Source organism: Nostoc sp. (genome assembly GCF_036917315.1).
Classification (GTDB): domain Bacteria; phylum Cyanobacteriota; class Cyanobacteriia; order Cyanobacteriales; family Nostocaceae; genus Nostoc.
Window position 1 is genome coordinate 1 of the sequence record NZ_JBALDR010000064.1, and the last position, 230,686, is coordinate 230,686.

The 230,686-nt window shown below is 41.0% G+C and carries 216 protein-coding genes, 3 tRNA genes, 1 rRNA gene and 10 pseudogenes (1 of these 230 cut by a window edge); 108 read left to right on the plus strand and 122 right to left on the minus strand.

Features of this window, described 5'->3' with window-relative positions; genetic code table 11:
* Positions 1–89, minus strand: a 16S ribosomal RNA gene (locus tag V7K84_RS29140); the annotation flags it as partial.
* A gap of 645 nt (positions 90–734) precedes the next feature.
* Here V7K84_RS29140 and rsmA point away from each other — a divergent pair.
* From rsmA to V7K84_RS29170, 6 genes are all read left to right on the plus strand, one after another.
* Positions 735–1,577, plus strand: a complete 843-nt coding sequence (gene rsmA, locus V7K84_RS29145; RefSeq protein ID WP_334843361.1) for a 16S rRNA (adenine(1518)-N(6)/adenine(1519)-N(6))-dimethyltransferase RsmA — start codon at positions 735–737, stop codon at positions 1,575–1,577.
* Positions 1,578–1,644: 67 nt separating this feature from the next.
* Entirely contained in the window at positions 1,645–2,598 is a 954-nt protein-coding gene (ispE, locus tag V7K84_RS29150) for a 4-(cytidine 5'-diphospho)-2-C-methyl-D-erythritol kinase (RefSeq protein ID WP_334843363.1), read from the plus strand.
* Positions 2,599–2,761: 163 nt separating this feature from the next.
* On the plus strand, positions 2,762–3,091 hold the full coding sequence (locus tag V7K84_RS29155) for a DUF3082 domain-containing protein (protein WP_094353499.1): 330 nt from the start codon (positions 2,762–2,764) through the stop codon (positions 3,089–3,091).
* 377 nt (positions 3,092–3,468) lie between these two features.
* On the plus strand, positions 3,469–4,080 hold the full coding sequence (locus V7K84_RS29160; RefSeq protein ID WP_334843364.1) for a sporulation/spore germination protein: 612 nt from the start codon (positions 3,469–3,471) through the stop codon (positions 4,078–4,080).
* A 171-nt stretch (positions 4,081–4,251) separates the two neighbouring features.
* Positions 4,252–4,323: transfer RNA gene (locus V7K84_RS29165), tRNA-Gly, on the plus strand.
* 175 nt (positions 4,324–4,498) lie between these two features.
* Positions 4,499–5,020, plus strand: coding sequence for an Arm DNA-binding domain-containing protein (locus tag V7K84_RS29170; RefSeq protein ID WP_334843366.1), 522 nt, complete (start codon positions 4,499–4,501; stop codon positions 5,018–5,020).
* Here the strand turns inward: V7K84_RS29170 and V7K84_RS29175 are convergent.
* A complete protein-coding gene (locus V7K84_RS29175; RefSeq protein WP_334843368.1) occupies positions 4,923–5,927 on the minus strand; it encodes a type I restriction-modification enzyme R subunit C-terminal domain-containing protein in 1,005 nt (334 codons plus the stop codon). The two genes, V7K84_RS29170 and V7K84_RS29175, sit on opposite strands and share 98 nt — an antisense overlap.
* On the opposite strand from V7K84_RS29175, the pseudogene V7K84_RS29180 reads away from it, so the two are divergent.
* The 4 genes and pseudogenes from V7K84_RS29180 to V7K84_RS29195 all read left to right on the plus strand — a co-directional run.
* Positions 5,872–6,864: pseudogene (locus V7K84_RS29180) on the plus strand (transposase); the annotation flags it as partial. The gene V7K84_RS29175 and the pseudogene V7K84_RS29180 overlap by 56 nt on opposite strands.
* A 73-nt stretch (positions 6,865–6,937) precedes the next feature.
* Positions 6,938–7,096 carry a transposase gene (locus V7K84_RS29185; RefSeq protein ID WP_334843369.1) on the plus strand — a complete coding sequence of 53 codons (159 nt, stop codon included), beginning with the start codon at positions 6,938–6,940 and terminating at the stop codon, positions 7,094–7,096.
* Positions 7,078–7,266, plus strand: a complete 189-nt coding sequence (locus tag V7K84_RS29190) for a hypothetical protein (protein ID WP_334843370.1) — start codon at positions 7,078–7,080, stop codon at positions 7,264–7,266. The genes V7K84_RS29185 and V7K84_RS29190 overlap by 19 nt, the downstream gene beginning before the upstream one ends.
* 288 nt (positions 7,267–7,554) lie before the next feature.
* Positions 7,555–8,691 carry an aminotransferase class I/II-fold pyridoxal phosphate-dependent enzyme gene (locus tag V7K84_RS29195; protein WP_334843372.1) on the plus strand — a complete coding sequence of 379 codons (1,137 nt, stop codon included), beginning with the start codon at positions 7,555–7,557 and terminating at the stop codon, positions 8,689–8,691.
* 196 nt (positions 8,692–8,887) lie between these two features.
* Here V7K84_RS29195 and V7K84_RS29200 read toward each other — a convergent pair whose 3' ends face one another.
* From V7K84_RS29200 to V7K84_RS29245, 10 genes are all read right to left on the minus strand, one after another.
* On the minus strand, positions 8,888–9,868 hold the full coding sequence (locus V7K84_RS29200; protein ID WP_334843373.1) for a hypothetical protein: 981 nt from the start codon (positions 9,866–9,868) through the stop codon (positions 8,888–8,890).
* A gap of 69 nt (positions 9,869–9,937) precedes the next feature.
* A complete protein-coding gene (locus V7K84_RS29205) occupies positions 9,938–11,353 on the minus strand; it encodes a GNAT family N-acetyltransferase (RefSeq protein WP_334843374.1) in 1,416 nt (471 codons plus the stop codon).
* 90 nt (positions 11,354–11,443) lie between these two features.
* The gene (locus V7K84_RS29210) at positions 11,444–11,743 is read right to left on the minus strand and encodes a chorismate mutase (protein ID WP_334843375.1); all 300 of its coding nucleotides are present in this window, start codon (positions 11,741–11,743) and stop codon (positions 11,444–11,446) included.
* Between the two features lie 107 nt (positions 11,744–11,850).
* Entirely contained in the window at positions 11,851–12,501 is a 651-nt protein-coding gene (locus V7K84_RS29215; protein WP_334843376.1) for a cupin domain-containing protein, read from the minus strand.
* Positions 12,502–12,517: 16 nt separating this feature from the next.
* On the minus strand, positions 12,518–13,114 hold the full coding sequence (locus V7K84_RS29220) for a hypothetical protein (protein WP_334843378.1): 597 nt from the start codon (positions 13,112–13,114) through the stop codon (positions 12,518–12,520).
* A 265-nt stretch (positions 13,115–13,379) separates the two neighbouring features.
* Complete coding sequence (gene pabB / locus V7K84_RS29225; protein ID WP_334843379.1) at positions 13,380–15,542, minus strand: aminodeoxychorismate synthase component I; 2,163 nt, start codon at positions 15,540–15,542, stop codon at positions 13,380–13,382.
* Positions 15,543–15,651: 109 nt separating this feature from the next.
* Positions 15,652–21,792, minus strand: coding sequence for an amino acid adenylation domain-containing protein (locus V7K84_RS29230; RefSeq protein WP_334843382.1), 6,141 nt, complete (start codon positions 21,790–21,792; stop codon positions 15,652–15,654).
* Positions 21,789–25,211, minus strand: a complete 3,423-nt coding sequence (locus tag V7K84_RS29235) for a non-ribosomal peptide synthetase (protein ID WP_334843384.1) — start codon at positions 25,209–25,211, stop codon at positions 21,789–21,791. Before V7K84_RS29235 ends, V7K84_RS29230 begins: the two co-directional genes overlap by 4 nt.
* A 15-nt stretch (positions 25,212–25,226) precedes the next feature.
* On the minus strand, positions 25,227–26,585 hold the full coding sequence (gene gntT, locus V7K84_RS29240; RefSeq protein WP_334843386.1) for a guanitoxin biosynthesis MATE family efflux transporter GntT: 1,359 nt from the start codon (positions 26,583–26,585) through the stop codon (positions 25,227–25,229).
* 124 nt (positions 26,586–26,709) lie between these two features.
* Positions 26,710–27,573: a DUF4231 domain-containing protein gene (locus tag V7K84_RS29245; RefSeq protein WP_334843387.1), complete on the minus strand. Its 864-nt coding sequence runs from the start codon at positions 27,571–27,573 to the stop codon at positions 26,710–26,712.
* Between the two features lie 545 nt (positions 27,574–28,118).
* On the opposite strand from V7K84_RS29245, the gene V7K84_RS29250 reads away from it, so the two are divergent.
* Entirely contained in the window at positions 28,119–28,301 is a 183-nt protein-coding gene (locus V7K84_RS29250; RefSeq protein WP_334843389.1) for a hypothetical protein, read from the plus strand.
* Between the two features lie 838 nt (positions 28,302–29,139).
* On the opposite strand, the gene V7K84_RS29255 is transcribed toward V7K84_RS29250, so the two are convergent.
* Positions 29,140–30,879 carry a hypothetical protein gene (locus V7K84_RS29255; RefSeq protein ID WP_334843390.1) on the minus strand — a complete coding sequence of 580 codons (1,740 nt, stop codon included), beginning with the start codon at positions 30,877–30,879 and terminating at the stop codon, positions 29,140–29,142.
* 619 nt (positions 30,880–31,498) lie between these two features.
* Here V7K84_RS29255 and V7K84_RS29260 point away from each other — a divergent pair.
* Complete coding sequence (locus tag V7K84_RS29260) at positions 31,499–32,725, plus strand: succinate--CoA ligase subunit beta (protein WP_334843392.1); 1,227 nt, start codon at positions 31,499–31,501, stop codon at positions 32,723–32,725.
* 297 nt (positions 32,726–33,022) lie between these two features.
* Entirely contained in the window at positions 33,023–33,904 is an 882-nt protein-coding gene (locus V7K84_RS29265; protein WP_334843393.1) for a succinate--CoA ligase subunit alpha, read from the plus strand.
* 289 nt (positions 33,905–34,193) lie between these two features.
* Here V7K84_RS29265 and V7K84_RS29270 read toward each other — a convergent pair whose 3' ends face one another.
* The 4 genes from V7K84_RS29270 to cysK all read right to left on the minus strand — a co-directional run bounded on the left by V7K84_RS29270 (position 34,194) and on the right by cysK (position 38,659).
* Entirely contained in the window at positions 34,194–35,282 is a 1,089-nt protein-coding gene (locus V7K84_RS29270; RefSeq protein ID WP_334843395.1) for a sensor histidine kinase, read from the minus strand.
* A 5-nt stretch (positions 35,283–35,287) separates the two neighbouring features.
* A complete protein-coding gene (locus V7K84_RS29275) occupies positions 35,288–35,998 on the minus strand; it encodes a response regulator transcription factor (protein WP_334843397.1) in 711 nt (236 codons plus the stop codon).
* A gap of 116 nt (positions 35,999–36,114) precedes the next feature.
* Positions 36,115–36,810, minus strand: coding sequence for a LabA-like NYN domain-containing protein (locus tag V7K84_RS29280; RefSeq protein ID WP_334843398.1), 696 nt, complete (start codon positions 36,808–36,810; stop codon positions 36,115–36,117).
* A gap of 889 nt (positions 36,811–37,699) precedes the next feature.
* On the minus strand, positions 37,700–38,659 hold the full coding sequence (gene cysK / locus V7K84_RS29285; protein ID WP_334843400.1) for a cysteine synthase A: 960 nt from the start codon (positions 38,657–38,659) through the stop codon (positions 37,700–37,702).
* 1,009 nt (positions 38,660–39,668) lie between these two features.
* On the opposite strand from cysK, the gene V7K84_RS29290 reads away from it, so the two are divergent.
* The 6 genes from V7K84_RS29290 to V7K84_RS29315 all read left to right on the plus strand — a co-directional run bounded on the left by V7K84_RS29290 (position 39,669) and on the right by V7K84_RS29315 (position 42,961).
* Positions 39,669–40,091: a hypothetical protein gene (locus tag V7K84_RS29290; protein WP_334843402.1), complete on the plus strand. Its 423-nt coding sequence runs from the start codon at positions 39,669–39,671 to the stop codon at positions 40,089–40,091.
* Between the two features lie 35 nt (positions 40,092–40,126).
* Positions 40,127–40,414 carry a hypothetical protein gene (locus V7K84_RS29295; protein WP_094353489.1) on the plus strand — a complete coding sequence of 96 codons (288 nt, stop codon included), beginning with the start codon at positions 40,127–40,129 and terminating at the stop codon, positions 40,412–40,414.
* Between the two features lie 2 nt (positions 40,415–40,416).
* The gene (locus tag V7K84_RS29300) at positions 40,417–40,728 is read left to right on the plus strand and encodes a hypothetical protein (protein ID WP_334843404.1); all 312 of its coding nucleotides are present in this window, start codon (positions 40,417–40,419) and stop codon (positions 40,726–40,728) included.
* 350 nt (positions 40,729–41,078) lie between these two features.
* Positions 41,079–41,441 (plus strand): hypothetical protein, encoded by a 363-nt coding sequence (locus tag V7K84_RS29305; protein WP_334843406.1) that lies wholly within the window; start codon positions 41,079–41,081, stop codon positions 41,439–41,441.
* A gap of 148 nt (positions 41,442–41,589) precedes the next feature.
* A complete protein-coding gene (locus V7K84_RS29310) occupies positions 41,590–42,597 on the plus strand; it encodes an LLM class flavin-dependent oxidoreductase (RefSeq protein WP_334843407.1) in 1,008 nt (335 codons plus the stop codon).
* A complete protein-coding gene (locus V7K84_RS29315) occupies positions 42,587–42,961 on the plus strand; it encodes a hypothetical protein (RefSeq protein ID WP_334843409.1) in 375 nt (124 codons plus the stop codon). Before V7K84_RS29310 ends, V7K84_RS29315 begins: the two co-directional genes overlap by 11 nt.
* Before the next feature lie 286 nt (positions 42,962–43,247).
* Here V7K84_RS29315 and hypB read toward each other — a convergent pair whose 3' ends face one another.
* The 11 genes from hypB to V7K84_RS29370 form a co-directional block, all read right to left on the minus strand.
* Positions 43,248–44,072: a hydrogenase nickel incorporation protein HypB gene (hypB, locus tag V7K84_RS29320; protein ID WP_334843410.1), complete on the minus strand. Its 825-nt coding sequence runs from the start codon at positions 44,070–44,072 to the stop codon at positions 43,248–43,250.
* Positions 44,063–44,404, minus strand: coding sequence for a hydrogenase maturation nickel metallochaperone HypA (hypA, locus tag V7K84_RS29325; RefSeq protein WP_334843413.1), 342 nt, complete (start codon positions 44,402–44,404; stop codon positions 44,063–44,065). Before hypA ends, hypB begins: the two co-directional genes overlap by 10 nt.
* 20 nt (positions 44,405–44,424) lie before the next feature.
* A complete protein-coding gene (gene hypE, locus V7K84_RS29330) occupies positions 44,425–45,528 on the minus strand; it encodes a hydrogenase expression/formation protein HypE (RefSeq protein WP_334843415.1) in 1,104 nt (367 codons plus the stop codon).
* 59 nt (positions 45,529–45,587) lie between these two features.
* On the minus strand, positions 45,588–46,766 hold the full coding sequence (gene hypD / locus V7K84_RS29335; RefSeq protein ID WP_334843417.1) for a hydrogenase formation protein HypD: 1,179 nt from the start codon (positions 46,764–46,766) through the stop codon (positions 45,588–45,590).
* Between the two features lie 89 nt (positions 46,767–46,855).
* The gene (locus tag V7K84_RS29340; RefSeq protein ID WP_334843419.1) at positions 46,856–47,116 is read right to left on the minus strand and encodes a HypC/HybG/HupF family hydrogenase formation chaperone; all 261 of its coding nucleotides are present in this window, start codon (positions 47,114–47,116) and stop codon (positions 46,856–46,858) included.
* Positions 47,117–47,198: 82 nt separating this feature from the next.
* Positions 47,199–49,547 (minus strand): carbamoyltransferase HypF, encoded by a 2,349-nt coding sequence (gene hypF / locus V7K84_RS29345; protein ID WP_334843421.1) that lies wholly within the window; start codon positions 49,545–49,547, stop codon positions 47,199–47,201.
* On the minus strand, positions 49,537–50,754 hold the full coding sequence (locus tag V7K84_RS29350) for a hypothetical protein (protein ID WP_334843422.1): 1,218 nt from the start codon (positions 50,752–50,754) through the stop codon (positions 49,537–49,539). The genes hypF and V7K84_RS29350 overlap by 11 nt, the downstream gene beginning before the upstream one ends.
* An 872-nt stretch (positions 50,755–51,626) precedes the next feature.
* Positions 51,627–52,475: a NifU family protein gene (locus V7K84_RS29355; protein ID WP_334843424.1), complete on the minus strand. Its 849-nt coding sequence runs from the start codon at positions 52,473–52,475 to the stop codon at positions 51,627–51,629.
* Between the two features lie 268 nt (positions 52,476–52,743).
* Positions 52,744–52,968: a hypothetical protein gene (locus tag V7K84_RS29360; protein WP_334843426.1), complete on the minus strand. Its 225-nt coding sequence runs from the start codon at positions 52,966–52,968 to the stop codon at positions 52,744–52,746.
* A gap of 8 nt (positions 52,969–52,976) precedes the next feature.
* Entirely contained in the window at positions 52,977–53,243 is a 267-nt protein-coding gene (locus V7K84_RS29365) for a hypothetical protein (protein WP_334843428.1), read from the minus strand.
* 53 nt (positions 53,244–53,296) lie between these two features.
* Positions 53,297–54,265: a hypothetical protein gene (locus V7K84_RS29370; RefSeq protein WP_334843762.1), complete on the minus strand. Its 969-nt coding sequence runs from the start codon at positions 54,263–54,265 to the stop codon at positions 53,297–53,299.
* Positions 54,266–54,727: 462 nt separating this feature from the next.
* On the opposite strand from V7K84_RS29370, the gene V7K84_RS29375 reads away from it, so the two are divergent.
* The 6 genes from V7K84_RS29375 to V7K84_RS29400 all read left to right on the plus strand — a co-directional run bounded on the left by V7K84_RS29375 (position 54,728) and on the right by V7K84_RS29400 (position 59,848).
* Positions 54,728–55,555, plus strand: coding sequence for an Rpn family recombination-promoting nuclease/putative transposase (locus tag V7K84_RS29375; RefSeq protein WP_334843429.1), 828 nt, complete (start codon positions 54,728–54,730; stop codon positions 55,553–55,555).
* 93 nt (positions 55,556–55,648) lie between these two features.
* A complete protein-coding gene (locus tag V7K84_RS29380) occupies positions 55,649–55,870 on the plus strand; it encodes a hypothetical protein (RefSeq protein WP_334843431.1) in 222 nt (73 codons plus the stop codon).
* A 447-nt stretch (positions 55,871–56,317) separates the two neighbouring features.
* Positions 56,318–57,280, plus strand: a complete 963-nt coding sequence (locus tag V7K84_RS29385) for a hydrogenase small subunit (RefSeq protein ID WP_292716383.1) — start codon at positions 56,318–56,320, stop codon at positions 57,278–57,280.
* 220 nt (positions 57,281–57,500) lie between these two features.
* Positions 57,501–59,096, plus strand: coding sequence for a nickel-dependent hydrogenase large subunit (locus V7K84_RS29390; protein ID WP_334843434.1), 1,596 nt, complete (start codon positions 57,501–57,503; stop codon positions 59,094–59,096).
* 120 nt (positions 59,097–59,216) lie between these two features.
* Positions 59,217–59,456, plus strand: a complete 240-nt coding sequence (locus V7K84_RS29395; RefSeq protein ID WP_334843437.1) for an antitoxin family protein — start codon at positions 59,217–59,219, stop codon at positions 59,454–59,456.
* A complete protein-coding gene (locus V7K84_RS29400; protein WP_334843439.1) occupies positions 59,453–59,848 on the plus strand; it encodes a type II toxin-antitoxin system VapC family toxin in 396 nt (131 codons plus the stop codon). The genes V7K84_RS29395 and V7K84_RS29400 overlap by 4 nt, the downstream gene beginning before the upstream one ends.
* 183 nt (positions 59,849–60,031) lie before the next feature.
* Here V7K84_RS29400 and V7K84_RS29405 read toward each other — a convergent pair whose 3' ends face one another.
* From V7K84_RS29405 to V7K84_RS29415, 3 genes are all read right to left on the minus strand, one after another.
* A complete protein-coding gene (locus V7K84_RS29405; RefSeq protein ID WP_334843441.1) occupies positions 60,032–61,027 on the minus strand; it encodes a hypothetical protein in 996 nt (331 codons plus the stop codon).
* Positions 61,028–61,232: 205 nt separating this feature from the next.
* On the minus strand, positions 61,233–61,640 hold the full coding sequence (locus tag V7K84_RS29410) for a hypothetical protein (protein ID WP_334843443.1): 408 nt from the start codon (positions 61,638–61,640) through the stop codon (positions 61,233–61,235).
* Between the two features lie 10 nt (positions 61,641–61,650).
* Positions 61,651–61,854: a hypothetical protein gene (locus tag V7K84_RS29415; protein ID WP_334843444.1), complete on the minus strand. Its 204-nt coding sequence runs from the start codon at positions 61,852–61,854 to the stop codon at positions 61,651–61,653.
* Positions 61,855–62,093: 239 nt separating this feature from the next.
* On the opposite strand from V7K84_RS29415, the gene V7K84_RS29420 reads away from it, so the two are divergent.
* From V7K84_RS29420 to V7K84_RS29430, 3 genes are all read left to right on the plus strand, one after another.
* A complete protein-coding gene (locus V7K84_RS29420; protein ID WP_334696642.1) occupies positions 62,094–62,516 on the plus strand; it encodes a hypothetical protein in 423 nt (140 codons plus the stop codon).
* Positions 62,517–62,757: 241 nt separating this feature from the next.
* On the plus strand, positions 62,758–62,949 hold the full coding sequence (locus tag V7K84_RS29425; protein ID WP_334843446.1) for a DUF433 domain-containing protein: 192 nt from the start codon (positions 62,758–62,760) through the stop codon (positions 62,947–62,949).
* 38 nt (positions 62,950–62,987) lie between these two features.
* Positions 62,988–63,458 carry a hydrogenase maturation protease gene (locus V7K84_RS29430; RefSeq protein WP_334843449.1) on the plus strand — a complete coding sequence of 157 codons (471 nt, stop codon included), beginning with the start codon at positions 62,988–62,990 and terminating at the stop codon, positions 63,456–63,458.
* A gap of 48 nt (positions 63,459–63,506) precedes the next feature.
* On the opposite strand, the gene V7K84_RS29435 is transcribed toward V7K84_RS29430, so the two are convergent.
* The 5 genes from V7K84_RS29435 to V7K84_RS29455 all read right to left on the minus strand — a co-directional run bounded on the left by V7K84_RS29435 (position 63,507) and on the right by V7K84_RS29455 (position 68,021).
* Positions 63,507–63,881, minus strand: coding sequence for a hypothetical protein (locus tag V7K84_RS29435; RefSeq protein ID WP_334843452.1), 375 nt, complete (start codon positions 63,879–63,881; stop codon positions 63,507–63,509).
* A gap of 18 nt (positions 63,882–63,899) precedes the next feature.
* Positions 63,900–65,186, minus strand: a complete 1,287-nt coding sequence (locus V7K84_RS29440; protein WP_334843454.1) for a SagB/ThcOx family dehydrogenase — start codon at positions 65,184–65,186, stop codon at positions 63,900–63,902.
* Positions 65,149–65,637 carry an ankyrin repeat domain-containing protein gene (locus V7K84_RS29445; RefSeq protein WP_334843456.1) on the minus strand — a complete coding sequence of 163 codons (489 nt, stop codon included), beginning with the start codon at positions 65,635–65,637 and terminating at the stop codon, positions 65,149–65,151. Before V7K84_RS29445 ends, V7K84_RS29440 begins: the two co-directional genes overlap by 38 nt.
* A gap of 327 nt (positions 65,638–65,964) precedes the next feature.
* Positions 65,965–67,104: a homocitrate synthase gene (lysS, locus tag V7K84_RS29450; RefSeq protein WP_334843458.1), complete on the minus strand. Its 1,140-nt coding sequence runs from the start codon at positions 67,102–67,104 to the stop codon at positions 65,965–65,967.
* Positions 67,105–67,139: 35 nt separating this feature from the next.
* The gene (locus V7K84_RS29455; RefSeq protein ID WP_334843459.1) at positions 67,140–68,021 is read right to left on the minus strand and encodes an AAA family ATPase; all 882 of its coding nucleotides are present in this window, start codon (positions 68,019–68,021) and stop codon (positions 67,140–67,142) included.
* A 315-nt stretch (positions 68,022–68,336) separates the two neighbouring features.
* Between V7K84_RS29455 and V7K84_RS29460 the strand changes: the two genes are divergently transcribed.
* Positions 68,337–68,546: a TOBE domain-containing protein gene (locus tag V7K84_RS29460; protein WP_322667910.1), complete on the plus strand. Its 210-nt coding sequence runs from the start codon at positions 68,337–68,339 to the stop codon at positions 68,544–68,546.
* A gap of 578 nt (positions 68,547–69,124) precedes the next feature.
* Here V7K84_RS29460 and V7K84_RS29465 read toward each other — a convergent pair.
* The 12 genes and pseudogenes from V7K84_RS29465 to V7K84_RS34375 all read right to left on the minus strand — a co-directional run.
* Positions 69,125–69,424: a 2Fe-2S iron-sulfur cluster-binding protein gene (locus V7K84_RS29465; RefSeq protein ID WP_012407188.1), complete on the minus strand. Its 300-nt coding sequence runs from the start codon at positions 69,422–69,424 to the stop codon at positions 69,125–69,127.
* A gap of 229 nt (positions 69,425–69,653) precedes the next feature.
* On the minus strand, positions 69,654–70,025 hold the full coding sequence (locus V7K84_RS29470; protein WP_181928157.1) for a HesB/IscA family protein: 372 nt from the start codon (positions 70,023–70,025) through the stop codon (positions 69,654–69,656).
* A 147-nt stretch (positions 70,026–70,172) separates the two neighbouring features.
* Entirely contained in the window at positions 70,173–70,982 is an 810-nt protein-coding gene (locus tag V7K84_RS29475) for a HesA/MoeB/ThiF family protein (protein WP_114083654.1), read from the minus strand.
* 10 nt (positions 70,983–70,992) lie between these two features.
* Positions 70,993–71,310 carry a nitrogenase-stabilizing/protective protein NifW gene (gene nifW / locus V7K84_RS29480; protein WP_114083655.1) on the minus strand — a complete coding sequence of 106 codons (318 nt, stop codon included), beginning with the start codon at positions 71,308–71,310 and terminating at the stop codon, positions 70,993–70,995.
* Positions 71,307–71,507, minus strand: a complete 201-nt coding sequence (locus V7K84_RS29485; RefSeq protein WP_292739755.1) for a CCE_0567 family metalloprotein — start codon at positions 71,505–71,507, stop codon at positions 71,307–71,309. The genes nifW and V7K84_RS29485 overlap by 4 nt, the downstream gene beginning before the upstream one ends.
* A 147-nt stretch (positions 71,508–71,654) precedes the next feature.
* On the minus strand, positions 71,655–72,131 hold the full coding sequence (locus V7K84_RS29490; RefSeq protein ID WP_193947838.1) for a NifX-associated nitrogen fixation protein: 477 nt from the start codon (positions 72,129–72,131) through the stop codon (positions 71,655–71,657).
* Positions 72,128–72,541: a nitrogen fixation protein NifX gene (nifX, locus tag V7K84_RS29495; RefSeq protein WP_185580866.1), complete on the minus strand. Its 414-nt coding sequence runs from the start codon at positions 72,539–72,541 to the stop codon at positions 72,128–72,130. Before nifX ends, V7K84_RS29490 begins: the two co-directional genes overlap by 4 nt.
* A 194-nt stretch (positions 72,542–72,735) precedes the next feature.
* Positions 72,736–74,073 carry a nitrogenase iron-molybdenum cofactor biosynthesis protein NifN gene (nifN, locus tag V7K84_RS29500; protein WP_334843464.1) on the minus strand — a complete coding sequence of 446 codons (1,338 nt, stop codon included), beginning with the start codon at positions 74,071–74,073 and terminating at the stop codon, positions 72,736–72,738.
* A gap of 124 nt (positions 74,074–74,197) precedes the next feature.
* The gene (gene nifE / locus V7K84_RS29505) at positions 74,198–75,580 is read right to left on the minus strand and encodes a nitrogenase iron-molybdenum cofactor biosynthesis protein NifE (RefSeq protein WP_334843765.1); all 1,383 of its coding nucleotides are present in this window, start codon (positions 75,578–75,580) and stop codon (positions 74,198–74,200) included.
* A gap of 106 nt (positions 75,581–75,686) precedes the next feature.
* Positions 75,687–76,034 (minus strand): Mo-dependent nitrogenase C-terminal domain-containing protein, encoded by a 348-nt coding sequence (locus V7K84_RS29510; protein WP_099099967.1) that lies wholly within the window; start codon positions 76,032–76,034, stop codon positions 75,687–75,689.
* Between the two features lie 158 nt (positions 76,035–76,192).
* Positions 76,193–77,728, minus strand: coding sequence for a nitrogenase molybdenum-iron protein subunit beta (gene nifK, locus V7K84_RS29515; RefSeq protein WP_292739743.1), 1,536 nt, complete (start codon positions 77,726–77,728; stop codon positions 76,193–76,195).
* 215 nt (positions 77,729–77,943) lie between these two features.
* A pseudogene (locus tag V7K84_RS34375) lies at positions 77,944–78,114 on the minus strand (nitrogenase molybdenum-iron protein alpha chain); the annotation flags it as partial.
* Between the two features lie 178 nt (positions 78,115–78,292).
* Between V7K84_RS34375 and V7K84_RS29520 the strand changes: the two are divergent.
* The 4 genes and pseudogenes from V7K84_RS29520 to V7K84_RS29535 all read left to right on the plus strand — a co-directional run.
* Positions 78,293–79,636, plus strand: a pseudogene (locus tag V7K84_RS29520) (site-specific integrase); the annotation flags it as partial.
* A gap of 203 nt (positions 79,637–79,839) precedes the next feature.
* Positions 79,840–81,612, plus strand: a complete 1,773-nt coding sequence (locus tag V7K84_RS29525) for an ATP-dependent nuclease (RefSeq protein ID WP_334843467.1) — start codon at positions 79,840–79,842, stop codon at positions 81,610–81,612.
* 90 nt (positions 81,613–81,702) lie between these two features.
* The gene (locus V7K84_RS29530) at positions 81,703–82,119 is read left to right on the plus strand and encodes a XisH family protein (RefSeq protein ID WP_229468292.1); all 417 of its coding nucleotides are present in this window, start codon (positions 81,703–81,705) and stop codon (positions 82,117–82,119) included.
* The gene (locus tag V7K84_RS29535; RefSeq protein ID WP_334843470.1) at positions 82,107–82,442 is read left to right on the plus strand and encodes a XisI protein; all 336 of its coding nucleotides are present in this window, start codon (positions 82,107–82,109) and stop codon (positions 82,440–82,442) included. Before V7K84_RS29530 ends, V7K84_RS29535 begins: the two co-directional genes overlap by 13 nt.
* A 92-nt stretch (positions 82,443–82,534) precedes the next feature.
* Here the strand turns inward: V7K84_RS29535 and V7K84_RS29540 are convergent, their stop codons facing one another.
* Complete coding sequence (locus V7K84_RS29540) at positions 82,535–83,104, minus strand: Uma2 family endonuclease (protein WP_334843767.1); 570 nt, start codon at positions 83,102–83,104, stop codon at positions 82,535–82,537.
* Positions 83,105–83,205: 101 nt separating this feature from the next.
* Positions 83,206–83,400 (minus strand): annotated as a pseudogene (locus tag V7K84_RS29545) (hypothetical protein); the annotation flags it as partial.
* Between V7K84_RS29545 and V7K84_RS29550 the strand changes: the two are divergent.
* Positions 83,388–83,573 (plus strand): annotated as a pseudogene (locus V7K84_RS29550) (element excision factor XisI family protein); the annotation flags it as partial. The pseudogenes V7K84_RS29545 and V7K84_RS29550 overlap by 13 nt on opposite strands.
* 65 nt (positions 83,574–83,638) lie before the next feature.
* Here V7K84_RS29550 and V7K84_RS29555 read toward each other — a convergent pair.
* Positions 83,639–84,178 carry a DUF2267 domain-containing protein gene (locus V7K84_RS29555; RefSeq protein ID WP_334843472.1) on the minus strand — a complete coding sequence of 180 codons (540 nt, stop codon included), beginning with the start codon at positions 84,176–84,178 and terminating at the stop codon, positions 83,639–83,641.
* Between the two features lie 318 nt (positions 84,179–84,496).
* Here V7K84_RS29555 and V7K84_RS29560 point away from each other — a divergent pair, with 318 nt between their 5' ends.
* Entirely contained in the window at positions 84,497–85,300 is an 804-nt protein-coding gene (locus V7K84_RS29560) for a dienelactone hydrolase family protein (RefSeq protein ID WP_334843474.1), read from the plus strand.
* 219 nt (positions 85,301–85,519) lie between these two features.
* Positions 85,520–85,888: a hypothetical protein gene (locus V7K84_RS29565; protein ID WP_334843476.1), complete on the plus strand. Its 369-nt coding sequence runs from the start codon at positions 85,520–85,522 to the stop codon at positions 85,886–85,888.
* Between the two features lie 249 nt (positions 85,889–86,137).
* Here the strand turns inward: V7K84_RS29565 and V7K84_RS29570 are convergent, their stop codons facing one another.
* Positions 86,138–86,785 (minus strand): class I SAM-dependent methyltransferase, encoded by a 648-nt coding sequence (locus V7K84_RS29570; RefSeq protein WP_334843478.1) that lies wholly within the window; start codon positions 86,783–86,785, stop codon positions 86,138–86,140.
* Positions 86,786–87,178: 393 nt separating this feature from the next.
* The gene (locus tag V7K84_RS29575) at positions 87,179–89,365 is read right to left on the minus strand and encodes an ATP-binding protein (RefSeq protein WP_334843768.1); all 2,187 of its coding nucleotides are present in this window, start codon (positions 89,363–89,365) and stop codon (positions 87,179–87,181) included.
* Between the two features lie 439 nt (positions 89,366–89,804).
* Between V7K84_RS29575 and V7K84_RS29580 the strand changes: the two genes are divergently transcribed.
* Entirely contained in the window at positions 89,805–90,689 is an 885-nt protein-coding gene (locus V7K84_RS29580; RefSeq protein WP_334843480.1) for a glycoside hydrolase family 75 protein, read from the plus strand.
* Between the two features lie 168 nt (positions 90,690–90,857).
* Here V7K84_RS29580 and V7K84_RS29585 read toward each other — a convergent pair whose 3' ends face one another.
* Positions 90,858–91,283, minus strand: a complete 426-nt coding sequence (locus V7K84_RS29585) for a hypothetical protein (RefSeq protein WP_334843481.1) — start codon at positions 91,281–91,283, stop codon at positions 90,858–90,860.
* Between the two features lie 369 nt (positions 91,284–91,652).
* Between V7K84_RS29585 and V7K84_RS29590 the strand changes: the two genes are divergently transcribed.
* The 3 genes from V7K84_RS29590 to V7K84_RS29600 all read left to right on the plus strand — a co-directional run bounded on the left by V7K84_RS29590 (position 91,653) and on the right by V7K84_RS29600 (position 93,761).
* Positions 91,653–91,949, plus strand: a complete 297-nt coding sequence (locus V7K84_RS29590) for a hypothetical protein (RefSeq protein ID WP_334843483.1) — start codon at positions 91,653–91,655, stop codon at positions 91,947–91,949.
* A 100-nt stretch (positions 91,950–92,049) separates the two neighbouring features.
* Complete coding sequence (locus V7K84_RS29595; RefSeq protein WP_334843485.1) at positions 92,050–92,769, plus strand: pentapeptide repeat-containing protein; 720 nt, start codon at positions 92,050–92,052, stop codon at positions 92,767–92,769.
* A gap of 5 nt (positions 92,770–92,774) precedes the next feature.
* Positions 92,775–93,761, plus strand: coding sequence for a recombinase RecB (locus V7K84_RS29600; protein WP_334843486.1), 987 nt, complete (start codon positions 92,775–92,777; stop codon positions 93,759–93,761).
* A gap of 301 nt (positions 93,762–94,062) precedes the next feature.
* On the opposite strand, the pseudogene V7K84_RS29605 reads toward V7K84_RS29600, so the two are convergent.
* From V7K84_RS29605 to V7K84_RS29615, 3 genes and pseudogenes are all read right to left on the minus strand, one after another.
* Positions 94,063–94,332 (minus strand): annotated as a pseudogene (locus V7K84_RS29605) (hypothetical protein); the annotation flags it as partial.
* Between the two features lie 5 nt (positions 94,333–94,337).
* Positions 94,338–95,297, minus strand: coding sequence for an orange carotenoid protein N-terminal domain-containing protein (locus V7K84_RS29610; protein WP_334843488.1), 960 nt, complete (start codon positions 95,295–95,297; stop codon positions 94,338–94,340).
* Between the two features lie 707 nt (positions 95,298–96,004).
* Complete coding sequence (locus V7K84_RS29615; RefSeq protein WP_334843490.1) at positions 96,005–96,658, minus strand: TraX family protein; 654 nt, start codon at positions 96,656–96,658, stop codon at positions 96,005–96,007.
* A 211-nt stretch (positions 96,659–96,869) separates the two neighbouring features.
* Between V7K84_RS29615 and V7K84_RS29620 the strand changes: the two genes are divergently transcribed.
* The 9 genes from V7K84_RS29620 (at position 96,870) to V7K84_RS29660 (ending at position 102,731) form a co-directional block, all read left to right on the plus strand.
* A complete protein-coding gene (locus V7K84_RS29620; protein WP_334843492.1) occupies positions 96,870–97,448 on the plus strand; it encodes a hypothetical protein in 579 nt (192 codons plus the stop codon).
* A gap of 339 nt (positions 97,449–97,787) precedes the next feature.
* A tRNA-Met gene (locus V7K84_RS29625) sits at positions 97,788–97,863 on the plus strand.
* Positions 97,863–97,937: transfer RNA gene (locus V7K84_RS29630), tRNA-Met, on the plus strand. The genes V7K84_RS29625 and V7K84_RS29630 overlap by 1 nt, the downstream gene beginning before the upstream one ends.
* A 397-nt stretch (positions 97,938–98,334) precedes the next feature.
* On the plus strand, positions 98,335–98,871 hold the full coding sequence (locus V7K84_RS29635) for a reverse transcriptase domain-containing protein (RefSeq protein ID WP_334843493.1): 537 nt from the start codon (positions 98,335–98,337) through the stop codon (positions 98,869–98,871).
* Between the two features lie 384 nt (positions 98,872–99,255).
* Positions 99,256–100,782, plus strand: coding sequence for a slipin family protein (locus tag V7K84_RS29640; protein WP_334843770.1), 1,527 nt, complete (start codon positions 99,256–99,258; stop codon positions 100,780–100,782).
* Between the two features lie 286 nt (positions 100,783–101,068).
* Positions 101,069–101,992 carry a polyphosphate kinase 2 gene (ppk2, locus tag V7K84_RS29645; RefSeq protein WP_334843496.1) on the plus strand — a complete coding sequence of 308 codons (924 nt, stop codon included), beginning with the start codon at positions 101,069–101,071 and terminating at the stop codon, positions 101,990–101,992.
* Positions 101,993–102,063: 71 nt separating this feature from the next.
* A complete protein-coding gene (locus V7K84_RS29650; protein WP_334843497.1) occupies positions 102,064–102,351 on the plus strand; it encodes a type II toxin-antitoxin system HigB family toxin in 288 nt (95 codons plus the stop codon).
* Positions 102,351–102,584, plus strand: coding sequence for a hypothetical protein (locus V7K84_RS29655; protein ID WP_334843498.1), 234 nt, complete (start codon positions 102,351–102,353; stop codon positions 102,582–102,584). The genes V7K84_RS29650 and V7K84_RS29655 overlap by 1 nt, the downstream gene beginning before the upstream one ends.
* Before the next feature lie 12 nt (positions 102,585–102,596).
* Positions 102,597–102,731, plus strand: a complete 135-nt coding sequence (locus tag V7K84_RS29660) for a hypothetical protein (RefSeq protein WP_334843500.1) — start codon at positions 102,597–102,599, stop codon at positions 102,729–102,731.
* Here V7K84_RS29660 and V7K84_RS29665 read toward each other — a convergent pair.
* Both V7K84_RS29665 and V7K84_RS29670 read right to left on the minus strand, forming a co-directional pair.
* Positions 102,717–103,049, minus strand: a complete 333-nt coding sequence (locus V7K84_RS29665) for a DUF5615 family PIN-like protein (RefSeq protein WP_334843502.1) — start codon at positions 103,047–103,049, stop codon at positions 102,717–102,719. The genes V7K84_RS29660 and V7K84_RS29665 overlap by 15 nt on opposite strands.
* Complete coding sequence (locus tag V7K84_RS29670) at positions 103,046–103,297, minus strand: DUF433 domain-containing protein (RefSeq protein WP_194041277.1); 252 nt, start codon at positions 103,295–103,297, stop codon at positions 103,046–103,048. Before V7K84_RS29670 ends, V7K84_RS29665 begins: the two co-directional genes overlap by 4 nt.
* 520 nt (positions 103,298–103,817) lie before the next feature.
* Here V7K84_RS29670 and V7K84_RS29675 point away from each other — a divergent pair.
* The 3 genes from V7K84_RS29675 (at position 103,818) to V7K84_RS29685 (ending at position 105,603) form a co-directional block, all read left to right on the plus strand.
* The gene (locus V7K84_RS29675; RefSeq protein WP_334843504.1) at positions 103,818–104,417 is read left to right on the plus strand and encodes a transposase family protein; all 600 of its coding nucleotides are present in this window, start codon (positions 103,818–103,820) and stop codon (positions 104,415–104,417) included.
* Positions 104,418–104,484: 67 nt separating this feature from the next.
* A complete protein-coding gene (locus tag V7K84_RS29680) occupies positions 104,485–104,736 on the plus strand; it encodes a transposase family protein (RefSeq protein WP_334843773.1) in 252 nt (83 codons plus the stop codon).
* A gap of 174 nt (positions 104,737–104,910) precedes the next feature.
* On the plus strand, positions 104,911–105,603 hold the full coding sequence (locus V7K84_RS29685; RefSeq protein ID WP_334843506.1) for a hypothetical protein: 693 nt from the start codon (positions 104,911–104,913) through the stop codon (positions 105,601–105,603).
* A gap of 303 nt (positions 105,604–105,906) precedes the next feature.
* Here the strand turns inward: V7K84_RS29685 and V7K84_RS29690 are convergent, their stop codons facing one another.
* The 3 genes and pseudogenes from V7K84_RS29690 to V7K84_RS29700 form a co-directional block, all read right to left on the minus strand.
* Positions 105,907–106,329, minus strand: a complete 423-nt coding sequence (locus V7K84_RS29690) for a type II toxin-antitoxin system VapC family toxin (RefSeq protein WP_334843508.1) — start codon at positions 106,327–106,329, stop codon at positions 105,907–105,909.
* A complete protein-coding gene (locus tag V7K84_RS29695) occupies positions 106,326–106,565 on the minus strand; it encodes a DUF2281 domain-containing protein (RefSeq protein ID WP_334843510.1) in 240 nt (79 codons plus the stop codon). The genes V7K84_RS29690 and V7K84_RS29695 overlap by 4 nt, the downstream gene beginning before the upstream one ends.
* A gap of 296 nt (positions 106,566–106,861) precedes the next feature.
* A pseudogene (locus V7K84_RS29700) lies at positions 106,862–107,416 on the minus strand (nitrogenase component 1); the annotation flags it as partial.
* 377 nt (positions 107,417–107,793) lie between these two features.
* Between V7K84_RS29700 and V7K84_RS29705 the strand changes: the two are divergent.
* Positions 107,794–108,015, plus strand: a complete 222-nt coding sequence (locus V7K84_RS29705; protein ID WP_334843513.1) for a hypothetical protein — start codon at positions 107,794–107,796, stop codon at positions 108,013–108,015.
* A 652-nt stretch (positions 108,016–108,667) separates the two neighbouring features.
* Here the strand turns inward: V7K84_RS29705 and V7K84_RS29710 are convergent.
* The 5 genes from V7K84_RS29710 to V7K84_RS29730 all read right to left on the minus strand — a co-directional run bounded on the left by V7K84_RS29710 (position 108,668) and on the right by V7K84_RS29730 (position 111,393).
* Positions 108,668–108,889 carry a hypothetical protein gene (locus V7K84_RS29710; protein WP_334843515.1) on the minus strand — a complete coding sequence of 74 codons (222 nt, stop codon included), beginning with the start codon at positions 108,887–108,889 and terminating at the stop codon, positions 108,668–108,670.
* Positions 108,890–108,967: 78 nt separating this feature from the next.
* The gene (locus V7K84_RS29715; RefSeq protein WP_334843517.1) at positions 108,968–109,105 is read right to left on the minus strand and encodes a hypothetical protein; all 138 of its coding nucleotides are present in this window, start codon (positions 109,103–109,105) and stop codon (positions 108,968–108,970) included.
* A 647-nt stretch (positions 109,106–109,752) separates the two neighbouring features.
* Positions 109,753–110,481 (minus strand): KilA-N domain-containing protein, encoded by a 729-nt coding sequence (locus V7K84_RS29720; RefSeq protein ID WP_334843519.1) that lies wholly within the window; start codon positions 110,479–110,481, stop codon positions 109,753–109,755.
* Between the two features lie 102 nt (positions 110,482–110,583).
* Positions 110,584–111,018 carry a KilA-N domain-containing protein gene (locus V7K84_RS29725; protein ID WP_334843520.1) on the minus strand — a complete coding sequence of 145 codons (435 nt, stop codon included), beginning with the start codon at positions 111,016–111,018 and terminating at the stop codon, positions 110,584–110,586.
* Between the two features lie 99 nt (positions 111,019–111,117).
* Positions 111,118–111,393, minus strand: a complete 276-nt coding sequence (locus V7K84_RS29730) for a hypothetical protein (RefSeq protein WP_334843521.1) — start codon at positions 111,391–111,393, stop codon at positions 111,118–111,120.
* A gap of 407 nt (positions 111,394–111,800) precedes the next feature.
* Between V7K84_RS29730 and V7K84_RS29735 the strand changes: the two genes are divergently transcribed.
* Positions 111,801–112,451 (plus strand): hypothetical protein, encoded by a 651-nt coding sequence (locus V7K84_RS29735; RefSeq protein WP_334843523.1) that lies wholly within the window; start codon positions 111,801–111,803, stop codon positions 112,449–112,451.
* Positions 112,452–112,525: 74 nt separating this feature from the next.
* Entirely contained in the window at positions 112,526–112,852 is a 327-nt protein-coding gene (locus tag V7K84_RS29740; RefSeq protein WP_334843525.1) for a hypothetical protein, read from the plus strand.
* 402 nt (positions 112,853–113,254) lie between these two features.
* Here the strand turns inward: V7K84_RS29740 and V7K84_RS29745 are convergent, their stop codons facing one another.
* The 8 genes and pseudogenes from V7K84_RS29745 to nifB form a co-directional block, all read right to left on the minus strand.
* Positions 113,255–114,664 carry a site-specific integrase gene (locus V7K84_RS29745; protein ID WP_334843526.1) on the minus strand — a complete coding sequence of 470 codons (1,410 nt, stop codon included), beginning with the start codon at positions 114,662–114,664 and terminating at the stop codon, positions 113,255–113,257.
* Positions 114,665–114,762: 98 nt separating this feature from the next.
* Positions 114,763–115,677: pseudogene (locus tag V7K84_RS29750) on the minus strand (nitrogenase component 1); the annotation flags it as partial.
* 150 nt (positions 115,678–115,827) lie between these two features.
* Complete coding sequence (nifH, locus tag V7K84_RS29755) at positions 115,828–116,721, minus strand: nitrogenase iron protein (RefSeq protein ID WP_190730906.1); 894 nt, start codon at positions 116,719–116,721, stop codon at positions 115,828–115,830.
* 349 nt (positions 116,722–117,070) lie between these two features.
* Positions 117,071–117,427, minus strand: a complete 357-nt coding sequence (locus V7K84_RS29760; RefSeq protein ID WP_094327393.1) for a globin domain-containing protein — start codon at positions 117,425–117,427, stop codon at positions 117,071–117,073.
* A 222-nt stretch (positions 117,428–117,649) separates the two neighbouring features.
* On the minus strand, positions 117,650–118,549 hold the full coding sequence (gene nifU, locus V7K84_RS29765) for a Fe-S cluster assembly protein NifU (RefSeq protein WP_069073113.1): 900 nt from the start codon (positions 118,547–118,549) through the stop codon (positions 117,650–117,652).
* 148 nt (positions 118,550–118,697) lie between these two features.
* Positions 118,698–119,903 (minus strand): cysteine desulfurase NifS, encoded by a 1,206-nt coding sequence (nifS, locus tag V7K84_RS29770; RefSeq protein WP_334843528.1) that lies wholly within the window; start codon positions 119,901–119,903, stop codon positions 118,698–118,700.
* A gap of 34 nt (positions 119,904–119,937) precedes the next feature.
* Positions 119,938–120,294: a 4Fe-4S binding protein gene (locus V7K84_RS29775; protein ID WP_334843529.1), complete on the minus strand. Its 357-nt coding sequence runs from the start codon at positions 120,292–120,294 to the stop codon at positions 119,938–119,940.
* A 118-nt stretch (positions 120,295–120,412) separates the two neighbouring features.
* The gene (nifB, locus tag V7K84_RS29780; protein ID WP_334843531.1) at positions 120,413–121,864 is read right to left on the minus strand and encodes a nitrogenase cofactor biosynthesis protein NifB; all 1,452 of its coding nucleotides are present in this window, start codon (positions 121,862–121,864) and stop codon (positions 120,413–120,415) included.
* A gap of 1,139 nt (positions 121,865–123,003) precedes the next feature.
* On the opposite strand from nifB, the pseudogene V7K84_RS29785 reads away from it, so the two are divergent.
* Positions 123,004–123,586 (plus strand): annotated as a pseudogene (locus V7K84_RS29785) (Uma2 family endonuclease).
* 22 nt (positions 123,587–123,608) lie between these two features.
* Here V7K84_RS29785 and V7K84_RS29790 read toward each other — a convergent pair.
* Positions 123,609–123,950, minus strand: coding sequence for a XisI protein (locus V7K84_RS29790; RefSeq protein WP_334843532.1), 342 nt, complete (start codon positions 123,948–123,950; stop codon positions 123,609–123,611).
* The gene (locus V7K84_RS29795; RefSeq protein WP_334843534.1) at positions 123,932–124,354 is read right to left on the minus strand and encodes a XisH family protein; all 423 of its coding nucleotides are present in this window, start codon (positions 124,352–124,354) and stop codon (positions 123,932–123,934) included. Before V7K84_RS29795 ends, V7K84_RS29790 begins: the two co-directional genes overlap by 19 nt.
* Positions 124,355–124,468: 114 nt before the next feature.
* Here V7K84_RS29795 and V7K84_RS29800 point away from each other — a divergent pair, with 114 nt between their 5' ends.
* Positions 124,469–125,434: an NAD(P)-dependent alcohol dehydrogenase gene (locus V7K84_RS29800; protein WP_334843536.1), complete on the plus strand. Its 966-nt coding sequence runs from the start codon at positions 124,469–124,471 to the stop codon at positions 125,432–125,434.
* A 271-nt stretch (positions 125,435–125,705) separates the two neighbouring features.
* Here V7K84_RS29800 and V7K84_RS29805 read toward each other — a convergent pair whose 3' ends face one another.
* Complete coding sequence (locus tag V7K84_RS29805; RefSeq protein ID WP_334843538.1) at positions 125,706–127,313, minus strand: sugar dehydrogenase; 1,608 nt, start codon at positions 127,311–127,313, stop codon at positions 125,706–125,708.
* 759 nt (positions 127,314–128,072) lie between these two features.
* Between V7K84_RS29805 and V7K84_RS29810 the strand changes: the two genes are divergently transcribed.
* The 15 genes from V7K84_RS29810 (at position 128,073) to V7K84_RS29880 (ending at position 140,738) form a co-directional block, all read left to right on the plus strand.
* Positions 128,073–131,687, plus strand: a complete 3,615-nt coding sequence (locus V7K84_RS29810) for a HEAT repeat domain-containing protein (protein WP_334843774.1) — start codon at positions 128,073–128,075, stop codon at positions 131,685–131,687.
* A 15-nt stretch (positions 131,688–131,702) separates the two neighbouring features.
* Complete coding sequence (locus V7K84_RS29815; protein WP_334843539.1) at positions 131,703–131,942, plus strand: hypothetical protein; 240 nt, start codon at positions 131,703–131,705, stop codon at positions 131,940–131,942.
* Positions 131,939–132,163, plus strand: a complete 225-nt coding sequence (locus tag V7K84_RS29820; protein ID WP_334843541.1) for a type II toxin-antitoxin system HicB family antitoxin — start codon at positions 131,939–131,941, stop codon at positions 132,161–132,163. Before V7K84_RS29815 ends, V7K84_RS29820 begins: the two co-directional genes overlap by 4 nt.
* A gap of 25 nt (positions 132,164–132,188) precedes the next feature.
* Complete coding sequence (locus tag V7K84_RS29825) at positions 132,189–132,443, plus strand: hypothetical protein (RefSeq protein ID WP_334843542.1); 255 nt, start codon at positions 132,189–132,191, stop codon at positions 132,441–132,443.
* A 9-nt stretch (positions 132,444–132,452) separates the two neighbouring features.
* On the plus strand, positions 132,453–132,896 hold the full coding sequence (locus V7K84_RS29830; RefSeq protein WP_334843543.1) for an HNH endonuclease: 444 nt from the start codon (positions 132,453–132,455) through the stop codon (positions 132,894–132,896).
* Between the two features lie 90 nt (positions 132,897–132,986).
* Positions 132,987–133,463: a hypothetical protein gene (locus V7K84_RS29835; RefSeq protein ID WP_334843544.1), complete on the plus strand. Its 477-nt coding sequence runs from the start codon at positions 132,987–132,989 to the stop codon at positions 133,461–133,463.
* A gap of 1,009 nt (positions 133,464–134,472) precedes the next feature.
* On the plus strand, positions 134,473–135,213 hold the full coding sequence (gene cysE / locus V7K84_RS29840) for a serine O-acetyltransferase (RefSeq protein ID WP_334843546.1): 741 nt from the start codon (positions 134,473–134,475) through the stop codon (positions 135,211–135,213).
* Positions 135,214–135,286: 73 nt separating this feature from the next.
* Positions 135,287–135,517, plus strand: coding sequence for an Asr1405/Asl0597 family protein (locus tag V7K84_RS29845; protein ID WP_334843548.1), 231 nt, complete (start codon positions 135,287–135,289; stop codon positions 135,515–135,517).
* Between the two features lie 306 nt (positions 135,518–135,823).
* Positions 135,824–136,021 carry a DUF2949 domain-containing protein gene (locus V7K84_RS29850; RefSeq protein ID WP_094349915.1) on the plus strand — a complete coding sequence of 66 codons (198 nt, stop codon included), beginning with the start codon at positions 135,824–135,826 and terminating at the stop codon, positions 136,019–136,021.
* 371 nt (positions 136,022–136,392) lie between these two features.
* Positions 136,393–137,526, plus strand: coding sequence for a homocitrate synthase (gene nifV / locus V7K84_RS29855; RefSeq protein ID WP_334717829.1), 1,134 nt, complete (start codon positions 136,393–136,395; stop codon positions 137,524–137,526).
* Positions 137,513–137,800: a nitrogen fixation protein NifZ gene (locus V7K84_RS29860; protein ID WP_104909028.1), complete on the plus strand. Its 288-nt coding sequence runs from the start codon at positions 137,513–137,515 to the stop codon at positions 137,798–137,800. The genes nifV and V7K84_RS29860 overlap by 14 nt, the downstream gene beginning before the upstream one ends.
* The gene (nifT, locus tag V7K84_RS29865) at positions 137,775–137,978 is read left to right on the plus strand and encodes a putative nitrogen fixation protein NifT (protein WP_114083693.1); all 204 of its coding nucleotides are present in this window, start codon (positions 137,775–137,777) and stop codon (positions 137,976–137,978) included. Before V7K84_RS29860 ends, nifT begins: the two co-directional genes overlap by 26 nt.
* A gap of 102 nt (positions 137,979–138,080) precedes the next feature.
* Positions 138,081–138,623 carry a (2Fe-2S) ferredoxin domain-containing protein gene (locus V7K84_RS29870; protein WP_334843551.1) on the plus strand — a complete coding sequence of 181 codons (543 nt, stop codon included), beginning with the start codon at positions 138,081–138,083 and terminating at the stop codon, positions 138,621–138,623.
* A 324-nt stretch (positions 138,624–138,947) separates the two neighbouring features.
* Positions 138,948–140,105, plus strand: coding sequence for a PD-(D/E)XK nuclease family protein (locus V7K84_RS29875; RefSeq protein ID WP_334843553.1), 1,158 nt, complete (start codon positions 138,948–138,950; stop codon positions 140,103–140,105).
* A 57-nt stretch (positions 140,106–140,162) separates the two neighbouring features.
* Positions 140,163–140,738, plus strand: coding sequence for a Uma2 family endonuclease (locus tag V7K84_RS29880; RefSeq protein ID WP_334843555.1), 576 nt, complete (start codon positions 140,163–140,165; stop codon positions 140,736–140,738).
* A 338-nt stretch (positions 140,739–141,076) separates the two neighbouring features.
* Here the strand turns inward: V7K84_RS29880 and V7K84_RS29885 are convergent, their stop codons facing one another.
* The 3 genes from V7K84_RS29885 to V7K84_RS29895 all read right to left on the minus strand — a co-directional run bounded on the left by V7K84_RS29885 (position 141,077) and on the right by V7K84_RS29895 (position 144,731).
* On the minus strand, positions 141,077–142,006 hold the full coding sequence (locus tag V7K84_RS29885) for an XDD3 family exosortase-dependent surface protein (protein ID WP_334843558.1): 930 nt from the start codon (positions 142,004–142,006) through the stop codon (positions 141,077–141,079).
* 498 nt (positions 142,007–142,504) lie between these two features.
* On the minus strand, positions 142,505–143,887 hold the full coding sequence (locus V7K84_RS29890) for a 1-acyl-sn-glycerol-3-phosphate acyltransferase (RefSeq protein WP_334843775.1): 1,383 nt from the start codon (positions 143,885–143,887) through the stop codon (positions 142,505–142,507).
* A 274-nt stretch (positions 143,888–144,161) separates the two neighbouring features.
* Complete coding sequence (locus tag V7K84_RS29895) at positions 144,162–144,731, minus strand: Uma2 family endonuclease (RefSeq protein ID WP_334843561.1); 570 nt, start codon at positions 144,729–144,731, stop codon at positions 144,162–144,164.
* Positions 144,732–144,952: 221 nt separating this feature from the next.
* Here V7K84_RS29895 and V7K84_RS29900 point away from each other — a divergent pair, with 221 nt between their 5' ends.
* On the plus strand, positions 144,953–146,767 hold the full coding sequence (locus V7K84_RS29900; protein WP_334843564.1) for a proline--tRNA ligase: 1,815 nt from the start codon (positions 144,953–144,955) through the stop codon (positions 146,765–146,767).
* Positions 146,768–147,094: 327 nt separating this feature from the next.
* Positions 147,095–147,706, plus strand: coding sequence for a GerMN domain-containing protein (locus tag V7K84_RS29905; RefSeq protein ID WP_334843566.1), 612 nt, complete (start codon positions 147,095–147,097; stop codon positions 147,704–147,706).
* 71 nt (positions 147,707–147,777) lie between these two features.
* Here V7K84_RS29905 and V7K84_RS29910 read toward each other — a convergent pair whose 3' ends face one another.
* The 3 genes from V7K84_RS29910 to efp all read right to left on the minus strand — a co-directional run bounded on the left by V7K84_RS29910 (position 147,778) and on the right by efp (position 149,411).
* Positions 147,778–148,125: an ArsR/SmtB family transcription factor gene (locus V7K84_RS29910; protein WP_094349905.1), complete on the minus strand. Its 348-nt coding sequence runs from the start codon at positions 148,123–148,125 to the stop codon at positions 147,778–147,780.
* A gap of 62 nt (positions 148,126–148,187) precedes the next feature.
* Entirely contained in the window at positions 148,188–148,745 is a 558-nt protein-coding gene (gene accB, locus V7K84_RS29915; protein WP_334843568.1) for an acetyl-CoA carboxylase biotin carboxyl carrier protein, read from the minus strand.
* A gap of 108 nt (positions 148,746–148,853) precedes the next feature.
* Positions 148,854–149,411 carry an elongation factor P gene (gene efp, locus V7K84_RS29920; protein ID WP_194042039.1) on the minus strand — a complete coding sequence of 186 codons (558 nt, stop codon included), beginning with the start codon at positions 149,409–149,411 and terminating at the stop codon, positions 148,854–148,856.
* Between the two features lie 202 nt (positions 149,412–149,613).
* Between efp and V7K84_RS29925 the strand changes: the two genes are divergently transcribed.
* Both V7K84_RS29925 and V7K84_RS29930 read left to right on the plus strand, forming a co-directional pair.
* Positions 149,614–150,720: a peptidylprolyl isomerase gene (locus V7K84_RS29925; protein WP_334843571.1), complete on the plus strand. Its 1,107-nt coding sequence runs from the start codon at positions 149,614–149,616 to the stop codon at positions 150,718–150,720.
* Between the two features lie 111 nt (positions 150,721–150,831).
* Entirely contained in the window at positions 150,832–151,386 is a 555-nt protein-coding gene (locus V7K84_RS29930) for a pentapeptide repeat-containing protein (RefSeq protein ID WP_334843573.1), read from the plus strand.
* A 26-nt stretch (positions 151,387–151,412) separates the two neighbouring features.
* Here the strand turns inward: V7K84_RS29930 and V7K84_RS29935 are convergent, their stop codons facing one another.
* The gene (locus tag V7K84_RS29935) at positions 151,413–151,985 is read right to left on the minus strand and encodes a Uma2 family endonuclease (RefSeq protein WP_334843575.1); all 573 of its coding nucleotides are present in this window, start codon (positions 151,983–151,985) and stop codon (positions 151,413–151,415) included.
* A gap of 89 nt (positions 151,986–152,074) precedes the next feature.
* Here V7K84_RS29935 and thiL point away from each other — a divergent pair, with 89 nt between their 5' ends.
* Positions 152,075–153,097 carry a thiamine-phosphate kinase gene (thiL, locus tag V7K84_RS29940; RefSeq protein WP_334843577.1) on the plus strand — a complete coding sequence of 341 codons (1,023 nt, stop codon included), beginning with the start codon at positions 152,075–152,077 and terminating at the stop codon, positions 153,095–153,097.
* A gap of 48 nt (positions 153,098–153,145) precedes the next feature.
* Here thiL and V7K84_RS29945 read toward each other — a convergent pair whose 3' ends face one another.
* A complete protein-coding gene (locus tag V7K84_RS29945) occupies positions 153,146–154,159 on the minus strand; it encodes a type I glyceraldehyde-3-phosphate dehydrogenase (protein WP_099100029.1) in 1,014 nt (337 codons plus the stop codon).
* 116 nt (positions 154,160–154,275) lie between these two features.
* Complete coding sequence (nadD, locus tag V7K84_RS29950; RefSeq protein ID WP_334843579.1) at positions 154,276–154,926, minus strand: nicotinate (nicotinamide) nucleotide adenylyltransferase; 651 nt, start codon at positions 154,924–154,926, stop codon at positions 154,276–154,278.
* Positions 154,927–155,329: 403 nt separating this feature from the next.
* Between nadD and murC the strand changes: the two genes are divergently transcribed.
* The 4 genes from murC (at position 155,330) to V7K84_RS29970 (ending at position 159,038) form a co-directional block, all read left to right on the plus strand.
* Positions 155,330–156,793, plus strand: a complete 1,464-nt coding sequence (murC, locus tag V7K84_RS29955) for a UDP-N-acetylmuramate--L-alanine ligase (protein ID WP_334843581.1) — start codon at positions 155,330–155,332, stop codon at positions 156,791–156,793.
* A 125-nt stretch (positions 156,794–156,918) separates the two neighbouring features.
* On the plus strand, positions 156,919–157,920 hold the full coding sequence (gene murB, locus V7K84_RS29960; protein WP_099100026.1) for a UDP-N-acetylmuramate dehydrogenase: 1,002 nt from the start codon (positions 156,919–156,921) through the stop codon (positions 157,918–157,920).
* A 178-nt stretch (positions 157,921–158,098) separates the two neighbouring features.
* A complete protein-coding gene (locus V7K84_RS29965; RefSeq protein WP_099100025.1) occupies positions 158,099–158,446 on the plus strand; it encodes a YbaB/EbfC family nucleoid-associated protein in 348 nt (115 codons plus the stop codon).
* A 112-nt stretch (positions 158,447–158,558) separates the two neighbouring features.
* On the plus strand, positions 158,559–159,038 hold the full coding sequence (locus tag V7K84_RS29970; protein WP_334843777.1) for a low molecular weight protein-tyrosine-phosphatase: 480 nt from the start codon (positions 158,559–158,561) through the stop codon (positions 159,036–159,038).
* 184 nt (positions 159,039–159,222) lie between these two features.
* On the opposite strand, the gene V7K84_RS29975 is transcribed toward V7K84_RS29970, so the two are convergent.
* Positions 159,223–159,906: a response regulator transcription factor gene (locus V7K84_RS29975; RefSeq protein WP_194040237.1), complete on the minus strand. Its 684-nt coding sequence runs from the start codon at positions 159,904–159,906 to the stop codon at positions 159,223–159,225.
* Positions 159,907–160,570: 664 nt separating this feature from the next.
* Here V7K84_RS29975 and smpB point away from each other — a divergent pair.
* Together smpB and V7K84_RS29985 are read left to right on the plus strand one after the other, a co-directional pair.
* Positions 160,571–161,038 (plus strand): SsrA-binding protein SmpB, encoded by a 468-nt coding sequence (gene smpB, locus V7K84_RS29980; RefSeq protein WP_094349892.1) that lies wholly within the window; start codon positions 160,571–160,573, stop codon positions 161,036–161,038.
* Between the two features lie 183 nt (positions 161,039–161,221).
* On the plus strand, positions 161,222–161,503 hold the full coding sequence (locus V7K84_RS29985; protein ID WP_334843589.1) for a WGxxGxxG family protein: 282 nt from the start codon (positions 161,222–161,224) through the stop codon (positions 161,501–161,503).
* Positions 161,504–161,580: 77 nt separating this feature from the next.
* Here V7K84_RS29985 and V7K84_RS29990 read toward each other — a convergent pair whose 3' ends face one another.
* Both V7K84_RS29990 and V7K84_RS29995 read right to left on the minus strand, forming a co-directional pair.
* Entirely contained in the window at positions 161,581–163,002 is a 1,422-nt protein-coding gene (locus V7K84_RS29990; protein WP_334843591.1) for an IctB family putative bicarbonate transporter, read from the minus strand.
* Positions 163,003–163,330: 328 nt separating this feature from the next.
* Positions 163,331–164,884 (minus strand): GAF domain-containing sensor histidine kinase, encoded by a 1,554-nt coding sequence (locus V7K84_RS29995; RefSeq protein ID WP_334843779.1) that lies wholly within the window; start codon positions 164,882–164,884, stop codon positions 163,331–163,333.
* Positions 164,885–165,624: 740 nt separating this feature from the next.
* On the opposite strand from V7K84_RS29995, the gene V7K84_RS30000 reads away from it, so the two are divergent.
* From V7K84_RS30000 to V7K84_RS30020, 5 genes are all read left to right on the plus strand, one after another.
* Positions 165,625–166,818, plus strand: a complete 1,194-nt coding sequence (locus V7K84_RS30000) for a DegT/DnrJ/EryC1/StrS family aminotransferase (RefSeq protein ID WP_334843592.1) — start codon at positions 165,625–165,627, stop codon at positions 166,816–166,818.
* A gap of 125 nt (positions 166,819–166,943) precedes the next feature.
* Positions 166,944–167,837 (plus strand): cyanoexosortase B, encoded by an 894-nt coding sequence (crtB, locus tag V7K84_RS30005; protein WP_334843594.1) that lies wholly within the window; start codon positions 166,944–166,946, stop codon positions 167,835–167,837.
* A gap of 264 nt (positions 167,838–168,101) precedes the next feature.
* Positions 168,102–168,824: a cyanoexosortase B system-associated protein gene (locus tag V7K84_RS30010; RefSeq protein ID WP_334843596.1), complete on the plus strand. Its 723-nt coding sequence runs from the start codon at positions 168,102–168,104 to the stop codon at positions 168,822–168,824.
* A 233-nt stretch (positions 168,825–169,057) separates the two neighbouring features.
* A complete protein-coding gene (locus V7K84_RS30015; protein WP_334843598.1) occupies positions 169,058–170,416 on the plus strand; it encodes a polysaccharide biosynthesis/export family protein in 1,359 nt (452 codons plus the stop codon).
* 221 nt (positions 170,417–170,637) lie between these two features.
* A complete protein-coding gene (locus V7K84_RS30020) occupies positions 170,638–172,812 on the plus strand; it encodes a GumC family protein (RefSeq protein WP_334843599.1) in 2,175 nt (724 codons plus the stop codon).
* 138 nt (positions 172,813–172,950) lie between these two features.
* On the opposite strand, the gene V7K84_RS30025 is transcribed toward V7K84_RS30020, so the two are convergent.
* The 3 genes from V7K84_RS30025 to V7K84_RS30035 form a co-directional block, all read right to left on the minus strand.
* Complete coding sequence (locus V7K84_RS30025) at positions 172,951–173,622, minus strand: rhomboid family intramembrane serine protease (protein ID WP_334843601.1); 672 nt, start codon at positions 173,620–173,622, stop codon at positions 172,951–172,953.
* Positions 173,623–173,748: 126 nt separating this feature from the next.
* Positions 173,749–174,468, minus strand: coding sequence for a rhomboid family intramembrane serine protease (locus V7K84_RS30030; RefSeq protein ID WP_334843602.1), 720 nt, complete (start codon positions 174,466–174,468; stop codon positions 173,749–173,751).
* Positions 174,469–174,679: 211 nt separating this feature from the next.
* Positions 174,680–175,159, minus strand: a complete 480-nt coding sequence (locus V7K84_RS30035) for an MEKHLA domain-containing protein (RefSeq protein ID WP_334843604.1) — start codon at positions 175,157–175,159, stop codon at positions 174,680–174,682.
* 111 nt (positions 175,160–175,270) lie between these two features.
* On the opposite strand from V7K84_RS30035, the gene V7K84_RS30040 reads away from it, so the two are divergent.
* Positions 175,271–175,885 carry a tetratricopeptide repeat protein gene (locus V7K84_RS30040; RefSeq protein ID WP_334843605.1) on the plus strand — a complete coding sequence of 205 codons (615 nt, stop codon included), beginning with the start codon at positions 175,271–175,273 and terminating at the stop codon, positions 175,883–175,885.
* 173 nt (positions 175,886–176,058) lie between these two features.
* Here the strand turns inward: V7K84_RS30040 and V7K84_RS30045 are convergent, their stop codons facing one another.
* The 3 genes from V7K84_RS30045 to uvrB form a co-directional block, all read right to left on the minus strand.
* The gene (locus V7K84_RS30045; protein ID WP_334843607.1) at positions 176,059–177,132 is read right to left on the minus strand and encodes a hypothetical protein; all 1,074 of its coding nucleotides are present in this window, start codon (positions 177,130–177,132) and stop codon (positions 176,059–176,061) included.
* A gap of 274 nt (positions 177,133–177,406) precedes the next feature.
* Complete coding sequence (locus V7K84_RS30050; RefSeq protein WP_334843609.1) at positions 177,407–177,988, minus strand: Uma2 family endonuclease; 582 nt, start codon at positions 177,986–177,988, stop codon at positions 177,407–177,409.
* Positions 177,989–178,238: 250 nt separating this feature from the next.
* Positions 178,239–180,236, minus strand: coding sequence for an excinuclease ABC subunit UvrB (uvrB, locus tag V7K84_RS30055; RefSeq protein ID WP_334843610.1), 1,998 nt, complete (start codon positions 180,234–180,236; stop codon positions 178,239–178,241).
* Between the two features lie 253 nt (positions 180,237–180,489).
* On the opposite strand from uvrB, the gene V7K84_RS30060 reads away from it, so the two are divergent.
* The 4 genes from V7K84_RS30060 (at position 180,490) to V7K84_RS30075 (ending at position 184,766) form a co-directional block, all read left to right on the plus strand.
* Positions 180,490–180,942 (plus strand): hypothetical protein, encoded by a 453-nt coding sequence (locus V7K84_RS30060; RefSeq protein WP_334843612.1) that lies wholly within the window; start codon positions 180,490–180,492, stop codon positions 180,940–180,942.
* Between the two features lie 347 nt (positions 180,943–181,289).
* Complete coding sequence (locus V7K84_RS30065; protein WP_099103871.1) at positions 181,290–181,472, plus strand: CsbD family protein; 183 nt, start codon at positions 181,290–181,292, stop codon at positions 181,470–181,472.
* Positions 181,473–182,147: 675 nt separating this feature from the next.
* Positions 182,148–182,786 carry a histidine phosphatase family protein gene (locus V7K84_RS30070; RefSeq protein WP_334843614.1) on the plus strand — a complete coding sequence of 213 codons (639 nt, stop codon included), beginning with the start codon at positions 182,148–182,150 and terminating at the stop codon, positions 182,784–182,786.
* A gap of 852 nt (positions 182,787–183,638) precedes the next feature.
* A complete protein-coding gene (locus V7K84_RS30075) occupies positions 183,639–184,766 on the plus strand; it encodes a succinylglutamate desuccinylase/aspartoacylase family protein (RefSeq protein WP_334843616.1) in 1,128 nt (375 codons plus the stop codon).
* Between the two features lie 173 nt (positions 184,767–184,939).
* Here the strand turns inward: V7K84_RS30075 and V7K84_RS30080 are convergent, their stop codons facing one another.
* Positions 184,940–186,022, minus strand: a complete 1,083-nt coding sequence (locus V7K84_RS30080; protein WP_334843780.1) for an ATP-dependent 6-phosphofructokinase — start codon at positions 186,020–186,022, stop codon at positions 184,940–184,942.
* Between the two features lie 429 nt (positions 186,023–186,451).
* Here V7K84_RS30080 and era point away from each other — a divergent pair, with 429 nt between their 5' ends.
* Positions 186,452–187,426, plus strand: coding sequence for a GTPase Era (gene era / locus V7K84_RS30085; RefSeq protein WP_334843618.1), 975 nt, complete (start codon positions 186,452–186,454; stop codon positions 187,424–187,426).
* 121 nt (positions 187,427–187,547) lie between these two features.
* Positions 187,548–188,225 (plus strand): response regulator, encoded by a 678-nt coding sequence (locus V7K84_RS30090; protein WP_094349869.1) that lies wholly within the window; start codon positions 187,548–187,550, stop codon positions 188,223–188,225.
* A gap of 146 nt (positions 188,226–188,371) precedes the next feature.
* On the opposite strand, the gene V7K84_RS30095 is transcribed toward V7K84_RS30090, so the two are convergent.
* The 6 genes and pseudogenes from V7K84_RS30095 to V7K84_RS30120 form a co-directional block, all read right to left on the minus strand.
* Complete coding sequence (locus V7K84_RS30095) at positions 188,372–188,611, minus strand: hypothetical protein (RefSeq protein WP_334843621.1); 240 nt, start codon at positions 188,609–188,611, stop codon at positions 188,372–188,374.
* A 295-nt stretch (positions 188,612–188,906) separates the two neighbouring features.
* Positions 188,907–189,647, minus strand: coding sequence for a DUF3891 family protein (locus tag V7K84_RS30100; RefSeq protein ID WP_334843623.1), 741 nt, complete (start codon positions 189,645–189,647; stop codon positions 188,907–188,909).
* 322 nt (positions 189,648–189,969) lie between these two features.
* Positions 189,970–190,662 (minus strand): manganese catalase family protein, encoded by a 693-nt coding sequence (locus tag V7K84_RS30105; protein WP_334843624.1) that lies wholly within the window; start codon positions 190,660–190,662, stop codon positions 189,970–189,972.
* A 195-nt stretch (positions 190,663–190,857) separates the two neighbouring features.
* Positions 190,858–191,128 (minus strand): annotated as a pseudogene (locus tag V7K84_RS30110) (GlsB/YeaQ/YmgE family stress response membrane protein).
* 872 nt (positions 191,129–192,000) lie between these two features.
* Positions 192,001–193,383, minus strand: coding sequence for an oxygen-independent coproporphyrinogen III oxidase (hemN, locus tag V7K84_RS30115; RefSeq protein ID WP_334843627.1), 1,383 nt, complete (start codon positions 193,381–193,383; stop codon positions 192,001–192,003).
* A 163-nt stretch (positions 193,384–193,546) separates the two neighbouring features.
* A complete protein-coding gene (locus V7K84_RS30120; RefSeq protein ID WP_334843628.1) occupies positions 193,547–194,263 on the minus strand; it encodes a biliverdin-producing heme oxygenase in 717 nt (238 codons plus the stop codon).
* A 790-nt stretch (positions 194,264–195,053) separates the two neighbouring features.
* Between V7K84_RS30120 and V7K84_RS30125 the strand changes: the two genes are divergently transcribed.
* The 3 genes from V7K84_RS30125 to V7K84_RS30135 all read left to right on the plus strand — a co-directional run bounded on the left by V7K84_RS30125 (position 195,054) and on the right by V7K84_RS30135 (position 198,738).
* On the plus strand, positions 195,054–197,315 hold the full coding sequence (locus tag V7K84_RS30125; RefSeq protein WP_334843630.1) for a DUF1796 family putative cysteine peptidase: 2,262 nt from the start codon (positions 195,054–195,056) through the stop codon (positions 197,313–197,315).
* 143 nt (positions 197,316–197,458) lie between these two features.
* Positions 197,459–197,683 carry a helix-turn-helix domain-containing protein gene (locus tag V7K84_RS30130; RefSeq protein ID WP_334843632.1) on the plus strand — a complete coding sequence of 75 codons (225 nt, stop codon included), beginning with the start codon at positions 197,459–197,461 and terminating at the stop codon, positions 197,681–197,683.
* Between the two features lie 68 nt (positions 197,684–197,751).
* Positions 197,752–198,738 carry a DNA-methyltransferase gene (locus tag V7K84_RS30135; protein ID WP_334843634.1) on the plus strand — a complete coding sequence of 329 codons (987 nt, stop codon included), beginning with the start codon at positions 197,752–197,754 and terminating at the stop codon, positions 198,736–198,738.
* 18 nt (positions 198,739–198,756) lie between these two features.
* Here the strand turns inward: V7K84_RS30135 and V7K84_RS30140 are convergent, their stop codons facing one another.
* The 11 genes from V7K84_RS30140 to V7K84_RS30190 all read right to left on the minus strand — a co-directional run bounded on the left by V7K84_RS30140 (position 198,757) and on the right by V7K84_RS30190 (position 210,895).
* Positions 198,757–199,350 (minus strand): restriction endonuclease, encoded by a 594-nt coding sequence (locus V7K84_RS30140; protein ID WP_334843635.1) that lies wholly within the window; start codon positions 199,348–199,350, stop codon positions 198,757–198,759.
* A 172-nt stretch (positions 199,351–199,522) separates the two neighbouring features.
* Positions 199,523–201,028, minus strand: a complete 1,506-nt coding sequence (locus V7K84_RS30145) for an acyl-CoA synthetase (protein WP_334843636.1) — start codon at positions 201,026–201,028, stop codon at positions 199,523–199,525.
* A 20-nt stretch (positions 201,029–201,048) separates the two neighbouring features.
* Complete coding sequence (locus tag V7K84_RS30150) at positions 201,049–202,029, minus strand: magnesium transporter CorA family protein (RefSeq protein WP_334843637.1); 981 nt, start codon at positions 202,027–202,029, stop codon at positions 201,049–201,051.
* Between the two features lie 220 nt (positions 202,030–202,249).
* Positions 202,250–204,310 carry a tetratricopeptide repeat protein gene (locus tag V7K84_RS30155; protein WP_334843638.1) on the minus strand — a complete coding sequence of 687 codons (2,061 nt, stop codon included), beginning with the start codon at positions 204,308–204,310 and terminating at the stop codon, positions 202,250–202,252.
* 536 nt (positions 204,311–204,846) lie between these two features.
* Positions 204,847–206,727, minus strand: coding sequence for an aspartate kinase (locus tag V7K84_RS30160; RefSeq protein WP_334843640.1), 1,881 nt, complete (start codon positions 206,725–206,727; stop codon positions 204,847–204,849).
* Positions 206,728–206,950: 223 nt separating this feature from the next.
* Positions 206,951–207,520, minus strand: a complete 570-nt coding sequence (locus tag V7K84_RS30165; RefSeq protein WP_334843641.1) for a Uma2 family endonuclease — start codon at positions 207,518–207,520, stop codon at positions 206,951–206,953.
* Between the two features lie 31 nt (positions 207,521–207,551).
* Complete coding sequence (locus V7K84_RS30170) at positions 207,552–207,695, minus strand: hypothetical protein (protein ID WP_334843642.1); 144 nt, start codon at positions 207,693–207,695, stop codon at positions 207,552–207,554.
* A gap of 83 nt (positions 207,696–207,778) precedes the next feature.
* Positions 207,779–208,291, minus strand: a complete 513-nt coding sequence (locus V7K84_RS30175; protein WP_334843643.1) for a GNAT family N-acetyltransferase — start codon at positions 208,289–208,291, stop codon at positions 207,779–207,781.
* A 148-nt stretch (positions 208,292–208,439) separates the two neighbouring features.
* Positions 208,440–208,961, minus strand: a complete 522-nt coding sequence (locus V7K84_RS30180; protein ID WP_334843644.1) for a GNAT family N-acetyltransferase — start codon at positions 208,959–208,961, stop codon at positions 208,440–208,442.
* Between the two features lie 99 nt (positions 208,962–209,060).
* On the minus strand, positions 209,061–209,450 hold the full coding sequence (locus V7K84_RS30185; RefSeq protein WP_334843645.1) for an agenet domain-containing protein: 390 nt from the start codon (positions 209,448–209,450) through the stop codon (positions 209,061–209,063).
* 512 nt (positions 209,451–209,962) lie between these two features.
* Positions 209,963–210,895: a lysylphosphatidylglycerol synthase domain-containing protein gene (locus V7K84_RS30190; RefSeq protein WP_334843782.1), complete on the minus strand. Its 933-nt coding sequence runs from the start codon at positions 210,893–210,895 to the stop codon at positions 209,963–209,965.
* Between the two features lie 147 nt (positions 210,896–211,042).
* Between V7K84_RS30190 and V7K84_RS30195 the strand changes: the two genes are divergently transcribed.
* The 4 genes from V7K84_RS30195 (at position 211,043) to V7K84_RS30210 (ending at position 216,570) form a co-directional block, all read left to right on the plus strand.
* Entirely contained in the window at positions 211,043–212,005 is a 963-nt protein-coding gene (locus tag V7K84_RS30195) for an alpha/beta hydrolase (protein WP_334843646.1), read from the plus strand.
* A 150-nt stretch (positions 212,006–212,155) separates the two neighbouring features.
* Positions 212,156–213,064: an alpha/beta hydrolase gene (locus tag V7K84_RS30200; protein WP_334843647.1), complete on the plus strand. Its 909-nt coding sequence runs from the start codon at positions 212,156–212,158 to the stop codon at positions 213,062–213,064.
* A 58-nt stretch (positions 213,065–213,122) separates the two neighbouring features.
* Positions 213,123–214,793, plus strand: coding sequence for a phosphatidylglycerol lysyltransferase domain-containing protein (locus V7K84_RS30205; protein ID WP_334843649.1), 1,671 nt, complete (start codon positions 213,123–213,125; stop codon positions 214,791–214,793).
* Positions 214,794–215,178: 385 nt separating this feature from the next.
* A complete protein-coding gene (locus V7K84_RS30210; protein WP_334843650.1) occupies positions 215,179–216,570 on the plus strand; it encodes a hypothetical protein in 1,392 nt (463 codons plus the stop codon).
* A gap of 102 nt (positions 216,571–216,672) precedes the next feature.
* Here the strand turns inward: V7K84_RS30210 and V7K84_RS30215 are convergent, their stop codons facing one another.
* A complete protein-coding gene (locus V7K84_RS30215; RefSeq protein WP_334843651.1) occupies positions 216,673–217,296 on the minus strand; it encodes a site-2 protease family protein in 624 nt (207 codons plus the stop codon).
* Between the two features lie 527 nt (positions 217,297–217,823).
* Between V7K84_RS30215 and V7K84_RS30220 the strand changes: the two genes are divergently transcribed.
* Positions 217,824–218,099 carry a DUF485 domain-containing protein gene (locus tag V7K84_RS30220; RefSeq protein WP_094349845.1) on the plus strand — a complete coding sequence of 92 codons (276 nt, stop codon included), beginning with the start codon at positions 217,824–217,826 and terminating at the stop codon, positions 218,097–218,099.
* Between the two features lie 81 nt (positions 218,100–218,180).
* Positions 218,181–219,749 carry a sodium:solute symporter family transporter gene (locus tag V7K84_RS30225; RefSeq protein WP_334843653.1) on the plus strand — a complete coding sequence of 523 codons (1,569 nt, stop codon included), beginning with the start codon at positions 218,181–218,183 and terminating at the stop codon, positions 219,747–219,749.
* Positions 219,750–219,949: 200 nt separating this feature from the next.
* Here V7K84_RS30225 and V7K84_RS30230 read toward each other — a convergent pair whose 3' ends face one another.
* From V7K84_RS30230 to V7K84_RS30240, 3 genes are all read right to left on the minus strand, one after another.
* Positions 219,950–220,792, minus strand: coding sequence for a tetratricopeptide repeat protein (locus V7K84_RS30230; RefSeq protein WP_334843655.1), 843 nt, complete (start codon positions 220,790–220,792; stop codon positions 219,950–219,952).
* A 276-nt stretch (positions 220,793–221,068) separates the two neighbouring features.
* Entirely contained in the window at positions 221,069–221,989 is a 921-nt protein-coding gene (locus V7K84_RS30235; protein WP_334843657.1) for a ribonuclease D, read from the minus strand.
* Positions 221,967–222,167: a hypothetical protein gene (locus tag V7K84_RS30240; protein ID WP_334843660.1), complete on the minus strand. Its 201-nt coding sequence runs from the start codon at positions 222,165–222,167 to the stop codon at positions 221,967–221,969. Before V7K84_RS30240 ends, V7K84_RS30235 begins: the two co-directional genes overlap by 23 nt.
* 289 nt (positions 222,168–222,456) lie before the next feature.
* On the opposite strand from V7K84_RS30240, the gene V7K84_RS30245 reads away from it, so the two are divergent.
* Positions 222,457–222,915 (plus strand): BON domain-containing protein, encoded by a 459-nt coding sequence (locus V7K84_RS30245; protein ID WP_334843662.1) that lies wholly within the window; start codon positions 222,457–222,459, stop codon positions 222,913–222,915.
* A 350-nt stretch (positions 222,916–223,265) separates the two neighbouring features.
* Here V7K84_RS30245 and V7K84_RS30250 read toward each other — a convergent pair whose 3' ends face one another.
* Positions 223,266–224,087: a carbonic anhydrase gene (locus V7K84_RS30250; protein WP_334843664.1), complete on the minus strand. Its 822-nt coding sequence runs from the start codon at positions 224,085–224,087 to the stop codon at positions 223,266–223,268.
* A gap of 576 nt (positions 224,088–224,663) precedes the next feature.
* Between V7K84_RS30250 and smc the strand changes: the two genes are divergently transcribed.
* Together smc and V7K84_RS30260 are read left to right on the plus strand one after the other, a co-directional pair.
* Positions 224,664–228,338 (plus strand): chromosome segregation protein SMC, encoded by a 3,675-nt coding sequence (gene smc, locus V7K84_RS30255; protein WP_334843666.1) that lies wholly within the window; start codon positions 224,664–224,666, stop codon positions 228,336–228,338.
* A gap of 63 nt (positions 228,339–228,401) precedes the next feature.
* The gene (locus V7K84_RS30260; RefSeq protein WP_334843668.1) at positions 228,402–229,400 is read left to right on the plus strand and encodes a PRC-barrel domain-containing protein; all 999 of its coding nucleotides are present in this window, start codon (positions 228,402–228,404) and stop codon (positions 229,398–229,400) included.
* A 320-nt stretch (positions 229,401–229,720) separates the two neighbouring features.
* Here V7K84_RS30260 and V7K84_RS30265 read toward each other — a convergent pair whose 3' ends face one another.
* A complete protein-coding gene (locus V7K84_RS30265) occupies positions 229,721–230,068 on the minus strand; it encodes a type II toxin-antitoxin system VapC family toxin (RefSeq protein WP_334843670.1) in 348 nt (115 codons plus the stop codon).
* An 11-nt stretch (positions 230,069–230,079) separates the two neighbouring features.
* Positions 230,080–230,316 carry a type II toxin-antitoxin system Phd/YefM family antitoxin gene (locus V7K84_RS30270; protein ID WP_334843672.1) on the minus strand — a complete coding sequence of 79 codons (237 nt, stop codon included), beginning with the start codon at positions 230,314–230,316 and terminating at the stop codon, positions 230,080–230,082.
* On the opposite strand from V7K84_RS30270, the gene V7K84_RS30275 reads away from it, so the two are divergent.
* Positions 230,310–230,462 carry a hypothetical protein gene (locus V7K84_RS30275; protein ID WP_334843674.1) on the plus strand — a complete coding sequence of 51 codons (153 nt, stop codon included), beginning with the start codon at positions 230,310–230,312 and terminating at the stop codon, positions 230,460–230,462. The genes V7K84_RS30270 and V7K84_RS30275 overlap by 7 nt on opposite strands.
* On the opposite strand, the gene V7K84_RS30280 is transcribed toward V7K84_RS30275, so the two are convergent.
* Positions 230,436–230,686, minus strand: partial view of a putative bifunctional diguanylate cyclase/phosphodiesterase gene (locus V7K84_RS30280; RefSeq protein ID WP_334843675.1) — the 3' portion only. It continues 1,720 nt past the right edge of the window; the window shows 251 of its 1,971 coding nt (coding positions 1,721–1,971); its start codon lies beyond the right edge, outside the window; it ends in the stop codon at positions 230,436–230,438. The genes V7K84_RS30275 and V7K84_RS30280 overlap by 27 nt on opposite strands.

The following is a 230,686-nucleotide window of genomic DNA, read 5'->3' on the forward strand; positions in this document are numbered from 1 at the left end:
CGCCACTGTGTCCGAAGACACCGTTCGACTTGCATGTGTTAAGCATACCGCCAGCGTTCATCCTGAGCCAGGATCAAACTCTCCGTTTTGTTGTGTTTCGAGTTTGTGGCTCTGAAAAAAATATTTTCCAGAATCCTAGTTACTAATTTTGATTATAGTTTTGGGAAATCCCAAAAGCAAAATCTTTTGACGAGGATTGGTTTTTTCTTAAGCTTTCAAAGTATTATGTTTTTTAGGTTCAGCGGTCGTTTGCGTCTTTCGCTTCCCGACTTAACTAGAGTAACTAGTCATCCCCTAGTTTGTCAAGGGGTAAATTTATTATTTTTCCTAAAAGGGCAAATTGCCTGAGTGGCATTACTTTCAGGTGAATGCCTTAAGCAATGGGAGGGGGGCAAAAACAAAGTGGCTAAACCTGACTGGGTGAATAATTCACGTTGAGTGATTATCGAAAAAGGCAGGAATAGTCTTGCTGGAGGGATTTATCCGGAATTCTTACGCCTGAACTAACCATATACATAATATTAAGAGCATAATTGTTGCGGAGCTTGTGATTTAAGACTCCCATCTTACAGGTGACGCTGATATCGGCATCTACGCGATCGCCATCACTACGTTCGTGGAGCGTTTGGAGGAGAAGATAGGAGTTACAGTGAGTCTAGCGCTGTAGAGGGGCTTCAAAATTTATAATGAATTTTTGAGAAAAAGCTAAAAACTAGACTAGGCAATAAATACAGATGATCCGACCGCGTAAGGTCTTTGCTCAACATTGGCTCAAAAGTGAAAAGGCGCTCGACGCAATAATTAAAGCAGCTGAGTGTACAGAAAGCGATCGCTCCCCCAAAGGCGATCGCGTCCTGGAAATTGGCCCTGGAACAGGCATTCTGACTCGTCGTTTATTACCCTTAGTGCAATCTCTGGTTGCAGTTGAAATAGACCGCGACTTATGCCAACTGTTGTCAAAGCAGCTTGGTAAGACTGAAAAATTTTTACTCCTGCAAGGGGATTTTCTGACTCTAGATCTACCATCTTATCTGGCAGCCTTTCCCAATTTCCAAAAGCCAAATAAGGTAGTAGCCAATATTCCCTACAACATTACAGGGCCAATCATTGAGAAACTATTGGGTACGATCGCTAACCCCAACCGCGAACCATTTGACTCAATAGTGTTGCTGGTACAAAAAGAAGTAGCAGAAAGGTTATATGCTAAATCAGGCTCAAAAGCTTTTGGGGCGTTGAGTGTGCGGGTACAGTATTTGGCTGAGTGTGAGTTAATCTGCACAGTCCCAGCAGCTGCATTCCATCCACCGCCAAAAGTCGATTCAGCAGTAGTGCGATTGCGTCCCCGAAAAATAGAGATACCAGCACTTAATCCCCGACAGTTAGAAAATTTCTTAAAGTTGGGGTTTGGTGCCAAACGCAAAATGTTACGAAATAATTTGCAATCTGTTATAGAACGCGATCGCTTGAGCCACTTACTGGAACAATTAAAAATAAATCCCCAAGCTAGAGCCGAAGACCTTAGCGTTCAGCAATGGGTGATTCTAGCAAATGAGTTGGGAGTGGAGAGTAGGGAGTAGGGGACAAGGTAGATTTTTCCCATTTCTCATTCCCCACTCCCCACTCCCCATTCCCCATTCCCATAAAATGCATTCCTACAGCTTAATTGCCCCTGCCAAAATCAACTTGTATCTGGAAATCATTGGTAATCGCCCCGATGGTTATCACGAGTTAGCCATGATACTTCAAAGTATCGGGCTTGCAGACAAAATTGATGTGCGTCCCATTAGTACTGATACCATTAGGGTTCATTGCAACCACCCACAAGTACCGACAGATAAAAGTAATCTGGCATACCGGGCAGCAGAATTAATGGTAAGGCGGTTTCCCGAAGCCTTTGCTAAATATGGGGGCGTGGAGATTACCGTTAACAAGCAGATTCCTGTCGCTGCTGGGTTGGCTGGGGGTTCGACGAATGCAGCAGCTGTGTTAGTGGGGATAGATTTACTGTGGAAGTTGGGACTAACTCAGTCAGAATTAGAGGAGTTGGGAGGTACACTCGGTTCAGATGTACCGTTTTGTGTGGCGGGTGGAACTGCGATCGCAACAGGTAGAGGTGAGCAACTTTCTCCCCTGCCGAGTTTAGATAACATATATATAGTATTGGGGAAATACCGCAGTTTGGAAGTTTCCACACCTTGGGCATACAAAACCTATCGACAGCAGTTTGGTCATTCTTATATTAGAGATAACGACAACTTGGCAGCGCGTGCTAATGCAGTTCATTCAGGAGCAATAGTAAAAGCTATCCTGGATAAAGATGCAGGAGAAATTTCCCAAAAACTGCACAATGATTTAGAGCGCGTTGTATTGCCAGCTTATCCCCAAGTTTTACAACTGCGAGAAGTGTTTGCAAATCAAGAAGGTGTTTTAGGAACAATGATGTCTGGTTCTGGGCCAACAGTATTTGCTCTTTTTGAGTCTCAGCAGCAGGCAGAAGAAGTGAAACTGCAAGTCAGGGAAGCAATTCTTGATGAAGACTTAGAATTGTTTGTGACTCGAACAATTAAACATGGTATTCAGGTGGCATCTTCAGTTTAAATAAATCTTTATTGTTAATCGAGTATGGGGAATAAGCTGATGAGCTTTTAAGTTGCATAGTTAAAATCGCCAAAAAAATGCAAAGACGCAAAGATGCAATTTGAATGACAATAGTTATTCCTAATGCTCCCATCCAAAATCTAACATCTAAAATCTAAATATTATGAATGACCAAAATCTAACGCCGCAAACAGATGCTAAAGAACAGGTGACAGCTAGTCCATTACGCTGTTTTACTGGAGCAGTGATTTCTGGAGGTATGGGATTTGCTGCCTATTCGCTGATGATTGCGATCGCGACAAATTTTGCTAGTAAACCGATCCATTCAATCAATCCATTGGTGGTGAAGATTTCTTCTGCTGTCCGCACTCTGGTTGTTGGTGTAGTTGCTTTAGGTAGCGGGATTTTTGCTATAGTGGCAATTGGTTTGTTGGCTTTGGGAGTGCAATTATTAGTGCAGCAATTGACGAAGCAAAAAAGTAGTGAAAACTAGTAATTTGCTTTTAATCAGTAATCTAAAAGCACAAGTTTTTCTAAGGCAGTACGACTTACCCTTACTGTGCGAGGAGTTGATTTTACTCTTACCAAATTTATTTAGCACAAGCAGCAGGCGCAGATACACTGCTACTGGTTGCAGCAATTCTCTGGTTTACCACATCCCTACTTGTTTTAGTCAAGCTTTTTGGGATTGACGTAGACGCAAAGCAGCTTGTTGTCAGACGATGTTGTAATTTTGGTAACTAGTATAAACTTTGACTTTAATAGATTTTGGGTTGACACTTTATAGACTGTCTCAATATTCACAAATTTATGCGGAATTGACACCAGCGACACTGAAATCGATAACAACATCATTTATAAGCAAAATTTATGAACACAATCAAGAGATATTTTTTACCCCCTATTTTTGTGACAATGGTTGTGAGCCTTGGTAGTTGTAGTTCTAACCCTACTGCGGGTAATATTGACAGCGCAACGTCATACCCTACCACAGCACCAGCACCGACCAATAGCCTACCTTCTCAGTCTCCCAGCCAAATTCCTAGCGTAGCTCAGTTGAGAGAAAAATCTCCTAATCAAGAATCTTCTAAGGAAAATACGCCTTCCTCACCAACTTCTAAAGTTGCCACTGCCAAAACAACTAGCGTAACACTCTACACAAGTGATACCCAGTGTCAAAAACTAATTCCAGAAAAGGTTTCAGTACCAGCCGAGGAACCAGTGACAAATGTTGTGAGTAAAATCTTAGAAAAACGAGATACAAGCGACTTTAGCTTGTCTGGGTATCGTGTCAACATTAAAAATGGCATTGCTACAGTTGATTTACGCATATCTCCTGAGTCAAAGCGGCAAATAACTTCTCTTTCTAGTTGTGAACAGTTTGCTCTGTTTGGCAGTCTCCGCAAAACTTTAACGAGTAATGCTCAATGGAATATTAAAGAGGTTCGCTTCACGGAGCGAGGCGAGGACATTGTTCTTTAGTTAAATATGGTAGTAAGTGCCGTCATCAGCTAGCTAAAAAGATTTTCCGATCTGAACAGCCGCATGACTCATGCATCAGTATTTGCCAGAGTCGTGTATGTTCTAGGCAATTGAAAACAGCTGCAAATAATGGTATATTTTATTTGAGTACTAAGTTTATGTTAGCAATCTGCGGGTGTAATTCAGTGGTAGAATGTCACCTTCCCATGGTGAACGTCGTGGGTTCGAGTCCCATCGCCCGCTTTAGAAAAAAACTTTATTTAACAAGCGTTTCAAGGATTTGCTCTGTAACCTCTTGCGTTGAGGACGGTATATTTGTTTATTGCTAGAAACAAATTTTAGCTCTTTTTAGGTGATTTTGGGTGTAACTTGGGTGTAAAGTTGGTGTACTAAAAAAGGTACTAAGAAGGATAAACCCGTGTACTCCAAACCCAACTCTACTAAAGCTTCTAAAAGTACTGTTCAAGTCATCTCTTCCAATGACCGATTACAATTACGGTTCAGGTTCGCAGATAAACGTCATTATCTCAGCATAGGTTTAGCAGATAACTCTGTTAACCGTAAAGCAGCAGAAGCAAAGGCAAGGCAAATTGAGCTAGACATAGTTTCTGGAAATTTGGACTCTACCTTAGCTAAATACAAACCACAAGCTGCACTGAGTAAGGTTGCAACAGAAATAATACGTAGTATTACTGTTAAAACATCATTAGCAGACCTTTGGGAACAATTTATTGAATATAAGCGACCGCAGTGTAGGCCTAACACTATGATACTTTCGTATGGTGTTTTTTCTAATTATGTTAAAAATTTAACAACTCATGACTTGGATAAAGCTAGCGAAATCAGAGACTACATTTTAAATACAATTCCTTCAAAATTACTTCTAGCTGTCCAGCAAAAGTTTTGTTTAGTCGTTCAAATCCGCCACCTTGGGTTTTAAATTCCCCTTTATCCAAAGCTTCCCGATCGACAATTGTTTCCGCTTTCATCTGTTTGCTAATGCGTTCTAACCACTTGCGTTGAGGAGAAGTCCAAGACTGACTGCCCAGGATTTTGTTCATCGCCCGATCTACCCGTTCTGCGTAGGGAATCAAAGCATCACCCAAAGTAGCTTGACGTATAAAGCCAATGATAGAAGCAGCAATATCTTCATTGGTAACTTCTCGCCATGCAGTTTTTAGGTTCATTTCTGTATATCCTGCCGTATATAGTCCTATTCGTAGTTCCTTGAGTTGCGCTCTAGTCAACTCACGGGGACGCTGTGTAACAATCATTAAAGCGGGAATCTTGTTCATGTTCTCTAACAAGAAAGCTCTAAAGCTATCTAAATAATCTTCTGGACGTTCGGCATTGCCATAACCCCGTTCAATAGCCACTAACTCATCAGCATGGCGAGAAACCAGTATTGGCACAGTTCCACCATCTCGAAGATCCAGAATTTGAGCGATGCCTGCGGCGAGCGGAGCTAACGCTTTTCTTTGTTCCCACCATTCCTTTACCTGCTGTGGTGTACTTTGCTTGAGATGGGAAACCATATTTAATAATGGCATTCCGGCGATCGCTTCTAACTGTTCTTGATTGTTAGGACTCAAATGCCTGCGTTTGCGCTGAATTTTCACCAGTAGTTGGTTAATGACTGTTTCTAAAGCATCAGGATTTTTGACTGTTTCCAACTCCTCCACCAATTGAGTAAAGGAAATATTGGGGTTAACCACCACAGGTTTCATACTGGAGACAGGAGCTATCTTATCACTGCTACAATGCTTGCTACCGCAGATAAACGCTACGACGATGCGGCAATTGAACCAGATAATCCTGGCAATGTTAGCAATGAGCGGGCGAGTCACGATGTTGGGAATATCACGTTGGACAGGCAGTGGTGGTAGTTATCGAACGATGTTGAGATTCTTTCATACGGTAATACCTTGGGCGACATTGTTTTGGGTATTCAATCGCTTGCATTTATTTCGTGCAAATGAGGTATATTTGCTAGCAGTAGATGAAGTTGTAATAAGTAAATTAGGGAAACAAACTTATGGGCTGGATAGATTTTTTTCTAGCCTGGCTAGCAAACCCATATTATGGCTATCTTTTTTTACATTATCATTAGTCAGTGTTGAGCAAAGGCACTCATTTCCGATTTACATAGAACAGGTGATAAAGAGCGATATAGAAAAAAGTAGCCCGTCACCAACCAAAGAAATAAAACTGCAAGATAAACGAGGGCGTGGACGACCGAAGGGGAGTAAAAACAAGAATAAAACCCAGGTAATTCTCACATCTGAATTAGTCCGAATTCAGAAAATGATTAAGTAGCTATTTAACTTATTAGCTAAATTTATTCCCCTTACTTACTTAGTGTTAGATGGACACTTTGGGAACAATAATGCCTTGCAGATGGCTCGTCAAGTTAACTTGCATATAATTTCTAAGCTTCGCTATGATTCGGCATTATATATACCTTATCAACGCCCTGACCCCAATAGTTGCTCTCGTCGTAAATACGGCGATAAGATTGACTACAGTAACATACCTAACAAGTATTTATGTAAAACTATAATTGATAAGGATGTTCAAACTGACGTTTATCAAGCGACTTTACTTCACAAAGAATTTGCCCAAGCTCTGAATGTAGTTATTCTAGTCAAAACCAATCTTAAAACTCATGCTTGCAGCCATGTGATTCTATTTTCCAGCGACCTGAATTTGTCATCTGAGAAAATAATAGACTACTACAAGCTGCGTTTTCAGATCGAATTCAATTTTCGAGATGCCAAGCAATTTTAGGGATTAGAAGATTTTATGAACTCTAATTGATGGTCTTGATGCTTTAACTGTTCAGACAATTTTATCTGAGGTGGGATTAAACCCAAAACGTTTTCCCACTGTTAAGCATTTTACCTCTTGGCTGGGTTTATGTCCTGGTCAAAAAGTAACTGGTGGTAAAGTCAAAAGCTCTCAAACTCGTACTGTTGTCAATCGTGCTATGCTTTTCGGATGGCGGCTTTTTCTTTGATTCACAGTCATTCTGCACTAGGTGCATTTTATCGCCGCTTACGTTCTCGCTTGGGTGCACCCAAAGCTATTACGGCTACTGCTCATAAACTAGCTCGTTTATTTTACAAGGTGTGGATAACTGCTGGGCAATATTCTGATCCTGGTATGGACTACTATGAGCAAAAATAACAGGAACTAGTTCTCAAAAACCTCCGGAAAAAAGCTCAGGCTCTTGGTTTGGAACTTATCCCTATTTCTCACTCCACGGAATGTGTTTCTTGAAAGAGGGATAAGTCACAAACAACGCCATCCTTACCCAAAATTTTTCCCACATTATGGATTCAAAGCACATTTTTTTATATGATTATTTATACTTGGCACTTCTTGAAGATGAATTAACTATAGTAAAATTGTATTAAAAAAATAATTGCATGAGATTTAACTACAAATTTATCAAAATCTACCTTATTTATTAGTATGAAACTTCCTACTTTTAAACTAGAAGAATATTTCTCTCGCACGGAGTTTAAAGCTCCTTATCTTATGTGCTGTAGCGATGCAGAAAGTTTCTCTTTGCAAGAAATTTTAGCATTGGCTGATGATGAAACAAGCAGTATATGGGAAACATTGCGATTAGGGTATACTCAAGTTCAAGGTAGTCCTCTTTTAAGAAGTGAGATTGCACACCTCTACCCTGGGTTACAAGCAGATAATATATTGTGCTGTGCAGGTGCAGAAGAAGGAATATTTTGTACCTTTTTTTCACTGCTTAACAAAGAAAGCCATGCTATAGTTGTCACTCCTTGCTATCAATCACTCCATACATTAGCTTTATCATTTGCCGGAAGCGTTACGACAATTGCACTTGACGAAGCTCATAGCTGGAAGCTTGACCTCGATCAAGTCAAAGATGCAATTAGACCAAACACAAGAGTAATAATTATCAACTTTCCCAACAATCCGACTGGAGCATTACTTAATGAAAATGAAGTCAAAAATTTGATAGATATTGCATCAAGTCATGATATGTACATTTTTTCTGATGAGGCATATCGATTGTTGGGAAGCTCTTGTTTGACTTGGGATGTTCCTCTTGCTTGTTTGTATCCAAAAGCAATTAGTTTAAGTGTTATGAGTAAAGCCTTTGGTATGGCTGGGCTTCGCATAGGCTGGATAGCAACACAGAACAAGGAACTACTCAAATCAATTGAGTTTACAAAATACTATACAACCATTTGTAATAGTGGACTTTCAGAAGTGATTTCTCTCATAGCACTTCGTGCAAAAGATATAGTTCTGAAAAGGAATTGTGAAATTATTGACCATAATCTATCCCTACTCGATAGTTTTTTAAGTCGCAATCACACTCTCTTTTCTTGGGTACGTCCTGCTGGTGGATGCGTAGGATTAGTTAAGTCCCATATAGCAACACCAATAGACATATTTGCTCAAGAGTTAGTAGATAATACAGGTGTTCTGATTATTCCAGGTTCTGTTTTTGATATAGAAGGAAATACATTTCGGATTGGATTTGGAAGAAAAAATTTTCCTGAAGTGTTAGAAAAATTTGAAACGTATGTGAGTAGATATCTAAACAAGAGTAGTCAGTCTTGAGGAGTTGATTCCTTGATTTTTACGACTTATACCCCAATACGCTTGGGTTAAGGGCTACTGGCAAAAATTTTGGGTTTTTGAGACGCGATAAATCGCCGTCTCTACAAGTGTTTTGATCTATACCGTGGTGACTTGATGTAGAGACGTTCCAAAGAACGTCTCTACAAAGATTGCTTCTTCGGACTCTCGAAATCAACTACTTTTGATCGTACCCCAACAATCCCAAGCCAAATTGATAGGCACATTCATCTAGAGCAGTTAACAGATAGCCTCCCTCCTGAACTAAACAAAGTGGCATAGATGATTGGGCAAAAATCTGACCAATTTTCTCGAAAATAGAGGGTGGTAGATGCCAACCTCCATGAGGATCGTTGATAATAATGTCATAGCCAACCGAAACAACCATAGCCGCGCAACCAAAACTTAAAGCCTTTTTAATTAGCTGCTCAACTGCGGTTAAATATTCTTCTGAACTAGGTGAATGGGAAAAAGGAATGAAAACTTGTCCGTCGCTGGCAGGATGAACTTCTTTGTAAGGATAACTCAGTATTGTTGAGCTGTGAATAGAACCAAACCAAACATCTGGTCGTGATGCTAGTAAGGCAGCAGAACCATTGCCAAAATGAAAGTCTATATCAATCAATCCTACTGGGTCGATCCCAGATTCCTGAAGAGTAACTACAGCAGCAACCGCATTATTCAAAAAACAATATCCTCCCAACCAAGCAGGGCCAGCATGATGTCCGGGAGGTCTGCACAAAGCATAAGCCAAGGAAGCCCCCTTAGCTATTTGTTGTGCTGCGGCGATCGCAGTTCTAGCACCTTCACGAGATAAGTCGTAGACTCCTTCAAATAGAGGAGTATCTGCCTCAATTCCCTGGTCAACATAGGGATACTCAAACAGTAACTCTTCTCCGACTAGCGCTCGATTCCAATGAGCTAAAAATTCCAGATACTCCTGATGATGAATTTGTTGGAGAATGGTATCAATGTAGCGATCGCTAACCTCTGCTGTGGAAAAATTGCACTCAGGAAGACGCTGTAAACCTTTAATAATACACTGGCTGCGCTCTTCAACTTCTCTGCCAGCTTGGTTCCCCTCAGAAGTAACAATGATTGGAGATGCTGCTCCTTGCATTTCTTTTTGCAAGCTCACCTCCAAGGACAAATGACTCATGCCATCACCTTCCGTAAACGTATATCTGTATTTGTCATTTTCAGGGATTATATTCTCATGCTAAATTGCCTATTCCAGCATCTTCCGCATTCGAGGGCCGAAATCTTCAAAGCCACTCTTTTGATAAAAATGGTAAGTATTAGAAAAGCTAGAAAATTCATGAGTTGGTAAACAAACTTCTATCCGAGAAATTCCTTGTTGACGACTGTAGGTTTCAACAGTTTGAATGAGATTGTCTCCAATATTTTGACTTCGATAGTCTGGATGAACCCATAATTCCTGAATTAGTAGATAGGAACTCCCCACATGAATCGTTTCTTGCACGCTTAAGGTAATCAAACCGATGATAGAGTCGTTGTCCCCTTGTGGATTAGCCACGAAAATAGCACCAGGATATTTTCCTTCAATCAAACGCTGACAAACTTCTGCTGCTGTAACAGGAAGTTGAAATTCTGGAGTACCTCTGATTTCCGCGACCAAGGAACAAACACCTGCAACTATGCCATGAATGTCGGTTAACTCAGCAGAACGAATCTGGTATGGTTGTTGAGTTACAGGCTTGGGTGTAGTTGTTTCTAAAACTGAACCTGTTAGCCAACGGGAGGCTATTTCATCTTCTGCGTTGTCCAGCATTTTCTGGAAACGCTCTTGTAGCCGTTGGGTAATAGGGCCGGGAATTTGGCTACCAAGAGCATTTCCATCCACCGCTGCAATGGGACGGATCTCGTGATAAGTTCCGGTAACAAATACTTCATCCGCCACCATTAAGTCTCCCAAAGGCAGGGGTACTTCTTTGACAGGGATACTCAACTCACTCGCCAACGCAATCAGCAAACGCCTTGTGACTCCATCAATACTCTGAGGAAGAATAGGAGTATACAAAATAGAGTCTTTGACGATAAAAATATTTGCTCCTGTCATTTCGCAGATGGTGCCATCTGGATTTAACATGAGATTACCGTCAAATCCTTGTTTTTTAGCGTTGCGATCGGCAGCAGCTTCAATAGCATAGAAGCCACTAATTTTAGCTCTAGAGAGGCTAGAACCAGGCAAAGGACGGCGGATATGACTAATTCCTAAAGTCAGTGGTGGTAAAAATCCCGGTCTGTCAGAGCGCCAAGCTAGAACCAGTGCGGCCGAAGGGAATGGAGAAGGATCTAACGCTAAACAATTTCCGTTTGGATACACTAACAATCGCACATATCCCTGTTGTAAATTGTTCTGATTTATGGTTTGCCACAATGCTTTGGTAATTTCTTCGGGTTCTACAGGGGATAGTCCCAAAGATAACATTGACAATCTTAGTCGGTTGAGATGTAAATCTAATCCTAATATCTTTGAGCCATTGGGAGTGGGGTAAACTCGAAATGCTTCAAAAGCAGCAGTTCCGAAATTGAGGGCATGATTATCTGCTGGCAAACATGCAAGCTCTGTTGGCACGATGCGTCCATTCAGGTAAGTCCAAGAGCAAAATTCTAAAGCCATATAAAAATCCTTAATCAGTTGTGATATACAATTAGCGATCGCCTGGTTTCTATGTCAATTGAAACCATACTCATGAGTTTTGTGGAAAAATCAGTGGTGTTGAGGTTGTGCTTCTATAATCTCATCTTCCATACGGCATGTTTCCTGAATGATGAGGCTGTACAGTTCAACCATGAATGCTCCATCTAAACCATGCTGCATTGCCAGTTCCCGACGACGTTGTTTCACAGCTTCCACCCGCTCCGGTTGCATCATCGGAATTCCTTGTTGCTTCTTAAACTCAGCCACCCGTTTACAAATTTCAAACCGCTTGGCTAATGCCTCAATAATCTGAGAATCTACGGCATCAATTTCTTGTCTAAAACCTTCCAGTCCACTTAGGGTTTTCATTACTATTTTTACTCCTTGCTTATTTACCGATCTTTAAATAAAGCGATCGCATAATTTTATTACCTTTACATTTATTGAGAAATCGCCTTTTACTATCCTCAAGCAACCTAATGGGAATCTGATGGCAGCGAAATTTTAATTAAAGAAACCGCTCGATCTGAAATGCTATATCCACCATGAGAAACACCTGCGGGAGCATGGTAAACGATACCATATTCGAGGAGTCTTTCTTCCTCACCTATTTTCATTCTTAATTGATCGTTGAGAATAATGCCAATTTCCTGTGTACTAGTTATACATGTGGGCAATTTCTCATGTGGAGGAATTTCTAGAATTGCTATTTCAAACCAGGAACAAGCACCAAATTTACAAGGAAAACCTGTAGTTTTATCTATTGAAGGCTCTAGCTTGAGGATAGGGTCATCAATATGTTCATCTACTTGAGACTTTATGAGATATTTCATCTCAACTCCGAGAATAGGTTCTTGAGAAAGAATCACAGAACCATGAGGAATATTACTCCCTGAAACATACACTTTTTCAAATGGTTCTAAAATTTCTTTCTTACCATCGACACTGATTTCTACACAGCCGTTAAAAATCATACCCATTTGACTTTCTGGATGTTGATGAGGCTGAAAAACTGCTCCCGGTGAGATATTAGCTAATTGCACAAGTATTTCTTGACATTGGAAAATAGTCAATTCTAAATCTGGGCGCGGTTTGATAATTTGAGGAACTGGGAAAAATATTGACATTTTTGAATCTAATTAATTATGCATGAGCAAGTTCTAATTGGAAAAGTTGGGAATTTTTGATGCCAATCACTCCCTGCTGTTGATTTTTCTGGCGACCATACACGAGCCAAGCTGTTTGGACAGAGCCAATAACTTCATCAACTACTAAAATGTCGGGATTTTCTTCGGCAAATTTTAAAGCTGCGATCCCGCTATCATACTTACCTGCTAGTAAGTTTTGTCCTACTATGGGCTTCGCTGTCTCATAAATTAATTTATCCCAGCGTTCTGTGTTGACATAAGCCTGGGTAGCCGGCATTAGTCCTAAACTACGAGGATGTTCTACATCACGACGAGTTAGCACTCCCATAGGAGTAGTTGGACATAAGAAGCTATCAATTACGAATACTTCTCGAAAGTACTTTTCTGTTAATTCATACACTTTAGGATGAGCAGAGTTTTGGATGATAAAGTCAACTTTACCATCATGTAGTTGCTCCAGTGCTTCTAAAAGATCGTTGAACAGTTCTACTTTGGCATTAGGCAATTCCTGAAATGCAATGTAAGCTTTAGTTGCTCGCTCATGGCAAGTGCCAGATGGCCCTAACGTTGCGAAAATTAGTTGTTTATTCATGACGGTAATCTGTGAAGGAGAATCTAATTGTCTATCCGATCAAAAAGTATTGGCAACTGTTCATAAAATCCAAGAAGTTTTGGAATTACTTGAATTAGATTTCATTTTGAATTTTAAATTGTTAATACCATTTCTCTGTGAAGCTGCGCCAAACTCTCTCAAACTCTTACCTTGGCGCTCTTCTCTAACGAGACGCTGCGCGAAGGCGCTCTTGGCGGTTCGTTAAAAAATTAAATGCATCTTCATACAGAATTGGTATAAGCATTTATGCCCGCACTTTTTGATAGCTATCAGAAACTTCTGTTTCTACTCCCTGGATGTAATATTGGTTAGGATCAACGGCTCCATGCGTTGCGATCATCATGGCATGAATCAATGCCTTTGCTTTCAGCAGCATTTCTTCAAACTCCATCTGGGGATCGGAAAGCGCCACAATGCCACCGCCAACACCAATTGAGGTTTGCTCTGGAGTCAGCACAGCAGTACGAATGACAATATTCAAATCAGCTGAACCATTCAATCCCAAAAAGCCGATCGCTCCTGAATAAACTCCCCGTGCTTCCTGCTCTAATCGATCGATAATCTCAAGGGTTCTGAGCTTGGGAGCGCCTGTCATAGAACCACCGGGGAAAGCATTACGAATACAGTCTGTGGTACTCATCCCGGCGCGTAATTGACCGCGAATCGTCGTCACCAGTTGATGCACCGTGGCATAGGTTTCTACATCCATCAATTTAGGAACATGCACAGTACCAACCGCACATACTCGTCCTAGATCGTTGCGGAGCAAATCTACAATCATCAAATTTTCCGCTTGATCTTTTTCGCTGTTGCGTAATTTTTCGCGCAGGTTAAAATCTTCTTCTGGTGTTTTTCCTCGTGGTAGAGTCCCTTTGATGGGCTTTGTTTCCACCCAACCTTGGCGATCGATGCGTAGAAATCGCTCTGGAGATGAACAAGCGATCGCTACATCACCAAAGCGCAAAAATGCAGAGTATGGCGCAGGATTTATCTGGCGTAATGTCCGATAAAATTCCAGTGGATCGGGTGTTGTATCTGTATGAATCTGGTTTGTCAAACAAACTTGATAAGTTTCTCCCTCGTGAATTTCCTGCAATGATTTTTCAATATCATTCAGATAAGTTTTTTCCGACCGACTTAATCGAAAGATTACAGGTGTCTGTTTCTTCTCAGGAACAATCGGCGACAGGGAAGGAAGGTTCTCAATCTGTTGTTCGATCGATTCAAACCATGCTTCTGCTGAGGTTGTTTTTCCCTGTTGAACTAGGCAAAGCAGATAGAGGGTTTGCTCTTGGTGGTCAATTGCAATCGTGCGATCGGCCAACAAAAACATGGCATCGGGTAAGCTAGAAGGGTGCTTTAATTCATATCCACATTCTGCCTTTAATTCATACCCAAAGTAACCCACAAACCCGCAGTTGAAATCGAAGGGTAGCTCCTCAGATGAGCAGTGTCGCTGTTCCAGTTCTCGCTTGAGATACTCGAAAATCCCCTGTTTCCTGAAGCTTACGGTGTGAGACTGTGTAACCGTGAGTTCCTGCGTTAGGGTCTGATAACGAATCAGCAGACTGTTGTCGCCACTGCTATCTCCCATAAACGAGAAACGAGAAAGACCAAGTTCAACACGACTGCTGTCTAGCCAGAATGCATTTGGTGATTTGCCAAACAAATGCACAAACATCTGCTCAGGATCGGGACTCAGATTCAGCTTGCGCGTGCAAAGTTCAAATTTCTGCTGTTTTTGACTAGAAGAACTCGCAGGTATGGGAGCAGCTTTGCTATCTCCTGTCCAATACTGTTTTTTTGGAGTTTTGCCGCGCTCTTGGGCAAATTTTAGGGTAATCTCTTTAAAATTCTTCAATAAGGTGTGTCCATATTCAGTGCAGATTGACTCTGGATGAAACTGCACACCCCATAGCGGTAAAGATCGATGGCGCATTCCCATGATCAGGTTGTCATCTGTCCACGCTACTTTTTCTAAACAGTCTGGTAGGTCATCTGCAACTAGCAAGGAATGGTAGCGCACAACAGAGAAAGGAGAAGGAATTCCTGCAAACAAATCAGTTTCAGTGTGATAAATTTTACTGAGCCGACCATGCCGAACTTCAGGTGCATGAATAACTTTTCCTCCATACCCATGACCAAGCCCCTGATGTCCAAGACAAACACCTAGAAGCGGTACTTGGGCATTTTGAATAGCTGGACGGCAAATTCCAAAATCTTTTGAGTTCTCAGGACGGCCGGGCCCTGGTGAAATTACAATGTTGTCAAATTCCCACTGTTTGAGTTCACTCCATGCAAATTGATCGTTATAAATTACAGTGGGATACTCTCCATTGACTTCTGCAATTAATTGGTAAAGATTAAAGGTATAAGAGTCATAGTTATCAATGATTAGGGTTTTCATCTTGTCAGTTCCGGTGTTGCAAATTTCGGTCATGAATAGGGAATGAGATTTTATATTTTTAATCTCAAATTATGCGAGTGAAAGTATTCAGTTATAAATAGTAATTCTTTCACTTGCTATTTATTGTATGTTTTAATATTTCAAAATAATTTTGCAGCATTGAACGAATATCTTGACTATTAAAATACATGAGATCGTATTCTACATGTATGCTGGCATTTCCTGAAACTGATTCCATTGACACAGCATAATTTAAAGGAAAATTGAACTTATCATGAAACCTTCTTCTGTGTATTTTTAAATCAGTATAGTCGGAAATATTTTTAGCATTATGGAAATGCACAAAATTAAACGTAGCGAAAAAAAACTCTGCCTCAGCACCAGGTTTTAACTGTTGGTCTGACAAAATTTGCAGAAGTGGATATCTCACATAAGGTTCGATATCAATTAGAGATTGCTGGACATTTTTAATTTGTACAACTTTATCTTCTGTAATTGATTGACAAAACGGAACAATATTCCAGAACAAACCCAAAGCACCGAACGGATCGGATAATCTTTCTGTTCTACCATTGGAAATAACTCCTACAGAAACTCTGTTTTCTTTGGTCACAGTACCAATGAGGTCAACGTAGGTACTCAGGAAAATTGCTTTTGGTGAAACTTTCAATTTTCGACAGAATTGCTGTAAATCAGTAATGATTTCTGAGCCTAAATTATATTCTTCAGCAACAGCTTCTACTTGAGCTACTGAAGTTGTTAACGGCTGCAATGGTTTATATGTATAGTTTTCTAAGTGAAGCTTCCAGAAATTTGATGCGTCTAGTGAGCCAATTATCTCTTTCTCCAAAGCGACAAATTCCTTGTACACATTGGCGACAGGGGATACTGTTATTTCTTCTTTCTTCTTGATGGCAGAATATAACTCGTACAGTTGGTTGAGAAATTCAATGCTACTCCAGCCGTCTGTAATGGCGTGATGCATTGACGTGAAGAATTCAAATCTATTTTTGGCTTTCTGAAAAATCCAGGCTCGAAAAAGTGGTTGATTGGGGTTTTCAACGTTCAATAAATTTTGTCTATCTTGCTTGACAAATGCATCAATGTAATTTTCCTGTTCATCTGGATTGAGGTTGCTAATGTCTTCCTCGTTGATGGAAAATCTCAGATTCTTTTTAACCACCTGACATACTGGTTTGCCATTCTGGATAATAAACACCGTTCTAAAAATTGGGTGTTTTTCTACCAGAAGTTTGAAAGCCTGCTTAAAGGCATCTAAAGAAAGATTGTCATCATATATATCGGATGATTCCTGTCCGTGATAAACCCCCATTTTTTGATGGTCATTCGAGTAATGATGCAACATAAACTCCTGCATTTTGGCAACAGGATATGCCGATTCCGTATCGTTAGGCAGTAACTCAGAGATACCCTCTGGCAGTTCTAATAAATGTAGGGGCGCAGGCTGGGAATTATTAATTTGTCGATCGAGGCTTTGAGTGGTCTGTTCAGATACATCAGCAGATAAACAATGAGCAATTAGCGATCGCAAACTAACCACAAAATCTTCAGCGAGATTTTCAATAGTGCTACGTTGGTGAAAGTTTTCGCTGTATGTCCAATGAAGTTGTAACTGTCCCTCTACTACGAGTCCATCGATCTCTAGCAGGCGATCGCAACTTTCAAGTAGACTGTGTTCTGCACCCACTGATTCAGGGGCTAGTTTGCAGAAAGAATTTGCTTGCGTTCCCCAATCGAATTGTCCCAGGTAGTTAAAACTTACTTCTGGTTGTGGTAATGCAGATATCTCAGAGGTAATTTCTGCATCCCCGCTTAAATAGCGCAACACCCCGTAACCAATACCCCGCTTTGGTACGGCACGGAGTTGTTCTTTGATAAACTTAATTGCATCTCCCAGATTATCTGTTGCTTTTAACTCTAAAAGTACGGGGAAGATTGTCGTAAACCAACCGACTGTCCGCGATAAGTCTACATCGTCAAAAATATCTTCCCGCCCATGACCTTCAAGGTCAAGCAACACAGAGTTACTACCAGTCCAGTTACTTAAAGTCTGCACCAAAGCAGTCAGCAAGATATCATTGATCTGAGTTTTATAAGCTTTGGGAACTTCCTGCAACAGAGCGCGGGTTTCCTCAGATGAGAGCGACACCGATACAATCCGGCTAGATACCACAGTGTTTGCACCCAACGCATAGTCAACTGGTAAAGGGGTTATCTGCGTGCGTGAAATACCTTGCCAATAATTCAGTTCTTGTTTTGCAGTAGCTGAGTGGGCGTAAGCAGTCAGTTTCTCAGCCCAGTGTTTAAAAGATGTGGTCTTGGAGCGAAGCTGAATTTTTTCGCCGCGACTGAGTTGTTGGTAAGCTGTTTCTAAATCCTCTAACAAAATCCGCCAAGAAACGCCGTCTACTGCTAGGTGATGGATGATTATGAGTAATCGACTGGGTTTATTAGCACCTAGCGTAAAAAACGCTACTTGCATTGTTGGCCCAGCAGAAAGGTTCAAGCTGGTTTGTAGGGAAGCAGCAGTAGCTTCAATGGCAGCTTTTTGTTCTACCTCTGCGATTGCTGATAAGTCTACATGGGAAAAAGGAATAGTATCATCAGGACTAGTGTTAATCTGTTGCCAATCTGAGTCAGACTGCACAAAACGTAAGCGTAGTGCATCATGATGTAACAATAATTGTTGCACCACTTGCGACAACAGAGCGGGGTCTAGTGTTTGTGGTACTTCTAGTAGGAACGACTGGTTGAAGTAATGAGGTTCTGGGAAATTTTGTCCAAAAAACCATTGCTGAATGGGTGTCAGAGGTAATAACCCAGTTACCAGCCCTTGTTCTGCCGTCACCGTTTGAGTAATGTTAGTGACGGCTGCCAATTCTGCGATCGCTTGATGTTGAAATATCTGCTTGGCAGTTAGTTGCAGTCCGGCCTGTTTGGCTTTAAAAATAATTTGAATACTGAGAATGGAATCTCCGCCCAGTTCAAAGAAGTTGTCATGAATGCCAACTTTCTCAAGATGCAGCACCTCACGCCAGATTTTGGCTAGTATTTCTTCAGACTCTGTGCGCGGTGCTACTAGCTCTGTTTCTAGTTCATGACGTGCTGTATCAGGTGTCGGTAGGGCACGTCGGTCTACCTTACCGTTGGGGGTAAGCGGTATGGCATCTAAAATCACAAAAGCAGAAGGTATCATGTAGTCTGGCAACTTCTGTTTCAGGAAGGAGCGCAATTGATTTTTGATTTCCGGGGTGCGAGTTACTACATAACCCACTAAGCGTTTTGACCCCGGAATATCTTCTAAATCTATGACTACTGCTTCTGATATTTGCGGATGTGAGATCAATACAGTTTCAATTTCCTCTAATTCGATCCGAAAGCCCCGGATCTTCACTTGATTGTCAATTCGACCCAGAAACTCGATGTTACCGTCAGGTGAATAACGAGCCAAATCCCCTGTTTTATACAGACGTTGTGATTTGTTGAAGGGGTGAGGAATAAATTTCGCATCTGTTAAATCTGGGCGGTTGAGATAACCTCTGGCTAAACCCACACCGCCAATATGTAATTCGCCTGGTACACCAATGGGAACGAGTTGCAGTTCGCTATCTAGAATATAGGTTTGTGCATTACCAATAGGCCTACCAATCAGTTGCTGTGGTCGTGTATCGTCTAGCACTAGCTGCGATAATTTATACACTGTTGTGAATATCGTTGCTTCTGTAGCGCCGTATCCGTTAATCAATAGCGGTGGTTCTTTTAAATTATGGAGACGCGATCGCTCGTCCATACACTGTTGCCACAGCTTTAATTTTTCTGGTAGCCATTTTTCTCCTCCAGTAGCAAACAGTCGTACTGAGGTCGGTAGGATCTGATTTGTTGCTGCTAATTCAGAAGTTAACTGATTCCAGTAAGCTGTTACCAATATCAAGACTGTTAGCTTCCATTCCCGGCATTTCTGCAAAAATATGGGGATAGAACTCAACATATCAGCAGTCCGCAGCACTAGTGTTGCACCACTGATTAGACAGGGATAGATTTCTTCGCCTGCTGGATCAAAACTAATTGATGCAGCTTGCAGGACGCGATCGCGATCGCTTATCCCATACTCATCTCTTGCCGCTTGGACAAAATTCACTAAAGACCGATGTTCAATCATCACCCCCTTCGGTTTCCCCGTAGAGCCAGAAGTATAAATTACGTAAGCTAAATTATTGCCTTTAACCTGAGTGGCTGGATTTTCTTCGCTTTCAGCACCGATCGAATCCCAGTCACTATCTAAGCAAATCGTCTTTGCTCCCGTATTTGGCAATGAGTCCACCAACTGCCGTTGAGTGAGCAGCACCTTAGCTTGAGAATCATTCAACATATAAGCCAAACGCTCGGCAGGATAGGCTGGATCTAGAGGTACATAAGCACCTCCGGCTTTGAGAATTCCCCACAATCCGATGAGCATTAACGGCGATCGCTCTACACAAATCCCTACTAACACTTCTGGACTCACACCCATTTTTTGCAGATAGTGTGCTAGTTGCTTCGCTTTTTTGTTTAACTGCTGGTAAGTCAGTTTTTCTCCTTCCAACTCCACCGCAAAAGCGTCGGGCGTTTTTCTGACTTGCTCTTCAAATAATTGATGGATGCATCTATCTAATGGATAATCTTTTTTTGTATTGTTCCACTCAACTAACAATTGATGTTGCTCAAGTTCTGTTAGCAGTGGTAATTGGGAAATGGGCTGTTGTGGATTCGCTACAATTCCTGTCAGCAAAGTCTGGAAATTTCCTGCCATGCGAGCGATGGTTGAATCATCAAACAGGTCGCTGTTGTATTCCCATTCGGCTATCAAGCAAGAGGAGGTATGCTCAATTGATAAAGCCAAATCAAACTTTGCTATTCCCGTTTCTACGGGAAGTGAACTTACAGCGATCTCAGGCAAATCCAAAGATGGTATGGGAACATTTTGGAGATCGAACATCACCTGAAACAACGGTAAGTGACTTAAGGAACGCACAGGTTGTAAGGCATCTACCAATTTCTCAAAAGGCAGGTCTTGATGAGCATAAGCTTGCACTGCTACTTCCCGCACCCTAATTAGCAACTGCTCAAAACTAGGGTTGCCAGAAAAATCAGTACGCAGCACTAAAGTATTGACAAAAAGACCAATTATCCTCTCTATTTCTGGACGATTGCGACCAGCAATAGGTGTACCTACTACGATGTCCTTTTCGCCTGTGTAGCGATAAAGCAAGGTAACAAATGCTGCAAAAAACGTCATGAACGGTGTAACGCCTACACGCTTGCTGAGATTGGCGATCGCCTCACCTAGCTCCAGAGGAAGTATAAATTGTTGATGTCTTCCCCGGTTTGTTTGGATGGCAGGTCTTGGTCTGTCGCTGGGAAGTTCTAGTAATGTGGGAGCGCCTTGAAGTTGTTGCTTCCAATAAGATAACTGTGCAAGCACCTCTTGTTCCAACCACTGCCGTTGCCAAACAGCAAAGTCGGCATACTGTATCGGTAATTCTGGTACAACAACTGTTCGGGGGGATTTGTCAGTACAAAATGCAGTGTAGAGCGCGATCAATTCTTGAACAAATACGCCTGTTGACCAACCATCAAAAATAATGTGGTGGGCTGTTAGTAGAAAGACATACTCTGTTGAGCCAACCTGTAAGAGGGTGGCACGCACTAAAGGTTCTCGCTCTAGGTCAAATGGTCGTACTGCTTCAGTTGTAACTAATCGTTGCATCTCGACTTCTCGCTCTACTTGAGGCAGATGAAGCAAGTCCACGATTTCTAGTTGCAAACAAAGAGTTGCAGCAATAACTTGAACAGGTTGATCCTCTTGTGTTACAAAGTTTGTGCGTAACGCTTCATGACGGCGGATAATTTCGTTAAGGCTTGACTGTAGGGCAACTACGTTGAGTTGACCGCTAAAACGCCAGGCGATGGGGATGTTGTAAAACGCACTATCTGGCTGTAATTTGTCAAGGAACCACAACCTCGCTTGTGCAAAGGAAAGTGGTAGATTTTCCGCCCTACTAACTGGCTTGATTGCTGAAACAGTGTCTTGGTGTAGAAATGCTAGAATCTCTGCTTTGCGTTCAGCTATCTGAGCTTGCAGTTCGGGTGTCAAAACTCCTTTAGGGGCTTTACATCGTAGCTTCTCACCATCAAGAAAGAGTTTTATATCTAAACTACGCAGGTGAGACAGAAATTTATATATATTCATATCTCAACCTCCTCGTACTCACCATCAGATGTATCAGAAGAATCCTGTAATCCTTGCACTGTCCCCCGGACTATCTCACAATACTCGGCAAAGCTAGCTATGGTTGGTGCTTCAAATAAAGTGAGTACGGACAGATTCATCTGGAAGACTTGGCTTAGTCGAGATATGATTTGGGTGGCGAGCAGAGAATGACCACCGATTTGAAAGAAGTTGTCGTGGATGCCTATATTCTCTAAATGAAGTACTTCTTGCCAAACAGCAGCAATGGTTCGCTCCACCTCAGTTTGAGGCGCTACGTAATTTGCTTCTATATCAGGTCTAGTTTGGTCAGGCTGAGGAAGTCCGCGGCGATCGACCTTGCCATTAGGAGTATGCGGTAGAGCATCTAAAATCACAAAGGCAGAAGGTATCATGTAATCTGGCAACTTCTGTTTCAGGAAAGAGCGCAATTGATTTTTTATTTCCGGGGCGCGAGTTACTACATAAGCGACTAAGCGTTTTGACCCCGGAATATCTTCTAAATCTATGACTACTGCTTCTGATACTTGCGGATGTGAGATCAATACGGTTTCAATTTCCCCTAGTTCAATACGGAAGCCCCGGATCTTCACTTGATTGTCAATCCGACCCAGAAACTCGATATTGCCGTCGGGTAAATAACGAGTCAAATCCCCTGTTTTGTAGAGACGTTGTGATTTGTTGAAGGGGTTGGGAATAAATTTCGCATCTGTTAAATCTGGGCGGTTGAGATAACCTCTGGCTAAACCGACACCGCCAATATGCAATTCCCCTGGTACACCGATGGGGACTGGTTGTAGGTAACTATCGAGGATGTAGGTCTGCACATTATCAAAAGCTGTACCAATCAATTGACGCGATCGCATATCCTCTATGACCAACTGCGATAAGTCGTATACCGTTGACAATACAGTTGCTTCCGTCGGGCCGTATCCGTTCATCAACAGTGGGGGTTTGGCTAAATTATGGAGACGCGATCGCTCGTCCATATCCTGTTGCCACAGCTTCAATTTTTCTGGTAGCCATTTCTCTGACCCAATAGACAACAGTCGTACTGAGGTCGGTAGGGTTTGATTTGTTGTTGTTAATTCCGAAATTAACTGATTCCAGTACGCTGTTCCCACCATTAATACTGTTAGCTGCCATTCCCAGCACTTCTGTATAAATGTGGAGATAGAACTCAACATCTCGGCAGTACGCAACACCAGCGTTGCACCACAGATCAGACAAGGATAGATTTCTTCAACAGCTGCGTCAAAACTAAGCGATGAAAATTGGAGGACGCGTTGGCTTTGCCCGCCGCAGGCATCGCTCTGGCTCATCTCATACTTATCTCGGACTGATTGGCTGAAATTTACTAAGGAACGATGTTCAATCATCACTCCTTTGGGCTTACCTGTAGACCCAGAGGTGTAAATCACATAAGCCAAATTATTGACTTTTACCTCAGTCTGTGGGTTTTTCTCGCTTTGAGTGCTGATTAAATCCCAATCTGTATCTAAACAGATTACTTTTGAGTCAGTATTCGGAATTGAATTAATTAACGATTGTTGAGTTACCAACACCTGCGCCTGAGAATCATTCAACATATAGGCTAGGCGATCGGCAGGATAGGCTGGATCTAGAGGTACATAAGCACCACCTGCTTTGAGAATTCCCAATAATCCGATTATCATGAGTGGCGATCGCTCTAGGCAAATCCCCACCAACACTTCTGGATTCACACCCATTTTTTGCAGATAGTGTGCCAGTTGGTTTGCTCGTTTATTTAACTCTTGGTAAGTAAGTTGTTCTCCTTCCAACTCCACCGCTACAGCGTCAGGTGTTTTTCTTACTTGTTCTTCAAATAATTGATGAATACATTTATCTAATGGATAATCTTTTTTTGTATTGTTCCACTCAACTAATAATTGGTATTGTTCCGCCTCGGTCAACAATGGCAAATCTGCAATCCTTTGTTCTGGATTGGTTAAGATGCCCAAGAGTAAAGTTTGATAATTTCCGGCTATTCGTTTTACAGTAGCAGCATCAAACAAGTCAGTGTTGTATTGCCAACACAAATAAAACTCACTACCAGCTTCAATAATTGCTAAATCTATGTCAAATGCGGCTCCCCGTTGATGTCCTTCTATCATGTATGGCGACATCACCAAAGATGATTTTTGATTCTCGTACCAGCGATGCTTTTGCCAAGTTAGGGAAACTTGGAACAGAGGGGGACGGCTAGAATCTCTCTCAGGCAGAAGTTCTTTTACTAATAAGGGAAAAGGATAATCTTGATGCTTCTTAGCCTCAGAAACTGTGCGACGTACTTGAGCAACAAATTCTCGAAAGGTAGGATTTCCCGCCAGATTTGCCCGTAAAACCACAGGGTCTGTGAAGTAGCCGACAATGCCTTCAAACTCCTCTCGACCTGACCGACCAGCCACCGGACATCCTACGAGGATATCTTCTTGACCCGATAAGCGGTAAAACAGTACGAAAAAGGCAGCGAGGAAAATTCTATAAAGGCTAGTTTTTTCACATTCTGACAACTTTCTCAGCCTTTGGAGCAATTCTTCGTCTAACTTAATTGTGTGTGTTGCTCCACAGTAAGTCTGCACACTTGGTCGCAGTTTATCTACAGGCAAATCTAAAAGCGGCAACTCACCGACTAATTGTTTATGCCAGTATGCCGAGAGTTTCTCACCTTGAGAACTTGCCAACATCTCGGTCTGCCAATGCACATAATCTGTGTATGATAGCTTGGGAAGGGGGAGGATATTATCTGTTTTAGAATTTGAAATATTTAAATTTTCAATAATCTGTAAGGAAGCTTGAGGCAATGTTTTTGCTTCAGTGGCATATAGGAGTTGGAATTCGTTTAATAATATGTCAAAAGACCACATATCCCCAGCAATGTGGTGCATGGCTAGCAATTGGATGTGTTCGGTTGCTGACAGTATAAACAGATGTACCCGCAGCGTTGGGTCTGTTTCCAAATTGTAGGGACGGTCAGCTTCTGCCAGAATTTGCTTCTTTAAGTAGTCTAAGTTCCAACAAGAAGCATCTGTTACCTTTACATCCACTTCTTGGGATGGGTGAACGAGTTGAAGAGGTTGACCTTGATGCTGTGTATAAGTAGTTCGCAGGATAGGATGACGTTCTACAATCTGAAGCCAAGCTCGATGCCATGCCCGCAAGTCTAACTCTGAGCCAATCCGCACTGTGGTATAGAGATTGTAAGCGATGCTTTGGGGTGCTACCTGGTAGAGAAACCACATCGCTTGTTGACCGTAGGAGAGGGAAAATGATTCTGCTTCCTTTGTTAGTTGTGGGTGTTTTTCCGAAGAAGAATTGCTCTGCATTGCTAATTTATCATCCAAACTGGGTTGTCTTTTCGTTGAAGCAGATGCACTCACTCATTTTTGCTTATGCTATCTGTCTAAAGCTGGGAGGGAGGCATCACCATCCTCAAGAACAAATGTAGTAGGTAAGCTTGCCACCAGCATCACCATTCTGATTGCATAGAATAAAGATAAAGTCAACCACAAGATATGGTTACTCGAAAACTTAATAGCAGCAAAACCCGCAGGCACAAACCCTACTGCAAAAGCTATCAAGCTAACATTGCGGAGGATATGTCCTTGTGCCAAACCCAAAAAGTATCCTTCCAAGGTGAAGCCTATTGAACCAAATACCAAAACGAGTAGCAACCAGGGAATAAAAGTATCTATGTTAGAGACAACTTCAGTATGGTTAGTTAACAAGCTAAAAACAGTATCGGGAAATAGCACACACACTCCGCCAAAAAACAGTCCTACCAGCAGAGCAGTTAAGACAGAAACACCAGCAACGGGTGCTAACTGCTGTAAAGTGCCTTTTCCTTTAAAATTTCCGACCAAAGTTTCTGTACCGAATCCCAGCCCTTCTACAAAATAGATATTCAAACTACTTATTAACATCAGCAAGGTATTTTGAGCATAAATCATCGTTCCCATCTGCGCTCCTTGATAGTTAAATATTAAGGAGGTAAACAGAATAACTAAATTGCTGATAAAGATGTTTCCATTAAGAGTCAAGTTAGCTCTTATAGCTTGGATGTCCCATATTTTTCCAGCTACCGCTCTTACCTCAAACCACTGGAATTCTGTGCAAAAAAATATCAATCCTACCAACAAAGATAGATATTGGCTTGTCGCATAAGAAACTCCTGCACCCGTACTTTCCCATCCCAGATAAACTATAAACAGGTAGTCAAGTGCGATTTTGACTCCATTACTAATGACTGACAACAGCACAACTAAAGCACTTTTTTCCCGTCCTAGTAACCAACCTAGTAGGACGAAATTGAGCAAAATCGCAGGCGCTCCCCAAATTTGGGTATTTAAATAGGCTTGCGCTGAAGATTTTATGTCCGGGGTAGCATTTAGTAGGCCAAATCCAAACTCTCCCAAAGGGTACTGCAAGAGTATGAGCGCGATACCTAGCACCAAAGCAATTAAACCATTACGTAGTCCTATCAACAACATACCTTCTCGGTCATCTCGTCCGACTGCTTGCGCTGTTACTCCAGTAGTTCCCATGCGTAAAAAGAGCAAAACGAAGTAGATAAAGTTAAGCAGGTTTACAGCGAGGGCGACTCCAGCAAAGTGTTTGATTTCCGAGAGATGACCTAAGAAGATAATGCTAATTAAATTAGCCAGTGGTACCATGATATTCGACAAAACATTAGCAATAGCTAATCGGAAGTACCGTGGTACGAAGTCATACTGGCTTGGAAACGTCAGGTTCATAGATTGCGGTTAAGAGAGCGATCGCTCAAAATGTAAATGTTACTTTTAGCCTTGATGTTAAATCTACGTCTTCTCTCACAATTCGATTAGGATTGTTATAGTTTAGATTTATTTAACTTTGCTCTTACTTTAATTCATTAGATGGAGATAATTCTGTCTTTTCCGACTTCTCTGCTTGTTGGTCGCTCACTTGTTGTTGTAGTTGGTTGAGATGAATATTATTAACTTGAACAATAAAATATTCTAATGCTTGGCTTGCTTTTTGTTGCTGTTGAGTTTCATCAGATACATCATAACAACGGTAAGGAGAAGTTACCCCCAATATAAACTTCTCTTGTTCTGCTTCCAAAAATTCAACTGCTGTGTTAGCAGCAATTGAATTCTTCTGAAAAGGAAAAGAGGTGACTATACTGGCAACTATAGAAGCAAGGGCTGGGCAAAGTACTGGAAGCCACTTGAGCCAAGCTTGTCCTGCTTCTAATTTGTCTACCAATACTAAGATTGGTGTAACTCCTGATAAAATAACTGTTCCAATTTGCAGCCCATAATAAAGGTTCCTAGCTGAACTCCGAACTTTTTTATAATCATCAATCAAATCTTGACAGTATTGTAAAGCTTTTCCTCTTGTCAAAGCGAGTGTATCTGTATTCCAAGAATTATTATTCAACAGATAAGTATACAGTTGAGCTTTTCTAGTAATCTCGAACTGATTAACAGATTTATTAACGTCCTGAACTAACTGTCTGTTAATTAGTAATAAGAAAAATAAAACAGTTAAAGATATTGCTCCAGTGGTTACAACTGTTTTATCTGATGGATAGAAAATAATAAAAATTCCAGATGAGAAAAAAGCCGCTAATAACAAATATTCAATCACTTTAAAAGTAAACAGCTTTTTTGGATTTGGCCCAAATGATGAACTTTTATCAACATCTAAAGCTTGTTTTTTATTTTGCTGTTCTAGATTAGCTATTTCTGAAATAGTCATTTTATTTTACTAACTCCCTATAATAAAGTGTAGTAATTTTGCTAAATTTATTTCAATCTTATAAGCGAGTAAAAGAGTTACTTTTACTCGCCTTAACCGTAAGATTAATTCCGAATAATTTAGACAAAGCTATACAAGTTTTACTTGATAGCTTCTTCAATATTAGCTCCTTTGAGATTGACCTTTTTGGTAATTAACTTGTCAAGTTTTAAATGCATCTTTAAAAATTTATACAACAGTCTAACCCCCCAACGTAATTTTCAGTCGAAAGGACCTTTAATGTGCTTTAAAGAAAAACACAGAATTTTGGATTGAGGAATCTGAGTAGACTCGAGCCTTCTCAGTATTTCAAAATTTGAATGAAAATGCAAGGACAGTTAAGACAGTTAAGACAGTTAAGCAAACATTTAATAAATCTTTATTTAACAGCTAATAGCTTAATAATAACTTTATAGTATGTGTGTATTTGAATTTCTATTTCTTGGGGTCAACCTCAGATAATAAAAGCTAACTCAAGTAAAGATATTGCTGTTGTCCTTAATCAAATGCTTTCTCAACTCAAATCTTTTCATACTCGGTTTTATACTCAAGATGAGCCTGCTTACTATCAGCTTTTAGGGATTTTCTTACCTCAAAATTCTGATTTAAATAAGCAATTAAAAAAGTTTTTTCCTCAAGGTAAATTTGAATACACTGAGATTGGCTTGTTCACCGCCGGAATACCTTGACCGATCAAGACATTCCACTTCTGCAAGCGCTGAGAACTACCAATGCAACTCCCCGATCTGAACTAGGTTGCTCTCGACGCTGCAAATTACCCAACAGTTCACCAAATTCCCTTGCGCTTACATAGTCGGCGGTGCTTCGGCGGTGCTATCAGATTGCTCAAACACCAAATAACCTTGGGCTTCTCCTAGGGGCGCACCACATTCACAATGAGTTGCACTCTACTTATAAGCTTTCCGGCATCCTGCTAAGTTACTGAGGTCTATGTCTGTGTCTGAGCGATCGCATCTGTTTAATCGACTTTATTACACCTGGTTGTTGTAGAACAATAGATATTGAGCGATTGGCTACAAAGGTATAGAATGAGTCACAAAATCAGCCCAAGTCCAAAGCCAGTCAATTATCATAACTTGTAAGTGGCAATGGTATATAACTACATAACACGAGTTTATATAAATTACAGTTTGGGTGTAAATTGGGTGTAGCGTTTTGCACAAAGCCTGAAAGTATTGCCAAATCAAGATAGTAGTCACCTTCCCATGGCGAACGTCGTGGGTTCGAGTCCCATCGCCCGCTTTAAAATCTATAAGTTTTCACTATCAATGGGGATATCAACCAATTGTTGAGCAGCTGGTTGGGTTTATTGTGAAATTATTGTCTAAAATCTGTTATCTTCACCCACTGATGCGATCGCTATTTTCCTTAAATAAGAAAAACCCTGACATAATCCTTACTATGTCAGGGTTTTAGGTATTTGAAATGCTGTGGCAGTATTTTGTTAAATTGACCAATAATTAGTTAATGTACAATTCATCCTTTATACTTCACTGGGGATGCTACTTACCCGCCTAAAGTCCGCGTATAAATTACTTGACCTTGGGAATCATAAAGAAAAAGGGATAGATTGGCATTTTCACCAATTACGGCTAAGGCTTCGCGTAAGATTTGCAAATGATTGGTAACATCAACAGCAGTATCCGAATTCTTAGAATAAGGACTAGCCAAGTTATTTTGCCTTATTTGGTCATACTCAGGGGTTAGTCGGACAATAATTTCTGCATTGTCTATGCTAAAGGTGCAAATCCGAATTCCATTAATACAGGTCTTATCTAAGTCAGTACGGGTTTGTTGCAAACTACTAACAACTTGTAGTTTTTCTTGTGCTTGTTTGAGCGTAGCTGAATAGGGTTCGATGAGAGACTGAGCCTGAGTGTAGTACAAGCTATCTTGGGGAACTTTTTTAGCAGTTTGCAAAGCCTGCTCCCAATATATCGCCGCTGCTTGCCATTGGTTTTGTTGTTCATAAACTTTGGCTTGCTTGGCAGTGCTAATGGCCTGTTGGTAGGTTTTAACAGCTAATTGTTCTTTTGTAGCGCGATCGCGTACTAATACTAACTTAGGTTTATAATCTACCAACAGCTTTTGGGCTTCTTGGTATCCAACGCTATTTCGGGGAATCGTATTCAAGGCATTAATTACCACCAGCCAAGTAGACTGCGCCTTTTGCCAGTCATTCAAGGATTTAGCAGCAGCTTCCCGCTTCTCGGCTGCAACGGCTACAACTTTTGCCGCTGTTAGTTTTTTCAGCCATTTTTCCTCAATAAATATCTGTTGATTTACAGCGTGCAAACGAACACGATAATTCAGTAATTTACCCTGCACCAGCCCATAGAGTTCACTACTGGAACTTATACTTTCTAGTGGCGCTATAGCCTGTCGCCATAAGTGTTGCCTAGTTTGTAATTCCTCTAAGCTAGATGCTGGATTTTGAACTTTTTGTGTCGCCAAAGATGCTGTCTGCAAAGCTTTGACCACCTGATTGATTTTTTCTGCTCGTCCAGACAAGCTTGCTTTTAGTTCCTGTGACAGTTGGTAGCGAGGCGACCAACTAGGAATTACATTCAGGTCTGTGCTGGCTGCTGCAAGTTTCTGTACAACAGCAACTAATTCTTTTTCAGACTTCGCGTGGCGCATCAGTTGCGGAGATTTTGTTTTTAATTGCTTGGCGTTTTGTATTTCCTTACACTCAGACATCACGCAAGGACGCGTCAATAAGTAAGCACCACCGCCTAAAACTATAATTCCCACCAACGCTGCACCCAAGAGGATAGGTTTGGCCTGGAATCCTGGCTTTGAAGCCGACAAATTCGGCACATCTGCAAACGGGTCAAACAGTTCTTCTTCTTTTTCTTCTTCGCTCTCATTGATTAATGGAGAATATGTCAGAGATGATGAGGGGAATATTACTTCCTCATCTCCCTCTGCTATCCATCCCCCCGTCGGCTTCAATGCCAAGAAACATTTAGTATAAGGGAGTTGTTCGCCAAAAACTCTGAGGAAACATTGCACCCGCTGTTCTTTGTGGGGTGCTAGAGACTGAAGTACCTCCTCAATGACTGCAAAAATTAGTTGAGCGTCAACGATTACATCTGACGCGTGTTGCGTTAAAATCATTAGCTCGCCTTTATTGACGACGCACTTAACCTCGAAGACTTCAGCCGTTGAGACTTCTACAAGTAATTGTTCTTGCAAAGTTTTGGCTAAAAGCTGTAAATCTTCCTGCTGGACTGCTACTTTCATACAGCTTTCCCGCTGAACTTCTATATTGTTTTGATTATCTTTAAGGGGATGAAATGAACTGTTTTAGGTTTGTTGAATGCAAATGCACAATTTAACCAACCACAGCCTGAGAATCTGAACGACCAACTTTCTAACACAAATTCTGACTTTTCACCAAAAATTAAAAAAGTAAATATTGTTCGTAACAATACATTTTTACAGCGCTAGATGCAAAATTAAATAATCTGTCTTCAGATATAAATTACAAATAAAAAATGGGAATAATAGAAGGTTTGAGTATTTTCACTGCATTACTTTGCGATAATTAAATTCACAAAAGCTACTGCTTTGCGAAATTCTAGTTGCAGAGCAATTTTTACCAAATTATCTAAAGGTTAAGAAAACGATGCTATGTCAGAGGGTTTTGACAAAAAAGCTAGTTATCTTCTATGCTGGGAAACTTGCTGAGGAGATTAATTATGTGTTGTGGCTCTGGCACAAACAAGTTGACTATCAAAATTAATATGCTTCATTTGCTCAATTCGATAAAATTGATCCGTGAAAAATAAGTTTTTATAGCTGCAAAATATCAAGACAGGAATAACCAAAATCTTGGAAAGTGTCAATACAAGGTGTATCAATGGATTTATTAGAGTACCAAGTTAAAGAATGGTTTGCGAAGATAGGCATTCCGGTATTGCCTTCCCAACGAATTGACCATCCTACAGATTTGAAACGGTTAAAAATTCGCTTTCCAATTGTACTGAAATCTCAAGTCCACGGGGCGGAACGGGCAAAAGCTGGTGGAGTCAGGTTTGCCCAAACGACTATTGATGCGATCGCAGCAGCTCAAAATATCTTTAGTTTACCAATATGGGGCGAATTGCCGGAAGTTGTGCTGGCAGAATCTAAATACGACGCCAACCAAGAATTTTATCTAGCAGTGGTTTTAGATACAGCTGTTTGCCGACCGGTACTTTTAGGTTGCAAAGAAGCAGATATCGATTGGGAATCCGCTGGGGAAAGAATGCACTACGTTGTCGTGGAGCAGGAATTTTCGCCATTTTATGCCCGCCGATTGGCTTTGAAAATGGGTTTGCAAGGAACGCTGATGCAGTCGGTAAGCAGCGTTGTGGAGAAGATGTACCACTTATTTGTCCAAAAAGACCTGGATTTAGTCGAAATTAATCCCTTGGCAGTCAGTACTACTAGTCAAGTTATGGCTCTTAATGGTAAAGTCAGGGTCAACGAACGGGCGATCAAGCGTCATCCCGATCTCGCCGAGATGGCAGCAAAAATTATCAGTCGTCATACCACTACTGAAATTAACGGTATTTTGGGTGACTGGGATGGTGTGCAAATGCATGGAAAAATCGGTATTTTAGGTAATGGTACTGGTTCAGTGATGGCAACTTTAGATTTAGTTGCGAATGCTGGTGGCAATCCAGGTGTTTGTTTGAATCTACGTCATGCTTTCCTTACAGATACTACACCAACTACCTTCCGCGATCGCCTAGAAACAGGTTTGAAAATGCTGGAGGCTGATAAAAGCATTCAAGTAATACTAATTAACTTTCTGGGTAGCATTCCCCAAACTGAGGAAGTGGCTGAGGTTATAGCTAGAGTTGTGCAGCAAGACAACAGCGAACTTCAATCACAGGTTGTACGTTCTAATGGTAGTAAAGTTCGGCGACAGCTTAATTTTCCATCCTTAGTTGTCCGTCTTGCTGGTTCTGAATTTAACGCTGCGAGAAAATATTTGACGACACTAAAAACCCACACCGATGCGCTTGTCGTGGTAGAAAATTTAGATGAGGCAGTGGCAGCAGCAGTTCTCCTTGCTAAACCAATGGCTAATAAAAGATAGTGAATGTTATTTTGTTCCAATTCAAAAATCAAAAATTATTAGTTTTTCCCGTAGGGTATAAATTGTTTAATTTGATGCTCAAATCAAGTACAGCTTTGCTTTCTGGAACTAAATTATATAGTACATTCAAACTGGATCTTCTTAGCTAGAGGCGCGTTTTCTAACTTTTGGAACACTCAGCTTCCAGACTAATTTTTGGAATTTCAGTAAAAATTGAATCAATACGACACTATAAATGTGTCGTTTCTATGCCCAGTGGTTTAAGGCGCTGGGTTGCCAAATTTACGGTAATTTTTTATGAACCTAACGCCAGAAAGTAAAGTCTTAATTCAAGGCTTTTGTGAATTTATATCAAGCACTCATGTCGATCAAATGAAAGCTTATGGCACAAATTTAGTAGCTGGTGTCAATCCTGGATGCGGCGGACAGGAATTGTATGGACTGCCAGTATTTGATTTAGTAGAGGAAGTAATAGAACAATTTGGGGCAATTGACACGACAATTATTTGTGTAGATCCTTACGACGTGTTAGATGCGGCATTAGAAGCGATCGCATCTAAGATTCGCCAGATTATTATTATTACTGCTGGCGTGCCGCCTTTGGATATGGTGCAATTACTCCGCAAAGCCGAAGCCTGTGAAACTTTGGTAATCGGGCCAAATAGTCCGGGGATAATTGTACCGGGAAAAATTCTCTTAGGGACTCAACCCAGCGAATTTTATACCCCTGGGACAGTAGGGATCGTTAGTCGTAGCAGCACCCTAACCTACGAAATCGCCTACGAATTAACAAAAGCAGGTTTAGGACAGTCGATTAGCGTCAGTATTGGTAGTGATGCGATCGTCGGTTCCTCATTTTTGCAATGGCTGCAAATTCTCGATGAGGATGAAACCACACAAGCGATCGTTTTAGTCGGTCAACCTGGTGGTGGTAGTGAAGAAGCAGCAGCGCGGTATATTGCTGAGGCAATTGATAAACCAGTAATTGCCTACATTGCAGGTAGACAAGCACCACCAGGAAAAAGTTGGCGTCAAACCGGGACTTTAGCAACAGTTATCGGACGCGATCCTAACTTTGGCACAGCCCAAAGTAAATTAGCTGCTTTAAAAGAAGCGGAAGTGACAGTAGCAGAACGCCCCTCTCAAATTCCAGAATTATTGCGAAAGGAGATTAACTAATTACTAATTCGTATTTTGTAGTTAAGAATTCAATTACGAATTACGAATTATTTAGTCTTGGGAACGATTTTGAGGGAACAGGTAGGCGATCGCAGCGTAACCCGAAGCACTGAGTAAACTAACCAAAAACGCAGCCAAAATAAAAGTAGACATAATGTTACACTCTATGCATTTCTAAAATCCTGGCATTCATCAACAAACCAAGATTTTGGATACTTTCAAATTAGCAATTGGGTATGACACAGCCATGACTACCTTGTGTCAATCCCTCGGAACTCAAAGTTTTGTCTCAAGCCAAAGGCAGAAAAAAGCGAAACGTACTACCAACTCCCAATTCGCTTTCAACCTGAATTTGACCGCCTTGTAATTCAATCAAACGGCGGGAAATAGTTAAACCAATACCAGTACCTCCCGAATGGCGATCGCGCGATTGGTCGGCTCGCCAGAAGCGCTCAAACACATGAGGCAAATTTTCTGGAGCGATACCAATGCCTGTATCACTAACCGCAATCCAGAGTTGAGATGCGTCAATCCCAACAGTAATGGTAATTGAACCTTCGTTAGTGTAACGTACTGCATTACCTAACAGATTAACCAATACCTGTTCTGTACGGTCAATATCTGCCAATACAGGAGGTAGCACAGATGGACATTGCAAGAGCATAACTGGCCCATCTTCTAATAGTTGGTCGGTAAATTTCTCCACTAATGACTCTAACAACGGACGCAAATTTACCCGTTGGATATTAATTGGCAAATAACCAGCTTCTGCCTTAGATAGTTCTTGTAAATCGTTCACCAATCGCTCTAAGCGTCGAGTTTCTTTCGCTAAACGTCGATAGATTTCAGGAGACGCTTCAATTTCCCCATCAGCCAGTTCTTCCAAGTAACCGCGCACCACAGTTAATGGTGTGCGGAGTTCATGGGTCATATCTCCAATTACTTCTCGTCGCCGCGCTTCTACCCCTTCTAAACTAGCTGCCATTCGGTTGAAACTACTGCTCAATCCACTAAGTTCTGGAATGTCAGACACAGGTAGTCGTGCATCCATTTGACCAGCAGCAAATTTTTGGGTGATTTGTTCCATCTCGGTCAATCGCTGCATAATCCGTCTGGACACCCAGTAACTCAATCCTCCGGCGGCGGTAGTACCGACTAAGACTGACCAAATAGTGCTGCGCTGCCAAGCAAGTTCAAATCCTGTAACCAATTCAGCACGGACATCGATTAAGTCGAACCCCTGATTTTCTAATCCTTCCAAATGCAAGACAAACAAGCGGGGGGAAGAGATTTTGCTGATGCTCACCAGACTAGCTACCCCCACGATCATTACTACTAAGTGGGAGAAAAATAGGCGCCCTCTCAGCCCCATCTTCATAACATTTACGCTACCAGAGGATCTTCAAATTTATAGCCCACCCCAACAACAGTTTTAATAAAAGTCGGATTTGCCGGATCGGGTTCAATCTTTTTTCGCAACCGAGCTACATGAGTATCTACAACTCGTTCATCGCCAAAAAAATTATCTCCCCAAAGTTTATCAATTAGTTGGGTACGGTTCCAAACTCGACCAGGATTACTGACAAAGGTGGTTAGCAAGTTAAATTCTAGGGTAGTTAAGTCCAAAATTTCAACTTCTTGAGAATTTATCTGGCGACTGGCAGTGCGCTGGTCTACATCGACAATAAAGTGTTGGGTACGATTGATTTGATGTTGTCCTCCTTGGCGGAGGCTACGCCGTAATAGTGCCCGCACCCTAGCTACCAACTCTCTGGGGCTAAATGGTTTGACCATATAATCATCAGCACCAGTAGACAGGCCAATGACGCGATCGATTTCCTCACCCTTAGCCGTGAGCATTAAAATGTAAGGATCTTTTGCACCTGGTTTCTGGCGAATTCGGGCACAAACTTCCAACCCATCCAAACCAGGAATCATTAAATCTAAAATGATTAAATCCGGTGGTTGCTCTTGAAACATCCGCAAAGCATTCATGCCATCGCGGCTAGTGCGACAAAAAAATCCTTCTTTTTCTAAAGAGAGTTCAATTAAATGAGCAATTTCTGGTTCATCTTCAACTATTAAAATATCCATCTGAAATATAAAGTCGAGCAAAATGGGCAAAGCAGGTCACGAAGTCACGGGGAAAAGGAGACACAAAGATATTTTTCACTGCGTCCCCGTGTCTCCCACTCTCTACCTCTTGTTAATTAGAGGTTTGAATTTGACGACGTGCGATAACTATAGCCAAGATTAGAATCTTTTTGAATGTGTGTTTTAATACTATCGAGGTCAATGAAGCAGTCAGCAACATCAATCAAACTTTCACTAGTCGTTGTTTGCAGACTAACTACTTCTACCCGAACGCCCATTCTGCTGACAGCGTTCACCGCATAAGCTAAATCTCCATCGCCACTGACTAAAACCGCTGTGTCATAGTAAGGAGCTAAAGTTATCATGTCTACAGCAATTTCTACATTCAGATTTGATTTTTTGAAATTCTCTGCTGGCGCAACGAGATCCTTTGCCACTACTCGATAGCCATTACGACGCATCCACAATAAAAAACCCTGTTGCTTTTCATTGCTTATATCAACTCCAGTATAAAAGAAAGCACGCAAGAGTCTGGAACCGCTGGTTAAATGACAAAGCAATTTAACGTAGTCAATTTCTATGCCGAGTTGTAAGGCTGTATGGAAGAGGCTTAAGCCATCAATAAAAATAGCAACTCGACCACGATTTAAGTTATTCAAAATCAAACTATCAGGTGCAGGATCTCGCATCTTGGTATCTTTACCTTTGACAGCAGTATCGCTCAAATTTTGCCCTTGCCAATGTGGTTTCGCTTTGAGTACTTTAGGTTCCTTAAATTCATTGCTTTGTTTACTAAAATTAGTTATAATCATTGATACCTCTGATTTTAAAGCTGTAAAGAATTTTGACTAAATTTTCTATAGTATAGTCTGTGCTTGATTTATAACCTAGCAGGTAATGGTCTTGAGTCACTATATGCAGATAAGGTTAACTGGTGTTAAACAAGATTCAAAATAGAGAGCGCAAGGTTTTCACTATTGTTATGGTTGATTTAACGAGATATTGCCTCTGCCCACAGATATGTTAATCTTTACCCACCCAGACAGCAAGAGTTTCGATAAAATAAATCTTTTTGTCAGCGTAAGGGCTGTTTTTATTAGGTCTGTATTGCACTCAACCCAGAAGCACTATATCTATAATTGGGTAAGCATGAACTGTAAGAGCTGTAATAGAGGCAACCCGACATAAGCAAATTCCGCACAAGAATTCCACGGCTTTTTAGGGGGAATGAGCGTAGCAATATTTACGCAGCTGTGGGTGTATCAAGGAGTTAGAAACACTAATAATGTAATATTGCGATGAGATCGCACCTCAAAAGGTAATACCAATTCTGTACAAAGATACGCCAAATTATATAAGAAACGAACCGCAAAGGGCGCATACTCCTACGGAGAAGCAAGCTACGCGCAGCGTCTCGTAAGAGTTGGACACAAAGGAAGAAAGAAAATTTGGCGCAACCTCACAAAGAATTGGTATAAGTTACCTTAATTTATCTAAGAGCCAAATCAGAAGGACAGGGAGGTTGATTACTCTCTTCCTGGATTTCTCACAAGAGAGAAATCCAAATGGTGTGGGAGGTGTGGGAGGTGTGGGAGGATGGAGAAGAAGTCTTACCCCCCATACTCCCCACACTCCCCACACTCCTCTTCCCCTGAAGCCTACACTATGCGTGAGAAATCCGCGTCTTGTCCCCCTATTTGCTTAACGCGCGCCAGCAGTTTCTAAAGACAAATCTTGAAACATGGGTGTGCTGAGGTAACGTTCGCCAAAGGAAGGCTGAATCATCACGATTAAACGTCCGGCATTTTCTGGACGTTTACCTACTTGAATTGCAGCACACAAAGCTGCACCAGAGGATATCCCAGATAATAAGCCTTCTTCTTTTGCCAAACGTCGCCCATAAGCGATCGCTTGTTCATCGCTGACTCTAATTACTTCATCAACTAATTCTAGGCGGAGAACATCGGGGATAAATCCGGCGCCAATACCTTGAATTTTATGTGGCCCGGCTTCACCGCCTGAGAGGACTGGGCTATTACTGGGTTCAACTGCGATCGCCTTAAACGTCGGTTTGCGCTGTTTGAGTACTTCTGCAATCCCAGTAATCGTCCCACCAGTACCTACACCAGCAATGACAATATCCACTTCCCCATCTGTATCTGTCCAAATTTCTTCGGCGGTGGTTTCTTGGTGAACTTTGGGATTAGCAGGGTTGCGGAACTGTTGCAGCATAAAAGCATTGGGAGTATTAGCCACAATTTCTTCAGCTTTGCGAATTGCTCCCCGCATTCCCTCAGCGCCTGGTGTCAACTCCAAAGCTGCACCATAAGCCCTCAGCATAGCGCGTCGTTCTTGGCTCATAGTCTCTGGCATCGTCAAAATCAAACGGTAGCCACGCGCTGCTGCTACCATTGCTAGAGCAATTCCTGTATTACCGGAAGTAGGCTCAACTAAAATAGTCTTTCCTGGGAAAATTGAGCCAGCAGCTTCTGCCGAGAGTACCATACTTAACCCAATGCGGTCTTTCACCGAAGCCGCTGGGTTCATACCTTCTAATTTAACAACTATCCTTGCAACTACTCCCTCAGCTTGAGGAATCTTGTTCAGTTGAACTAAAGGAGTTCGTCCAATTAGTTCTGTTATGTCTTGAGCAATCCGCATTATTTAACTCCTAAAATCCTAAATCTTAAGTACAGAGTATTTACTTATAACAATAAGCTTTGATGTAGTTATTTTGCCTTTTAATGTCAATAAATGCATATACTATCTATTCTAACTAAACCACAAAATATGAAAGTTTAGGAAGAACTTTTATGAGATATTCCCATTGATTGTCACTTTAGGAGAGGCTAGCTTACCATTCTTCTAGTTTACCATTTGAAATTGCTGACTATTGTCTCTTGGGTTGAGATTCAATTTTTATAATTCTGTATATATGAATATTTTTTACTTTGTTCTGAAAATATAATTTACTTTCAAAATATTTAATTGCTTTTCCTAATTTCTTAGTCTATCTTTCTCAAGAGACATTGATATTTTCTTTTGAGTGCAGATTTGGTCAGTCCAAAATTGCATCTAAAACAGTCTTTAACCATTGCCTACATTGCTTTGAGATTGAGTACAAAAACGCCAGAACCTCACCTCGAAAATACTAGAACCCCGTCCAAAAAACACTAGCACCCATACCCCAATTAATTTTTAAAATAGTTATCCGGTATAGATTACAGGCTTTGAGTACTATTCTAATGAATTTAATAATCTTAACAGGGCTGGGGTAAACTGTTTGGTGGAGAGCGGCTGATATAAATCGTATAGGATTTACGCAGAGATTCCCCTCTACCCCCCAACATTCCTGAGCGAAAGCTTAGTGAACTAGGGGGGACTTCTTAATCTCCCTTTTGAGAGTAGGATGAAATCAGATTCCCGAATCTAAGTGCGTTGTTTCTGACTGAATAATCCTATGTTTTGTCAAAAAGGTGGTAACTTTTTATTAGTCAGTAGTCAGTAGTGACGAGAAAAATAACTGACAACTAATGATTGTAAAAATTACCGATTACACATATTGTAATATCAAAACTGTTTAAAAAGTAGAAATTATATAACTACTTTAGATAAACAGCAAAAGATATTTTCTTACTGGGTGCATACTACCTAGCAAGGGAGAGCCAAGATGAAAGCCAAACTTTTAAATGTTCTTACAGTTTGCGTCGTTACCTTAGCAGTGCTTTCACCAGAACTAGTAGTATTTGGCATAATTTGGGAGCGACATCTGGAGTTAGTAAAATCTCAGAATTTAGCTTACGAAGTTAACAGCACAACTACAGATGCTCCCGCCTTGGCTCCCCAGACAGAGGGTACACATTCCCCTCAGACTAGCATTCAATCCTCCGATCGTAATGTGGTTCATCAAATGCTTGCTGTTGCTGAACAATATAAATTTGCCACTATCCTGCAATGGTTCTTCTTGTTAACCCCGATTTGTGTTGGGTTAGGGATTCTTTTTTACGACAGATATCTAGTTCATCGTGCTGCTGTTTTAAAAGAACAAGTTGAAATGTTGGAAAGACTGTGGCACCAAAGTATCGAACAGTAACTTATTCACAATTTACTAAAATCAAGAAAATTACCATGACAGACCAAGAACAACGCCAAAGCCTGTATTTTAATCTGATTGATGAGTTACTCAGATGTCCTAATGGTCAAGAACCAGAACTTTTAGAATCTAAGCCAGAATTGATTGATTCTGGTTTAGTACAAACAATGTTACAAGTAGCAACTATGTTTGCCCATGAAGGCAATCAAGATGGTGCCCAATTTTTATTTTTTGTGGCGCGTGAGTTAGCGAAAGAATTAGGTTTATACCCGGAAGTTCCCAGTACTGAAGTTGCAAATACTGAAGTTACAAGTAAGGAGTAAAAATGCTGTTGACTTCAACGGATGCGGGGCAAATAGCTTTAGAACTGCTGATGGCAGACTGGAATATTTCAGAAGAGAACCGAGAGTGGTTTACAATCTTTAACTCTCGTCTGATTGGCGAGAGTTGGTACACTGTGGAACTAGGTATAGAAGGATTTCCCGATCGGTGGTTTATTCAAGTATATGACACTGGAGCGTGCGATCCAAACTATACATTTATTTCACCAATCCGTGGTTCTGAAGGATTTACGGACTGTGTAAATGTGCCGGAAATCATCGCAGAGGTCTTAGTTTGTGAACGCAATGCTCGCTAATAATAATTAAAAATTCAAAAGCTAGAATTCAACAATAATTCGTAATTCGTAATTCGTAATTAAATCAAGACTTAGAGTCAGCGATCTCTAAAAGTTGTACAATTTATTATGGTTAGGGTTGAAATCCTAATCTATATATAACATAATTACGTTGGCGAGTCTGCTAATATCATTACGAATTACGAAGTACGAATTTTTAATCTGAAGATGTAAAGATGCTTTACGTAAATCTGAGGTGATGCCAAATAAGGTACACCTCTTTTTTTATGTAATATTTAAGGTTTTATTTAAGCTTAATCAGCTATTTTGTCATCTTTAATTGACAAAATTATGTTATATTAAATAGCGTGATGGACGCTACAGAAATATCAGTTCCAATGATTGCTGAAGATATCTTAGCCAAAGAATTCACAAGAGTCGTCAACCATTACTACCCGCAAGTTGGAGAATTGCTGGATGGGTGTTATGTGAAAGTCATCACCTGTTTTTGGGGACGACCTGCCAGACGTTTGCAATATATAGGAATTTATTGCTCTGATGAAATGATTTCCTGCGTGCAAGCTCAAAAAGAAGTACTCAGAGAAGTAGCAGACAATATGGGTCTAATCCAGGTTGTTTGCATGAATGCCAAGCGATTATTGCGCGATCCGATGTCGAAGGTCAAAGAGAAGAACCCACGTCTATGGTTGGAGTTGCAGTGGGTTGTAACTTAGTGATTCATCGCATTAATTGAGAGGGGTAAATTCTTTTGTAGAGAGGACTTTATTCCTCAAATATTTAAGCACTAAAGTGCTTACTACAAATCTATCGACCACTAGAATAACCAGCACCTACGGTGAATACAAAGTATCAACGCAAGTAATGAAAACTGGAATTTTCTGCAATTACGATAATTTTCACCAAGATGCTCGTCGTGCCATCTTTGAGCAAGTTGCACTGGTAAAACAGGCAGAAAGCTTAGGTTTTGAGGAAGCGTGGGTGAGCGAACACCATTTTAGTGAATCTAATCTCAGCCCGTCCATGTTGGTGTTAATGGCACATTTGGCGGGATTGACTTCAACTATCCAATTAGGCACTGCGGCGGTGTTGCTGCCATTCCATAACCCGATTCGGGTTGCGGAAGATATTGCCACTTTGGATAATCTGTGTAATGGACGATTATTATTTGGAGTTGCCAAAGGCGGCCCCTTTCCTCAACAAAATAAGCATTTTGCGACCCTCCCAAGTGAATCCCGTCCCAAGATGCTAGAGGCGATCGCATTGATTCACAAGCTGTTATATGAAACTGATGTATCATTTAATGGGCAATATTATCAATGCGATCGCTTAACGATTTACCCAAAACCATTGCAAAGTCAAATACCAGTGTATGTTGCTACTGGCGGCGATGATGGTATCGAGTTGGCTGCTAAACATTCCTTCAGCTTGATGGGTGGGCCGCCATTTTCCCTAGAGAGATTGAAGGATACTGTTACCAAATATCGAGCCTTAAATTCTAGTGGTGCGGAAAATTTCGTGCTGGCACGCTTCTTTTTTGTTGGCAAAACATACGATGAGGCGGTGAGTGAAGCGTTACCTTTCGTTCGGAAATTTAGCCAGAAAATGAAAGCTAATTCGGCTGAAGTATTGAAAAATAGTGCGAATCACAACCAAAAACCATTCGACCGCACAAATATTTGTTTCGATGAAGATTATTTGATTGAGAATTCAATTATCGGTGATGTGGAGACTTGTCGAGACAAAATTAAGAAATTTCAGGACGAATTAAATTTAGGTACGCTAGCACTCAAACCCTCGTCTGCGGATTTGCAAAAAAACCTGGACAGTTTGACGCGCTACAACCAAGAGGTGCGAAATTATGTCTTCTAAACTATACTTGCTTCCTCCCGATGATTTACCTCCCGCTGAGGTAACTAAAGAGGATGGAATGCTGCAAATGGAGCTAGAACAGTCTACTGGCAGATGCTTTTATCTAGCTTGCGATCGCATTACGCGAGTCCTATTATCTAATTGTCAGTGGTATCTCACAACAAATGCTAGCATCCTCACATTAATTATTGATTGCCCTGACTTAGTATCTTACTGGCATATTGTCAGCAATATTCCCCAGTTAGGTAATAGGTTAGAGCGGTTTGTTAGCAATGGCAAAATCCGCGTTTATCCGCCATTTGGAAAGGGGACGCCGTTTGAAATCAGCGTAAATGAAATATCTGCTTATCGAGATTGGCTTTGAGGTAAATAGAAACTGGGAATCATCTTTATCGCTGTCTAACACCCTGCACTTTTAAAGTACAGGGTGTTGCAATTTTTATCAACCCGCAGAGATATTTTGTCAGTTAGTTATTTTTGTGATGATAGGTTTTTATTTAAACGCAAAGGAAAGCACAGAGAGGCACAGACTGCTTATTATAACGCAATACGGTTCAGATAAGCCCAAAACCCTCATGTAGAGACGCGATTTATCGCGTCTTCAAAGACCAAGTACCTACACCAATAACCCTTAACTGAACCGTATTGTATTATAACGGTAGAGTTAGCCATGCATACCAATTTTCTAACCCAGCACCAGTAGTTGCAGAAACCTGAAAAATATTAATGTTGGGATTTACTTCTTTAGCATATTCTATGCATTTTTTAACATCAAAATTTACATAAGGCAGTAAATCAATTTTAGTGAGAATCATTACATCACTAGCACGAAACATATGTGGGTATTTTAGCGGCTTATCTTCTCCCTCCGTGACGGAGAGAATCACGACTTTTGCCTGTTCTCCCAAATCAAATAAGGCTGGACAAACCAAATTTCCGACATTTTCAATCATCACAACTGAATTCAGTGGTGGATTCAGTTGTTGTAAACCTCTTTCTATCATTGAGGCATCTAAATGACAGCCTGTTCCAGTATTTATTTGGATGACTTTAGAACCTGTTTCTTTAATTTTTTTGGCATCGTTAGCAGTTTCTTGGTCGCCTTCAATGACACTAATAGATAATTGATGCTTTAAATCATTGATAGTTCGCGTTAAAAGAGTTGTTTTTCCAGCACCGGGAGAACTCATTAAATTTAAAGCGAGAATATTGCGACCTTTAAACCATCCCCGATTTTGGGCAGCTAGTAGGTTATTTTTTGATAAAATATCCTGTTCTAAAGATATTGTTGTGTTGTGTATTTTGGCATGAATTTGAGGCGCTTCTATATGAGTGTCATGACTGTGGGAGTGAGTGATGACAGTACCATCTGGTAAAGTATGAGTATGATGATGGTGGTTATGTTCAGCTTCACCTGTTTCTAGATTGGTAATTTTAGTTTCGCCATCATCAGAACAACCGCAGGTTACACACATAATTCCTCTATTTCTATTTCTTTAATTTTAAGTTCTTCACCAGTAATTAAATCTAATTGCACGCTACCGCAGTTACAGATTCCGAACGGTTTATCTAAATAAACTTCTGCACCACATTGGCGACATCTCCCTAAACCTGGAATTTCTAAAATTTCTAATGTCGCCCCTTCTAAAACTGTACCCTGAGTGCAAATATCAAAACAAAATCGGATAGCATCGGGCATAATGGCTGAAAGTTTACCAATTTCTAATAAAACTCGCTGCACTTTTGCACCTTTGGCATGTTCAGTCACAATTGCCACAATATTTTGAGTAATTCCAAATTCGTGCATATTATAAAATCTATTAAAGATTAACAAATTCGTGGTAATTGGTCGCCTACTAACATATCAACAATTCTTTCAGCACCAAAAGCTGTTTTTAATAATACGATACCTGGGGGTGAGGTAATAACTTCGCCAATAATACAAGCATGTTTGCCTGCTGGGTGGGATTTCATAGCTGATAAAACATTTTCAGCATTCTTTTTTGGAACCACCACAACTAATTTACCTTCATTTGCTAAATACAATGGGTCTAAACCGAGAATTTCGCAAACTCCGTTGACTTCTTCACGCACTGGGATAGATTCTTCAAAGAGACGAATTCCCACATCGGAACTGAGGGCGAATTCATTTAGTACTGTAGCTAAACCACCGCGTGTAGCATCTCGCATAGCATGAACTTGGGGACATACTTGGAGAATAGTTTCTACTAAACTATGCAATGGCTGACAATCACTTTCAATACTAGTTTCTAAAGCTAATTCTCCACGGGCAATTAAAATTGCTGTTCCATGATTGCCTATTTCACCATTAATTATTATGGCATCTCCAGGTTTAATGTTATGGGCAGAAATGTTAACTCCTCGTGGGATGATACCAATACCAGCAGTATTAATAAAGAGTTTATCGGCAGCACCTCGATGTACAACTTTTGTGTCACCAGTAATAATTTGAACACCAGCTTTTTCTGCGGCTGCTTTCATACTGTTTGCGACACGGCGTAAGGTTTCAACAGGTAATCCTTCTTCTAAAATGACGCTGCAAGTTAGATATAAAGGTTTAGCACCGCTGACAGCTAAATCATTAACTGTACCGTTTACAGCTAATTCTCCTATATCGCTACCGGGGAAAAATAACGGGTCTACTACATAAGAATCTGTTGTAAATGCGAGTCTGTCTCCTTGTTGCATGAGACTGGCTAAGTTGAAGCTGGCTTGGTCTTCTAGTTGGGAGAGAATTGGGTTATCAAAATTGCTGACAAAGATATCATCTATTAAATCACGCATGGCTTTACCACCGCTGCCATGTGCGAGAGTTATATGAATGTCTTGCACTTTATTTTGGCGGCGGCGGACTTGTTCTATTTTTTGGAATAGGGGATTTTTTATTGGGTTTGTGGGGGGGAAATTCATATTAAATTTTTTTTAAACGCAAAGGAACGCAAAGGGAAGCGCGGAGGTACGCGGAGTATTTAGTCTGAGGAGAAGCCGCAGGCGGGGAGAGGTTCTTGAGTTATTTTTGGTTTTTGGGTGATTGTTCTTTTGGCAATTGTGGAGAGTCGCCCGTATTTGTAATAGGCTGCACAAGCACCTTCGGAAGATACCATGCAAGTGCCAATGGGTGTTTCTGGTGTGCAAGCTGTACCGAATACTTTGCACTCCCAAGGTTTTAAGACTCCTTTGAGAATTTCTCCACATTTACAAGCTTTATGGTCGGCTACTTTGAGGTTAGGAATGGTAAATTTAAGTTCGGCATCAAATTGGGCATATTCAGGTTGAATTTGTAATCCTGAATAGGGAATGTCACCTAAGCCGCGCCAATCAAAACTATCTCGGACGGCGAAAACTTTATTTATGGCTTGGAGGGCTACTGTGTTCCCAGTTTTTTCTACAATTCGGTTATATTGATTTTCAACTTCACAACGATTTTCTACTAACTGTTGCAATAGCATCCAAATTGATTGGAGAATATCTAAGGGTTCAAATCCTGATACGACAATTGGTTTATTATATTGTTGGGAAATAAATTGATATGGGTCGGTGCCAATTACCATACTGACATGGCCAGGGCCAACAAATCCATCTAATTGTAAATCGGGATTATCTAGTAGTGCTTTGAGGGCGGGAATCACGAGGACGTGATTGCTAAACATACTAAAGTTAGGAATTTTTTCGGCTGCTGCTTGCAAGATGGTGAAGGCGGTGCTGGGGGCTGTGGTTTCAAAGCCTAAGGCGAAGAAGACTATTTCTTTGTCGGGGTTATCTCTGGCAATTTGCAGGCTATCTAGGGGAGAGTACACCATACGGATGTCTGCACCTTGTGCCCTGGCTTGCAGTAATGTTGTGTTGGAACCGGGAACTCGCATGGCATCGCCAAAGGTAGCAAAAATGACGTTATGATTTTGAGAGATTGCGATCGCATCATCTAATCTCCCTTTTGGCATCACGCATACTGGACAACCAGGCCCATGAATTAGTTCGATGGTTTGGGGTAATATTTCTTCGATGCCGTATTTAAATATGGAATGGGTATGTCCCCCACATACTTCCATGATTTTGATGGGTTTTTCTAGCTGGTGGCTTAATTTGGTAATTTCGCGGAGTATGGCTTCTGCTTTTTCCGGTTCGCGGAATTCGTCAACATATTTCATAAGGATTTGGGAATAGTAAGCTTTATGTCAATACGGCTGAGTTAAGTATTTCTTTCTACTCTCTGTGCCCTCTGCGCCTCTGCGGTTCGTTAAGTACTAATTCCTGCTTGTGCTGCTGCTAATTCTTGGAATAGTTGTAATGTTTCTGCTGCTTCTTGTTCGTTAATTCGATTCATGGCAAAGCCAACATGTACTAATACCCAATCGCCAATACAAGCTTCGGGGGGATGTTGTTCGTCTACGATACAAGCAATGTTTACTTCGCGCTTGACACCACCAATGTTAACTATGGCTAATTTGTGGTTAGCGTTGGTAATTTCTACAATTTGTCCGGGGATTCCTAAACACATTTTGTTATTTTTTAGGATAAATTAACCACAGAGGCGCGGAGAACGCAGAGAGAATTATTTGTGAGAAAAAGATTGTCAAATATCAACACTCATGTATTAATTGTGCGGCTGCAATCACTGCTTGTCCTAAAGATAAGCCGCCGTCATTAGCTGGAACTAAGCTGTGAGTCAGTACTTTTATTCCCAATGTTTGTAATCTTTTGGTAATTTGCTCTAACAATATACAATTTTGAAATACTCCTCCTGTTAAAGCTACCTGATTAATCAGATTCTCTTGACTAAGATGCTTAACCATTTCCACAATCGCATTAGCTAAACCTTGGTGGAATTTGGCAGCCATAATCGGTTGGGGAATCTGCTGCTGTAAGTCATTTAGCAAGGCTTGCCACATTGGACGCGGGTCTATACAGTAAATACTATCTGAAATGCTAAAGTTAAAAGGATAGATTAGCGTTTCTTTATCATTATTTAAGCTGCTAACATCTACTATAGCTTCCATTGCGATCGCAGCCTGTCCTTCATAGCTACATTCCTCTCTATAAATACCGATAGCCGCTGCCACTGCATCGAACAATCGCCCCACTGATGAAGCTGGAGGAGAGTTAATCCCTTTCTCTATAAGTTGATTGAGTAGCTTAAGTGGCTTGTTTTTCAAAAACTTAAATATTTCTAAATCAGTATATTTTTGTTCGCAATCATCCCAAAGATTAGCAGCTAATAATTGGGCATAAGTATTACGCCAAGGCTGATAAATAGCTTGTTCGCCACCAATCATTGCTACTGGTTTAAATGTTGCTAGGCGTTGAAATTTCCGGTAATCTGCTAAAAGAAATTCTCCACCCCAGAGTGTGCCATCGTCGCCGTAACCTAAACCATCTAAAGCGATACCTAATATTGGAGGTGAATCTAAAGGAATTTCATTTTCAGCCATACAAGCGGCGATATGGGCATGATGATGTTGAACTGGATAAACTTTGATTTTATTTGTGTTTGCAAGTTGTTTACCAAGTTTGCTTGAGAGATATTCAGGATGTTTATCAATGGCAATTATTTCTGGTTGATGCTCAAATAAATTTAAGTATAAATTTAAAGTTTCTTTGTAAGCGTTGAAAGCGGCAGCATTTTCTAAATTTCCTAGATGTTGAGAGACAATTGCTTCTCCTTCACGCAATAAGCAAAAGGTATTTTTTAACTCACTACCCATTGCTAAAATTTGCGGAACATTCTGAAATCCTAGTGGTAAACTAATTGATGCTGGTGCATATCCTCTGGCACGGCGAATTGTTTGAACTTTATCGCCAAGAACACGCACAACCGAATCATCTACCCGATTAATAATCTCTCGATTGTGAAAGAGAAAATAATCAGCAATTGTTCCTAATTTTTCTCTTGCCTCGTCATTATCAATACATTGTGGTTCATCAGCAATATTGCCACTTGTTAAAACAATTGGGCGATTCATCCGCCGCAGAATTAAATGATGCAGGGGCGTATAAGGAAGCATGAAACCGAGGCTACTTTGCCCTGATGCTACTGACGATGCTAATTGTTTTTTATCTGAAGCTTGTAATAAAACAATTGGTGCAGCAGAACTGGTTAATAATTCTTTTTCTTTGGCGTTGACAATACAATATTGTTCGATTATTTCAATATCCCGCGCCATTAAAGCAAAGGGTTTATGATAGCGCTTTTTACGCTGACGTAGTTTTTGTACAACGGTTTCCTGTGTTGCATCGCAAGCTAGATGAATACCACCTAACCCCTTAATTGCCACAATCTCACCTTTTTGCAACAATGTACAAACAGCATCTACATCATCCAACATCGAAAACATGGAAGCAGTAACCGATTTTCCATCAGCGCGTTCTAACCAAGCTGTGGGGCCGCAAACATGACAAGCGACAGGTTGGGCGTGAAAACGGCGATTTTCGACATCATGGTATTCCTTTCCACATTCTGAACATACGGCAAACGCAGACATACTGGTATTGCATCTGTCATAAGGAATGGCACGAATAATACTCAGGCGGGGGCCGCAATGAGTGCAATTAGTAAAGGGGTAACGGAAAAAGCGGCTAAAGGGGTCGAATATTTCTTTCTGACACTGTGGACAAGTGGCTGCATCAGGGGTAATTTCTGTTTTAATAGCATTATTGACACTACTAGAAATTACAAAATTATCAAATTTCAATTCACTTTCAGAAATAATTCTTGTTAGTTGATTAATTCTTGCCAAAGTTGGACATTCTATTTGCAATCTGGCAACAAATTCTGTTATTGCTTTCTCACTACCCGATACCCGAATTAATACACCTTGTCCATCATTACAAACATCTCCACGCAAATCACAGGCTTTAGCCAGACGATAGACAGTAGGGCGAAATCCTACTCCTTGAACAGTACCGCGAACTCTAATTTCTTCAGTCGGCATAGTTAAACTGCCACAGCAAAATTCGGTTATTTCCAGAATCAGCTATCACTGCTGTATTGCCACAAATTTTTATCCCGTAACACCAATTTAAGCTATCTCTTTTTGGTAGTCCAAAATTACGATTTTCACCTTTACTTTGAAAATTTATTTGTCCTGCTAACCCATCTGTCACTGCACCTTGCAGTGATAAAATTGATTCTAGCTTTCTCCATCCTAACAACCGAGAATTAGCAGTATCTGCAACTACTAACCAGTCGCCAGCCACCCCAACACCATAAGGCATACTCAAACTACTAGCACTAGGATAATAAACCCCTTGATTCATTTCCACACAATCAAAGCTTTTTTGTCCTAAAACCACTGCACAAGGGGTATTATTTTCTGTTGGTATTCCCTGCCAAATCATCACTCGATGATTACCTGCATCGCTGACAACCAAATTTTCTCCCCAAAGGGTAATATCGTGACACCAACGCATACTCGCTGCGGTTGCAGAAGCACCGCCGTTTTCATTGCGAGATATCATATCTGGTTGTCCCAAAACTACATCAGCAGGTTGACCATTTTCTGTTGGTAACTGATGCCAAATTAATACCCTCCGATTACCAGTATCGGCAATAAATAGCCGTCCTTGATGATAGAAAACACCATAAGGCCAATGCATTGTACTGGCGGATGCTTGTTGACTTCCCCGATTTGGTTCATTATCGATAAAATTAGCTTGTCCTAACACCAAATCGGCTGGAACATTGTTATCTTCTGGTAAGTTTTTCCAAATTAAAACTCGATGATTCCAAGCATCTGCTACGGCTAACCCTTCACCACAAGCACAAACCCCTGTTGGTACACTTAAGGTTGCACTTCCCGGTGTACTTTTAGCATTTTGTCCTTCATGATAAAAATCAGGTTGTCCAATTACCCAATCAGCAGGTTGACTATCTCGTGTGGGTAATTTTTTCCATCCTAATAATCGATGATGTCCGGTATCTGATACCCATAAAGGGCCGGTTTTTGATAACAAACAAGCACCACGAGGCCCAAACATTGTTGTGGGACTAGGTGCTACAGGTATCACTAATTGTTGTGGTTCAATAATGTTGCCTAAAATTACCTCTGCACCTTGAGGTGATAGAGGTAAATATTGAGAAATTTCTGTTGCTTCTAGCGGTAATTGTGATATGGGATTAATTTTGATTGGGATATCCATGAACCGCAGATAGACGCTGATAATTATTTAAAAACATTAATGTTGATTAGCGTGTAACAACAGTAACAATTTTGCATTATGTTTTTTTCAAATTAAGTGAAAAATTTTAATAAATTTCCGTATTAATTAATCTAAAATAATTATAGTTTTCCGCCAGTAGCTTTTACTACAATGCAATTTTTGGCATGAGTGCGCGATGTACTGAAAAAAGAAAGTCAAAAGGCATTTTGAGTAAGTGAAAGTTAGTTTGACTTGCGGAGAACACCAAAATGAGTAAGTCAAAGCTCATTTGACTTGCGGAAAACACTAAAATGAGTAAGTCAAAAGGTATTTTTAGTAAGTCAAAGTTGATTTGACTTGCGGAAAACACCAAAATGAGTAAGTCAAAGGGCATTTTGAGTAAGTCAAAGTTGATTTTGCTTTCTCAAAACCCTAAAATGAACAACTTAATTACATAAATCAGAAAAAAATCTGGTCTATTGACAAAGCATTTAGACCTTTTGCTTACACTAAAGACTAAAGTGAATGTGCAAAATACTGATATGAAAAAGCAAATTAGCTGTGATTTTCTAATTGCCGAGTATATTTGCTGATATAGAAATTTGCAAGTAAATGTCGATTTACCCCCCTTAATCCCCCCGATACATTGGGGGGAAACAAGAAATCCAGTTCCCTCCCCTTTATAAGGGGAGGGTTAGGGTGGGGTAATTCGACAGACTGGTTGTAATTCGATAGTGTATACACGTATTATTATGTGCATCTTCATACAGAATTGGTATAACTCCCCCTGCTTATCCGAATCTGCTTTTTACCTCAAAACCCTTAGTTTTTGTAATTCATGCAAAAGAGAACTGTTGTATGTTAGCTTTGCATCATGATTGTTGCAGTTTTACAAAAATCTTATCGTCTTTAATTTTTACCGGATAGGACTGAAGTGAAACATCCGGTGCTGTTAAGCATTCACCTGTTTCTAACTTGTACTGAAATCCGTGAGAAGGACAGCTGATAATACCATTTTCAAATTTACCTTTATCTAGAGCAGATCCTAGATGAGGACAAGCATTTCGGTAACATTTTATTGTAATACCTTGACGGTATAAAATCAGAGAATTACCAGAAAGTTGTACTGCCAATACAGTAAATTCAGGAACCTGATCGATAGTTGCTACTTTGATCCAAGTAGAGGTTATTTTTGATGAAAATGGACTAATTAAACCAAAACTTGCATTGTTAACAACAGGGTTATTATTGACCGCAACTACTTTGGTAATTTCGGGACAATAATTTTTGATTGCCTGTTCTACTCCCTGAGATAAAGTTAAAGTAGAAACCGGACAACTGCTGCAAGTTCCGATTAATTTGACTTCTACTGTATCTGGGGGCTTAATTGCTACTAGTTCTACATCTCCATTATGGCTTTTTAAGCCTGGGCGAACTTCTTCAAGGGCTGTTTGGATTCGCTGTGCTAATGGTGGTTTTGGTGGTTTTACTAGTTCGTGATAAAGCAGCACTGCGTATACGACTTCATCAGTTACAGCATGACGCAAACCTGACATTGATTCTTGCTTGAGGCTTTTTATTAAACTAGTCAATGCTGCTTTGTGCAAAGCTTCAATTGCTCTTTTTAGACCGACTGCTACACATCGTTGGCTTTCATCCCAGTCGGATATAATTGCCTCAAAGCGGTTAATTTCCTGAATTAATTCTTCAAGGTTTGTCATTAGTCATTAGTCATTAGTCATTGGGCAAAATAGTTCAGAGTTCCGTTAGCAGTTGCAGGGCGTTTAGCCCATTTCCAGTGCTGAGTAAATAAGTGAGATTTCCCACTCACCACTCTAGGACTTACGCAAAAATTGCTAAAAAGCTTAATTTATCGAACCGCCAAGACGCCAAGAGCGCCGAGAATTCGTAGAGTGTGCGTAAGTCCTATACTCATTACTCATTACTCAGAATAGGGGCATTGGTTATTCATAAATGACCAATGATAAATTACTTCATTTTGAAATCTTTGAGGAGAAATGGCATAATCAAGCCTGTCACGAGGCTAGATAATGTTATTGGTAAGTAGAAAGGAATGTCGATTTGTGCAAACAACACTAGTAGTAACGAACCTACAGCAGTAGCAATAGCAGTTCGTTGAACAAAATACATTGGATCGCGCAGTAATTTTCCTTTTAAAAATAACTTCGCAGAAAACCATCCAATTTCTAACATGTTGACTCCTAATATTTTGTCAATAAATTTAAGATTACAAACCCTAAGAGAATAGCAGGAATTACACCAGCAGGGGCAAATAATGCACCAAGCATTGCTGAAAACTGATAGCCGATATCTTTTCCAGCTAACAGCATTCCACCAATAGCACCACCAACCATAGACAAGGCTGTTGCTATGACTATCCACACTAATCCTGTTGCTATGTTCAAGTCACCATCTGCTAAACTTGTGAGAAAATCTCTCAGAGAAGGGTTTGTTAAAATATCTCTCATGCTGTTTTGTTCTCCTTATGATGAGGGGGTGGATGAGGGAGAATAATCAATGCTCAATGCCCTATTTCGGCTTCAATATCTTGTAAAGCTTGGGCTACTATCTCTGCTTGTTCGATTTGTTGATTTTGGGTAAATATTTCTAAGGCTTGTTGATAGTAAACACGAGCTTTTGAGAGATTATTAAGATTACCCGCTTCTGGCTTTTCTGAGTCATCGGGTAAGTTGAATAAGGCGTTGGCTTTGTTTGAAATTGTGTTAGCGTATTCTAGAGGTGTATCTTTGAAATTACGCACTTTTAGCGCTTCATCGTAAGCTGCGATCGCACGTAAGTTATTTTCCACAGGATGGGAACTCACTAAATATTGCAAAGCGTTACCCAAGTTGTTTTGCAACATGGCATATTCTCTGGGATGGTCAATCAGATTAATATGCTTGAGTGCGACCTCAAATGATTGCACAGCTAACCCTTGACGCAAGTATTCCCGTTCTGATGCCAGTGGCATAGAAAGGTAAGCGATCGCAATATTGTTATATAAAATCGCGTATTCTTGGGGGTAATCTTCCCAAGTAAACACTCGCAAAGCCTCATGATAAGCCTGGATGCTGTCGGTTATCCGCGCCAAATTGAATGGCACTAGTGACTGCAACACTAGCCCAAAATTCATCTGTGTCTCTGCTACTTCCTCTGGTGAAGCTAATTCCTGTAAAATTGGCAGTGCTTCTTCATAACCTGCTTTCGCTTGCGTCAGCAGTTGGTAATCAGCATCCGGTATTGCTTGTAATGTCCCTGACATCCCCACTTGCGCCCTGGCTTTTAGTAGGGGATACTCCTCACCACACATTTCATAAGCCCGGTAATATAAGCCAACTGCATTTCGCAAGTCTTGGGCAGTTTTGGGCTTTTTTTGAAAACCCTGTGCGATCTCAATCAGCATTTGGATTTTTTCTTCTGCTGAAGCTGACTCCGATGCAACAGCTGCTACCGCAGCCTTCACCGCCGAATCTGTAATGCTGGGGTTCATAACTCTGCCGTACTCTAGCCAATTGGGAATTGAGTCCAACACCCATGAACGATCGAAACACGCGATCGCATTTCATCACGGGCTATACTGATTTACGCAGGCTTCGAGTCCTTTAGGCGGAATTCCCCTTTTTGTCTGAGACTAGGGCTAATGATTAAGGACTAGGGAAAGAGTCGATCCCATGTCCAATATCCAATACCCCATGCCCAATCAATTTTTTTACTATAAAACACCCTATTTCTAAAATTCTAGGGGGAAATTGCTAATATTAATGTCAGCTTTAAACACCTAATATTTTTAAAATACTTTTTGTATCATCACTCGACACAACCCAAATATTCTTTATTGAATTGTTGACATACATATATGCAGTATTTTACCAGCTAATTTTTGTATACTCCAAAGATTCGCCACGGGATCGTCGAAGTGTAAAATATATTCATCAACTGTAAAACAAGCTCCTTGAAAACAGACAGCATCTTCTATCGGATCTTTCAGAGTATCCCCACTACTTTCTTTGAACTGATTAACCAACCGCCCCAACTAGCTAGTGTTTACCAATTTTCTTCAGTAGAAGTCAAACAACTAGCTTTTAGAATCGATGGCGTTTTCCTCCCAAATGCAGCAGAACTACCCATTTATTTTGCCGAAGTGCAATTTCAACCAGACAAAAAGTTCTACTCGCGTTTATTTACCGAAATCTTTAACTATCTCGACAAAACCGAATTAACCAACAATTGGCGTGGTGTTGTCATCTACCCCAACCGTAGCGTTGATACTGGAGATACCGAAAGATATACCGAATTACTCAACTCACAACGAGTGACTCGCGTCTATCTTGACGAATTAAGCTCAATTGAGACATCATCAATCGGCATAGAGACAGTTAAACTCATCATCGAACCCGAATCAACTGCGACAACAAGAGCGATCGAAATAGTCAACACTGCTAGAGAGCAAATTCTAGATGTCGCTACTATTAGGGAAATTATACAATTGATAGAGACGATATTAATCTACAAGTTACCGCGATTGACCCAGGAGGAGATCGGAAAAATGTTTGGATTAAATGAGTTAAAGCAAACTAGATTTTACCAAGATGTTTTTGCAGAAGGGAAACAAGAAGGGAAACAGGAAGGTAGACAAGAAGGGAAACAAGAAGGTAGGCAAGAAGCTAAGTTAGAAACGATACCTCAGTTATTAGCATTGGGTTTAAGTATTGAGCAGATAGCTCAAGCGTTAGGTTTGGATGAACAAGTTGTTAGGCAAGCCGCACAACCGAAATCCTAAAACAATAGGGTGCGCGAAGGCTTAACAGTACGTTTAATAGAGACGATATTAATCTACAAGTTGCCGCGATTGAGCCAGGAGAAGATAGGAAAAATGTTTGAATTAAATGGCTTGAGGCAAACTAGATTTTTCCAAGATGTTTTTGAAGAGGGTAAAAAAGAAGGTAAGCAAGAAGTTTTTGAAGAAGCTAAACAAGAAGGTAAGTTAGAAGCGATACCTCAGTTATTAGCGTTTGGGTTGAGTATTAAGCAGATAGCTCAAGGCTTAGGCTTGGACGAACAAGTTGTTAGGCAAGCTGCACAACCAAAATCTTAAAACAATTGATATATACCTGACGGGGCGCAAAATCTTGCGCCCCGATATTTTGCTGAATTTGACTCGGTTATTGCATTAAAATGTGACGGTTTAAAATACTCATCCTTTCGCACGGATTAATAGTTGGTAGTAATTGTGATTAATAATCTCATAGTTTTAACCGCAATCAATTGTTAAGGTTGTTGAACGCCAGTAATTAAAAACAAAAAATAATTTTATTTTAAATATTTTGATGTGTTAAATATGTAACATATTTAATAGACATATTAATTTAAAATAATCTTAATTAAATGTAAGCTATTGCTAATGATTAATTCTTTTTTAATGAAAGTGAATTAAATAAAAAAATATCTTAAAATAAAAAAATAAATATTGATAAGCAGGTGAGACTTTACAAGCATTATCACCTACATCATGCATGGTAAACAATAGAAAAATGCATAGCCGATGACTAACGTACTATGGCTACAAGGTGGTGCTTGTTCAGGCAACACCATGTCATTTCTCAATGCCGAAGAACCGACAGTCTGCGATTTAATTGCCGACTTTGGCATCAATTTACTTTGGCATCCTTCCTTGGGAGTTGAACTAGGCAACAACTTGCAAACACTGCTGCGGGATTGCATTTCTGGGACAATTCCCCTAGATATCTTGGTATTTGAAGGCAGTGTTGTTAACGCCCCCAACGGCACTGGTGAATGGAATCGGTTTGCCGATCGCGCCATGAAAGATTGGTTAGCAGACCTCGCCAAAGTTGCTAAATTTATTGTCGCCGTGGGAGACTGTGCAACCTGGGGAGGAATTCCCGCCATGTCACCCAACCCCAGCGAATCGGAAGGTTTACAATTTCTCAAACGTCAAGAAGGCGGCTTTTTAGGGAAAGATTTTCTCTCACAAGCTGGATTACCTGTAATCAATATACCTGGATGTCCCGCCCATCCCGACTGGATTACGCAGATATTAGTTGCGATCGCTACTGGACGCATAGCAGACATTGCTTTCGACGAACTAAATCGTCCCCAAACCTTCTTCAACACCTATACTCAAACAGGTTGTACCCGTAACGTCCACTTTGCCTACAAAGCATCAACCGCCGAATTTGGTCAGCGTAAAGGCTGCCTATTTTATGACTTGGGTTGTCGTGGGCCCATGACTCATTCTTCCTGCAACCGCATCTTATGGAACCGCGTCTCTTCCAAAACTCGCGCTGGGATGCCTTGTTTAGGTTGCACAGAACCAGAATTTCCCTTCTTTGATCTCAAACCCGGAACCGTATTTAAAACCCAAACAGTAATGGGAGTTCCCAAAGAATTACCGCCAGGGGTGAACAAAAAAGACTACGCCTTACTCACAATGGTGGCTAAAGATGCAGCACCACCTTGGGCAGAAGAAGACTTTTTTACAGTTTAGTCATTGGTCATTAGTCATTAGTCATTGGTCATTAGTCATTAGTCATTTGTCCTTTGTGATTTGACTAATGACTATAACCTTTCACACTTCTCTATACCTCTCAACCAGAAATGAAGGGTTTCAACTATTTTGCAGTAAGACGAGTGAATAATTACCAATAACAAATGACAAAGGACAAATGACTAAAGACAAATAACAAATGACAAAGGACAAATGACAAATGACAATTCAATCATTAGACATTTCGCCCGTTGGTAGAGTTGAAGGCGATTTAGATGTCCGAGTTGACATTGAGAATGGGCGGGTAGTCAATGCCTGGACACACGCCGAATTATTTCGTGGATTTGAAGTTATCCTACGCGGTAAAGATCCCCAAGCCGGATTAATTGTTACGCCTCGCATTTGCGGAATTTGTGGCGGTTCTCACCTAACTTGTGCTTCTTGGGCATTAGATACAGCTTGGGAAACAGAAGTTCCGCGCAATGCCATTTTGGCCAGAAATCTCGGTCAAATTGTCGAAACAATCCAAAGCATCCCCCGCTACTTTTATGGTTTGTTTGCCATTGATTTAACCAATAAAAAATACCGCCATAGTCGTTACTATGAAGAAGCCGTTAGACGCTTTGCTGCCTTCACAGGCAAATCTTATGAATTAGGCATCACAATTTCCGCTAAACCTGTAGAGATTTATGCACTATTAGGCGGACAATGGCCCCATTCTAGCTACATGGTTCCTGGTGGCGTGATGTGCGCCCCCACTCTTACAGACATTACCCGCGCTTGGGCGCTTCTGGAATATTTCCGCACCAATTGGTTAGAACCAGTGTGGTTGGGTTGTTCTTTAGAACGCTACGAACAAATCCAAACTTATGATGATTTTAGGGAATGGTTAGATGAAGACCGCAATCATCGAGATTCCGACTTAGGTTTTTATTGGCGGATGGGTTTAGATATCGGTCTAGATAGATATGGCGCTGGTGTTGGTAAATATGTCACTTGGGGATATTTAGCCCATGAAGATAAATACCAAAAGCCGACTATTGAAGGGCGAAATGCGGCAATGATTATGAAAAGTGGAGTGTATGATAGCTTCGCAGACACTCACGTTTTAATGGATCAGTCATTTACCCGCGAGAATACAACTCACTCTTGGTACGATGAAGGGACAGAAAATATTCACCCTAGCGATCGCACCACTAAACCCACTGCAATCAATACCAAAGACTTCGATAACGCCTACTCTTGGTCGAGTGCAGTCCTTCACAAAGACTTCGGACGCTTAGAAACCGGTCCCTTAGCGCGGCAATTAGTAGCCGGCGGCAAACATGGCGAATCTTGGCAACACTACGACCCCTTCATCCTCGATGTCTTCAAGGAGATGGGTGGCCCTAGTATTCATGTGCGTCAGTTGGCACGAGTTCACGAAATTGTCAAGTTATATCGACAAGCTGAACACTGTTTGCGCGAATTCAAGTTAAACGACCCTTGGTATATCAAACCCACAGAAAAAGATGGTAAGGGTTGGGGTGCAACAGAAGCAGCGCGGGGTTCCTTGTCTCACTGGGTAGAAGTGGAGGGCGGTAAAATTAAGAATTACCAAGTCATTGCTCCAGGTACTTGGAATATTGGCCCTCGTGACGGTGAAGGTATTCGCGGCCCTATTGAAGAAGCGTTAATTGGGACACCCATTTACGATTCTAGCGACCCAGTGGAAGTTGGTCATGTGGCGCGATCGTTTGATTCATGTTTGGTGTGTACAGTCCACGCTCATGATGCGAAGACTGGTGAAGAGTTGGCGCGTTTTCGTACCGCTTAAAATATGCTAATTTCTAATAGCTAATGGCTAATTATTTTTCAGTTAGTCATTAGCTGTGTTTTTTACTGTGTTAGATATTATGCCATGATTAGAAATAGCTATGGCATGAGGAAAAAGTTTATGAATATAACTATAGAAGCTGTTTATGAACAGGGTGTACTGAGGTTATTACAGCCGATTCCATTAGCCGAAGGAACTCGTGTTGAAGTCACTGTGATTTCAACTGAGACTAAACCTCAAAACAAAACTCCTAGAGAGATTTTGGCACAAATTGCAGCCATGCCCTTAGAAGTTAGCAATGATAAATTTTCTGGTCGAGATCATGACACTATTCTTTATCCTCCCCATAGTGCAAAATGATCTTTGTAGATACCAGCGCCTGGTTTGCTAGTATTGTTCCTTCCGATACTGAGCATCAGGCAGCGTCTTCATGGGTTAATCAAAATATTCAGCCATTGCTAACAACAGATTACGTTGTTGATGAAACCTTGACCCTGTTGAGAACCCGTGGAGAAACGTTGAGGGCAATCAGCTTAGGAGAGGCATTCTTTTCAGATAATCTGACGACCATTTATTACCTGACAGAAGAGGATATTCAACAAACTTGGCAGGTTTTCCGTCAGTTCTCAGATAAAAATTGGAGTTTCACGGACTGCGCCAGTCGGGTTGTGATGAATAAACTCCATTTAACTCAGGCATTCACTTTTGATCGTCACTTTCGTCAATTTGGGTTCGTGAATGTTGTACCTTGAGAGTTGCGCGATCGCGTAGCGTGCCGGAGGCGATGCCTAAAAAACAAATTCGGAACTGGTATTCTAACTGAGCCTTGGAGTCTAACAGTGACGCTCAGAAGCTGCTATAACCTCTGAAACTTAGCCAATATTTGAGCCAGCAGTCCAGGGCAGCAAAGTGTTGGTCTGCTAGATAATTTGAAACTATCGAACAATATTAAAGACAGACTCATTTTCAATATCACTCACAATGAAGTTCATACTATTTAACTCAACACCAAAACCTTGTGCTGCTCTAATTTCACCTATCAAAAGTTTGAAAAACTTTTCTGGGGATGGTGGAGCAATAAGCAGAGGTATCATTTCACGAGAGTTGAAGAGCGGAATTGGATCAACTAGATTCGGCTTAATATCTAACTTTCTCAAAATAAACTCCAACTCTGGTGTAATTTTACCTTCACAATAGTGTTGATATACTTTCTGTATAAGCTTGAGAAAAACTCTTCCCTTTAAAGATACAAACGCAGAATAACCCGCTTTTTCACGAGAATATGGTTCATAGATAAAACCACTACCAAGAACTACTTGATAACGTGGACGAAGAGTCGTAGTGGAAGTAGAAAGTCTTTTGCCTACTTTTGTATAGCTAATAAATCCATAGTTGGCTATGTCATATAAAACGGCAAGATGTAGACCTGGTATACCCGTATTATTAAGAAAAAATCGAACATCACTGCCAGTAAGTTTACCAAACACTACATTCATCAGCACATCATTAACAATTTGATCGCGAAGATAAAAGGAGATGACCTGCTCAGATTGTGCTGAACCCACCTCAAAGTTTTCAGGTATCCAAAACAGTTTGAGCTTATAAAGGTCTAGGCTATGTGCTGTTTGTTGAAAATCCCGAATTACTTCATAAAAAAGGGCCCGATTACGGATATTATCTCTAGCGATGTATGCCCAAATTTCTGAGTCTGATGCTGCGATGAGAGTTCTAATATCTTTGTCAATTCCTTCGGTATGTTTCCAAAGGGTTTGTCCAACAAGGGGTCGAATGAAGTCATGCTGAAGAAGACACGCAAAATCAAATTTTTTCCTGTCCGCTTCTGTGAATGAGTATAAATCCAACCTAGAAAAGCTTTCTAATATCTCTAGAAAGCTGCGGCTTAACCACCTATGTTCCTCTGACTCAGCCATCTTATAGACTCAGCATAAGTACATAAATACTATATCAAACTAGTGGTGAAATCTCTCTGAACTCTATGTGATAGCTCTACCAAGATTGTCTATACCACCAAAAAAGCGATCGCCCCCAATTTATACTGAACTAAAATACGTAGGCATAGCCAGGCGTAAGCATCGCGTAGCGCGTCGAAGGCGATCGACTCACAGATTATATTTATTACTCAGATTTTGGTTCAATCTCAAATTCAAGTTTGGAACGGTAGAAACACACATCAAACTCTAGGAAAAAGTTTGTTTGTCCAAAAATTAAGGGTACATTCGCTCTTCTCACCCAAGCAAATACCAGTTGAACTGGCGCAAAGTCACCGATCTCAACGTTTGCAAAGAATGGCATTGCTGGCAGATTGCTTAGGTTGCCTGCTAATTGAATAATCGCTCTGCTATCATCCCAAACCCCACTTAACTCAATACCAATTTCATAGGGCAAGACATTTACAGTTGCACCACTGTCCACTAATCCAAGAACTTCAACAGCTTTATCACCCTGACGAAGACAAAGTGGAATCCGTGGCAAACTATCAAACTCATTTTGGGAAGGGTCAGTGGTCGAGTATTTGAATCGCATGTAGTCAAACCTAATCTTCCTGTTTCAAAGCTTGCATGAGAATTTCACCTGCACCAAACGAATTGTACGGTGTAGGCAAATCATAGGTTTTAAATGGTTCGAGAGGTGAAATATCTTTGTTGGTATCCAATTCTTCCGCCAAAATGCGGATTAGCTTAATTTTTTCTGATATAGAGAGTTTCCTGACAGCAGGAAGTAGCTCATTGAGTGTCATGTTTCGCGCTCCATTTCTCCAACTAGGGTTACTTACAGCTTACTGGATTAACCATCTACCTAAGCGATTGCCCAAAAGATAAATTTGGGGAAAATCAAAGAAAAATAACCTATTCCCAATGCCCTATTCCCAATGTCTTATATTCAAAACTCGTAGCGTAACACACTAAAACTTATAGAAATAGTGGGTTAGGCTTGCGTTAATGCATTTGCATAAACAGCAATTTACACGGTAAGCTTGTGTCTGATTTAGCGCTACATAATTATCTCCCTCGCGTTCCCGATGCAGCATTGCAAGAATACATAGAATGGTGTGTTTTAGAGCAAGCTCAAGCCGCAGAATGTAACTTTACTCCTGATAGAAGTAAGTTAGATAATTTGCCACCAGAAGACTACGTTCCTAAACTTGTCGAGCAGTTCATGAAAGTTAAACCAGACCCAATTAAAGCTGGTTTGGTAGCTGCGATCGCTGGCAAAGAAGCTGACAAACATGCTTTATCTGGTTTAGCGATCGCTGCTGATTTTGTATCTCTTTATGTCAAGTATTTAATTCCTAAAGAGGGAAGTACTAAAGAACAGGCTGAAGAGATATTAACTCAAGCATCACAACATCAGTATGAGAAACTGACTGAAGTTGCCAAGAAACATGGTGTAGCTTTATAGTTTCCTGCTGATAATTTAGTTTTCAGAGGCTTTGTCTGTCCCATCAGTCAGAGCCTCGTATTTTGCAGATTATGGCAATAACTCGAAATCATCACAATCAGCATAAGCTTGATAATGAGTTGTTATTAATTTTATAACTTTACTATGACCTTAAGCTTTAAAGTATCTTTCACTGCATTTATAGATACAGTTTGACTCTTTATTTTATAATTTAGGAAACATATTATTAGTTTATAGTTAAATGGACAGAATCGTAGTTAACTCTCAGATTCATTTCGGTAAACCTTGCATTGCAGGAACACGCATCACTGTACAAAGCATTCTTGAACTGCTCAATGATGGACTTTCATTTGAAGAAATTATCCGAGACTACTATCCAGACCTACAAATTGAAGATATTCGTGCCTGCTTAGGATATGCGATCGCGCTTTAACTGAATTTGCAACTACTTAAATAATTAAATCTTATTCCATGCTCACTATTATTGGTTGCGGCAATCTAAATCGCAATGACGACGCAGTAGGCGTAATCATTGCCCAACGCTTACAAAAATATCTAGCTGAAAACCCTCATCCTTATGTGCGAGTTTATGACTGTGGCACCGCAGGGATGGAAGTAATGTTTCAAGCTAGAGGTAGTAAACAATTAGTAATTATTGATGCAAGTTCAACTGGTTCTGAACCGGGTGCTGTGTTTAAAGTTCCAGGAAAAGAACTGGAAGCTTTGCCAGAACCTAGTTATAACTTGCACGATTTTCGTTGGGATAATGCTTTAGCCGCCGGACGGAAAATCTTTCAAAATGACTTTCCCGAAGATGTGACAGTTTATTTAATTGAAGCGGCAAATCTTGGTTTGGGACTAGAGTTAAGTCCTGCTATCAAACATTCTGCTGATTTAGTTTTTGAAGAGGTAGCTGCACTTATCAGCCAAAATAATGAGTAAAAAACTCCTAACTCCTGTACAGACGCGATTAATCGCGTCTCTCTTCTCTTATGCCCAATCCCGATAAACAGAAAGTTCATCTACCCTCATTTCAAAAGGTATACCTTGACTTTCTGGCGGACAAACACGGATTTTAGCACTGTTAACAATTCCATATAGCAATGTCCCCATTGGCACAATTTTTTGTAAAACACGCCAATTAATAACTTGATCGGGACATTCAATAACCAATGTCAGAGCATTGGCGTGGGTTGTGACATACCACCGGCAATCAGACAGAAGATTTTGAATAGTGCGATCGCACGCTTCATAAAAGTATCTGCTAATAGAATCCTCTAGTTGTTGCCGCAGTATAATATCCGCCGATGTCGGTTGCATCGGATGTGAGTCATCACCATTGAAGTAATACATCTTTCTAGCCATCTCTCGTTAGCTTCCTGCTTATATTCCAATCACCATTCCATAAAGTACATCTTTATTTGTTTCTAATAATTCTTGGGTTTCGTCGTCATAATACGCACCAATTCCACTACACTGAATTCCCAAATAATTACTAGTTAAATAAAGCCTCTGTCCCAGAAAACCAGCTATTTGCATAGCAGTTTGATAATTTAAATAATCTGACACAAAAAATAAAGTTACAGCGCCATCTCTAGCAATAGCCTGATTAATACATAAGTAACCTGTCTTTTCACTAAAATTACCCGTTTTAACCAGATGTGTACCTCTATATAACCCAGGTGTCATTCCCTCTACTCGATGCACCACTGAGTAAATTTCTATTTCCTCATAGTTTTCTGTCGGTATTGACTGTTGAAGTTGTTGCACTACATATAAATAATCTTCTTGAGAAATAGCTTCTTTCCGGAAACGTCTAATAGAACGTCTATCCCAAACAGTTTGATAAAATTTATCCCGATCGAAATCAAATTGAGGATACTCTAATTTTTGCTGGCGACTCTTTTCTAGAGTAGTTGCTTGATAAGCATCTTCAATAAATTGATTGGATTCAAAATAATCAGTACCAGAGACAAAAGGAATTTTCAGCCTTAAGTGTCTGATTTTCTTATCTTGTATTTCTCCTGACACCGCACAAGCAGTAATAAACTCTTTATTCTCAAATCCCAAATCAGAATTGAGCGTAAGTTTATCAAAGTCAAAAATTAGTTGTATATCTCGGTTGTGGAGAAAAGCTGAAGCTGCAACTGCACCTAAATGGTGTCCGCTATCTAAGAAGCAATATCTCATGCTTCTATTTTGATATTTCCAGCTAGACCTATAATAAACACAACTAATTAAAAAGATGAATCCGTTGATACATTTACCCGGTATAATATAAGTCTCTAACCCATCATCAATTAATTCATAGATGAGAGTTAGACAATTATTCTCAACTTCTAGATGGTATATACCATTTACTATTCCCTCAATGCCGCGAATCTGGACGTAAACTTCTGTAGGATACAGAGCGCCTGCTGATGGATTCACTCGCAGTTTATAAGGGCCATCTTTATATACTTTTTCTAGTGTTATCGCACTGGTTAATGAGATAAAAGAGTGAAGAGGATTATTGAGATTTAATTTCACTCTCCGATAAAACTTGGGATAAACTTTAAATGCAGATGGCTGTGTTGAAGCATCTACATAATTTGGATCGAGTTGTACCGATAAGTAAGAATGCTTGGTAGCGTCATGATAGGCTTTGCCCGATATCTGACTTGATGGCATTTTTAATTATCCTTAAGACTTCTACATTGCTAGCAAAATCTATCGCTTTATAATCGTCTAAATTTTTTAAATATAAATTAGGATGATATTGTAAAAGTAACTTGACGACTTCTGTCTTTCCGGCTGATGCTGCGTACATTAAAACAGTTGCACCATTATCATTTTGATTATCAATATTAATGTTGTGAGCCAAGAGTAAATTAATTAAATCGTAGTGATTACCAAAACAAGCAAACCACAAAGCATTGTTGCGATCGCTATTTCGAGCATTGATATCCGCACCTGCATCAATTAACTCTTTGATGACTGCATAAACTCCCTCTCTTGTGGCTTTCATCAAAGCTGTATCGCCATTTTCACCTGGCTGATTTAAATCGCTGGGATTATAGCCTTTTTCTATTAACCATTGGGTTGTTGCTTCACTCAATTTTTGACTGTTGGTTCGATTCATAACTACTCCTCAGTTAACTTTTTTACTAATATAAATTTGCTTGGCAAATAGAATGGTGAGCAATGCTCACCATTTTTGCAAAAATGTTATTTAAATTCTTTTAACTTACATATATGCTATCAATTTTATAAGTTTAAATTATGAATCATTTATAAAGAACAGCAAATATTCTTCTTAAAAAAGCTTGAAAAATAATGGAAAAGCAGTAATTTTTACAGTTTTCTTATATAAGATAGCTTAATAGCAGATATAGGTGGATTTAGATCCCCGACTTCTTCAAGAAGTCGGGGATCTGCACTTGGAAAGTAAGTGTGTATATTTTCAAATTTACTGGCAATGATAAGAATATAAAATATTGTCTACATCTTCGATGGTAAGACTTTGGTTATCAGCTAAAGCTTTCAATCTATGGGTAATATCTTTAAGCTGCGATAAATTAAAGGAAAGTCCTAATTCATTAGCTCGGTGATTAACCGCCTGTTTTCCAGCCAATTTATGATTGATTAAAATTGAGCGCGTTACACCAAAACTCCGGGGATTAATAGCTTCATAAGTCTCCGAGTTATTGAGCATAGCTTTAGTATGAATGCCAGCTTTATGACTAAAAGCACTCTCACCAAAAACACAATGGTTAAAAGGAATAGAAACTCCAACTTTTCTCGCAACTAATTCATGCAAGGAACCAAGTTCATCCAAGCGATATTTAGACTTAATCTGCTCTGGATTTGTAGCATATAACCTCGCAATAAATCCAGCTAGTGAGGTAATACCATTTCGCTCACCAATTCCCAAAACACAAGTGTCAATATGAGTTGCTCCCGCTTCCAGTGCTGTATAACTGTTAGCATTTGCACATTCTGTATCATTATGACCGTGAAACTCAATATCTAAATTAGTGAACTGGCGCAAAGTCTTCACTAATTCAAATACTTGCATTGGCGTAATAATTCCTACTGTATCGGCAATTCCTATGCGTTTGACAACTCCTAACTTTTCAATCTCAGAATAAATTGTAATTAAATCTTCTATGGAAGTGCGTGACGAATCCTCAGCCGAAAATCGTAACTCAATATCGGGGGCTTGTTGATGAATAAAAGTTAGAACTTCAGATGCTAAATCAATAATTTGATTAATATTTTTACCATGACTGAACTGACGCATCAAAGAAGAACTACCAATAGTTAAATTAATCCCAGCGACGCCTGTGGCTAAAGCGACTTTAGCATCTTCTAAGTGACAGCGAATGTGAGTTAAGATTTTGGATGGCAAGCCTAACCGAGACAATCTTTCACAGTCTTGTCGAGATTGAGGTGAAGCGATTGGTGACGTTAACTCTATATATTCCACTCCAAATGCAGCAAGGGCCTCAGCGATTTCGACTTTATCATCTGAAGAGAAATTGGCTTTGACGAATTGTTCACCTTCACGGAGAGTACTTTCTACAATTGCAAATTCAGATAGCGACATTGAGCAATCCCTATACTAATTCTTACTAAGGAGATTCACTTATTAGTTTTTATATTAACAGATTTGCATAATCGAGAAATAATTACTTTGGCTGATTCTTGGGGACTGGTTATAGTATCAATTATAAGAGAGCGATCGCTTGTATCCATCGCTTCTAGAATATGTTTTGTCGGAACCGAATCATAGTTCTGACTCTCTTCCACAAATATTTTTAGTTTTTCTCGCAATTCTCCACCTGTAACAACTTGTTTGCTTACAAGTTCTAAGATTTGCTGTTCTTCTTTAGGAGTAAAATAAGCAGAAGCCTCTGGTACGCCTAAACTAGCAAAATTGCTCAGTACTTCTGGGATAATTTGCATACAATCGTCTAATTCTTGATTAGCAATTCGATCAAAAGAATCATGACGTTTTAGAAGCCTTTCTAAACGCACCGTATTTGGTGCGGTCAGCATTACAAATTTAGCATTTTTTAAAGCTGTAGCTGCATAGCGAACCTCATTTTCACCACGCAAACTATCGAAAACTAACATAGAGTTGACTTCTTGTGGATTGATGTGTAGAGAAGCTAAAATATGACCCATTCCACCAGGAAAGTATTCTCTATAAAGGCGAGTATAAGTTAAACGTTTAATCCGGCAATGTGGTTGCATGAGTTTCTCTTGCATTTTTAACATTGGTGCAATTATTATGCGTTCGGTTAAAACACGACGATTAGGTAAAAGTGTAAAATCCAAGCCTTCTTCAGCCAAAGCTTTTGCGATCGTGCTTTTTCCCACGCCCGTCATACCTACTATGATTAGTAAAGGAAAACTTGTTATTGGCAACCAGTCTTTAGGAACAGGAAATCCTACGCCTACACCTGGACTTAAGTGTTCAAAAAATAGATTTTGCCTTGTTGTATTAACTCGATCCTGCACAATATGAACCTCTTTTTAATCTAGTTATTATAAATACGTCAATATGTTATAACCTCAGTGCTTATACATAACTAAATGGCTCTGTTAAATTGATGATAATATCCATCAACAGTTAGGTTTTTAAATTTTTATCTTGCTTTTCGCAGTAAATAACTGCCCTGTCGATTTTTGTAATATTCGTCAAGCAGAGATACCACTGTTAAGTAAATTATAATTATTTCAAAATTATTAAGATATCTTAAAGAAAGCTAGTTTTAAAATTAAAATTTGCTAGCTTACTAAAGTATAAATAGTTCAAGTTAGCAAAGTAAAAACATGGAAATTAGCGCTCGTAATTCTCTTAAGGGTACTGTCAAAAAAGTTGTACATGGTTCAGTTAATACCGAGATAACTTTAGAACTAGCGCCAGGAGTGGAGCTAGTCTCAATAATCACAAAATCATCAGCAGAAAAGCTATCACTTGCTGAAGGTAAGCAGGCTTATGCTGTGATTAAATCATCAGATGTGATAGTTGCTGTTGATTAAAAAATAGAGTTGGCTTCTTTTGTAAGCCACTCTATCATTCATATCAAATTGCATTTATATAATTTAGTAACCAAAAGTGTGCAATAGCTTAGTTTAGCGTAATTACAGCAATCATATTAGATTTTTAAGAATTGAAAATCATAGATACCTGACTTATTTAAGAAGTCGGGTATTTTATTTATCATAAATAATTAAGTAAGGCTATACATAAATGCTAATTAATCAAGTTATCAATAAAGCGAACATAAATCGCTTGGACACTATCTAAATCTAGTACAAAATCTCTGTTATCAATATTGAGGATAAAAGAGGGAAAATCTTGCTTAAAACTGATATGAGTTCCTGTTGCTATTCCTATTAATGTAAGTTTTTAAAGATTGTTTTATTCTGAGTTTTACAGAAAATTACGATTCCTCGCTCTCCTGTTCTCAATAACTCTAATGAACAGCCAGTAACACTAAAACTGGTAAACATTTTAATTATAAATTAGGAATTGTGAAAGGAAGAAGGAAGTATATTTTCATCCTTCGTCCTTCATGTTTTATTTGGTCGCTAAAGGCAGCAACCAAAGTAGTAACTTAGACCAGATATGCTTCTTGATGTGTCTTAATTGTGCAATTAGAACGAGGATAAGTTACACAAAGTAAAGCGTATCCTTTAGAAACCTGATCGTCATCTAAAAAGTTTTGATCTTCTTGATTAACTTCACCTTCGACAACTTTACCAACACAGCTAGAGCAGGAACCTGCATGACATGAAAAGGGCAACTCAATACCATTTTCTTCTGCTGCTTCTAAGATGGTGGTCTCTTCGTCAACTTCAATTGTGGTGTCGATGTCTTCTTTTTTGTTGATTAATCTAACTTGGTAGGTAGCCATTTTTCGATTCTCCTCAAACGTTATACAGTTGGTCTACTTTCAGAAGTTTTTGAGCAACCTATCCTACTTTTTGCTTCCCTTCTTCTTACAGAGATGCTAAGTTTAGTCAGCTTCTCTATAGGGGTAAGGAATGCAAAGCGAACTAGAAGCTATCTCAAGAGCATTGAAACTCTGCGGAGTGTGTCTATAGAAAGCCTCTACAATCAGACTTGGCGCTAACGGAATGATGTTAGCTGCAAGGTACACCAGTAGGCGTACCGTCGTCCGTTTTGAAGGATTTTCCACAACCGCAGGTATCAGTTGCATTGGGGTTGATGAATTTAAAACCGCTTTCCATCACTCCCTCAACGAAGTCAACGATAACTCCGTCTAATAAGGGCGCACTTTTGGCATCAACGTAAACCAGCACTTTGCCTTGCTGACTTACCAAATCATCTGGTTGGGGCTTGCTGGTGATATCGATCGCATATTCATAACCACTGCAACCACCATCTCTTACAGAGATGCGGACACCTTTAGTTGCACCATTAGCATCGGATGCGGAACCTTTGAGGAATGCCCGTAGATGGAATTCTGCTTTTTCTGATAAAATAACGGCCATGAAGTCTCCTGATTTGTAGCGATTAGTTGTTCTGATTTCAGGTGTAGGTTGTCATTTGTCCTACCCTGCGGGAAGCCGCAGAAGCATCTACGTCATTTGTCAGTTGTCCTTTGTTATTCACTAATGACCAATGACTAATGACGAAAATTAAGTATTTTGTGCAATACCTGTGGCTGTGGGTTCCATCGAATTGGATTGCGCGTGTCTCCAAGGCGCACTATTACCGCATACTGGACAAGAGCGATCGCGGTGAGAACGGCGTTTAGCAAATTCCATCCGATTTAGGTCGATTGTCAGCAATTGCGACAATAGAGGCTGACTAAACCCGGTGATCAGCTTGATAGCTTCCAGTGCTGTTAAACAAGCTAGGGTTCCAGAAACAGCGCCTAGAACTGAAAAGCCGCGCTGATCCCACTCAGGCTTTTCTGGAAACAGACAAGATAGACAAGGAGTCACACCAGGAATAATCGTTGTCAGGTAAGCCTCCATCCCATTCATTGCAGCTTCCACCATTGGCTTACGCGATCGCACACAGGCTTCATTTAACAAATTGCGCTCTGTAAAATTGTGGGCGCAATCAAGAGCCATATCAGCCGACTGCACTAACGAATCTACATTTTCCGGGGTGATGTAATCATGAACAATTTCCACTTGGACATCAGGATTAATCGCATCCAGAGTTTCTTTAGCTTTGAATACCCTTGGCTTACCTACCCAATCATCAGTCATGAGAACCTGACGATTCATATCATCTAGCCGCAAGTCACCACCCCGGACTAGGATTAGCCGCCCAACGCCCGCTACTGCTAAGTAAAGCGCCGCCGTACCGCCTAATCCCCCCACACCTGTCACCAGAACTGTCGCTGACTTCAAGCGTTTCTGTGCTGTTTCGCCAAAATTTGGAAGCATCATTTGGCGACGATAGCGTTCTAATTCGGTAGGCGTTAGGTTAACCAATTTATACCTCCTAATCAGAAGTGATTTCTGTCAGTGTGACTACATTTTTCGGCTTATCGTTAAACACTTTGAACAGCTTTTGTTCGTAAGCTGTCGATTCGATAAATAGCTGATAAGCTTTTTGCAAAGCCAAAGAATATTGATTTAATTTCTCTTCTTGACTCAAGTCAGGAGAATTATCATCAATTTCCTGCATGTGTTGAGAAAACTTTTTCAGAATATGTAGACGATGCACATTCACAACTTCTAAGTCGTAGGACATATTAAAGAATTGAAAAAATTCTTCCGCATCTACGAGCTTCTTGAATTCATCAATAGTTCCAGTCATTTAGCATTCTCCAATTGTTTCAGATGTTGCTTAAGTTCATCTAACTGACGATAGATTTCATAAGTTGCAGCGGCAACATCCATAAGTTGTGTATAATCTGTTGGCAGACCTTCAGCTAAATCATGCAGATCCATTTTCATTTGACCTGCTTTGCTGTTCAGCCGTCTGATTTTTGCTTGTAGTTCCTCAATTGTCATTTGTCCTTTGTCCTTCGTCCTTTGTCCTTTGTTCTTTGTCATTAGTCAGTTGTCCTTTGTACTTTGTCAGTAGTTATTTACCAATGACTAATGACCAATGACTAATGACCAATGACTAATGACCAATGACCAATGACTAATGACTAATTAAATTTTGCCAACTTCAGGAAAGCGTTTCGCCAAATCAAGACCTTTTTTGACGTAGCTTTCTCCTTCTTCTGCTAATTTCTCTACTGAGTCAAAGCCAAAGCGATGAGCATCTCGCAAGGTTTTTACAGCTAGCAAAAGACGGCCAGAAAAAACTAGCGCCCAGCCAAATCCTTCATGGCTCAAATCAACTACAACCTGGGATATCAAACCTGTTTCTTGTTCAATTCCAGCAGCTACAGCCCGAAAAAATGCCATAATTCGTGCTTGTGTGATCGGATCAACTTCTCCCTCAACGGAGATTTCTCGTTTCTTTTGTTTGGTGACAATAAAGGGTTTGAGAATTAATTCATCCGACCAACTGCGATAAACTCCATAACTGTCTTGACCACGAATTTGTTTAATTAATACCTTTAGAAAAGGTGAGTTCAAGACTTCAGTTGTAGCAGTTCCGTTAACACTATTATTTGTGGTCATACTGTTGCTTCGTCTTCGATTTCATCAGCAAAGTTTGTGGTTTTTGGCTGCAAAGCTTTACGCAACCAAGGTGGAGGATTACCTTTGAGGGTTTTGACTAGCTTGTTCAGCACTTCACTAATTTCTTCTTCTTCCGATCGCGCCTTCACTGGGGTGACACCTTTCTTGATTAACCGAGCGGCGGCGCTACCACCAATTGCTGTTACGTAAATAATCGTACAGTCGCCTATTGACTCAAGTTTTGGGGTGATTTTGTCTTCATTTCCGTCTTCTTTGAGTTCGCCTTCAAAGGTGAGGGTTTCTACGAAGTGATATCCCTCATCGGAAATTTCGTAAACATCAATCATTTTTGCCCATCCAAAGTGAGCGTTAATATGAACTCGGTCGCTCGTCGTGAAGGCTATTTTCATTGTAATTCTCCTCTCTAAAGTTTTGAATTTTGAAGCAATACGGTTCAGTTAGTGATATTTAGCCTCGGAAGATCCCCCCAACCCCCCTTAATAAGCAGGGGGGCTAATTTAAGGCTTGCTCTATTCCCTCCTTTTTAAGGAGGGTTAGGGAGGATCAACTTTTAACTGAACTGTTTTGAATTTCAAGTGTGAATTCAAAACTCAGCGCTCACAGTTCCGAACTCTTGGAACTGTTTAACTCTCGCTTCTTCTGCCTCTAAAAATAGGTTGCCGATGCCAAATAAAAGCTCCATCGTGCCTCGATAGCCAACTTTAGTAAACTGACCATTACCTAAGCGGTCATAAATGGGCAATCCTAGACGATAAAGAGGAATCGAAAGCCGTTTAGCGATCGCACCGACATTCGAGTTACCAATCAGCAAATCAGAACCGCCTGCTAGACTCTCAAAGTCTTCTAAGTCGCCAATGGTGATGCTTTTAACTGGGAGTTTTTCTAAGAGGTGCGATCGCGTGGTTGTCACCACAGCATGAATTTGCGCTCCCATCGATTGCAGGAAATGCACGGTTGACCACAACAAATCTGGTTCCAGTGCTAGAGAAACTCGTTTTGCACCGAAGTAAAAGTGAGTGTCCAGCATCGCATCTTGCAACTGACGACGTTGGCGGCGGTATTTTTCGGGTACGCTGTTACCGCTCAGAATCGCCAATGCTTGGATAAACTCATCTACTGGTTCTAATCCCGTCAGTTCGCCAAACACCTCATAAGGTGTGCCAAAGCGTTCTTCTAGAATCTTGGCAGCCCCCCGCATACTTTCACCTAATGCCAGGGTAAAAGCAGAACTACCTACTTCTCGTAACTGTTTTAAGGTAGTCCCACTGACTGTAACCGCACTATAATTATCCTCTAAATGACCATCTAGAGAAGCGCCAAGGTCAGGTACAAAGATCGGCACTAATCCAAAGGATGTAATTATCTCTTTGATTTCCTGTACATCCCCAGGTGTAAAAGCAGAACCCGCCAAAACCGTGACTTGTTCAGTTCTGAGTCCACCCGCGCGAGGAATTTCCTTAACTATGCTTTCGACAGCAACAGCAAAGCCATCTTGCAACGCACCTTTAAAATCTGGGGTGGGTGCAAAAACGATCGCTAAATCATTCAATTCGGGATGGCGATCGCGAATTTCCTTCAGAAAACCCTCAATGTCATCGCCTCTAGTTTCCGTTAACCCAGTACTACATAAACCAATAATTTCTGGGTTAGCTTTTTCCACCAGAGTCAGAATTGCTTGCTCCACATTCTCTTCACCACCCAAAATGGTAGTGACTTCCGTCATCGCTGTGGTAGCTAAAGGAATCGCTTCCCGGAAATGCCGCACGAGGACAACTTTAGCGAAAGCAGTACAACCTTGGGAACCGTGGAATAAGGGCATTGTCCCTTTCAATCCCAAAAAGGCTAAGGTTGCGCCCAAAGCTTGACTTTGCTTGAGGGGATTAACTGTCAGTGCTTTGTTAGAAGCGGTAACGATCGCCATTAAACTACCTCCTCATTTGCAAGCTCTTTACTCTGCGTTCTCTGCGCCTCTGCGGTTGAAAAATGATTTTTTTGAACCACAGAGTACGCAGAGGACACAGAGAGAAAAAGATGAGAATTCGCCATTAAACTTCTTCCTCTTCTTCCCAAGGAGCGGGTTTGCGTATTTGTTCCCAAATTGGGCTATAGAGAGCTTCGTACAGTTCCCGCGCCATCTCAATCATTCCCACATAACCTGCATAAGGATGGTGGCGTTCTTGGTTGATATCAAGGAAAGGAATTCGAGCTTTCAAAGCTGTGTATTGGTTACGTCCACCAGCAATCAGCATATCTGCTTTGGTGTCTTTAACCAGTTGTAGCAATTCTTGAGCGTTGCCTTTCTCCAACATGATGCCATCGTTGCCGAGCAACTTCTTGATTTTGGCTTTATCTTCTTCAGTACTTTTGCGAGTACTGGTAGCAACAACTTCAATGCCTAAGTCTCTAGCAGCCGAAATAATCGACCAACTCTTGACACCACCTGTATACAACACAACTCGCTTACCTTTGAGTCGAGCGCGATAGGGAGCTAGTGCCAAATCTAAAGCAGCCGTTTCTTCTGCAATTAGCTTTTCTGTCCGCTCCTGTAAATCAGCGTCGCCTAATTTAGCGGCGATGTTTCGCAGACAGCGATTCATATCATCGATGCCGTAGAAAGACTCTTCAATGTAGGGGATGTTGTAACGCTCCTCCATCTTTCTCGCCATATTCAGCAACGCTCGTGAGCAGATCATGACGTTGAGCTTGGCGCGGTGGGCGTAGCGAATTTCATCGTAGCGAGCATCGCCCGTAATTTTAGACAAAAGACGGATGCCTAACTTTTCTAACAGTGGTGTTACTCCCCACATTTCACCGGCGATGTTATATTCACCGATTAAGTTAATATCATAGGGCGTTGTATGTTCCGGTTCTGCTGTTCCGACAACATATTCTAATAAAGCTTCACCGCCAAAACGGTTGCCGAGATTTTTACTGCCAATGAATCCTGGGGCAATGACGGGAACAACAGGAATACCAATTTTCTCAGCCGCCGCTTTGCAGACAGCATCCATATCATCGCCAATTAGGGCTGTAACGCAAGTGGCATAAACGAATACTGCTGCTGGTTGGTAGCGCTCTTTGAGTTCCAGAATCGCTTTGTAGAGTTTCTTTTCGCCACCGAAGATGACATCATTTTCACCCAAGTCAGTGGTAAAGCCCATTTTGTAGAGTAGAGGGCCAGACGACAGACTACCACGACTGCCCCAGGAATTACCAGCACAGGCGATCGGCCCGTGGACTAGATGCGCTGCATCTGCGATCGGCACTAGGGAAATCATCGCACCATCAAAAGCGCAGCCCCCTTGAGCCGCGCCAGGTTGTGCCTGTTGAGCGCAAGACTTGTTTTTCTTTTCCGTTTGTTTGTGCTGATTATGCTCGCATCCTGTCTCAGTCAGCAGCTCGTTGATTTTGCCTTGGGTGCTTTTCATCTCTCTTCTCTTAATTGTTAATTGTCCTTTGTCATTTGTCATTTGTCCTTTGAATAACTAACAACTAATGACTAATAACTAATGACTAATGACCAATGACCAATGACTAACAAATGTATCTTGTGACATCCTCTCCACATACATCAGCGAGGTAAGATAGAGCGCGAAAACGCAATCCTACAAATTCGTCATATAAAGGATTGAGTTTACATAGTGGTGGGATATCAATAGACTTCCCAAATAATTTAATTTGTCGCTCAAAGGGACAACAACAAGGAATTGTTTGGCAAATTAGATGAGCGAAGCGATTATTTTTAACCTGAATTCCATCCACTACACGGCGCAAGGGATTAAGAAGATTGTGGAACCACCCTGGTTTTTTCTGGTTAGGTGGATGGTAATTAGGATGAGGATGAGTGTGAGTGTGTTCGTGAGTGTGATTGATGGTTTCCATTTATCAATTCCTTGGGTAAATGCTATCAAGAAAAAGGGGAGTTGGGGATGGGAATTGGGTCTTGGGTATTGGGTTTGGATATTTCCCTATTCCCTATTCCCTATTCCCTACTCCCCTTCTTTACCCTTTAATTAACACGTTGTGTTTCTACGCAATTTCTAACGAATCAAGTCGTAGGAAATATCTGTCTTAGAAGGAATGTTGGTGTTGCGATCGATTTCTTCAAACAGGGTGTTTACAGTCCAGTTGAGGAGGTTGATTATACCTTGATAACCAATGGTGGCGTAGCGGTGTAAGTGGTGGCGATCCATGATGGGGTAGCCGATTCTCACGAGGGGAATCTTGGTGTCACGCCACAGGTACTTACCGTAGGTGTTACCAACCAGGAAGTCTACTGGTTCGGTGAACAACAATGAACGCATGTGCCACAAGTCTTTACCAGGCCAAACAGTTGCATGTTGACCGAAGGGGCTAGAAGCAAGCAATTCTTTGATTTCTGCTTCAAATACTTCGTTGCTGTTGTGAACCAAGACATGCACAGGTTCAGCACCCATTTCTAGCATAAAGCCAACTACGCTGTATACTAAATCTGGTTCGCCGTAGATAGCGAAGCGCTTGCCGTGAATCCATGAGTGGGAATCAGTCATGGCATCAACTGCACGACCGCGTTCGATTTCCAATTCTTCAGGAATGGGGATACCGCTCAATTCGCTGAGTTTCATCAAGAACTCATCAGTACCCTTGATGCCCCAAGGACGGGAAACTGAGGTTGGTTGCTTCCACTCTTTTTCAATATACTCGCGGGTTTTGAGGGTAGAGTGTGCTTGCAGAGCAATTGTAGCTTTCGCATTGATTGAATCTTCTGCATCTTCCAGCTTTGTACCACCTGGGTACATATCGAACTCACCTGTGTTTGGTGAATCCAAGTAGTCGCTGTTGTCGGCTAGAATTGTGTAGTCAAAGCCGAACAAAGAAGCAATCCGCTTGATTTCGCGGTTGTTACCTACGTAGGTGTCAAAACCTGGGATGAAGTTGATTTTACCATTGCTGGTTTCTTTCTTATGACCTGCGGTCAAGTTAGAAAGAATTCCCTTCATCATGTTGTCGTAACCAGTGATGTGGGAACCGACAAAGCTAGGGGTGTGAGCGTAAGGTACTGGGAAATCTTGAGGAACTGAACCAGCTTCCTTGGCGTTGTTGATGAAAGACTGCAAGTCATCACCAATTACTTCTGCCATACAGGTGGTGCAGACAGCGATCATCTTGGGCTTGTAGAGTTGGTAAGAGTTCGCCAACCCGTCAATCATGTTTTGCAGACCACCAAACACGGCTGCATCTTCAGTCATTGAAGAAGATACACCAGAGAATGGTTCTTTGTAGTGACGGGTTAAGTGGGTGCGGAAGTAAGCAACGCAACCTTGAGAACCTTGAACGAAAGGTAGAGTACCTTCAAAACCAACAGCAGCAAAGATTGCTCCTAGTGGTTGACAACCTTTAGCAGGGTTAACGGTTAAAGCTTCACGAGCGAAGTTCTTTTCACGATAATCCCAACCTTTTGTCCACTCTGCAACCCGTGTTACTTCTTCGGGTTCGTGACCGTTTTCAAACTGCTTTTTGTTTTCAAATAGCTGTTGGTACTCTGGTTGGTGGAATAACTCAACGTGATCTTGAATTTTTTCTGGATTCTGAGGCATTTCTGGATCTCCAAGCTTACTGAATTCTTTTACTGATTGAGGAGAGAGAGACGCGATTAATCGCGTCTTTACAAGGGAGATGGAAATATGATTCAAAATTCAAAATGCAAAAATCAAAAGAAATTTTAATTTTTCAGTTTTGAATTTTGGATTCCCAACTCCCCCCTGGGGTTTTAGCCCCAGGTTATCCTTACTTATCGCTCTCTCCCATTTCTCTAGACGGCAGCCTTAGCCTTATTAGCTTCAGCCTTCTTAGCCTGAGCTTTTTCATTCCAAGGAGCGCCAATTAATGACCAGGTTGGGCTGTTGAGTGCCAAGTCCATATCACGAGCGAAGATGGCGAAGCCGTCATAACCGTGATAAGGGCCGGAGTAATCCTTTTTGTGGTTTAATTCTTTTCACTAGCCTAATGTTTGCAGTAAGCAATGTCTCTGCTAAACATTGTTTTCTAAGAACACATTTATTTTTAGCCTAAATATAGGCTAAAAACACAGCATAATCAGGTTCAGGACTCACGCATCATCTAAATGTTGTCCTGAGCTAAGGCGATTAAACAATCGCCCATTTTTTTGCTCATCTCTGCAAGCACAGCAGCAAAAAGAACACATGAGAACGAAAGTACTACTAGAATTAGAGAAAGTTAATCTGCGTTTGAAGTCTGCAAAAGCAAAGGTGACAATTAGAGAATCGAATGGAAGTCTGCAATTACGGGCGACGTTACCAATTAAACCGGGAGACAAAGACAGCAACGGTACTGGGAGAAAGCAATACAATCTCAGTTTGAATATTCCCGCTAATTTGGATGGACTCAAGACGGCTGAGGAAGAAGCTTATGAATTAGGGAAGTTAATTGCTCGTAAAACGTTTGAATGGAATGATAAATATTTAGGTAATGAAGCAATTAGAAAAGATTTTCAATCTATAGGGGAATTACTTGAAAAGTTTGAAGAAGAGTATTTTAAAACTCACAAACGCACAACTAAAAGCGAACATACTTTTTTTTATTACTTTTCCCGCACCAAGAGATTTACGAATCCTCAAGATTTGGCAACTGCTGAAAATCTGATAGGTTCAATTGAGCAAATTGATAAAGAATGGGCTAAGTATAATGCAGCTAGAGCGATCGCAGCATTTTGCATAACATTCAATATCGAAATTGATTTATCAAAATATTCTAAGATGCCAGAGAATAATTCCCGGAATATACCGACCGATGCAGAAATATCTGAGGGAATTATCAAGTTTGAAGATTACCAACATAACAGAGGTAATCAAGTTAATCAAAACGTTCAAGATAGTTGGCAACTTTGGCGCTGGACTTATGGAATGTTAGCAGTTTTTGGTTTACGTCCACGGGAACTGTTTATTAATCCCGATATTGATTGGTGGTTGAGTCAAGAAAATGTAGATTTGACATGGAAAGTCCATAAAGATTGTAAGACTGGAGAGAGACAAGCATTACCATTATATAGACAATTGATTGAGGATTTTGATTTGAGAAATCCTAAATATTTAGAGATGTTGAGGAGTGCGATCGCAAAAAAAGATAACACTAATCATGCGGAGATAACCGCGTTAACACAGCGAGTTAGTTGGTGGTTTCGCAAAATAGGATTAGATTTTAAACCTTATGATTTACGTCATGCTTGGGCAATCCGAGCGCATATTTTGGGGATACCAATTAAAGCGGCGGCGGATAATTTGGGGCATAGCGTACAAGTTCACACCCAAACTTATCAGCGTTGGTTTTCGCTAGATATGCGGAAGTTAGCGATTAATCAGGCTTTGAGTAAGAGAAATGAAGTTGAGTTGATTAGGGAGGAGAATGCTAAGTTGAGGATGGAGAATGATAACTTGAGGTTGGAGATTGAGAAGTTGAAAATGGAAATGGTTTATAAACAAAGTTAACTTTGCTGATAAAAATGATGTGGTGCGTTACGCTGCATGATAACGCACGCTAGTAGCTTGCTGTTGAAATTTCAGTATAATAAATAGTTATACTTCTTGCTGTTATCTGTAAAGACAGTAGTTTAATATTACCTATGAAGTCATCAAAGTTATGTAGCTGTTAGACTATGCAGAGTATTCGCTCTGCAAGCAAAATATTGTTAATGTATATTTACAAACTGACCCGAATTGTATTCAACAATGGAGAAGAGGTTCAACCAGGAAACCTTACCGTTATTATTGGCCCTAACAATGCTGGAAAAAGCCGTACTTTAAAGGATATTGCTCAGAAAACCACAAGAAGTACACCTCTACCTGGTGTTGTTGTTAGCGATGTTGAGTGGACAACCCCACAGAATCTACAAGAGCTACGCAAAGCCTACAGTTTGGAACGCTACCAAGACGAACATAGCAATTGGATGTTTCGTACACTAGCTCCTGAACTATCCGAGGAACGCCAAGTGCCTGCAAGCTTCTGGTCTGAAGAACAGCAAATTTCACTATTTTTATCCAATAAATCTTTGTTTGCCGAGTATTTTGGTATTGGTATGATTGCATTTATCACCACAGAACACCGTCTTCAATTGGTGAAAGAAGCTGCTAGTGCAGCCCATGAAAGACAAGAAGCAAATCTGCTGCAAACTTTCTATAATGCAGAAACTTCTCTAGAGAATGATATACAAAAATTAGTCAAGCGCGCCTTTGGCAAAGAAATTAAGTTGGATTTTACTGTACCCCAGCGATTACTTCTTAGAGTTGGAGATGATTTTAGTTTAATTCCTTCAGATCCAAGAGATGCTAGACAGCCAATGCAGGAGTATGACAAGCTGGATGATCAAGGGGATGGAATCAGAAGTTTTGTCGGAATTACCACTGCATTGTTGGCGATTAAACGAAACGTATTTCTAATTGATGAACCAGAGGCTTTTCTTGCTCCGCCTCAAGCTTTCCGAATAGGTGAGTTCATTGCAGAACAAGCAAACAGCAAACGCCAAATAATTTTAGCCACACATAGTGCTGACTTACTGCGCGGTCTTTTAAGCAAAACAACCGATCTAACTATTATTCGGATTGATCGTAGAGATAAAACCAATTATTTCAATACACTTGACCCAAATCGCTTACGGGAATTAGTGAACGATCCTCTATTGAGTTCATCTCGTGTTCTGGACGGGCTTTTTTACTCCGGTGTAGTTGTGGTAGAAGCAGATAGTGATGGGCGGTTTTACCAAACTGCCTCTAACAAGCGGAAAAATAATATTGATTTATATTTCGTTAATGCAGATAACAAGCAAACTGTTCCACGAATTACCACACTGTATCGGGATATGGGAGTGCGCTGCGTAGGAATTGTTGATTTTGATGTGTTAAATGACCCGGCAGAATTTAAAAAGCAGCTAGAGGCTCTAAAATTTAGTGAAGAAGGCATTACTCGAATGCTGACTATTCGTGAAGAAATTGCAAAAGCAGCTAAAGAACTTCCTTGTGATGAGAGGTTAAAGAAGGTCAAAGAGCAAATGACAACACTATTAGCCTCTATCAATGAGTTACAAGGTAAAACTTTTGCTTCTGATGGCGAAGCTAAATCTGAAAAAGAAAAATTATTGAGTCAAATTGAACGTCGAGCTAGAGAAATTGCAGCCTCGACTAAGAACTGGAACGATTTCAAAGAGAAAGGGCGGGCAGCCTTGCCAGCAGAATTACAATCTAGTTTTGACGATTTATGGAAAATATGTTCAGAAAAAGGGCTATTCATCAATCCATGTGGTGAGTTAGAGTCAATGCTCACACATCGAGGGATTCCTTACACAACAGATAAACGAGGATGGATTACAAATGCGTTGTTAATGCTTCCTGGACTCGAAGTTAATGACAATGAATATCCCTGGAAATTTATCAAAGAGATTCAGGAGTATCTCATGGGTTTGGAAGATTAGTAGCGCGATCGCATTCCTCGCGTAGAGTGCGTTATTGCATTGATTGACAATGCTTCGGTATTATAAAGGTATTGGGTTCTGGTTCTGTCCATGTCTGCAAGAGACATTTTTCACGAAGCCGTCAAACGAGGACTGCAAAAAGAAGGGTGGGTTATCACTCACGATCCGCTAGTTGTTAAGTTTGCCAAAGATAAAATGTCAGTCGATTTAGGTGCAGAAAAAATATTAGCAGCCGAGCGAGGAACTGAAAAAATTGCTGTTGAGATTAAAAGTTTTTTGGGGGATTCAGAACTGTTTGAGTACCACGCGGCTTTGGGGCAGTTTCTCAATTATCGATTAGCTCTACGACTCAGGGAGCCAGAACGAGTTTTGTTTTTAGCGGTTCCAGTCTCAACCTATCGCTCACTATTTAGCCGAGACTTTGCCCAAAGTTCAGTACAAGAGTATCAAGTTAAGTTGATAGTTTACGATCCAAAGATTGAGGTGATTGTGCAATGGCAAAGCTAGACCAGTATCGTGAATATATTCAAAATTTACTAACGAAGTATGGCAGTTACCAACCTTCAGAGGAAGATGTTGAAATCCAATTGATATTCGATACGGCGCGAGATCATTACCAGATTCTAGAGATTGGTTGGGATGGATATGACCGAATTTATAATTGTGTGATACATCTCGATATCAAAGATGAAAAGATATGGATTCAGCATAATATGACCGATATCCAAATTGCTGAAGATTTGACTGAGATGGGAGTATCTAAAGAAGATATTGTTTTGGGATTACAGCCATCTAACCTGCGTCAATATACGCAATATGGCGTAGCGTGAATTTGTCTAAAAAGTAATTACAGGATAAATCTCTGTTTAGTACGCATCCCTTACTTAGCGTGCGTTGTCTGTCGCAAAAAGCCAGAGTTACTTTACTCAAAAACAACGCCGCGATAAATTTCTGCCATCGGCAAATCAATACTAACTGAATCCAAAGAGATAGATAGCTCTAAACTGCTAAAATCACTGAGCAACCAACCTTCAGCTTGTTTACTGTAGCGTTCCACAAAAGGTTCATCTTGCTCGACTAATAAATATTCGCTAAAACTCCCAATTGAGCGATACATCCGAAATTTGCTGAGTCGATCGCAATGTGCGGTGGAAGGAGATAAGACTTCAACAATCAGCACGGGATTTAATACTTCATCTAAACGATCGCCATTTAGTTGCGGTTCGCCGTCAAAAACCATTACATCTGGATATACTCCGCGTCGATGTTCAGGAATCCACAGCCGTAAATCGCTATTAATTGGCTCAAATTGAGTATCGCGCATCACAGAAGTAAAATAGGTCAAAATGTTTCGACCTATGCGGCTATGTTTGAGCGTTCCTCCAGGCATGGGTACAATTTCTCCATCTCGATATTCGCTGCGTCCTTCGGCTTTTTCTTCGATCGCACGATATTCATCCAAGCTGTAGCGGCGCGAGATGGTAGAAATCATAGATTGTAAGCGATCGCATTGGCTATAAGACAACAATATTATTTTGTCACAGATTTGCTTGTGAAGTGATATCGTGCTGCAATGCGATGCCTACGCATCTATCAACTGTTTTGAACCATCCAAACTAAAAATCCGAGAATTTGTTCCACAGGTGGAAGGGGATAATCTGTCAAGTCGATGGTGACAAGATTATCCTCCAGCTTCAGGAATCGCCATTGTGTACCACTGCTAATAGAACCATATATTACTGCAACTGGACGATTTTTTGCGGCGTTGAATCTTTGTGCTGCATATAGATATCAAGGATGGGAAGATTTGGGTACAGCATGACGGAACGGAGGATGCGTAGGCGTAGCCCGTCGTAGACATCGCAGATCAACTTGTGAGCGAGGGAGTACCTAAGCAGGATATTGCGATCGCATATCACGCACCTCATGTAAGACAGTATACAGAATTTGCTGTAGGCTAAACCTATTGAAAAAGTCTGTTTGCGATCGCTACCCGCAAACAGACTTAACTTTTTTATACTTCTAATTAAGCTTGTTCCCAAAGCTCACGTACATAATCAGGCAGTGCGCCAGCAATTTCCTGAATCCGCTCTGGGGAAAGTTCGTCTTTGGTAGCAGAAAACACTGCTTTAACTGCCTGTTCTGCCTCGACTGAGCCTGGAACCCCTCCTTCATTCGCAACCCGCGTTAGAAATAGTTTGGAATCAATACCAATAGGAGCTGGGCCTTTTAAAGGTTGACGGATTTTACTTAAAAATCTCACAATGGGATTGGTGTCTTTCCAGAGTTCAGCCACTTCAAACTGGAGTGCTTTTTCATCTGTAGGCACTGCCTCTGTATGCAATTCTGACTCGACGCGATCGATTGTGTCGGCGGTCATTAAGTCACGCATAACGCGATACACAACTTCGGTAAAGTCTCTTGCATCATACAAATCTGCAAATCCGCTTCTAACCATAACCTTTTCAAGAAAGGAGTGATGTTCATCAGCGATCGCAGTTCGATTATCTTCAATCTCTGTTGGGTCAACTTCTGGAATATTTGTTCTAAAACTTTGATCTGGCATTGTTTTTCTTGTGGTTATTAATTTTGAGTCTTTATGCTTGCTCTATGTAAGGTCGCACAAATCAAAAACCTTTAGTATCATCCAGAAGTTTGAGATGCCATTTATTCAAAAGTTAGAAATTCATCTGATTTGCATAGATACAGGTAGCAGGACTATCCCCCAGTAAAGGTTCTGGATAACACATATTTAATTTCTGAAAATATCATATCTAGTGAGTAGAGCAATATTCTTAGTGTTTTTGCTCGTTGTAAACATCGCCCATTGGTACCAAAAAACAGTCAAAATAGATGAGTTAGTATAAAACCAGCCAAAACAAAGATGGTAGAAACAAGGAACCTTGAAATTCACACTTCCTATGTCAAAGTACCTAACAATGGCTTAGAAATCGATGCTTACTTAGCTCAACCAGCACAAAATGGAACCTTTGGCGCGATTATCGTCTTTCCAGAAATTTTTGGAATCAATAGTAATATTCGAGATATCACCGAACTAATCGCTAAACAAGGTTATATAGCGATCGCCCCGGCGATGTATCAACGTATTGCTCCTGGTTTTGAGGCTGACTTTAGCCCTGAAGATATTGGGTTTAGTCCAGAAAGCTATCGGTTGGGTTTGGAATATTATCAACAAGTGAAGTATCAGGAGATATTCAGCGATATTCAAGCTACCATTACTTACCTCAAAACTTTACCCAATGTCAAAAATAATGCAATTGGTGTGATTGGTTTCTGTTTTGGCGGTCATGTTGCTTATATGGCTGCGACTTTACCCGATATTAAAGCCACAGCTTCGTTTTATGGTGGCGGGATTACCACTGCTAGTTATGGTGAAGAGACTCCAACTATTAATCGCACCTCGGAAATCCAAGGTACTATTTATGCATTTTTTGGTACAAGAGATACATTAGTTTCACAGGAAGAAAACGAGCAAATTGAGGCAGAATTAAAGAAACATCACATAAATCATCGTGTATTTCGATACGATGCCGGACATGGATTCTTTGCTGGATTTTTCAAAGACAAGTACCCATTTATGGAACAACACCCAAGTTATAATCCTGAAGCTGCTCCTAATGCTTGGCAACATGTTATAGAACTGTTTCAAAATCAATTATCAAACTAAATGATGTAGATTGTGGTGTCTTTTTATCAAGTGTAACGCACCACAATTTCAGAGGTAATTCGTAAATAAAATCTAAAGATAACTGAATCTTGATTTAGTCAACAATAGGCTAAGTTAAGTGTATTTATATAGTTCTATGTGCTAACACAATTTTTAATTTTAATAAATATTATGGAAGTAAAAAAAAATCAAATATTCTAAAATACAAGAATTTTATAAATGATTGATACTCTTATTTTATTATTTCTATTGTTCTTGGCTATTCCCTTTGCTATTGCTCAGATTATGCCTAACAAAAAGTGGCTAATAGCTTATACTATTTTTTTTGGAACCTTAGCTATTGTGCTGTATTATGAGCATATAACAACACCAATCAATCGGCGAGGAGATGGTTTTTCTTACATTTTTGGAAAAGTAGCTGCTTGTTTGTTTTATACATCAATAATTGTAGGAATTATTAATAGAGCTACTGTGCTATACTTGAGGTCAACAAATGTTACAATTAACATTTGGTTGATAGTTAGCTTAGTTTTGCTCAATCTGATACTTATTGTACTTATGTTTCTTGGATTGATGATAGTCTATTGATTGAGTAAATATTAAGTAGAGTGTGTTACGGTTATACAAGTATTTGAGAGTTTGAGAAAGTCGAGATTAGCCGTAATGCACCAGATATATTGCTGCGTTAAGCGTTGCTCTAACCATTGCGTAATCATCGTTACACAAAGTAAATCTTCATTTTGTAGCGATCGCTTTTCTTTCTACTTGACAAAATCTTGAGTAATAACGCACATACTGCGATCGCACTCATTGAACAAGAGTGCGATCCTATTGCTTTTAACCTTTTGAGTTTTTAAGCAGGAATTGACAACCACATAAAAACGGGTTTGGACTTTCGATGCGATTGTCCGCCAGCACTTCAATGAGAAGCTTACTGTTGTAAATCAATTCGTCATAATCCATCAATGCATCCCACTTAATTTTGCCAGTGGGAAAACCTAGCTGTGAACTACTATCAGCTATTAACTCTTGCCATTTTTGAATCTCTGGATCTTGTGATTTGCAGTAATCGAGAATGGCAATAAAGGCACCAGGCTTAGTAACTCGCAGGATCTCTGCTAGGGCGCGGACTGGATCGCTAACGACACAGAGGGTAAATCCCGATGCTGCTGCATCAAAACTATTATCAGGAAAATCAAGATTGCAGAGATCCGATACCTTGAAGGTGATGTCTGCGGATACGCGCTTTTTACGTGCTTCATCCATCATCTTCTCAGACAGATCGACACCGACGACACGTACACCTTCAGGATAGGCTGGAAGATTGAGACCAGTTCCTACCGCAGCATCTAGGGCAGTTTGTCCTGATTTTAGCTGCAAGGAAGCAATTAATGGTTCGCGCTCAATGTGCCAGTAACGCTTCATAATTGCGTCATAATCTACCGATCCCCGATCGTAGGTTTCAATCAACTGATTTATCTGCATAGATTTTTTAACAAACAGAACTACTGATTTTAACTATCTGTTCAACTGTATAATCTGTTGGCGCCCAAAACTTGTATATTCTCTTACCAATAAAAAAACTTCATCGTATATTCTATTACCAACCAAATAACTTCATAATAGACATATTCTCTGATATCCCTTGACCGACTATAGAAGCGAAGTGACAAAAGCGATTGGTGTATTATCAAAAATTGCGAGCGATCGCTCTAAACAGCAAATCATTGTTCAAGCGTTCGGAAATTAGCAAAGGTATTGTTACTAACAGCACTTTACAAGTCAATGAAGTACACCCTCCTCAACTTGAAATCTGCTGTATAATTCAAAACTCTCTACATCTTCCTGTTCCCCCAAGCCTCAGCCATAATTCATAGTTCAATCATTCCTTAGTCCCAGAGGAATCTGAATGATAAACTTGGTTCCTTTTCCAGGAGTTGAGAAACACTCCAGTTTACCGCTATGTTTTTCTGTGACGATTTGGTAGCTGATGGACATACCCATTCCGGTTCCTTTGCCAACGGGTTTGGTGGTGAAAAAGGGATCGAATATTCGCTGCTGAAATTCTTGAGAAATACCAACTCCATTATCAGCGATCGCCACTTCCAACCACATTAAATTAACTACCGATGTGCGAATCTTAATTTGACTGGGATTTTCCTTAATTTCCTGATAGGTAAGCTTAGTATTATTTTCTTCTAACGCATCAATCGCATTTACTAAAATATTCATAAATACCTGATTGAGTTGTCCGGCATAGCATTCTACTAGGGGTACAGTGCCATAGTCTTTAATCACCTCAATTTCAGGTTGTTCTGGTTTAGCTTTCAGGCGGTGCTGCAAAATCATCAAAGTGCTGTCGATGCCTTCATGAATATCGACACCTTTAAATTCCGCCTCATCAATGCGAGAGAAATTCCGCAGCGACAGAACAATTTGACGAATGCGATCGGTGCCTACTCTCATCGAAGACAACATTTTTGGCAAGTCTTCCTGCAAGAACTCTAGATCGATGTCTTCAGCAAAGGTTTGAATTTCAGCAGCAGGGTAGGGATTATATTGCTGATACAACTGCATCAGTGCTAATAAATCCTGAGTATATTCCTGCACATGAGCGAGGTTGCCATGAATAAAGTTAACTGGATTATTAATTTCGTGTGCGACTCCAGCCACTAGTTGTCCCAGACTAGACATTTTTTCACTTTGAACAATTTGAGATTGAGTACGCTGCAATTCCCCTAATGTATTTTTCAGTTCAGTGGTGCGTTCTTCTACCCGTTCTTCTAGTTCTTCTTTGCTTTTCTCTAAAGCAGTAAAGGATTCATGCAATTGCTCTGCCATGTGGTTGAAAGAGTTAGATAGGGTATTTAGTTCTCGAATACCGCTAGTTTCTACCGTCTGATTTAAATTGCCAGATGCCATTGCCTCACTTGCCCAATTCAAGTGCAGAATTGGGCGGACAATCCAATGGGAGGTAAACACGCCCATCACAGAGGCAACGACTAATGCGCCCAAACAAAGAGCGATCGTGGTGCGCGTGTTGGCGTTAATTTGTGCCATGAATGCGTTTTCTGGCACACTCACTACCATCAGCCAATCCAAGCCATATTTGTCACGCCAAGGTAAAACATGGACAAAATGCCGTTTTCCTTCCATCTCAAGTTGAAAATCTGTGTCTTGGGTGATAGAGCCAAACCCAGAGGTTTGGAAATGTCTGGCAACGTTCTGGATGATTGGGTTAGAACTATCGATCGCGTGCAATCGCCGGATCTCTTGATTGACCACGACAAAAGGCTTCTCTTTAGCAGAACTGGCAATTAATTTGCCATCCCGCTCCAAAAGGAACACCTGCCCAGACTTACTAATATTCAAACTGCGTAAAAAATGGCTGAGTTTCAATAGGTGAATGTCTGTTGCAATCATTCCTAATAAGCGATTTTGCGAATCATAGATCGGACGACTAGCAGAGGCGCTGATGTAAGGCACCGTTGGCAAATTTGCAGTCACAATCTTTGTCCAAATAGGTTTACCAGCAGCGATGGGTTGGGTATACCAAGATTCAGTAAAATTGTTCCAAGTCCATCGAGTATTTATTTGAGTTCGATTACCTTGATTATCTGTGGCATAAGTGAAAGTATTATTGGGAAGCTTGGCAGTCCAATCATCAATAGTAATGGTTTTGCCATCATAACGAGCAACTCCTAGCCCCTCACCCGTTGTTAGTCCAATACCAATATAAGTTAGGTCATTAGCCTGCATCTGATCCCAGAAATACTTGCCAAGGGTTTGGCGATCGTTCACATCCAATAGTCCCCTGTGAATAGCATCTGCGTTGATCTGATTAAGTGTTTGCGGAATGGAAAGATAAGACTTCAGGTGTTCGTCCACTACATCGCTGGTACGATCTATCAACTGTTCGGCTAGGTCGTTAACTGCTCTTTGTCCATTTTTAAAAGACAAATAACCTACCAAGCTGACCGCTGCAAAAATTTGGATAAGGAAGGGAACAATAAGAACAATCTGTAATGGGAACGCCTTAGCTTTGCTGAGATAGTGAGTCTTCATTACTGGAAGCTGAAAGTTGTGCTGATTTGCTTCTATAGTTCCCAAGATGTTCGCATACTCACGTTTGTTGAAATTTTTTTGTCAAGTTAAAGGCGGCTTTCGGGTGAAATGGTACTTTCTTAAGCAAAAATTGCTGCCCAGATTTCCAACTTCTACCCTCCGGGTGTCTGTAAGAAGTCAGGGATCTAAATCCAGCGATTTAGTAAGTGACATTTAGATTTAGGGTGCGTTGCGGGGGTTTCTTCTCTTGTATTCGCCTTGTTTCCCCACAGGGAAATCAGGCATTACCCACCCAACTTGTCTGACTCCCAATTGTCGCAGCTGGCGCGACACAAAAAATCAGAGTTTGAGATGTTCTAGATATTAGCAATAGCATCAGCACAAAATTTAGTTTTTTAATGTAGTTTCATGAGTTCAAGTTTTAATTTTGGAGCAATTTATGCAGCAATTTCAAGTAACATCAGATAGTTTGAATATACGTTCAGCACCGATTGTTGATGAAGCTAATCAATTAGCATCTCTTCCAAAAGGATATATTGTATCTAAAATAAAAAATTCGGATCATGACAAGTGGTGGAAGGTGGCAACTATTATTGAAGGAAAAACTTTAGAAGGTTTTGTTGCTCAAAAATTCCTGAGTCCAGTCAAAAAGTTTTCGATCGAGACAGTTCTTAAAATTGGTGAAATTCCTATTCTTCAGGCAAATGGAGAATCTGCATTTTTCTATGAAGCAGGTATGAGCATTAATGCTGATGGTGCGCCTAATGCTTATCACCCCGCAGATAAAGGGATTGATTTTTTGGCAAATGCTGGGTATTCAGATAACTGGTGGGCACTAGCTGTAGATAAAAACGGCAATCCATTTATTCAAGGCAGTACCGATCCATATCCTGGATACTATATTTCTACAACTGCATTATTCGACTCTGGATTTGTTAAACAAGATCCACGTCGCTATGTTGATTCAACAAAGATTCCGTATATTGTTCTTCCGGGAAATGGTGATTTTAGAAAGGCTACAGGCGTTAAATTAGGAGATTTTGCAGTTGTTTACAACACTAACAATGAAAAACTCGCTTTTGCAATTTATGCTGATGTTGGGCCTAAACACCAGATTGGAGAGGGTTCAATAGCTTTGTCTCAGGCTGTTGGAAACGATCCATTAGTACAATCAAGAGCCAGGCGAGGAATTGCCAAGGATATCGTTTATATTGTTTTTCCGGGTTCTGGGAATGGAAAAACAAGAACAATTTCAGAAATAGAAGCTGAAACTAAACGATTCTTTGAAATATGGGGTGGCGTAGAACGGATAAAGTCTCTATAAAAGTGTACCTGATGGAAAATCTGAGGTGCGATCGCATCTCAGAGTTCGGTTGCAGCTAATACTTGTCGGGTTTTGGGGAACGAGAAAAGGGAAAGAAAAAACCTTTTCCCCTTCCCCTTTAACCTTTTCCCCAAACCTAATTCTGAATTTTGAGTAATAACGCGCATCCTAAGTTGTAGCTGCTGGTTTTTTTCCATTCTTGCCCTCTACACTGGCAACGAATGAAGGTTGCTCATTACTGGGAGTTGGTGACTCGCCTCGTAGTCCCTTACGACGCTGGGTCTTAGGAACTCCTCCCGCCATACCGTACTCTACACTGCTTTTACCATATCGAGTTCCAACTGCCATTAGCATGTGTTCTGTCATATCTCCCAACTCGTCTTCTGTTTCCAGCATTTCGCGATACAATCTATCTAAGCTGGAAAGCGCACTGTTATATGCATTTTCTTTAGTTCGCATCGTTTCGATCAGGGTTGAGAAGGCAGGTAAGGTGAGTCCATTGCCTAAATCTAAACTTGGATCTATAGAGTTTATGCTAGCCGCACGGCGCACTGCTCTTTCTAACACTGAGGAAGTTCTTTTTCTCCGAGCCACGATCTACACCTTCTAATACAGTACGGTTAATATTCTTTACCTTAAAAAATTGACCTATAGATCAGCCTGAGAGAATTCCGGCAAATCTGCAATGCTTTTTGCTACACAGAAATAATTACAGCAGATTGCGCGAACTACTTAAATGAGAAAGCAAACTGGGGTTTGAGAAAGTAAAAGCTGCTTTTGCTTGCGGAAAACACCAAAATGAGAAAGCAAACCAGGGTTTGAGAAAGTAAAAGCTGCTTTTGCTTGCGGAAAACACCAAAATGAGAAAGCAAACTGGGGTTTGAGAAAGTAAAAGCTGCTTTTGCTTGCGGAAAACACCGAAATGAGAAAGCAAACTGGGGTTTGAGAAAGTAAAAGCTGCTTTTGCTAACTAAATTTGACTTTATCTATATTTTTAAGGTGCAATGGCTAGTTTTGATCGTTGTGATGGTTGTGCGACCGCAAAGAAAAGAATTGAAAAAAAGAGTGTTCCCCGGTATTGCTCCTACTGGTAAACGTGTTGAAGTACCTCTAGTTGCGATCGTTCGATTTAGAGACGGAAAGTTGACTCACAACCATATCTACTGGGATCAAGCTTCTGTGATAGTTCATCATGAGGACAATGTACTCGACTGTTTAAAACTTATCAGTTATAAACGAGAAGTTATCTGGATTATATGAATAAAAATCCATATAATGCATTGTGCTATGCGAGAAGTATCGTACTGCACTCATTAAATGAATAGCTATCTAAATAACAGGGGCAATCAATTTAAGATTTATGACAGAAGAACTTACTCCTATTATCATGCTTTCAGAGCAGCAACCTGCACGACCAGTCAGAACACTTGAAGCTTTGCTCAGATTTTATGCAGAAGGACATCGTAATTTTTCTGGTTCAGACTTACGTGGAGTGACGGTCAATGTCATTGATAAAGAGATTAAATATCTTGATTTACGCGAAATTATTCTTAAGGGTTCTAATCTCACAGCTATTATACTTGCTCGATCAGTAGAGATAAAAGTTGATTTAACTGGATCTGATCTTAGTAATTGTAATATACAAGGAGCTGATCTATCTACATCTAGGCTAGATCAATGTAACTTTAACAATTCAGATTTAAGAGGAGCAAATTTACGTCGCTCCTCTTGTCGAGGTTCTGATTTTATACAGGCGAAACTTCAAAATATATCTCTTGAAAATTATCACAACGATTTTACAGCATCCAACTTTACAAGAGCTAATTTTAGTTCATCTTATTTAACTGGTAAATTTTTGCAAGCCAATTTTTGTGCCAGCAATTTTAATAAAGCTAAACTTCAGCATTTTGACTCACAAGGAGCAGATTTTTCAGATGCTGACTTACGAGATATAGAATTACTTACTGGTGTGAATATGAAATATTCTTACTACAATCATAAAACTAAATTTAGTAAAAATTTTGATCCAATTGCAATGGGAATGGAACTTATTGAAAATGAAAGTGATTCAGAGGATTGAAGAGTGTGCTGAGGAAAACTGAACAAGGTTGGATGTTTGCACAAGAATATCTGCTAGAAGATTTTATCTGGGATTGCCTAGAAAGTGCTTTAGATTTGATTCCCCTTAAACGTCAATTTAGCATTAAGGGAGAGTACTGTGATATTCTTGCTAAAACAAAAAACAATCAATTGGCTGTATTAGAACTCAAAAATTGCGAGGATCGCTATATTATCCATCAACTCACTCGCTACTATCACAGTCTCAGCTTAGAGCAACCTTTAAAAGAATTGATAGACTATAGCCTGCCCATTCGTTTAATTGCAATTGCTCCCGATTTTCATAAACATAATTTTATTGACCGTCGCTACAATTTGTTGCAATTTGAATTTATCCGATTTTCAATTATCAGTCATACCAATAATTTTTATTTACATTTATATCTGGAAGGACGTAAAGAAATTATTGTATCCAAACCAATTCCTTTTCTTGAGATTCAAGAGACTCAAGAATTATTGATGCCTGCAAATCCGGTTGAATTACCACCAAGAATGTTAGTAAATTTCTTGGATAAACTTGCTCCTGTAACCAAAACAGAGGTTTTGAGGCTGAGAGAAAAAATGCTATGTTACGATCAACGTATCAGAGAAATTAAGGAAATCAAGAGTATATTTTATGGACGTGGTAGAACCAAGCCTTGCTGTCAGTTAAAGTTTATTGCGTCTACCAAGCTTGAGCAACTCAATCATTTACAATGTTACTTATGGCTACCAATCCCCAAAAGCCGCCTACGCTTCAATAAAAAAGCAGGTATAGGTAGAATGTATCTAAACTGCGATCCAGACTTTCGGACTGTAAAAACAATTACTTACTGGACAGAAACAAATCGTTATGCAAGTGATCTACCCATGTCTATTGACCTATATTTAGATGAACTTGGTTTAGATCAAGCAAATCAAAACATTGATAGATTATTTGACTTGGCACTTAAACTTAATTTAGAAAGGAATTGACTGGTAAGAGACTATTGATACTATAGCAATCTTACATGATTTGTGAAAATTCGCGTTTTTCAGATCCCCGATTTATCAAAGAAGTTGGGGATCTAACTTTAAAATAGCTAGAGTAGATGTAAACAAGGGATTTAAGCTTGGATTGGGTTTCACTTTGTTTAACCCAACCTACATTGATAAATTTTATTACAAGTAATAATAACCCGAAAATGATATTACGCAAACAATAACCAAGACCCTAGTTTTCAGGTTTTCAGGTAGGGGCAATTCATAAATTGCCCCTACTAATGGGTATCTACTACTAGATAAAAGTCGCGCAACGCAACCCACTAGCTCTTTTATACCCCACAGCTAATTTTTCATCCCAAGGGGCAGGTTTTCTCACTTGTTCCCACACAGGACTATACACGGCTTCATACAATTCCCGTGCCATTTCCACTAACCCTGCATAACCAGCGTAAGCATGATGACGTTCATGGTTAATATCCAAAAAAGGAATTTGTGCTTTCAGCGCTGTATATTGATTGCCAGCCCCAGCAATCAACACATCAGCTTTTGTATTCAGACAAAGAAATTTTACTTGCGAGTTAGGTTAAGCAGTTCTTTAGGAGAAGCAAGTAAATCAATAGCCACGAAGTAAATTTGACCTTGAGGATCGAGTAAAAATCGCCAAGCAATATTCATCCCAACATTACCCCCAAACCAAGGAGTTTCGACCGTACCAGTAATTTTATGCTGTGTATAACCATCTTCTATGGTTTCCGAAACGCCTTTGGTTGGCTTCATCACTAACCCTTGTCCCTCATCTCGTAGATAGGAAGCGATCGCTTCTCGACCAACAATTGGTTTTTGGAATGGTGGTTGCAGCGCACCATTGTTAGCAAATAAAGCAACAGCAGCTTCAAAGTTATCTACATTCATCGCTTCAATGTATTTCAGCACTGTCGGTTCTGTAACTCCCTCAATAGTAAATTGGGGACTTAGAGATGCACGTGGAAACTTAAAGTTTATGACTTCTGCCTGTTTGTTATCAGCCACAGACGGATCGAAGCCCATATTTACTACAGTATTGCGTAGTACAGTAATTTGCTGACTCTGATCGATTCTCTGAACAGCTTGTAGCACTGTTTTAACTTCAGTTGACATTTGATAGCCAACTGGCATAGGAGCAACGATACCCTCTTTCATCCACTCTCCTAACTGCCACCAGAATCCCAGCTTGGCGTTGACACCAAAGTATGCATAAGAACGGCTAATAGGAGTATCAGCATTACTCGCTAAATCACTCATTAATTGCGTTTGCTCTTCATGAGACATCCGCTTAATATCGTTGAATATACCTTCCATTAATTGGAGATTTGCTTTTCCGGGAGCAGCTGGAGTAATTGTACGACCGATTTCAGCGTAGGCATACCAAAGAAATGCTAGTTGATCCTCAATGTTGAGTTTAGCAAACATTGCTGTAGTAGCTGGAACAGCATCTGCCACTTGAGTACTAGAGAAAATATTGCGTGCGGAATCGATAGTATAACTCATGCTTATTACCTTAAAGATTTAGCTATTTAGTAGTTGCTTTCGGCGACAATTTTGCAGCTTAGGGAATAAATCTAGAGCATTTTTCCTGTGGATGACACAATTATCTCTAGATATCCAAATCCGAATTATTATCATTCACTATGGCATCATAACTGGTAAACGTTAACAAAAGACTAAGGGTTAGAAGATTTATCTGATGAATATCATTGAAGGAAATGTATATCCACTATTTTTTTCAAATTTATAGTTTAATAAAAGTTTTGTTTTGAATAACATATCTTCCTAAAGAAAGATATGTGGCTATATATTATCTATCTATATAGATAAATGTATCTGCATTTTAGACTTTTTTAGCAATAAAAATACAATTGCTCAATTGCTCAATTGCTCAACTTTGTTTAAAACTGGCCGATAGTATTTCGGATAGTGAGGCACATCGTGAGATGCAGGATTTCTGCCAGATTTATATTCCACCAGAGGCTATTGCTTGAGCGATCGCAGATGCAATCGAACAACCTGATGACATGGATGTTAGCAAAATTATTATGCGCTTTACCGCCAGCCCTTATTGATTTTAAAGGGTCGGATACTAGGTTCAAGAAAAATTTATTTTATTTGCGATCGCCGTTTAGTTAGGGGATGCTTTGCCTCAATTCGTGAAGCCAATTGTTTTGAGGTTATCCGTAGGGCAATATAGTCAGTCAATCTTACCTGGACTGGATTAAATAATTGATTATACCTAAAATTATTAAATGAGCCGGGTAAAACAAATAAAACCATCTAGCTCGTGAACCTTGTTTACCATTGAATTGAAAAACAATGAGTCCTGCAAAAATTGCCCAACCTTGAAAGATATTAAGCATAGATAGGATTATTAAAATAAAAAAGTGAAAGATGCACCAGTAGAGCAACCATATTCTGGGCTTCAGTTTGTCTATTAGGGACATCAAGAAAATTACTCCAATCCCATAAGTTCCATATTCAGCGCCCAAACTCTCGGCAACTACTGCACACAAGCCGACAATTATTAATTGCTGCCATAATTGTGAGTAACGCTTTACTAAGCGCAACATCACAAGTCCCAGAAGAAGCGTGAATAGAATATTAAGTGATAAGCTCTGGAAAACAATACTATAGATTGGCTGAGATATTATTGCTGCAATTAATAGTCTCCTTCCATAACGGTGTACATTATGGGTATGTTTTTCGCCTTCAGCCAGAAGCCATGCAAAGAGGGGAAAGCTCAATCGCCCCAACAAGTGCAAGATTACCAACTCTGGCATTAGCAAATAGCACACATGATCCATAATCATGAATACTGCTGCTAAGATTTTAATGCTAAAAGCTGAAACTTTAATCACAACGTTACAGTTACCTTGGATTCCTTGATATAAAATCTCTAAAATTTTATTTATTTAATATAAGAGTTATTCAAAATCCTAGCAATTTGATAACATTAACAAAAAGGGCGATGTCTACGACGGTCACTAAACTTTATCGTTCGCGCAGCGTCTCGTAGAGAAGTGCGGGCTGTTTGGTGACGCCCTCTTTAGCAGAGATAACAAAAACACTATGGCAAAGCGTAAGAAAAGCAATCTCCAGTGGATTAAAGAAACGCTTGAACTAAAACCTGACCATCGCTGGGAATCTCCATCAGGCTACAAAATCTTTGTAGCAGATAGAGGCGCTGTTCGTTTCAATGTTCCCCAGGATTGGGTTTTTGAGCCACAAGAGAAATCCTTTAAGTTCATGGATAAAAAACCACCCAACGATGATTGCTGCCTAGAAGTATCTTTCAATCGTCTGCCACCCAATGACTGGAGCCAGTTTCCGCTAAAATCCACGTTGAAGAAAGTTCTGGAAGACGACAGCCGCAACATCATTGCCAAGGGAGAAATTATTACCCTCAAGCGTCAAACTGCCAGAATTGTCTGGACAGAGATGAAGTTCATTGATGTTCAAGAAGAACCACGGGAAGCTTTTTCACGGACTTGCATTGGTTTGGGGTCAAATGTTCAATGCTTAATTACATTCGATTATTGGGCAGACCAAGCAGAACAATTAATACCCGTTTGGGATGAAGCAATGCGTAGTCTTACGCTAGGGCTGTATATCCGTGACCCCATGACTGGTCTAGCTTTTCCAGACTGAGCTACAACCTGGATTTCTCACAAGTGAGAAATCCAAGGGGTGTGGGAGGTGTGGGAGGATGGGGAAGAAGTCTTACCCCCCACACTCCCCACACTCCCCACACTCCCCACACTCCTCTTCCCCTGAAGCCTACACTATGCGTGAGAAATCCGGGTACAAGAATGAATTGAGGCGATATTTACGATGGGCGTAGTTGTAGCACCTCACAATTTCTATATGCTAAATTTGGAGCGGGATAGTAATAAGGTTACAAAGCTATAGTTTAGGTTTTATATGCCTAACTGGTGCGCCAATCTTTAGTATGAGCGTATGCCGCAGAGTGCTTTAAACTATACCATCGTTTGATTAGCTCAGTTGGCAGAGCGATCGACTCATAATCGATTAGTCACAGGTTCGAGTCCTGTATCAAACCCCAGGAAGTTAGCTCACTGGTAGAGCAATCGACTCATAATCGATGTGTTGTAGGTTCGATTCCTATACTTTCACCCAACCCTGTCCGGGTCAAAAGACAATACCCTTCCAAGGTAGCCAATATGGTACGGATCTTAACAGATTCGAGACCCCTCATTTTCTCAACTCTGCGGTGTAAGTGTTTTGCTGTCGGTCATTTACTCGTAAGGGTGATGTTCGCTAGCCACAGTCAAGGAGTAAGCGTAACTGCATTTCTCTCTAACTTGAGTATGTCCCTTCGTTTTCTACATCTAGTTTTCCTTTAGGATTCTAGATTGGTAAATTGAACGGTATATTTGAGCGCGGTTCTTTTTCTAGATTGTCATTGAGCAGTTTGGGAAAAGTAACAGCAATCTTAATCCAGCTTTGGAGAAGCTTTTGCCCACACCTAAACTGTAAACACTTGCACTTGCAGAGTCAAAAAATCTTTTGTAGTATGTACAGCAAAAATCTAAGCACTACCCCATTAGCGACTGAAAGTAATCTAGAAAGCTTGTGGACTGATAATTTAGCACTTTTGCGATCGCATAATTTAGCTGAATATAATACTGCCGAAGAAATAGCCTTTGCAATGGGGATAAGCCTGGAGAAACTGCGCTTTTTAACAACTATTACATCCCTAACTAGACATTACCTCCCTTTCAAAATTTCAAAAAAGACAGGTGGAGAAAGAATGATTTCTGCACCAAAGCCCGAACTTAAAGCTGCTCAAAGGTGGATTTTAGAGAATATTTTAGAGAAATTAGAAGTTCATAATGCAGCACACGGCTTTTCTAAAAATCGTTCCATAGTCACCAATGCTAAACCCCATGTTGGTGCAAATGTAATAGTCAATATTGATTTACAGAAATTTTTTCAGTCAATTTATTACAAACGAACTGTATCTCTCCCTAACTTGAGTATGTTCCTTCCTTTTCCTACATCTGGTTTTCCTTTGAGAATTCTGGATTGGCAAAGCGAACGGCATATTTGAGCGCGGTTCTCTTTTTTTAGATTGCCATTGAGCAATTTGAGAAAAGTAACAACAATCTTAATCCAGCTTTGGAGAAGCTTTTGCCCGCACCGGAACTGTAAAAACCTGCACTGGCAGAGTAAACAAATTTTTTGTAGTATATAGTAGTACAAGCTGCTAAAACTAATCTTTTAGCTTTTGTTTAAAGGGTTGTAAAGCCTAAGAACCTCAAAATGAATTCTGTCTACTCCAGTAGTTAAGCCGTGAGACATCGGTGGTATTTGAGTTCAAGCAAGGTTATAAATGTGTTGTTCTAATCTTTTTAGCTAGTTGCGATGGCTACGCCCGCCGCAGGCATCGCCTAGTTTACTTAAGCTATCACACAAATTATTTATGCAAATTACTATGTGGGAAACGTTTTATATCAAACCTAACGAAATCGGCATCTTATATCACCGCAGTGACTTTAAGAAAATTTTGCAACCCGGTACACATACATATTTAGGTCGGCATTGGCAAGTAAAAATTCATGACCTCAACCAGCCACTAGCTCAGATTGAGAACCTAGAACTGTTGTTGCGAAATCACGAAGCCGAACTACAAGAACATTTATTGATTATCAGAACCGCATTCAATCAAGTTGCATTAGTCCGCTACGGTCAAAATTGGGTAAGCGTTGCACCAAATAAATTGATTGCTTTTTGGCGTGGTTTTATTGAAGTAGAGTCTCATATATTCAACTTAGAAGAAAGCTTAGAATTACCTAGTTCCTTTGTACAGCAATTGCGCTCAGTTTCGTTGAATGGAGTGAAGAAGTTCCAAATCTCAGAGTCTGAGATTGGTTTACTATATCTGCAAAACAATTTTGTGCGACCTCTAGAACCAGGAGAGTATGCTTTTTGGTCGGTAGATAGAGATGTTACAGTCCGAATTCTCAGCCGGATTATCCCTAATCCAGACTTTCCCCTAGAAGATGTACTCATTGAAAAACATCCCGATTTTATTGCTGCCTACTGTCAAACAGTGCAATTGCTGACTTCGCAAGTAGCAATTGTGCGCTATCGAGGTAAAGTGATTTCTATTTTGCCACCCACAAGTCGCAAGTTATTTTGGCAGGGTGTTGAAGTGGAAATTCTCGACATCAGCGCTGATGCTCAGTTACAGCCTAGCTTAGTGGCTGAGTTAGTTGAAGGTTCAACAGAAGTAAAATTGCTCAGTCGCAACTGTTTGCATATTTGCCAAGTGCCTGCACAACACGTTGGACTAGTATACATTAATCAAGAGTTTCAAGGACTGCGATCGCCAGGAGTACATGCTTGGTGGTTATTTGGCCGCTCTTTTCAAACCGAAACCATCGACCTGCGACTCCAAAATATGGAAGTATCCGGTCAAGATATCCTCTCTAAAGATAAAGTACCTCTGCGGTTAAATTTGACCGCAGGCTTCCGCATCCAAGACCCATTGAGGGCAAAAAACGGATTGTCAGATATTTCCGGCTTCTTATACAAAGAATTACAGTTTGCTTTGCGTGGTGCAGTTGGCGAACGCAACTTAGATGCTTTATTAGAAGATAAAGGTGCAATTGATAGAAGTATATCTGAATACATTCGCCAGAAAGCCGCAGACTATGGAATTGAAGTAGATTCTGTAGGTGTCAAAGATATTATTTTACCTGGTGAGATTAAGACTATCTTGAGCAAAGTAGTTGAGGCAGAAAAAGCCGCTCAAGCAAACGTAGTTAGACGTAGAGAAGAAACTGCTGCTACCCGCAGTATGCTAAACACTGCCAAAGTGATGGAGGATAACCCCGTGGCATTGCGTCTGAAGGAACTCGAAGTATTAGAGCGGATTGCAGAGAAGATCGATCGCATTCAAGTTAACGGTAGCTTGGATAGTATCTTAACAGACTTGATTCGGATGAATCCGCAATGATTTAGTTATTAAAGATTGAGGTTGGGTTAGATCGTATATTGATAAATTTAATTGTGACAAAATGTTTGCGATCGCACCTAACCCAATCTGTATAAGAAAGAAAGTTAGCAAAAAGTTGATTACTTGTATGTTTCACTGCCACTGACGTTAATCGTGAGCTTGTTGATTTTACATCTTTGGTGTAAGAATACTTTCAAATGTGTATATTTACACTCAGTCCGCATTAAAATATATACTTGATAGATAAACTCTAATTATGCCGATTCAATGGCATGGGGTCACTGCAATGTCAATTGATGAAGTGAAAAATCAGCAAAATAATGATCTAGCTCAACCAGCTACAGACTTAATAGAAAACCTACTAAAGCCAAAAGACAAGAAAAAACCTAAAAAATCCAAACGAATTTTCGATGGTAGCACAGAAGTTTTTGCTAAGAAAATTCCCAAAAAGACTTTTGAAACTGAACTAAAGCAACTCCAGATTGAGCTAGTTAAAATGCAATACTGGATTAAGCACACTGGCTATCGGGTTGTTGTCATATTTGAAGGGCGCGATGCAGCAGGGAAAGGAGGAGTAATTAAACGCATTGCCGATCCACTCAATCCTCGTGGCTGTCGTGTAGTTGCCCTGGGAACTCCTTCCGATCGCGAGAAAACTCAATGGTATTTTCAGCGCTACGTGCAACATCTTCCGACAGCAGGCGAAATTGTCCTGTTCGATCGCAGTTGGTACAACCGAGCCGGAGTTGAACAGGTGATGGGTTTTTGCACCGAAGCAGAATATCAAGAATTCATGCAATCTTGCCCGGAATTTGAACGAATGCTGGTGCGATCGGGCATTGTTTTAATCAAGTACTGGTTCTCCGTCAGCGATGACGAACAAGAAAAACGCTTTCTTTCTCGCAGTCACGATCCAGCAAGGCGCTGGAAACTCAGTCCAATGGATTTGGAATCACGCGATCGCTGGGTAGAATATTCCAAAGCAAAAGATACCATGTTTGCTTATACGAATATTCCAGAAGCTCCCTGGTTTACCATTGAAGCAGATAATAAAAGACGGGCGAGGCTCAACTGCATTCATCATTTGTTGAGCAAAGTTCCTTACGAAGATATGACACCTCCTCCCTTAGAGCTTCCATCTAGACCTATGGCTGAGGATTATGTTCGCGCCCCCCGCAATGAGCAATTTTTTGTCCCTCAAGTGTATTAGGTTGATTAAAATATAAGATTAGCAGGTGATTTATAGGGATAACAGAGTTATTAAGACATTAGAGTTTTGAGATGCACGTTATTACTCGTAAACGGCTGAATGAATTTGCTAAACTTCATCCAGATACAAATAACGCCTTGGTTCAGTGGTATGGATTGGTCAAGGGAAATGAGTTTGCCTCATTTGTGGAACTCCGTGAAATGTTTCCATCGGCAGATCAAGTGGGTAAATTGACAGTGTTTAACATTGGTGGTAACAAAGTTAGACTCATTGCCGCAATTCATTACAACCGCCAAAAAGTCTACATTCGGGCTGTGTTAACGCATTCAGAATATGATGAAGGAAAGTGGAAGGAATAATGCAAAGCCTAAACTTAGATCAAACCATTGCTGCTTGGTCATTCATTGCCGAAAACGTCTTTGTTCCTCACACAGAAGAGGAATATGAACGCTTGGTTGAGATCCTTGATTTTCTCATCGATCAAGTTGGTGAAGATGAGACGCATCCAGTCGCGTCTCTAATGGAAGTTATCGGTGTTTTAATTGAAAACTACGAAACTGAACATATTCCTGAGTTAAAGGCGATCGCTTAACTTCAACCAGTTATGAATATACAGTGGCGTGTTGTCGAACTGGGGCGATCGCAACAACAGTCTACTCCTTTTACTGCGATGTCTACAACGCTTTACTTTCTGTGCATCTCACAGACAATCCCCCGCAAAGCTTTAGTACAATTCTAAGCAATGCAGACTTGGATTATTCAACAGCTCCTGAATTATCTCCACCCCAGAACGAAGTAGAGATTCAACTTGTTTTGTTGGTGCATTTCCGCAGCGTAGCCATACAACTTTAGGTGGAGAACCGTACAAACGGCTTCTTTCGGCAAAGTCTACATCTTGAGTTACGATGCAAAAGTCATTGGTTTTAGCAAATTCCCATATTTCAGTATCAGTCTTCACTTCCAGCCCATGAAACTGAACATGACTGGAATCAGGGAAAACGTCTGCTAATTGAGTTACCAGCTTGCGACTCAAATTTTGATCAAAAAGCAGCTTCAAAGACCACCTGCTGTCCGCGTAACGTTTGGTAGAGAGGCAACTAAACGATGTTCACGGTCAGCAGCAAACTCTAGACTTGCCCTAATATCTTCTTCTGTTAATTCAGGGAAGTCGTCTAATATCTCTCCATGAGACATACCAGCTGCCAACCAGCCTAGAACATCGTACACAGTGATTCGCATCCGTCTAATACAAGGCTTACCACCTCGCTTATCCGGTTCAATCGTAATAATATCGTGATAGCTCATGGTGATTATAAACTGCATAGCATCTTTCTAAGTCTAGAACAGCTTTACATCGTGCTGCAACGAGGCGATCGCAACAACAGTCTACTTCTTATTACTACGATGTCTACGACGGGCTATTCGGCATCGCACTTTCTCGTAAAGTAGTTTTATTAACGCGCAATCATCGGGATTTCAGCAGAGTACCCGGATTGTTAATTGAGGATTGGACGGTTTAATGCGATCGCCTAGTTTCTTGTCGAGTCAGGGCGATCGCAACAACAGACTACTTTTTGTGCATCTCACACACAATCTCTAAATATGCAGTTGTGTGTTAATCGAGTTTGAGCGATCACAGGCTAAGTTTGTCTAATTTAACAGATAGACTATGGATTTAAGAATTTAATTTCAAAAACACTAAATATTTAGAAATTTAAGCCAAGAGCAAGGGAAAATATATATAATCATATTTTATACTAGACATCTCCAAAATAGTAACATTCTGTGGTAAAAGAACATCAAATAGCTTTTTTGACACAGAAACATGAGCGACATACTGAATCATATTGAACAAAATCCTAAAAAAACAAAGCGGTTAATTGGTCTGGAGTATGAACAGTTACAGCAATTAATTCAAAATGCGGAGCGATTACATCATGAGAAACAAGAGCTATTAGAATCCAAAAAAGTTAGGATTATTGCTGGTGGTGGAGGTCGTAAACCAAAACTATCGCTGAAAGAACAAATAATTTTAACGTTGGTTTATCTCAGGCATCTGACTACATTTGAGCTTCTTGGTATCCAGTTTGGGGTGAGTGAGTCTACCGCAAATGATACATTTAACTATTGGTTGCCAATACTTAGAGAAGTGCTACCATCCAGTTTAATTGAACAAGTAAAAAAAAACGAATCTGACTTAATGGTAGTTAAAGAAATACTTACAGATTATGAATTAATTGTAGATAGCTATGAACAAGTGAGGGAAAGACCTGGGGATAATAAAGAACAAGAGAAATATTACTCTGGCAAGACATGTAAACATACATTTAAAAGTCAGATAATTATCTTGCCAGATGCCAAGGATATCGTTGATGTTATAGCTGGCGAACCTGGACCAAAAAGTGATATAACTTTGTTCCCTTGAAAACCGCGATAACTTTGACCCCAAACAAAAATTTAAGGGAGATTTAGGATATCTTGGAGAAGATTTAATTGACACACCGATTAAAACACCAAGAAATGGAAAGTTAACAATTGACCAGAAAAAAGAAAATAAGGAGTTTTCATGCAAGCGAGTATTTGTTGAACATCGAATTCGTTCTGTAAAAATATTTCGAGTTGTTCAAGAAAGATTTCGCTTAAATCCTAAAAAGTATGAACAAGTAATTTTGACAATTTGTGGAGTAGTAAGACTACGAATTGGGGCACTTGTATTACCAGTAGAAAAATACGCGATCGCATGAGTTGAAAATGAATGCACATAACCACGTTTTTTGTCTGATTATTAACAACAAACATCTCAAACCTCTATTCTATCGTCGAAACTAGCTGGATTCAGAAACTGGCGATCGCACGTTATAAGCTAGTCACAGAGATACTTAGGCAGTTTTCGGAGATGTCTACTAGCTTAAAAAGTTATGGAATCCTGGAAAAAGTTAAGTTATCAAATTATTATTTCTGAATTAGAGCAAATGTCACGATATTTAGATTTAATGAATTCTGCAATACAAGATAACCAGAAAAAACTCGAAGAAGATATGAAAGAAATAACTAAAAATATGAATGAAGAGGAGAGAACCGATTTCTACGATTTTTATGAAAATGAACTTATTGAAGCAGGGGGTAATTTTCCTATACTGCTATTCTCAAGTTTTGTTACTAATTGGTACTCATTTATTGAAGTTCAGCTAATTAGTTTATGTAACATTCTTGACCTTAAAATATCTATTTCTATTAAAGATAAGACATCCCCTGATAAGGGAATTAAACTAGCTTCTAATTTTTTAGATAAAGCAGCAAACTACAAAATTGATAATGGCCAATGGCAAGAACTTGAAAACATCCGCAATATTCGTAATAAGCTAGTTCATGAAGGTGGGATTATAATTCCAAAACCCACTAAAGTTAAAAGTGTGCCAATAGACTTAGGTGAAGACGGTTATATTTACCTTCCTGTGGATGATAAATTATATGCCTATTTAAATAAGCATAATTTGTATCGTGTAGGGCAACACAAGCTTACCCCTGACTACACTTATTGCAAGCATTTAGTTAAACTCGGAGCAGAGTTATTGACAAAAATATATACAGATTTCAACTTGAGTACATAAGCTGTTGGTTAAGCTTGGTGGATTTGATGTGAGTGCTACCACTGGTTGCGCTAACTCTATAACTTAATCTAAAAAATCGTCATTAAAAATAGTCTTTTATATTACAGTTTTTCTTAGAGCAAAATGCAAGCAAATCCTAAAAACCAGACTGCATAAGAGTTATATTGTCTGAAGCATAAAAACAGATTATTCTTACATAACCCTACAACTTGCATTTAGGCTAGAAATAGGCTCTTTTTTTTCTCACTGCTAAAAAACCTTGCATTATATGATGTTGAGGAGCGATCGCTCTTAACCCTGTTCTTATAAATTCTCTGGCATAATCACAGAAATTAATTGATTACGATTCTTCCGATAAATTCTAAAATCGCTATCAAATGTTAGCAACTCACTTTCAGGATACAGTTGTGTCATTCTCACCAAACACGCATCTGCTAATGACATTGGAACTGATTGATATTGTCGTAGCAATTCTTTAATTACTGCCGCTTCTTCACTCAAACACATCGAAATTAATATCTTTCCCTCGTCTAGTAAAGACATCACCGTATCCTGACCACCGTAGATATTTCGCAATAAAAAACAAGTCTCTACAATCACAGGTTCACAAGTGAGTAAAGGCTGCTCAATTGTAGCTAAGGTATTAATTACCCAAGTATGAAGATGCTCTCTGCGATTAATAAAGGCTACTAATGGCCCCGTATCGATGATGACTCGCTGCTTCATTCAGTTCCTAAACCTTCCAGATATTGTTTGTTAGTCGCCAAATCACCGGGGCCACCATCAACACAACCAGCAAATTGTTGAGCTACTTCCAAAAATGAAATAGGCTCAATTTGTTCAATGTTTGTATTTTTTTGTGCTAGCTGACTTTGCAGAAACTCAATAAAATCTAAGACTTCTTGTTGCTTCTCTGGCGGCAGTGATCGCATTTTTTCAGTGGCAGTTTGTATAATACTCAAAACAACCTCCAGATGTTATTTATCTGTCTTTTGTGCATCCAATTACTTCAGTTTAGCAGGTTAACACTTTATGGATCAAACGAACAAAAGATCCTGGTATGAATGCAGATGTTATCTGCTGTTGAATTTAGGCGATCGCACCATTTAATCTAAAAAATCGTCATTAAAAATAGTCTTTTCTTTTACAGTTTTTCTTAAAGCAAAATGCAAGCAAAATCCAAAAACCAGACTCCATAAGAGTTGTACTACCTAAAGCATCGAAATAGATTGTTCCTAAATAATCCTGCAACTTGCATTTAGGCTAGAAATAGGCTCTTTTTTCTCTCGCCGCTAAAAAACCTTACATTATATGATGTTGAGGAGCGATCGCTAGGTTCGGAGTAATCCCAAGAGTGCATTTGACGGAAAGGAAGACCCATCTTTTGGAAGACGTACTTCTCTTTCACACCAGAAGCAACTAGGTCAGGCTTCAGCGCTTTGATAAATTCCTCGAATTCGTAAGCGGTAACGTCGTCATAAACGATGGTGCCGTTTTCGATGTAGTGAGTGGTACGTTTGTAATCGTCATTATGAGCGAACTCATAACCTGTACCAATCATCTTCATGCCCAAGTCTAGGAAAGCTGGGACAACGTGGCGAGGACGTAGACCACCAACCATGATGGCAACAGTCTTACCATCCAAACGGGGGCGGTACTTAGCAATTACCGCATCCATTGTGGGCTGATACTTGGCGATAACTTTCTCAGCGTTTGCTTGGATTGTTTCGTCAAATTTAGAAGCGATTTCCCGTAAAGATTCAGCAATCTTGGTGGGGCCGAAGAAGTTGTATTCCAACCAGGGTATACGGTAGATTAAAGCCTACAACGCTTATATATCAATAATTCTGCAAGTCTGCGTTTCGTGTGGCTTGTTTTTGTCTTAAAGCTTGCGATTTAAACATCCAAAACTCTAGTGAAATGGTAATTTGATTTGCAAATTGTGGCTTAAGGGGTGTGAAGTTTTAGCTGTATACCCAACAGAATTAGGAATCGAACCTTAACCCTCGACTGGAGATGCAAGAGTGGTGCATAAGTCAAAATTTGCAGCCGGATAACATATGTTGTCCAGCAAATTTTCGTCAAAATTCGCTGGCGGATAACATATATGTTGTCCGGCAAATTTTTGCAACAACTTGCAGGTACTCTGTCAAACTTTATACACTAGGCTAAAACGCGAGTGTATTTGGCATGGAAGTACTGGGAAGGCAGATTAGCGAAAATGGAGTGCTGCATCTAATGGACGGCGAAAAAGCTGACCAGGAAACTTGGTTGACTCTGTGCGGTCGCCAAAATCGCACAACTAACGCTCTACCGTTGCAAAAATTTGATGGTGGCAAGAACTGCTGTACAGTCTGCGTGAGGATGCAACGCGGTAATGCCCTGCTGCACTCTCGACTAAACGCGGCTTAACCAGGAATCGTTTTAAGTCAAAATCTTATGGAACCTTATAGGGTTCCTGTGGAAAAAATTAGTTGAAATTCAGTCGGCTACTGCTTAACGCTAAACACTTCAAAAACACGGGAAACCTTAAGGTTCGCGCAAAAATAAACCACGCAGAAACGTTGATATTGGGAAGAATTAAACCAGTCACAAGTATACTTGCCGAAAAAGAATTAGCTTGTTTTAGCGTGGTTTAAAATCCTTAGACGTTTCTGGCGAAACCTAATAGGTTTTTATCTTTATTCTTTACCAGAGTTTTTTCTGGGTAACGAGCAGTGGGCTTGGTTTCTTTGGGGTTAATGTCGAAGAAAGTAACTTCGTTGCTGGCACTGCAATTTTAGGAAGAATTAAACCAGTCACAAGTTAACTTGCCGAAAAAGGATTAGCTTGTTTTAGCGTGGTTTACTTTTCGGAGATATATTATATTTCCTTAGATTTTCGCGTGGTTTAGTTTTCGGAAACATTAGATGTTTCCCTTAGTTTTTAGCGTGGTTTGAAATTGTCGCTGTTTTTAGTGACTGACCGCTGACACTCCCTATCGGCCCTTAACCCTTAATCGGTTTGTCGTTCAATGAAATTCGCTTTACTTACGCTAAGGAAGCCTTAAGGGTTCCGGTTTTAGTTACACGAATGTAAAGCGTATTGCGTTAGGGGCGATCGCACCATCGCAGCTTGAACCGTTGAACCGACCCTTTGAACCGTTGAACCAACCAACTAGCGAGGAGCGTAGCGATTTCGGCAACGGTTCAGAACCACGGTTCAGAACTTTGAACTGAATCAAACCGACAGGAGACAGCCAAGAAAACGATTCTGAACCACGGTTCAGTTCAAAGACCTGAACCAAAAGCGAATCGCCGCAACGCGAACACAGAACACTGTATCGCTCCTTGTAGCGTTTCCCTCGGCACTAAAGAATTAAGCCTCAATCGGGAACAGCACGATCGCATTGCGGATAATTTACGGCAACCTTCAGCGATCGCTGTTTTTGTACGCAATCGGCGGCGGCTGGTCTTGCATCTGCACGCGGGGATGCTGTGTCCTGTTGATTGTGTTTGCACAAAATTTTTTCAGAAAAGTTTGGAAAATAGGTGGATCAAGGTGGATCACGTGGATCAAGTCAGTCTGAGCAAGGCTTTGAGTATGATCCACTTACAAAATCGGACGTGGATCAAGGTGGATCATAGTGGATCACTGACAGAAAATTGTAACTCTCTACACCTATCAATCTTTGGCTTACTCATGTTAGCAACAGTTAAATGTGATTTTTTAAAACTGACATGGGTCTGGGCAAGCCAGATGATCAGAATTTGACTGTGTAATTTTGATGGGGTCAACTTTTTCGCCAACTGAGAAATTTGACTGTGTGATTTTCAATGGGTCAACTTTCTTGCCAACTGCATTACTGTTAAAAAGACTGTAATTATATACACCTACTAATTTTTAGTTTGTTCGTGTTAGCAACATGTAAACGTGCTGCTTTAGACTGATAATGGTCTGGGTGATCCACCTTGATCCACCTTGATCCACCTCTGATTTTGTACGTGGATCACACTCAAAGCCTTACTCAGACTGGCTTTATCCACGTGATCCACCTTGATCCACCTATTTTCCAAACTTTTCTGAAAAAATTTTGTGCAAACACAGTCAACTTTCTCGTTAAAGAATACCCCTCAGTCATGAACAGGGGGGCATCCTAAAAACCAAACCTCAACTTAATCCTGGTTGTCTCGGACACTCTTGTGTTGGTACAAAATTTCTTGTATCGATAAACCTCCGAAACGTCCGTTCAAATCTCTGCTGATTCGCAGCATCCATTAAAGGATAGGTATTGACTACAGCTAGAATCGTAACAATTTGTTTTGCATCCTCACGTTCGACCTTGACATCAAGCTCTAGTTCAAGCTTGATTTTGAGAGACTGTAACCCTAAAGAACTCCCATTTAATTGAATTTCTTCAGTAAGACTGTTGTAGCGTAACTTATCTCCCCAAGCATCTCTGATCATGTAAAAGGCTCTCATTAACTTAGAGTTAAGAAACTTATAACGCTCCTGAACTGCCTTGTTAATGATGTCCAGCCCCTCGGTCGTTTCCTGCCTTGAGGCAATGTCAGCAGCAAGCATTGGGTCAGTAGTGACGTACCCGATAAAAATCTCCGCTACATAGTTGGCAAAGTCTGGATCAAGGTAGCTGGCTAGGTGAACTGCCATGATTGGGTGAACCCAAGTCACCCAAGTTTTACCTACGCGCTCAACAATCCAGGGTTCAGCATTTGACTGTATGGTTTTCAACTGCTCTAATCTAGCTTTTGTGTCTGGGAGTCGCTTCCAGTTTCTCAAGTCATACCCAAAATGCTTACACCATTCGGTAGCATTGATGTAATTGTCATCTCGCTGTGAATCTTGCACCAGTTTGCCAAACTGTTCTATTTGTGACATACAAATTTCTCATTGTTCTAAAAATGTTAAACAACTCCGACTCAGACAGGGGTTGTTTTTTTTCGGTCTACAGACACAAGTGTAAATTCATTTTTTAGATACTTAGGGACTAATCTCTACACAGTCAGCTTCAGCACTTGGCCATTGCTTCTGAACTGCCTTGTTGATGACATCCAGTCCTTGTACTGTGTTTTGGCGTGAGGCAATATTAGCGGCGAGGGTTGGGTCAGCCACGGCGTACCTGATAAAAATCTCGGCGACATGGTTGGCAAAGCCTGGATCAAGGTAGCTGGCTAGGTGAACTGCCATGATTGGATGAACCCAAGTCACCCAAGTTTTACCTACGCGCTCAACAATCCAAGGCTCAGTATTTGACTCTGCAATTTTCAAATGCTTTGATCTAGCTTTTGTTTCTGGCAATTGCTTCCAGCTATCAAGTCGATACCCAAAACGCTTACACCATTCGGTTGCATTGATATAGCCGTCATCTCGCCGTGCGTCTTGTACCAATTTGCCAAACTGCTTTATTTGTGACATATAATTCTCGTTATTTTTTAAGATGTTAAACAACCCCCGCTTAGACAGGGGTTGCTGAAAATGTTAAACAAGTCCGGCTTTTGGAAAAATAAGCATTCGCTAACCCTTTGAGATAGTGCTAATCAACTTGTGCATAGCTTTTAAAGTTAGTTCCAACTCGTCCCGGTGCGGTTCTGAAAGCTTTAGGTAGCAATCGGTAAGCAGCGCAATAGAGTCTGCTGACCCAATGCGTTCAAGTTCTAAAAGCTGCTGGTAATACTGAATAACGTTCCATTCATCCAGGGCGCGTGTCATCATCGCAGCCAGAGAATCATTACCTTCATCCGCAGTAAAAACAGGTACAGTACCATTGCTGTCGGTCTGCGCTTGTTGCATAATTTGTATTGCCTCTTAATCGTGGTTCTTCAAACTGAACGATTGGGGAAGTCGTGCCGGTGGGGGAGAGGTAACAGACTCTCTTGCCGGGGCGCATTCAAGCGCTGACTTCATTTGTCGTATCTGAAATCATCGAAGCAGATTTCGCAACGAATTGCGATCGCACTTCTTTAGCCGAGATGATCATTTATCCATCTGCTGTGGGTAGGAGAATTAAGGAGCGATGCGACGCAACGAACTTACTCGCTCAACCTTATTGTCTTACGCTTGATTTAGTCATCTTGGATATATCGTAAGACGATGTTATACGAAAGTCAATAGATTACTTACATATTGTCTAACACTGTCTTGTAAAGAATGAACGCTACTGTTAGACTGCTGTTAGACATTAGTAAGACAATAAAGTTATGTCTGTATCGTTAACTTTTCGTTGCCCGGATGATCTGGCAGCAGTTATTACCTCTCAAGTTGAGGCAACAGGGCAAGACAGAACATCTGTAGTTGTAGAGATGCTGCGCTCTAGCTTGCCGTCATTGCCACTTGCAGATAGAAATAAGCTTCCAGCTATTTCTGCAATCTATCTCGTTTGGTCGTCTAACAGACTGTTATACATTGGTAAGACGGTCAACCTGAAAAGCCGATTTCTCCAACATCATAGAATTCTCCAATTCGTTGAAGCTGGAACAGATACGCGCATAGGTTGGTTTCCCGTTGCAGTGGATGGATTGACTTACGTAGAAGACAGCTTGATAGAACTGCTAGAGCCTGAATTTAATGGGGAAGCAGTAATTGGTAGCAAACTTGCAACTTTTCGCATTGAGCCAGAAAAATGGGAAGCTTTTAAATCTCTAGTTACCAACCAAGGAACAAGTGCTTCAGCTGTTCTCGACGAATTTATCGATAAATGTTTAGCAGAAAGAAGAATAGCTAGCGATGTGTCTACCCCGGTAGGTGATAATTCAAATTTAATTAATTTCATAGACAAGCGTATAGAAGAGAGTCTAGTCGAAGTGCGATCGCAACTGGAGGAACTGCGGGGAAAATTGAAAGCCCGGTAGTAGAGGAGAATAGCACTACCGGGCAACCAAGCAATGAAGATTCAACTGTAGCTAACACTGAAGCCGTCAGCCAGTTGCAAGCCGAGGTCAAAAGCCTAGAAACTCGTCTCAAGCATTCCCGCAAGGAGAAGAAGGAGCTAGAACAGCAATTAGCATCAGTTGAGCGAGAAAACAATATCTTGAAGGATGGAACAGTTCTCAACAGGAGATTAGAACAGATCAGGGAACTGGAGAGAGAAAACCAGCAACTCAGGCAACAGCCACAAACAGCAGGTGCATCCCCTGCACTAGATTATGAAGGAACCCGCGATCGCGCTCTTGCCAAGCTGAAAATGGGCAAGCAATCAACGGCAGGAAAGGCGATTGACGCTTTTATCAAGGAACTAAAGCACGGTTTATAGTCAACTTATGCACGATTTAAACTCGGTTTAAACCCGTCTACAGTTCGCCTACACCGCAACAACAGAAGGTGACAAGTACGCTTTATGTGCCACGATCGACGGTGATAAAGGCGGTTATAGTGCCACGATCGACGGTGACAAGTACGGTTACAGTGTGGGTTAAGTGCGTCTACACTCTCTACAGGTGTAGACGAAACTGTAGACGGGTAAAATCCGCTCTGGGTAACGTTTTTAGCAACTGTAGGCAATTTTTTGACTGGCTATTTTTTAATATAAATTACCAAAAAAAATAGGCATTTTATATAATAAATTTCCCAAAAATATAGCAGCGCTAGTTTAACAGTTTCAAAAGCTAAATAAATAGAGATGCACCGCTACCAATAAACTACACTCTGCGTTAAGTTAACTAGACAGCACCTCACTGATTTGATGCCGTGCCAGAGCTTGTCTGAGATATTCCACCTCAGCCCTTAGTTGTGCATTCTCCTGTATCAACATATCCATGTCATCTTTTTTATCTACTGCCTGCTTAATTACCTTCCTCCGGTTCTCCAAGCTGAACCACTTCTGATAAATCTCAGTGTGAATCTCTACAGAATGCCCCAAATTGTCAGCAGCAGCTTTAATTGGAATGCCCATCATGTGCGCTCGAATTGCCCAAGCGTGGCGTAAGTCATAGGGGGTAAACGGAATATTGACGCGCCTAAACCAGGATGAACAATTAACCCGAATAGTGTTGATATCTGTAAAACTAGTTCTGTCATCAGTTTGAGCTTTTAACAGTTTCAAAGGCTCTACATTTTTTAAATCAAACAAGTAAACCCATTCAGGATGTAGCGGTAAAGCTTCCCTGTAACCAGTCTTAGTATCTGGGTGAACCTTCCATGTATTATCTTTATTTTCAGGACTCAACCACCAATCAATTTCAGGATTTACAAACAGTTCTCTTGGGCGTAGTCCATAGGTAGCAAGCATTCCATACACCCATTCCCACATCTTCCAACTGTCTAAACAATTCTTTTTAATTGTTAGGCTTCTAGTCAAAGAGTACTGATGAAAAGATTCATAACATCTGATGATACTCTCATCACTGGGAATATCCCTAGCCTGACTTTTGGGTTGTGTAGCTTTAAAATGTTCGAGAGTTAAGCTAGTTAAATTAAGAGTTGATTTTAAAACTTTCAACGATTTAACTGCACTGTATTTGGCGGAATCACCCGTCAATCCCGCAATTTTTTTATCAATCTCCGATTGAGTCAATAAAGTATCTAGCCCAATCAATCGCCGTAAATACTCCTTGTAATAGAAAAAGGTGTGTTTACTCTTTTCTGTTAATTTGCGTGTTTTGAAATACTCAGTTTCAAACTCTTCTAAAACATCACCAAGGGTTTGGGATCTGTTGCTGACCTTGGCGATTTTACCCAGATATTTGTCAGTCCATTCAAATTGTTTGCGGGCGAGTAGCTTGCCTAGCTCGTTTGCCTCTTCCTCAGCTGTTCTCAAACCGTCCAAGCTTGCAGGGATATTTAGCGAAATCTTGTACTGCTTAAAACCAGTTCCTTTCGTGTCGCGATCGCCTGGCTTGATTGGTAGAGATGCTTGCAATTGAATAGTGTCCCGTGCCACGACCAAACCCACTTTCACCTTAGCGGCTTTTAAACGGGCCCTAGTGTCTGTCAAACCTTTCTCAAACTTGCGTTCCAGATGCTGCCGAGTAGCCTTCATGTGTTTCTGCGTTCCTAGATAGCTGCCATCGGTAGATGCTGGCGGAATGAAATCCTCAAAAACGTCGTCCTGCGCCTTGCTTTTCATTGTGTCTTAAATGTGTCTTAAAATTTAGTCCATTTAGAACAATGTTTAAATTGAGCAAAGTTAGACGTGGACTAAATCCTGGTATCACAAGATATTAAATCATACTTTGTACAGGGTATACCATAAGCTTCTTCCATGTGACGGCTGATGTAGTTCATCGACCGGTAACAGTGGATGAGGTTCATCTTCACATTGGGGGTCATCAACATTTCGTTGATGGTGCCATCACCTGACCACTGAGCGACTACGCGCAAGCCGATTTCTTCTAACAGGATGCGGCTAGCCCAAGCATCTCCACCGATGTTGTAGTCACCAATGATGGCTACATCATAAGGAGTACCTTCAAACTTGAGTGTACCGTCTTTCTTAGCTTGGTCGGATCTGGTGAAAACCCAGTCACGAACCATGTCGTTAGCAATGTGGTGTCCCAAAGATTGGGAAACACCCCGGAAGCCTTCGCAACGCACAGGTACAACTGGCTTGCCAATTTCTTTCGATGTCTTCCGAGCAACTGCTTCGATGTCATCCCCAATTAGACCGATGGGACATTCTGATTGAATGGAAACACCACGGTTGAGTGGGAAAAGTACATCAAGTTCTTGGATGAGCTTGGTAAGTTTCTTGTCACCACCAAAAACGATATCTCGTTCTTGGAAGTCAGAGGTGAAGTGCATGGTACCAAAGGTGTCAATACCTGTGGTGCCGATGTAGTAGTTACGACGACCAGACCAAGACCAGTAACCGCAACCTACAGGCCCGTGGCTGATGTGGATCATGTCCTTAATAGGGCCCCAAACCACACCTTTAGAACCGGCGTAAGCACAACCACGAGCGGTCATTACCCCAGGAAGGGATTTGATGTTAGACTTAACGCCGCAATCGGCCTTACCTTCTTCGTATACGCCTAAGTGCTTTTCCCGTTTTTTCTTAGCTTTATCGGGGTAAGCGTTTAGAACTTCTTTAATTAGTTCTTTTCTTTCTTCGATGATGTTTTGATTTTCTGGAGGTGTCATATTTAGCCTCTGTGACTTGTAAGGATCGGGGCATAGGGGGACTAGGAGTCCCCTCTAAGGTTAGGGGGGAGATGCAAGTGAGAGGGGAAAAGGTAAGATATGGAACTCTTCCTTTTTCCTTGTGCTAAAGCGTTATTTATTAGCAGCGAATTATACTACAGGAGCTTCAGCAGCACTCTTACCAACCAACATTGCGGTATTTTCGTCGCTTTCGAGGATACCGAATTCAATCAACAATTCTTCTAGTTCTTCCATTTCGATGGGTGTAGGAATAGCTAGATTCTTGTTGTCGATAATTTTTTGAGCCAATGTCCGGTATTCGTTAGCTTGGTTGCTTTCTGGTGCGTACTCGTTAACTGTCATCCGGCGCAATTCTGCGTGTTGAACGATGTTGTCACGGGGTACGAAGTGAATCATTTGGGTGTTCAACCGTTTTGCCAAGGTTTCGATTAGTTCGATTTCCCGGTCAGTGTTACGGCTATTACAAATCAAACCACCCAAACGCACGCCACCTGTGTGTGCATACTTAAGAACACCACGAGCGATGTTGTTAGCAGCATACATCGCCATCATTTCACCTGATGTTACGATGTAGATTTCTTGTGCCTTGCCTTCACGGATAGGCATTGCGAAACCACCGCACACAACGTCACCTAATACGTCGTAAGATACGAAGTCTAGGTTTTGGTAAGCACCATTTTCTTCTAAGAAGTTGATGGCGGTGATGATACCACGACCGGCGCAACCTACACCGGGTTCTGGCCCACCAGATTCTACGCAACGAACGTCACGGAAACCGGTTAACATTACTTCTTCGAGTTCGATATCTTCTACTGCACCACGTTCTGCGGCGAGGTGAAGAACGGTTGTTTGAGCCTTGCTGTGCAGCATCAAACGGGTGGAGTCAGCTTTAGGGTCGCAACCGACGATGAGGATGCGTTGACCCATTTCTGCCATAGCTGCTAAGGTGTTTTGGGAGGTGGTAGATTTACCGATACCGCCCTTACCGTAGAAAGCTATCTGTCTAATGTTTTCGTCTGTCATTGTTCGTGTTTCCCTGCAATTGGTTGGTTGGTGGGTCTGTGCGTTTGTCAGTTGCGTTCACGCCAGTTGAGCGACAGTAGTGAGCGCGTGTAGAGCATCGTTGATAGCGTTGGCATAAATGCCTGCTGGGGGCGATCGCTCCACAGCCAAAATTATTGACAGTAAGTTCATCGATCTTCCTCGTTAAAATTTTTTTCTTTTGATTTTTTGTCCTTTGTCCTTTGTCATTTGTTTTGACAAAGAACAAAGAAAATTACGCGATTTACAAATACGTCATAATGTGTTTCAGCTTGCAAGATTCAATAGGACTTGATGTTGTTATTTGTCAACAATCAATACATAAGTCCTATTACTTGTTCAAAATAGCGCCCTTCATATTTGTGACGCGATCTAGTGCAGCTTTGGTGTCTTCTGCTGACACTCCACGCACAGCCATTGCTTCACCGAGATGCTTGGCGATCGCATCGAAGTGTGGTTGCTGTAGGTTCATTCCAGCGTGGGTTTTGTCCATTGGACGACCGCCGTATTGCTTTGGCCCCTCAAATATTTGACCTAAGAAAGCAACTAGATGATTGCGTTGCTTCGCCATGTCTGTACCAGCAAAAATGGGGCTGAGAAGGCTGTCTGCGGCAATGCGTTTGTGGAGTTCATCTACTACTTGTTCAATAGCTGGTTGTCCACCAATGTTGTCGTACAATGTGCTCATATCCTGTTCCTTTGAAGCGAGTTGGATGATGAAATTTGCAAGTAGGCGCTTAATCTTTTTGCCTATATGCTGTTAGCCGTCATAGCTAATGAAGCTATCGGTTGCTAGTAGGATTGAAGCATTGATGTGGAGACAATTATATGGTTCAAATCCTACTTTCTGTTCCTGGCTGAATGCATATTAGAGCGTATTTGTAGAATACGTTAAGTCCTACAGCAATTCCTAAACTGCTTCGACTACAAGGCTCTTGCTGACACGATCTTGTAATCTGGCTTCGATCGCAATTTTCAGAGTTGCTGTACTACTAGAACAGGAACCGCAAGCACCTTGCAGTACAACTTTAACGCGATCGCCTTCTACATCATAGAGTTCTACATCTCCCCCGTCTGCAATCAGTACGGGTCTGACTTCTTCATCAAGAACCTTTTGAATTAGAGCAATCTTTTGGACGTTTGTTAGCGCTCGTTCCTTAGATGTAACAATTTCTGTGGCAACTTGTACGCCGTAATTGTTGAGAGCAGGTGAGGCGTATTCCTGTTGAACTGATCTAATAATATCATCAATGTTCGCCAGACAGGAACCGCATCCGCCACCAGCTTTTACATAATTTGTTACTTGCTCGGCATCCGTGAGATGATTTTCTAGAATCACGCGACGAATCTTAGACTCGCTGATGCCAAAGCAACTGCAAACTAATGCACCTTCATCATCATCATCGTGGGTAGCGAGAGGAATGCCACGATAATTATAGATAGCGGCTTCTAGCGCTTCTTGTCCCATGACAGAGCAGTGCATCTTTGCTTCTGGCAAACCACCCAGGTAATCTGCAATGTCTTTGTTGGACACTTTCAGAGCTTCATCTAAGGTTAAACCCTTAACCATTTCGGTTAATGCACTAGAAGATGCGATCGCACTAGTACAACCAAAGGTTTGAAAGCGAGCATCTAGAATCTTATCAGATTCTACTTCCACTTTCAGGTGCAATCTTAGAGCATCGCCGCAAGCAATGCTGCCGATTTCACCCGTTGCAACCTTAACTCCAGCTTCGCCCGTTTCTTCAATTTCTCCCTGATTTTTGGGATCGTAAAACAGTTCTAATACTTTATCGGTGTAGTCCCACATAACTTTTGTCCTTTGTCCTTTGTCATTTGTCCTATGTCATTTGTCCTTTGTCATTTGTCCTTTGTCCTTTGTCACTTGTCCTTTGTCACTTGTCACTTTTCCAAAACTAATGACTAATGACCAATGACTAATGACCAATGACCAATGACTAATGACTAATGACTAATGACTGTCCTTGCAACCAACTTGCGTCATCATTTTTGAAGGGTGAGAGGGCGCGTAAACGTTCTACAATGCTGGGCATTACCTCTATTACTCGATCGATTTCGGCTTCTGTGGTGTAGCGACAAAGACTGAAGCGGATAGAACCGTGCAAAGTTGTGTAGGGTAAGCCCATTGCCCGCAGGACGTGGGAGGGTTCCAGAGAACCGGAGGTACAAGCAGAACCGGATGATGCACAGATACCGTATTTGTTCAATAACAATAGAATTGCTTCACCTTCGATGTACTTGAAGCCGATATTTGTGGTGTTTGGCAATCTCTGCGTAACGTCACCGTTAACGACACAATCGGGAATTGTAGCTAGTAAAGTTTGTTCCAGGCGATCGCGCAGCTTTCTTTCTCTGGCGATCGATTCTTCTAAGTGTAGCAGTTCTAGTTCCGCAGCTTTGCCCAAGGCGATAATTGCTGGAACATTCTCAGTTCCCGCCCTACGTCCGCGTTCTTGGTGTCCCCCAAGAATGAAGGGACGGAACCGAACTCCGCGCCGGATATATAAAGCACCAATTCCTTTCGGCCCGTGCAGCTTATGACCAGACAGGGTTAACATATCCACCGTGCTAGTCTTCATATTCAACGGGATTTTTCCCACTGCTTGCACCGCATCTACATGGAAGATAGCGCCAGATTCTTTGACGCGCAACCCAATTTGCTCAATCGGGAAAACCGTGCCGGTTTCGTTATTAGCATACATAATTGTCACCAAGGCGGTGTTACCCGTCAAGGAAGCTTCTAGTTCATCTAGATCGAGCTGCCCTTGATTATTTACTGATAGATAGGTAACACTATAACCCTGGGTTTCTAATTGTTTGCAGACATTGAGTACTGCTGGATGTTCTACTTGAGTAGTGACGATGTGTCGCTTTTCTGGTTGCGCCAACAGTGCGGCTCGAATTGCCGCGTTATCTCCCTCAGTTCCACAACTTGTGTAGACAATTTCTGACTCATCGGCTCCCAGGATGGCTGCAAGTTGTTCTCTTGCGGTTCTCACTGCTTTACCGACTTGCCCACCAAAGGTATGCATACTGGAGGGATTGCCGTAATAATCTGTGAGGTAAGGTAACATTACCTCTATAACTTCTGGGTCTACCTTAGTGGTAGCATTATTATCAAGATAGATGCAGTTATTTTGCATTGTTGTCTTCAATTAAGAATTACGAATTATTTAATTAAGCTTCAGAACCCACTGATTGGGATTGACGCTTTTGCAACTGCTCAGAGTATTTCTGGGAATAGCTTTGAAACCAACGTTCCCAGTAATCTTGTTTATTTGTTAATTTAGCGACTACACGGTTGTAATTGGTAAACCAGCCTTCCCAGTAATCGCTAGGCTGCTTAATGCAACCGTCGCAGGTGGGACAACCAGCTTTACACTGAGGTACAGTATGAATGCTACCAATACAGTTTGTACAAAGTTCAGGGTCAATCCAGTGCTGTCCGTCAACCACTTTAACTGCATTTGTGGGACATACCGTTAGACAGAGATTGCAGGAAATACACTGGCTAGTAAGAATTTTGTAAGCCATGATTTATTCTCCTTTTTTGGGAATGGGGCAGTGGGCATTGGGCATTGAGGATTGGGTTTAGGGGAGGGCATTAGGGATATACTTCTTATCCCATGCCCCATGCCCTATGCCCCATGCCCTATTCGTTATTCCCTAATTCTTTAACGTATTGCTCGTAGAACTCCAAAGCAACCTTTTCGATTACGTCGTAAGCTTCAACAGTCTTGATTCCAGCTTCTTGCAATTTTTCTTGAGGACAGTTACCAATCTTAGAGACTAAAACTGCTTTGCAATCTGCGATCGCTTTCATAATATGCTCAAAGGAAGCTTCTTCGCCGTATCCACCTTGGCAGTATTGGTCAATTTTGCGATGGCTGACAAAGCGAACTTCATCCCCACCCACTTCGTAAATTTGGAATTCTTTCGCATGACCGAAGTGTTGGTTAACCAATCCGCCGCCTTTGGTTGCTACTGCAACTAGGACTTTCGGACTGTTGGCAAATTTCTTGCCGGCAAGCGCCTTATCTTTGGCTACTTTCAGTTCTTCTTTAAACTTCTCAATCCCGTCATGAACTTCTTGACGTTTCTCCATGTCATAGTCTGGAGTCATTTCCAAGAATTTCTCTTTGGAAAATTCTTGGCTGCGGTCTTCTCCCAACAATCCAACTGCATCGGCACGACACTGGCGACAGTGGCGCATCATTTTCATGTTACCGGAGCAATTATCTTGAACTTCTTTGAGTTCTTTGGGTGTGGGGCCGCGTTGACCGATTAAACCAAAGTGTGTGCCATGTTCTGGTGCAGAAATCAATGGCATGATGTTGTGCAAGAATGCACCTTTCTCACGAATGACTCGATTCACTTCAACTAAGTGATGGTCATTAATTCCGGGAATCATCACTGAGTTAACTTTGCACAAGATGTCAGCATCTTTCAGGGCTTGCAATCCTTCCATCTGTCTTTCGTGGAGGATTTTCGCACCTTCAAGACCTCTATAACGCTTGCGTCTGTAGTGAACCCAAGGATAAATCTGAGCACCGATCTCTGGATCTACCATGTTAATGGTGATCGTAACGTGATCTATATTTAATTGTTTAATGCGATCGATGTAGTCAGGCAGCATTAAACCATTGGTTGATAAACACAGCTTGATGTCTGGTGCTTGTTCTGCAATCAACTCAAATGTGCGGAAAGTCTTATCTGGGTTCGCCAGAGGGTCGCCAGGGCCGGCAATTCCCACAACTGTCATTTGGGGAATCTTGCCGCCAATGACCAAAGCTTTGTGTGCTGCTTGTTCTGGTGTTAGCAATTCGCTAACTACTCCAGGACGGCTTTCGTTAGCGCAGTCATATTTGCGGTTGCAATAGTTGCATTGGATGTTGCAAGCTGGTGCAACTGCAACGTGCATCCGGGCGTAGTGGTGATGAGCGTCTTCGCTGTAGCAGGGATGTTTCGCAATACGTTCTTCGAGCTTTTCGTCCCTTTCCACGGTGGCGCTACTCGGGCTGTCGCAGCCGCAACCACCTGATTTTGCTTGGGTTGGCGATTCCGTAGCGTTGGAGTTGAGGAGTCGTGTAGACGGTGATGTCATTTAGTTTCGCAAAAGGTCGGTGGACTTGGCTGCCACTGTGGGAGATGCCGTTGCTACTCTTTCATGCCCAGAATTGAAGTCGCGTCTTCCACACTGCCTGCAAACCCTTGGGTGAGGGCGACTTGTTTTCAAGTCAGGCAGGCGATAGATATCTGATGTTCGGCTGGTGTGTGTCAACGTTCGGTTCTTGGGTAGAATTTGTGCTTACAGCCGCGACTTCTCTTCACTTCAGGCATGGTGCTATGTCATCCCTCCACTCACCCTTCGCTTTGTTTTGTTTCAGAGCGTTAGGTGATTGGCGATATAAGATTTATAGCAGCCGTCTCCCAGCCAGATGTTGCGTCTCTCTAGGATAGAATTTATTGGATTTATTACTTTTGTACTCAAATACCAAAAACCCTAATTCTTCAAGCATTACAAGAATTAAAAAAGTTTTTTTCAGGTAGGGGTTCTAGTCTTTTTTGGTTGGGGTTCTAGTGTTTATAGATGGGGGTTCAGGATTTCTTTGTACTCAGCCACAACCCAATCCCAGCAAAGAATTTAATCTAATTGCAACTTGGATTTTGGTTATTTAAATGTGTACTCAGATTGCCCTCAATTTGCGTCAGAAGCAATAAATGCCAAGGGTTTGAGGGTGAAAAACTGGAGTAATCTATATTGTTTTACTCCAGAAACGTGCGAAATTCAATTCTGTATCTAACATATCATTTTTTTGAGGGTAAAAATGCACTTCATATTCTTTTAATTTTTCTTTGAGAATGATGTTCAATTATGTCTTTAAGCCTTATCTGGCAAGCCCTATGAGTTAGTGGGAATAGACGTGTTGCTGCACATAATTTTCAAAAAACTTAACTTTTAACCCCTTTTTTTTCATTCCCACAATGAGGAGATGGGTAGGAAACTCTCAGGTTTTGTGTTTGAGAGAAACAACAAACTATAATCTAACATGATTGAGCGATCGCAATGAATTTTCTGAATTGCTCACTACAAACCTTAACAAAAAACCCCATTCCCAACACGGCAAGGGGCAAAATTTAAAATATTTCTTCTTCTTATAGGAGAGAGGTTTTCCAGATACCGCTCTTTGTTGCTGATACTATTTAGCTACAATCAAACCAAGCGTGAAAAAATCTTAAGTTATGATCGCCATTTCCCAACAGCCGCCAAAAATGACCGTTGAGGAATATCTCGAATGGGAACCTCAGCAAGACGTTCGCTACGAATATGCCAATGGCGAAGTGTTTGCAATGACAGGCGGTACAATTCCCCATAATGACATTGCACTTAACTTGTACACTGCCTTACGCCCTCATTTGCGTTCCAGAGGTTGTCGAGTGAATGTGTCAGATGTAAAAATGCAACTCACTGCCCAGAGTCGCTACTATTATCCTGATGTTATTGTCAGTTGCGACCCTGAAGACCTGAATGCCCGCAACTTTATTCAACACCCCAAGTTGATTACCGAAGTTCTTTCCCCAGGTACAAGCGCGAAAGATCGGGGTGAAAAATTTACTTATTATCTGACAATACCCAGTTTGCAAGAGGTCTTATATCTTGATTGACTCGGAACAAATCTCCGTTGAGCGTTATTGTCGCGGTGAGGGTAGGATGTGGCTTTACTATCCCTATATAGCTGGAGATATCATCACTCTATCGAGCATTGAATTTGAATGTCCGATTGAACTACTGTATGAAGGTGTTGTACTTATCACTGAAGAATAAAGAGAATGTTCCGTGTTAACTTTTAAGCAACTGCATAGCCAGTGTAAGGTCTTAACTCCGGTGGACGAAACCCCAGAACAATATGTTCTTTAGGAATTCCAGCCCGTTCTAAATCGGCGGCAATGCCTTCTTCAGTGCCATCCCGTTGAATCCAGATTTTGCCATCAATCAGGTCAATATGAACCAGACAGCCGTGAATGCGGCGATCGCCATCCCAACCTATATCCATCCACAAATAGCGATCGCGGATTCGATCGAACACCACTTCCGATTGAATATTGGCATAAGAATAGGGTAGTGAAGCATATTCACTGAGAATAGTTTCAATCACCTGGCGATAGTGGTCTAACTTGGTATAATCCATTGTTTAATGACCTCCTGTTTTGGATCAAAAGTAATTAGCTTTAAACGATGATTTCTCAGTAACAGTTTGCCGATAGGTTCTTCAAATAAATCATCAAAAACACTGTTAGGGACTGCAAGATATAGCACTCGTTCTGGCTCCAACTCAATTAATATATCGTGATATAAAATATACTGTCCCAAGGCTTTTTCTAAATCATCAACATCCGATCTGCCGCTAAAACTTTTAATCTCAACGGCAATTTTGGATTCTGCTTTTTCCGCCGCCAGCAGTTGTCTAGCACCTAAATCAATATACAAATCTTTTTTACCAAACTTCAGGGTCAGTGGGTCATGAGTAATTATCCATTTATCTTTTATCAAAGCATTTTTAACATTGTTGTGATAGAGGTCTCTAGCTGGCATACAGATGTAGTTTTAGACTGATATTTCTATTCTAGGAAATCGCTACACTAGATTTATCAGGAAAAACAGGCTGTGTGAGTTAATTCAACAAAACAGGGTAGCAGGAGGAATGTGATGAAAGCAGTCGTTATCCGTCGGTATGGCGCGGCTGAGGTATTGCAGTATGAAGACGTGGAACAGCCGAAAATTGAGCCAACGCAGTTACTTGTGAAAGTTCGTGCTAGTAGCGTTAATCCCATTGATTGGAAAATTCGCCAAGGGATGTTGAGTTTGATTACTGGCAACAAATTTCCAAAGATTCTGGGGTTTGATGTGGCGGGAGATGTTGTAGAAGTTGGCTCCGGGGTCACGCGCTTTAAAGTGGGAGATGCTATTTACGGCAGTACTAGCTTTCCTGGAGGAGGTTATGCCGAATTTGCAGCTGTTCCAGAAAATGTGGTGGTTCTCAAACCAACGAACTTATCTTATGAAGAAGCTGCGGCTGTGCCTTTAGCAGCGCTTACGGCTCTGCAAGCACTGCGAGATCAGGGAAATATTCAAACAGGACAAAGTGTCTTGATTAATGGTGCTGCGGGCGGTGTAGGGATTTTTGCGGTGCAAATTGCTAAGGCTTTAGGGGCAGTGGTGACGGGAGTTAGCAGTACCAAAAATTTGGATTTGGTAAAATCTTTGGGAGCAGACCGCGTGATTGATTATACGCAGCAAGATTTTGCCGAAGATACAGCGCAGTATGACATTATCTTTGATGCAGTGGGTAAGCGATCGCTCTCACAAACCAAAAAAGTCCTCAAACCCAATGGAATTTATATCACCACGCTACCCGGCCCTGAAGTCTTGTTAGAGAGCGTCTTAACAGCATTCATTCCCGGTCAAAAAGCGAAATTTCTCTTTGAAAAACCTAACGTTAAAGACTTGCTTTTTCTCAAAGAATTGATTGAAGCGGGTAAAATTCGTGTGGTAATCGATCGCACATATCCTTTACAAGAACTAGCGGCGGCTCATAATTATAGCGAAACTGGGCGTGCAGTGGGGAAAATTGCGATCGCGCAGCCCGTCGTAGACATCGCAGTTTCTAGTTGACTTTCCGAACATCGTCTCATCTCGTGTCCGGCGAAAGACTTATAATTTAGACCGCAGGGAGCAGAGGGAAAGAGGCGTTTCCGATTTTTGCACAGATCCGGTAATCATAAGTGATTAACCGGACTTGATATCAGACCTTTTTAAATTTTGGACTTTCCTGCGGAACGCTACGCATAGCTTGCTTCCCCGGAGGGTTACGGCGTAAGCGTTCAGTAGAACACTTTTAAAGTATTCAATCCAAAATTTAACATCTAAAATTCGCTGAGTGGTGCTACTTCACCTCTATATACGAGATGATATTATCAAGGTCATTTCCAAGGGATTTATAATCACCACTAGTATATTCACGGCATAAACCATTACCATTTATATGTTGGCACACACGTATCCGCGTACCCGGTGGTACGCTGAATGAACTAATAGTGTCATTACCAACAATATTTAAGTCACCTTGGTTGGATTTGTATACTCCTGGAGTCGTAGGAAAAGACTGGGAAATTCCGCCAAAGTTAGGGTCTCTGTAGAACTTAACCTGTTGTGACGGCGTGTAGGAAAGCTTATAGATAGTGCCGTTGAAGTCATCCGAAATTAACAAATTACCTTGCTGGTCTACTACCATATCTACGGGTCGCCCCCAGGTTTCTTGCGTTGCTGGAACTACCCAACCGGTGACTAAATCTATCTCCGGCTCTGGGGTCTTTGTCGTACTGTTCCAGGGAAAGTAAGTTATTTTGTAGCCCGTTTTCTTCTGCCGATTCCATGAACCATGCAGCCCTGCTACTACTCCATTTGAGTATAGGCTGGGAAAATTAGTATTTTGTAAGAATGTTAATCCTAAGGGAGCGGAATGGGCTTGGATACCTTTGCTAATCCTGTCCATTGCATTGCAATTAACACTTCCATTAGCATTGAACTGATAGTCGCGGTCAAATGGCATATTGTTGAGGCCATTTGAGGTGTCGGGATTGGGATTGCAGAATGGCCAACCGTAGTTACCGCCATCTCGGACTTTCGTGAACTCCTCTGGTGGGTGGTTGTCTACATAGGAGGCGATAATCTTACCGTAATTGCCACTGCTATCGTTGAAAGGATAGGCGATGTTATCTCGATTATTAACGACTACCCAAAGGTCATTTGTGCCAGGTAATAACGCTAACCCTTCGGCATTACGTAAACCTTGGGCAAAAAGCCGCTGATTGGTTCCATTAGCGTCGTACTGGTAAATCGCACCACGCTTTGGAATGCTGACAGTATCTTCCTTACAGGCATTGCACGTAGAAGCGATCGACACGTAGAGTTTGTGGTTGGCATCAAGTGCGATATTTTTCAGTTCGTGACCATAAGCGCCTTTGAGTTCCCGTGTGCTGCTGTCTGGTAAGCCAACTACAACGATTTGACGATTTTTCGCGATTAAGTCTCCAGAGTTGTAGATGAAGCGGTTAATTTGATGACTCTCAGAGATATAAATGTATGTGGTGTTGTCAATCTTATGAAACACAATGTCATGTGGTTTGCGTAGACCTGTTACGAAGTCAGAAATAATTGGGTCTTTGCTGCCATTTGACCGGACAATTAACACTTTACCGGAATTGGGCTGTGATACTAGAAGATCCCCATTGGGAGCAACTGCCATAAAGCGAGCTTTGTTAATGCGAGCATAAACAGAGACGGAGAAGTTGGGCGGCACTTTCAAGTAACGGGTAGTATTAAAGGGCCAAGAGGTCATTGTACTAGGCACTTTCAGCTTGGTTTCAACAGACGCAGGGGGCGGTTGAGCGATCGTTGCGGTGCTAAGAACCTCTAAGGACATCAAACTAATTAGCGATGCGGATAGTATGCGTCCAAGTAGCTGTGTTGGTTTTAGAGTAGATGCAACCATTTTGAACTTCCCTCTAGCTTGGTAGTGATTTATGTTACACATCATTCTCGGCTAGCCGATTTGACCGAGAGTCTGAACAAAGTTAACTCAGGGGTGTTATTTTTTGGAAAGACTTAAAATATCTTTATCTACTGCTATTTTTTCTAATTCATCAAAAAATTCATCAACCGAGAGTTATAAAAAAGGCAGAGCGATCGCTCTTGTCAACTAAAATATTCCTCAAGCTACTTAGCCTCGAAACCATTATGCAGATAGTCTTAACAGCCTTCCTTCTCGGTCAATAAGCCAAGTTTTTGTTTGCAAAACCCAAGGCTGAGGACTTGGTTTTTCTCAAATAGTGGTGATTGATTGCACATATCCCTTGGTATAAATAGCCGTGGCTCATGGTTGTAGCGAGAGTGAGCGTGCTGTGTGTGGGGAAAATTGCGTTGGCGCAGTCCGCACTTCGACAAGCTCAGTGACCATCGTAGACATCGCATCTCAAAACTTAAGTTAATGGATTAAGTATGACAATACCGCATCCTTTGAAATCTTTCGTATTTATGGCCTAGCCTGTAGTAGACATCGTAATTTCCAATTAATCTGAAAAACTAACGCCAAACTCAGCTGCTTCCCGACACGGGAAGGGGGAAAATTCAAAGTCTCTCTCCTTTTAGGAGAGAGATTTAGAGAGAGGTTTTCCAAATTCCCTGAAATCTGGAAACATTACTCCAGCTAGTGGATATACTCGTAATCAAACTCTCAACAGAAGCGAGTATTATGCTGGAATGGTTAGCTCTTTGGGGTGTAACTCAGGCCACCGGGTTGATTTTTAAACCAATTCTAGAAGACTTAGCCAAGGATGCTGCTAAAGATTGGGCTAAAGATTTATTAAAAGGCATCCCTGGCAAGATTTTCCAGAAACTTAAGAAGGAAGACATAGAAGTTGCTGCTGGTAAAGCCTTAAAGGAATTTTTGCAACTCATGCAGCAGCAGTTAAAGGTTCGTTGCAAACTTGCTGAAACTGAGATTAAAGAGTACACCACAGACATCCAGAAATTTATCAGCGATAAGTCGGTTACAAAAATTCTTGGTCAGGCTTTTGATATTAATTGTGAATCTCTAGACGCTAAAACCCTAGAAGATAGTTGGAACAGGCTGCAATTAAAACCTCTGCCATCTAAGTTTAACTGGCAATCATTTACAGAACAGTATTTTACACAAGTCCAAGAGCTTCTTTTAGATTCAAAAGAATTACAGCATATCCTAGAATTACAAAAGTTATCTGATATTGAAATAAATACCAAAGAAATTGCTGGTGTTATTGTAGATTTTAATTTAGTTAAATATCAAGAAGGAATCCGCGAAGGCTATGGCAATCTCAAGTTAGATAGCTTAGATACTAGCGGCTATGCCTATAACGAACTGAAATTATGGAAAATTTTTACTGCTCAAAATGTCCGGGAAACTCATCAAGTTTTAGCACAAGTTCACGAACTTCCTAAAGAACATCTTAGACGGCTGCGAGAAAGTGACCAAGTAGAAGCAGAAGTGGAATTAGAAGAATTAGAACGCCACAAACGGGTTTATTTTGAACAGCCGATACGTTCAGTTTTAGATGTTGTCAATAAAAAGCAAGATTATAAATATATTGTGATTTTGGGCGATCCTGGTTCGGGTAAGTCTACATTGTTGCAATTTCTGGCTTTGAATTGGGCAGAGTCTCCACTGGATAATGTTATATCATTACCAATTCCGTTGCTAATTGAATTACGCACTTATATGCGGCGACGGGAAGATAAAGAGTGCAATAATTTTCTAGAATTCTTTCATAAATGTAGTGGTGTAATTGCTCATCTCAATCAGCTTCAACTAGATAAACAATTAAAAGCTGGTAATGCCTTAGTGATGTTTGATGGGTTAGATGAGGTATTTGACCCTGGTAAGCGAGAGGATGTAATTACTGATATTCATCGCTTTACTAATGACTATCCTGATGTGCAGGTAATTGTCACTTCTCGGATTGTTGGTTATAAACCGCAACGATTGCTTAATGCTGAGTTTCGCCACTTGATATTACAAGATTTAGACTCAGAACAAATTCAGGATTTTATCTACCGTTGGCATGAGTTAACTTTTACCGATGCAGTAGATAAAGTGAGAAAACGGGAACGGCTACAAAGAGGAATTGCAGCTTCCAAATCTATTGCAGAATTGGCGGGAAATCCTCTGCTGTTGACGATGATGGCAATTCTTAATCGGAATCAAGAGCTACCAAGAGATAGAGCTACACTTTACGATCAAGCATCGCGGGTGTTGCTGCATCAATGGGATGTGGAACGCGCTTTGACAGAAGATAAGAGGTTAGACCCGAAGACTATTGATTATAAGGATAAGCAAGCGATGCTGCGTCAGGTTGCTTATCTTATGCAAACTGGTGAGAAAGGTTTAGCAGGTAATTTGATTAATGAAAATGATTTAGTCAAAGTTCTGACTGATTATCTTAAAACTATAGAGTTTGATAAACCCAGAGAAGCGGCGCGGGTGATGATTAATCAACTGCGGACTCGCAACTTTATGTTATGTTTCCTAGGTGCAGATTATTATGCTTTTGTACATCGGACATTTTTAGAATATTTCTGTGCTTGGGAGTTTGTCTGGCAGTTTAAAGAAACGCAAACTCTGACTATTGAGGAACTTAAGAATGAAGTTTTTGGCAAACACTGGCAAGATGAAAGTTGGCATGAAGTCTTGCTGCTAATTGCGGGAATGATTGAGCCAAGATTTGTTGGGGAGATTCTTGATTATTTAATGGCGCAAGATGGCGAAGAGGAAAAGTTTGTCAATCTCTTTTTAGCGGCTAAGTGTCTTGTAGAGGTGAGAAATCGCTCGGCGATCGCGTCAACGGCTAATAAATTACTTGGTAAGTTAAAAGACTTAACTAAATATGACCTTTGGTACTATTATGTCCCCTATGAAGATGAAGAAGAAACTAAGCTAATTCAGGAAATTCGTACTCAAGCAGTTGCAACAGTCGGTGCAATTTGGAAAGATAATCGTGATACATTACACTGGCTTAAAGACCTGGCCACTGCTGAAAAATCGGGAAACGTTCGACGTTCAGCCATCCAAGCATTAGCCAAGAATTTTAAAGATGACCCAGATACCCGCATCATCTTCCAAGACCGCGCCATTACTGATAAATCTGAAAATGTGCAACGTGCAGCCATTGTAGCACTGGCTAGAAATTTCCCAAATGATCCCGAAACTCAAACCTTTTTTCTAGATTGCACCACTGCTGATAATTCTGATGTGCGATGTGCAGCCATACGAGCATTAGCTAGGAATTTCCCAGATGACCCCAATACCTGCACAATGCTTAAAGCTCACGTTTGTGCTGATAAATCTGAAAATGTGCGACTTGCAGCCATCCAAGCATTAACTAGGAATTTCCCAAATGACCCAGACACCCATACTATTCTCCAAGACCGTGCCATTGGTGACTATAATTCGGATGTACGACGTGCAGCCATTGAAATATTAGCTAGCAATTTTCCAGATGAGATCAATACTGGCACAATCCTCCAAGACTGTGCCACTGCTGATAAAAATGAGGATGTGCGACTTGTGGCCATTCAAGCATTAGCTAGGAATTTTAAATATGACCCCAATACTTGCACAATCCTCCAAGACCGGGCCACTGCTGATAAAGATGAGGATGTGCGACTTGTAGCTATTCAAGCATTAGCTAGGAATTTCAAATATGACCCCAATACTTGTATAATCCTCCAAGACCGCGCTACTGCTGATAAATCTAAGAACATACGAATTGCAGCCATCCAAACATTAGCTAGGAGTTTCAAATATGACCCCAATACTTGTAAAATTCTTCAAGACTGCGCCACTGATGATAAAAATGAGGATGTACGTTTTGCAGCCATTCAAGCATTAGCCAGCAATTTTTCAGATGATTTCGATAGTAAGGCAATCTTCCAAGACTACGCCACTACTGAGAAATCTGAGAATGTACGACTTACAGCCATTGAAACATTAGCCAGTAATTTTCCAGATGGCCCCAATAGCTGTACATTCCTTCAAGACCAAACCACACATGATGATTCGGATGTGCGATGTGCAGCCATCCAAGTATTAGCTAGGCACTTCAGATATCAACCTGAGTTATTTGACACCTACTACAACTGCGCTTTCCGTGACCCTTTTGAGCGTAAGCAAAGCAGCAACACTAACCCTCGGCGCATTGCACTAGAGATAATTATCAAGCAATTTCCTCAGCATCCCCAGACTTTACCACTGTTACACGACAGAGCAGAGAATGACCCAGATAAAAAAGTGCGGGAATTTGCTCAGAAGAAGTTGGCACAATTAGAGAAGTAAAAGAGTTGCAAAAATATGAATAACCCAGAAGCTCGTCAGCAAATCAACCAATATCTAGATAGATTATCTTCAGAACGCTTACAACTGGTTGCTGATTTTTTAGCATATCTAGCAGATAAGGAGAGTGAAGACGCTACCCAAGAGTTGCTTGATATCCCTGGATTTATTGAATCCTTTGAAAGAGGTAAAAAAGATATTGCTGAAGGTCAGGTAAAAAACTGGAGAACAATTCGTAATTCTGTTTCAGAAGAATGAAATATACAATCGTGATTCAATGGTCAGAAGAAGACCAATGTTATGTGGTTTTACTACCTGAGTTTACGCATATAATGCAGCCTTGCACTCACGGAGAGACTTATGAAGACGCTCTTAAAAATGCTCAAGAAGTTTTAGAAATGCTGATTGAATTATCTTTAGCTGATGGTGAAACTCTACCAGAGCCTAAGACGCTAGGAAAGTCTTTGGAAGTTGCATAAAATTTAGGAATTAAAGAGGTAACTTATGAACACATCTGTAAATACAGCCAAAGTCTACGATGAAATTATAGAGTTTATTGCTGCTGGAACCACTCCCCAAAGCGTTATCGATTTCAAACTCTCGGATGCAGCCAAAGACCGTTTAGAGGATCTCGTTTACCGTGCAAAAACTGAAGGTCTTACAGGAAGTGATGAGCGAGAGTTAAATCATTTCCTCACGCTAGAGCATATTATGCTACTAGCAAAAGCAAAAGCTCGCCAGTACATCAGCGCGGAGTAAGTATTCAAAGTGTCTCGTCCATATATTAATGCAGAATTGCGGCGTTTAGTTGCCGATCGCGCCGAGCATATTTGCGAGTATTGTCTCGTTTCTGAAGAAGATAGATCGTCGGGTTGTCAAGTTGACCATATAATCAGTGTCAAACACGGCGGCGCTACAACAGCAGATAATCTCTGCTATGCCTGTATTTTCTGTAACCTACAAAAAGGCACGGATTTGGGGTCAATTAATTGGCAAACTGGCGAACTTGTGCGGTTTTTTAACCCACGCAGAGACTTTTGGGGTGAGCATTTTCGACTTGATGAGGCTGTAATTCAGCATCAAACAGATATCGGTGAAGTTACCGCACGCATCCTAGATTTTAACGGCGATGAAAGGATTATAGAACGACAAGCTTTGATTGCATCTGGTCAGTATCCCTCAGCATCGGCGCTAAAACAGATAAATAAATAGGTTATGATGTGCGATCGCGCTTACCAATGGGAATTCTATACTTAGCAACTATTGCTACTTCACCATTAGAACTTCCAAGGTAAATATATCATGGCTTATCAAAATATTGCAGCCACCCTTTCGCCACAAGATATCCAAGAAATTAAAGCCGCGCTACAGACAGTCCAAAGAAAGATGCCCTTTCTAATTACTCTCAGCACTGAAGAACGGCGTAAGTTAGTAAAAATGGGCGATAAAAGCCTAGCCTTTGTAAATAATAGCGTTACTGCTGCTCAATCAAACCGCGAAATCCTTCCAGCCACTTTTGACGTTGAGGAACTGATTCGGGATTACCAATTAGCCAGTGCGCTTACCGAACTTTTAATCTCAGTACAGCAACTAGCCGAACAAGTAGATGATACCCTAATGGCAGTCGGTAGTGAAGCTATGACTAGCAGTTTGACTGTTTATGATTACGTGAAGACTGCATCGAAAAAGACCCCAGGCTTAAAAACTGTTGCTGAACAGTTAGGCGAACGCTTTAAAGCTATCAAAGGTAGACCAGCTAAAGCTGCATCTGGTTCTTGAGTCGTTGATACTCATTAATGAGCCTTTGAACTCCATTAATGAGGCTTTGATACTCATTAATGAGTCTTTGAACTCCATTAATGAGGCTTTGATACTCATTAATGAGTCTTTAAACTCCATTAAAGAGTCTTTGATACTCATTAATGAGTCTTTAAACTCCATTAAAGAGTCTTTGATACTCATTAAAGAGGCTTTGAACTCCATTAATGAGTCTTTGAACTCCATTAACAAGTTTCTACAGCTTTTGTGTGTAGTGTAATATACCTGTCTTGGCAGACAGGAATCAGTAATTATTTAATAGACTCTTGCACGAATACAAAACTAGCCCTCATCCCCCAACCCCTTCTCTCAAAATTGGGAGAAAGGGAGACAAATTCAAAGTCCCTCTCCCAAGCTTGGGAGAGGGATTTAGGGTGAAAGCTCATTAATTCATGCAATAAGTCTAATTGCTATGAGAACATTTACCTATTCTGCTTTTCTAAGATTTTGCGATCGCTATTCCCACACATCTATATAATAAGAAAACAGTTATGATGAGCGATAACTATATTTTGAAACGTATACATACATACAGACAGCAAATCCTAAAAGAAAATAAAGAAACCTGTCTTTCGTCTATCCAAATAATAAGATACTAATAGTAATAGGATATACAGAAAATAGATTTATAGCCTTACCAAATTCATATTTGAGTGCATCTGAGTACAGCTTAATATATTGCAAAATATCTTGATAAAATCTTAGCAAATGCTTACGGGTAAAGTTTCTTGTAGCGCGAACAGAAATTCTTAACCCCTGCCCCAAAAATACTAGTACCCCTATCATTAAATACTAGCGCCCCTACCCCAAGATAAATTTTAAGTTTATCTGGAGTGGGGGTTTCGGCGTTTGAGTACAACCTCAATCAATCCAATAAATCCAATCAGCATTGGGTTTTCTATCGAGTTGGAAGTCAGCTGATATAAGCATAAAAATAGCAGATGACTCTTTTACCAGATAGACATTACCGATGCAACAGTCTTTAGACAGTATTAGCGATCGCCCAACTACCAAAACGCAGGATTCTGCCCGTACATCCATGCTGAAAAATCTTCTCTCTGGCGTTTTTTTTGAGCCATTATTGAGTGATTTTCGCATTATTTTTGAGCGCGATCCCGCAGCACGTAATTGGCTAGAAGTGGTGTTTTGCTACCCTGGATTGCACGCGCTATGTTTGCATCGTCTTGCTCACTGGTTACATTGTCGAGGAGTCGGTTTTATCCCCCGTTTAATTTCTCATTTGGGGCGATTTTTGACAGGTATTGAAATTCACCCAGGTGCAGAGATTGGTGAGGGCGTGTTTATCGACCACGGAATGGGAGTAGTCATTGGCGAAACTGCGATCGTGGGCGACTATACACTGATTTATCAGGGCGTCACCCTTGGCGGAACTGGTAAAGAAACTGGTAAGCGTCATCCCACAGTCGGCAAAAATGCAGTGATTGGGGCGGGTGCGAAAGTTTTAGGTAATCTGCAAATTGGCGATCGCGTCCGTATTGGCGCAGGTTCGGTTGTCTTGCAGAATGTCCCCAGCGATCGCACTGTTGTGGGAATCCCTGGTCGAATTATTTCTCGCAACGATAGCGCCAGCCTTTCTCCTTTAGAACATGGAAAGCTACCCGATGTGGAAGCAACCGTGATTCGTTCTTTGCTCTCGCGCATCGAAGAACTCGAAAAACAACTGCAAACTTTACAAGTCAAGAGTCATTAGCCATTGGTCCTTGGTCATTAGCAAATGACAAAGGACAACTGACAAAGGACAAATGACAAAGGACAAATGACTAATGACAAATCACATTTTGCAGATTCCTTTGAGCGATCGCTGGCGAATCTATCATCGTTTGCAAGAGTTAAAAATTAATTGCTCTTGTCCCCCCGATGGTTCTTTACGAGTGCAAGTGAACAATTTGCTGGAAGCAATTCTAATTCGTAGTACAGTTATGCAACTTCTTGCTTCTCGTCACGAATTATTAGAATGGCTAGAGCGTTGCTGGCATTACAGTGATGAGTCATGATTATTTCAAAAAGACCTAATTTAGGCACGATTAATCTTGAATTCATGACGCAAGTACTGGACTTCATCCTTTTTGTCCATAGATGCACAAAGCTCAAATAGGTTTAGAGTTTGAAGCTACTGTCGGCTAGCAGAATTTGTTGCAGACTGAGATGGATTAGACGGAGTTTAGATTTTGTTGGGTCTACTTAATCTGAAATTTTCCTGACATATAGCAACAATTAAAAATGCGAAATTCCTAAATATAAATTGGAATTTCTGATTTTTAAATTTTTCCCAAATTAAGAAATTGAAAGTTCAATCACTTATGGCGACTCGGAACAGAGATATAAAACTACTCAATTTTTTGCACAATGAACTTGAACTTTCAAATGCCGATATTGCTGTAGCTCTGCGACACCGTGAATTAGAAAATGGCCCGCTCCCGATGCTCCTTTGGCAGTATGGTTTCGTTGATTTAGAACAGCTAGGAAAAATATTTGATTGGCTAGCAGACCAAAGTTAGTTAATTGAAATCCTGTATCTCTGAGTACCATTACCTGCCTAACTTACACCCACATGCACTAGAAAAGATGAGGTTACGAAGATGATTACATCCTTAATTGCTGGATTTTGTGTATTACTTTGTTCGGGATTTGCTAATAGTTATATTAGTTCATTGCTACTCGAAGACATTTCAACTGACATCGGTAAAAACGATTAGTAATTTATACATTGATTTAGTTCCCTGTCATACAGATGTGATGCTAATAATAGGGCAATAATTAAGGATCATGTATCCTACATTATGAATTGTGATATTTTTAGCATTTACCATCACGAGGGATTGTAGAGGGAAAGGATATTAAGAATACTTCCAAGAGAGGGATATTTGCAATGAATCAAATCATAATTAATGACACTACATTACGTGATGGCGAACAAGCAGCAGGTGTTGCCTTTACTCTACAAGAAAAAGTAGCGATCGCTAAGTTTCTCGATGCTATTGGTATACCGGAATTAGAAGTGGGTATACCGGCAATGGGCGACGAAGAAACGCGTGCGATCGCTGCAATTTCTGACTTGGGTTTACAAGCAAAACTCTTGGGCTGGAACCGCGCTGTCATCTCAGATATCAAGGCTTCCATCGCCTGTGGTTTGAACCGGGTGCATATTGCCATTCCCGTCTCTGGTATCCAAATTGCCACTAAATTTCATGGTCAATGGCGAGTAAGTTTGCAAAAACTCAAAGACTCAATCCACTTCGCCCTCGACCAGGGTCTTTGGGTAGCAGTTGGCGGAGAAGATTCTTCCAGGGCTGATGAAAACTTTCTCTTAGATGTAGCACTTTATGCCCAAGAATGGGGTGCATCCCGTTTCCGTTTCTGCGACACTGTAGGAGTTCTCGACCCCTTTACCACCTACACTAAAGTCCAACGGCTGGTTTCAGCGTTGACGATTCCCTTAGAAATCCACACGCATAATGATTTTGGTCTGGCAACTGCCAATGCTCTTGCGGGTATTAAAGCTGGAGCCTCATCAGTGAATACCACAGTCAACGGATTGGGTGAAAGGGCGGGAAATGCAGCATTAGAAGAAGTTGTCATGGCGATCAAACGCATCTACGGCGTTGATTTGGGCATTGACACACCCAGCTTGCTGGAACTGTCTCAACTAGTTGCAGCCGCATCAGGAGCCGATGTACCACCCTGGAAAGCGATCGTTGGCGAAAATACTTTTGCTCACGAATCTGGCATCCATGCTCACGGCGTATTGCAAAATCCCATTACCTACGAACCATTTGCTCCTGAAGAAGTGGGTTGGGAACGGCGTTTAGTAGTAGGTAAACATTCTGGACGGCATTTAGTTGCTAACTTGCTAGAACAGCATGGAATTTTCTTGAATTCCCAAGAAACCCAATCTGTTTTAGATGCAGTACGCCATCAATCGGTACAGAAAAAACGCAGTTTGACGACAGAAGAACTGTTGAATTTGGTCAGAGAACAGAGGTACTCTCATGCAACGCGATGAATTAGAACTAAACTTGCCACCTGCTTTTGAAATTGGTGAAAAAGTCAGAGTTCGTAAACTGCTAAAAAACGATGGTACCTTTCCTGGTAAGGAAGTCGGCCAAGTTTTAGTGAACAAGGGAGATATCGGCTACATAGCGAGTATAGGAACATATTTGCAGAGTTCCTATATATATGCTGTGCATTTCTTAGAAACAGGGTTCGTCGTCGGCTGTATGAAAAAAGAACTAGAATCGGTTGAGGAATCTCATGAAAGTAATGCTACGGATGAATGATGCCGGCACTTTAGTAGTTTACGTTGCTAAAAAAGACCTGGAAGAAGAAGTCGTCAAACAAACCGATGGAAATGATGGCAAAATTCTCACCCTAGCAAATGGTTGGGAATTAGAATTTCGTGATTTGCCAGACACAGCAAATTTACCTCAAACAGTAGAAGCTAAACGCCTAGCTTAAAAATAGTTAGGAGTTAAGAGTTATGAGTTATAAATTTTAACTCCTAACTCCTCACTCCTAACTCTTCGCTTTTAACTCCCCACTCCTAAATTTTTATCAATCATGGGTAACAAGTATTTGACGTTATCAGAATTGAACCTTGAGGGACAGTTACTAGGTTTTGTTGGTGGTGAACCAGGAAAATATAAATACTTGCAATTGGCAGTTCCATCTGGAGATGTGGAAATTAAACTGCCTAAAGAGTTACGCCGTTTACTAAGTTCATCCTTAGTTCCTGGTCAGCAACTTCGCATTTGTGGTCATAGTGAGATAGACTCGCGCACAAGTAAAATTAAAATCAAAGCCTATCGAGTGACACCAATTGATGTGTGTCCAAAGCAAGATTTACCACCTCAACCTAAAGCGAGGATTATGGTATGTCAAAAGGGCGGTTGCTTGAAACGTGGTGGTAAAGGTTTATTATCAGAATTAGAAAAAACTTTGTGCGATCGCGGTTTGTCAGACAAAGTTACTATTGAATATACTGGTTGCCAAAAATGCTGTGGCAGCGCTCCCAACTGTGTTTTGCAGCTTGGTAAAAAGAAATACAAGAATATTCATCCTGATGCGATCGCAACTTTGCTAGAAAGTCATTTAACAGAGTAATAATCTTCTCTAGCTATTCTTAAAATAATACATAACTTTGTAGGGGTAAAAATTTTACCCCTATTCCTGTTGGTATAGTATAGCACTCTTGTCAAACTGCGATCGGCTAAGTTATAACTGCTGCACTGCTAGTAATACCGAATACAAACATAACTTATAAAAACCTGCCCTAGCGAATGGAATTCGCGGCTATACAGACAAAACCTACCTCAGTGTGTTTCAACTTCTTAGAGTCCGCGTAGGCGGACTTTGTTTGTGTAGCCGCGATTTCTAATCGCCAAGTATATTTGCTTTTTTAGAATTACCTTAAATACTTAAAAATCAATGTCTTTGTTTAGCAATTTACTCAATCTGCATTTAGGAAACAAACCGCGTGAAGATTTTTTTACTGAGATTGTTGCTTATTTTTTGTCCCTGAATAATGATATTTTGCTTGATTGGCTAAAACATCACTCAATTATCGGTGATGATAATTATTCCAGCATCAAGATATCAACCCAGCAAGAACATCAAGCACTGGCGATCCATACTGAGGATAGTAGACTTGATATTGTGATTGAACTCTCAACTGGTTTAAGCACAGATGTAATATTTATTGAATCAAAAATTGGCGCGAAGGATGGAAATAATGCTTTAAAAAAATATGCTGATATTTTGAGTAATTTACCAAATGTCAGACATCGAATTTTAATTTACATCACCCGTGATTATGATCCAAAAGAAGAAATTAAAACTCTAGCATTTAATTTAGAGCCAAAAGTAATTTTTTATCAATTGAGGTGGCATCAATTTTATGCCCGCTTACAACAACACTCGACTGATATCTTAGTCCAAGAAATATTAACTTTCATGAGGAATAACAGAATGTCTCACACAAATCAATTTTCATCAGTTGACTTATTGACAATGGTGAATTATAACAAAACTCTCCATCTCATGGAATCAACTCTTAATGATGAAGTACAGCACGAATTCAAGCAAGCTTTTGGAGGTGTTATCAAAGGTGCGGCAAGTAGGACTCAATGGAAATGGGACGAGAGATATATTATCTACACCCACTTTTCTCCCTCGACATGGGATTTATGGTGTGGTCTTGGATACTTCGGTTTAAATCCAAGTAATTTAACCGATTATCCATATTTAGGTATATTTTTGCAGGTTTCTCATAGGTTTGGACAACGCTCAAAAATTATTGAATCTATGCAAAAAATAATTAACGATAAACCTAATCTATGGACTCCTAGTAATTTAAAAGTTTTGCCAGCATGGTCAGGTATATTTTATCGAAAAAGCTTACAAGACTTTTTATCTGAAGAAAACCACATATCTGCTATTAAATTATTTTTTCAAGAGTCAATAAAGGAATTAAAAACGGTTCAGGAACAATATTTTGATTTTCCTTGGAAGGGTGTAAGTATAGAAGCAACTATAGAAGGTGATAAAGAAGAATACCCAGACACCTCATTATCTTCTATCGTATAAGTTTAATCAGTTACAGCTATATTAAGATAAAAATAACTCTGCATTCTCGTAGTTGTTATGAGCCTTACCACTGCTAAACGCTTTACTATAGCTGAATATCACCGTCTAGCTGAACTCGGCTTCTTTGAGGAGAATGACCGAGTTGAGCTAATTAAAGGTGAAATAATCCAGATGGCAGCAAAAGGTACACGGCACTCTGTTTGTGAAACACGCCTAGAACGAGAATTATATAAACTAGTTGGCGATCGCGCAACCCTGCGAGGACAACAACCAATTACTTTGTCTAACAACAGTGAGCCTGAACCAGATAGAGTAATTGCAAAAAATAGAGATGATGACTATCTAGCAAATCATCCCAGCCCATCTGATATTTTACTCTTAATTGAGATTGCCGATTCATCCTTAAAATATGACCAAGAGGAAAAACTACCTATTTATGCAGAAGCAAATATCTCTGATTATTGGATATTTAATTTAGTAGATAATTATCTGGAGTGCTATAGCGAACCTTATCAAGCCTTGCAAGCTAAATTTGGTTATCGTCGCAAATTTATTTATCTGCCAAATGAATCAGTTAATCTGCCCTGTTTTTCTGATTTAGTTGTGGATTTATCTAAGGTGTTTCCAGGTTAAGGTGTAAGGAGCGATGTCAGACAACAAGCCGCTGCAAGCCTTATAGCGAGTATAGGTGTCATGAGCATTACCGAGATTCTTTAGAGAATTGCCTGAGTAGTTTTGTATTTGATAACTATATTAGAAAAAAATGCCCTTGCTAGAAAGTAAGGGCATTGAAATTTACCTATTTAATATTTAACGAGTAAATCTATACGGTTTGGGATACTTTTCGCTTAAGCTTCATCCAAAATTCCATTACTCCAGCGATCATTTCCATGAGAGAAAATAGTCTTTTATCTTGTCTATAATCACTGAAGATAAATCAAGCCGTATTGCGAATAGTCCCTAACCAATTGCTATGCTAATTTCTTGCGTAGCTTGCTACCAGCCAAAGCCAGACCGACGATTCCTAAACCAGCGAGACTAGCAGGCTCAGGAGTCGATTGGACAATAGAAGATTTCTTGAATTCAAATGCAATGGTTTGTGTGCCGTTGAATTTGCTGGCATCATAGCCAGTGGTTAGCAACTGCTGCGTTATATTACCTTGTGCTAGGAACGAGATTCCACTCAGATAATTTCCAGAGTTGATGACATTGAGATTAAATGTATTGTCCTTGCCGTTATTAGTAAAATAACTACTGGTCAAATCACCATAACCGACAATACCACCACCTTGTTTGACCTGGCTTTCGTAAGAATTCCCTCCTCCTGCTAAACCACCATATGTAGCAACAGTGTAGCCTTCTTTGATATTAGTAACTGTCTTTGCCTGAACACCACTATAAACACCTAGTTGTTGTACCCCTGAAGCATTCGCTGAAGCGAAATGAATCCCAAACAAATCCCCGCCGCTCATAGCATTTCCAAAGGTTTTACCCGCCATGTTGAAGAACAAATCACCATATCCAATCTGACCGCCGACAGCACCCTGTTCAGCCTCTCCTGTTAACTTCATATTGCCATTGATTGCCACAATGATGCTGGTAGCAGTTTCTTTAATAGCCATACCAGAGATATCGTAGGGGTTTACTTTTCCCGCTGCGGCACCAACCCAGTAATTCCCGTTCATCCCATCTTTGTTTGAATCAAATGCATACTGCCACCCGCTAGCATCAGTGGAGTTTTGACCCATCAAAAGACCGGTAGTGTCGTTCATACACTCCAAAGATATGCTAAATGCTGTTCCCTTTAAGTCTGAGGCATAGGCTCCTTGACCAGCCACAAAGAAGATTCCAAAAGTAGCAATACCAACCTTCAGTAAATTGAATAAGTTTTGAGTTTTCATTATTTATAAATTGATTGATTTAGAGAATCACAACTTTTCGGACTTCTCTATTTGTAATTGGAATTAAAAAAATAGAAAAGCGTGATTTTTCTGAAAATATAATTTGGATAACTTAACGGTAATTTTATAAAACTAAAATAAGAAATGACATATTTAGTTACAATTGCCTTTATCTAACCCAATTGTATTAAAGTGAAATAAGAGCAAAGGCAAGCAGGTCTAGCAGCCTACGATTATCTGCACCCATTTATTTAGACAGTTTTGAAAAACTTTTGGGTTTGTGCAAGCTTAATAAACCATATCTCCCTAGCATCTCCGTACAGAGCATCTAAACGCACGATCTAGTTTAGAAAGTAAGATCCGATTTGGATGAACACTTAGGCATTTACATTGCACCTTGTTATTTAAGGGAGTCAGGAGGCAGGGATCGAAATCAATAAGCCTCCTGACAACTGACAACTTTATTATGGTTACTAGCAAAAAATGCAACCCTTCTAATCAAATCAAACCTTCCAACGCGTGTTGTAAATCATTCGTCACATCAGCAACAGCTTGTCTAGCACCCAAACGATTTTCCTTATACGTTGAGTAACGCTCAGAAATAGATATGGGTTCACCCACAGTAATTTTTACCTTTTGCTTACCCAATTGTGGACGCTGCAAACCTTTATCACCTTTGATTTTAGCAATCATTTGCCATAAAATTAAAGTCGTCTCAGCAAACCTTTCTGCTGTTGGATTTTCACGAATATAATTACCAGAAACTGCCACAAAACTTTCTACTAAACGCATGTGCCACATCCGTGCATTCGCTTCTTCTGCAATGCGATCGCCTAAAGCTCTTTCAACAGCAGATACTCCTTTGACATCCTTAAATTCTTCTCTAAATATATAATTCCAACCTGCTTGCTCGACTCGCCGACAACGGTCACTCAAACTACCTTTTGATTGCAAATTAAAATACTGTTCTGAGATTAACAACGCTGCATTTAATAAAGCTTGTAAACGAACTGCTAATGCTTCATTTCTATCTGGAATTTGCCCGTTGACAATCTTGGGATCTGGCAGTTTCTGATGATAAAACCGGGTGTAAAATTCCTCCATGAGGAAAAGTAAATGTTCTGCCAAAGCCAACAACCGGGGATAAAGCGACTCTATAGAAGCATTTTCTGCTGAATTCACAGGTAAACCACTAGCCGCTTCCAATTCACTTAAAAGATTAGCGATCGCATCCCAAGGAGCATCAACGTAACTATATTTAATCCCAACTGGTACAATTAGAACCTGTTGGTCGCTTCCAGCTTTTTGCAAATCTTCAGCACACCAAAATCCTAATTGGGCAATACCAGGTTCTAGGGGGCTAATATTCTCTGATAAACCATTGGTTGCACCCTCTGGCGCAGCAGCCATCGGAAACTTCCCATTGGCGAACAAGTCACGCGCCGAACGTAACCCCGTCCAGTCAGCTTTACCTCGCTGAATCGGAGTCCCACCTAAATGAGAAACAATCCAGCCGACGTAGGAACCTGCCCATAGAGGAATGCCGCGATCGTAGATAAAATGAGCGTGAATGGGATGTTGTAGTGTTGTACCTTGCGATCGCGCTGTCTTTGGTACAATTTGAGACAACAAGTAACCCAAACAAAACGGATCGTCTGTTTTCGGATGGCGAAATGCCAGCATAAAACGGATCTTACCCTCTTGAAACTGGCGATAGAGATCCACCAGAACCTCTACGTTGTCTGCTTCAATTTGGGTAATAGGTGTTTGCCATTTTATCCAACTGGGTAGTAATAGATGGACAACTCGTAGCAATAAAGGGTTAAACGCGGGAGGAATAAATTCTAAGGGTGCCTGTGCTTGATAAATTACATCTGCCAAGGTAGTTTCTCCTAAAGATTCCCTGATTCTAATCGCCTGATGGTTATTTCTTTTAAGATATCCTAACGGCTGTAATATGCCCTGAGTAATGAAGTCAAAGTAAAACCTGCCTATTGCGCTGTGCATGGCACATTACTCAGGTTAGAAAACTAGGATACCTTCTTAGTCTACGCAGATTATTTTAATGAAGCGTACTTACGCAGACTTATAAAGTATTTTCTGCTGCAATGAAAAGTGTTGGCAGATAGTGGAGATTTAGCAACACTTGCAAATTTTAATAACAAGAAAGACTCAAGCTAAATCCTGGCAATACATCTTCACCCGATAACTGTGTGGGTAGATTTTGCACTTCTACATCTTGTTTTTGGCGATAAATTTCTACTTGCTGCTGTTGGGGGTTAATTAACCATGCTAACTGCACCCCCGCATCCATATATTCCTGCATTTTGGAACGCAATATTTCCAAATCATCTGTTGCTGACCTTAATTCAATGACAAAATCGGGTGCAATGGGGGGAAATTTGCGTCTTTGTTCTGGTGTAAGTGCTTGCCAACGTTCTCGTTGAATCCAAGCGGCATCTGGGGAACGGTCAGCACCATTAGGTAATTTGAATATAGTATAAGAACTGAAGGTAAAACCAAGACCAGTTTGCCGATCCCAAATTCCCAGATCGATAATTAAATCTGCTTCTCGATTGCCGCTTTCACCTCCAACGGGGGACATGATGATTAATTCTCCCTTGGCAGTGCGTTCAAATTTCAATTCGCGGTTATTTTGACATAAGTGATAAAATTGTTCGTCACTCAGGTGAACGGTGTCTAGTTTTAATGTCAAAGGACTCATAACCTAGACCTAGATTAAATAGTTGCAAAGATTATATCATGCCATATCTTAAGGGCTGTAAGATGCCGATGCCTGCGGCGGGCAAAGCCATCGCACACCACGCAGGTTCAAACTAGGATGCCTTCTTAGTTCGCTCAGGCGGACAAGAATTTGTGTAGCCGCGATTTCTAATCGCCAGGTGGTTTATAAACAAATTAGAGATTCTGGAAAGGGATTAAACGATGCGACTTTCACAAATGTTATTTGTTACACTGCGGGACGATCCGGCTGATGCTGAGATTCCTAGCCATAAATTATTACTCCGTGCAGGCTACATTCGTCGCATCGGTAGTGGTCTTTATGCTTATTTGCCTTTAATGTGGCGGGTATTGCAAAAAGTTTCCCAGATTGTGCGGGAAGAAATGAACGCTACAGGCGCACAAGAATGTCTCCTACCACAATTACAACCTGCTGAGTTATGGAAGGAATCAGGACGCTGGGAGACTTACACCAAAGCTGAGGGGATTATGTTTTCCCTAATTGACCGCCGCGAGCAACAATTAGGATTAGGCCCAACTCATGAAGAAGTAATTACAGCGATCGCTCGTGATATGATTCGCTCTTATCGCCAGTTACCACTAAATCTTTACCAAATTCAAACCAAATTCCGCGATGAAATTCGTCCCCGCTTTGGTTTAATGCGCGGACGGGAGTTTATCATGAAGGATGCCTATTCCTTCCATACCGATGAAGCCAGCCTCAAAGAAACTTACCAGGATATGTATAAAGCCTACAGCAATATCCTGCGACGTTCTGGTTTAGCTTTTCGGGCAGTGGAAGCTGATTCTGGTGCAATTGGTGGTTCTGGTTCTACAGAATTTATGATTTTGGCGGAAGCTGGCGAAGACGAAGTTCTCTACACTGAGGATGGTAAATACGCCGCTAACGTAGAAAAGGCTGTTTCTTTACCAATTGACGCCGAAACCTCACGGTTTACAACCTATGAGAAACGCGATACACCTGGAACAGAAACGATTGAAAAGGTGTGTCAACTCCTCAACTGTTCTCCTACTCAATTGGTGAAAAATGTCCTTTATCAGACAGTTTATGATAATGGCGCAACAGTGTTAGTTCTGGTAAGCATTCGAGGCGATCAGGAAGTTAATGAGGTCAAGTTGCAAAATGAATTGACCAAATTAGCTTCTGAATATGGCGCTAAAACTATTATTAGTTTGAATGTACCAAATGTCGAAGCCCAGCAAGCATGGACAGCGAAATCTCTACCTTTAGGCTATATTGCGCCAGATATCGCAGATGAGTATATTACTGCTAATAAACAGATCCATCCCAAGTTTTTGCGCTTGGTGGATCGAACAGCCGTTGATTTAAAAAACTTTGTTACAGGCGCGAATGAACCTGGTTATCACGTAGTTGGTGCTAATTGGGGTGAGCAATTTAAGTTACCAGAGCAAGTAGTAGATATTCGTAAATCAAGACCAAGCGATCGCGCCATCCATAACCCAGAACAAATCCTACAAAGCGCTCGTGGAATTGAAGCCGGTCACATCTTCCAATTAGGCACTAAATATTCCCAAGCGATGAATGCAACTTATACCAACGAACAGGGTGAAGAAAAACTGCTATTTATGGGTTGCTTTGGTGTAGGCGTGTCACGATTAGCACAAGCTGCCGTAGAGCAATCTTACGATAAAGATGGGATTATTTGGCCAGTTGCGATCGCACCTTATCACGCGATCGTCACAATTCCTAACATTAAGGATGCTCAACAAATCGAAATAGCCCAAAAACTTTACACAGAACTCAATCAAGCGGGAATTGAAACTCTACTAGATGACCGCGACGAACGTGCTGGAGTCAAATTTAAAGATGCTGACTTGATTGGCATACCTTATCGAATTGTAACCGGACGTGCGATCGCTAATGGCAAAGTTGAAGTTGTAGAAAGAGCCACCCGGAAATCTCAAGAAATAGTCATTGATGAAGTGACAACAACACTCAAAGGTTGGATTACAGAAGCAATAGGGCATACCGCATAAGTATGGAGAAGAGACAAGGAAGAGGGGGGAGACAAGGGAGAGACTTGTTCAATAATTTCCCCTTATCTTCCAAGTCCCCAAGTCCCCAACTCTTAACTCCTAACTCCTAACTCCTAACTTTTCACTCTCCACTACCAAAAATTTACATAATTTGGTAGGTGACGGATTAGAAATAAAAATTCTAGAATTGGATTAGGGATTTGCATAATAAAAAGGCATCAAGTCTCCTCTAGGTTGTGGGAAACTCTCTACTTATAAGTATCGTCTTTAACCAGGCTGCTCCTCACATAACTACCATATCAGCCCTCAGTTAGGAAGGTTTTGAACATGAAAGACCAACAAGGATCTAATCGTATTTCTTCAGGCGTAATTGCAGCTGTATCAGCAGTGGTTGTAGCGGTGGGTGGCGGTGTAGCTTGGTTTACCACACAATCTAACAATACTCCTACACCGTCAAACCCTTCTGGCCGCATTGAACAGCCAGCACAGCCATCAACTAGGCAGCCAGCTAATGAGCAAACCCCCAACGTTTATTGGCTAAGACCAAAAGACAAAAATGTTACTTTGGTTCCCCAGCCTGTTAAAGTAGCTTCTGTATTACCCAACCAAGCTTTAGAAGCAGCTTTCCAAAGTTTGTTAGCAGGCCCAACAGAAGGGACAGATTCAACAACTATCCCTAAAGGAACCAAGCTTTTGGGGTTGAAAGCTGAAAATAATGAGGTTCACGTTAATTTATCTGAAGATTTTACCAGCGGTGGTGGTAGCACCTCAATGATGGGCCGTGTGGGACAAGTTGTTTACACTGCAACAACTTTAAATCCCAAAGCGAAGGTGTACATTGATGTGAACGGCAAACCATTGGATGTTTTAGGCGGCGAGGGTATAGAGTTACAACAACCACTCACTCGCGAACAGTTTCAGAAAGATTATCCCCTTTAAAAAAGTTAAGAGTTAGAAGTTAGGAGTGAGGAGTTTTAATTCATAACTCATAACTCATAACTCTCTTAAACTTACCGTTTACTATTTAATACACGAAAATTACGGGCTTGCTGCTCCAACCTTGTGGCGAGGCGATCGCAAACCCGATTACACAACTCAAAAATCATTTGATCTTCCACCCGGTAATAGGCGCAAGTTCCTTCACTGCGGCGGCTAAGGATACCTGCTTGCCACATTACCTTCAGGTGTTTTGACACATTTGCCTGAGAAGTCTGTGTTGCCTCTACCAACTCTTGCACGCATTTTTCTTCATCCCGTAATAAGTGTAGCAGCCGTAGGCGCATTGGCTCACTTAACAGGCTGAAGTATTCAGCTACTTGTTGCACCACTTCTGGTGGTAAAGGCAACGTTTGTTTCATCAGGATTAACCCGCAAGGAAAGAAAATTTTAACAATGACTCACATCATATATACATTAATACTTAATCAGGGTTAATTCGCATCAAAGGTTGACCATATTCTACAGCGTCGCCATTATGTAGGAGAATTTCCATCACCTGTCCAGAAACTTCGGCTTCGATTTCATTCATCAGCTTCATAGCTTCAATGATACAGACTGTTTGACCCTTGCGGACGCGATCGCCCACTTCCACAAATGCCGCTTCCCCAGGCGCAGGAGCGCGATAAAACGTTCCTACCATTGGGGAAGGCACTTCTACTAATCTCTGGTCAATGGTTGAGGGAGGATTTACTGATAACTGCATTTGTGTGCTAGTTCCAGTATTCTCAAACACGCGAGATGTGGACACCTCCGTTACCTGACTTCCACTTATCTGGTTTCCCCCAGATGAACCTGATGTCAAGCCTGAACCTACCACACCGCCTAAAGTCCCTTGACCTACCGACAACATCTGATTGCTAATGCTCACAGCCTTACGGACTGTTAGCTCAAAATCATCACTTTTGAGCGTGACTTCTGCAATATCTGTTTGTGCGATAGTTGCCAGAAGTTGGCGGATTTCATTAAAGTCCAATGGCACAGTTTTTATTACCTCGACCTATCCGTAAATTAGCATTTTAAGTGTGGCAGGGGATTAATCCCTATGTAGGGATTTAAATCGGGACTTGCATCTCCGTAGAGATGAAAGTTATTCCCTGCTGATATATTTATCTTCCTGGGTATCAACTTTGATGCGTTCTCCTTGAGAAATAAACAAAGGAACCATCACAACTGCACCAGTTTCTAGAGTTGCTGGTTTTGAGCCACCTGTGGCAGTGTCACCTTTCAAACCTGGATCTGTTTGGACAATTTCCAGAACCACAGACTTAGGCAATTCTACTCCTAGCACCTGTTCGCCCCACTTAATAACTTCAGCTTCCATACCTTCCTTCAGGTACTTGACGCGATCGCCAATTTGTTCGCGAGTCAATCTGCCTTCTTCGTAGGTTTCCATATCCATAAAGACAAACTCATCGCCTTCTTTATAGGTATGCTGCATCGTGCTTTTTTCTAGAGTGGCTTGCGGCACTGTTTCCCCTGCGCGGAACGTTTTTTCCATAACGCTCCCACTCTGGACATTTTTTAGCTTAGTTCGTACAAAGGCGGAACCTTTGCCTGGTTTGACGTGCAAGAATTCAAGCACTCGCCATACAGACCCATCCAATACAATTGAAACACCGGGTCGAAAGTCGTTACTGGAGATCATGAAACTTTCAAATTTTGGAAGACAATCGGCATTTATTGTACCCTTCTAGGGTCGTCATTGGGCATTTGTCATTAGTTTCGTGTAATTGTCATTAGTCATTTTTCCTCTGCCCTAGACCTCTGCTCCACTCATCACTTAACGTGGGAAGATTATTTATGGGTTACGTCCAGTCAACAATTCACTGCTGCATTTGAGTTATCCCATGCTTAACTTATTAAAATCCTGGCTGAAGAACAGCCTAATGGCAATACTGCTGGTAACAATATTTTTAGGCATAACTACAGCTGGGTGGACTCCCTCCAGTAGCGCCGCACTCCCAGCCGGCAATGCAATTACCGACGGAAAGGCTTTGTTGCGGTATGCACTCCCGATAGATAACAAACCTGTGCGGCAACTACAAAGCAGTTTAGAGGACATCTCTGCCCAACTGCGAGCGAATCGGCGTTGGGGTGCTATTTCCAAAGACATCAGCCAAGCATCCCGCATTCTCGATAAACCTTCCCAAATCTTAACAAGCGTTCCCGCAGAACGCCAACCCCAAGCCGAAGCTTGGATTACCGAGTTGAAATCCGGGGTGGGTAAATTGCAAGAGTTGGCGAACAGCAAAGATAAAGAACAAATATTGCAAGAGAGAGGTAAACTGCTAAATCTCGTTACTCAGCTAGAAGAGTCAATGGTGAAACAATTCCCCTTTGAAGTGCCTGCTGAGTATAGTAACCTGCCACAACTTAAAGGTCGTGCCACTGTAGAAATCAAAACCAACAAAGGCGATTTGGCCCTTGTCGTAGACGGTTACAGCGCTCCTGTGACTGCTGGTAATTTTGTAGATTTGGTAAATAGGGGTTTTTATAATGGCTTAGAATTTACCCGTTCTGAAGAATCTTACTTTCTCCAAACTGGAGATCCGGCTGGGAAAGATGTAGGTTTCATCGACCCAACAACGGGCAAATATCGCGCTATTCCCTTAGAAGTTTTAGTTAAAGGCGATAAAGCACCTACTTATGGCATTACTCTAGAAGAAGCTGGACGTTACGTTGATATGCCAGTTCTACCTTTTTCTGCCTTTGGTGCAGTAGTAATGGCTCGTCCTGAAAGTGAAGTAAATGGCGGTTCATCCCAATTTTTCTTCTTTTTGTTTGAACCAGAACTCACACCCGCCGGACGCAACCTATTGGATGGTCGTTATGCCGTTTTTGGCTATCTCACTGAAGGCAGAGAAGTTTTGGATAAATTGAAAGCTGGTGACAAAATTGAATCGGCAACCGTGGTTCAAGGAATAGAAAATCTGGTTGAACCGCAAGCTGCATAAGAAGACACAGGGGGCAGGAGAAGAATAATTCTTGTACAGACGCGATTAATCGCGTCTCTCCTGATTCAGATTTCCGGCGGTGAATATCTGCTCAACTGCGATCCTTAAGTTATGGACAGAGAGGAATTTATCAAGCGCTACAGTAATGAAACCGATTTGGTTGGGATTGATTTGAGTGGAGCCGATCTTAGAGGACTTGGTTTTGATGGAGATATGAGTGGAGCCAATCTCAGTGATGCCAACTTGGAAGGAGCGGATTTGGGAGCTGTTGAACTGTGCGATGCCAACCTGAGTGGAGCTAACTTGAGAAATGCCATTTTGGATGATATTGACTTCAGTGGAGCTAATCTCACTGGATCTGACCTGAGCGGTGTTCGTATGCATCAAGCCAGTTTCAATAATGCTATTTTGAAGGATGTTAACCTGAGTGGTGCCGATTTGCTGCAAACTGTATTTGATAGTGCTGACTTGAGGAGTGCCAATCTCAGTGAAGCTTTTCTCGATGAAACTTTCTTTTACAATACCAACCTCAGCAACGCAAATTTGATGGGGGCTAAGTACTTGAGTGAACGTAGACTCAAGGGTGCTATCTTGTGCAACACTATCATGCCAGATGGAAGTATTAGAAATGATGGTTGTAGAGAAATGAGGGAGAATAATTACTAACTCTTAACTTCTAGCTTCTAACTCCCCTAACTCAGATTCCCGGCGGTGAACACCCGATCAACTGCGATCGCTAATTCGGGAAAAGTCCGTGATATAATTTGCTGGTTGGCTGTAAAAACTGTTTCTTCGTAAAATCCATCTTCCAGTAGTAACACCGAAACTTTTGTTTCCAGTGGGTCTACAATCCAATATTCAGGAACCTCTAAAGCAGCATATTCTGAGCGTTTATAACGATAGTCCCGTTTCACCGACTCAGGACTAACCACCTCGGCAATTAGTAACGGTGGTGACTCAAATACTGCTGAAGCATTCAACAATTCTCTAGCTTGCTCCAGTGTCACTACACACAAATCAGTCAACCTAGATTTATTTCTACCCGTCCTCACCCCACTTTCTCGAAAACACAGCCAAGTAAAGTTACAACGTTTGATTTCTGCATCTAGTAATTGCTCAAGAAATTTGGCAATCAGAAAATGTTCAATAGTAGGTGGGTTCATTAGCTCTAGCTTCCCATCCACCAGTTCATAATGAAAATCGCTACCATCATCATAGGTTAAGTACTCCTCAAATGTGATGCTAGTTACTGGTGTTGTTACCATTCCAACTGACTCCTAGACGATACCCTTATCTTAAACAGTAAAGTAAATCATCAGTTTTCTTCGTAATTTTGCAACACGGAAAACCGATTGTGAACAGTGAGTTATCTTCTCAACAGGTAAAAGACATTGGCGAACAAGGTCTTTTAGAAAGATTACAGCGTTTCTGTCCTCCAGAAATTATCGGTGATGATGCCGCAGTACTTGAAACTGCACCAGGGAAATCTTTGGTTGTGACTACAGATGTACTGGTTGATGGCGTACATTTTAGCAACCTCACCACTTCTCCAGAAGATGCTGGTTGGCGAGCTGCTGCTGCCAATTTATCAGATTTAGCAGCAATGGGCGCTTTTCCATTGGGAATCACTATCGGGTTGGGATTACCCGGTGAACTTAGGGTGAGTTGGGTAGAACGCTTGTACCAGGGAATGACAGAATGCCTGCAAAAATACAATACCCCAATTGTTGGGGGTGATGTGGTGCGATCGCCTGTTACTACTCTGTCAATTACCGCTTTTGGTCAAGTTAACCCTAGTCAAATTATCCGCCGTTCTGCTGCTGTTGTTGGGGATGCGATCGTTGTTACAGGCGTTCATGGAGCCTCCCATGCAGGCTTAGAACTGCTCTTGCATCCTGAACTAGGACAAAACCTCAAAGATGCAGAACGCACGGCTCTAATCCGCGCACATCAACGTCCACAACCACGATTAGATGTCTTACCAATCCTCTGGAAAATATTAACTCCTAACTCCCAACTCTTCATTGCTGGTATGGATAGCAGCGATGGTTTGGCAGATGCGACGATCCAAATTTGCCGCGCCAGTGGCGTTGGCGCTGTTTTAGAACACAGACAAATTCCCGTACCAAAAACTTTTAACCATTGGCTAACACCAGACCAAGCGCTAGAATATGCTCTATATGGTGGCGAAGACTTTGAATTAGTACTGTGTTTACCACAAGAATTTGCATCAGCCTTAGTGCAACATCTTGGAGAAGGTGCTGCGATCACAGGCAGGATTATAGCCGGATCGACAGTAATATTGCACGACGAGCAAAAAAAATTCCCTGACCAAGTTCTGAATCTTAGCCAGGGATTTCAACATTTTGGTCAATAGTCTGTTTGGGATTTTTCTAATGACTAATGACCAATGACTAATGACAAATTATTGCCACTTCTGGGCTACTAATTCTGCCAAATCCAAAACTCGTTGGCTGTAACCCCACTCATTGTCATACCACGCCATAACTTTTACTAAGTCATTACCCAAGACCAAAGTCAAATTGGCATCGACAATTGAAGAAGCATCACTACCTTGATAATCGGAAGATACTAATTCTAGTTCGCTGTAGTCCAAAATTCCTTTAAGTGGGCCTTCGGCAGCATCCTTGAGAGCTTGGTTAACTTCTTCAGTAATAGTACGCTTCTCAACCTGAACTACGAAATCTACCATTGAGACGTTCGGGGTTGGTACGCGCAAGGCAACACCATTTAGCTTGCCTTTGAGGTCTGGGATAACCAGCGCCACTGCTTTTGCTGCGCCAGTAGAAGTGGGTACAATGTTTATCGCTGCGGCCCTCGCCCGTCGTAAATCCCGGTGAGAAGCGTCTAGCAAGCGCTGATCGCCTGTATAGCTGTGGGTAGTGGTCATCGTACCTTTGATAATGCCGAACTTATCGTTCAACACCTTGGCGATTGGCGCCAAGCAGTTGGTAGTACAGCTAGCGTTACTGATAATGTGGTGTTTGTTGTGGTCATAATCATGATGATTTACACCAACCACAAAAGTACCATCCTCGTTTTTACCAGGAGCGGTAATCAGAACTTTCTTGGCTCCAGCATTTACGTGCTTGAGCGCTCCTTCTTTGCTAGTAAATACCCCGGTTGCTTCGATAATTAGGTCAATTCCCCAATCTTTCCAGGGCAAGTTTTCGGGATTGCGATCGGATACGCACTTGATGGTCTTACCGTTAACGATGATAGAGTTATCATCGGCACTAATCTCAGCACCTTTGATCTTGCCTAGCATTGAGTCATACTTTAGCAGGTGAGCATTGGTTCTAGGATCTGAAGTGTCATTAATAGCGACAAGATCGATTTGACTATTCTCTCTACCCACCCAACAACGCGCAAAGTTACGTCCAATCCGCCCGAAACCGTTGATTGCAACTCTAATCACAGTGTCTTGCCCTCTGTATTTATGCTTATATGTTGATATCGTTGACCCCAATCATATCGCAAAGGGGGGGGGCACTTTTAACCATAAAGTGTTAGATCAATAAAAAAACACATAATTTATTCAGATTTGTAAGAGTAGAGATTGTTGTTAGTGATATATGATCTGACCGATTCCGGGACTAAATAACGAATTGACTGGCGTTCGCTCTTGGCGTTGACGAAGTTATCGCGGCAAAATTTGCGAATTAGACTTGACGAAACTCCTACGAAAGGTATATTCAAGAGTTGCCAGTGAACGATCGCAGACTGCTCTTTGAGTTGTTGCTCCACTTGCTTGCAGATTAATTTGCTTTGAGTTATAGTCTCACCACCTAGCTGTCGGGGTGCGATTAACCAATCACACATTTGTGCTAATTCGTGTCCCCGGTACCAACCGGGTAAGGTTTGGAAAGTATCCAAGCCCACAATCCAGTACCAGTGAGTATTTGGGTAACAAGCAGATAAGTCAATCAGGGTGTTAATGGCATAAGAAGTCCCAGAGCGATTAGTCTCCACTAGTGAGACAGTAAATGCTGGGTTATCTATTATTGCTAATTGCAGCATTTGCAGACGATGCTCAAACAAAGCTGCTTTTTTGTGAGGAGGATTTAGGGTTGGTACCCAAATTACCTTTTCAAGGGAGACTTGATGCAAAGCTGTCTCGGCTACGAGCAGGTGTCCCCAATGAATTGGATCGAATGTGCCACCAAAAATTGCTAGTCGCTGCATCCAGATAAGCCTGGGTTATATGCAATTGAAAAATAGTTTCATTACCAATGTACTATTGTACTCAATTCACGCCTAAACTTGATGCAATTTCAATTTAGTTTCACTAAACAATGTATTATGTAGCCAATTCCAGTAAGGTAGACAAAAATATGTATTTGACATTACAAGAATTTCTTTCCCGATGCGGCCAAAATTTTCAGAATAATCTTAAGAACAGTTCAGAAATAGCAAAAACCTCCAACCAAGGTAAAATCATTCTCAACCAGGAAAACCAGAGCAGAAACATCATTTGGGCATCAAACATGAACATGATACAGGAGTAGTTACGGTAAAAATCAAATTCCTGTTATGATACGCGTGTCATTTGTGATTATGGTGTGGTGTGGTGTAAAAGGAGCAATAAATGACTAATTCTGTAGATTTTAGTGGTAGACCATTTCATTTCATTGGCATCGGTGGCATAGGTATGTCTGCTCTGGCATACGTTCTTGCAAAGCGTCAATTTCCAGTATCAGGTTCGGATCTTCGTCCTAACCACATTACGCATAAGTTGGAATCTATCGGCGCTCATATTTTTGGTAAACAAGAGGCCAGCAATCTCGAATTCTTTCACCCTCAGGTATTGGCTAATCCAGTAGTATTAAATTCACAAGAACAATTATCTGCTGATACTAAGTCAAAACTGCCTCAAGTCATTTGTTCAACAGCAATTAACACTAATAATTTAGAATACAAAGCAGCACTGGAATTAGGTTGTCCAGTTTTACATCGTTCAGATGTACTAGCAGCTTTAATTGCCGATTACTACAGTATTGCGGTGGCAGGAACACACGGCAAAACTACAACCAGTAGCATGATTGGCTATATGCTTCTGGAAGCAGGTCTAGACCCAACGATTTTGGTCGGTGGCGAAGTCAATGCTTGGGAAGGTAATGCTCGATTGGGACAAAGCCAATATTTGGTAGCCGAAGCAGATGAATCAGATGGTTCTCTGGTAAAACACGCTCCCGAAATTGGTATCATCACCAATATTGAACTCGATCACCCTGACCACTACGATACATTAGAAGAAGTTATTGACACCTTCCAGACATTTGCTAAGGGTTGTAAAACGTTAATAGGTAGCATTGATTGTGCGACAGTGCGCGATCGCTTGCAACCCACAATCAGCTACAGCTTACACTCAGATACCGACGCTGATTACACCGTCACCAATATTGATTATCGTGCTGATGGTACTACGGCTTTGGTTTGGGAAAGAGGCAAAGCTTTGGGCGTGTTAAAGTTGCGTTTGCTCAGTCGGCACAATCTCAGCAATGCCCTAGCCGCAGTAGCTGTTGGTCGTGTTTTGGGCTTAGAATTTGGAGCAATTGCCAAAGGTATCGCCACCTTTGAAGGAGCAAGACGACGCTTTGAGTTCCGAGGTGAAGTCAATGGTATTACCTTCATTGATGACTATGCTCATCACCCTAGCGAGATTCGCGTTACTCTCGCTGCAGCCCGTTTACAGGCAAGGCCAGGGCAAAGAGTGGTTGCCATCTTCCAACCCCATCGCTATAGCCGTACACTCACCTTTTTAGAAGAATTTGCCGAGTCCTTTACCCATGCTGATTTGGTGGTGCTGACTGATATTTACAGTGCAGGCGAACCTAATTTAGGGCAAATTAGTGGTGAACGTCTAACGGCGGAAATTGCTAAACAGCATTCGCAGGTAGTTTATCAACCAACTTTACCCGCAGTGTGTGATTACTTGCTAGAAACACTACGCCCAGGAGACTTGGCGCTGTTTTTAGGCGCTGGAAATTTGAACCAGGTGATTCCTGAAGTAATTACGGCACTTTGTGAGCCGGCTAAAGCCACATCCTAAGTGGAAACTTTGCGAAGATTTTATTTCTGAGCAAAGCGCCCCTCTCGCAACGGTTTCATCTGTGAACTCTATTACCGTATCTTTGCGGTAGATTAATGTAAAAATTTTACCAAAACAAAGTAAAGATGACCATTTCCCAGGCAGCTGGAAACGTCTGCACAGTTTCTGCTTTGAATACAAAGAAACAGCAAACAGCTAATTCAGTGGAGAGCGAAGTAATTTACTTACCCAGTACTGATTGTGCGATCAAGTCGCAGGCTTCTTTGTCAGCGTTTACTTCCTATAGAGTTGGGGGAGCAGCTGATTTATACGTTGCCCCGCGAAACTTAGAAGCACTGCAAGCAAGTCTTAAATACGCAAAAGAACGTAATTTAAAAGTGACAACACTGGGAGCAGGTTCTAACTTGCTGGTAAGCGATGGTGGTATATCAGGCTTAGTTATTGCTACTCGTCATCTCCGCTTCAACCACTTTGACCCCCAAACCGGTCAATTAACCGTTGCTGCCGGAGAATCAATTCCCAGTTTGGCATGGGCGGCAGCAGAATTAGGTTGGCAAGGATTGGAGTGGGCTGTTGGCATCCCCGGAACAGCAGGAGGTGCCGTGGTGATGAACGCAGGGGCACACAATAGCTGTATCGCAGATATGTTAGTTAGTGCCGAGGTACTTTCACCCGATGGGACGCTGGAAACTCTTACCCCGGAACAGTTAGGTTATAGCTACCGGACTTCATTATTGCAAGGTGGCGATCGCATAGTCACCCAAGCTACCTTACAACTCGCGCCAGGTGCAGACCCAGCAAAAGTTGTGGCAATTACCAAAGAACACAAAAAGCATCGGTTAAGCACCCAACCATACAACTTCCCCAGTTGTGGCAGTGTGTTTCGCAATCCCAAACCTTACAGTGCTGGCTGGTTAATTGAACAAACTGGTCTGAAAGGCTACCAAATTGGTGGCGCACAAGTAGCACTACTACATGCTAATTTTATCGTTAATCGTGGTGGAGCCAAAGCTAGTGATATCTTCTGTCTCATTCGCCACATCCAACATCAAGTACAAGAACGTTGGTCTATTAATTTAGAGCCAGAAGTCAAAATGCTCGGAGAGTTTCAAGGTGCTTGTGGATAAAAATGGGGAATGGGGAATTGGGAGATGAGGGAGAAGAATTAATAACCAATGTCCTACTCCCTACTCCCTACTCCCTACTCTATAACGCATTAATTATTGGTAAAAAAAGAGTCAAATTACTTACCGCATCTATAATTGAATTTGATTTGTTATTCAACGCACACGCGTACAAATAATTATGACAGGAAAAGGACAGGGATTCGGCTTTGGCTTAGGAAAAATGAAAGAATTAGCCGAAGCTTTTAAGAAAGCGCAGCAAGTTCAAGAAGGCGCAAAGCGACTCCAAGAAGAATTGGAGCAAATGGAGATTCAAGGAGAATCTGGCGGTGGTCTTGTAAAGGTGATTGTCAGTGGAAACCAAGAACCCAAGCGGGTAGAAATTTCTCCAGATGCTTTAGCAGAAGGTGCAGAAGTACTTTCCGATCTCGTAACAGTGGCAATGAAAGAAGCCTACAACAAGTCCACAGCAACAATGCGGGAACGCATGGAAGAATTAACCAGTGGGTTGGAGTTACCTGGATTTTAGTCATTGGTCATTAGTCATTAGTCATTAGTCATTAGTCATTGGTCATTAGTCAAAAGACGATTGGACTTTGGACAAAGGGCAAATGACTATTGACAAAGGACAAAGTATATCTATGCCTTACAAGTTGCTGTTTGTCTGCTTAGGTAACATCTGCCGATCGCCATCGGCAGAAAATATCATGAATCATCTAATTGAGCAGTCTGGCTTGAGCGAACGCATCCTCTGTGACTCTGCTGGTACATCTAGCTATCACGTTGGTAGCCCACCTGACAGACGCATGAGTGCGGCGGCGGCTACAAAATTGGGAATTAAACTGTGTGGTCGAGCACGCCAGTTTCAAAAGTCAGACTTTCAAGACTTTGATTTAATTTTGGCTATGGATCGAGAAAATTATGAGAACATCCTCACTCTCGATCGAGCTAGGCAATATCAGCATAAAGTGCGTTTGATGTGCGAGTTTTGCTCTCGACACACTCTAAAGGAAGTTCCAGATCCCTATTATGGTGGTCAAGAGGGATTTAATCAGGTTATTGATTTACTGATCGATGCTTGTGAAGGTCTGCTGACAAAAGTTAAAAGTGAAGAGTTATGAGTTATATCATGTTCGCATAATTAGTTATGATTTCTACAGTCATTGCACCCCACCCCTTAATCCCCTGGAGACAAAGCGTAGCTTTGGCGGGGTGGGGTTCTTTGGGTTTATAAGTAATCAAGCGAACATGATATTAGGAGTCAGGAGTTTTAATTCCTCACTCCTCACTTTTAACTCCTAACTTTTATTCCACTAAACCATGCTTCATCGCATAACGGACTAATTCCGCGCGGTTGCTGGTTGAGGTTTTTCTCAATAAACTGCTAACATACTTTTCCACAGTTCGAGGACTCAGGTGTAGCTGATGACCCATTTCGGCATTAGAAAGACCATGAGTCAATAACTCTAAGACTTCCTGTTCTCTGTGAGTTAGGGCTGAGTGCAGATGAGATTTCTGAATTTGAGTGGACAGAGAATTATGGGCGTCTCCCGCTTTTGTTAAGCCGGAAATGCCCAAACTGTCTTTATGAGAAAAACGATACTCTGATTGGATAATTTGCGATCGCTCTAAAAGATTGCGGATTGCTGCTGCTAACTCTTCCAGTTCAAAAGGCTTGGGTAAATATAAATCGCACCCTGACTGGTAGCCCAAAATTCTTTCTTGGGTCTTAATGCGTGCCGTTAATAAAATTACAGGCAATAAACGAAACACTGGTTGTTGACGCACCCGGCGCACCAGTTCATAGCCATTCATCCGTGGCATAACAATATCCGTGACAATCAAATCAGGATGATACTCATCCACCATAAACAAAGCCTCTTGACCGTCATTAGCCACGATCACCGAGTAGCCAGACAGTTCAAGATAGTCGCTAACAGACAGACGAGTGCCCAAATCATCATCCACTACAAGGATCGTCAAGGGCATGGATAATACACCCCTAGCATTTTTTTACTCAGAAATTTGCTTCTATTTACTCCGTTACTGAACACACACAATAATAGTGTTCTTATGTTTCATACTAAGACAGGATTACCAGCTAATGACTGCTCTCTGGGTTTATTTATAAAGGAAATCTTAAATCATTAGGAAGATTAACGAAGTGTAACCACCTTAGACTCCCTGTGCTTAGGAGGTATAGAGAGCTTTGTAATTTGTAACAACTCATCAATCAAGGAGAGTAAATTTTCATTAGCGTCATACCAATTATTTGTCAGGATTTATGCAAAAAGGGAGTGAGGGGAATTCATCTAAACGCAAAGAAGCAAGTTACGCTGAGTCTTTCGTAGAGTAGTGGTTTCCCATAGGGTATTGCCTTTACTTGATGTGTAAGTCCTATTTGTGAAACTGCACAAAATCAGGCTTGGTGAGACAAGTTGCTCAAGTAACTTGTTCTATGAAACCTCAGAGGTAATCGAGGTAATCGCTATCAGCTAACTTAAAAGTTGCCAGAAAACCTTAATTGTGAACTTAGAAAAGCTAAATTAGTGATATACAGTTCACCATTTATAGCGGTTCTAAGATACACCGTATAATTCACAAGCCAATCCAAATAATTTTTTAGGTACATTTAAAGCACACAAAATTATCAATGAGCGACAAGAACGAAGGTTACAAAGTCATTTGCGACAACCGTCAAGCCCGTTATTTGTATGAAATTCTAGAAACTTACGAAGCTGGAATTGAGTTGACAGGAACAGAGGTGAAGTCGATTCGCGCGGGTAAAGTCAATCTCCAAGATGGCTATGCTTTGCTTCGCAATGGCGAAGCATGGTTGATCAATGTGCATATCTCGCCTTACAACGCCAGTGGACAATATTTTAATCACGAACCAAGGCGTACACGCAAGCTTCTATTGCATCGTCAAGAACTGCGTAAGCTAATTGGCAAAGTCGAGCAGCAGGGTTTAACTTTAATCCCTTTGAAAATGTATCTCAAACGAGGCTGGCTAAAAGTCAGTATAGCCCTTGGCAAAGGTAAAAAGCTCCACGATAAGCGAGAAGACCTGAAACGACGCCAAGACCAGCGTGATATTCAACGGGCCATGAAAAGCTACTGAGGATTCAGTGTTGCTAAACTACCACAGCAAGAATGAGAAACAGACTGCTGTGAAAACCATGTTGTATGTCTATAGCGTGAGTTATAAAAATGCTTATTTTATAGCCGCAGATTGATTTTGTTAAGGTTGAGACTCGATACAGTGGTGAGTGACTTCGGATAGCATCAGGAACTTTTACAACTTATGAAAAGTAATTTGATTACAGCTGTTGGCGCTGGCGTTCTCACCTTGAGTATGGGAATTTTACCTTTAACTCTATCTGCACAAGCTCAGACAACTAATGATACCGGAGCTACTACTACTGCTCCAACAACGACTACTAACGATCGCAACGATTTTGATTGGGGTTGGCTAGGATTGCTTGGTTTATTCGGTCTAGGCGGGTTGGCTGGCAAAAAGAACGATCGCGAATCTGTAGCTTATCGCGACCCTAATGCCCCAAGTGCCACTACCTACAGAGATTAGACAATTCAAAATTTATTCATGGAAAATTCAAAAGTTGTCAGGTGTCCGGTAAGAAAACAACTGACAACTTATTTATGTTAATTTACTGCTGGTTCTGAGTTAGTTGAATTTGTCTGGTTTTGAGCTAAAGGTGTCCAATAGCTGGCAATTAAGGCAACGATCAGCCACCAGAGGGTATTGACTTCAGGACGATACCAGACAGTATCTACGGTACCGTGAGCTAGCATACCCAACAAAATAGCGATCGCTCCAATTAACCAAAATCCTTCTACACTTCTGATTTGTCGCAATCGTCGCAGTTGCAAAAGTGCCGTATTAAATGTGACAATTAGGAGCCAGAGAAAGCAGGCTAAACCAACAAAGCCAGTTTCTACAGTCACTTCAAACAATATCGAATAGGCGCTCAAAGCAGTGTAACGAGGGCGTTGGTAGAGGGGATAAACTTTATTAAAAGAGCCGTGACCGGGCCCAATGCCGAAAATCGGGCGATCGCGAATCATTTCAAAAACAGCATCCCACACATTTCGGCGAAAATTATTACTGCTATCCTTACGGTCGGCAAAAATACTAAACACTCGCAGCCGCACTGGCTCTACAAATATCACTGCTAGCACCAATACGCCGATCAAACCTCCTAAAACAATCGGTATTGACCAAGTACGCCAAAAACGAGGCATTTCCACGCTTTTCCAATAAACTAGCAATGCCATCACAGCTAACACTGCCACCACTAGTCCAATCCAACCACCACGACTAAAAGTCAGAATCAGGCAGGAAATATTGACAATTAGCATCGTTAATGCAAGAGCTTTTTTAGGCCAGCTGTGCCATACAAAAATTGCCACTAAGCTAAAAATTACTGCTGGTAAGAGGTATCCAGCCAATAAGTTGGGATTGCCTAAATAACTGTAGACTCTTGTAGTCTTAGACATAGGAGATTCTGGATCGACCCAAGTTGCCAGTGCTGTGGCTCCAAAAAACCATTGCCGCAACCCGTATACACTAACAATTAACGATACGTGCAGATAAAGGATGATAATCCAAGAACGGAGGCGAGGCGACCTTAATACCCTGGCACAAAGGGTAAATAGTAGCAAATACAAGGTCAAGGTTCCCAAGTCGTTAAGTGCCGCCTTTTTCACTGGTGATAATGCTGTTGCGATTGCGGCAACTCCCCAGTAAAGCAGTACCAGCAAGTGAATGGGAGTGACTGACGACGAGATATTTACTGGTGTTACTTCATCAGATAAAGTCAACAACAGCCAAAATCCGACACAAGCCACCAGCAAAAAACCCACCAATGTACTCGAAGCAAAAGGTGCTAGAGCATATATTAAGCTGAGTAAAGCCGCTGCGATCGCATCTCCCCACTGGAGCAAGACGCTAGTTTGCCGCCAAGAACTTAGCAGTCCCACCAGAGAGCGGTGTACATAACTGGTAGCAAGATATTCTTTGAGCGGTAAAGTTGATAGAGTAAATCGTTGCCAGACTAAATTCATAAAAAACATTGCGATCGATTAGCCTGCCGACGCAGAACTTGGAATCGATCATAATGCTTATAGCTATAAAAAGGTAATAACAGAAATTGCCCATCGCGCGATCGCGCTCTTATTCCTAGCCATCATCCAACAGGAAGTTAAGATAGTTCTTCATATACTTAGTACAGCTTGACGTAAAATGGTGGCGAATTAAGGGTTGAAATTTAAAGGCATAGGTAAGCGCAGAAGCACACAGAGAATTAATCAAATCTAGATAGAAAATACGTCTTTCCTAATCTCCATTACCCCTTATCCCCAGAGGGGGCCCCACCTTCCCCAATCCCCACGATTAGACATCGCTAATTGCTTGTGAGGAAGTCGCTAGTTGCAGTGGCAAAGAAAGCACATAACGATATCCTGATTCTGGTGAACCTTGAATCAAAATATGTCCACCATGCAATTCTGCCAATTGACAACTTAATAATAGACCTAAGCTTTCGCGAGAAAGACTTCCATGTGATTTAGCTAAATTTATACCTGAACTAGTAGCAAAGAAATTTGAGTGGGAATCACTCAAGTTTTTGGAATTTTCCACTGCTACAGATGAAGTATCTAGTTGTTCTTGTCTTTCTGTATGAGTATTGTAAGTTGCTACCTCACCTGTAAGCTCCAGTAGCGACAAAGAATTTAGACGAAAGTAAGGATCGACCTCTGTTATCCCGTCTCCTAACCAGGGATGGGAAACCCAAATAGTAATGTTGAGCGTATCTTCTTTGTAAGAAACATGAATGCGAACAATGCTACCTGTAGCTGAAAGTTGAATCACACTGAAAACCAGATGATAAAGCATTTGTCGCACCTTGTCTTTATCTAAAGGCCAAATGCGACTGCGTCCCGGTTCTATAGACAGGCGAATATCTTGTTCGCGACGATTAGCTACTTCTTCGAGAGTATTGATAGCTTGTTGGCATAGCATTTCAATATCCACGGGAGCTAGATTTAGCACAGTTGAGTTTTCATCCATCGCTCCTAGTTCGGCAATTTCGTTGACTAGGGAAAGTAAGTACCGACCACTGTGTTGGATAATTTCCACATATTCTCTCTGCTTGGTCGTCAAAGGCCCATAAATCTCACGTCCTAAAACACTAGCCATACCGAGTACAGATGTTAAGGGCGTGCGTAATTCCTGAGTTAGCTGACTCAAAAGTTCTAGCTTCAGTTGCTTAGTAGAAACAGAGTCGCTATCTTGAGTAGATGCAGTGATTTTAATTTCAGTGTTACGTTCCTCATTCAGTGAAAATATCGGAACGTTCTTGGCAGCGCTTGATTCTAGTTTCCCTTGCAGGAGTCGGTTACGTTCAAATTCACTCATGCTCCAACGAGCGATGATTTGTAAAAACTCAATGTCTCGGGTTGTAAAATTGCGCGGGACTAAATCCATCACCGCTAATGCACCTAAACAATGTCCCTCAGCATCAATTAATGGCGCTCCTAAGTAAGCACGAATACCATAATCTTGCACTAACTTGCTGCTAGCAAGTACTGGATCGGTAAGCTTATGTGTATCATTAATTACAAATACTTGAAAGCTGTCTACTACCTGAGTGCAAAATGATTCCCGGCGTAGTAGTTGGCGGCTTTGTGCCAAATGATTCATTAGTCCTAGTCTAGATAAGCCTATCGCCGATTTGAACCAATGGCGTTCTTGATCCACAAATCCCAATATGGAAATTGGTGCTTCCAAAAAGTGGGCAGCAGTCTGTGTGGCTTCTTCAAAAACCGGAATCGTTTCTGGTTGCCGCAAACCTAAATCGGACAAAGCTTTGAGGCGTTGCTGTTCTCTTGATTCATGAGAATCCCAACCATCCTTTAGGGCAAATAATTTGTTTTCAGGCTCTATCATTGCCACTGCTACCTTAATAATTTCTCGATCGTGTAATTGATCCAAGTCCTATTTCTAGGTTATCAATTGCTATTTTTAAGCATTCCCTAATTTTGCCTCTGACAAACAAATTTAGGGCAAAATTTTTTTCTCCCTTCCATTAAGCCAAGATGTGGTGTCTGCTAGTTACTAGTTACTGGTGCTGAATGTTCTTTGTTTAGCACTGGTGTAGTCTTTCTTGCTTGAGATTTTGCAATCAGACTGCGTTAGATTTGGATTCAGCCAGGGTAAGCTAATGCTAAGGATACAATACAAAGGGGCTGTCATTCTTTATGGATATAAGGGAAAATTTTTACTGGAACATTCAAAGTAAATTTACTTAAAATAATAGACATTAGTGTAATTAAATATAGACATTTTACTGATAACAACTAGCACCCAGAGATGATAATCCTAGTGCAGGATGACCTAAATAGGTCAACCATATCCCTACGGATTAGCAAGCTATCAAATTATTGAAAAGCCCACTTTCTGAACTTTTTGAATTTTGAGAGAAGTTGGAGTGGCGGCTTCAGAGAAGTCTGATGGCAACTTCGGTTGCTGAAATTAAGAGGGCGTGATTTTGAATTAACCATAACCGCCTAAATAGTCGATCTAAGCCTTTACCCAATAGATTAAATCTATGACAATTTCATACCGAAAATTGTACAAGGTTTTCTATTTTTTTCATGTGAGGAAACATTTTTTGAGGACGACTGGTAATGAATAAAATGACTATTAGAGTTCCTTTTGTAGACCTGAAGTTACAACATGAACCAATTCAAACACAATTGCAAGATGCAATCCAATCTGTATTGGAACGGGGAGATTTTATTTTAGGGCAAGCACTTTCAGATTTTGAAGCAGCATTTGCGGCAGTATCTGGTACAGCTTATGGAGTTGGTGTGGCATCAGGAACAGATGCGATCGCTCTGGGATTACAAGCGTGTAATATTGGTGCTGGTGATGAAGTGATTTTACCCGCAAATACTTTTATCGCCACCTTAATTGGGGTAATACGTGCTGGCGCCAAGCCAATTTTGGTAGATTGCGATCGCCAAACTGCTTTAATTGATTTAAGAGAAGCAGCAAAGGCAATTACGCCTCAGACTAAAGCAATTATCCCTGTGCATCTCTATGGTCAGATGGTATCACCACGCGATCTAGTGAACTTTGCCGATACCTACAAACTCCTCATTTTTGAAGATGCCGCCCAAGCACATCTGGCCCAAAGAGACGGATATTACGCTGGTTCAGTAGGAATAGCAGCAGCTTTTAGTTTCTATCCCAGCAAAAATTTGGGAGCATTTGGGGATGGGGGAATGCTGCTGACACGAGATGCAGATGTAGCCCAGAAGATGGTGCGCTTGCGAAATTATGGTGCATCGCAAAAGTATTTTCATACTGAACCAGGTACGAATAGCCGCTTGGATACTTTGCAAGCAGCAATTTTGCACAAAAAACTCCCATATTTGCCGCAATGGAATCGCGATCGCCTGACTATTGCCCAGCAGTATGATAATGAACTAGCACCCTTGGCAACTGCTGGAATTATTCCTATAGAAAATCAAAGCGATACAGGACACGTTTATCATCTTTATGTGATTAAAGTTGATGATTCTTGCCCAATAGAACGCCAGCAACTCCAGGAAAAACTCACAGCGGCGGGAATACAAACTGGCATTCACTACCCAATTCCTTGTCATCTCCAGCCAGCATTCACCAACTTAGGCTATCAACCAGGAGATTTTCCCCAAGCAGAGAAGTTGTCAAAGCAAATATTATCATTACCGATGTATCCTGGTTTGAGTAGTAGCCAAGTTAAAGAAGTTGTAGCAGCGATCGCCAATGCAGTGTCAACAAATTATCAGGTAGATAATCTATCTCCTGCTGACCTTGGCAGCGTGGTAGCCTGAAGTTAATTCATACTTAATGTACATCTAAAAATTAGACATTTGTCATTTGTGCTTTATCTAAAACTAATGACCAATGACTAACGATCAATGACTAATGACCAAAAGTTTTTGAATTACTTAAAATCATGGCACTCCAGCAACAGGTTAAAAATATAAACGCATCAGGCTTGTTAAATCTAGCTATTTTAGGCGTTTTGCTGCTGCTTTATGCTCCGATATTGTTACACTGGTTGGATGGTTGGCTGCACAAAAATATTAGTACAGAACACGAATATTTCAGCCACGGAATTATTGGTCTACCATTTGCGGCTTATCTGGGCTGGATGAACCGGAAAAAGTGGAAACGTTTGCCAGATACCATCAATCCTTTGGGCGCTGTTTTGTTGTTATTAGGAGCAATTTTTTATCTTAGCGGTGTTACAGAGTGGGTTAACCTTTCCTTGCCCGTGATATTAATCGGATTATGCTTGTGGTTTAAGGGAATAGCAGGTTTGCGATTACAAGGATTCCCTCTACTACTAGTATTTTTAGCAACCCCAACAGCATTACCCTATCTCATTGCTCCCTATACCATGCCTCTGCAAAGCTTCATCGCTGGCACAGCAGGCTTTATACTGAATCAATTTGGGATGGAAGTAACCGTAGATGAGATCAATCTTTACGTGGGAGGACGGATTGTAGAAGTTGCTCCCTATTGTGCAGGACTGAAAATGTTATTTACGACTATCTACGTTGGCTTGATGCTGCTTTATTGGACAGATGCTTTGTCTTCACGACGAACAACTATATCGTTTTTATCTCTGGCTGCGATCGTTAGTATTATTGCCAATATCATTCGTAATACTCTACTGACTTTCTTTCACGGCACGGGTCAAGAAGCGTCTTTTAAATGGCTGCATGAGGGTTGGGGTGGCGATCTTTACTCTGCTTGTATGCTGGTGTCACTAGTGCCCTTACTGAATTGGATTAATAGCTATTTTTCAGCATCTCTAGAAACTGAGCAAGAGGCAGAAAGTTAGAGGCATTGGGGATTAGGCAGAGAAGCAAAGAGGCAGCACTTTTCTACGAGAGACTGCGCGTAGCTTGCTTCCACGAAGTGGTACGGCTACGCTCTGTTACCGAGGAGCAGAGGAGAAAATTTTCTGCAACTTCTCCCCTGTTCTCCATTCTTCACTCTCAACTCCCTTAATTTTTCATCACTTATACGTAAGTCCTAAATATTACTGAACTCACAATGTGATTTTATAAAGTAAGATTTTGCCTAAGTATTGCAAATTTTACTGATGATTTCCTTCTCTAAATTTTTCAAGGAAAACCAATTAACTCAGGTAGCAGCACTTTTGTTATTGCTACTGCTGCTAGCAATGGCAGGGGTTCCCGGATACCTGACAGGACACTGGCAATGGAAACAGCCGCCCCCTGTTCCTACCCTCCACGAATTAAAACAGATCCGCAAGACTGGGTTAACCCTTCCTGGTTGGCACACCATTGAACAAGCAGAACAGCAAATTGGCGAACATAATTGGTCTTTGCAGGTAGTTAAAAAAGAAGGTTCCGAATCCCAGGCAATCCTGCTTTTGTTGCCGCAAAATGGACCTATGGATCAACCAGAGGTAGAGTGGACAGATGTTAACGGTTGGGGAAGATCGCGCTGGGGAAAGTGGGATATAGCTCAATCTCGTTCTGCGGAATTTACTGTGAAACCATCTGCAAAGTTGGCTTCTAATGTCGAAACTAAAGTAGAAGCTAGATTCTTTCGCGCCTCCACACCACAGCAAACCTTCGCTGTTTTGCAATGGTATGCGATGCCAGACGGCGGAAATCCATCACCTTTTCACTGGTTCTTGGCAGATCAACTGGCACAGTGGCGCAAGCAACGCACTCCTTGGGTTGGCGTGAGCATTCTGATTCCAATGGAACCTTTGGGGCAGGTAGAAACATCTTGGACTTTAGCCCAGTCTATTGGGGAAACAGTGCAAGCTGCATTAATGGCAGGCGCTTTGTAGAGTCTGTTATAGATGCCCTTGTGCAGAGATTTATCAAGAGTATGTCTATAAATTGTGTTCAGACTGAAACTCATCTAAAATGATGTTAACAACATGAAGTTAGAAATTAAATTGAGCAAAATTATTCTCTTTCTCTTGGTAAATACTTCTAGATAAAAGAGACATAGAAGGCATTTTTAGAGTAAAATAACCACTCGGCGCGACTAATTTCTATATCAATATTTTCTACACCGATGTTCATAGATCCCAGTTATTATATGCGTGGATTCAGCGCCCTGTGTTTTGTCAGTCTTCAAGTAGGAGTTTTTTTAACAACGCCTATCCAACTTGTTGTTGCCCAGCCTTTTCCATCTCAAGGACAATCACCAGGGAAATTCCCTTCACCTGTGCCAGTTAATGAAGTTGCACCTCTAGGCACAAATGAAGAAATTTCCCCGCAACTGAGCCGCTACCTTTTAGGACCAGGAGATGCAATTGGTGTTGTGCTTCAGCGTCCTCCTGGTCCATACCGTTTAGGCATAGGAGATGGAATTAGCGTTTCGGTTCAGCGCTTTCCAGATTTGAGCTTTCAAGCTTTAATCAACCCAGAAGGTAATATTGCGGTGCCGTTATTGGGAACAGTTTCTTTACAAGGTTTAACTTTGGAAGAAGCTCAAGAAAAAATTCGCTTGGGTTTAAATCGTTATGTAGTCGATCCAATAATAGTTTTAGCTTTAGCAGCACAGCGTCCAGACCTCAGTTTTCAAGCTGTAATTAGTCCAGAAGGCAACATCATCGTGCCGCAAGTGGGAACGGTGTCATTAAAAGGTTTAACCTTGGAAGAAGCTCAAGAAAAAATTCGCCTGGGCTTGAGTCGCTTTTTTCCAGATCCAATCGTGGTGGTATCCTTGGCAGGAACGCGACCAGTTCAAGTTACTATTAGCGGGGAAATATTTCGACCAGGAATTTATCCAATTAATTCACCAACACCCCGCGTTGCTGATGCTTTGCTAACATCTGGTGGTTCAACTTTGAATGCAGACCTGCGACAGGTGCAAGTACGGCGAAAGTTAATCGATGGTTCTGTGATTTCACAAACTATTGACTTATACGCAGCATTGCAAAATGGCGGTTCAATCCCGAATTTACGCTTACAAGACGGAGATGCAATACTCGTGCCCCGTCGTGAAGTTGGTAATGAGGATGGTTATGACCGCAATTTAGTAGCACGTTCATCCTTGGCCACACCACAGATTAGAGTCCGAGTTTTAAACTACGCTGCGGGTGGTCTTTCCATTCAAGCACTGCCTAACGGCAGTACATTTGTAGATGCTTTGGGAGGTGTAAATCTAGACACTGCTAATCTGAGAGATATCGCTCTGGTTCGCTTTGATTCGGAACGAGGCAAAGCTGTTACCCAAAAACTTGATGCTAAAAAAGCTCTAGGCGGTGATGCATCGCAAAATGTAGCACTTCAAGATAATGATGTTATTGTTGTTGGTCGGAACCTCATTGGTAGAATTACTAATTTCTTGACCACCATTACCCAACCTTTCTTCAATGTTCAATCCTTTCTCCGGTTTTTTGACAACATCGGTGGTGGATCGAATTAGTAACATTAAAAGAAAGATACAACCTCGAAATAGTTTGGAGTGTAGGAAGGCACATCTCTAACTGATATTTGAATTTATTAATGGAAAAATTTTAAAGATATCAACCGATATATACAGTAGGAAGTTGATAGCATACTTGTATCAAAGCCACTATCTTTAGTTTGGTGCTTCCTAAATTTTGAATTTTGAATATTTAAATTTTGAATTGGAGCGAAGCGACCATGACCCCACCAATTGTTAAACGCTATCTTATTGCTTTTGATAAATATAAGTGGATTGGACTAGCTAGTTTTGGTTTAGTTGTCGCCGGATCGACTGTGGTAGCTATGCAACCAGAGCCACCTATTAGCTATATAGCATCTGGGGCACTTACTTATAGTGGACCACCAGTTTCTTTCTCTGCAACTGGTAATGAAATCCAACAGCAAGGAAAGGAACTAAATGAGGAAGTTTTACTATCAAACCAGATAATTGCAAGTGTGGCGGAGAAAGTGGGTGTCAAACCGAAACAACTCGGTGCAAGTCTTGCTCTTGCTCTACCTAAAAAAAATGCTAAGAGTGGAGAATTAGAATCTTCTACCTTTGAACTTAAATATGTAGATAGTGACGCCAAACGAGGCATACAGGTATTGACGGAATTGATGCAAGCAATGATCAAGTTGAGTAGTGACATCAATACTGGGCGCTTACAAGCAATTATTCAAAAGATTAACGATCGCACACCACAAGCTAAACGGGAATTGCAAATTGCTGAAAAGAAGTTGGAACAGTACGATCGCGTCGAGCGAACAGCAATATTAGCAGCAGAGAATGGTAGCTTGTTAAGCGCCATTACTGCCAGCCAAAATCTCCAACGGCAAATTCAATTAACTATTTCTGGGGTTGATGGTCAAGCTCGCAGTTTACAAAATAAGTTAGGCTTAACAGTCGGACAAGCTTATGTTTCTTCTGCTTTGAGTGCCGATCCAATTATTGGTAACTTACGAGCGCAAATTTATCAAAGTGAATCGCAAATCGCCGTACTCAGAAAAGATTTGCGGCCGGAACATCCAACGATGGTGCAGTTAATGCGTCAGAAACAAGCTGCTGAGGAATTACTACAACAACGTGCTGCTGAAGTTTTAGGTGGTGGTGGGACTGCGGCTCCGCTTCAGGGTAGCGTTGCAGGTATTCGCACTCAAAGCAGCTTAGATCCAACACGCCAGCAATTGGCAAACCAAATGGTGTCTTTACAAACTCAAAGGGAGACACTGCAACAACAACTAGCTCAAGAAATCCAACTAGAAGCGCGACTCCGGCGAGAGTATGCTCTAATACCCAATAAGCAATTAGAGCGATCGCGTTTAGAACAGGAGGTTGGACTCAAAAAAGCCATCTATGACCAAATGCAGGTGAAGCTAACAGATGCGAAAACCGCAGAGGCAGAAACGACTAGCAGCCTCAGCGTTGCCAGACGCCCCGCAGTCACTGTCGATGCCAAACCTCCGAAGAGTGTGCCTATTACCCTTGCCGTGGGTGGTTTCTTAGGTGTATTGATTGGTGGCGGAGTGATATTTTTGTTGGGAGCGCTGGAAGGGACTTTCAAAACCAGAGAGGATATTCGCGAGAGCCTCAAGCAACGAGAAGTGGCACTGTTGGGAGAATTGCCTTTAATGCCAGTTGATGATTTGGAGCCAGATGCTGTACCGGTAGTATTTTCCCAAGATTCTCCTTATTTAGAATTTTATGAGAAATTCCGTAGTAATATGCGCCGCATTGGTGGTAAAAACTTAAAGGTAGTATTGATTACTAGCACCAGTAGCCTAGAGGGTAAAACGGCAAGTGCTTATAATTTGGGTGTTGCTTCCGCCCGTGCTGGTAAAAGAACCTTAATTATCGAAACAGATTTGCGATCGCCTTCCCGTTGTACATCGTTAAAAGTAATTCCTGACCCTGAAGCCACTATTGAACCCCTACGTTATTACGCTAATTTGAGTGAATGTATTCGTTTAGTTCCTGATGTTGAAAATTTATACATTCTTCCTAGCCCTGGCCCAGTACGGCAATCCGCTGCTATTCTTGAATCCAGCGAAATGCGGCGGCTGATAGAAGATGTCCGCGAACGTTTTGATTTAGTAATTTTAGATACTAGCCCCCTCAGCATATCCAATGACCCTTTGTTAATTCAACCCTACAGCGATGGGATCGTACTAGTGGCGCGACCAAACTATACGCAGGAGAATATGCTAGGTGAAGCTATCGATCAATTGGTTGAATCTGAACTGGGGTTATTGGGAGCAATTATCAATGGTGCTGATATCATCGTTTCTGCACCTGAAGAAGTTCCAAAATCATCAGCATTTACATCTGAGGTAGAACAGTCAGAAGAAGTTTCAGCGAGTGCCAACAAAAACTAATAGTTTCAAATGTGTAAATTTTAACGCAGACGATCGCATTCGCCTTGGCATTCGCTTTAGCGTCTCTGAAAGAGAATCGTCTCGCAGAGAATTGAAAGGTAGCAATTTTTTTGCTACGAGTTTCAGGAAATGCTGTATTCAGTCGCGCCGAAACAAGCCAAATAAAGGAGCAAGAATTACCCCAAATATAAAACCACCGATGTGCGCCCAATATGCAACCCCACCAGTTTCCACGCTCATGTTAGCGGCTGTTTGCAGGGTAGCAAGACCAGAAATTACATTTTGCACAATGAAAAGTCCAATTATTACTAGTGCTGGCACTCTGATTGTGGTGATGAAAAACCCCAAAAATATTAAAGTCATGACTTGAGCCTGGGGAAAGCGGATAATGTATGCACCCAAAATCCCAGAAATTGCACCACTTGCCCCTAAGGAAGGAATCTCAGAATTCATCCCAATAAACCATTGGCACAAGGCAGCTAAAGCACCACACGCCAAATAAAAAATCAGATATTTGGCATGACCTAAACGATCTTCAATATTGTTGCCAAAAACCCAGAGAAACACCATATTTGAGATTAAGTGCCACCAACCGCCGTGTAAGAATTGCGACGTAAATAACGTTATCCACTCTCCATTCAAATTGGTGGTTAACTCTTGAGGTACTACCGCATACTCACTTAAAAACTGACTCAATTGTGCATGTGACAGGCTCACCTCGTGAATAAAAACTAAAACATTCATGCCAATTAACCCATAGGTGAAATACGGGGTAATTCGCGTCGGATTTTCATCGTAGAGGGGAAACACAGGTGTTTTTCCTAAATTATTGATTAACTGCAATATAGCTTGTAAGGCTAGCAGTTGCGAAGGTTAAGCAATTTCACCTATTAAATCAATCAGTATAATTGAGGGTAAGTGCGATATTATGAAAAATTACTTGTACCAAGATTCTTCCTGGGATTTATCGCTAAATAAACCCAACAGCGGTCCGAGAATTGCCCCAAAGATAAACCCGCCTGCATGGGCCCAGTAGGCAATACCGCCGCTTTCCATACCGATGTTGGTACGTGTTTCGAGGCTAGCAAGTCCGTAGAAGGCTTGTTCGAGAAACCAGAATCCTAAAAAGAAATATGCGGGGACACGGAAAGTTGGGAAGAAAAACCCTAAAGGTACAACGCCAAGAACTTCGGCGTTGGGAAAGCGGAGAATGTATGCACCCATGACACCTGCGATCGCACCACTTGCACCTAAAGAAGGAATGCTAGAATCTTGAGCGAAGAACCACTGGGTCAAGGATGCCAAAACACCACAAGATAAATAGAACAGCAAATATTTGGCATGACCTAACTTATCTTCAACGTTGTTGCCAAAAATCCAAAGAAACAACATATTACCTGCTAAATGCAAGAAACCACCATGTAAAAATTGTGAGGTAATTAAAGTTGCCCACTCTGGTACTGGTTGATGTAGAGAGACGCCCGCAAAGCTTAAAGTCAGTTCTCGTGGAACTACAGCCGCAAGGTGTAAAAACCCATTTAATGCTCGTGGGGGAAGATTTGCTTCATAAAGAAAAGCCAGGACGTTGGCAGCAATCAGTCCATAAGTCACATAAGGGGTGATTTTTGTCGGATTATTATCTCTAATGGGAACCACGAGCGTTTTTTCCTGATTTTAAGATATCAGTTACACAATACTGAATAATTTAAGTAGTTTCTTCTACCCCGTGGATGGATCTCGCTTTGAGATTTAAGATTGATAATAAGACTTAGGCGAAGGAAACTGCACTCCTTGAATACCGATATCAAGATTGATTAACAAAATTCCAAGCAATACCAATTAATCCAAAAAGTCTGTGAAGCAGTAGTTATGTAATAAATTTCCACGTAGAGAAGAAAGCAGCTTGACCGTAGTGCTGATTTTGCTCATCTAAAACGTTCCATAGAATAGTATCTTCTATGTAAAAACGTTTACCATTACTAGAAGTGCGGATACCGGAATAGTTGGTGATAAAGCCTTTAGTTGTTGCTTCTGCTAAGAGGCGATCGCGTTCTTCCTGCACTACCTCTTCAGCCGATTTCCGAGAAGGCATTTTGGTAAATTCTTCCCAAGAAAGTTCCCATAGTTCCAACGCTTTGCGATTACCATAGTTAAAAATTGGGTCTGACTCGGTGCCGTGAGAAACTAAGACGAAAGGCGCTTCAAATAGGGCCTGTGCTTTTTCAAGTGGTGAACCATTGGCATCCAGCAAAGAATTTCCCATCCAATGCTGAAAACTATTTATTAGATATTGGCTGTGGAGAATAATGGCCTTTTGCTGCCAAGGAAACTCAATCGCGCTGGTCATAGAAAAATAGAAATATATTTAGTATGACAAAAGTTGACTCATTTTAGGGGTTGACTAGTTCTCCCCAAGCCTGAAAATATTCTATTTAATGCATATTAGCTAGCCAAACTCATGTTTTTTTCAAATTCTCTGGAAAATCAACTCCAGCGCTGGAACGAAACCACTCGCAATCAGCCGAAAAATCCCAATGCTTACATTCGCCGAGGCATGGTTAACTTTCAACTAGCCAAGATTGATGAATCTATTCAAGATTTTGATATGGCAGAGCAATTAGATGCCCGTATTAAACCGTACCTCTGGCAACGGGGATTATCGTACTATTATGCAGAAAGATTTGTTGAGGGCGCTGAACAATTTGAAATAGATTTGACAGTGAATGCTCAAGATGTAGAAGAAACAGTATGGCGATATCTCTGCATAGCTCGTTCGTTAGGTGTTGAAGAGGCGCGTACTTCTTTACTAACTGTGAAAAATGACCCTCGACGTATTATGCAGCGCGTATATGATTTGTATGCAGAAAATTGTACGCCAGATGATGTTTTAATTGTTGGTCAATCAGAAGGTATAAAGGGGAATTTTTACAGTCATCTTTACTTGGGATTATATTACGAAGCTCAAAATAATCTTGATTTAGCTCAGGAGTATATAGTGAAAGCTGCTGATAATTACAAAATTGATGATTATATGTGGTATTTAGCACAGGTACATAAGAAATTGCGAGGATGAAGTTTGATTTGCTCAATAGTAAATAAATTTAAGCTTTATAGAAATGGAAAGGTACAAAACCTTTAATAAAAAGGTTATTTATCTAATTAGAAGCTTGCTTTTAGTATATCCAAATTTACTGTTTTTTTATCGGAAGCGTTTGCATCTCTTCCGATAAATACTGAACCACATATTTAATTTTGCAGATTCAGAACTGCTTTCAGAACTTCTTCGTTTGTAAAATAGTGATCGTGAGATTCACCAGTAAGCTGCTTCCATAGAGAAAAGGATGTTCGGGTTTCTCTCTGCTGTATTCTCTCAGAACTAGATTTTTTGGGAATAGGTGTTTTTGTACACAACCAATCTTGATCTGAATAAAAATCAATCCAAGCTTCTATCTTTTCGTTGTTAAGACATTTGCTAATTTCCTTTTCCAGTTGTCTGGATTTGCATGATATAAATTTTAGACAACCCCCCATAGATATATATCTAACTCTACGATCCTCTTGATAATCCGCAAGTACATCAGTTGCGATAACAACACCAAAACTATGGGCTAAAATAGTTACTTTATCGTAAAGCCCTGTCTCTAGAACAGCATTTAATTTATCTGTAACCTGCTTTCGGATCTTTGCCTTCAATATCTTACCTTCAGAGTTCTCTTCCAAATATCGTGTAGAAAAATCTGCAACATCAGCAATTAGGTTGATTGGCACAAAGCTGAAGATGCCACTTACAATTAACCAGACCGACCAATTAGTCATCTGCTTTCCAAAAGAACTGATTGGCTTTGACCAATCTTCAGGAATGGGAAATCCTAAAAAGCTTGGCTCTTGTCCTAGTGCTACAAATGCAAGTCCAACAATTCCATAAAACCAAAAAATCCACAATACTAAGGATGTTCCCAAACCTATTAGTAGAGGAGGAGAGTTTCTCAGTGCAAGTAAATTCTTTGTAAAGAACCAATAGAATAATATATATATCCCGCGAAACACTTGGGTTTTTAAATTGCTACCACTTAGCGGTTTACTAAATAAGTCATTCCAATAAGCATCATAAACATCAATTTCTCTAGAGATATTTTTACCTAAATCTAACTTGAATTTTTTTCCAATATGTCCTGTTATCTTTTCCTCTCCTATTTCTTGAATTCTGGGGAACTCCAAAACCTCTGTAAGACCAATGGATAAACAATCAATAAAGTGATTTCTATCTCTGCCAAGATAAAAACCATGAACAAAAATAATAGCTTCTCGTTGGGATGCCATCTGCGATGCAACTCATAGTAACAAAAGACTCTATTTTATGATATGAAAGAGCCTTTTGTAGTTCAGTACACTACTGATTGCATTTTTACTAACTAACGTTATACTAAAAGTTTGCACATCCACTGAATTGCTACCCTGACTAAGCACTAATGCTCTAGTATTTTATGTTGCAGATGCTTGTTGGCGATGTCTACGACGGGCTACGCCTACGCACATTCTGTAAGAATCGCTATTGTAGGCGATTATTCTTGTTAGAAGTGTGAAATCAGTTAGGTCAATTTTCGATTGCTTCAGTTTCAAACTGCACTTGTCGATACAAAGGGGCGATCGCAATTTCTACATCCACCGATTCCAGCCGTAATATATCGCCCAAATTATACTCAGACAGCACCCATTTACCCTGTTCGTTGCGCCAAAACACTTCTACAACTGGTTGAGCTACTTGTACTAAGACATATTCTTGCAAGGTTGGAGATTGGCGATATTTGGCAAACTTTTTCCCCCTATCGGCTGCTTCTGTTGAAGGTGATAGCACTTCGATAATTAAGCAGGGAAATTGTACTAATTGTGGATCGGTATCTCGCTCATCGCAAGTCACCACCACATCTGGATAAAAATACTTTTGCCCCGGTTCTACCTGAACCTTCACATCTACAATGTATACTTCGCAGGTGCGGTTAACTAGGGCATCATCTAGAAGCTTAAAGAAATTTGCAGAAATCCGATTATGGTTGCGTGTAGCACCACTCATCATCACAACTTCGCCATCCCAATACTCGTAGCGTTCCTCTTGGGTAGGTTCCCAAACCAGATATTCTTCTGCACTCATCAAAATGTTGTCGGGTAAAGCAACCATCGGCGCGATCTCTTAATGATTCACTTTATTTAGGATAGCGAAAAATGAGTGTTCTCTTTTGGCATGACTATTCCCACATCCTCTAAACAGAATAAGCATCGAATTTTTTATACCTGCTAATAATAATTTTTAGATGTGTAAGCAAATTAGGCGATCGCCTATCCTGTAACCGAGACTTCTAGTAGTTTAGGGAGTAATAAATTAGACTTAACAAACTTTAGGGGAATATTGGTCAGCATAAGAATTCACGTTAACGTCCCAACATTTTATCCCGCAGATGTTTAATGCGATCGCGCAATTTACCCGCCTCTTCAAATTCCAGTTTCTTTGCTGCCTCTTTCATCTGCGCTTCTAACAGAGTAATCAACCCTGGAATCTGTTCTAATGGCAGTTCATCCAGATGTTCATCTACAACTTTCAAGTCAGTTGCATTCAACCGCCGAGATACATCTAAAAAAGCCAAAATTGCATTACTTGATTTTTTTACAATTGGTTGCGGTGTAATTCCATGCAGTCGATTATGTGCTGTTTGAATCCCACGCCGCCTATCTGTTTCATCAATAGCTTTAATCATGCTACCTGTCATGTTATCGGCATACAAAATCGCTTGTCCCTGGACGTGACGCGCAGCTCTACCAATAGTTTGAATTAAGGAACGCTCGGTTCGCAAGAAACCTTCTTTATCTGCATCCATAATTGCTACTAAGGAAACTTCGGGTAAATCCAAACCTTCCCGCAGCAAGTTCACACCAACTAAAACATCAAATTTACCTTCGCGCAAATTCTGCAAAATCTCAATGCGCTCAATAGAAGTAATCTCGGAATGTAAATACCGTACCCTGATACCGTGGTCTTGCAAATATTCGGTTAAATCTTCCGCCATCCGCTTGGTTAATGTGGTAATTAACACTCGCTCATGGCGATCGGCTCTATCTTTAATTTCACCTAACAAATCATCAATTTGTCCTTCTGTGGGACGCACGGAAATTTCTGGATCGACCACCCCTGTTGGTCGAATCACTTGCTCAATTACATGGTCTTCAGAAACTTCTATTTCCCAATTTCCGGGAGTTGCTGAAACAAAAATACACTGATTCACCTTTTGCCAAAATTCCTCGGCTTTCAAAGGACGGTTATCAGCAGCGCTAGGAAGCCGAAATCCATGTTCAATTAAAACTTTTTTTCTCGCTTGATCGCCGTTATACATCCCGCGAATTTGGGGTACAGTAACGTGAGATTCATCAATAATTAATAGCCAATCCTTAGGAAAATAATCAATTAAACATTCTGGTGGATCTCCAGCTTGTCTTCCTGCTAAGTGACGGGAATAGTTCTCGACACCGTTGCAGTAACCTACCTCGCGCAGCATTTCTAGGTCATAGCGTGTACGTTGATCTATGCGTTGCGCTTCTAATAATTTGCCAGCTTGTTCTAAGTCTAGTTTTTGCTGTTTTAACTCGGCTGCAATGTCATGACAAGCTACTTCTAATCGTTCTTCTGGGGTGACAAAGTGACGTGCAGGGTAGATATTTACCGCTTCCAAGCTTTTGAGAATTTCACCTGTCACTGGGTCAATATAGCGAATCGCATCTATTTCATCACCAAAGAATTCGACGCGAATAATTCGGTCTTCATAAGCTGGGCCAATTTCTAACACATCACCCCGGACGCGAAATTTCCCTCGGCCCATTTCGATGTCGTTGCGGCTATATTGAACATTTGCCAAATCTCGTAAAATTTGGCGTTGATTTACTTCCATACCTATCTGAAGGGGGATGGCAGCTTTCAGATATTCCGCTGGCATTCCCAAACCGTAGATGCAACTGATGGAAGCAACGACAATGACATCACGACGTTCAAACAGCGATCGCGTCGCTGAATGCCGCAACATATCTATTTCATCATTAATCGCTGCCGTTTTTTCAATATAAGTATCGGTGACGGGAATATACGCTTCTGGCTGATAGTAATCGTAGTAACTGACAAAATATTCGACTGCGTTGTTGGGGAAAAAATCCCGCAACTCGTTACAAAGCTGTGCAGCCAGGGTTTTGTTATGCGCCAGAACTAAAGTAGGCTTGCCAATTTTTTCTATAACTGCTGCTACCGAAAATGTCTTACCAGTTCCAGTGGCTCCTAGTAAAGTTTGGTAACGATTGCCTGATTGGATACTAGTAGTTAGCTGTGCGATCGCTTGTGGTTGATCGCCTGTGGGACTAAAGGGAGCTTGAAGACAAAATTCTGTCATACAGTTTTGCTGTAAATACCCTATCTCATGGTGAGGATTCCGCTCTGTATCTATTGTAGCTGGCTTATTAGAGCAAATAAATAGTAATAATTATTTACAAAATTTATTGCTTTAAAGTTACTTATGTATTAGTTTTAAAAATTCTTATATCTATATGAGGTTTTTTAAGGTTAAACTCTAAGGTATATGGAAAAAAATTTCATCTTTCCTTAACTATTGTAAAATTCAGTTAACAAACTAGAGGTGTTCGTTTATGACTATTAGCAACACTGGCAAAGCAACCAGTTCTCGGCAGAAGTATGCCAAGTCTACAGAGCAAGTTGAAAATCAACAAGACCAGAGCTTGAATGCAGATAAAGCCGAGGAAGTTAATGAACTGCCAGTAGGAGCTTCTGGAACACTCGCCATTTCTGGAATTCGTCCCATAGGCGCTAGCGACTTAGAAGTTGCTGAACACCTTTCAATTTCTGGGGTGCGTCCCGTTAGCACCAGTACGTTAGAAGTAGTTGAAACCTATAACTCAATGGGTATTCGTCCAATTGGCGCTAATACATTCCAAGTCGTTGAAAGTATCAACCTCTCTGGGATTCGTCCAATTTCCTCAAGTTCATTGGCAATTTCTGACAGTTATTCCACCTTCGGGAATCGTCCCATAGCACCAAATGAGATTGACAATTCTGAAAGCCTAATGGGTTTTCTAGATTAGACAAAAAACATCCCCATAACTTTATTAACCCATTTTCTACAAGAAACTGGGTTTTTTATTTAAAAAGTAGATATTACCATCTTTACACTTTTTTCTATGTCTTTTAGCATAGGTAACTAAACTCGCCTGATTTTAATTTACATTAAGTCAACAGCCAGGATGCTTGGTACAATTAGTTTTCTTAATTTTGAGTTTTGAGTTTTTAATTTTTAATTGTTTAATATGCCTTGTGGTAGAAGGCTTTAGCAAAAACTTTAAGTTACTGTGTAAAGGTAATAACAAAGAGTTTCAAAGTTAGTTTGTTTCTAGCTTTGAAATGAGTTTTTAATTTAATCAGGAGTATCAAAATGAGCATAGAAGATCGCGCAAAGGCTGCTGCTAAAAATGTTGAAGGTAAAGCCCAAGAAGCTTTAGGAAACGTCACTGGAGATCCAGAAGATAAAGCCAAAGGTAAAGCAAAGCAAGCCGAAAGCGAAGTACGTCATGGAATTGAAGACGTGAAAGATAATGTCAAGAAAAATATTGACTAGTAATTCATAATTTTTTTGCAGAAACTCTAGGGATATAAATGGGGTGGATTCCATTTTTGCAAGGAAAATTAAGAAATGCTAAATCTTCAATGCTATGTACCTTTATTCTGTTCTTAGCAAACGTTGAAAGATAAAGGGTTAGCTTGATTGACAGAAATTTTATAGAGACGTAATTAATTACGTCTCTATATTTATGCTTAATTTATTCTTATAATTATTAGAAAGCAATACAGTTCAGACAAGCCCAAAAACCTGATGTAGAGACGCGATTTATCGTGTCTTTAAAGACCAATCACCCTTAACTAAACCCGATCGTATTCTAAAGTTAGAACTTACGCACTCAGATACCCCAACTTTCTTTAAAGTAATTTTCTGCTGGCAATCTATGGAGTATGGTTTGATTGCTGACAATTCTGACTCATTTTCTCTGTATAGTACATTTGATTATCTCTCACTCAACTAAAAACCGCTAATATTCTGTTTAATCTCTGCTGCTGCACCAATACCTACCTTTTGAATGGCAATGTCTACGACGAGCCTAGCTAAGGTAAATTTGCCCAATCTGAACAATCATTTCAAATCTCAAAAATTGTAGTAATATACCACAGGCATTAACTATCTTCAGCTACATCTGATTGTTAGCGCTTTTAAATTCACAATCGATGAGAATATACCGTGAACCTAACTCTTTATTTCCTCCGTCACGGACAGACAGAATGCAGCCGCAATAATTCCTTTTGCGGTTCTATAAACTCAGAACTCACTCCAGAAGGGTTGGAGATGGCAAAGGCTTTTGCTGAGGCATATAGTTCTATGGATTGGAAAGCAATATTTTGTAGTCCAATGCAGCGAACTGTATTGACAGCAAAACCGTTGTATGAAGCAATAGGAATAGAACCACAACTCAGAGATGGTTTGAAGGAAATCAACTATGGCTTGTGGGAAGGAAAAACTCCAGAAGTAATTACGCGTGAATATCACGATGATTATATTCGCTGGTCAGCAGATCCCGCTTGGAATGCGCCTAATGGTGGAGAAATGGCGGTTACAATTGCTTATCGTGCCTTGCAGGTAATTGAAGAAATCAAGCAAAATTACACTAGTGGTAATGTGTTAGTGGTTTCACACAAGGCAACTATCAGAATTATTCTGTGTAGTTTACTAGGGGTTGATGTGGGACGCTTCCGTTTTCGTTTGGGATGCCCTGTTGCTTCGGTCAGTATTGTAGAATTTACCTCACATGGCCCGTTATTAAAGGTTTTGGCAGATCATAGTCATTTGGATGAACGTTTGCGAAATTTACCAGGAACGTGAGGGAGTTAGGAGTTATTATTTTTCCCTTGTTCTTGCTGACTTTCTGGCTCAGTGTATTTGCAGAGAACGTTTATTCCAATTTTGATAATATATAACACCACAATTGTTGTGATTAATACCAATTTCAGAAAAAAATAAAACAGATGCGTAGGTTGGGGAGCCACTCATGTGGGCGGGTTTCCCGACTTGAGTGAAGTGGCGTTTGAACGCAGTTAAACCCAACAATTACAATACTTTGAGGTGTTGGTTCGAGGGACGAAACCCAACCTACATTCTATTTACTAGAATCTATATCTCTTAGAGGTTGTTTGAAAAGTGGTTGACTGTGATTTTAAGCACTAACTGATCCCCCCTAGCCCCCCTTTTTAAGGGGGGAACCGGAATCAAAGTCTCCCTTTTTAAAGGGAGCCAGTGCGGTCTTGGGGGTTTCCCCCATGAGCAACTGGCGTGGATTTAGGGGGATCTAGAACGTTTTGCTACCAAGAAGAGGAATTTTCAAACAACGTCCTAGAAAATTACCTAGAGAGAATTTATTAGTTCTTGAATCAACGATCGCAGTTATAAGTGAATGTCTTGTCGTCACCAACATTACAACATTAAGCCTTAAGGTTACGACATTAAGACTTAACGTTACGACATTAAGGCTTAACGTTACAACATTAATCACCAGCATTATAAGATTAAGGCTTAAGGTTACGACATTAAGCCTTAACATTACAACTTTTTGACAAAAGCTTATGCGATCGCTCTTTAGGGAAGTGCGCTCTGTGCGATCGCAACCAATGTTATACTAAGCTTTTAATTCAGTACAGATACAGCGATAATTTACTCAAATCATCACCGAGTTATTTCATGCTGCCAGTTATTGAAACTATTGTCTTACGTCAAATGGCTTCGGGCGATCGCCTCTACTTACAACTATACAAATTCATCGGCGCTCAACCTGGTAAAAAGGTTTACATTCAATCTAATCTACACGGTGCAGAAATTGCTGGTAATGCCGCTATTCACCAGCTAATTGAGTTTTTATTAACAGTAAATGATACAGATTTAGCTGGAGAAATTTGGCTAGTTCCCGTTTGTAATCCAATGGGGACAAATGAACGCGCTCATCATTTTTCTCCTGGACGTTACTGCGTTTACGAAGCTAAAGACTGGAATCGCATATTTTGGGACTACGAGAAAGAAGCTGATGATTTAGTCGCTTTTGCTAAATCTCAACTTCATAGCGATCTAGAGGTCGTTCGACAAAATTATCTAACTATAATTAAGCAGCAATTTGCAAAAATTTTAGAGAAAATTAATTCTTCTGGTGGTGTTCCTTACACTGAGCTTTTTGGTTACAAACTACAAAACTTGAGTTTAGATGCAGACTATTTAATTGATTTACATAGTTCTACCAATCAAGCATTAGACTACGTTTATTACTTTCAAAATCGAGAAGACAGTGCCAAATACTTCTTACTCGATTTCGGAATCTTGCTTAATAAATATGATGGTGATGCTTTTGATGAAGCTTTTATCAAACCTTGGTTAGCACTAGAAGCTTGTTTTAAAGATTTGGGTAGAGATATCAAGTTTGATGTGGAAGCTTGGACACTGGAATTAGGAGCAGGAATGCAAATGAACCCTGATTCAGTCGCTAAAGGTGTACGAGGTGTAAAAAGTTATTTAGCACAAAAAGGTATACTGCAAATTACTGATTTATCAGACAATACAAAAACCCATGAAATGACTTTTGCATCTAGCAGCAACCGGAAAAAATATTATGCGATCGCAGGTGGGATGATTCAATCTAGAATAGCATTAGGCACTTCAGTAAAAGCTGGAGACAAACTCTATCAAATTCTCAGTTTTAATAAAGAAGGTAAGTTACCTAGTGTAATTGATGTCTGCGCTCAACAAGATGGATTAGTTTATGATGTTGCAACCAATCAAGCTGTGAATGAAGGCGAGTTTGTATTAGGAGTTATTAATTAGGGCATGGGGTATTGGGCATAGATATTCATGTAATTGTCATCACATACTAAACATGAAATTTTTTTTCCCTAAATCATCACAAAGACGCGATAAATCGCCGTCTCTACAAAAAACTAATTATTGTAGAGACGGCGATTCATCGCGTCTCTTGCCTTAACCGAACAGTATTGAGTTTAGTCTCCTAAATAAATACTCATACCACGAGCGGTTTTAACTAAAGTCCCATTGGGATCGACAGCGCTATATTGAGCGATCGCTTCTGTAATTGGTACACTTAATACTTGGCGATTTTGCCAAGTCACCATGCGATCGTATTTATCTTCGGCAATCAGATTAACTGCTGCTACGCCAAAGGCGGTTGCAACTAATCTATCTAGTGGTGAAGCAGTTCCACCCCGTTGAATGTGTCCTAAAACTGTGACTCGCGTTTCTACACCGATGTGCTGAATAATTTCATCGGCTAAATATTCGCCAATTCCACCGTATCGAGATTGACCTAAGCGATTGGTAATCGTCACATTTTCGCCATCTTGAGTACGAACGGCTTCAGAAACAATAATCAAACAATAGTTTTTGCCTTTCTCTTGGCGTTCTTTGATTTTGTGGCAAATGTGTTCAACTGTATAAGGTATTTCGGGAATTAAAATTACATTTGCTCCCCCCGCAATTCCCGCAGCTATTGCTATGTGTCCAGCATCACGACCCATTACTTCCAAAATCATGACTCGGCTATGACTTGCAGCAGTAAAATGTAACCTATCTAATGCTTCCGTGGCAATATTTACTGCTGTATCAAAACCGATGGCATGTTCGGTTACGCCAATATCGTTATCAATGGTTTTGGGAATTCCTACTAAATTAATACCACCTTTTTGAGCGAGGCGACGCAAAATTGCCAAGCTACCATCGCCACCAACACCAATCAAAGCGTCTAAACCTAGTTCATGATAACCTGCAATAATCTCTTCAGAGCGATCGCACAAACTTCCATCCGCCATTGGAAAAGCAAAAGGGTCGCCTTTATTGGTCGTCCCCAACATTGTGCCACCCGCAGTTAACAACGAGTCAACTTGATCGACTTCCAGCTTGGTGAATTGTGGCGGACGCGCCATTAATCCTAGAGTCGCTTGACGGATTCCCAAAACCTCCCAGCCGTAAGTATTTACAGCACAATTTACTACAGCCCTAATCACAGCATTTAAGCCAGAACAATCACCTCCACTCGTCAGAATTCCTATGCGTTTGGGTTCTCCCACATTTTTTATTGACATTTTGATCCAAATGTATATATTAATTAGTCGATGAAACTTAAGCCAAAGTTAGTATTAGATTAAACTTAAGCAAAAGTCTTCCCTATTAATGCCAAAGTAATTTTATGTTTCTTTTGTATCTAAAAACAAAACAAAGTCTAAAAGTTCAGCAACTCTTGAGCCAGAAGTCATAATTTATGTGGGTTTAGTACGATCGCCGATGAAATGAGGTAAACTTAGAGTTTAATTTTTTTAATATTCTGACTACTGAATTCTGACTCCTGAATACTACAACTAAGGTTATCTCAGCTGTAAAATATAAGTGTAGAGTCGGTAGTAGATTAAACCTCGGCAAAAGCAATCCCTAAAAATGCCAGGGTAATTTTATGCCTATTTTGTGTCTAAGAAAAAACCAAGTTATCCCAGCTATAAAATATGAGGGTGGAGCCAAAGGTGACTAGTATTGAAAATTACAACTTCTCTTTTTCAGGAGAAGTAGCAATTCCCCAGGCTCCTCCTGAGTTTAAGTCAGGTTTTATCGGCATTGTTGGTCGTCCCAATGTCGGTAAATCTACTTTGATGAATCAGTTAGTAGGACAGAAAATTGCCATTACATCACCAGTAGCACAAACAACACGTAACCGTTTGCGCGGTGTATTAACTACACCAGAAGCGCAGTTAATATTTGTAGATACGCCAGGAATTCATAAGCCCCATCATCAATTGGGCGAAGTCTTGGTGCAAAATGCCAAAATTGCCATTGAATCGGTGGATGTAGTGTTATTTGTGGTAGATGGAGCGGTGGCTTGTGGATCGGGCGATCGCTATATTGCTGAATTGCTCAGTCGCAGCAAAACACCAGTAATTCTGGGTGTGAATAAAACCGATCAACAACCGGCTGATTCGCAGTTTCTAGATGATAGTTACGCTCAGATGGCCCAGTCTCATGAATGGGAAATCGTGAAATTTTCTGCCAAGACTAGTACCGGATTACCACAACTTCAAGAATTATTAATTGAGCATTTAGAAATTGGGCCATTATATTATCCTCCAGACTTGGTAACTGACCAGCCAGAACGCTTTATTATGGGTGAATTAATCCGAGAACAAATTTTATTGTTGACTCGTGAAGAAGTACCCCATTCAGTTGCGATCGCCATTGATTTAGTAGAAGAAACTCCTAGCATTACCCGTGTACTTGCTACCATCAACGTCGAGCGTGATTCCCAAAAAGGCATACTCATCGGCAAAGGTGGAGCAATGCTCAAAGCAATTGGTAGTGAAGCCCGCGAACAAATCCAAAAATTAATCGCTGGCAAAGTTTATCTCGAATTGTTTGTGAAAGTCCAGCCAAAATGGCGACAGTCGCGGATTAGTTTAGCAGAGTTAGGCTATCGGGTGGAAGAATAATTAATTGGTCATTTGTCATTAGTCACTGGTCATTAGTCATTGGCAAGCAGAAAAAGCAAAGGACAAAGGACTAATGACTAATGACTAATGACAAAGGACAAATGACTCTTAATTAATAAAAATGTCTTTAGATACTCACTATCCCTTAAATTTACCCGTCAATGCTCCGCCCTTGCGCGTGTTAATTGTCGAGGACGATCCGATGATGCAACTGGGATTAGAGCAATCATTAATGGCTCATCCTCAGTTGGAGATTGTTGGACAAGCTGAAGATGGTTATCTGGGAGTTCAAGCCGCACTGCAACTGAAACCTGATTTGGTGGTTATGGATATTGGGTTGCCGCGATTGGATGGCATTGCTGCGACACAGCAAATTAAGGCGGCATTGCCAGCAACTCATGTAGTAATGCTGACATCTCATCAAACGGAAACAGAAATTATTGCAGCCCTATCTAGCGGTGCAGATGCATATTGTATTAAAGGTGCAAGTGTGGAACGATTGTTAAGTGCGATCGCAGCCGCAGTTGATGGCGCAGCCTATCTCGATCCCCAAATTGCACGGCGAGTAATTGATAATCTCAAACCGCCTTCACCCACCACAAACAACGCCAACTTATCTGGACGCGAGTTAGAAGTGTTAAAGCTGATGGTAGACGGGTTGAGTAATCCCGAAATTGCCGAAAAACTCTATCTCAGTCCCAACACCATCAAAACTCACGTCCGGGGAATTATGAATAAATTAGCAGTGGACGATCGCGTGCAAGCAGCAGTTGTGGCACTGCGTTCCGGGTTGGTTTAGAAAACAAATGCAACCCAATCCCCAATCCCTAATCCCCAGTCCCTTTTACTCCCATTTACAAGTAGAGGCGTACATATATATGTACGCCTCTAGAGCCAATTTATTTGTTGACGATTTTCTGGAAAAATAGTCTACCTCAATGCATTTTAGTTAAAAGAGTGTGAGAATTGATTAGGGTCAATATTAGCAGGAAATAACAAAATTTCCTTGCCTTCTAAACTTGCTTTTTGGTGAAGCAAAATTGCCTTTTCCAAAGAACAATATTTAATTGGAACCCATCTGTCGCTATAAAAGTAGACAGTTACTCGGCTCATTGCATACTCTTTCAACGGCAGTGGAAGAGACCAGGACGAGTCCAGAGTTTGAACCTTACCTGTTGAGTCCATGCTTTGAACCTCAGTTATTAAGTATATTTACTTTCACTGATTGCAATGATTTAAAGGAACTATCATAAGTAATAACAATCTGTCTTAAAACTACATCTTTAGATAAAAGTTAGAATAATTAAAATTGATCTCACGACCTTGGCGCTAAATGCGATCGCTACTTCTGCTATCTCATCAGCAGTCATTACTCAGATCGCCATTGTAAGAATAAGTAGGGATTTCATAGAAGAGTGCGATCGCATAACCTAGTTTTTTGACAGCTATTTTCAGCAAAAAAGCTGTAAGCTTTATGCATCTAACTCTTAATGAATGTCCACTCTAGTACCTTAATCGGGGCTTTTTGTAGTGCTTGAGTTAATTCGGCGCTGCTCTGAAATTTTACCTGAGAGAGGTCGCAAGCTTCGATGCTAACCGTGAATTTATGCTCTTGGAAGGGCCAGGGTTTGACAACAACCAACTGATCGCTGCGCTGCATGATGTCATAGCGCTCACCTTCAGGGCCCTTGCTAATTTCTAAAAACCGCTCATCGTCAGGTAGTTCTTGCTGACAGAGAATAAGCGAAAGGCGATCGCACCATTGCATAAATGCATAGGCTGCATCAACTTCCTCCTTTTTGATGCCCAATTCTTTGCGCCAACGTTGCTGGTTTTGAAGTTGCTCGTCTAAAAGTTTGTCTAATTTTGAAGACTTACCGCGGCTTGACTCATTTAAACGGCTGATGTGCATGGAAATTAATAGAGCTACCCATCGTCCACGGTAAAGAGCATTCTTTGCCAAATTAGCCAATTTATCGACACCTGCATCTAAATCGGCATTTGTGGAGAGCATGAAGTCCTTTGGCGCACCCGCTTGAGTTAGAATATCTTCTTCCCACTCTTTTTCTAGATCGTCGTGATGAGAAATTGCAGCTATTGTTTCATATACCCTTGCTGGAGCATCTTTGCGTCGCCATTGTCCTGCTAGTTCAGCTGCTAATAAAGCATGGGCACGATGATAAATGACTTCCCAACCATTTGGCGTAGCGTTGACAATCACAAGTGAATCTCCTAATTCTGAGTTTTGATTTTGAGTTGAATTAATTTCTGAAGTCAGAAATATCGCAGTAGAAATTAAAAGGGGCGCAAGAAATTGCGCCCCGACAACAGGCGCCGCTAAAATACATGAAAATTGCTGTAAATAAAAATCCCGACCTCTTAGAAAAGTCGGGATTTTTTTTGCTCACTCAATGTAGCTAAACAGCCCAACATTTTATAAACAAGGTAGGCTATTTGCCTACCATATTATTGGGAGTTGTTCAGAATCTGCCAAAAACTCTTTCACTCAAAATAAATCTATATTCTGACTGCAATCTATGCAATTAAGAGTGGCTTTCTAGCGGATTAGCAACGTATTTGAATGTTGGCTCAGAATTCCAAGGGCCGCGCTCATCCTTACCATCTCCGTTTGTAGATAGATTGTAGTAGAGAGCGACCGTTTCATCTGGCTTAATATTACCAAAGAAAGGATCTGTCAACTTACCTAGTGAATCTAGAGCTTTCATAAACATCTGAGTATGAGAAATTTCTCGTGTTAACAGATGGACTAAAGTCTCTTGGGTTCCTTTGTCGGTTGCCAACTTAATCAATTCTTCGTAAGTTTGACGAGCGCCAGCTTCAGCTGCAACGTTAGCTCTTAAATCACGTACTACATCTCCACCCTCATTCAAGTAACTTGCAGTCCAAGCATTACCTTGGCTATCTAGAAAATGAGGTCCCATTCCTCGGACTGCAAAAAGAGTACTCTTGTAAGCCTCTGTTTGATCTACATTTTTAGTATGAGCCTCAATGAGTTTCCCAACCATTTCTAAATGGCTGAATTCCTCAATGGCAATGTCTTGGAGCATGTCTTTAATGCCAGCATTTTCGACATGGAATGATTGAACCCAATATTGAAGTGCTGCACTAAGTTCTCCAGTAGCTCCGCCAAACTGCTCTAAAAGCAACTGAGCAAAACGAGGGTTTGGTTCACTAACGTTAACTGCGTGAATAGGCTCTTTTTTGTGAAAAAACATAGATTTACACTTCCCAAAATTTGGTGTTACACAATGAATCAACTTATCTTTTAGTCTTTTTCCAGATAGAGCTAATTTGATGTTTTATAGCTTCTTCAACTGGTGAACTAGAAGACGGAATAAAATAGAGTAGTTATCTCAAGGTTGATAACTGCCAATCAGCGGTTATACATTGCTGCTTCTTCTGATTAATCCCTACAGATAAATAGCAACAATTGCACCAAGCACAGCCACTAAAATACCAGGAGGAGTTAAATCAGCGCCAGCCGCAGTAATTTGCAGAGTTCCTGTTCTTAACAAGGTAAATAAACTTCCACCGACGAAAGCACCAATGATACCCAAAATCATTGTGGAGAGAATTCCGCCGCCTTGATAACCAGGATAAATAGCTTTAGCGTAGGCGTAGCCTGCCGTTAGGCATAGCACCTGCCAAAATTCCTAAAACTATCCAAGCAATAATACTCATAACCGCCTCAACAATCTCACTCACTTAATATCTAAGTTATCAACTCTAATTCCAAATTCTTTCTACCAGATGGGGTAAATGCTAAATCCAAAAGTTATACAAAATAATTTATATCCAGATTGTATAGATTGGATGATAATTGGCATATTTTACATCTTAATGTCAAACAAAAGTTTTAGCATATTTAATTTAGATTTTAGTAAAAATATATAATCACAGATATATTTTTTCCTTGCAAACTCAATGTTAATTTCCTAGTCAATCTATTCTTTTTTATCTCTACCCTAAGGCATAAAGTTTGTATCTAACTTTTTGGGGATGTATTAAAAGTATTTGTTCATAAGATTATTGATTATTATCATTATAAATAAATAATTAACCAAGCCTTTTGTACATTTTTTATTTAACAACTTTATTTGAATTTGCCGATGCTTTGGGGAGGGGAAGTTTTGGCTTTAGATAAAACTGGAGTGGAGTGACGCGGATAGTGATTGTAAGCCAGTGGACTTAATACCACGTGGGCATTGCCCATTGGTGTCAACTTAAGCCGAAAACTATATCAGACAGGCGTTTTGCAAATCCCTCACGCCCTCATCCCCTAACCCCTTCTCCCTTGGGAGAAGGGGAATTGAATGTCTAGCTCCCCTCTCACTGATGAGAGAGGGGCTGGGGGTGAGGGCAAAACGTTGTCACCAAGCGGGTTTCATGTTAAATTGACACCAATGGGCATTGCCGTGCCCCTATACCCCGCGACATAATGTTGTACCGCATCTGAATGGGAACCGCTATATAGTCTTAATAATATCCCCTCAACTTTTATTGTTAAATTAGATTGAGGAGATAATATGTGGTAAATATTTGCAAAAGCGATATCAAATAGCGCGGGAGAACTTTGTCTCTCGCGTTCTTGTGTGAGTATCAAATATAACGGCAATATTTCTTACTAATAATCTCCCGATGTCGGTAATCTGGATTTGATTTTTTGATAAACTAACTAGACCATCGGCTTCTAGTGGTTTTAACGCCTCTAGTTCCTCAGAGAAATATTCATCAAAACTGATATGATATTTGTTTTCAATATCTTGCTTATGAAGCTGAAAATGAGACATAATACCCATAATCACATCCCTTCTAATAATATCATTCTGACTGAGTTTGATACCTTTACTAACAGGTAAACTACCTGCTGCCAATGTCTGATAATAATCCTTTAATTCTTTGTGGTTTTGAGCATAAGCATCTTCTAACATACTGATGGATGTGGCTCCAAAACCAAATAATTCTGTCTCGGCGTGGGTAGTGTAGCCCTGAAAATTGCGTTTGAGAGTACCATTACGTTGAGCGATCGCTAGTTCGTCATTAGTTTTAGCAAAGTGATCCATGCCAATAAATAGATATTGGTTATTCGTCAATTCTTCAATGGTCATTTTCAGAATCTCTAACTTTTCCTCTGCTGGAGGTAGCGCCTCTTGAGGAATATTTTTTTGTGTCGGTTTGAGCCACGGCACATAAGCAAAGTTAAAGACAACAATTCGGTCAGGATCTAATTCAATCGTCTTTTTCAGCGTCTCTTGAAATGTCTCACGTGTTTGATAAGGTAAACCATAAATTAAGTCTACGTTCACACTTTCAAACTTAGCTTCTTTGATCCAACTCATGACATCAAAGAGCATTTCTTCTGGCTGGACACGATTGACAGCTACTTGAACTTGGCGATTAAAATCCTGAATGCCAAAACTAATGCGGTTAAATCCAATCTGTCTTAGAAAGAAAATGTAGTTTTTATCGATATAGCGGGGATTAATCTCAATTGAGATTTCTGCTTGGGGATCGATGTTGAAATAGCGATTGATGTTTTTCCATAAAAATTCTACTTGGTGACGCTCCAAGTAATTAGGAGTACCACCTCCCCAATGGATTTGCAACACTTTTCTATCAGAATCGATTAAAGCTGCGGTGTTTTTGATGTCTTGAACCAAAGACTCTACGTAAGGTTTAGCAATATTCTTGTTGTTGGAAATTACTGTGTTACAGCCGCAGAAGTAGCAAGCACTTTGGCAGAAGGGGATATGGAAATACAAAGAAAGAGGGGTTTTGCGTTGATTCGAGGCGGCGATCGCGGCCTTAAAATCAGTTTCAGTGAATGTTTCGCTTAACTCTGTAGCAGGTGGGTAACTGGTATATCTAGGTGCGCGAGTGTCGTACTTTTGAATCAGATCCAGATCGAACTTGACACCAGGTAATAGAAAAACCATTGAGTTGCTTTCCAATGAATGAAGGGAGTAGGTAGAGACGTGATTAATGGGGAGCAGGGGAGCAGGGGAGCAGGGGAGCGGGGGAGCAGAGGAGAAGTTACAGTCAGTTTTTCCCCTCTGCCTCTTGTGCCCAATGACAAATGACAAATGACAAATGACAAAATTAATTAGCCGCAGCTACTTCAGTGCTACCTGAATTCTGAGAACGAGTGAGGCTATTAAAGAGAACTTGACCGAGTGCTTTAATTAAACTTCCCTCTAATTCTTGAGCCATCTTTAAATTGAACCCAAAGGCATTATTGGCTTCTGCAACAATCCGTTCTGCTGTTATATCATCAACGGGTAATGCATTTAATGCCTGACGATACTTATCCTTAAATGCCTTTTTGTCAGGAATTTGCTCAAAGTTATAAAAGGATGTGCCTTCATAGCCAGAAAGCTTCAGGGCTGACTGAGCAACTTTTTGTAGCATTTGACCCCCAGAAAGATCGCCCATGTAGCGAGTGTAGGCATGACCTAGCAATAAGGCTGGTTCACTAGCAGAAATTTCCCGAATGCGGTCAATGTAGCTCTGGGCAGCAGGTGAGGGTGTAACTTGCTCTCTCCAATTATCCCCATAATAGAACACCATGTCTTTTTCGAGTGAGGATTGGCGATTAAGTTCAGGAAAGTAAACCGCACTAATCACAGGATGCTTTACATGGCTCTCTAATGCCGCTTCTAGTTCGCTGTAGACGTAATACAAGTTGCTTAAGAATTTAGCGAAGCAGTCTCTATCCACAACTCCTTGCAAAAAACATTTCATGAATGCCACATTTTCCGCTGATGTGTGGGCTTGTTGAGTTCCAGAGCGGAGTTTGATGGCTAGATTGCTACTCATTGTTGCTTCCTTCATGTTCAAGCGCAAGGTTTTGGGCAGTCACCGACTCACGATGCCTACCACGACCAGCTAAAAAATTGTTATTCTAGGTTTAGAAAGGATCTGCATCACTCTATCCACAACTGCCGATGCAAATCCCAGCTATTTTTATTTCTCCTAAGATTATTTAACTATTCATTCATATATAGCTATTAAGATATTCATATTTATTTATGTTTTTCTGATGCTGATATTCAGGCACATCCTAGTTGACTAGTAACAAAAATGGTTGTGAGATAGGCATTTAAACTCTTCTGAAAGGATGGGCGATCGGCGCTGAACTCGTGACTTATGGTCGTAAGTGTGCAGCTTGCAGAAATAAAACTTGGGCGTTGCATATTTGCGGGATGATTTTGCTAGTTTTGTGGGATGGGCATCTTGCCCGTCCCTTGTATTTCAGGGCGCTCGTGTCGCCCACGCTACAAGAATCATCCCTTGATTCAGCAACGTATTTTAGTGCTATTGAAGGAAAAATTTAACTTAATCTTATCCTTGTTTTGATTTGTTCTTAGTTGTACTAAAACTTTTAATACAATATATTCTATTTAATTAGTAGTAAATCTTCTATAAAAATCCAATTTAATTTTTGAAAAGCTTGCCTGCTATAGCTTTGAGTGATGTAAACCAGAGCTTCAGTATACTTAAGAAGATTAATACCGGATTCTTAAGAGTTCTATGTGATATTCTCAAAACAGATTTAAGGATTCAGCTGACCGTTTGGTATGGCCCTCACTAAATCAGGATAAACTCTATGTATAGATTCCAGATCAGTGCATACACTCAAACGGGCGAATCCATTGGTCTGGTGGGTTCTACTCCAGAGTTGGGTTTGTGGGATATTAGTAAATGTGTTCATCTGCGTACAAGTGGCGATCGCTATCCTTTATGGTGGACAAATATTGATATTCAAGAGTCAGCCGATGTCTCACGACAAGCCACTTCGTGTCTACGCCAGAAAGTTGAATACAAGTATGTGCGTCTCGATGCAAACGGTAATGCCCGATGGGAGAGCTTACTAGATACAAACCGCTGGATTCCCATTGAGTCTAACAATCGTGCCAACACAATTATTGTGGATGATGGCGCATTCGGTTATTTACAACCTTATCCGTTCGGATATATTGAGAACCCTGCTGTCCGAATACCCGTAGATGAAGACTCTGAAGGGTTAAAAATCGTAGTCATTGGTAGTTCCGTTGCATTAGGTCATAAAGCCTGGTTTTTGCAAGGTTGGGTCTGGTTGTTGGCACAGGCTTTACAGCAAAAATATGGGCATAAACTCGTGAATGTGTCGGAGGTGGGGGCGAATGTCAGCAGAACGATCGCTCGATTCCCCTGGTTTGTCACCCCAGAAAAACCGGATATCGTCATCATTGCCCTATCTCTGGGTAACGAAGGGTTAGCTTACTGTTCCCCTCACGAACGGCGGGCGGCACAACGGCGGTTTGAAAGTGGCTTGCAGCAGCTTGTGAAAATGACGCGCGACATCGGAGCAATCCCGATTCTAGGCGGAGTCTATCCCAACGGTGATTATTCCTTAGAACATTATCGGCTAATCCGAGACACACACAAACGGATGCTAAGTTGGGGCGTGACTGTATTGGATTGGTTGGCAGCCGTGGATGATGGACAAGGACGATGGAAAGCTGGGACATCCTTCGATCCGGCTCACCCGAATACAGTCGGTCATAGCCTTATGTATCAGCAGATCGACCACCATTTATTCGATATCGACAAAGACGAATTAGCAAAAGAAAAACAAAGCTTCCAGCAACCGAATGAATTTCCTATCTACTTTGATAATGGGGGCTTTCATATCTCTGTGTGTATAGAAGAGAAGCGTTTACGGATCGTTAATTCATCGGAATACAGCTACACGATCGCTCCCTATTGGCAAGAACTACAAACTGCACTGCAAAGTAAGGCTGGATTGATACCGGGTATTTACATTGCGAAGTCTGTCAAGCCGGGGACGCTCCCTTTCTTGGCTGTAGAGGATGGTGCGATCGCAACTACAATAAACATCCCCCCAAATACCGATCTAGAATATAGCCCCGCCTTCAATCTCTTTTCGTCGAACAACGTTTTATTCGATGACGGGCATTTGGGGATTTTGCAAGCAGATGAACGCCACCTTTGGATAATCAACGAATCAGACAGCGAGTACAACATTCAGCCGATGTGGACGGAAGTTTGTAACGCACTTAAAGCCATGCCATCGGGTGTTTATGAAGATCCGCTTTATCCCGATGTCCCGTTTCGCACGATGATGATTGGTAAGGATGGGCTAGAAAGTCGGGTGAAAGCACCACCTAAGTCTGCGGTGTTGTTCCAATACAAATGTGAGTTATCGGATATCAGCCGTGTGGCAATTCTTCCCCTTGGCGATCGCTGTGCCGTCCGCATGATGCTATATAAGATGGAATATGATGGGCCCGCCTTTCCGTTTGATCTAACGCGCACCACTAATATTGCAGATGTTGCGGATGCGATCGAACACGGTTTTGATGATATGTGGAACCCTGCTTTTTTGCATTACAGTCCTGATGCAGGCAGAATTTACCATAGTAAGTGGTCGGGTTTATCCTTTGCCCATGAAGTTGAGGAGACAGACGACCCCACGAACGATATGTTTCCCGTCCATGAACGGATGCGCGTTCGTTACACAGCACGCTCTGAAAGGTTTTGGTATGCACTGCGGCATTGCGACAAAGTGCTTTTTGTTCGCACAGGAATTAGCGATCGCGGTGGTGTAATTGATCTGGTCAAGAAGCTAGAAAAACAATGCCAGGGGAAGCCATTTCATTTGTTGCTTCTTTCTCCCCAAAGCGGCGATGAGTTTTTAGACCTTCCCAATGTGCTGCATTACAATGTCGAGTTTAATCCCGATCGCATGTATGACGATTTGGGACACTGGATGTACTGCACAGAGGTGATGCGAGAAATTCTGCAATCCCTTGGTGTGTCCAGTAAAAACCTTTTTTGGTGTCCGCCGAAAATACCCAAGGTGTGAGAAATTAGTTAGTGGCGATCCGCTCAAACCCTTTAAATTACTGCTGGCTAGCGCTTTCTAGTATCTATTTCAGAAAATTTTAGTTATCCTTGAATATGCAATATAAAAAAGATTGGCTCCGGTGATTAAAGCATTTTCATCTTATGACAGACCCCGGATCAAATGATAGCCCGGAATTACTTTCTGTAGCTCAAACTGCCAAGCTACTTGATGTAACTCGTCAGCGAATTCACGACCTAATTAAGAACGGTCAGATTATAGCTCACAAACTTGGGCGTTACTATTATATAGAAGTTGCTGAGGTACAGAGGTATAAGAATCAACCTACTGGAAAACCCTATCAGCCGCGTAGTACAAACTCTCAATGAAACTCTATTGACAATTAGCAATAGAGTTTCTATACTCAAGCTATACTAATGTACTAAAGGTTAAGTCAATGCTCCCGTTTCAAGCGATCGCACCTGACGTTGCAACTCAACAAGGACTGCAACAGGTTTACATTAGTGAGCATGGCATACTCTACCAAGGAGACTGCCTTAAACTTCTATCAGCTTTGCCTAATGAGTCAGTGGATCTGGTATTTGCCGACCCACCTTTTAATCTTGGTAAAGAATATGGTGAAGGTATAAGCGATCAGATGGAGGCAGATCGGTATCTAAGCTGGTCACAACAGTGGCTGAGTGAGAGCATTCGCATACTTAAACCAGGTGGCAGCTTATTTATCTTCAACCTTCCCAAATGGTGTATGGAGTACGGCGCGTACCTAAATCGGAAAGGAATGTGGTTTCGGCATTGGATTGCTTGCAGAATGCCGAAGGCTTTTCCTAGAGGTAAAAAGATGTCTCCGGCTCATTATGGACTGATCTATTATACAAAAGGTGAGCCAGCCGTTTTCAACAAAATCTACACACCGATTCAACTCTGTCGGCACTGTGGCGGAGAGATTCGTGATTATGGTGGGCATCGAAAAAGCCTCAATGACAAGGGCATCAACTTAATGGATGTCTGGGATATGCCAGAAGATGTTTGGGAAGATGCGCCTGAAGCTTCCACTACTGAAGTTTTATGGACGTTAACCGAGGAGATGTGGACTGATATTCCACCCGTTCGGCATCGTCGGCACAAAAAACGAGTTCCCAACGAACTAGCTCCCATTATGCTGGAGCGGATTATTGCAATGGCATCTGATCCAGGGCAGATTGTGGTTGATCCTTTTGGGGGCTCTGGTACTACATTGTATGCAGCAGAAAAACTACACCGTTACTGGATTGGTTCAGAAATTGGAGATATAGAGCCAGCAGTAGACCGCTTGACTAATTTGGCTAATGGAATTATAGAGCAATGGGAATCGGCAAGGGGAAGCAAGAAATTGAAACAAGGCAAAACAACTGCATTACAACTGCCCATTCCTTACTCTACATAGCTATTCATGCAGGAAAATTTAGACTAATGCACGACCATCTGTTCCTTTGGTGATCTTTGGTACATTTTCATCTAACCCATCGTGTTCAATCACGAAGATTGCAAGAAAACCTTCTTCAATGCGAACTGCCCGCCAAACATCAAAGTATGGCTCTAGCTCTTCATAATTGCCAATACGATCGGTTAGATAAGGGTAGAGTTTTCTACTGGGGAGTACCAAGACAGCACCTAAAAATACACCTCGCAATAATCCAAGACTCAGTTTATTGACTGCTCGATGGCTTGAAGAGATGTTGCCCGTTTCCCACTCAAGTGCAAAAAGATAGTTGTCAATTATCTTTGTTGCATCGACCTTTCCTGGGGATCGAGTTGCATAGTTAATCGAAGTTTCGAGACTCCATCCAAATTTATCTCTCAATGCAATCATGCAAGCATCTTTAATTGGCTTGACACCATTACCGTGCTTTGTTGGATTAATTGTAAAACTGGATGCACCAGGAGGATGAACGATTAAAGAGATAGCATCACGAATTTCAGCCCGAATGATATACCAATCGTTTGATTCTTCAAAATTCCCAATACTGATCAGAGAAACTTCTTGAACAATTTTCATACTAACTACTGATTAACTTAGCTATGCAAAAGTAGTGCAGGTTTGCCTATTTGTTGCCAGAGTTAAGCTTTGTTTCTACATCGTCTAACAGATAATCTCGCGCTACGGCCTCATAGTCAACTCGAAGCCAGCTAACTTTAAAACTCCAGGTCTAATTGGGCGTTGACGATCGCTATGCTTGAAATAGCTCAACCACCGTTGGCTTAGTCACTTTCCCCATCGCGTTGCGCGGTAATTCTTCAACTATCAAAATTTGGGTTGGCACTTTATAAACAGCCAATCGCTCTTTTGCCCAACTCCTGAAAGCTTGTAATGTTAAAGGTTGTGAACCTTGCAATACTAACGCGGCACACACCCGTTCGCCCCATTCTAAATCAGCAACCCCAACCACTGCACATTCCTGAATATCTGGATGCGATCGCAATACCTCTTCAATTTCTAAAGCTGAAACTTTATACCCTCCGGTTTTGATGATATCCACACTCATCCGTCCCAGAATTCGGTAGTTGTCATTCTCAATTACGGCGGTGTCTCCAGTACGGAACCAGCCATCTTGGAAGGCTTTGGCGGTTGCTTCAGGGTTTTGCCAATATTCGAGAAACACTCCAGGGCCTTTAACTTGGATCTCTCCTGGTGTTCGGGCTAGAACTAACTCTCCGTTCTCATCTACTAATCTTACTTCAACTTGAGGTAAAGGTTTCCCCACATATCCAGCCAACCGTTCACCGTGTAAAGGGTTCGATAACGCCATGCCGATTTCAGTCATACCATAGCGCTCAAGCAGAAAATGGCCGCTGATGGTTTGCCACTTTTCTAAAACTTGAACTGGTAATGCTGCCGAGCCAGAAACCATCAGGCGCATCTTAGCACAGCCTTCTGACATACTTTTTTGGCGTTCTTTAGAGGCAGTTTCCCAAGCCGCAATTAGTTTCACATAAATTGTTGGTACTGCCATAAATAAGGTTAAGTCACCATCACAAATTCGGTTCCAAACGGTTTCGGCATCAAATTTGCTCAATATATGGCATTCCGCCCCAGCCCATAAAGCACAAGTCAGTACGTTAATAATTCCATGAATATGATGTAGTGGCAGGATATGTAAAATGCGATCGTCCGATGTCCATTCCCAAGCAGTATTTAAGCTAGTCACTTGCGCTTGAATATTTTGGTGAGTCGTAACTACACCTTTTGGTTTACCAGTTGTACCACTGGTGTAAAGAATTAAGGCGCGTCTAGTGATATCTATCTTCGGGAGGCGACTAACATTAGATGAGAGCGTTTCTGAGGTAAGAATAAATCGCAAATTGTGTGCTTCGGCGAGCGATGCCTGCGGCGGTAAACTACGCAGTATATCCTCAAAATTAGGATGAGCAATAATAATCGATGCTCCAGAATTGGTAATTACATACTCCAATTCTGGGCGTGGATGGGAAACACACAGAGGTACAGCTATGCCACCAGCCCGCCAAATTCCCCATTGAGTGGCTACATACTCAAACCCAGGCGGAATGAGAAAGGCAACTCGCTGCTCTTGTAAATCTTCTGCATTTTGAAGAAGACTTGTTGCTATTTGACTGGAAGTGTGTAGCAAATCCCGATAGGTAAATGCTCCGTCCGTTGTCACAATTGCGGTTTTTTCGTTATATTCTTCAGCACGAATAATTAATGGGATATTCACGTTTATTTACCGAATAGATACTACAACCAACGTTGTTTTTTGGCATAAACAATACTGCCAATCACAATTAATGCCATCATGCCGATCACCACAGGGTAAGCCCAAGGTTGTTCTAATTCCGGCATATATTTGAAGTTCATACCATAGAAACCAGACATAAAAGTGATTGGTAAAAATATTGTCGAGAGGATAGTCAGGCGATTAATTCGTTCCCCTGTTTTACTAGCAATATTATCGCGTTGAATTTCCATTAATTCTGACATCCAGGCTCTTATAGCTTGATATTCTTGCCAGAGTTTATCAACGTGATGAACCAATTCTTGATTGAATAGTTCTTTTACTGGCTGGCTAATCCATTGGAAATCTTCATTATCCATAATAGCCATAAGTAACTTGATGCTTTGAAAATTACGGCGTCCAGAACGAGTAGATTGCCTCATTGTGGCAATTTTTTGGTAAGTTGATTCATCACCAGAATTGTCTAAAACTTCATCTTCTAAATCATCAAGTTTTCTAGAAATATAGGTAAATACAGTTTCGTAATTATTCAAAATATCTTTAAATATGAGATAAAAAAGATAGTCGATCCCGAATTTTTGAATATCTAGATTTCGCTTTTGGAGATTATTAGTTAAAATACTTAAGATTTTTAGTTCAGTGATTTCAAAAGTTATAATAAAATTATTTCCAACTACAATATTGCCACGCACCACCTCAAACTCATTATTTTTTATTTTAGAACTTAAGATTTCATAGCTATCAAATAAACAATCTTCTATATCTTCATCAATTCCAACAGGGGAATGGTTGAAAATCATGTTAACACGAGATGGATTGAGTCCAAAGTGTTTGATAATTTTGGCTGTCCCAGTGCGATCGCGGAAGTGAACACAACGCAACCAAATATTGTGAGAACCATCAATTCTTTTCAGTACCGTATCCACATCTCTATGGGTGAAGATTTCCAGGTTATCTGGATGAAAAGTCAGGAGAATTAGCATATAGCAATCCTAATTGAGTCGTAATAAAATACTGTGACTCATGGTAATTAATCAGGACTTTAGTCCTTGTTTTCTAAGCACTTTAGTCCTTACTACAAACCATCAAAACTAGTTTGATAAAGTAATAGTCGTAAATTTGTAAAGTAAAACACATTTAAATAGCACAATCACTCTCTAAGAGTTTTGACTGTTGATAGTCAACACTATATTGAGTGGTAACTCAATTTTTTTCTATTTTCCCAGATTTAGGGCGCGTAGTTGGCGCTGGCGCTGAATTATTTTGCAGAATTGCAATTTCCCGCCGTGCATCTTGATAACTATCTTGTTCCCCTTGCTGTTGGAATAGTTTTGCAGCTTTTTTGAAGTCTGCGATCGCACCCGATTTATTTTTCTGCTTGGTGCGAATCACACCCCGGTTATAATAGGCTAAGGCGTTGTTAGGATTAATTGCGATCGCTCGTGAATAATCTTGATTTGCAGCTTTTTTATTTCCCAGTTCGAGATAGGCGTTACCACGGTTGTTGTAAGCTGCTACATTATTACTATCTAGTTTTAGTGCTGCGGTGTAATCTTCAATAGCGCCTTTATAATCTCCAAAAGAAAAGCGGTGAATACCTCTGTGAATATAAGCTGCAATAAATTTAGGATCGATCTGTAAAATAGTATTGTAATCTTCAGTAGCTTCTACTTGATTTCCCAAATCGCTGTAAAGATCGCCACGATTCAAATAAGCTTCTATGTATTTGGGATTGATGTTGATTGCATCTGTATAATCTTTAATTGCTTCATCTTTTTGTTTATTAATAGATTGAGTTAAACCTCTTTGATAATAAGCTTTGGCATCACTAGGATTAATCTTAATTACTTGATCAAAATCTTGGATTGCTTCAAGTCTTTGTTTGAGACGACGGCGGAGAATACCTCGTTGCAAGTAAGCTTCGGTATATTGGGGTTTAAGAGCGATCGCTTTGCTAAAATCTTCAATTGCACCTTTATTATCCTTCGATTGAACGCGAGCTAATCCTCGCCCATAGTAAGCATAAGCATCTTTAGAATTTAACTTAATTGCTTGAGTATAATCTGCGATCGCTTCTTTGTATTTGCCTAATGCCGAAAAAGCAAATCCTCGGTCAAAATAGGCATTAGCATCTTGAGAATTAAGCACAATAGCTTGGCTAGAATCTGCTTGTGCTTGCTCGTAGTCTCCTAATCGATAATAAGCATCACCTCGCCGATTATAAGCTAAAGCGTTTTGGGGATCTAATTTAATAGCCTGATTGAAATCTTCAACTGCTCCTTCATAGTTTCCTAACTCATATTTATTTACTCCCTCTTGGTATAATGTCTTTTGAGCATTACTCACAAGTTTTGGCGATCTCAATTGCCACGCTGCAACACTAAGGGTAATACAGCCAGCTATCCCTGCTAGAACTAGTAATAATTTTTTCTGATGCTGTTTTTGTCGCTCGTCATCAACATTTATTAACTTTTTCAGGTCGTCTAAGACTTCCGTTGCATACTGGTAGCGCTTACGATAATCAAAACGCACCATTTTATTAATAATTTTTGCTAGTTTTCTGTTAACTTTGAGATTTTTATCGCGCCAAACTATTTCACCCGTCAGCTTATTTTTCTGACTTCGCAAATTAGATATTTCCTTTGTAGGTAAACCTTTCAGGGCTGCGATCGCAACGATACCTAAAGCATATATATCACTGTTGTATTTGAGGTTGCCGTTAATTTGCTCTATCGGCATATACTCGGAATTGTCAACAGTATTATCGATTGCTTCATTAAAAGTACCCAAATTAGCCAAAACTAACTTTTTATCTGATTCCCGGCGAATAATATTTGCTGGTGTAATATTCCGATGAATTATGCCATAGCTATGTACAACGACTAAAGTTTCTAATATCTCTGACAAAAGACTAATTATTTGGTCTTCCTTGAGAAGTTCTCCCTGGATAATTTCGTCAGTTAAAGGATTACCAGCGATGAATTCTTGGACTAGATAAAATTCTTCATTTTCTTCAAAAGAAGTAATGAGCTTTTGAATTTTATCGTGTTCTTTTCCTAGTTTTTCTAAAGTTGCTGCCTTATTCGTAAATAAGCGGCGTAGGATTGTTAAAGCTTGAGGATTGCTATTAGTAAGAGATAACTGCTTTACTATAAATTCTTTACCATTAAGATTAACATCTTCAACTAGATAGGTTTTCTCTTTTTCCCCATCATTGAGAACTTTTAGTATTTGATAATGTCCATCTAGTAAATGACTATTCATCAATATAAATTATAGTCTGATAAATTGCTCGATTATAGCTTATGTGTTATTACTCCTGCTTTTAAAATATAAATATTTATTTATTAAGTAATTTCAAATGAGATCGAGGCGCGGGCTGCTACCGCGTGTATATTGCAAAGTCCCTCTCCCAAGCTTGGTACGCTGTATACACAAGTCTGAAATAGCTGAGTAACCAAGGTTTTACCCCACCCTAACCCTCCCCTTAGAAAGGGGAGGGAACTAGATTTCTGTTTCCCCCCAATATATCCTACGGTGTACACACAAGTCTTCTAGAGTTGCGCCACAGGCTTTTGATCCCCCCAACCCCCCTTAAAAAGAGGGGCAAAAAGCTCTTAAAGTCCCCCTTTTTAAGGGGGATTTAGGGGGATCTAGGACGATTTTGGTTTTCTAGAAAGATGTGTGTACACCGTAGCCAATATATCGGGGGGATTAAGGGGGGTAAATCCAGGGTTTGGGTGTACACCTTAGCCCAAGCTTGGTAGAGGGATTTAGGGTGAGGACTTTTGATTAAGATTTTACGCTGGCACGACAAATTTCTCGCTACCAGCCAGTTCAAAGGCTGCATGAATGGCTTGCAAAGCTTTAACACCTTGCTCTTGCGCCACAACGCAACTAATTTTGATTTCTGAAGTGGCAATCATTTGAATATTGATTTGTTGTTGGGCTAAAGCTTCAAACATTTTAGCGGCAATACCTGGTTGTCCTAGCATACCTGCACCGACAATACTCACTTTAGCGATCGCATTATCTAAAACAACTTCACCCCATCCTAACTCTGCCGCTACTTGGGTAAGCATTTTTTTGGCACTTTCCCCATCTATGCGCGAGACTGTAAAGGCAATATCTCGTCTGGGAACACCATCAATCACCCGGCAACGCTGAGATTGGATAATCATATCAACACTAATATTATGTTGTGCTAATAATCCAAACAACTTCGCCGCCATCCCCGGACGATCTGGCAATTGGCGAATAGCAAGACGCGCTTGATTCAAGTCGAGGGCGACACCGCGAACGGGAGGACAATTGGGCAGAGGGGCAGAGGGGCGGAGGGGCAGAGGGGAATCTATGCAGGTACTCTCCCCTGCTCCCTTGCTCCCCCGGTTACTGAGCGCAGTCGAAGTATGCTCCCCTGCTTCTATTTCAAAGGCAGCGCGGAGTGCTAAGACGGCGCGATCGCATTCGGTGGCATCGACTACGCAACTTACTTTGACTTCGCTGGTGGAAATCATTTGAATGTTCACGCCAGCTTCAGCTAAGGTGGCGAACATCTTTGCAGCTACACCAGGACGCCCAATCATTCCCGCGCCTGCGATGCTGACTTTGGCAATGTTATGTTCTACCATTACCTCGGCTTCGTCAGATTTGGGGTTAGATTGACTTCTTAGTGCTGGGGCGATCGCTGTTGCTACTGCTTCTGCCCGTTTTAATATTGGTGTTGTGACAGTGAAGGCAATGTCATTACTGTTACCTTCATGAACTGACTGAATAATCAAATCTACGTCTACTTTTTGCCGAGAAATTTCGCCAAATAACCTAGCTGCCACACCTGGTTTGTCGGGTACGCGCAACAAAGCAACCTTTGCTTGGTTAGTGTCAAATTCTACATGATCTACAGGACGGGCAATTTCTAGATTGATTAGCGATCGCCCTTGGGGTTTGGCTGATGTCACCCAAGTCCCTGGTTGATCTGTCCAACTAGACCTAACTACCAGGGGAACACCATAGTTACGGGCAATTTCCACAGCACGGGGATGCAGCACTTTTGCGCCCAAACTAGCTAATTCCAACATTTCATCGCAGGTGATGGCATCCATCAACTGGGCTTCGGCAACCAAGCGGGGATCTGTAGTGAGAATACCTGGAACATCTGTATAAATTTCGCAAAAATCCGCTCTTAATGCGGCTGCGATCGCCACTGCTGACGTGTCAGAACCACCGCGCCCCAAAGTCGTAATTTCCATCTCTCCGGCGCTGGATGTGCCTTGAAACCCTGCTACTACAACTACTTTACCTGCATTTATGTGGCGAGTTAGGCGAGTAGTTTCAATATGCAAAATTCGAGCGCGGCTGTGTTCGGCTTCAGTAACAATTCCTACTTGAGCGCCAGTCATGGAAATTGCGGGTTGTCCGAGTTCCTGCAAAGCCATACTGAGTAAGGCAATAGTTACTTGTTCGCCTGTGGAAAGCAGCATATCCATTTCCCGGCGGTTAGGATTTGGAGAAATTTCATTAGCTAGTTTGACGAGTCCATCGGTGGTTTTGCCCATTGCTGAAACCACTACTACCAGAGAGTTTCCAGCTTGGACAGTTTTATAAACACGCTGTGCGACAGCTTGAATGCGTTCCACTGAACCGACAGATGTACCACCGTATTTCTGAACTATGAGCGCCATAACTTTTATGCAATCAATTGTGTCTGTTTTGCTCAACGCCTCCGCCGGGTTAGGAAGCCTTGAAGATATTAATAGATATTTAGTTTACTAAAAATTGTGTAGCATACCCAATCATGAGTTGATTAAGCTGTTGTGTCTTTAATTTGCACTAACATTTTTTTCAATATGATTGTGGGGTGGGCAACATGAGCGCCCTGATAGTGCAAGTTGTATACGTAACAGCTTATTCAAAAACGACATCTTCGTAAAGCGCTGCCATCGTTTCCTCAAAATCCACGCTGTTGAGTCGAAATGATTGATGCTCTGCTGTGTAGGATTGTAAAACCCATAACCCTTGCTCATTGCGGCGAAAACACTCAACTCGCTGACGTTTTGTATTAATTAAAACATATTCTTGAAGACTTTCGAGTGTTTGATAATCGGCGAATTTGTCGCCTCGGTCAAAGGCTTCGGTAGAATTAGATAAAACTTCGACAATTAAACAGGGAAATCTTTTATAACCTGGTGTTTCTCGATCTCGTCGATCGCAAGTAACCATCACATCGGGATAATAAAAGCGATTCAGAGATTCAATCCTGGCTTTCATGTCACCGATGTAAACACGACAACCAGAGCCGCGCACATGATTACGGAGGAGAGCAAACAGGTTTCCCGCAATGGTAACGTGTGGATCTAGCGCTCCAGCCATTGCGTAGATGTAGCCGTCGATATATTCATGCTTGATATCGCTCTGTTCCTCCATTTGGAGATATTCTTCAGCAGTAATATAGTTTTGTTGGGGTGAGGCTATCATAAGTTGAAACTTTAATTCATGAATATAGGCTTCATTCTAGCGATTGCTTACTATCACCATTGCCATTTTTATCCTCTAAGAATAATGGCGATCGCACCCTCAAACCGCGATCGCCTTTTCTCTTTGAACGAAAAATTGTCGTTTCAAGCACTTGAAATAATCGAATGTAGAACAAAAAACCTTTTTTGGTATGGTGATGCCTAAGAGCCTACTTTATTTCCTTAACCGAGCAATATCGTAACCAGATGAATATCCTCATCAACTATGGATAATGCTATCGAGTTGGAGTTCAAGATAAATAGTTTTAAATCCGCTCTTGTTTGGGGATTCACCAATTTGGTAAAAACCGCGTTTGAGATAAAGCATTCGGGCTACATAAGAAGAAGAATGTTCCCAAGTATATAACCGTAAGTACCTTTTTGCTTTTGCTTGTGCTAGGTCGATGGTAAAGTCTAATAGCTCTTTTCCAATTCCTTTTCCCCGAAATTGTGATGCTACACAAAACCAGCCTAACCAGTCAGCTTCTTGTTCGTCCTCGCTTTTGCAATATAACCCAGTTAGCCCAATTACTTGGAAAGATTTCTCATCGATAGCAACCCAGTAATTGAGTTGGGTAATTCCACTGTTTGAAAACCATTGAGCATATTTATCTCGATATAAACTTGCCGCCAACGATGGACTATCACTACTATTATTCACGCCTGGGAAAACTTCCTCTCTTAAGTGAATTGCTTGCTCCAGGGTTGCTATCGATAATGATTCAATGTACATAGCACTAGTCACTCAAGCTTAAAGTAACCATATCTATATCTAGGCTACTATCTCAATTAATCTGTAAATTTTTTGGTGAGCAGGCAGACTTAATGGGAACCATCATTGCTGCCATTCTCCCTCTTCATCCCGAAGAACTAATTCTACCCTAGTTTTCATACCTAATTTGCTTTTCCTCTTTCAGTTTGTTTTTCTTAGTTGGGGATGGCACCAAATCGAAACGAAATACGAGCAAGTCCTGAATCTGAATGCTGTTTTCGTAGCTTGGTTGAGGTAAATACCAAAAGTAGTCCTGGCGCACACAATCCATGCGAAATCCGCACTTTTGATAAAAAACAATGTTGGCGATACTTGAATTAGACGTGCCGACGAGTATCTGTCTCTTGCCGCGTTGCCTCGCCTCTTGAATCAACCAAGCAACGAACTCTTTACCTAATCCCTGCCTTTGAAAGTCAGGGGCTATACCAAGTTCCATAATTTCGCAGGGATCGCTGCGCCATTTCATCGTTGCTGCACCAACCAAGTGTTCGCTGTCGTCCATGCGATATACAGCATCGACGAGGTTAGCAAGCCCCCATCGCAGCGCACGCTCCGATTGTTCTGCCAACAGTAGTATTGGAATCAGCGCTTCAAGTTCATCGTCACGAGCTTGTCGAATAGCGATCGCCATTCACATTCCCCTTTTATCACAATTTATTTAGGACTTACGCAACTGGCACCAAGTGATAGTGGCAGTTGCATAAGTCCTATTATAAAAGTGAAATATTTTCTATCTGCTTACTCTGGAAGGTTCAACCCACTTATCCCAAGAGCTATCGTAGCCATCATAAGTAATTTTATAAAGATCGTTACTAACTTCTAAAACCTGTCCTGGATACCATTTTCCTTTCCACAAAATTCTCACTGCATCTCCAGTTTTAAATGATGCTCGGAAGCGTCCAGTGCCAACCCATTCATTCCAGGAACTGCTGTAACCATCGTAAGTAATATAGCACCTCTCATCATTAACCTTAAGTACCGTTGCTGGATACCATCTTTTCTTCCAAAAAACCTCAGCCTTTTGTCCCACAGAACAGGGGGAAGCAGCAAAAGCGCTAGGAATTAATGTTCCTACCCAAGTTGCCATAAAGATGGCACCAAACAATACTTTGTTTTTCATCGTTTTTTCTCTCCTCAAACAGTAAAACCGAATTTTGATGATGATTTCTGGAAATCTACTTCAAAATTTGCAACTAACTGTTACTATTTTCGGGGAATTTATTTAGCGATCGCCTCAGCAAAAATTAGGAATTTCTGCCGCCAAATGTGAAGATAGCACCACAGGATTCCGCATTTAAAAATAACAGTAGTTACTGATTTTACGAATTTGACATCAATGTATGGTAGTGCTTATACCAAAGCTGAATTTCATATATTATTCATTAGATATCTTGCAAAATTCCCTACCTAACACCTCACTCCTTAATCCCCTCCCCTTACCAAGGCTACGGTGTACACACAAGTCGAATTACCCCCCTTAATCCCCCCTTATAAAGGGGGGAAACAAGAAATCTAGTACCCTCCCCTTTCTAAGGGGAGGGTTAGGGTGGGGTAAAACCTTAGTTAATCAGCTATTTCAGACTTGTGTGTACATCTTAGCTTTAGTAGGGTGGGGTTGTTATTGTCTATTTTTTAATTCCCCTTTCTAAATCTAATTTCATAAAGTCCGAGCAAACCTGCTGCTACTAACAAAGGTAAGAAATAATAGACTCCACGATAAGCTAACATTGAACCCAAAACTGCCGCCGCCGAAACTTTTGAGGAGAGAATCAGCAAAATTATAGTTTCAAATACTCCCAAACCACCGGGAACATTACTGACAACGCCTGCAAACATCGCTAGTAAATAAATACCCAAAAAGTCTAGATATGACAAAGATATATTGCTAGGAAGTAAAACATAAAGAACTGCTGCCGCCAGAATCCAGTCAAAACTAGAAATTGCTATTTGAGCCAGGGATATTTTCAAAGAAGGAAATCGAAATTCATGTCCACGAATTATTAATGGTTGTTTAATAAAAATACTTCCTAGTAAATAAACCGCAACTAATAGCAGAAAAATTACGCCAATGGGACGCACAGTAGCAAAAGGTAAATGTAATTGAGTAGGAATCTTGAGGGGATTGATGAGGAACAAGAAACCTGCAACGGCAAACATCCCCAACCAAAAGGTAAAATTGGCGAAAGCAATGACTTGAGCGATCGCAACTGCTGACGCTCCCCAACTAGCATAAAATCGATAACGGATAGCACTACCAGTTAGCAAGGCAAAACCGATGGTATTACTAAATGCAGAGCTAATAAAGTTAGTGAAAGCGATCTTATTCCAGCTTAGGGAGCGATTAATGTAGTTAAAACCTAAGATATCGTACCCAATCATCACTAGATAGCCCAAAGCTGTCAGCCAAATTGCCCAACTTACGCGACTTTTGGGAATAGCAGCTAGAGAGTTGAGGATATCACGATAATTATACTGACGTAACTCGTTTGCGATCGCCCACAGGGAAAGCAGCAGCAGCAACAAGCCAAACAAAGAACTGAAATTGAGTCGCAGCTTTTTAAGCATCATCAAGAAACTCATCCTAACTCTTGACTTTTAATTTACAACCAGTCGTAAAGTTTCCATCTTGTTGACACAGCGTTGACATACCGTTTGCATAAGCTTTTGAAGGCAAGCAACGATTAACTACCCCATGCCCAATGCCTTTCAAAGATGAACTACAAACAATCTAAAATTCTCTTGCTATTTTCAGTATTAACCCTAGTTGGCTGTAATTTCTCCCAAGGTGTCGTCGCAAAACCACCGCAACAGCAGGATTTACAAACAAAGCCTTCCATTCTTCCAACCCAGCCGAATACTAGCAACTCAGCGACTCTCCTAACCTATAAAATTGAAACTTACGATAGTCAAGCAATGGGTGCAAGTCGCACTTATGGCGTTTCTTTACCTCCTGGCTATGAGCAAAACCCAAAACAAAGGTATTCTGTAATCTTTCTCCTCCACGGTGGACATGGTAATCCCAGTGATTGGTTTATTCAGAATAAGGGACAAGCTCTCAAGACTGTAGAACAACTTTATACTACAGGTAAGTTGCCACCCAGCATCATCATTACACCAGATGGCAACGACAAACGCGGCTCTAGTCCCTACCGAGATCCCGAATATATCGATGGCCCTAACGGTAAAGTCTCTACAGCCGTAGGCGATGAGTTAGTAAAAGTTGTGCAAAGCCGTTATCGTACAATAAATAATCCAGATTTTTGGGCGATAGGTGGTTTATCTTCTGGTGGTTGGGGAGCAATGAATGTGGGATTACACAATTTGGATCGTTTCTCGATTTTATTTAGTCATAGTGGTTATTTTAATGATAAAAGTGGCCCAGCGAATAGCCCAATATTTTATATTAAAACCATTCCCAGACAAGCTCAAAAAAGGTTGAAAATTTATCTAGATTCGGGTACATCAGATATTGATGAAATCAGGGAAGCAGAGCGATTTAGCAAAGTCCTAAATCAACTGAAAATTTATAATTCATTTCGTGAGTTTCCTGGCAGTCATACTTGGCAATACTGGCGGAAACATTTAGCAAATTCATTGACATTTGTCGGCGAACAATTTCGAGCTTCTGAAACAGCAAATATGGCTGATAATTTAAATATTAATCAAAAAAAGTAATTAAAATAATTAAAAATCCCTGTGATCGATAATACTACTTTGCAAAACCGTTGATATTTAAACATTAATGTGAAAAACTCTACTGCAATTTCTCAGCAGATTAATTATAGTAAGTTCTAAGGGAGGTGATTTTTTTAGCTGTAAAAGAATATGAAGATTTATAAATCGTTAATTAGCTTAGTAGGAGCGATCGCACTTCTTACTACTGCTGGTTATTATTATGTATTCATCTTAGGTGCGCCACAACTAGACCCACCCAAAAAAGAGGCAAATACTGGGCTAAAGTTTCAATTAGCAACCTTCAACTCCCAAGCGATGGGTGCAGTCCGTAACTACGGCGTGATTTTGCCGCCTGACTATAGCAAAAATCCCCAAAAGCGCTACCCTGTGATATTCTTACTACATGGTGGTCACGATGATGCTCGTGCCTATGCTAATAAATATGCACTCTTAGACGTGTTGCATGAACTTTATCAAAGTGGAAAATTACCGCCATCGATTGTGATTACACCTGATGGTAATGATAATCGCGGTTCTAGTCCTTTATACGACCCCGATTACTTTGATGGGCCGAATGGCAAAGTGGGAACTTTGATTGGTTCAGAATTAGTACAAGTTGTCAAGTCGCGCTACCGCACTTTGAAAGAACCCCAATTTTGGGCGCTAGGAGGTCTATCTTCTGGAGGATGGGGGGCATTTAATATCGGATTACGCTATCTCAACAACTTTCAGATTTTGTTTAGCCATAGCGGTTACTTTACTGATGACAGCGGTTCACAAAATAGTCCTCAACAAATTGTGCAACAGCTAACCGTTCAAGATAGGAAGCGATTGCGTGTTTACCTAGATGCGGGTGTAAACGATACTAATTTGCTAGCTTCTACCAAAGCCTTCAACGAAACCTTAAATAAATTAGGCATTGCTCACGTGTTTTATGCATTTCCTGGAGGTCATGGTTTGTCTGGTGCTAATGTAGGCTGGAACTACTTCCACAAACATCTTAAAGATTCACTCTCGTATGTAGGGGAACAGTTTAAAAAGTTAGAAATTAGGAGTTAAGAGTTAAAAATTGAAAACTCCTAACTCCTAACTTTTTACTCCTAACTACTAACAAAAAATGACAAATAATTTAAAAACTAAGATTGGACTTTGGAGTGCAGTTTTTCTAACAGGTTTAGTCGGAATAGTAAATTTATTATCAGCAGTGACACCTAACCTGTATGGGCGGACTCACTGGTTAAAGGAATTTTTACCATTTGAAATTCGCGCTAGCGGTCATATATTCTCAGCATTGACTGGGTTTGTTTTATTAACACTTGCTACTAATTTATTACGCCGGAAAAGAATAGCCTGGTTACTAACCATTGCTTTACTAGTAATTTCCATTTGCAGCCACTTACTGAAGGGACTGGACTATGAAGAAAGTCTACTCTCTGGAGTTTTGCTAGTGCAATTAATTTGGATGCGCCATTTTTTCACGGCGCAATCAGACCGTCCTTCCATTGCACGGGGAGTTAGAGTGCTGATAGGCGCTTTACTATTTACCCTGGCATACGGAACTATTGGATTTTACTTGTTAGATGGGAAGTTTTCAGAGAATTTTAATTGGCGTGAAGCGATAGTTCAGACTTTGGCGATGTTCTTCACCGAGGATAATTGGGGACTGCAACCAAAGAGTCGATTTGGAGAATTTTTTGCTAATTCTATCTATATTATCGCCGCAGGTACTATTACTTATGCAATAGTAATGCTGTTGCAACCTGTGTTTTGGCGCAATCTAGCAACTACAAACGAGCAACGAAGAGTTAAAGAAATTGTCGAACAATATGGATGTTCTTCTTTAGCAGCACTTACACTCTTAAATGATAAAAGTTATTATTTCAGTCCTTCGGGTAATAGTGTAATTGCTTATGTTCCCAAAGGACGGGGCGCGATCGCATTAGGAGATCCCATCGGCCCGATTGAAGACCGTAAAGAGACAATTATTGCTTTCCAGCAGTTTTGTCAGCGTAATGACTGGTATCCTGGCTTTTACCAAACTATGCCCGATGATGTTGAGCTTTACAAATCATTGGGGTTTAAGGTACTCAAGATTGGAGAGGAAGCGATCGTTGACTTAAAAAGTTTTACCTTACAAGGTAAAGCCGGTAAAAACTTTAGACCATCAATCAGTCGTTTAACTAAGCTAGGATACCAAATCGACTTTTACCAACCACCCATCGCCAATGATTTATTGCACCGACTCAAATCTGTAAGTGATGAATGGTTGAAAATGGTACAAGGTTCAGAAAAACAATTTTCTTTGGGTTGGTTTGACGAAGCTTACCTGCGAGAGTGCGAGATTGCTGTGGTGCATAATCCTGAAGGTCAGATCAGCGCCTTTGCCAACATTATCCGGGAGTACCAACTTAACGAAGCGACTATTGACATGATGCGACATCGCTCGTCTCTTGAAAATGGCACAATGGACTTTCTATTTATTTCCCTGCTCCAGCATTTTAAAGAGGGTGGCTACGACAGCTTTAATTTCGGGCTTTCTGCGCTTGCTGGAGTTGGAGACAACCCCGAATCACGCCGCTTGGAGAAAGTATTGCACTATCTTTACGAGCATTTGAATCGTTTCTACAACTTCAAGGGACTGCACGCCTACAAAGACAAGTTCCGCCCCCGTTGGGAACCGCGTTACTTGGTTTACCCCAGTTTAGCCACCTTACCAGATGTAGTTGTAGCATTGATTCGCGCAGATTCAGGCGATCGCCTCTTCGATTATTTCAAACCCGGAGCCTAAATCTAGACTCAAAACAAAGTCACTCAAGGGTGCAAAGTTTAGAAAGCATATATGACGTTATTCAGCAACACCATAACACCTCATTGCACAGCGATATCTACCAGGGGCTACGCCTACACAACTTGCCCTTTATATGATACAATTGTACTATAAGTTTACAAGGCTGTTCTTCGCGTTGCCTAAGTTCGTAATGAATAAACTCAAACAAACTTTGCGCTCCTCTGCGCTATACTTTGCGCCCCTTTGCGTTTAAACTCAAACCCTCAATTGTCCACGAACTTACCATTAAATTTTGCACGGTAAGAACAGTTTATTTTGGAATATTAATAAACTTCAATAACCGTGGCTTTAAAAGATTCTTGACCTTTATCTGGAAGGTGGCAATATGACAAAGAATCAGATTTCGTTAGTAGAACTAATCCAAATTTTTGCAGAATATCGCAACAATATTATCGTCAATATTAAACAACTGCAAGAAGATTATCAAAGAACAGGTGTTAAGCGTATTAGAGGTGTAAGAAACGAAAATGGAGAACTGTTACAACCTTGGTTAACAACAGAACATATAGATAATGCTAAGTATGTTGATATGGGCGATTTTCAGTTTAGCCGCAACACGGCTACTATCAATATGCTTGTAAAACGTAGAGTTAAACTTGCCAAACTTGAAGACCAAACTCCTACTATTGAAGTAGCAGGTTTGTTAGTCAATGACCTCAACACCTTTAATAATTACACGATTGTAAGTGACGGCAAAATCAACGTAAAGTCATTACTAGTAAAAATTAGCAATAAAAAAGCCTTTGATTTACTCAAACAAAAAGGCATACTGGACGCAGAAGAATTTGACTTTCGGGCAGAATATACGATTCAGTTAGATAACTTGCCACTTGTCGCTGCTAATAGTCGTTACAGCAGTATTGATAGACTATTCAATGAACTAGCAGAAATTAAAGTACTGACTAGTATTATTTCTGCTCACTTAAAAAAGGAATCAGATGTATTTATCGAGGCACAGTTAGATGAATTTAAAAAGCACTATCTGTCTAAGAATACTTACATCAACTTTCCTACAACCAATGAATACACTGATATCAGCGAAGCTTTAGCTAATGGTACTATTGAATCAAAATTGAGTTATAAAATCGATATCGGCAGTCAAGATATTCTGAACTTGAGTAAGTTACCTTCTGCTAACAAGTTTCTCAATAGAATGTATCGTCTTTATGACAAAGAAACTGGAGAAATTATCATTAAACCGAGTTTCGAGATGGCATTTAATCAGAATCTCGCTGTGAGGCACAGATTGCTGTCATCACGTACCAAGATTACAAAAGTTGATGAATTGATGAAACCAATTTTTGATGATTTTCTTGGGCTTGAGCAAAATGGTATTGTTGGAGATATTCTTCAGAAAGTTGGTGCTGATAGTTTGGCGCAGTTCTTGCAGGATAAACAAACTGGTAAGCAGATAAACAAAGAAGAAATGGTTGCAGCTTTAACAGTGGCAAATAAAAAGTTAGAACAATATGCAGAAAATATCTACCAAGATAAAATATCTCCCTTAGTATTTTACATTGGTTCTACTGGACTATTGCCAGATCAAATGGAAGCCAAAGCCATGACTGCTGATGAAGCTGCTGCTAAATACCCAAATTTGCAATTTTCTAAAGATGAGCAAGAAGGTAGTTTTTTTGCAGTTGGTGATAGTATTCTCAGCATTTATAGCAAGACTGAATATTACAGCAAAAAGGTAACTACCCTAAATCATTTGTGAGCCAAAAAATCCCCGATTTCTTTGAGAAGTCGGGGTTATATGGGTTAGAATTATCACAAATCAAATAGGACTACTATATATATATAAATAATCCATTATTGCTTAAAAATCTGCTGACTCTTCCCCAAGCAATGACTGTATAACTAAATCAGCAATGCTAGCCAGTCCCATCCCAAATTCTGGAATTATGAATATAAGCATCATTGCAAAGAGTCCGAATTGGGTATATTGCAATGGCTTTAGCTTAGGAAAAATTTCGCTGAAAACATGAAATCCATCAAGTGGTGGAATTGGCAAGAGATTAAACAAAAATAATGTCAAATTAATCCGAGCTGCTAAGTAAAAAAAATCTTCACTCAAAAGTCCTGAAAGACTGAGATTAGAAAGAAATTTCAGCACCATAATAAATAGAACGCCTAAAGCCAGATTTGATAATGGCCCAGCTGCTGATACCAAAATATTGCCTAGCTTACCAGAGCGAAACTTAGATGGGTTGACGGGCATTTGTCCCCAAGCTATACCCATAAGACAGAGAAAAATGATTGATTCTTTGCCCATGTGAACTACAGGATTCAGCGTCAGATGACCAGTCTGTTGTGGAGTGTTATCTCCCTGACTCATCGCAGCCCAGCCGTGAGCAAGTTCATGCAAAGTGATCGAAAAGATGACAATGGCAACGATTCTAAAAAAATGAATCGGCTCTGTGATGAGTGTTTCGATAAACATACTTTACTAAATTTTGGTAATGCCCCATCTTTGGAATAACAAGCTATTGATATAAATGTTATTAAAAAATTTACTTAACCTGCTAGGGTGATTTTTGGTATATTTTAAAAATCAAAATTTACTACTTTTATTAATCTCACTTGATTTAATAACTTAAAAAAACATTCCATAACACTTGAAGGATTTTAAAACCTAGTAGTAACCACCTATTTATTTTATTTTTTAATATATAAAAATTTAATTTCTGAGTTAGTGCTTTAGCCAAGTGTATAAAAAGATACTAGAAAAGCAAGAAATAACAAATCACTGAATAGATCCGCTTTATTTGTGTCTAACTGCATCTATAGTTTTATGTTTCTTGACTCAAAACAGAGTCGCTATTGTCTTGTTATTTGGGTATATCACTTTGCAAAGTTAATTTTATTACCTGATGTAGCAATAGATTTACTAATAATCTTTAAGAAAATTACGCAGAAATCAGCTTCAATGAGACAATCTGACCTAATCTTCTCCACCTAAAGGAAGACATGAACGATCGCACAAAGGCTCTCCAGGCACTCGCCGCTGAACGTTGGCGGGTATCCTTGATTCTGACTGGAGCCATGATGTTTATTTACTTCGGCTTTATCCTATTAATCGCGTTCAATAAACCCCTGCTGGGGTCATTAGTAGTTCCTGGCCTCAGCCTGGGAATTTTACTAGGGGCGCTGGTAATTGTCTCAGCATGGGTATTAATTTTTATCTATGTACGTTGGGCAAATAGTAGTTATGACGACCAAATTGCAAGGCTGACACGCAAGTAGAAAAGTGCTGAGTGCTGAGTAAGGCAATTAGCTATAAGCAATTTCTAGTCCCAAATTCAAAAATACTAAACCAAAAAAAGCATGAATAGTGTGTGGTTCGATCTGCCGCTAGCGGCGGATATTACCAGTCTTGGTAAGTTTAACCCGTTGGCGATCGCTTTCTTCTTTCTGTTTGTTGTAAGTTCTTTAGGCATTACCTATTGGGCGGCAAAGCTTACCAAAAATACGGCACAGTTCTATACAGCTGGTGGAAAAATCAGCGGTTTCCAAAATGGGCTGGCCCTAGCAGGAGACTTTATGAGTGCAGCTAGCTTTTTAGGTATAGCTGGGCTGGTGGCACTCAACGGCTTTGATGGCTTAATTTACTCTATCGGCTTCTTGGTGGGCTGGCCGATTGTTATGTTCCTAATTGCCGAACCACTACGAAACTTAGGTAAATACACCTTTGCCGATGTAGTGGCTTTTCGCTTGCAGCAAAAACCTGTACGTATTGCATCTGCAATTGGAACGCTGGTAGTAATTAGCTTTTACTTAATTGCCCAGATGGTAGGTGCTGGGGAATTAATCAAACTACTGTTTGGCTTTGATTATGAATTAGCTGTGGTCATCGTCGGTTGTGTGATGATGGCTTATGTGATTTTTGGCGGGATGATTGCCACCACTTGGGTACAAATTATCAAAGCAGTTTTGTTGCTCGGCGGAACTATTTTACTAGCTATCTTGGTACTGGCACGATTTGGCTTTAACCCACTTGCTCTTTTCGCCGCTGCATCTGAGAAATATACAGGTGTATTAGCTCCGGGCAAACTGGTTTCTAACCCTTTGGATGCTATCTCTTTAGGGATGTCGTTGATGTTCGGCACTGCTGGATTACCCCACATCCTGATGCGTTTCTATACAGTACCCGATGCCAAAGCAGCGCGGCTCTCTGTTACTTATGCCACAGCTATTATTGGCGTTTTTTATCTTCTTACCTTCATCCTGGGCTTTGGAGCGATGGTACTGGTAGGTAAAGATGCCATTGAGAAAATTGGTACTGGTGGTAACATGGCTGCGCCGATGTTGGCAGAATTTCTCGGTGGTGATGCTTTCTTAGGCTTTATTGCGGCTGTTTCCTTTGCAACTATTTTGGCAGTTGTCGCTGGGTTGACACTCTCAGGTGCAGCTGCATTGTCTCATGATTTATGGGTAAATGTGGTGCGCTCTGGCCATGCTGACGAGTCAGAACAATTGAAGGTGGCTCGTGGTGCGACAATGCTTTTGGGGTTAGTGGCGATATTCTTGGGTATCTTGTTTAAAGGGCAAAATGTAGCCTATATGGTAGGTTTAGCATTTGCGATCGCTGCGAGTGCAAACTTTCCAGCGTTACTCTTATCAATGCTTTGGCGACGCTTCACAACCAATGGTGCAGTTGCAAGTATGTTAGTAGGAACTGTCTCCTCTTTAGTGCTGATTTATTTATCACCTACTATTCAAGTAACGATTCTCAAGCACGCTTCTGCACCCTTTCCTCTAAAAAATCCTGGATTAATCAGTATCCCACTGGCGTTTATTGTGGCGATTGTCGTTTCACTATTGAGTACTGAACAGCTGGCACAGGAAAAATTTGCGGAAGTTGAGGATCGCATTCACATTGGTTCTGGGATGTGATTTTGTCATTTGTCATTTGTCATTTGTCATTGGGCATCAAGAAGAGACAAGGTAGAGATTTGTTCAATAATTCCCCCTTGTCTCCTTGTCCCCTCATCTCCCCTGCTCCCCTGCTCCCCTGCCCCCCTGCTCCCCTGCTCCCCTGCCCCCCTGCTCCCCTGCTCCCCTGCCCCCCTGCTCCCCTGCTCCCTGCCCCTCTGCTACTGCCCAAGTTCTTTGATGTTATTCATCACTTGTTGGTATAAGTCGTTGTTACCTTGACTTTGAAAAATGTTTGCTGCTTGTTGTAAGTCCTTGAGCGCCCCCTGTTTGTCTCCATTGGTGGCGCGGGCATTTCCTCGGTTATTGTAGGCAGGGGCAAAGTTACGATTGAGGCGAATGGCTTGATTGTAATCTGCGATCGCACCCTTGGGATCTCCATTGGCAGCACGGGCATTTCCTCGGTTATTATAAGCGATCGCATATCTGGGGTTGAGGAGAATCGCTTGACCAAGATCGTCTATTGCCCCTTTTTTATCTCCATTGGCGGCGCGGGCATTTCCTCGGTTATTGTAAGCTTCGGCATAGTTGGGATTTAGGCGAATCGCTTCACTGTAATCTTTAACTGCTTCTCTGTTGTTTCCCAGTGAGGCGCGGGCATTCCCCAAGTTATTGTGGGCTTCGGCGTCGTTAGGGTTGATGCGGAGTGCTTGATTGTAATCTGCGATCGCTTTTTCCTTGTCTCCCAAATCAAAGTAGGCTAATCCCCGCGCGTTGTAGGCAGCGCCATACTGAGAATTTTGACTAATTGCCTTACCATAGGAAGCGATCGCAGCTTGCAAGTCGCCGTTTAAATGCTGATTCTTTCCCTGAAGATAAAATTCCCCACCATTGGAATTTGTAGCTGAACCACGGCTAGGTTGACTAACTCCTATTTCTGTTACTAATACATTGTCATTCTTACTACAAGAAATACTGCTAGTTGCTGTCAATGTAGTAAAAATAGCTATGGTAAATAAAGTATTTACCCTTGTTCGCTTTTGCCCAAATAAACGCCGTCTCATAAGTTAATATAAACTGCCATAATACCTGAATGTAATTAGTACCAAAATCTAGATTTTAATTCTTTAGCTCAATAACTATTCTAACTTTTGATAGCCCTTTAAAGCTAATTGACAAATTTCCCTAATATTTTATAGATTTATAAGATGAGCCAAGAGGCAGTGTTTCGACTACGCTCAACAACCGGACAGTAGGCAGGAGGAAAGAATTATGAAATTTAAAAATTTATTCTTCACAATAACTCTATAAAATCTGACATTTGTATCAATATGAACAATTTACTCATCCTCTATTTCACTCTCTGGAGTTTTAGAAGTTAGTCGCCAAGAGGTAGTTTTGTCAATATCTACAGATAGTTGTTCTAGATTTTCCCCTAAATCTTTTTGGAGTTTCTGAGTTAGTGTAATCGGAAAATCTAAATTAATACCTTGAGTTTGGGCTAGCTTTGCCAATTCTGTAAATGCAGCTTTGATTGTAGTCCGTTCATAACTAGTCAGCTTATAATCATAAGTTTCTGATATATCCTGAGCTTGCATGGCTTTTTTTATACGTTCTTGCAAATGCTCAAATTCTGAATTCAACAATTTCCATTGCTGCTCAACTTGCGAGTATCTAGCACTTAGCGATCTTAAGTCTTCTGTTGCAGGTTCGGGACTGGCTTGGGCTTGTAAGCCTAACAAGTTTAGGTGAATTTGAGCAAGATAAATGCAGTCTAGGTAAGCATACTCTATCTGTTCTTCAGTCAGAGGGCGTTTTGCCCAATCGCTTTTTTGTTCTTGTTTATCGATATTATTAAAGCTACAAAGTGCTGTAGCTATGGTCTTGAGTTGGTAGTTGGGTAATGGCAAAAGATAGTAGGGAATTTTTTTGGCCATTTCCAAAGTGCAAGTAATATTTTTGGCTTTCTTGCTACCGAGAAATTTTAGATCGTAACTCGCGTTGTGAAAAACTTTTTCAATTGCAGAATTTATCATAATTTGCTCGATAAATTCAGCTATAATATTAGGCTGGTCTAAGACATCTAAAAGATAGACGCGATCGCCACTCATATCTTGAGGATTATCTAATACCTGAATCAGCGATAATCGGGGATTACGACTTTTATAGTCAGCGACTTCTGTATCTATCCACAGTGTTTTAGCGTTTGTATATTCAGCGACAATAGCACGAATTTCGCTAGCCGAAGTAAGGTAGGGCATTGGCTAATATTTCCTGATATTTAAGGCATTGTAAGTAAGCCATAGTTTTATAAAGTAACATTTTGTTGGTAAGAATGCTTATACAGGATTGGAAAAAAGCTGAAGTTTGAAATTCGTCATAGACATCGCCAAATTGACTCAAATCTGATAACATCGAGTCACTACTGTAGAGTGGCATAGTCTACCATCAAAACAGCTACTCAGCATCTACCTTAAAGTCATAGAGATCCACAGACTGTGTGTAAAGCCATCCTGGTTAGCAGCCGTCAGAAAAATTGAATTGGCATTTCTCAAAACTAGGCGCAAAATCTTAGCTTCAAGAAATCGTCCAAATTTCAATTTTCAGCAACCTGAGCTATTGCTTAAGCACTTTTGCTACTTCACTTTTAATTGTTTTTTTAAATTTGCTCCTCATCATCACACACACCTCAATTAACCGCTTCAAGTACTCAATTCGGAGATAGATAATGAAAAAGCTAATTCTATTGGTAGTTAGTAGCATTTTGGTAGTTGGTACTTTTGGCTGCCAAGAGGCTCCTAAAACTGGTTCAGAAACTCCTAGCACAACTAATGAAGCCGCTCAAGCACCAGCAAAACCAGCTTCGCAGACAAATCAAACTGCCAAAGTTCCAGAAACACAAGCTACTCCTTTAGCAGCTAATACAGGTACGAAAGTTAAAACCGATGCTGAAAAAACGGCAGCAACAAAAGCTAAGAGCGATTTAAAAACTGAAGTTAGCGCCAAGTTGAATAAAGGCTTACCAGGCAACAAGTTGCAAGTTGAAAACAAAGAGGGTGAAATTATCCTCAAAGGTACAGCCGCTTCTGTTGAAGAACTCAAGAAAGCTGAAACCTTAGCTAAAGAAGTTCAAGGTGTGAAGACAGTCAAGGTAGAAGCAAAAGTTGATACTGTGAAAAAGCCATAAAAGAATAGACCTTTTGGATAAATCAAAAATAAAGAACCCCACCCCGCATTTGAGTAAAGCAAACCTTCCACCTCCCCACAAGCCTACGGTGTAGACAACAAGTCAAATTACCCCCCTTAATCCCCCCTTATAAAGGGGGGAAATAAGAAATCTTGTTCTCTCCCCTTTCTAAGGGGAGGGTTAGGGAGGGGTATTTTTGTACTTCATTAACTTGCAATCTACTGTAAATAAAAGTAAGGAATATAGAGGTTATCAGTTGGGTGCAATATATAGCGGTTTTCAGTTGAATAAGGTAAAAAACCTCACCCACAACCCTCTAAGAGAATGTTTTAAATTCTATTTTTCATCTTTCAACTTCCATTATTTGAACCTCGATAAATTCGCTCCATCTGCTCTGGAGAAAGTCGTCTCATTGGAAACCACTCAAATGGAGAAACAGACTGTTTCTCATAAGGTTGAACATCATCTTGCGGGTTTTGAGGGGAACGCACTACTACATTGGTATTTGAAACCTGACCCCTGAACGACTCATCTATTTCCAAATCTGCAAACTGAGTTTGAGGCAAAACATAAGCGTGCTTCTGGGGATCGTATGCGAAAACTTCTCCTGTTTCAATGTGATAAATCCAAGCATAAATGCTGAGTTCCCCCTGATAAAGCTTAGAGTGAATCACTGGATACGTCCGCAAATTTTCAATTTGAGTAAGAACATTTTCGGCAATCATAATCTCTAGCAGTTCTTCTTCGCCGTAGTGACTGTAGTGGTCTATAACTAGCCTTCGAGTCGCCTCTGCATATTTAAGCCAATCATGTACGAGCGGCATTTCATCGCTGAGATTGTGTAACTTCATTAATCCTTTCATTGCACCGCAATGAGAGTGACCACAAATAATAATTTGGCGAATATCTAAAGCTTGAACAGCATATTCAATTGTTGCACCTTCACCGCCATTACTTGCCCCATAGGGTGGAATGATATTACCTGCATTGCGAATGACAAATAATTCACCAACTTGGGCTTGTGTAATTAGATTTGGATCGAGACGCGAATCAGAACACGTAATAAATAATACTCTAGGCTTTTGACCCTGTGAAAGTTGCTCAAACAATTGTTGATGTGTCGAAAAATAGCTAGATTTAAATTCGCGCAGACCTTTAATTAATCTCTTCATTACTAAGTTCTACAAATATTTGGGGTTAAGAACCATATCACAGACAACAGATTGGGGTAGTAAAGATGACTTTCTTTCTACGTTTTTTCAATTGTAAAGATTACTTTATTATAAGTTCATTTGGTGCTTTTAATACCCTCTATCATTTGGTTGAATTACTTTTTTCTCTTGTTCGCCTCAGTTCCTTAGCAGGTAACATTACTGTGTGAGAATGCCTTGAGCGTATTTCAAACTATACCAACTGATTTTCCCTCGCACTTAAAGTATCCTGAGATCGCGTCTGGTTGAATAGTTGTAATTAAGACTGACGCAAAGACACGCAAACGCAGAGATTTTTGAATCACAAGTAATTAGTTAGACATGATATTATCTGCTCTGGGAAAATTTGATGGTCAGTTTGCGACATCAAACATTTTTGCCGTACACTGAGCGATCGCCTGCGATAAGCCTTTTGAGTGAAGCTTGCAGATTCACTGCAACGCGTCTACTATAATTTCCAATTCTCCCCCTTACCCTCTTGCGAATTCTTAATTAGTTGATACACTTGTTCTTCATTAGCCCAGGGAACCAGCGCCTATGGTGCACATCAAGCGCGTGGAACTTACGAACTTCAAATCCTTCGGTGGCACTACTTCTGTCCCTTTGCTACCGGGGTGTACTGTCATATCTGGGCCAAATGGTTCGGGTAAGTCTAATATCTTAGATGCACTGCTCTTTTGCTTGGGACTCTCCAGTTCTAAGGGAATGCGAGCCGAACGCTTGCCGGATTTGGTAAATAATACTCAAACGGCTAAAGGACGTGCTTCGATTGAGGCTAGCGTCACGGTGACATTTGATTTGTCGGATGAAATCTCACACAAAGACACAAAGGCACAAAGGCAGGAAGTAGAGGAAGTAGAGGAAGCCGAGGAAGCAGAGGAAGTAGAGGAAGAAAATCCAAAATCCAAAATCGCTCGGCTGAACGAAGCCGAAGTCCAAAATCCAAAATCGGCAGAGTGGAGTGTTACTAGAAGGCTACGAGTCACTCACCAAGGGACTTACACATCGAATTACTATATTAATGGTGTACCTTGCACGTTAACAGAGTTGCATGGAGAACTAAGTAACCTGCGGGTTTATCCTGAAGGCTACAATGTGGTGCTTCAAGGAGATGTCACCAGCATTATCTCAATGAATGCGCGGGAACGGCGGGAAATTATTGATGAATTGGCTGGGGTGGCGGCATTCGATCGCAAAATCATTCAAGCCAAATCAACTTTAGATGAAGTAAAGGAAAAAGAAGATAGCTGTCGGATTATTGAAACGGAATTAACTGCACAGCGCGATCGCCTTTCCCAAGATCGAGCTAAAGCTGAGAAATATCAAAAACTCCGCACAGAATTTCTAGCGAAGCAATCCTGGGAAGCTGTTTTATCATGGCGATCGCTACAAGCACAACAAGAAAAATTAGTTCACGAAATTCAAACAGGCGATCGCAATTTTACTGAGCTGACTACCCAACTCACCAACTTAAATTCCGAAATCGTCCAAAAAACTGCTGAACTGGAACAACTCAATGCCCACGTCAAAGCATTGGGAGAAGAGGAACTTTTGGCAGTACAATCTATCCTCGCCACCCAAGAAGCAGAACGTAAACAACTCCAGCGACAGCTAACGGAATTACAAACAGCTTCCCAAGAAACCGCCAAACGTCTAATTCAAACTCAGCAAGAAATTCAAAAACACCGTCATTCCCTAGAAGAAATAGCCGAAACCCAGATTGTAGAGACGCGATTCATCGCGTCTTCCCAACACCAAAGAAATGAAGCCCACCAATCTCTAGAAACCTCCCGCGAAGCCGCCGCAGAAATCGCCTCAGCTTCAGAAGCCTGGGTGCAGCAACAAACAGCATTCAACCGTCAAATTGAAGCTTTGCTGCACACCCTAGAACCGCAACGCACCGAACAAGCACAACTCAGGGAACGCAATAATCAGTTACAGCAACTTATCCAAGAGCAAACCCAGTTAATTGAACGCGACGAACCCCTATTAGCAGAAAAGCAAACTCAGTCTAGTGGAGTTGAAACGGAATTTAACACCTCTAGCGAACCCATCCAAAATTTAGCTCAAAATCTTTCAGCCACAGAACAAGAACTGCAAATTCAACAGGAAACCCAAAAACGGTTACTTTTTGAACAACGAGAAAAACAACGCCAGTTGGATAAGATCGAGGCGCAAGCACAAGCACAGCAAGAAGTCCAAGGAACCCAAGCGAGTAAAGTCATTTTACAATCGGGCATACCTGGACTTTGTGGTTTAGTGGTGCAGTTAGGAAAAGTGGAACCCCGCCATCAGCTAGCTTTAGAAATGGCTGCTGGGGGACGCTTGGGACATATTGTGGTGGAAGATGACAGCATCGCCGCAGCGGGTATTGAATTGCTCAAACAGAAACGTGCAGGGAGAGCGACTTTTTTACCGCTAAATAAAATTCACGCTCCCAAATTTACTCAAGATGCAACGTTGCGTTTTGCTAGCGGCTTCGTTAACTATGCTGTGAACTTAGTCGATTGCGATCGCCGTTACAAAGATGTATTTAGCTATGTTTTCGGCAACACGGTAGTATTCGCCAACCTAGAGGCGGCGCGGAAAAATTTAGGACTGTATCGCATCGTCACCTTAGACGGGGAACTTCTGGAAACCAGCGGTGCAATGACTGGTGGTAGCAATAACCAGCGTTCGTCCTTACGGTTTGGCAATGCGGAAGCGGGAGAATCTGATGAAGCGATCGCTTTAAAAACTCGCTTAGTAGACATTGAGCGAGTTTTAGAGCGTTGTACTGAAGCGATCGCAACTTTGTCAGCTAGAGCTAAAAAACTGACGCAAGAATTAACAGAAGCGCGTCAAGCACGGCGAGAACAGCAGTTGCAATTGGAGCAGTTACAGAAAGACATTAAAAGTTTAACAGGGCAATTAGAGGGGACGCGATCGCAACTCGCCCAAAACAGCAAAAAGTTAGCCACTGCTCAATCCCGATTAGAAATTTTAGAGCGGGAATTACCTGGGCAAGAAAATGAGTTGCAACAATTGCGACACGCCTTAGCAGAGTTAGAAGCATCCCAAACCCCTAGCGAATGGCAACAAATCCAGGCGACAATTAAAATTAAAGAGCAACAATTGCAACAACGAGAGACAGCATTACGCGAAACTGAACAAAGATTAAAAAATTTAGAAAATCAGCAACAACGTTTACAAGAAAAAATCCAAGAAGCAGAAACGCGAATCACCGAATACGAAACCCAACAAAGCTCTTGTAGAGACGCGATGAATCGCGTCTCCACACAAATCACAACGATAGACGAGCAAATCACCCAAACCCGTTTATCGTTAAATCAAATGGAGCAAAATTTGGGCGAAGAGAAACAAAAACGCGACGCTACAGAATTGGAAGTGCGATCGCACCTTTTACGCCAACAACAATTGGAATGGGAAATCCAAAAACTCCAAGAAACCCAAGAGAAACGGCGGGAAGAACTAATTGCACTGCAAACTCAATTGCGAGATGTGGGAGCAGAATTACCCAATCCCTTGCCGGAAGTTCCAGATAAGGTAGATTTAGAAGAATTGCAGAAAGAATTGCGATCGCTTACCAAACGCTTACAGGCAATGGAACCTGTCAATATGCTGGCGTTGGAAGAATACGAACGCACTCAAAACCGCCTCCAGGAACTCACCCAAAAATTAGAAACACTAGAAGGAGAACGCACCGAACTACTTTTACGAATTGAAAACTTTACCACATTGCGGCAACTTGCCTTTAAAGAAGCTTTCGATGCTGTCAACGAAAACTTTCAATCAATTTTTGCCATTCTTTCCGACGGCGACGGCTTCTTGCAACTAGAAAATCCCGAAGATCCCTTTAGCAGCGGATTGAATTTAGTCGCGCACCCCAAAGGCAAACCCGTACAGCGCCTAGCTTCCATGTCTGGGGGAGAAAAATCACTCACAGCCTTAAGCTTTATCTTTGCCCTGCAACGCTACCGCCCATCGCCATTTTACGCCTTTGACGAAGTAGATATGTTCCTAGATGGAGCAAACGTAGAGCGATTAGCTAGAATGATTAAACAACAGTCACAACAAGCGCAATTTATAGTTGTGAGTTTGCGTCGTCCGATGATAGAATCAGCCGAACGCACAATTGGCGTTACTCAAGCACGAGGAGCTTACACTCAAGTTTTGGGGATTAAATTACAATCATCCAATACATCTGCTTGAGTTTTTGTTAATAATAGTGTATAGATAAACCAAACCGGATTCGAGATCAGGACTCGGTATAGAATGACCTCTGAACAGATAATTAGGCGTTCCGACATATTAAATACCCAGGTGATTACCCGCGACAACGGCAAGCGGCTAGGCATCATCAGTCAAGTCTGGGTTGATATCGATCAAAGAGAGGTTGTGGCTCTTGGTTTGCGAGACAGCCTGATCTCCATTTCGGGCATACCGCGCTATATGTACCTCAACAACATCAGCCAGATTGGTGATGTCATCCTGGTTGATAACGAAGATGTCATTGAAGATATCGAAGTTGAATCTCTCAGCAATTTGATTAACTGGGAAGTAATTACAGAAACAGGTGAAGTCTTAGGCAAAGTTCGGGGCTTCAAGTTCAACGGTGAAAACGGGAAGCTTGAATCTATAGTCATTGCTTCTTTAGGATTGCCCCAAATTCCCGATCAATTTCTGAGTACTTACGAGTTCTCAGTAGATGAAATTGTCAGCACTGGCCCCAATCGGTTGATTGTGTTTGAGGGAGCCGAAGAACGAGTAAACCAGTTGACAGTTGGTTTACTAGAGCGCCTGGGTATCGGCAAAGCACCGTGGGAGCGAGATATAGAAGAAGAATACGGCGGCTATGCTCCACCACGCCAAGTTGCACCAGCGAATCAACTGCCTAGCGGAGTGCCATTGCAGCCACCCAGGCAAAAAGTTCGCGCCCCCGAACCCGTAGCGCGGGAAGAAGAATGGAATGAAGACTATGTGGAAGAGGAAAGGCCACAGCGTCAGGTAATGAAAGCGCGGCAGTATGAATCTATTCAATACGAAGAAGATGAGGAAGAAGATAACTGGAGCGAAGCAACGGGCAACGACAGGTATCAACAACCGCAGCCGCTAAAGTATGAAGCCCAGCCCTATAGCAAGCCTTATGTTGACGAATACGATGATTATGACGATGTAGACGGCGATGCTTGGGAAGATGCACCGAAGCCTGTGAATATTCCTAAGAAAGTCAAGGAAAGACAGCCAGAATACGAAGAAGAAGGCGGGTATTAAGTAATTCGTAATTCGTAATTCGTAGTTCGTAATTCAACCGGAAAATTAGGAAGTATTTTAAGATTAATTCAGCCTTTTCCTTACTTACAAGGAGAGGGCTAATTTTTTAGCGAGGTTCGAGCCAGTTTTCTACTTTTAAATTAGGAACACGGGAAAATTCACGGATGTTAGCGGTAATGAGAGTTAGAGGTTGTTTGAAAAGTCCTCTTCTTGGTAGCAAAACGTTCTAGATCCCCCTAAATCCCCCTTAAAAAGGGGGACTTTGATTCCGGTTCCCCCCTTTTTAAGGGGGGCTAGGGGGGATCGGTTAGTGCCTAAAATCACAGCCAACCACTTTTCAAACAACCTCTTAGAGCAAGGGTTAAAGAATGGGCAGCAATTAATAAGTCGTTAGCTCCAATCGGTTTACCTTGTTGTTCTAAATCAGTGCGGATTTCTGCGTAATATTGCTCTACAGGAAGAGTTAGGGGTAGTATTTCAATACTATCCAAAATTATTTCAAGTTTTTCTATGAGCTTTTGGGAGTTCTTCTTTCTAGCTCCAAATCTTGATTCACAAGCTACTATAATACTTGTACAAATTTTGTCTTCTCCGACATCTTGAATTTTTGAAAATACCACTCCTCTGGGGTTTTTAATTAGTTCAGAAATAATGTTTGTATCTAACAAGTAGAAATAACTCATTTTGAAAACTCAATATCATCTAAGGGTAATAATCCTTCGTCCACGTCGGCAAAGTCTTCGTCCAGTGGTTTAAGGGTGGAAAGGGTTTCCAGGAGGGATTTTTTCTTGATGGGGGAAATGATGGCGAAGGGGATACCGTTTTGGGTAATAGTGAGGGGTTCGCCTGTTTTTCGGGCTTGGTTGAGTAGGGTTTGGATGGTTTCGGGGAGATCGGAAAGAGTGATTTGTGTCATGGTGGGTTCTGAGGTTAGCGGATGGGGACTTGGCGCACGTCTATTTTACCTGTGACGGTGTTGGTGATGAGGGCATCGATCTCGCCAGTAAATTGGCAATTCCCTTTGCACAAGATCCATCACCACTGAGGATTTGTCATAATTAATGCCATCGCCTGAGAGCTATCTAATGGATGGGAAAACAAATATCCCTGCCCATATTCACAGTTCAATCTTTTCAACATTGCTACTTGCTCTTCTGTCTCCACCCCTTCGGCGGTAACATCCACACCTAATTTGTGTGCCAATGTAATAATTGTCTGAACAATATCTAAATTTCCATCATCAAAAATGCTCCCACTAACAAAGGAGCGGTCTATCTTCAACTGAT

What these genes read in the sequence shown, in the direction of transcription:
- V7K84_RS29870 (WP_334843551.1), top strand. Translation starts at nt 138,081, where the DNA reads ATGGGTAACAAGTATTTGACGTTATCAGAATTGAACCTTGAGGGACAG.
- V7K84_RS30160 (WP_334843640.1), bottom strand. Translation starts at nt 206,727, where the DNA reads ATGGCGCTCATAGTTCAGAAATACGGTGGTACATCTGTCGGTTCAGTG.
- hypF (WP_334843421.1), bottom strand. Translation starts at nt 49,547, where the DNA reads ATGCCGACTGAAGAAATTAGAGTTCGCGGTACTGTTCAAGGAGTAGGA.
- V7K84_RS30225 (WP_334843653.1), top strand. Translation starts at nt 218,181, where the DNA reads ATGAATAGTGTGTGGTTCGATCTGCCGCTAGCGGCGGATATTACCAGT.
- V7K84_RS29415 (WP_334843444.1), bottom strand. Translation starts at nt 61,854, where the DNA reads ATGACACTCAATGAGCTACTTCCTGCTGTCAGGAAACTCTCTATATCA.
- V7K84_RS30155 (WP_334843638.1), bottom strand. Translation starts at nt 204,310, where the DNA reads ATGAATAGTCATTTACTAGATGGACATTATCAAATACTAAAAGTTCTC.
- V7K84_RS29485 (WP_292739755.1), bottom strand. Translation starts at nt 71,507, where the DNA reads ATGACAATTGAGGAACTACAAGCAAAAATCAGACGGCTGAACAGCAAA.
- V7K84_RS30000 (WP_334843592.1), top strand. Translation starts at nt 165,625, where the DNA reads ATGAATAAAATGACTATTAGAGTTCCTTTTGTAGACCTGAAGTTACAA.
- V7K84_RS29510 (WP_099099967.1), bottom strand. Translation starts at nt 76,034, where the DNA reads ATGGAAACCATCAATCACACTCACGAACACACTCACACTCATCCTCAT.
- V7K84_RS29730 (WP_334843521.1), bottom strand. Translation starts at nt 111,393, where the DNA reads ATGCAACAAGCGCAGACCGACAGCAATGGTACTGTACCTGTTTTTACT.
- V7K84_RS29905 (WP_334843566.1), top strand. Translation starts at nt 147,095, where the DNA reads ATGAAAGACCAACAAGGATCTAATCGTATTTCTTCAGGCGTAATTGCA.
- V7K84_RS29355 (WP_334843424.1), bottom strand. Translation starts at nt 52,475, where the DNA reads ATGACAAACCTTGAAGAATTAATTCAGGAAATTAACCGCTTTGAGGCA.
- V7K84_RS29275 (WP_334843397.1), bottom strand. Translation starts at nt 35,998, where the DNA reads ATGGATATTTTAATAGTTGAAGATGAACCAGAAATTGCTCATTTAATT.
- V7K84_RS29315 (WP_334843409.1), top strand. Translation starts at nt 42,587, where the DNA reads ATGTCTTCTAAACTATACTTGCTTCCTCCCGATGATTTACCTCCCGCT.
- V7K84_RS29815 (WP_334843539.1), top strand. Translation starts at nt 131,703, where the DNA reads ATGAATAACCCAGAAGCTCGTCAGCAAATCAACCAATATCTAGATAGA.
- V7K84_RS29460 (WP_322667910.1), top strand. Translation starts at nt 68,337, where the DNA reads ATGGAAATTAGCGCTCGTAATTCTCTTAAGGGTACTGTCAAAAAAGTT.
- V7K84_RS29220 (WP_334843378.1), bottom strand. Translation starts at nt 13,114, where the DNA reads ATGAATAAACAACTAATTTTCGCAACGTTAGGGCCATCTGGCACTTGC.
- V7K84_RS29410 (WP_334843443.1), bottom strand. Translation starts at nt 61,640, where the DNA reads ATGCGATTCAAATACTCGACCACTGACCCTTCCCAAAATGAGTTTGAT.
- V7K84_RS30045 (WP_334843607.1), bottom strand. Translation starts at nt 177,132, where the DNA reads ATGGCATCCCAACGAGAAGCTATTATTTTTGTTCATGGTTTTTATCTT.
- V7K84_RS29540 (WP_334843767.1), bottom strand. Translation starts at nt 83,104, where the DNA reads ATGATTTCTACCATCTCGCGCCGCTACAGCTTGGATGAATATCGTGCG.
- nifN (WP_334843464.1), bottom strand. Translation starts at nt 74,073, where the DNA reads ATGGCGATCGTTACCGCTTCTAACAAAGCACTGACAGTTAATCCCCTC.
- V7K84_RS29895 (WP_334843561.1), bottom strand. Translation starts at nt 144,731, where the DNA reads ATGAGTCCTTTGACATTAAAACTAGACACCGTTCACCTGAGTGACGAA.
- V7K84_RS29570 (WP_334843478.1), bottom strand. Translation starts at nt 86,785, where the DNA reads ATGCAGATAAATCAGTTGATTGAAACCTACGATCGGGGATCGGTAGAT.
- V7K84_RS30020 (WP_334843599.1), top strand. Translation starts at nt 170,638, where the DNA reads ATGACCCCACCAATTGTTAAACGCTATCTTATTGCTTTTGATAAATAT.
- V7K84_RS29215 (WP_334843376.1), bottom strand. Translation starts at nt 12,501, where the DNA reads ATGTCAATATTTTTCCCAGTTCCTCAAATTATCAAACCGCGCCCAGAT.
- V7K84_RS30065 (WP_099103871.1), top strand. Translation starts at nt 181,290, where the DNA reads ATGAGCATAGAAGATCGCGCAAAGGCTGCTGCTAAAAATGTTGAAGGT.
- V7K84_RS29935 (WP_334843575.1), bottom strand. Translation starts at nt 151,985, where the DNA reads ATGGTAACAACACCAGTAACTAGCATCACATTTGAGGAGTACTTAACC.
- V7K84_RS29280 (WP_334843398.1), bottom strand. Translation starts at nt 36,810, where the DNA reads ATGATTATAACTAATTTTAGTAAACAAAGCAATGAATTTAAGGAACCT.
- V7K84_RS30135 (WP_334843634.1), top strand. Translation starts at nt 197,752, where the DNA reads ATGCTCCCGTTTCAAGCGATCGCACCTGACGTTGCAACTCAACAAGGA.
- smpB (WP_094349892.1), top strand. Translation starts at nt 160,571, where the DNA reads ATGAGCGACAAGAACGAAGGTTACAAAGTCATTTGCGACAACCGTCAA.
- V7K84_RS29900 (WP_334843564.1), top strand. Translation starts at nt 144,953, where the DNA reads ATGCGACTTTCACAAATGTTATTTGTTACACTGCGGGACGATCCGGCT.
- V7K84_RS29795 (WP_334843534.1), bottom strand. Translation starts at nt 124,354, where the DNA reads ATGCCAGCTAGAGACCTCTATCACAACAATGTTAAAAATGCTTTGATA.
- nifV (WP_334717829.1), top strand. Translation starts at nt 136,393, where the DNA reads ATGAATCAAATCATAATTAATGACACTACATTACGTGATGGCGAACAA.
- V7K84_RS29440 (WP_334843454.1), bottom strand. Translation starts at nt 65,186, where the DNA reads ATGCCATCAAGTCAGATATCGGGCAAAGCCTATCATGACGCTACCAAG.
- V7K84_RS29155 (WP_094353499.1), top strand. Translation starts at nt 2,762, where the DNA reads ATGAATGACCAAAATCTAACGCCGCAAACAGATGCTAAAGAACAGGTG.
- V7K84_RS29300 (WP_334843404.1), top strand. Translation starts at nt 40,417, where the DNA reads ATGCTGTTGACTTCAACGGATGCGGGGCAAATAGCTTTAGAACTGCTG.
- V7K84_RS30125 (WP_334843630.1), top strand. Translation starts at nt 195,054, where the DNA reads ATGTATAGATTCCAGATCAGTGCATACACTCAAACGGGCGAATCCATT.
- V7K84_RS30165 (WP_334843641.1), bottom strand. Translation starts at nt 207,520, where the DNA reads ATGATAGCCTCACCCCAACAAAACTATATTACTGCTGAAGAATATCTC.
- V7K84_RS29850 (WP_094349915.1), top strand. Translation starts at nt 135,824, where the DNA reads ATGGCGACTCGGAACAGAGATATAAAACTACTCAATTTTTTGCACAAT.
- gntT (WP_334843386.1), bottom strand. Translation starts at nt 26,585, where the DNA reads ATGAACCTGACGTTTCCAAGCCAGTATGACTTCGTACCACGGTACTTC.
- V7K84_RS30180 (WP_334843644.1), bottom strand. Translation starts at nt 208,961, where the DNA reads ATGGCGATCGCTATTCGACAAGCTCGTGACGATGAACTTGAAGCGCTG.
- V7K84_RS29305 (WP_334843406.1), top strand. Translation starts at nt 41,079, where the DNA reads ATGGACGCTACAGAAATATCAGTTCCAATGATTGCTGAAGATATCTTA.
- V7K84_RS29380 (WP_334843431.1), top strand. Translation starts at nt 55,649, where the DNA reads ATGTTTGAATTAAATGGCTTGAGGCAAACTAGATTTTTCCAAGATGTT.
- V7K84_RS29965 (WP_099100025.1), top strand. Translation starts at nt 158,099, where the DNA reads ATGACAGGAAAAGGACAGGGATTCGGCTTTGGCTTAGGAAAAATGAAA.
- V7K84_RS29655 (WP_334843498.1), top strand. Translation starts at nt 102,351, where the DNA reads ATGCAAAGCCTAAACTTAGATCAAACCATTGCTGCTTGGTCATTCATT.
- V7K84_RS29270 (WP_334843395.1), bottom strand. Translation starts at nt 35,282, where the DNA reads ATGAAGATGGGGCTGAGAGGGCGCCTATTTTTCTCCCACTTAGTAGTA.
- V7K84_RS30210 (WP_334843650.1), top strand. Translation starts at nt 215,179, where the DNA reads ATGACAAAGAATCAGATTTCGTTAGTAGAACTAATCCAAATTTTTGCA.
- hemN (WP_334843627.1), bottom strand. Translation starts at nt 193,383, where the DNA reads ATGGTTTTTCTATTACCTGGTGTCAAGTTCGATCTGGATCTGATTCAA.
- V7K84_RS30185 (WP_334843645.1), bottom strand. Translation starts at nt 209,450, where the DNA reads ATGAAAAACAAAGTATTGTTTGGTGCCATCTTTATGGCAACTTGGGTA.
- V7K84_RS30015 (WP_334843598.1), top strand. Translation starts at nt 169,058, where the DNA reads ATGTTCATAGATCCCAGTTATTATATGCGTGGATTCAGCGCCCTGTGT.
- murB (WP_099100026.1), top strand. Translation starts at nt 156,919, where the DNA reads ATGACCATTTCCCAGGCAGCTGGAAACGTCTGCACAGTTTCTGCTTTG.
- V7K84_RS30035 (WP_334843604.1), bottom strand. Translation starts at nt 175,159, where the DNA reads ATGACCAGCGCGATTGAGTTTCCTTGGCAGCAAAAGGCCATTATTCTC.
- V7K84_RS30250 (WP_334843664.1), bottom strand. Translation starts at nt 224,087, where the DNA reads ATGAAGAGATTAATTAAAGGTCTGCGCGAATTTAAATCTAGCTATTTT.
- V7K84_RS29835 (WP_334843544.1), top strand. Translation starts at nt 132,987, where the DNA reads ATGGCTTATCAAAATATTGCAGCCACCCTTTCGCCACAAGATATCCAA.
- lysS (WP_334843458.1), bottom strand. Translation starts at nt 67,104, where the DNA reads ATGTCGCTATCTGAATTTGCAATTGTAGAAAGTACTCTCCGTGAAGGT.
- V7K84_RS29365 (WP_334843428.1), bottom strand. Translation starts at nt 53,243, where the DNA reads ATGAGAGATATTTTAACAAACCCTTCTCTGAGAGATTTTCTCACAAGT.
- V7K84_RS30195 (WP_334843646.1), top strand. Translation starts at nt 211,043, where the DNA reads ATGAACTACAAACAATCTAAAATTCTCTTGCTATTTTCAGTATTAACC.
- V7K84_RS29610 (WP_334843488.1), bottom strand. Translation starts at nt 95,297, where the DNA reads ATGAGTTATACTATCGATTCCGCACGCAATATTTTCTCTAGTACTCAA.
- cysE (WP_334843546.1), top strand. Translation starts at nt 134,473, where the DNA reads ATGCAACAGTCTTTAGACAGTATTAGCGATCGCCCAACTACCAAAACG.
- V7K84_RS29985 (WP_334843589.1), top strand. Translation starts at nt 161,222, where the DNA reads ATGAAAAGTAATTTGATTACAGCTGTTGGCGCTGGCGTTCTCACCTTG.
- hypE (WP_334843415.1), bottom strand. Translation starts at nt 45,528, where the DNA reads ATGAATTTCCCCCCCACAAACCCAATAAAAAATCCCCTATTCCAAAAA.
- V7K84_RS29260 (WP_334843392.1), top strand. Translation starts at nt 31,499, where the DNA reads ATGGATTTATTAGAGTACCAAGTTAAAGAATGGTTTGCGAAGATAGGC.
- V7K84_RS29210 (WP_334843375.1), bottom strand. Translation starts at nt 11,743, where the DNA reads ATGAAAACCCTAAGTGGACTGGAAGGTTTTAGACAAGAAATTGATGCC.
- V7K84_RS29735 (WP_334843523.1), top strand. Translation starts at nt 111,801, where the DNA reads ATGTCTGTATCGTTAACTTTTCGTTGCCCGGATGATCTGGCAGCAGTT.
- ppk2 (WP_334843496.1), top strand. Translation starts at nt 101,069, where the DNA reads ATGTCAATTGATGAAGTGAAAAATCAGCAAAATAATGATCTAGCTCAA.
- nifU (WP_069073113.1), bottom strand. Translation starts at nt 118,549, where the DNA reads ATGTGGGACTACACCGATAAAGTATTAGAACTGTTTTACGATCCCAAA.
- V7K84_RS29530 (WP_229468292.1), top strand. Translation starts at nt 81,703, where the DNA reads ATGTCTGCAAGAGACATTTTTCACGAAGCCGTCAAACGAGGACTGCAA.
- uvrB (WP_334843610.1), bottom strand. Translation starts at nt 180,236, where the DNA reads ATGACAGAATTTTGTCTTCAAGCTCCCTTTAGTCCCACAGGCGATCAA.
- nifS (WP_334843528.1), bottom strand. Translation starts at nt 119,903, where the DNA reads ATGCAAAATAACTGCATCTATCTTGATAATAATGCTACCACTAAGGTA.
- V7K84_RS29930 (WP_334843573.1), top strand. Translation starts at nt 150,832, where the DNA reads ATGGACAGAGAGGAATTTATCAAGCGCTACAGTAATGAAACCGATTTG.
- nifW (WP_114083655.1), bottom strand. Translation starts at nt 71,310, where the DNA reads ATGACTGGAACTATTGATGAATTCAAGAAGCTCGTAGATGCGGAAGAA.
- hypD (WP_334843417.1), bottom strand. Translation starts at nt 46,766, where the DNA reads ATGAAATATGTTGACGAATTCCGCGAACCGGAAAAAGCAGAAGCCATA.
- V7K84_RS29825 (WP_334843542.1), top strand. Translation starts at nt 132,189, where the DNA reads ATGAACACATCTGTAAATACAGCCAAAGTCTACGATGAAATTATAGAG.
- V7K84_RS29705 (WP_334843513.1), top strand. Translation starts at nt 107,794, where the DNA reads ATGGAAGTACTGGGAAGGCAGATTAGCGAAAATGGAGTGCTGCATCTA.
- V7K84_RS29200 (WP_334843373.1), bottom strand. Translation starts at nt 9,868, where the DNA reads ATGAGTCATTTGTCCTTGGAGGTGAGCTTGCAAAAAGAAATGCAAGGA.
- V7K84_RS30075 (WP_334843616.1), top strand. Translation starts at nt 183,639, where the DNA reads ATGCTGCCAGTTATTGAAACTATTGTCTTACGTCAAATGGCTTCGGGC.
- V7K84_RS29445 (WP_334843456.1), bottom strand. Translation starts at nt 65,637, where the DNA reads ATGAATCGAACCAACAGTCAAAAATTGAGTGAAGCAACAACCCAATGG.
- nadD (WP_334843579.1), bottom strand. Translation starts at nt 154,926, where the DNA reads ATGCAGCGACTAGCAATTTTTGGTGGCACATTCGATCCAATTCATTGG.
- V7K84_RS29875 (WP_334843553.1), top strand. Translation starts at nt 138,948, where the DNA reads ATGTCTTTGTTTAGCAATTTACTCAATCTGCATTTAGGAAACAAACCG.
- V7K84_RS30200 (WP_334843647.1), top strand. Translation starts at nt 212,156, where the DNA reads ATGAAGATTTATAAATCGTTAATTAGCTTAGTAGGAGCGATCGCACTT.
- ispE (WP_334843363.1), top strand. Translation starts at nt 1,645, where the DNA reads ATGCATTCCTACAGCTTAATTGCCCCTGCCAAAATCAACTTGTATCTG.
- V7K84_RS29970 (WP_334843777.1), top strand. Translation starts at nt 158,559, where the DNA reads ATGCCTTACAAGTTGCTGTTTGTCTGCTTAGGTAACATCTGCCGATCG.
- hypB (WP_334843410.1), bottom strand. Translation starts at nt 44,072, where the DNA reads ATGTGTGTAACCTGCGGTTGTTCTGATGATGGCGAAACTAAAATTACC.
- V7K84_RS29395 (WP_334843437.1), top strand. Translation starts at nt 59,217, where the DNA reads ATGAATATAACTATAGAAGCTGTTTATGAACAGGGTGTACTGAGGTTA.
- V7K84_RS29430 (WP_334843449.1), top strand. Translation starts at nt 62,988, where the DNA reads ATGCTCACTATTATTGGTTGCGGCAATCTAAATCGCAATGACGACGCA.
- V7K84_RS29575 (WP_334843768.1), bottom strand. Translation starts at nt 89,365, where the DNA reads ATGAAGACTCACTATCTCAGCAAAGCTAAGGCGTTCCCATTACAGATT.
- V7K84_RS30190 (WP_334843782.1), bottom strand. Translation starts at nt 210,895, where the DNA reads ATGCTTAAAAAGCTGCGACTCAATTTCAGTTCTTTGTTTGGCTTGTTG.
- V7K84_RS29910 (WP_094349905.1), bottom strand. Translation starts at nt 148,125, where the DNA reads ATGAAACAAACGTTGCCTTTACCACCAGAAGTGGTGCAACAAGTAGCT.
- V7K84_RS29465 (WP_012407188.1), bottom strand. Translation starts at nt 69,424, where the DNA reads ATGGCTACCTACCAAGTTAGATTAATCAACAAAAAAGAAGACATCGAC.
- V7K84_RS29565 (WP_334843476.1), top strand. Translation starts at nt 85,520, where the DNA reads ATGATTGATACTCTTATTTTATTATTTCTATTGTTCTTGGCTATTCCC.
- era (WP_334843618.1), top strand. Translation starts at nt 186,452, where the DNA reads ATGAGGGTGGAGCCAAAGGTGACTAGTATTGAAAATTACAACTTCTCT.
- V7K84_RS29290 (WP_334843402.1), top strand. Translation starts at nt 39,669, where the DNA reads ATGAAAGCCAAACTTTTAAATGTTCTTACAGTTTGCGTCGTTACCTTA.
- V7K84_RS30060 (WP_334843612.1), top strand. Translation starts at nt 180,490, where the DNA reads ATGACTATTAGCAACACTGGCAAAGCAACCAGTTCTCGGCAGAAGTAT.
- V7K84_RS29580 (WP_334843480.1), top strand. Translation starts at nt 89,805, where the DNA reads ATGCAGCAATTTCAAGTAACATCAGATAGTTTGAATATACGTTCAGCA.
- V7K84_RS29425 (WP_334843446.1), top strand. Translation starts at nt 62,758, where the DNA reads ATGGACAGAATCGTAGTTAACTCTCAGATTCATTTCGGTAAACCTTGC.
- V7K84_RS29675 (WP_334843504.1), top strand. Translation starts at nt 103,818, where the DNA reads ATGAGCGACATACTGAATCATATTGAACAAAATCCTAAAAAAACAAAG.
- V7K84_RS29245 (WP_334843387.1), bottom strand. Translation starts at nt 27,573, where the DNA reads ATGACTATTTCAGAAATAGCTAATCTAGAACAGCAAAATAAAAAACAA.
- V7K84_RS29660 (WP_334843500.1), top strand. Translation starts at nt 102,597, where the DNA reads ATGAATATACAGTGGCGTGTTGTCGAACTGGGGCGATCGCAACAACAG.
- V7K84_RS29160 (WP_334843364.1), top strand. Translation starts at nt 3,469, where the DNA reads ATGAACACAATCAAGAGATATTTTTTACCCCCTATTTTTGTGACAATG.
- V7K84_RS30105 (WP_334843624.1), bottom strand. Translation starts at nt 190,662, where the DNA reads ATGTTTTTTCACAAAAAAGAGCCTATTCACGCAGTTAACGTTAGTGAA.
- V7K84_RS29390 (WP_334843434.1), top strand. Translation starts at nt 57,501, where the DNA reads ATGACAATTCAATCATTAGACATTTCGCCCGTTGGTAGAGTTGAAGGC.
- V7K84_RS29745 (WP_334843526.1), bottom strand. Translation starts at nt 114,664, where the DNA reads ATGAAAAGCAAGGCGCAGGACGACGTTTTTGAGGATTTCATTCCGCCA.
- V7K84_RS29555 (WP_334843472.1), bottom strand. Translation starts at nt 84,178, where the DNA reads ATGCCAGATCAAAGTTTTAGAACAAATATTCCAGAAGTTGACCCAACA.
- V7K84_RS29470 (WP_181928157.1), bottom strand. Translation starts at nt 70,025, where the DNA reads ATGGCCGTTATTTTATCAGAAAAAGCAGAATTCCATCTACGGGCATTC.
- V7K84_RS29990 (WP_334843591.1), bottom strand. Translation starts at nt 163,002, where the DNA reads ATGAATTTAGTCTGGCAACGATTTACTCTATCAACTTTACCGCTCAAA.
- V7K84_RS29525 (WP_334843467.1), top strand. Translation starts at nt 79,840, where the DNA reads ATGTATATTTACAAACTGACCCGAATTGTATTCAACAATGGAGAAGAG.
- V7K84_RS30175 (WP_334843643.1), bottom strand. Translation starts at nt 208,291, where the DNA reads ATGTACATTGAATCATTATCGATAGCAACCCTGGAGCAAGCAATTCAC.
- nifX (WP_185580866.1), bottom strand. Translation starts at nt 72,541, where the DNA reads ATGAAAATAGCCTTCACGACGAGCGACCGAGTTCATATTAACGCTCAC.
- murC (WP_334843581.1), top strand. Translation starts at nt 155,330, where the DNA reads ATGACTAATTCTGTAGATTTTAGTGGTAGACCATTTCATTTCATTGGC.
- V7K84_RS29595 (WP_334843485.1), top strand. Translation starts at nt 92,050, where the DNA reads ATGACAGAAGAACTTACTCCTATTATCATGCTTTCAGAGCAGCAACCT.
- V7K84_RS30205 (WP_334843649.1), top strand. Translation starts at nt 213,123, where the DNA reads ATGACAAATAATTTAAAAACTAAGATTGGACTTTGGAGTGCAGTTTTT.
- V7K84_RS29845 (WP_334843548.1), top strand. Translation starts at nt 135,287, where the DNA reads ATGACAAATCACATTTTGCAGATTCCTTTGAGCGATCGCTGGCGAATC.
- nifK (WP_292739743.1), bottom strand. Translation starts at nt 77,728, where the DNA reads ATGCCTCAGAATCCAGAAAAAATTCAAGATCACGTTGAGTTATTCCAC.
- V7K84_RS29820 (WP_334843541.1), top strand. Translation starts at nt 131,939, where the DNA reads ATGAAATATACAATCGTGATTCAATGGTCAGAAGAAGACCAATGTTAT.
- V7K84_RS30230 (WP_334843655.1), bottom strand. Translation starts at nt 220,792, where the DNA reads ATGAGACGGCGTTTATTTGGGCAAAAGCGAACAAGGGTAAATACTTTA.
- V7K84_RS30130 (WP_334843632.1), top strand. Translation starts at nt 197,459, where the DNA reads ATGACAGACCCCGGATCAAATGATAGCCCGGAATTACTTTCTGTAGCT.
- crtB (WP_334843594.1), top strand. Translation starts at nt 166,944, where the DNA reads ATGGCACTCCAGCAACAGGTTAAAAATATAAACGCATCAGGCTTGTTA.
- V7K84_RS30150 (WP_334843637.1), bottom strand. Translation starts at nt 202,029, where the DNA reads ATGCTAATTCTCCTGACTTTTCATCCAGATAACCTGGAAATCTTCACC.
- V7K84_RS29995 (WP_334843779.1), bottom strand. Translation starts at nt 164,884, where the DNA reads ATGATAGAGCCTGAAAACAAATTATTTGCCCTAAAGGATGGTTGGGAT.
- V7K84_RS29810 (WP_334843774.1), top strand. Translation starts at nt 128,073, where the DNA reads ATGCTGGAATGGTTAGCTCTTTGGGGTGTAACTCAGGCCACCGGGTTG.
- V7K84_RS30095 (WP_334843621.1), bottom strand. Translation starts at nt 188,611, where the DNA reads ATGGACTCAACAGGTAAGGTTCAAACTCTGGACTCGTCCTGGTCTCTT.
- V7K84_RS29265 (WP_334843393.1), top strand. Translation starts at nt 33,023, where the DNA reads ATGAACCTAACGCCAGAAAGTAAAGTCTTAATTCAAGGCTTTTGTGAA.
- V7K84_RS29760 (WP_094327393.1), bottom strand. Translation starts at nt 117,427, where the DNA reads ATGAGCACATTGTACGACAACATTGGTGGACAACCAGCTATTGAACAA.
- V7K84_RS30220 (WP_094349845.1), top strand. Translation starts at nt 217,824, where the DNA reads ATGAACGATCGCACAAAGGCTCTCCAGGCACTCGCCGCTGAACGTTGG.
- V7K84_RS29805 (WP_334843538.1), bottom strand. Translation starts at nt 127,313, where the DNA reads ATGGTTGCATCTACTCTAAAACCAACACAGCTACTTGGACGCATACTA.
- V7K84_RS29640 (WP_334843770.1), top strand. Translation starts at nt 99,256, where the DNA reads ATGTGGGAAACGTTTTATATCAAACCTAACGAAATCGGCATCTTATAT.
- V7K84_RS29670 (WP_194041277.1), bottom strand. Translation starts at nt 103,297, where the DNA reads ATGAGCTATCACGATATTATTACGATTGAACCGGATAAGCGAGGTGGT.
- V7K84_RS29720 (WP_334843519.1), bottom strand. Translation starts at nt 110,481, where the DNA reads ATGTCACAAATAGAACAGTTTGGCAAACTGGTGCAAGATTCACAGCGA.
- hypA (WP_334843413.1), bottom strand. Translation starts at nt 44,404, where the DNA reads ATGCACGAATTTGGAATTACTCAAAATATTGTGGCAATTGTGACTGAA.
- nifE (WP_334843765.1), bottom strand. Translation starts at nt 75,580, where the DNA reads ATGAAAAGCACCCAAGGCAAAATCAACGAGCTGCTGACTGAGACAGGA.
- V7K84_RS30140 (WP_334843635.1), bottom strand. Translation starts at nt 199,350, where the DNA reads ATGAAAATTGTTCAAGAAGTTTCTCTGATCAGTATTGGGAATTTTGAA.
- V7K84_RS30235 (WP_334843657.1), bottom strand. Translation starts at nt 221,989, where the DNA reads ATGCCCTACCTTACTTCGGCTAGCGAAATTCGTGCTATTGTCGCTGAA.
- cysK (WP_334843400.1), bottom strand. Translation starts at nt 38,659, where the DNA reads ATGCGGATTGCTCAAGACATAACAGAACTAATTGGACGAACTCCTTTA.
- V7K84_RS29310 (WP_334843407.1), top strand. Translation starts at nt 41,590, where the DNA reads ATGAAAACTGGAATTTTCTGCAATTACGATAATTTTCACCAAGATGCT.
- V7K84_RS29690 (WP_334843508.1), bottom strand. Translation starts at nt 106,329, where the DNA reads ATGAAGCAGCGAGTCATCATCGATACGGGGCCATTAGTAGCCTTTATT.
- V7K84_RS29230 (WP_334843382.1), bottom strand. Translation starts at nt 21,792, where the DNA reads ATGAATATATATAAATTTCTGTCTCACCTGCGTAGTTTAGATATAAAA.
- V7K84_RS29295 (WP_094353489.1), top strand. Translation starts at nt 40,127, where the DNA reads ATGACAGACCAAGAACAACGCCAAAGCCTGTATTTTAATCTGATTGAT.
- V7K84_RS30240 (WP_334843660.1), bottom strand. Translation starts at nt 222,167, where the DNA reads ATGCCACTCTACAGTAGTGACTCGATGTTATCAGATTTGAGTCAATTT.
- pabB (WP_334843379.1), bottom strand. Translation starts at nt 15,542, where the DNA reads ATGAAAACCCTAATCATTGATAACTATGACTCTTATACCTTTAATCTT.
- V7K84_RS29635 (WP_334843493.1), top strand. Translation starts at nt 98,335, where the DNA reads ATGTACAGCAAAAATCTAAGCACTACCCCATTAGCGACTGAAAGTAAT.
- V7K84_RS29360 (WP_334843426.1), bottom strand. Translation starts at nt 52,968, where the DNA reads ATGTTAGAAATTGGATGGTTTTCTGCGAAGTTATTTTTAAAAGGAAAA.
- V7K84_RS30040 (WP_334843605.1), top strand. Translation starts at nt 175,271, where the DNA reads ATGTTTTTTTCAAATTCTCTGGAAAATCAACTCCAGCGCTGGAACGAA.
- V7K84_RS29650 (WP_334843497.1), top strand. Translation starts at nt 102,064, where the DNA reads ATGCACGTTATTACTCGTAAACGGCTGAATGAATTTGCTAAACTTCAT.
- V7K84_RS29400 (WP_334843439.1), top strand. Translation starts at nt 59,453, where the DNA reads ATGATCTTTGTAGATACCAGCGCCTGGTTTGCTAGTATTGTTCCTTCC.
- V7K84_RS29685 (WP_334843506.1), top strand. Translation starts at nt 104,911, where the DNA reads ATGGAATCCTGGAAAAAGTTAAGTTATCAAATTATTATTTCTGAATTA.
- V7K84_RS29490 (WP_193947838.1), bottom strand. Translation starts at nt 72,131, where the DNA reads ATGACCACAAATAATAGTGTTAACGGAACTGCTACAACTGAAGTCTTG.
- nifB (WP_334843531.1), bottom strand. Translation starts at nt 121,864, where the DNA reads ATGACATCACCGTCTACACGACTCCTCAACTCCAACGCTACGGAATCG.
- V7K84_RS29800 (WP_334843536.1), top strand. Translation starts at nt 124,469, where the DNA reads ATGAAAGCAGTCGTTATCCGTCGGTATGGCGCGGCTGAGGTATTGCAG.
- V7K84_RS29885 (WP_334843558.1), bottom strand. Translation starts at nt 142,006, where the DNA reads ATGAAAACTCAAAACTTATTCAATTTACTGAAGGTTGGTATTGCTACT.
- V7K84_RS29350 (WP_334843422.1), bottom strand. Translation starts at nt 50,754, where the DNA reads ATGGATATCCCAATCAAAATTAATCCCATATCACAATTACCGCTAGAA.
- V7K84_RS29790 (WP_334843532.1), bottom strand. Translation starts at nt 123,950, where the DNA reads ATGGATTATACCAAGTTAGACCACTATCGCCAGGTGATTGAAACTATT.
- V7K84_RS29620 (WP_334843492.1), top strand. Translation starts at nt 96,870, where the DNA reads ATGGCAAAGCGTAAGAAAAGCAATCTCCAGTGGATTAAAGAAACGCTT.
- V7K84_RS29880 (WP_334843555.1), top strand. Translation starts at nt 140,163, where the DNA reads ATGAGCCTTACCACTGCTAAACGCTTTACTATAGCTGAATATCACCGT.
- V7K84_RS30215 (WP_334843651.1), bottom strand. Translation starts at nt 217,296, where the DNA reads ATGTTTATCGAAACACTCATCACAGAGCCGATTCATTTTTTTAGAATC.
- nifH (WP_190730906.1), bottom strand. Translation starts at nt 116,721, where the DNA reads ATGACAGACGAAAACATTAGACAGATAGCTTTCTACGGTAAGGGCGGT.
- V7K84_RS29370 (WP_334843762.1), bottom strand. Translation starts at nt 54,265, where the DNA reads ATGAACCCCAGCATTACAGATTCGGCGGTGAAGGCTGCGGTAGCAGCT.
- rsmA (WP_334843361.1), top strand. Translation starts at nt 735, where the DNA reads ATGATCCGACCGCGTAAGGTCTTTGCTCAACATTGGCTCAAAAGTGAA.
- V7K84_RS30050 (WP_334843609.1), bottom strand. Translation starts at nt 177,988, where the DNA reads ATGGTTGCTTTACCCGACAACATTTTGATGAGTGCAGAAGAATATCTG.
- V7K84_RS30245 (WP_334843662.1), top strand. Translation starts at nt 222,457, where the DNA reads ATGAAAAAGCTAATTCTATTGGTAGTTAGTAGCATTTTGGTAGTTGGT.
- V7K84_RS30120 (WP_334843628.1), bottom strand. Translation starts at nt 194,263, where the DNA reads ATGAGTAGCAATCTAGCCATCAAACTCCGCTCTGGAACTCAACAAGCC.
- V7K84_RS29725 (WP_334843520.1), bottom strand. Translation starts at nt 111,018, where the DNA reads ATGTCACAAATAAAGCAGTTTGGCAAATTGGTACAAGACGCACGGCGA.
- V7K84_RS29340 (WP_334843419.1), bottom strand. Translation starts at nt 47,116, where the DNA reads ATGTGTTTAGGAATCCCCGGACAAATTGTAGAAATTACCAACGCTAAC.
- V7K84_RS29385 (WP_292716383.1), top strand. Translation starts at nt 56,318, where the DNA reads ATGACTAACGTACTATGGCTACAAGGTGGTGCTTGTTCAGGCAACACC.
- V7K84_RS30270 (WP_334843672.1), bottom strand. Translation starts at nt 230,316, where the DNA reads ATGACACAAATCACTCTTTCCGATCTCCCCGAAACCATCCAAACCCTA.
- V7K84_RS29535 (WP_334843470.1), top strand. Translation starts at nt 82,107, where the DNA reads ATGGCAAAGCTAGACCAGTATCGTGAATATATTCAAAATTTACTAACG.
- V7K84_RS29860 (WP_104909028.1), top strand. Translation starts at nt 137,513, where the DNA reads ATGCAACGCGATGAATTAGAACTAAACTTGCCACCTGCTTTTGAAATT.
- V7K84_RS29255 (WP_334843390.1), bottom strand. Translation starts at nt 30,879, where the DNA reads ATGAAAGTAGCAGTCCAGCAGGAAGATTTACAGCTTTTAGCCAAAACT.
- V7K84_RS29205 (WP_334843374.1), bottom strand. Translation starts at nt 11,353, where the DNA reads ATGGCTTTAGAATTTTGCTCTTGGACTTACCTGAATGGACGCATCGTG.
- V7K84_RS29975 (WP_194040237.1), bottom strand. Translation starts at nt 159,906, where the DNA reads ATGCCCTTGACGATCCTTGTAGTGGATGATGATTTGGGCACTCGTCTG.
- V7K84_RS29925 (WP_334843571.1), top strand. Translation starts at nt 149,614, where the DNA reads ATGCTTAACTTATTAAAATCCTGGCTGAAGAACAGCCTAATGGCAATA.
- smc (WP_334843666.1), top strand. Translation starts at nt 224,664, where the DNA reads ATGGTGCACATCAAGCGCGTGGAACTTACGAACTTCAAATCCTTCGGT.
- V7K84_RS29775 (WP_334843529.1), bottom strand. Translation starts at nt 120,294, where the DNA reads ATGGCTTACAAAATTCTTACTAGCCAGTGTATTTCCTGCAATCTCTGT.
- V7K84_RS29435 (WP_334843452.1), bottom strand. Translation starts at nt 63,881, where the DNA reads ATGGCTAGAAAGATGTATTACTTCAATGGTGATGACTCACATCCGATG.
- V7K84_RS30010 (WP_334843596.1), top strand. Translation starts at nt 168,102, where the DNA reads ATGATTTCCTTCTCTAAATTTTTCAAGGAAAACCAATTAACTCAGGTA.
- V7K84_RS29560 (WP_334843474.1), top strand. Translation starts at nt 84,497, where the DNA reads ATGGTAGAAACAAGGAACCTTGAAATTCACACTTCCTATGTCAAAGTA.
- nifT (WP_114083693.1), top strand. Translation starts at nt 137,775, where the DNA reads ATGAAAGTAATGCTACGGATGAATGATGCCGGCACTTTAGTAGTTTAC.
- V7K84_RS30260 (WP_334843668.1), top strand. Translation starts at nt 228,402, where the DNA reads ATGACCTCTGAACAGATAATTAGGCGTTCCGACATATTAAATACCCAG.
- V7K84_RS29195 (WP_334843372.1), top strand. Translation starts at nt 7,555, where the DNA reads ATGAAACTTCCTACTTTTAAACTAGAAGAATATTTCTCTCGCACGGAG.
- V7K84_RS29405 (WP_334843441.1), bottom strand. Translation starts at nt 61,027, where the DNA reads ATGGCTGAGTCAGAGGAACATAGGTGGTTAAGCCGCAGCTTTCTAGAG.
- V7K84_RS29190 (WP_334843370.1), top strand. Translation starts at nt 7,078, where the DNA reads ATGGCGGCTTTTTCTTTGATTCACAGTCATTCTGCACTAGGTGCATTT.
- V7K84_RS29250 (WP_334843389.1), top strand. Translation starts at nt 28,119, where the DNA reads ATGCTTTCTCAACTCAAATCTTTTCATACTCGGTTTTATACTCAAGAT.
- efp (WP_194042039.1), bottom strand. Translation starts at nt 149,411, where the DNA reads ATGATCTCCAGTAACGACTTTCGACCCGGTGTTTCAATTGTATTGGAT.
- V7K84_RS30090 (WP_094349869.1), top strand. Translation starts at nt 187,548, where the DNA reads ATGTCTTTAGATACTCACTATCCCTTAAATTTACCCGTCAATGCTCCG.